The organism is Lentzea sp. NPDC055074 (assembly GCF_053608005.1).
Window position 1 is genome coordinate 166,656 of sequence record NZ_JBSGUQ010000003.1, and the last position, 200,473, is coordinate 367,128.

At 70.6% G+C, this 200,473-nt stretch carries 166 protein-coding genes and 1 pseudogene; 85 read left to right on the forward strand and 82 right to left on the reverse strand.

Translation table 11 applies throughout. The features are described 5' to 3' along the window. The 4 genes from ACWF7A_RS08060 to araA all read left to right on the forward strand — a co-directional run. Positions 1 to 182 (forward strand): hypothetical protein (locus tag ACWF7A_RS08060; protein ID WP_452249709.1); only part of this gene is annotated, 182 nt, incomplete at its 5' end. Positions 183 to 547: 365 nt separating this feature from the next. Then, the gene (gene araB / locus ACWF7A_RS08065) at positions 548 to 2,221 is read left to right on the forward strand and encodes a ribulokinase (RefSeq protein WP_452250150.1); all 1,674 of its coding nucleotides are present in this window, start codon (positions 548 to 550) and stop codon (positions 2,219 to 2,221) included. Further along, positions 2,221 to 2,874, forward strand: a complete 654-nt coding sequence (locus tag ACWF7A_RS08070) for an L-ribulose-5-phosphate 4-epimerase (RefSeq protein ID WP_452249710.1) — start codon at positions 2,221 to 2,223, stop codon at positions 2,872 to 2,874. The genes araB and ACWF7A_RS08070 overlap by 1 nt, the downstream gene beginning before the upstream one ends. 17 nt (positions 2,875 to 2,891) lie before the next feature. Next, positions 2,892 to 4,394 (forward strand): L-arabinose isomerase, encoded by a 1,503-nt coding sequence (araA, locus tag ACWF7A_RS08075; RefSeq protein ID WP_452249711.1) that lies wholly within the window; start codon positions 2,892 to 2,894, stop codon positions 4,392 to 4,394. Here araA and ACWF7A_RS08080 read toward each other — a convergent pair. Continuing rightward, positions 4,364 to 5,191 (reverse strand): alpha/beta fold hydrolase, encoded by an 828-nt coding sequence (locus ACWF7A_RS08080; RefSeq protein ID WP_452249712.1) that lies wholly within the window; start codon positions 5,189 to 5,191, stop codon positions 4,364 to 4,366. The genes araA and ACWF7A_RS08080 overlap by 31 nt on opposite strands. Before the next feature lie 194 nt (positions 5,192 to 5,385). Between ACWF7A_RS08080 and ACWF7A_RS08085 the strand changes: the two genes are divergently transcribed. The 3 genes from ACWF7A_RS08085 (at position 5,386) to ACWF7A_RS08095 (ending at position 9,145) form a co-directional block, all read left to right on the forward strand. Beyond that, a complete protein-coding gene (locus tag ACWF7A_RS08085; protein WP_452249713.1) occupies positions 5,386 to 6,114 on the forward strand; it encodes a hypothetical protein in 729 nt (242 codons plus the stop codon). A 155-nt stretch (positions 6,115 to 6,269) separates the two neighbouring features. Beyond that, positions 6,270 to 8,231, forward strand: coding sequence for an RICIN domain-containing protein (locus tag ACWF7A_RS08090; RefSeq protein ID WP_452249714.1), 1,962 nt, complete (start codon positions 6,270 to 6,272; stop codon positions 8,229 to 8,231). A gap of 2 nt (positions 8,232 to 8,233) precedes the next feature. Beyond that, on the forward strand, positions 8,234 to 9,145 hold the full coding sequence (locus tag ACWF7A_RS08095) for a cellulose binding domain-containing protein (protein WP_452249715.1): 912 nt from the start codon (positions 8,234 to 8,236) through the stop codon (positions 9,143 to 9,145). On the opposite strand, the gene ACWF7A_RS08100 is transcribed toward ACWF7A_RS08095, so the two are convergent. Then, a complete protein-coding gene (locus tag ACWF7A_RS08100) occupies positions 9,146 to 10,129 on the reverse strand; it encodes a LacI family DNA-binding transcriptional regulator (RefSeq protein WP_452249716.1) in 984 nt (327 codons plus the stop codon). A gap of 74 nt (positions 10,130 to 10,203) precedes the next feature. On the opposite strand from ACWF7A_RS08100, the gene ACWF7A_RS08105 reads away from it, so the two are divergent. The 7 genes from ACWF7A_RS08105 (at position 10,204) to ACWF7A_RS08135 (ending at position 18,498) form a co-directional block, all read left to right on the forward strand. Next, positions 10,204 to 11,376 (forward strand): MFS transporter, encoded by a 1,173-nt coding sequence (locus ACWF7A_RS08105; RefSeq protein WP_452249717.1) that lies wholly within the window; start codon positions 10,204 to 10,206, stop codon positions 11,374 to 11,376. A gap of 70 nt (positions 11,377 to 11,446) precedes the next feature. Next, entirely contained in the window at positions 11,447 to 11,971 is a 525-nt protein-coding gene (locus tag ACWF7A_RS08110) for a hypothetical protein (protein WP_452249718.1), read from the forward strand. A gap of 175 nt (positions 11,972 to 12,146) precedes the next feature. Then, a complete protein-coding gene (locus ACWF7A_RS08115) occupies positions 12,147 to 14,324 on the forward strand; it encodes a pectinesterase family protein (RefSeq protein WP_452249719.1) in 2,178 nt (725 codons plus the stop codon). Continuing rightward, positions 14,321 to 15,196: a carbohydrate ABC transporter permease gene (locus ACWF7A_RS08120; protein WP_452249720.1), complete on the forward strand. Its 876-nt coding sequence runs from the start codon at positions 14,321 to 14,323 to the stop codon at positions 15,194 to 15,196. Before ACWF7A_RS08115 ends, ACWF7A_RS08120 begins: the two co-directional genes overlap by 4 nt. Then, the gene (locus tag ACWF7A_RS08125) at positions 15,193 to 16,074 is read left to right on the forward strand and encodes a carbohydrate ABC transporter permease (RefSeq protein ID WP_452249721.1); all 882 of its coding nucleotides are present in this window, start codon (positions 15,193 to 15,195) and stop codon (positions 16,072 to 16,074) included. The genes ACWF7A_RS08120 and ACWF7A_RS08125 overlap by 4 nt, the downstream gene beginning before the upstream one ends. Before the next feature lie 13 nt (positions 16,075 to 16,087). Continuing rightward, on the forward strand, positions 16,088 to 17,356 hold the full coding sequence (locus ACWF7A_RS08130) for an ABC transporter substrate-binding protein (protein WP_452249722.1): 1,269 nt from the start codon (positions 16,088 to 16,090) through the stop codon (positions 17,354 to 17,356). Further along, on the forward strand, positions 17,353 to 18,498 hold the full coding sequence (locus ACWF7A_RS08135) for an enolase C-terminal domain-like protein (RefSeq protein WP_452249723.1): 1,146 nt from the start codon (positions 17,353 to 17,355) through the stop codon (positions 18,496 to 18,498). The genes ACWF7A_RS08130 and ACWF7A_RS08135 overlap by 4 nt, the downstream gene beginning before the upstream one ends. A gap of 33 nt (positions 18,499 to 18,531) precedes the next feature. Here the strand turns inward: ACWF7A_RS08135 and ACWF7A_RS08140 are convergent, their stop codons facing one another. Continuing rightward, the gene (locus tag ACWF7A_RS08140; RefSeq protein WP_452249724.1) at positions 18,532 to 19,296 is read right to left on the reverse strand and encodes a pectate lyase; all 765 of its coding nucleotides are present in this window, start codon (positions 19,294 to 19,296) and stop codon (positions 18,532 to 18,534) included. 193 nt (positions 19,297 to 19,489) lie between these two features. Here ACWF7A_RS08140 and ACWF7A_RS08145 point away from each other — a divergent pair, with 193 nt between their 5' ends. The 7 genes from ACWF7A_RS08145 to mmuM all read left to right on the forward strand — a co-directional run bounded on the left by ACWF7A_RS08145 (position 19,490) and on the right by mmuM (position 29,318). Next, positions 19,490 to 20,401 (forward strand): pectate lyase family protein, encoded by a 912-nt coding sequence (locus ACWF7A_RS08145; protein ID WP_452249725.1) that lies wholly within the window; start codon positions 19,490 to 19,492, stop codon positions 20,399 to 20,401. Positions 20,402 to 20,644: 243 nt separating this feature from the next. After that, positions 20,645 to 23,521 carry a glycoside hydrolase family 48 protein gene (locus ACWF7A_RS08150; protein ID WP_452249726.1) on the forward strand — a complete coding sequence of 959 codons (2,877 nt, stop codon included), beginning with the start codon at positions 20,645 to 20,647 and terminating at the stop codon, positions 23,519 to 23,521. An 11-nt stretch (positions 23,522 to 23,532) separates the two neighbouring features. Then, complete coding sequence (locus tag ACWF7A_RS08155; protein WP_452249727.1) at positions 23,533 to 24,807, forward strand: lytic polysaccharide monooxygenase; 1,275 nt, start codon at positions 23,533 to 23,535, stop codon at positions 24,805 to 24,807. After that, entirely contained in the window at positions 24,792 to 25,259 is a 468-nt protein-coding gene (locus tag ACWF7A_RS08160; protein WP_452249728.1) for a hypothetical protein, read from the forward strand. Before ACWF7A_RS08155 ends, ACWF7A_RS08160 begins: the two co-directional genes overlap by 16 nt. A 20-nt stretch (positions 25,260 to 25,279) precedes the next feature. Next, positions 25,280 to 27,031, forward strand: coding sequence for a glycoside hydrolase family 6 protein (locus tag ACWF7A_RS08165; protein WP_452249729.1), 1,752 nt, complete (start codon positions 25,280 to 25,282; stop codon positions 27,029 to 27,031). Between the two features lie 235 nt (positions 27,032 to 27,266). Next, positions 27,267 to 28,289 carry a LacI family DNA-binding transcriptional regulator gene (locus ACWF7A_RS08170; protein ID WP_452249730.1) on the forward strand — a complete coding sequence of 341 codons (1,023 nt, stop codon included), beginning with the start codon at positions 27,267 to 27,269 and terminating at the stop codon, positions 28,287 to 28,289. A 132-nt stretch (positions 28,290 to 28,421) separates the two neighbouring features. Continuing rightward, the gene (gene mmuM, locus ACWF7A_RS08175; protein ID WP_452249731.1) at positions 28,422 to 29,318 is read left to right on the forward strand and encodes a homocysteine S-methyltransferase; all 897 of its coding nucleotides are present in this window, start codon (positions 28,422 to 28,424) and stop codon (positions 29,316 to 29,318) included. 498 nt (positions 29,319 to 29,816) lie between these two features. Here the strand turns inward: mmuM and ACWF7A_RS08180 are convergent, their stop codons facing one another. The 3 genes from ACWF7A_RS08180 to ACWF7A_RS08190 all read right to left on the reverse strand — a co-directional run bounded on the left by ACWF7A_RS08180 (position 29,817) and on the right by ACWF7A_RS08190 (position 33,923). Next, complete coding sequence (locus ACWF7A_RS08180; RefSeq protein ID WP_452249732.1) at positions 29,817 to 31,103, reverse strand: cellulose binding domain-containing protein; 1,287 nt, start codon at positions 31,101 to 31,103, stop codon at positions 29,817 to 29,819. Positions 31,104 to 31,119: 16 nt separating this feature from the next. Beyond that, positions 31,120 to 32,424 carry an extracellular catalytic domain type 1 short-chain-length polyhydroxyalkanoate depolymerase gene (locus ACWF7A_RS08185; protein ID WP_452249733.1) on the reverse strand — a complete coding sequence of 435 codons (1,305 nt, stop codon included), beginning with the start codon at positions 32,422 to 32,424 and terminating at the stop codon, positions 31,120 to 31,122. Positions 32,425 to 32,546: 122 nt separating this feature from the next. Further along, the gene (locus ACWF7A_RS08190; RefSeq protein ID WP_452249734.1) at positions 32,547 to 33,923 is read right to left on the reverse strand and encodes an endo-1,4-beta-xylanase; all 1,377 of its coding nucleotides are present in this window, start codon (positions 33,921 to 33,923) and stop codon (positions 32,547 to 32,549) included. Between the two features lie 475 nt (positions 33,924 to 34,398). Here ACWF7A_RS08190 and ACWF7A_RS08195 point away from each other — a divergent pair, with 475 nt between their 5' ends. From ACWF7A_RS08195 to ACWF7A_RS08220, 6 genes are all read left to right on the forward strand, one after another. Continuing rightward, positions 34,399 to 35,736 carry a glycoside hydrolase family 6 protein gene (locus tag ACWF7A_RS08195; RefSeq protein WP_452249735.1) on the forward strand — a complete coding sequence of 446 codons (1,338 nt, stop codon included), beginning with the start codon at positions 34,399 to 34,401 and terminating at the stop codon, positions 35,734 to 35,736. Positions 35,737 to 35,913: 177 nt separating this feature from the next. After that, positions 35,914 to 36,936, forward strand: a complete 1,023-nt coding sequence (locus ACWF7A_RS08200; RefSeq protein WP_452249736.1) for a LacI family DNA-binding transcriptional regulator — start codon at positions 35,914 to 35,916, stop codon at positions 36,934 to 36,936. Between the two features lie 173 nt (positions 36,937 to 37,109). Beyond that, positions 37,110 to 37,250, forward strand: coding sequence for a hypothetical protein (locus ACWF7A_RS08205; protein ID WP_452249737.1), 141 nt, complete (start codon positions 37,110 to 37,112; stop codon positions 37,248 to 37,250). A 30-nt stretch (positions 37,251 to 37,280) separates the two neighbouring features. Beyond that, complete coding sequence (locus ACWF7A_RS08210) at positions 37,281 to 38,738, forward strand: non-reducing end alpha-L-arabinofuranosidase family hydrolase (protein WP_452249738.1); 1,458 nt, start codon at positions 37,281 to 37,283, stop codon at positions 38,736 to 38,738. A gap of 63 nt (positions 38,739 to 38,801) precedes the next feature. Continuing rightward, on the forward strand, positions 38,802 to 40,430 hold the full coding sequence (locus ACWF7A_RS08215) for a glycoside hydrolase family 27 protein (protein ID WP_452249739.1): 1,629 nt from the start codon (positions 38,802 to 38,804) through the stop codon (positions 40,428 to 40,430). Further along, on the forward strand, positions 40,427 to 42,373 hold the full coding sequence (locus ACWF7A_RS08220) for a family 43 glycosylhydrolase (protein ID WP_452249740.1): 1,947 nt from the start codon (positions 40,427 to 40,429) through the stop codon (positions 42,371 to 42,373). Before ACWF7A_RS08215 ends, ACWF7A_RS08220 begins: the two co-directional genes overlap by 4 nt. Here ACWF7A_RS08220 and ACWF7A_RS08225 read toward each other — a convergent pair. Together ACWF7A_RS08225 and ACWF7A_RS08230 are read right to left on the reverse strand one after the other, a co-directional pair. Continuing rightward, positions 42,360 to 42,566, reverse strand: a complete 207-nt coding sequence (locus ACWF7A_RS08225; RefSeq protein ID WP_452249741.1) for a sigma factor-like helix-turn-helix DNA-binding protein — start codon at positions 42,564 to 42,566, stop codon at positions 42,360 to 42,362. The two genes, ACWF7A_RS08220 and ACWF7A_RS08225, sit on opposite strands and share 14 nt — an antisense overlap. Next, positions 42,563 to 44,032, reverse strand: coding sequence for an AMP-binding protein (locus ACWF7A_RS08230; RefSeq protein ID WP_452249742.1), 1,470 nt, complete (start codon positions 44,030 to 44,032; stop codon positions 42,563 to 42,565). Before ACWF7A_RS08230 ends, ACWF7A_RS08225 begins: the two co-directional genes overlap by 4 nt. A gap of 212 nt (positions 44,033 to 44,244) precedes the next feature. Here ACWF7A_RS08230 and ACWF7A_RS08235 point away from each other — a divergent pair, with 212 nt between their 5' ends. Next, a complete protein-coding gene (locus tag ACWF7A_RS08235) occupies positions 44,245 to 44,577 on the forward strand; it encodes a hypothetical protein (protein WP_452249743.1) in 333 nt (110 codons plus the stop codon). Position 44,578: 1 nt separating this feature from the next. On the opposite strand, the gene ACWF7A_RS08240 is transcribed toward ACWF7A_RS08235, so the two are convergent. The 8 genes and pseudogenes from ACWF7A_RS08240 to ACWF7A_RS08275 all read right to left on the reverse strand — a co-directional run bounded on the left by ACWF7A_RS08240 (position 44,579) and on the right by ACWF7A_RS08275 (position 56,370). Then, complete coding sequence (locus ACWF7A_RS08240; RefSeq protein WP_452249744.1) at positions 44,579 to 45,664, reverse strand: aldose epimerase family protein; 1,086 nt, start codon at positions 45,662 to 45,664, stop codon at positions 44,579 to 44,581. A 13-nt stretch (positions 45,665 to 45,677) separates the two neighbouring features. Continuing rightward, entirely contained in the window at positions 45,678 to 46,580 is a 903-nt protein-coding gene (locus ACWF7A_RS08245; RefSeq protein ID WP_452249745.1) for a family 43 glycosylhydrolase, read from the reverse strand. 311 nt (positions 46,581 to 46,891) lie between these two features. Beyond that, positions 46,892 to 48,748 (reverse strand): annotated as a pseudogene (locus ACWF7A_RS08250) (immunoglobulin-like domain-containing protein); the annotation flags it as partial. A gap of 28 nt (positions 48,749 to 48,776) precedes the next feature. Continuing rightward, positions 48,777 to 49,991 carry a multiple monosaccharide ABC transporter permease gene (mmsB, locus tag ACWF7A_RS08255; protein WP_452249746.1) on the reverse strand — a complete coding sequence of 405 codons (1,215 nt, stop codon included), beginning with the start codon at positions 49,989 to 49,991 and terminating at the stop codon, positions 48,777 to 48,779. Continuing rightward, complete coding sequence (mmsA, locus tag ACWF7A_RS08260) at positions 49,988 to 51,493, reverse strand: multiple monosaccharide ABC transporter ATP-binding protein (RefSeq protein ID WP_452250151.1); 1,506 nt, start codon at positions 51,491 to 51,493, stop codon at positions 49,988 to 49,990. Before mmsA ends, mmsB begins: the two co-directional genes overlap by 4 nt. A gap of 27 nt (positions 51,494 to 51,520) precedes the next feature. Further along, complete coding sequence (gene chvE, locus ACWF7A_RS08265) at positions 51,521 to 52,606, reverse strand: multiple monosaccharide ABC transporter substrate-binding protein (RefSeq protein ID WP_452249747.1); 1,086 nt, start codon at positions 52,604 to 52,606, stop codon at positions 51,521 to 51,523. A gap of 473 nt (positions 52,607 to 53,079) precedes the next feature. Further along, a complete protein-coding gene (locus ACWF7A_RS08270) occupies positions 53,080 to 55,638 on the reverse strand; it encodes a glycoside hydrolase family 9 protein (protein WP_452249748.1) in 2,559 nt (852 codons plus the stop codon). Positions 55,639 to 55,770: 132 nt separating this feature from the next. Next, positions 55,771 to 56,370, reverse strand: a complete 600-nt coding sequence (locus ACWF7A_RS08275) for a TetR/AcrR family transcriptional regulator (protein WP_452249749.1) — start codon at positions 56,368 to 56,370, stop codon at positions 55,771 to 55,773. Between the two features lie 87 nt (positions 56,371 to 56,457). On the opposite strand from ACWF7A_RS08275, the gene ACWF7A_RS08280 reads away from it, so the two are divergent. After that, positions 56,458 to 57,015, forward strand: a complete 558-nt coding sequence (locus tag ACWF7A_RS08280; RefSeq protein WP_452249750.1) for an NAD(P)H-dependent oxidoreductase — start codon at positions 56,458 to 56,460, stop codon at positions 57,013 to 57,015. A 15-nt stretch (positions 57,016 to 57,030) separates the two neighbouring features. Here the strand turns inward: ACWF7A_RS08280 and ACWF7A_RS08285 are convergent, their stop codons facing one another. The 8 genes from ACWF7A_RS08285 to ACWF7A_RS08320 all read right to left on the reverse strand — a co-directional run bounded on the left by ACWF7A_RS08285 (position 57,031) and on the right by ACWF7A_RS08320 (position 67,147). After that, a complete protein-coding gene (locus ACWF7A_RS08285; protein ID WP_452249751.1) occupies positions 57,031 to 57,342 on the reverse strand; it encodes a hypothetical protein in 312 nt (103 codons plus the stop codon). Between the two features lie 97 nt (positions 57,343 to 57,439). Then, positions 57,440 to 58,462 carry a LacI family DNA-binding transcriptional regulator gene (locus ACWF7A_RS08290; protein WP_452249752.1) on the reverse strand — a complete coding sequence of 341 codons (1,023 nt, stop codon included), beginning with the start codon at positions 58,460 to 58,462 and terminating at the stop codon, positions 57,440 to 57,442. Then, complete coding sequence (locus ACWF7A_RS08295; RefSeq protein WP_452249753.1) at positions 58,459 to 59,835, reverse strand: GH1 family beta-glucosidase; 1,377 nt, start codon at positions 59,833 to 59,835, stop codon at positions 58,459 to 58,461. The genes ACWF7A_RS08290 and ACWF7A_RS08295 overlap by 4 nt, the downstream gene beginning before the upstream one ends. Positions 59,836 to 59,837: 2 nt before the next feature. Next, positions 59,838 to 60,650, reverse strand: a complete 813-nt coding sequence (locus ACWF7A_RS08300) for a carbohydrate ABC transporter permease (protein WP_229904302.1) — start codon at positions 60,648 to 60,650, stop codon at positions 59,838 to 59,840. Beyond that, on the reverse strand, positions 60,650 to 61,609 hold the full coding sequence (locus ACWF7A_RS08305) for a carbohydrate ABC transporter permease (protein WP_452249754.1): 960 nt from the start codon (positions 61,607 to 61,609) through the stop codon (positions 60,650 to 60,652). Before ACWF7A_RS08305 ends, ACWF7A_RS08300 begins: the two co-directional genes overlap by 1 nt. Then, positions 61,609 to 62,889, reverse strand: coding sequence for an ABC transporter substrate-binding protein (locus tag ACWF7A_RS08310; RefSeq protein ID WP_452249755.1), 1,281 nt, complete (start codon positions 62,887 to 62,889; stop codon positions 61,609 to 61,611). Before ACWF7A_RS08310 ends, ACWF7A_RS08305 begins: the two co-directional genes overlap by 1 nt. A gap of 446 nt (positions 62,890 to 63,335) precedes the next feature. After that, the gene (locus ACWF7A_RS08315; protein ID WP_452249756.1) at positions 63,336 to 64,358 is read right to left on the reverse strand and encodes a LacI family DNA-binding transcriptional regulator; all 1,023 of its coding nucleotides are present in this window, start codon (positions 64,356 to 64,358) and stop codon (positions 63,336 to 63,338) included. 137 nt (positions 64,359 to 64,495) lie between these two features. After that, positions 64,496 to 67,147 (reverse strand): glycoside hydrolase family 9 protein, encoded by a 2,652-nt coding sequence (locus tag ACWF7A_RS08320; protein WP_452249757.1) that lies wholly within the window; start codon positions 67,145 to 67,147, stop codon positions 64,496 to 64,498. Between the two features lie 192 nt (positions 67,148 to 67,339). Between ACWF7A_RS08320 and ACWF7A_RS08325 the strand changes: the two genes are divergently transcribed. Beyond that, positions 67,340 to 69,385 (forward strand): cellulase family glycosylhydrolase, encoded by a 2,046-nt coding sequence (locus ACWF7A_RS08325; RefSeq protein ID WP_452249758.1) that lies wholly within the window; start codon positions 67,340 to 67,342, stop codon positions 69,383 to 69,385. Here ACWF7A_RS08325 and ACWF7A_RS08330 read toward each other — a convergent pair. Then, the gene (locus tag ACWF7A_RS08330; protein ID WP_452249759.1) at positions 69,369 to 70,331 is read right to left on the reverse strand and encodes an alpha/beta hydrolase; all 963 of its coding nucleotides are present in this window, start codon (positions 70,329 to 70,331) and stop codon (positions 69,369 to 69,371) included. The two genes, ACWF7A_RS08325 and ACWF7A_RS08330, sit on opposite strands and share 17 nt — an antisense overlap. Positions 70,332 to 70,429: 98 nt before the next feature. Between ACWF7A_RS08330 and ACWF7A_RS08335 the strand changes: the two genes are divergently transcribed. Together ACWF7A_RS08335 and ACWF7A_RS08340 are read left to right on the forward strand one after the other, a co-directional pair. After that, positions 70,430 to 71,416 (forward strand): helix-turn-helix domain-containing protein, encoded by a 987-nt coding sequence (locus tag ACWF7A_RS08335; RefSeq protein WP_452249760.1) that lies wholly within the window; start codon positions 70,430 to 70,432, stop codon positions 71,414 to 71,416. Beyond that, positions 71,413 to 72,198, forward strand: coding sequence for a GNAT family N-acetyltransferase (locus ACWF7A_RS08340; RefSeq protein ID WP_452249761.1), 786 nt, complete (start codon positions 71,413 to 71,415; stop codon positions 72,196 to 72,198). Before ACWF7A_RS08335 ends, ACWF7A_RS08340 begins: the two co-directional genes overlap by 4 nt. Before the next feature lie 95 nt (positions 72,199 to 72,293). Here the strand turns inward: ACWF7A_RS08340 and ACWF7A_RS08345 are convergent, their stop codons facing one another. Next, positions 72,294 to 72,965, reverse strand: a complete 672-nt coding sequence (locus ACWF7A_RS08345; RefSeq protein ID WP_452249762.1) for a TetR/AcrR family transcriptional regulator — start codon at positions 72,963 to 72,965, stop codon at positions 72,294 to 72,296. A 118-nt stretch (positions 72,966 to 73,083) separates the two neighbouring features. Between ACWF7A_RS08345 and ACWF7A_RS08350 the strand changes: the two genes are divergently transcribed. After that, positions 73,084 to 74,394 (forward strand): MFS transporter, encoded by a 1,311-nt coding sequence (locus ACWF7A_RS08350; protein ID WP_452250152.1) that lies wholly within the window; start codon positions 73,084 to 73,086, stop codon positions 74,392 to 74,394. On the opposite strand, the gene ACWF7A_RS08355 is transcribed toward ACWF7A_RS08350, so the two are convergent. The 3 genes from ACWF7A_RS08355 to ACWF7A_RS08365 form a co-directional block, all read right to left on the reverse strand. Next, complete coding sequence (locus tag ACWF7A_RS08355) at positions 74,387 to 75,334, reverse strand: alpha/beta fold hydrolase (RefSeq protein WP_452249763.1); 948 nt, start codon at positions 75,332 to 75,334, stop codon at positions 74,387 to 74,389. The two genes, ACWF7A_RS08350 and ACWF7A_RS08355, sit on opposite strands and share 8 nt — an antisense overlap. A gap of 69 nt (positions 75,335 to 75,403) precedes the next feature. Beyond that, complete coding sequence (locus ACWF7A_RS08360; RefSeq protein ID WP_452249764.1) at positions 75,404 to 75,877, reverse strand: GNAT family N-acetyltransferase; 474 nt, start codon at positions 75,875 to 75,877, stop codon at positions 75,404 to 75,406. Beyond that, positions 75,874 to 76,725 (reverse strand): NAD(+)/NADH kinase, encoded by an 852-nt coding sequence (locus tag ACWF7A_RS08365; RefSeq protein WP_452249765.1) that lies wholly within the window; start codon positions 76,723 to 76,725, stop codon positions 75,874 to 75,876. The genes ACWF7A_RS08360 and ACWF7A_RS08365 overlap by 4 nt, the downstream gene beginning before the upstream one ends. A 167-nt stretch (positions 76,726 to 76,892) precedes the next feature. On the opposite strand from ACWF7A_RS08365, the gene ACWF7A_RS08370 reads away from it, so the two are divergent. Genes ACWF7A_RS08370 through ACWF7A_RS08385 form a run of 4 tightly spaced genes read left to right on the forward strand, consistent with a single transcriptional unit; the run spans position 76,893 to position 80,537 of the window. After that, positions 76,893 to 77,510 carry a M15 family metallopeptidase gene (locus ACWF7A_RS08370; RefSeq protein ID WP_452249766.1) on the forward strand — a complete coding sequence of 206 codons (618 nt, stop codon included), beginning with the start codon at positions 76,893 to 76,895 and terminating at the stop codon, positions 77,508 to 77,510. Next, positions 77,495 to 78,598: an alanine racemase gene (gene alr, locus ACWF7A_RS08375; RefSeq protein ID WP_452249767.1), complete on the forward strand. Its 1,104-nt coding sequence runs from the start codon at positions 77,495 to 77,497 to the stop codon at positions 78,596 to 78,598. The genes ACWF7A_RS08370 and alr overlap by 16 nt, the downstream gene beginning before the upstream one ends. Then, a complete protein-coding gene (locus tag ACWF7A_RS08380; protein WP_452249768.1) occupies positions 78,595 to 79,548 on the forward strand; it encodes a D-alanine--D-alanine ligase family protein in 954 nt (317 codons plus the stop codon). The genes alr and ACWF7A_RS08380 overlap by 4 nt, the downstream gene beginning before the upstream one ends. After that, positions 79,545 to 80,537, forward strand: coding sequence for an acyltransferase family protein (locus ACWF7A_RS08385; protein ID WP_452249769.1), 993 nt, complete (start codon positions 79,545 to 79,547; stop codon positions 80,535 to 80,537). Before ACWF7A_RS08380 ends, ACWF7A_RS08385 begins: the two co-directional genes overlap by 4 nt. On the opposite strand, the gene ACWF7A_RS08390 is transcribed toward ACWF7A_RS08385, so the two are convergent. The 4 genes from ACWF7A_RS08390 to ACWF7A_RS08405 form a co-directional block, all read right to left on the reverse strand. Further along, on the reverse strand, positions 80,491 to 81,510 hold the full coding sequence (locus tag ACWF7A_RS08390) for a glycoside hydrolase family 5 protein (RefSeq protein ID WP_452249770.1): 1,020 nt from the start codon (positions 81,508 to 81,510) through the stop codon (positions 80,491 to 80,493). The two genes, ACWF7A_RS08385 and ACWF7A_RS08390, sit on opposite strands and share 47 nt — an antisense overlap. A 235-nt stretch (positions 81,511 to 81,745) precedes the next feature. Then, on the reverse strand, positions 81,746 to 85,282 hold the full coding sequence (locus ACWF7A_RS08395) for an nSTAND1 domain-containing NTPase (protein ID WP_452249771.1): 3,537 nt from the start codon (positions 85,280 to 85,282) through the stop codon (positions 81,746 to 81,748). Positions 85,283 to 85,317: 35 nt separating this feature from the next. Further along, entirely contained in the window at positions 85,318 to 86,439 is a 1,122-nt protein-coding gene (locus ACWF7A_RS08400; RefSeq protein ID WP_452249772.1) for an ArgE/DapE family deacylase, read from the reverse strand. Continuing rightward, positions 86,436 to 87,413: a pyridoxal-phosphate dependent enzyme gene (locus tag ACWF7A_RS08405; protein WP_452249773.1), complete on the reverse strand. Its 978-nt coding sequence runs from the start codon at positions 87,411 to 87,413 to the stop codon at positions 86,436 to 86,438. Before ACWF7A_RS08405 ends, ACWF7A_RS08400 begins: the two co-directional genes overlap by 4 nt. Positions 87,414 to 87,505: 92 nt before the next feature. Between ACWF7A_RS08405 and ACWF7A_RS08410 the strand changes: the two genes are divergently transcribed. After that, on the forward strand, positions 87,506 to 87,736 hold the full coding sequence (locus ACWF7A_RS08410; RefSeq protein ID WP_189157587.1) for a hypothetical protein: 231 nt from the start codon (positions 87,506 to 87,508) through the stop codon (positions 87,734 to 87,736). Here the strand turns inward: ACWF7A_RS08410 and ACWF7A_RS08415 are convergent. Beyond that, on the reverse strand, positions 87,733 to 88,596 hold the full coding sequence (locus ACWF7A_RS08415; RefSeq protein WP_452249774.1) for a LysR family transcriptional regulator: 864 nt from the start codon (positions 88,594 to 88,596) through the stop codon (positions 87,733 to 87,735). The two genes, ACWF7A_RS08410 and ACWF7A_RS08415, sit on opposite strands and share 4 nt — an antisense overlap. 82 nt (positions 88,597 to 88,678) lie before the next feature. On the opposite strand from ACWF7A_RS08415, the gene ACWF7A_RS08420 reads away from it, so the two are divergent. The 5 genes from ACWF7A_RS08420 (at position 88,679) to ACWF7A_RS08440 (ending at position 96,960) form a co-directional block, all read left to right on the forward strand. Further along, positions 88,679 to 89,491: an LLM class flavin-dependent oxidoreductase gene (locus ACWF7A_RS08420; RefSeq protein ID WP_452249775.1), complete on the forward strand. Its 813-nt coding sequence runs from the start codon at positions 88,679 to 88,681 to the stop codon at positions 89,489 to 89,491. Continuing rightward, on the forward strand, positions 89,491 to 90,294 hold the full coding sequence (locus ACWF7A_RS08425; RefSeq protein ID WP_452249776.1) for an alpha/beta fold hydrolase: 804 nt from the start codon (positions 89,491 to 89,493) through the stop codon (positions 90,292 to 90,294). The genes ACWF7A_RS08420 and ACWF7A_RS08425 overlap by 1 nt, the downstream gene beginning before the upstream one ends. A gap of 114 nt (positions 90,295 to 90,408) precedes the next feature. Next, positions 90,409 to 92,295, forward strand: a complete 1,887-nt coding sequence (locus ACWF7A_RS08430) for a hypothetical protein (protein WP_452249777.1) — start codon at positions 90,409 to 90,411, stop codon at positions 92,293 to 92,295. Positions 92,296 to 92,370: 75 nt separating this feature from the next. Continuing rightward, positions 92,371 to 94,365, forward strand: coding sequence for an NAD-dependent DNA ligase LigA (ligA, locus tag ACWF7A_RS08435; protein WP_452249778.1), 1,995 nt, complete (start codon positions 92,371 to 92,373; stop codon positions 94,363 to 94,365). Positions 94,366 to 95,946: 1,581 nt separating this feature from the next. Next, a complete protein-coding gene (locus tag ACWF7A_RS08440; RefSeq protein WP_452249779.1) occupies positions 95,947 to 96,960 on the forward strand; it encodes a glycoside hydrolase family 88/105 protein in 1,014 nt (337 codons plus the stop codon). 70 nt (positions 96,961 to 97,030) lie between these two features. Here the strand turns inward: ACWF7A_RS08440 and ACWF7A_RS08445 are convergent, their stop codons facing one another. Beyond that, positions 97,031 to 97,954, reverse strand: coding sequence for a peptidoglycan-binding protein (locus ACWF7A_RS08445; RefSeq protein WP_452249780.1), 924 nt, complete (start codon positions 97,952 to 97,954; stop codon positions 97,031 to 97,033). 10 nt (positions 97,955 to 97,964) lie between these two features. Continuing rightward, positions 97,965 to 98,489: a helix-turn-helix transcriptional regulator gene (locus ACWF7A_RS08450; RefSeq protein ID WP_452249781.1), complete on the reverse strand. Its 525-nt coding sequence runs from the start codon at positions 98,487 to 98,489 to the stop codon at positions 97,965 to 97,967. An 82-nt stretch (positions 98,490 to 98,571) separates the two neighbouring features. On the opposite strand from ACWF7A_RS08450, the gene ACWF7A_RS08455 reads away from it, so the two are divergent. After that, positions 98,572 to 102,699 (forward strand): nSTAND1 domain-containing NTPase, encoded by a 4,128-nt coding sequence (locus ACWF7A_RS08455; protein ID WP_452249782.1) that lies wholly within the window; start codon positions 98,572 to 98,574, stop codon positions 102,697 to 102,699. Here the strand turns inward: ACWF7A_RS08455 and ACWF7A_RS08460 are convergent. After that, positions 102,654 to 103,319, reverse strand: coding sequence for a response regulator (locus ACWF7A_RS08460; RefSeq protein ID WP_452249783.1), 666 nt, complete (start codon positions 103,317 to 103,319; stop codon positions 102,654 to 102,656). The genes ACWF7A_RS08455 and ACWF7A_RS08460 overlap by 46 nt on opposite strands. Continuing rightward, on the reverse strand, positions 103,316 to 104,398 hold the full coding sequence (locus ACWF7A_RS08465; protein WP_452249784.1) for a sensor histidine kinase: 1,083 nt from the start codon (positions 104,396 to 104,398) through the stop codon (positions 103,316 to 103,318). The genes ACWF7A_RS08460 and ACWF7A_RS08465 overlap by 4 nt, the downstream gene beginning before the upstream one ends. Positions 104,399 to 104,531: 133 nt before the next feature. Here ACWF7A_RS08465 and ACWF7A_RS08470 point away from each other — a divergent pair, with 133 nt between their 5' ends. Next, the gene (locus ACWF7A_RS08470) at positions 104,532 to 104,828 is read left to right on the forward strand and encodes a DUF6223 family protein (protein WP_452249785.1); all 297 of its coding nucleotides are present in this window, start codon (positions 104,532 to 104,534) and stop codon (positions 104,826 to 104,828) included. Here ACWF7A_RS08470 and ACWF7A_RS08475 read toward each other — a convergent pair. From ACWF7A_RS08475 to ACWF7A_RS08495, 5 genes are all read right to left on the reverse strand, one after another. Beyond that, on the reverse strand, positions 104,785 to 105,924 hold the full coding sequence (locus ACWF7A_RS08475) for an ROK family protein (protein WP_452249786.1): 1,140 nt from the start codon (positions 105,922 to 105,924) through the stop codon (positions 104,785 to 104,787). The two genes, ACWF7A_RS08470 and ACWF7A_RS08475, sit on opposite strands and share 44 nt — an antisense overlap. Next, positions 105,921 to 107,303, reverse strand: coding sequence for a xylulokinase (xylB, locus tag ACWF7A_RS08480; protein WP_452249787.1), 1,383 nt, complete (start codon positions 107,301 to 107,303; stop codon positions 105,921 to 105,923). Before xylB ends, ACWF7A_RS08475 begins: the two co-directional genes overlap by 4 nt. A gap of 1 nt (position 107,304) precedes the next feature. Beyond that, the gene (gene xylA, locus ACWF7A_RS08485; protein ID WP_452250153.1) at positions 107,305 to 108,456 is read right to left on the reverse strand and encodes a xylose isomerase; all 1,152 of its coding nucleotides are present in this window, start codon (positions 108,454 to 108,456) and stop codon (positions 107,305 to 107,307) included. 66 nt (positions 108,457 to 108,522) lie between these two features. Further along, positions 108,523 to 111,975, reverse strand: a complete 3,453-nt coding sequence (locus tag ACWF7A_RS08490; RefSeq protein ID WP_452249788.1) for a hypothetical protein — start codon at positions 111,973 to 111,975, stop codon at positions 108,523 to 108,525. Positions 111,976 to 112,067: 92 nt separating this feature from the next. Next, a complete protein-coding gene (locus tag ACWF7A_RS08495; RefSeq protein WP_452249789.1) occupies positions 112,068 to 112,682 on the reverse strand; it encodes an SGNH/GDSL hydrolase family protein in 615 nt (204 codons plus the stop codon). Between the two features lie 281 nt (positions 112,683 to 112,963). Here ACWF7A_RS08495 and fusA point away from each other — a divergent pair, with 281 nt between their 5' ends. Together fusA and ACWF7A_RS08505 are read left to right on the forward strand one after the other, a co-directional pair. After that, complete coding sequence (fusA, locus tag ACWF7A_RS08500) at positions 112,964 to 114,949, forward strand: elongation factor G (protein ID WP_452249790.1); 1,986 nt, start codon at positions 112,964 to 112,966, stop codon at positions 114,947 to 114,949. A 48-nt stretch (positions 114,950 to 114,997) separates the two neighbouring features. After that, complete coding sequence (locus ACWF7A_RS08505) at positions 114,998 to 115,759, forward strand: endonuclease/exonuclease/phosphatase family protein (protein ID WP_452249791.1); 762 nt, start codon at positions 114,998 to 115,000, stop codon at positions 115,757 to 115,759. Here the strand turns inward: ACWF7A_RS08505 and ACWF7A_RS08510 are convergent. After that, on the reverse strand, positions 115,749 to 117,206 hold the full coding sequence (locus tag ACWF7A_RS08510) for a hypothetical protein (RefSeq protein WP_452249792.1): 1,458 nt from the start codon (positions 117,204 to 117,206) through the stop codon (positions 115,749 to 115,751). The two genes, ACWF7A_RS08505 and ACWF7A_RS08510, sit on opposite strands and share 11 nt — an antisense overlap. A 117-nt stretch (positions 117,207 to 117,323) precedes the next feature. On the opposite strand from ACWF7A_RS08510, the gene ACWF7A_RS08515 reads away from it, so the two are divergent. The 5 genes from ACWF7A_RS08515 (at position 117,324) to ACWF7A_RS08535 (ending at position 122,462) form a co-directional block, all read left to right on the forward strand. Next, positions 117,324 to 117,932: a hypothetical protein gene (locus ACWF7A_RS08515; protein ID WP_452249793.1), complete on the forward strand. Its 609-nt coding sequence runs from the start codon at positions 117,324 to 117,326 to the stop codon at positions 117,930 to 117,932. 22 nt (positions 117,933 to 117,954) lie between these two features. Continuing rightward, positions 117,955 to 120,192 (forward strand): GH92 family glycosyl hydrolase, encoded by a 2,238-nt coding sequence (locus ACWF7A_RS08520; RefSeq protein ID WP_452249794.1) that lies wholly within the window; start codon positions 117,955 to 117,957, stop codon positions 120,190 to 120,192. Between the two features lie 158 nt (positions 120,193 to 120,350). Then, positions 120,351 to 120,596 carry a hypothetical protein gene (locus tag ACWF7A_RS08525; protein WP_452249795.1) on the forward strand — a complete coding sequence of 82 codons (246 nt, stop codon included), beginning with the start codon at positions 120,351 to 120,353 and terminating at the stop codon, positions 120,594 to 120,596. 268 nt (positions 120,597 to 120,864) lie between these two features. Continuing rightward, the gene (locus tag ACWF7A_RS08530; protein ID WP_452249796.1) at positions 120,865 to 121,872 is read left to right on the forward strand and encodes an NAD-dependent epimerase/dehydratase family protein; all 1,008 of its coding nucleotides are present in this window, start codon (positions 120,865 to 120,867) and stop codon (positions 121,870 to 121,872) included. Between the two features lie 5 nt (positions 121,873 to 121,877). Continuing rightward, positions 121,878 to 122,462, forward strand: a complete 585-nt coding sequence (locus ACWF7A_RS08535; protein WP_452249797.1) for a phosphatase PAP2 family protein — start codon at positions 121,878 to 121,880, stop codon at positions 122,460 to 122,462. Here ACWF7A_RS08535 and ACWF7A_RS08540 read toward each other — a convergent pair. Together ACWF7A_RS08540 and ACWF7A_RS08545 are read right to left on the reverse strand one after the other, a co-directional pair. Continuing rightward, the gene (locus tag ACWF7A_RS08540) at positions 122,372 to 122,983 is read right to left on the reverse strand and encodes a flavodoxin family protein (RefSeq protein WP_452249798.1); all 612 of its coding nucleotides are present in this window, start codon (positions 122,981 to 122,983) and stop codon (positions 122,372 to 122,374) included. The genes ACWF7A_RS08535 and ACWF7A_RS08540 overlap by 91 nt on opposite strands. A gap of 40 nt (positions 122,984 to 123,023) precedes the next feature. Next, entirely contained in the window at positions 123,024 to 124,205 is a 1,182-nt protein-coding gene (locus ACWF7A_RS08545; protein WP_452249799.1) for a cytochrome P450, read from the reverse strand. Between the two features lie 80 nt (positions 124,206 to 124,285). Here ACWF7A_RS08545 and ACWF7A_RS08550 point away from each other — a divergent pair, with 80 nt between their 5' ends. From ACWF7A_RS08550 to ACWF7A_RS08560, 3 genes are read left to right on the forward strand one after another with little or no spacing between them, the layout of a single operon-like run. Next, the gene (locus ACWF7A_RS08550) at positions 124,286 to 124,612 is read left to right on the forward strand and encodes a plasmid stabilization protein (protein ID WP_452249800.1); all 327 of its coding nucleotides are present in this window, start codon (positions 124,286 to 124,288) and stop codon (positions 124,610 to 124,612) included. A gap of 1 nt (position 124,613) precedes the next feature. After that, on the forward strand, positions 124,614 to 125,276 hold the full coding sequence (locus tag ACWF7A_RS08555; protein ID WP_452249801.1) for a hypothetical protein: 663 nt from the start codon (positions 124,614 to 124,616) through the stop codon (positions 125,274 to 125,276). Between the two features lie 12 nt (positions 125,277 to 125,288). Further along, positions 125,289 to 125,843 carry a hemerythrin domain-containing protein gene (locus tag ACWF7A_RS08560; protein WP_452249802.1) on the forward strand — a complete coding sequence of 185 codons (555 nt, stop codon included), beginning with the start codon at positions 125,289 to 125,291 and terminating at the stop codon, positions 125,841 to 125,843. Here ACWF7A_RS08560 and ACWF7A_RS08565 read toward each other — a convergent pair. Both ACWF7A_RS08565 and ACWF7A_RS08570 read right to left on the reverse strand, forming a co-directional pair. Further along, on the reverse strand, positions 125,840 to 126,562 hold the full coding sequence (locus ACWF7A_RS08565; RefSeq protein ID WP_452249803.1) for a TauD/TfdA family dioxygenase: 723 nt from the start codon (positions 126,560 to 126,562) through the stop codon (positions 125,840 to 125,842). The genes ACWF7A_RS08560 and ACWF7A_RS08565 overlap by 4 nt on opposite strands. Then, complete coding sequence (locus ACWF7A_RS08570; RefSeq protein ID WP_452250154.1) at positions 126,559 to 127,737, reverse strand: MFS transporter; 1,179 nt, start codon at positions 127,735 to 127,737, stop codon at positions 126,559 to 126,561. Before ACWF7A_RS08570 ends, ACWF7A_RS08565 begins: the two co-directional genes overlap by 4 nt. Before the next feature lie 115 nt (positions 127,738 to 127,852). On the opposite strand from ACWF7A_RS08570, the gene ACWF7A_RS08575 reads away from it, so the two are divergent. Genes ACWF7A_RS08575 through ACWF7A_RS08595 form a run of 5 tightly spaced genes read left to right on the forward strand, consistent with a single transcriptional unit; the run spans position 127,853 to position 132,505 of the window. Next, entirely contained in the window at positions 127,853 to 128,830 is a 978-nt protein-coding gene (locus ACWF7A_RS08575; RefSeq protein WP_452249804.1) for an ABC transporter substrate-binding protein, read from the forward strand. Further along, positions 128,823 to 129,884 (forward strand): FecCD family ABC transporter permease, encoded by a 1,062-nt coding sequence (locus ACWF7A_RS08580; protein ID WP_452249805.1) that lies wholly within the window; start codon positions 128,823 to 128,825, stop codon positions 129,882 to 129,884. Before ACWF7A_RS08575 ends, ACWF7A_RS08580 begins: the two co-directional genes overlap by 8 nt. After that, the gene (locus tag ACWF7A_RS08585) at positions 129,881 to 130,678 is read left to right on the forward strand and encodes an ABC transporter ATP-binding protein (protein WP_452249806.1); all 798 of its coding nucleotides are present in this window, start codon (positions 129,881 to 129,883) and stop codon (positions 130,676 to 130,678) included. Before ACWF7A_RS08580 ends, ACWF7A_RS08585 begins: the two co-directional genes overlap by 4 nt. Next, entirely contained in the window at positions 130,662 to 131,462 is an 801-nt protein-coding gene (locus ACWF7A_RS08590) for a Rossmann-like domain-containing protein (protein ID WP_452249807.1), read from the forward strand. Before ACWF7A_RS08585 ends, ACWF7A_RS08590 begins: the two co-directional genes overlap by 17 nt. Then, a complete protein-coding gene (locus ACWF7A_RS08595) occupies positions 131,459 to 132,505 on the forward strand; it encodes a pyridoxal-phosphate dependent enzyme (protein ID WP_452249808.1) in 1,047 nt (348 codons plus the stop codon). The genes ACWF7A_RS08590 and ACWF7A_RS08595 overlap by 4 nt, the downstream gene beginning before the upstream one ends. Here the strand turns inward: ACWF7A_RS08595 and ACWF7A_RS08600 are convergent. Continuing rightward, positions 132,465 to 132,641: a DUF3040 domain-containing protein gene (locus tag ACWF7A_RS08600; protein ID WP_452249809.1), complete on the reverse strand. Its 177-nt coding sequence runs from the start codon at positions 132,639 to 132,641 to the stop codon at positions 132,465 to 132,467. The genes ACWF7A_RS08595 and ACWF7A_RS08600 overlap by 41 nt on opposite strands. 830 nt (positions 132,642 to 133,471) lie before the next feature. Between ACWF7A_RS08600 and ACWF7A_RS08605 the strand changes: the two genes are divergently transcribed. Beyond that, complete coding sequence (locus tag ACWF7A_RS08605) at positions 133,472 to 136,051, forward strand: ABC transporter substrate-binding protein (RefSeq protein ID WP_452249810.1); 2,580 nt, start codon at positions 133,472 to 133,474, stop codon at positions 136,049 to 136,051. Between the two features lies 1 nt (position 136,052). On the opposite strand, the gene tsaA is transcribed toward ACWF7A_RS08605, so the two are convergent. Together tsaA and ACWF7A_RS08615 are read right to left on the reverse strand one after the other, a co-directional pair. After that, a complete protein-coding gene (tsaA, locus tag ACWF7A_RS08610) occupies positions 136,053 to 136,448 on the reverse strand; it encodes a tRNA (N6-threonylcarbamoyladenosine(37)-N6)-methyltransferase TrmO (RefSeq protein WP_452249811.1) in 396 nt (131 codons plus the stop codon). After that, positions 136,448 to 137,851, reverse strand: coding sequence for a protein adenylyltransferase SelO (locus ACWF7A_RS08615; protein ID WP_452249812.1), 1,404 nt, complete (start codon positions 137,849 to 137,851; stop codon positions 136,448 to 136,450). The genes tsaA and ACWF7A_RS08615 overlap by 1 nt, the downstream gene beginning before the upstream one ends. Positions 137,852 to 137,988: 137 nt before the next feature. Between ACWF7A_RS08615 and ACWF7A_RS08620 the strand changes: the two genes are divergently transcribed. The 3 genes from ACWF7A_RS08620 (at position 137,989) to ACWF7A_RS08630 (ending at position 140,394) form a co-directional block, all read left to right on the forward strand. Further along, the gene (locus ACWF7A_RS08620; RefSeq protein ID WP_452249813.1) at positions 137,989 to 138,921 is read left to right on the forward strand and encodes a COG4315 family predicted lipoprotein; all 933 of its coding nucleotides are present in this window, start codon (positions 137,989 to 137,991) and stop codon (positions 138,919 to 138,921) included. A 75-nt stretch (positions 138,922 to 138,996) separates the two neighbouring features. Further along, entirely contained in the window at positions 138,997 to 139,443 is a 447-nt protein-coding gene (locus ACWF7A_RS08625) for a hypothetical protein (RefSeq protein ID WP_452249814.1), read from the forward strand. A 36-nt stretch (positions 139,444 to 139,479) separates the two neighbouring features. Continuing rightward, entirely contained in the window at positions 139,480 to 140,394 is a 915-nt protein-coding gene (locus ACWF7A_RS08630; RefSeq protein WP_452249815.1) for a DUF6891 domain-containing protein, read from the forward strand. On the opposite strand, the gene ACWF7A_RS08635 is transcribed toward ACWF7A_RS08630, so the two are convergent. Beyond that, positions 140,357 to 140,740, reverse strand: a complete 384-nt coding sequence (locus ACWF7A_RS08635) for an HNH endonuclease (RefSeq protein ID WP_452249816.1) — start codon at positions 140,738 to 140,740, stop codon at positions 140,357 to 140,359. The two genes, ACWF7A_RS08630 and ACWF7A_RS08635, sit on opposite strands and share 38 nt — an antisense overlap. After that, on the reverse strand, positions 140,724 to 141,653 hold the full coding sequence (locus ACWF7A_RS08640) for a LysR family transcriptional regulator (protein WP_452249817.1): 930 nt from the start codon (positions 141,651 to 141,653) through the stop codon (positions 140,724 to 140,726). The genes ACWF7A_RS08635 and ACWF7A_RS08640 overlap by 17 nt, the downstream gene beginning before the upstream one ends. A gap of 109 nt (positions 141,654 to 141,762) precedes the next feature. Here ACWF7A_RS08640 and ACWF7A_RS08645 point away from each other — a divergent pair, with 109 nt between their 5' ends. Together ACWF7A_RS08645 and ACWF7A_RS08650 are read left to right on the forward strand one after the other, a co-directional pair. Then, positions 141,763 to 142,746, forward strand: coding sequence for a TDT family transporter (locus ACWF7A_RS08645; RefSeq protein ID WP_452249818.1), 984 nt, complete (start codon positions 141,763 to 141,765; stop codon positions 142,744 to 142,746). A gap of 10 nt (positions 142,747 to 142,756) precedes the next feature. Further along, positions 142,757 to 143,905 carry a hypothetical protein gene (locus ACWF7A_RS08650; RefSeq protein ID WP_452249819.1) on the forward strand — a complete coding sequence of 383 codons (1,149 nt, stop codon included), beginning with the start codon at positions 142,757 to 142,759 and terminating at the stop codon, positions 143,903 to 143,905. On the opposite strand, the gene ACWF7A_RS08655 is transcribed toward ACWF7A_RS08650, so the two are convergent. Beyond that, positions 143,877 to 145,553: a hypothetical protein gene (locus tag ACWF7A_RS08655; RefSeq protein WP_452249820.1), complete on the reverse strand. Its 1,677-nt coding sequence runs from the start codon at positions 145,551 to 145,553 to the stop codon at positions 143,877 to 143,879. The genes ACWF7A_RS08650 and ACWF7A_RS08655 overlap by 29 nt on opposite strands. A 53-nt stretch (positions 145,554 to 145,606) precedes the next feature. Between ACWF7A_RS08655 and ACWF7A_RS08660 the strand changes: the two genes are divergently transcribed. Continuing rightward, positions 145,607 to 148,633 (forward strand): CHAT domain-containing protein, encoded by a 3,027-nt coding sequence (locus tag ACWF7A_RS08660; RefSeq protein ID WP_452249821.1) that lies wholly within the window; start codon positions 145,607 to 145,609, stop codon positions 148,631 to 148,633. Here ACWF7A_RS08660 and ACWF7A_RS08665 read toward each other — a convergent pair. Both ACWF7A_RS08665 and ACWF7A_RS08670 read right to left on the reverse strand, forming a co-directional pair. Continuing rightward, positions 148,618 to 149,550 (reverse strand): hypothetical protein, encoded by a 933-nt coding sequence (locus tag ACWF7A_RS08665; protein WP_452249822.1) that lies wholly within the window; start codon positions 149,548 to 149,550, stop codon positions 148,618 to 148,620. The genes ACWF7A_RS08660 and ACWF7A_RS08665 overlap by 16 nt on opposite strands. Continuing rightward, positions 149,547 to 149,948, reverse strand: coding sequence for a hypothetical protein (locus ACWF7A_RS08670; RefSeq protein ID WP_452249823.1), 402 nt, complete (start codon positions 149,946 to 149,948; stop codon positions 149,547 to 149,549). The genes ACWF7A_RS08665 and ACWF7A_RS08670 overlap by 4 nt, the downstream gene beginning before the upstream one ends. A gap of 180 nt (positions 149,949 to 150,128) precedes the next feature. On the opposite strand from ACWF7A_RS08670, the gene ACWF7A_RS08675 reads away from it, so the two are divergent. Genes ACWF7A_RS08675 through ACWF7A_RS08685 form a run of 3 tightly spaced genes read left to right on the forward strand, consistent with a single transcriptional unit; the run spans position 150,129 to position 152,016 of the window. Continuing rightward, complete coding sequence (locus ACWF7A_RS08675) at positions 150,129 to 151,220, forward strand: MFS transporter (protein WP_452249824.1); 1,092 nt, start codon at positions 150,129 to 150,131, stop codon at positions 151,218 to 151,220. After that, positions 151,217 to 151,636: a Dabb family protein gene (locus ACWF7A_RS08680; protein ID WP_452249825.1), complete on the forward strand. Its 420-nt coding sequence runs from the start codon at positions 151,217 to 151,219 to the stop codon at positions 151,634 to 151,636. The genes ACWF7A_RS08675 and ACWF7A_RS08680 overlap by 4 nt, the downstream gene beginning before the upstream one ends. Beyond that, a complete protein-coding gene (locus ACWF7A_RS08685; RefSeq protein WP_452249826.1) occupies positions 151,636 to 152,016 on the forward strand; it encodes an ester cyclase in 381 nt (126 codons plus the stop codon). Before ACWF7A_RS08680 ends, ACWF7A_RS08685 begins: the two co-directional genes overlap by 1 nt. Here ACWF7A_RS08685 and ACWF7A_RS08690 read toward each other — a convergent pair. After that, positions 151,997 to 154,618 (reverse strand): ATP-binding protein, encoded by a 2,622-nt coding sequence (locus ACWF7A_RS08690; RefSeq protein WP_452249827.1) that lies wholly within the window; start codon positions 154,616 to 154,618, stop codon positions 151,997 to 151,999. The two genes, ACWF7A_RS08685 and ACWF7A_RS08690, sit on opposite strands and share 20 nt — an antisense overlap. A 342-nt stretch (positions 154,619 to 154,960) precedes the next feature. Here ACWF7A_RS08690 and ACWF7A_RS08695 point away from each other — a divergent pair, with 342 nt between their 5' ends. Beyond that, entirely contained in the window at positions 154,961 to 155,236 is a 276-nt protein-coding gene (locus ACWF7A_RS08695; protein ID WP_452249828.1) for a hypothetical protein, read from the forward strand. A gap of 3 nt (positions 155,237 to 155,239) precedes the next feature. Here ACWF7A_RS08695 and ACWF7A_RS08700 read toward each other — a convergent pair whose 3' ends face one another. From ACWF7A_RS08700 to ACWF7A_RS08710, 3 genes are all read right to left on the reverse strand, one after another. Then, positions 155,240 to 155,371, reverse strand: coding sequence for a hypothetical protein (locus ACWF7A_RS08700; protein WP_452249829.1), 132 nt, complete (start codon positions 155,369 to 155,371; stop codon positions 155,240 to 155,242). 90 nt (positions 155,372 to 155,461) lie between these two features. Then, positions 155,462 to 157,279, reverse strand: a complete 1,818-nt coding sequence (locus ACWF7A_RS08705; protein ID WP_452249830.1) for a ricin-type beta-trefoil lectin domain protein — start codon at positions 157,277 to 157,279, stop codon at positions 155,462 to 155,464. Positions 157,280 to 157,320: 41 nt separating this feature from the next. Continuing rightward, the gene (locus ACWF7A_RS08710) at positions 157,321 to 159,177 is read right to left on the reverse strand and encodes a discoidin domain-containing protein (RefSeq protein WP_452249831.1); all 1,857 of its coding nucleotides are present in this window, start codon (positions 159,175 to 159,177) and stop codon (positions 157,321 to 157,323) included. 99 nt (positions 159,178 to 159,276) lie between these two features. On the opposite strand from ACWF7A_RS08710, the gene ACWF7A_RS08715 reads away from it, so the two are divergent. Next, complete coding sequence (locus ACWF7A_RS08715) at positions 159,277 to 160,281, forward strand: LacI family DNA-binding transcriptional regulator (RefSeq protein WP_452249832.1); 1,005 nt, start codon at positions 159,277 to 159,279, stop codon at positions 160,279 to 160,281. A 115-nt stretch (positions 160,282 to 160,396) separates the two neighbouring features. On the opposite strand, the gene ACWF7A_RS08720 is transcribed toward ACWF7A_RS08715, so the two are convergent. The 5 genes from ACWF7A_RS08720 to ACWF7A_RS08740 all read right to left on the reverse strand — a co-directional run bounded on the left by ACWF7A_RS08720 (position 160,397) and on the right by ACWF7A_RS08740 (position 167,634). After that, on the reverse strand, positions 160,397 to 160,834 hold the full coding sequence (locus ACWF7A_RS08720; protein ID WP_452249833.1) for a hypothetical protein: 438 nt from the start codon (positions 160,832 to 160,834) through the stop codon (positions 160,397 to 160,399). A gap of 40 nt (positions 160,835 to 160,874) precedes the next feature. Next, positions 160,875 to 163,124 (reverse strand): glycoside hydrolase family 95 protein, encoded by a 2,250-nt coding sequence (locus ACWF7A_RS08725; RefSeq protein WP_452249834.1) that lies wholly within the window; start codon positions 163,122 to 163,124, stop codon positions 160,875 to 160,877. A gap of 82 nt (positions 163,125 to 163,206) precedes the next feature. Next, positions 163,207 to 165,336, reverse strand: coding sequence for a hypothetical protein (locus ACWF7A_RS08730; RefSeq protein WP_452249835.1), 2,130 nt, complete (start codon positions 165,334 to 165,336; stop codon positions 163,207 to 163,209). A gap of 272 nt (positions 165,337 to 165,608) precedes the next feature. Next, positions 165,609 to 166,094, reverse strand: coding sequence for a universal stress protein (locus tag ACWF7A_RS08735; RefSeq protein WP_452249836.1), 486 nt, complete (start codon positions 166,092 to 166,094; stop codon positions 165,609 to 165,611). A gap of 16 nt (positions 166,095 to 166,110) precedes the next feature. Further along, on the reverse strand, positions 166,111 to 167,634 hold the full coding sequence (locus ACWF7A_RS08740) for an MDR family MFS transporter (RefSeq protein ID WP_452250155.1): 1,524 nt from the start codon (positions 167,632 to 167,634) through the stop codon (positions 166,111 to 166,113). A 102-nt stretch (positions 167,635 to 167,736) separates the two neighbouring features. Between ACWF7A_RS08740 and ACWF7A_RS08745 the strand changes: the two genes are divergently transcribed. Next, positions 167,737 to 168,318 (forward strand): TetR/AcrR family transcriptional regulator, encoded by a 582-nt coding sequence (locus ACWF7A_RS08745; protein ID WP_452249837.1) that lies wholly within the window; start codon positions 167,737 to 167,739, stop codon positions 168,316 to 168,318. A 4-nt stretch (positions 168,319 to 168,322) separates the two neighbouring features. On the opposite strand, the gene ACWF7A_RS08750 is transcribed toward ACWF7A_RS08745, so the two are convergent. After that, on the reverse strand, positions 168,323 to 168,913 hold the full coding sequence (locus tag ACWF7A_RS08750) for a short chain dehydrogenase (protein WP_452249838.1): 591 nt from the start codon (positions 168,911 to 168,913) through the stop codon (positions 168,323 to 168,325). A 69-nt stretch (positions 168,914 to 168,982) separates the two neighbouring features. On the opposite strand from ACWF7A_RS08750, the gene ACWF7A_RS08755 reads away from it, so the two are divergent. Then, on the forward strand, positions 168,983 to 169,837 hold the full coding sequence (locus ACWF7A_RS08755; protein WP_452249839.1) for a LysR substrate-binding domain-containing protein: 855 nt from the start codon (positions 168,983 to 168,985) through the stop codon (positions 169,835 to 169,837). On the opposite strand, the gene ACWF7A_RS08760 is transcribed toward ACWF7A_RS08755, so the two are convergent. The 3 genes from ACWF7A_RS08760 to ACWF7A_RS08770 form a co-directional block, all read right to left on the reverse strand. Continuing rightward, the gene (locus ACWF7A_RS08760; RefSeq protein ID WP_452249840.1) at positions 169,797 to 171,404 is read right to left on the reverse strand and encodes a PucR family transcriptional regulator; all 1,608 of its coding nucleotides are present in this window, start codon (positions 171,402 to 171,404) and stop codon (positions 169,797 to 169,799) included. The genes ACWF7A_RS08755 and ACWF7A_RS08760 overlap by 41 nt on opposite strands. 204 nt (positions 171,405 to 171,608) lie before the next feature. Then, complete coding sequence (locus ACWF7A_RS08765) at positions 171,609 to 173,870, reverse strand: hypothetical protein (protein ID WP_452249841.1); 2,262 nt, start codon at positions 173,868 to 173,870, stop codon at positions 171,609 to 171,611. Positions 173,871 to 174,013: 143 nt separating this feature from the next. Then, a complete protein-coding gene (locus ACWF7A_RS08770; protein ID WP_452249842.1) occupies positions 174,014 to 175,057 on the reverse strand; it encodes a LacI family DNA-binding transcriptional regulator in 1,044 nt (347 codons plus the stop codon). Between the two features lie 111 nt (positions 175,058 to 175,168). On the opposite strand from ACWF7A_RS08770, the gene ACWF7A_RS08775 reads away from it, so the two are divergent. Both ACWF7A_RS08775 and ACWF7A_RS08780 read left to right on the forward strand, forming a co-directional pair. Next, complete coding sequence (locus ACWF7A_RS08775) at positions 175,169 to 175,630, forward strand: hypothetical protein (protein ID WP_452249843.1); 462 nt, start codon at positions 175,169 to 175,171, stop codon at positions 175,628 to 175,630. A 226-nt stretch (positions 175,631 to 175,856) separates the two neighbouring features. Continuing rightward, the gene (locus ACWF7A_RS08780; protein WP_452249844.1) at positions 175,857 to 177,389 is read left to right on the forward strand and encodes a serine/threonine-protein kinase; all 1,533 of its coding nucleotides are present in this window, start codon (positions 175,857 to 175,859) and stop codon (positions 177,387 to 177,389) included. Between the two features lie 157 nt (positions 177,390 to 177,546). Here the strand turns inward: ACWF7A_RS08780 and ACWF7A_RS08785 are convergent, their stop codons facing one another. From ACWF7A_RS08785 to ACWF7A_RS08825, 9 genes are all read right to left on the reverse strand, one after another. Then, a complete protein-coding gene (locus ACWF7A_RS08785) occupies positions 177,547 to 178,872 on the reverse strand; it encodes a hypothetical protein (RefSeq protein WP_452249845.1) in 1,326 nt (441 codons plus the stop codon). 26 nt (positions 178,873 to 178,898) lie between these two features. Beyond that, entirely contained in the window at positions 178,899 to 179,198 is a 300-nt protein-coding gene (locus ACWF7A_RS08790; protein ID WP_452249846.1) for a hypothetical protein, read from the reverse strand. Between the two features lie 173 nt (positions 179,199 to 179,371). Beyond that, positions 179,372 to 179,956, reverse strand: a complete 585-nt coding sequence (locus ACWF7A_RS08795; RefSeq protein ID WP_452249847.1) for a DUF3618 domain-containing protein — start codon at positions 179,954 to 179,956, stop codon at positions 179,372 to 179,374. Further along, entirely contained in the window at positions 179,932 to 180,345 is a 414-nt protein-coding gene (locus ACWF7A_RS08800; RefSeq protein ID WP_452249848.1) for a phage holin family protein, read from the reverse strand. The genes ACWF7A_RS08795 and ACWF7A_RS08800 overlap by 25 nt, the downstream gene beginning before the upstream one ends. Next, on the reverse strand, positions 180,332 to 180,973 hold the full coding sequence (locus ACWF7A_RS08805; RefSeq protein WP_452249849.1) for a hypothetical protein: 642 nt from the start codon (positions 180,971 to 180,973) through the stop codon (positions 180,332 to 180,334). Before ACWF7A_RS08805 ends, ACWF7A_RS08800 begins: the two co-directional genes overlap by 14 nt. 141 nt (positions 180,974 to 181,114) lie before the next feature. Then, the gene (locus tag ACWF7A_RS08810) at positions 181,115 to 182,395 is read right to left on the reverse strand and encodes a glycosyltransferase (protein ID WP_452249850.1); all 1,281 of its coding nucleotides are present in this window, start codon (positions 182,393 to 182,395) and stop codon (positions 181,115 to 181,117) included. A gap of 165 nt (positions 182,396 to 182,560) precedes the next feature. Further along, positions 182,561 to 183,328: a GAF domain-containing protein gene (locus ACWF7A_RS08815; RefSeq protein ID WP_452249851.1), complete on the reverse strand. Its 768-nt coding sequence runs from the start codon at positions 183,326 to 183,328 to the stop codon at positions 182,561 to 182,563. A gap of 66 nt (positions 183,329 to 183,394) precedes the next feature. After that, positions 183,395 to 184,033, reverse strand: coding sequence for a GAF and ANTAR domain-containing protein (locus ACWF7A_RS08820; RefSeq protein ID WP_452249852.1), 639 nt, complete (start codon positions 184,031 to 184,033; stop codon positions 183,395 to 183,397). A gap of 300 nt (positions 184,034 to 184,333) precedes the next feature. After that, positions 184,334 to 185,323 (reverse strand): iron-containing redox enzyme family protein, encoded by a 990-nt coding sequence (locus tag ACWF7A_RS08825; protein ID WP_452249853.1) that lies wholly within the window; start codon positions 185,321 to 185,323, stop codon positions 184,334 to 184,336. Positions 185,324 to 185,607: 284 nt separating this feature from the next. Between ACWF7A_RS08825 and tkt the strand changes: the two genes are divergently transcribed. The 5 genes from tkt (at position 185,608) to ACWF7A_RS08850 (ending at position 192,411) form a co-directional block, all read left to right on the forward strand. Beyond that, complete coding sequence (gene tkt, locus ACWF7A_RS08830; protein WP_452249854.1) at positions 185,608 to 187,815, forward strand: transketolase; 2,208 nt, start codon at positions 185,608 to 185,610, stop codon at positions 187,813 to 187,815. A 30-nt stretch (positions 187,816 to 187,845) separates the two neighbouring features. Then, entirely contained in the window at positions 187,846 to 188,988 is a 1,143-nt protein-coding gene (gene tal / locus ACWF7A_RS08835; protein ID WP_452249855.1) for a transaldolase, read from the forward strand. Then, entirely contained in the window at positions 188,976 to 190,172 is a 1,197-nt protein-coding gene (locus ACWF7A_RS08840; protein ID WP_452250156.1) for a zinc-dependent alcohol dehydrogenase, read from the forward strand. The genes tal and ACWF7A_RS08840 overlap by 13 nt, the downstream gene beginning before the upstream one ends. 118 nt (positions 190,173 to 190,290) lie before the next feature. Beyond that, positions 190,291 to 191,367 (forward strand): polyprenyl synthetase family protein, encoded by a 1,077-nt coding sequence (locus ACWF7A_RS08845; RefSeq protein ID WP_452249856.1) that lies wholly within the window; start codon positions 190,291 to 190,293, stop codon positions 191,365 to 191,367. A gap of 156 nt (positions 191,368 to 191,523) precedes the next feature. Continuing rightward, complete coding sequence (locus ACWF7A_RS08850) at positions 191,524 to 192,411, forward strand: SDR family NAD(P)-dependent oxidoreductase (RefSeq protein WP_452249857.1); 888 nt, start codon at positions 191,524 to 191,526, stop codon at positions 192,409 to 192,411. Here ACWF7A_RS08850 and ACWF7A_RS08855 read toward each other — a convergent pair. Then, a complete protein-coding gene (locus ACWF7A_RS08855) occupies positions 192,401 to 193,246 on the reverse strand; it encodes a UbiA family prenyltransferase (RefSeq protein WP_452249858.1) in 846 nt (281 codons plus the stop codon). The genes ACWF7A_RS08850 and ACWF7A_RS08855 overlap by 11 nt on opposite strands. On the opposite strand from ACWF7A_RS08855, the gene ACWF7A_RS08860 reads away from it, so the two are divergent. From ACWF7A_RS08860 to ACWF7A_RS08875, 4 genes are read left to right on the forward strand one after another with little or no spacing between them, the layout of a single operon-like run. Then, complete coding sequence (locus ACWF7A_RS08860) at positions 193,178 to 194,341, forward strand: type III polyketide synthase (protein WP_452249859.1); 1,164 nt, start codon at positions 193,178 to 193,180, stop codon at positions 194,339 to 194,341. The genes ACWF7A_RS08855 and ACWF7A_RS08860 overlap by 69 nt on opposite strands. Further along, positions 194,338 to 194,856: an isoprenylcysteine carboxyl methyltransferase family protein gene (locus ACWF7A_RS08865; protein ID WP_452249860.1), complete on the forward strand. Its 519-nt coding sequence runs from the start codon at positions 194,338 to 194,340 to the stop codon at positions 194,854 to 194,856. The genes ACWF7A_RS08860 and ACWF7A_RS08865 overlap by 4 nt, the downstream gene beginning before the upstream one ends. Then, positions 194,849 to 195,883: an NAD(P)/FAD-dependent oxidoreductase gene (locus ACWF7A_RS08870; RefSeq protein ID WP_452249861.1), complete on the forward strand. Its 1,035-nt coding sequence runs from the start codon at positions 194,849 to 194,851 to the stop codon at positions 195,881 to 195,883. Before ACWF7A_RS08865 ends, ACWF7A_RS08870 begins: the two co-directional genes overlap by 8 nt. Continuing rightward, positions 195,883 to 197,025, forward strand: a complete 1,143-nt coding sequence (locus tag ACWF7A_RS08875; protein ID WP_452249862.1) for a geranylgeranyl reductase family protein — start codon at positions 195,883 to 195,885, stop codon at positions 197,023 to 197,025. The genes ACWF7A_RS08870 and ACWF7A_RS08875 overlap by 1 nt, the downstream gene beginning before the upstream one ends. A gap of 110 nt (positions 197,026 to 197,135) precedes the next feature. Here ACWF7A_RS08875 and ACWF7A_RS08880 read toward each other — a convergent pair whose 3' ends face one another. The 3 genes from ACWF7A_RS08880 to ACWF7A_RS08890 are packed head-to-tail and all read right to left on the reverse strand — an operon-like array spanning position 197,136 to position 200,204. Beyond that, positions 197,136 to 197,765, reverse strand: coding sequence for a response regulator (locus ACWF7A_RS08880; RefSeq protein WP_452249863.1), 630 nt, complete (start codon positions 197,763 to 197,765; stop codon positions 197,136 to 197,138). After that, complete coding sequence (locus tag ACWF7A_RS08885) at positions 197,762 to 199,036, reverse strand: sensor histidine kinase (RefSeq protein ID WP_452249864.1); 1,275 nt, start codon at positions 199,034 to 199,036, stop codon at positions 197,762 to 197,764. Before ACWF7A_RS08885 ends, ACWF7A_RS08880 begins: the two co-directional genes overlap by 4 nt. A gap of 40 nt (positions 199,037 to 199,076) precedes the next feature. Continuing rightward, positions 199,077 to 200,204 carry an acyltransferase family protein gene (locus ACWF7A_RS08890; protein WP_452249865.1) on the reverse strand — a complete coding sequence of 376 codons (1,128 nt, stop codon included), beginning with the start codon at positions 200,202 to 200,204 and terminating at the stop codon, positions 199,077 to 199,079. Between the last annotated feature and the right edge of the window lie 269 nt (positions 200,205 to 200,473).

The following is a 200,473-nucleotide window of genomic DNA, read 5'->3' on the forward strand; positions in this document are numbered from 1 at the left end:
GCCCGTTGCGCCGCCGCTGCCCGTTGCGCCGCCGCTGCCCGTTGCGCCGCCGCTGCCCGTTGCGCCGCCGCTGCCCGTTGCGCCGCCGCTGCCCGTTGCGCCGCCGCTGCCCGTCACGCCACCGCTGCCCGTCACGCACCGTTGCCCGTCACGCCACCGCTGCCCGCCACACCACCGCCTGACTGCCCTCGTCCGCCATGCCGTCACCAGCCACGGCCACACCTCCGCTGGCCCGCTCCACCTCCGTGCCCCGGTGCCCGCCACGCCACGGCCCGTGAGGCCGCCGCCCCGCCGAGCGCAGGCGCGTGGCATCCCCAGCAGACCCCGGCATCCCAACCCGCGGACCCCCGTCCCGGCCCCCGGACCTCGGCGGAAGCCCACGCCCGCACCGCGTTGCGCCGAACACCCGCCCGTCCAGCCCTTGACGCGGCCAGGATTGTCGTGCGCTCACCTCCTGCCCATTTCGCGCACTCGCAGGGAAATCACGATGTATCGGGCACATCTTGACTCCCTGATTGTTAGCGATAACACTCAGGTCGTGACTGACATGACGATCGACCGCGACGCGTGCGTGGTGGGTGTCGACTTCGGCACGCTGTCCGGCCGCGCCGTGGTCGTGCGCGTCCGCGACGGCGCCGAGCTCGGCACCGCTGTGCACGAGTACCGCCACGGCGTGGTGGACCAGGTGCTGCCCGCCACCGGCCGGCCTTTGCCGCCGGAGTGGGCACTGCAGGTCCCGGCCGACTACCTCGACGTCCTGCGCACCGCCGTCCCGCAGGCCGTCGAGGCGGCCGGGATCTCCGCGGACCAGGTGATCGGCATCGGCACCGACTTCACCGCCTGCACGATGGTGCCGGTCACGGGTGACGGCACGCCGTTGTGCGAGCTGCCGGAGTTCGCGGAGAACCCGCACGCCTACATCAAGCTGTGGCGTCACCACGCCGCCCAGCCGCAGGCCGACCGGATCAACGAGCTGGCCCGTCAGCGCAAGGAGTCGTGGCTCCCGCGGTACGGCGGGCTCATCTCCTCGGAGTGGGAGTTCGCCAAGGGGCTGCAGGTGCTCGAGGAGGCGCCCGAGATCTACGCGGCCATGGAGCACTGGGTAGAGGCCGCCGACTGGATCGTCTGGCAGCTCACCGGCACCTACACGCGCAACGCCTGCACGGCCGGCTACAAGGGCATCCACCAGGACGGCGCGTACCCGAGCGAGGACTTCCTCAAAGAGCTCAACCCCGAGTTCGCGGACTTCGTCGCGGACAAGCTCGACCACCCGCTGTCGGCGCTCGGTGACAAGGCGGGCACGCTCACAGAGCAGGCCGCGCGGTGGACCGGCCTCAAGGAGGGCATCGCGGTCTCCGTCGGCAACGTCGACGCCCACGTCACCGCGCCCGCCGCGCAGGCCGTCGGGCCCGGCCAGATGGTCGCGATCATGGGCACCTCCACCTGTCACGTGATGAGCGGCTCGGAGCTGCACGAGGTGCCGGGCATGTGCGGCGTCGTCGACGGCGGCATCGTGCCGGGGCTGTGGGGGTACGAGGCGGGGCAGAGCGGCGTCGGGGACATCTTCGCGTGGTTCCTGCGCAACCAGGTGCCGCCGAGCTACCACCAGCAGGCCGAGGAACGCGGTATCACCGTGCACGAGCTGCTCTCGGAGCTGGCGGCGCGGCAGGAGGTCGGCGAGCACGGGCTCGTCGCGCTCGACTGGCACAGCGGCAACAGGTCCGTGCTCGTCGACCACGAACTGTCCGGTGTGGTCGTCGGCCAGACGCTCGCCACGAAGGCCGAGGACGTCTACCGCGCCCTGCTGGAGGCCACGGCGTTCGGCACACGCGTCATCGTCGACACGTTCACCGACTCGGGCGTTCCGGTCACCGAGCTCGTGATCGCCGGCGGGCTCACCAAGAACGCGCTGCTGATGCAGATCTACGCCGACGTCGTGAACCTGCCGCTGTCGGTGATCGGCTCGGCGCAGGGGCCGGCGCTCGGCTCGGCCATGCACGCCGCCGTGGCCGCGGGGGCGCACGCGGACATCCGCGAGGCCGCCGCCGCGATGGGGTCGGTGCGGCGCAACGTCTTCACGCCCGTGCCCAAGAACGTCGAGGCGTACGAACGGCTCTTTCTCGACTACCAGGAGCTGCACGACTACTTCGGCCGCGGTGCCAACGATGTCATGCACCGGCTGCGCGAGTACCGCCGCGCCGCGCTGGAAGGGAAGAGCTGATGTCGCCGACCGCAGAGCTGCGGCGCACGGTCGCCGACCTGCACCGCGAGCTGACCCGCTACGAGCTGGTGAGCTGGACCGCGGGCAACGTGTCGGCGCGGGTGCCCGGCCACGAGCTGATGGTGATCAAGCCGTCCGGCGTGTCCTACGACGAGCTCGGCCCGCACGCGATGGTCGTGACGGACCTGCACGGCAACCTGAAGGAAGGCGAGCTGGCGCCGTCGAGCGACACCGCGGCGCACGCGTACGTCTACCGGCACATGCCCGACGTCGGTGGTGTCGTGCACACGCATTCCCCTTACGCCACAGCGTGGGCGGCACGTGGTGAGCCCATCCCGTGCGTGCTCACGATGATCGCGGACGAGTTCGGCGGCGACGTGCCGGTCGGGCCGTTCGCGCTGATCGGCGACGACTCGATCGGCAAGGGCATCGTGGACACCCTGAGCACGAGCCGGTCGAAGGCCGTGCTGATGCGCAACCACGGCCCGTTCACCGTCGGCGCGACCGCGAAAGCGGCCGTGAAAGCCGCGGTGCTGCTGGAAGACGTCGCCCGCACCGTCCACTTCGCACTCCAGCTCGGCAAGCCCGACGTGATCGACAAGCAGGACGTCGACAAGCTCTACGAGCGCTACCAGAACGTTTACGGCCAGTGAGCCCAGAAGGAGAGCACATGGCGGACAAGCCCCAGATCTGGTTCCTCACCGGCAGCCAGCACCTCTACGGCCCCGAGACACTCGACCAGGTCGCGGCACAGTCCCAGCAGATCCAGCGGATGCTCGCCGACTCCCGCCGGATCAGCGCGGAGATCGTGTGGAAGCCGGTGCTGACCGACTCCGGCGCCATCCGCAAGGTCATGCAGGAGGCGAACAACGACCCGTCGTGCGTCGGCGTGATCGCGTGGATGCACACGTTCTCCCCGGCGAAGATGTGGATCACCGGGCTGGACCTGCTGCGCAAGCCGTTGCTGCACCTGCACACCCAGCTCAACGAGGCGCTCCCATGGTCCACCATCGACATGGACTTCATGAACCTCAACCAGGCCGCGCACGGCGACCGCGAGTTCGCGTACGTGCAGACGCGGATCGGGGTGGCGCGCAAGACGGTCGCGGGGCACGCGAGTGACCCGGTGGTGGCGGACCGCATCGACGGCTGGGCCCGTGCCGCCGCCGGTGTCGCGCACCTGCGCGGGCTCAGGCTGGCCCGCTTCGGCGACAACATGCGCGACGTCGCGGTGACCGAGGGGGACAAGGTCGAGGCGGAGCTGCGGTTCGGCGTCTCGGTCAACACCTACGGCGTCAACGACCTCGTCGATGTGGTCGACGCCGTGCCCGACGCCCGCATCGACCTGCTCGTCGCGGACTACGCCGAGGCCTACCGGCTGAGCCCGGAGCTGGCGCGCGGGGGAGAGCGGCACGACTCGCTGCGTTACGCCGCGCGCATCGAGATCGGCCTGCGGTCCTTCCTGGACGACGGCGGGTTCGGCGCGTTCACGACGAACTTCCAGGACCTGGGCGGGTTGCGGCAGCTGCCGGGTCTCGCCGTGCAGCGGCTGATGGCGGACGGCTACGGCTTCGGCGGCGAGGGCGACTGGAAGACCTCGGCGCTGCTGGCCGCGGTGAAGGCCATGGGCACCGGCACCGGTCGCGGCACGTCGTTCATGGAGGACTACACCTACCACTTCGGGCCGGGCGAGCCGAAGATCCTCGGCGCGCACATGCTCGAGGTCTGCCCGACGATCGCCTCCTCGCAGCCCTCGTGCGAGATCCACCCGCTGGGCATCGGTGACCGGGAGGACCCGGTGCGGCTGGTGTTCGACGCCGCGTCAGGCCCCGCCGTGGTGGTCGGCCTGGCCGACATGGGCGATCGGTTCCGGTTGGTGGCCAACGAGGTCACGGTCGTGGAGCCCGACGAGCCACTGCCGAAGCTGCCGGTCGCGCGGGCCGTGTGGAAGCCGGCGCCGTCGCTCTCGACGTCCGCGGAGTGCTGGCTCACCGCGGGCGGCCCGCACCACACGGTGATGACGCAGGCCGTCGGAGCCGAGGTGCTGCGGGACTTCGCGCAGATGGCCGCCACGGAGCTCGTGCTGATCGACTCCGAGACGACCCCCGCCTCGTTCGGCGACCGGCTGCGCTGGAACTCGGCCTACCACCGCCTGGCGCTGGGAATCAGCTGACGAGCGTGGAACTCGGCGATCTGCCGCCACATCGCGACGGGGTTGGAGTACATGGGGAGCTGCCCGCTGTGCGGGATCTCCGCCAGCTCCACCCCGTTCGCGTCGAGCAGGGGCAGGTAGGACAGCCCCGCGCACTGCTCGCCGTAGAGGTACATCTTCGGGCAGGGCAGTGACAGGAACCCCTGCAGCAGGTTCCCGTGGTCGGCGAGCTCGACCATCGAACGGAAGAGGCTCGGCAGTGCGCCGCGGCGGACCTTGGCGGGGAGGTTCGCCGCGTACAGACCGCCGCCGTAGCAAGGCGTCTCCCGGCTGCGTTCGGCCAGGTCGAAGACGTACGCGCCGGGATCGCGGTGGTGCAACGCCTCCCGGCTCAGCACGCAGTCCTCGGGCGCCAGGACGCCCTTCATGTTCACGAAGCTCAGCACCCGGCCGGGTTCCCTGCGCGCCAGCAGGAGCGCCGTGAGCGCACCGGTGAGGTGCCCGACGACGTGGAACCGCCCGATCCCCGCCCGCTCCAGCACCGCGTGCAGGGTGTCCGCGAGGAACGGCACGTCGATCGCCCCGAGATCCGCGCACTCCGTGGCGCCCGCACCCGGTGCGTCGTAGGCGAGGAACGCGCGTCCGGCGAAGTCGTGCCGCTGCAGGACGTCGAGGTAGTCCTCCTTGCTCGTGCCGAACCCGTGCAGGAAGACGACGGGGGCGTCGACGCCCTCCCTGCGCACCGAGGCGACCTTGACGTTCACTCCCCGGACGCGCAGGGGGACCTGTTCGTGGACGACTCTGGCTGCCGATGGCATGGCTGTTCCCCGGTTCCTCGCAGGTGCTCCGACTGCGGAATGAGTCGTGAGCATGCCAAACGCTGTGAACGCTCACAAGTAGTTGAACCCTTCACTTTCCCGGTACGTATCCCGGTGTGCCGGCAGAAAACGTCCCCTAGTCGTGAGGTTCGAATATGTCGAGAGCGCATGCACGACCGCAGCGGAGCAAGCGGGTGATCGTTGCCGGAGTGGCCGTTGCCGCGACGTTGACGGCGGTGACCGCGGCGGTCGCCTTCGCCGGTGGGGAGACCGGGAGCAGCTCTATCGCGTGCCCGCAGCCCGTCGTCCCGGCGGTGCCGGCCGCGGCCCAGGCCGAGGTCCAGCGAGAGCTCGCGAACCTCGACAAGCAGATCGCGGAGGCGAACAACCGGCTGCGCACGTCGGCCGGTGAAGGCGGGCCGAACTTCGTGCAGAACGCGATTCTCGGCCCGTTGAAGGACAAGCGGGTGGCGGCGCTGAACCGCATCGAGACCGCGATCGGCCGGGTCGCCGCGAAGCCGGAGGGCCTGGAGAGGTTCGCGACCTGCGGACTCGGTCAGGCGCCCGCCGTGTCGGCCCCGCCGGCGACCTCGAAGCCCGCCTCGACCGGCTCCACCGGGTCCGCCGGTTCGGCGGCGGGGTCGGTCATCGAGTGCCCGCTGCCGGTCGTGCAGAACGTGCCGGCGGCCGCGCGCGCCGAGGTCGACCGCGAGCTCGCCAACCTCGGCAAGCAGCAGGCGGAGGCGAACGAGCGGCTGCGCACGTCGGCCGGTCAGGGCGGCCCGAACTTCGTCCAGAACGCGATCCTGGGCCCGCTGGCGAGCAAGCGCGCCGCCGCTCTGGACCGGATCGCGATCTCCATCGGCCGCGTGGGCGAGCGGCCCCAAGGGCTGGAACGCTTCGCGACCTGCTCGCTCAAGTAGCTCTCCTCGGGGCTCGGGCGAACGGGCCCGCCTCCTCGGGGGCGAGCGTCCCAGAGGTCCTGCCGGCGGCCGCGCCTCCGTCCGGCAGGACCTTGACTCACCAGTAGGTTCTCGATAGATGTTAGCGTGAACATTGCGCGTTCAACGGAGAACCGATGACCAGACTTGTCGCTCTGCTCGCCGCTTCGGCGCTCACGCTCTCCACCGCCGCCCCCGCCACGGCCGCCGTAGAGGCGGTCACGGTGAGACCGGATCCGACCTACCAGCAGGAGCCGTTCCAGGGCTGGGGCACGAGCCTGGTGTGGTTCGCGAACGCCACTGGCGGCTACCCGGACGAGATCCGCGACCAGTTGGCGGAGCTGCTGTTCGGCGAGGGCGGGCTGAACCTCAACATCGCGCGGTACAACGTCGGTGGCGGCAACGCGCCGGACGTGCCGGAGTACCTGAGGGCGGGCGCCGCGGTCCCGGGCTGGTGGAAGGCCCCGGCCGGCACCACGCGCACGGACACCGACTGGTGGAAGCCGGGTGATCCGCGCTTCTTCGACACGGCGGCGGACCCGCGTCAGCGGTGGTGGGTCGACCGGATCAAGCAGGACGTCACGCGGTGGGAGTCGTTCAGCAACTCGCCGCCGTGGTTCCAGACCGTGAGCGGGTACGTGTCGGGCGGCTTCGACCCGAACGCGGACCAGTTGCGCGAGGACCGGATCGGCGACTTCGCCGCCTACCTCGCCCAGGCCACCGCGGAGCTGGAGAAGGCCCACGGCATCAGGTTCGCCACGGTCGACCCGTTCAACGAGCCCAACACCTCGTACTGGCGCACGACCCTCGGCCCGGACGGCAACCCGACGGGCGGCCGGCAGGAGGGTGCCCACCTCGGCCCCGCCCTGCAGGCGAAGGTCGTGCCCGCGATGGCGGAGGCGTTGCGCGCCAACCGGCTCGAGGCCGCCGTCTCCGCGCCGGACGAGACCAACCCGGGCATCTTCGCCGCCGACTGGGCGGGTTACCCCGCCTCGGTGCGCGCCCAGGTCGGCCAGCTGAACGTGCACACCTACGGCACGGCGCGCCGCACGTCGGCCCGGGACATCGCCAAGGGCTCGGGCAAACCGCTGTGGATGAGCGAGGTCGACGGGCACTGGGGGACCGGGCAGAGCTTCACCAGCATGGACCCCGGCCTCGGCATCGCCGAGCGCGTGATCGACGACCTGCGCGAGCTGGAACCGCGCGCGTGGCTGCTGTGGCAGGCCGTCGAGGACTACAACAACATGACGCCCGGCGCCGAGTCCCCGGACGGCATGAACTGGGGCGTCATCCAGATCCCCTTCGACTGCGGCTCCCAGGACACGCTGGCGACGTGCCCGGCGCGCGTGAACACGAAGTTCCACGCGCTGCGCAACTTCACGCACTTCGTGAAGCCCGGTGACCGCCTGATCAAGGTCAACACCACCACCGACGTGGCCGCGGTGCGCAACACCGAGCTGAAGTCGTTGGTGCACCTGAACAAGAGCGAGCAGGCCCAGTCCGTGACGCTGGACCTGTCGGCGTTCGCGTCGGTGCGTCCGGGTGCGTCCGTCCGGCCGGTCGTGACGGACCAGCACGGTGCCCTGGTGAAGGGCGCGTCCGTGCGGGTGAAGGACCACAAGGCGACGCTGTCCGTGCCCGCCAGGTCGGTCACCACCTTCGAGGTGAGCGGTGTCAGCGGAGTGAACCGGGCCGCCGCGCTCGGCGGTGAGCACCGGCTCGTCGGCGTGCAGAGCGGCAAGTCGCTCGCACCTTCGGGCACCTCACTCGTCCAGCGCACCACCGACCCGGCCGCGGCGGACCAGGTGTGGCGCGTGGAGCGACGGACGGGTGGCTACGACCACCGCGCCCAGTTCTCGATCGTCAACACCGCCACGGGGCAACGGATCGCGGCCGACGGCGGCAACGTCGTGCTGACCGCCACCGACGGTCCGTCCGCCCGCTGGGTGCTGTCGTCCACGGGGGACGGCACGTGGACGTTCGTCAACGCGCAGAACGGGAACCTGCTCGACGTGGTCGGCGAGTCACGTGAGGACGGTGCCCGGATCGGGCTGTACCAGGCGACCTCGGGCGCCAACCAGCGCTGGTCGCTGGGGTGATGATGGCACGCAAGCACTTGCTGGTGGTCCTGGCGTTGCTCACCGGAGCGTGCACGGCAGGACCACCGGCGCCGCCGGCGCCCACCCGCACACCCCTGAAGCCACCCTCCCTGATCAACCAGGAGGCGCGGTCGCAGGACGTGCTGCACTTCGTGCGGGAGGTCGTCGACGCCAGGACCGTCGAGCTGGCCGACGGCAGGAAGGCGCGCATCGCACAGCTGGCGGCGCCAGGGGACTGCTGGGCCGAGGCCGCGCTCACGTTCGCCAAGACCACGCTGCTGGCCAGTGCGGTCCGGATCAGCCCCGTCCTGTCCGGTGACGTGAACCTGGCGCTGGAGGACGGCACGGACTACGCGTTGCTGGCGGTGCGGCAGGGCGTGCTGCGCCCGGAAGGGGTCGACGGAGGGGCACTGGTCACCGCCGAGTCCGAGGCCGCCGCGTCGGGCAAGGGACTGTGGGGGCCGCCGTGCGACGGTCTCGCCGCCGCCCGCCCGACCACGACGACGAACGCTCCGGTGACCACGACGGTTCCGCCCGCGCCGCCTCGTCCGACGACGACCGTGGCGCCGCCACCTCCACCGGCACCACCCGCACGGACCTGCGTGGTCGCCTACCGCGTCACCGGGCAGTGGCCGGGCGGCTTCCAGGCGAATGTGAGCGTGCGCAACACCGGTCGCACAACGGTCGACGGCTGGTCGTTGCGGTGGAATTTCGCGAATGGACAGAGCGTCACCGAAATGTGGAACGCGCGCGCACGGCAGTCCGGCGCGACCGTTACCGCCGTCAACGCCGACTACAACCCGAGGATGGCACCCGGCGATTCCGTGACGATCGGGTTCAACGGCTCGGTGCGCGGTGCGAACTCCGCTCCGGGCGCGTTCACGTTCAACGGCCAGACCTGCTCGGTCGAATGATCAGGCGCTGTCGCGGACGACGAGCGCGGAGGGGTAGAACGTCGCCCCAGGGGTATCGCGGCGGTCGAGCACCGCCCGCGCCGCCGCCGTGGCGATCTCCTCCACCGGGTGCGTACTCGTCGTGAGCGCGGGCCTGCTCAGTCCCGCGAAGGTGATGTCGTCGAACCCGGCGACCGCCACGTCGCCCGGTACCCGCACGCCGAGCGCGTGCAGTCCGTCGAGGACACCGAGCGCGGTGAGGTCGCTGAGCGCGAAGATCGCGTCCGTGTCCGGCCAGCGCGCCATGATCTCGATGGCCGCCTCGGCGCCCCGCACGGCCGTGAAGTCGCCCGGGACGACCCTGGGCTCGCCGCCGTTGTCGTGCAGGACCTTCCGGTAGGCCTCGACGGCCCGGTCGCCGCAGGGCAGCCAGGACGGGCCGGTGACCATCGCGATGTGGCGCCGCCCGGTGCGCGCGAGGTGCCGCACGACGCCGTCGGTGCCGGAGCGGTTGTCGACGTCGAACGACGGCACCTGCTTCGTGCCGACCCCGACCGCGGCGACCCGTCCGCGCAGCGTGCGCGGCACGGTCTCCAGCGCGGGCCGAGTCGGGTTCACCACCACGAGCCCGCCGAGCCCGCGACCGTCGGCGAGGCGCGCGAGCGAGCCGGGATCGTGCAAGGGTAGCCAGTGCAGCGAGACCCCGACCTCGCGTTCCGCGGCGACGTGGGCCGCCGAGATCAGCACGCGGCCGACGTAGGGATCGTCGAGCACGGCGGCGGTGTGGCCGATGACGGCGATGGCGAGGCGCGTGCCGGTGCGGGTGACCAGCGCGCGGGCGGAGGCGTCCGGAACGTAGCCGAGCGCGGCCACCGCGGCGGTGACCCTGTCCCTGGTGCGTTGTGATGCCGGGCCTTGTCCCGTGACAACACGTGAGGCGGTGGCCCGGGACACGCCCGCAGCGCGTGCCACGTCGTCCAGCGTGGCGATGCGTTCTGCCGTCATCTCAGCAGTATTGCAATGGAAGCGCTTCCATGTGTGGGGTAAGAACTTCAGTATCGAGAAAGGGAGGGACCGGGATGTCGGTCACGGTGCCGCGCAGTCAGGTCCGAGCCGCCGCGGCGGGAGTCGCGGTGACCTTCGGGCTCAACGGCGTGGCGGTGGCGACCTGGTTCGCCCGCGTCCCCGCCGCACGTGACGCGCTGGGTCTCACGCCGGGTGCGCTGGGTTTGCTGCTGCTGTCGATGTCGGTGGGCGCGTGCCTCGCGATGCTCACCGCGGGCGAGGTCACGCACCGCCTTAGGCCACGCCTCACGGTGTGCGTGTCGGCCGTGACCGTCGCGGTGGGACTGGCGGTCGCCGGCGTGGGCATCGGCGCGTACCCGTCCGCGGTGCTGACGGCGATCGGGATCTTCACGCTCGGCTACGGCTCCGGCCTCTGCGACGTGGCGATGAACGTCGAGGCCGCCGAGGTGGAACGCGCCCTCGGCAAGACCGTGATGCCGCGCTTCCACGCGATGTGGAGCCTCGGCACGGTCGCCGCCGCGGGCCTTGCGTCGTTGGTGGCGTGGGCCGTGCTGCCGGTGACCGCGCACCTGGGCGCCGTGGCCGTGGTGGTCGCCGTCGGCACGCTGATGGCATCACGCACGTACCGGTTCGCGGGAGAGGCCGACCAGGGTGCCGGCAGCGGCGTCATGGCCGCGTGGCGCGAGCCCCGCACGTTGCTGATCGGCCTGCTCGTGCTCGTGCTGGCGTTCACCGAGGGCACCGCGAACGACTGGGTGGCGGTGGCGTTCATCGACGGCTACTCGGTCGACCCGGCACTGGGTGCGCTCGTGTTCGGCGTGTTCGTGACGACGATGACGTTCGGCCGGATCTTCGGCACCATCGCGCTCGACCGCTGGGGCCGGGTGCCGGCGATCCTCGTGTCGATGGTGCTCGCCGCGTCCGGAGTGGCGGTCGCGGTGTTCGCCGGGTCTCCCGGCTGGGCGATCGCCGGGGTCGCGGTGTGGGGGCTGGGGACGGCTTTGGGGTTCCCGGTCGGGATGAGTGCCGCCGCGGACGACCCTGCCCGGGCCGCGGCTCGGGTGAGCGTGGTGGCGGTCATCGGCTACACGGCGTTTCTCGCCGGGCCGCCGTTGGTGGGGTTCCTGGGGAACGGGGTCGGGGTGCTGCGGGCGTTGTTGATCGTGCCGCTGTTGTTGCTGCCGGCGTTGGCGCTGGTGCCGATGCTGAAGCCGGTGAAGGGCTGACGTTCGTAACTCGATGACGTGGTCCCGCGATAGCGGGACACGGAGTCGTTCGGCGAGCGGAGCTGTTCAGATGGGTCTACCCGACTCGGATCTCGAAGAGCCGTCTCCGGCGGGGCGGATGGGCAAGGCGACCGAGTACCTCGTCGCCGCGACGTGCATCCTGGCCTCGCGCGGGAAGCTCAACGTCGCCACCCAGTTGATCGACGACGAGGGCATCGACCTGCTGTTCAGCTCCGCCGAAGCCGACATGAGCCTGGCCGTGCAGGTCAAGGCGCGCATGTCGACGAGCAAGCGCCTCAAGTCCGAGACGTTCATGGCCTTCGTCCGCACCCAGACCTTCCGGCCGCGGCCGAGCCTGGACCTGCTGTTCGTGGCGATCGACGTCGACCGCGGCGCGATCATCACCGCCTGGCTGGTACCGAGCGTGGTCTTCGCCGAACTGGCCACGGAGTCCGTCACCCGGGGCCGCTACCGCTTCTACGCCTCGTTGAAGGACGGCGGCCGTGACCGCTGGCAGTCGTACCGGCTCGCCCCGGAGGAGCTCGCGCCGCGTCTGATGGCGCGACTGCGCGACCTCGGCGGCCAGCCGATCTGATCGGCGATCTTCACCCCGCGCATTCGACGGTGTTCGAATCGAAGAATCGTCGAATACCGGCGCGAATCGTCGAATGAATTCACTTCGTTGACGCATGGCGAACACATTCGTATTCTCGGTTCACGATCGTGGACGGTGTTCAAGAATGTGAATCCTTTCTGAAGGGTATTCCGTCATGCGGCTTTTCGTTGGCGCGCTGGCTTTCGCCTGCGCGGTTACCGGGGCGGTCCCGGCTCACGCCGGTCACGACCCGGCGCGGCAGGTGCTGGCCGCGGGGGACGGCTGGGCGTCGGCCGGGCCCGGCACGACCGGGGGAGCGGCGGCGCCCGCCTCGCACGTGCACGAGGTGCGGACGCGGGCCGAGCTCGTCGCGGCGCTCGCGGCGCCGGGGCCCAGGATCGTCAAGGTCCGGGGTGTGATCGACGCGAACACCGGTGTGGACGGGAAGCCGTTGCGCTGCAGTGACTACGCGGTCGACGGGTACACGCTGGAGGGCTATCTCGCCGCCTACGACCCCGCTGTGTGGGGGTGGGAGCGGGAGCCAGAAGGGGCGCTCGAGGACGCTCGGGTCGCGTCGGCGAAGAAGCAGGAGGCGACGATCGCGCTGACCGTGCCCGCGGACACCACGATCATCGGGGTCGGTCGCGGGGCCGGGATCACCGGCGGGAGCCTGCGGATCCACAACAGCGGCAACGTGATCGTGCGCAACCTGACGTTCCGCGACACCCGCGACTGCTTCCCGCAGTGGGATCCCACGGACAACAGTCCCGGTGCGCCTCCCGGCAACTGGAACTCGCTCTACGACTCCGTCTCGGTCCAGCGGTCGGAGCACGTGTGGGTCGACCACAGCACGTTCACCGACGAGCCGAACGTCGACAGCGCCCAGCCGCTCCACTTCGGACGGCCCTACCAGGTGCACGACGGCCAGCTCGACATCACCAACGGCGCCGACCTCGTCACGGTGTCCCGCAACGTCTTCGCCGAGCACGGCAAGACCATGCTGATCGGCTCGTCGAACAGTTCGACGGTCGACCCCGGCAAGCTGCGGGTCTCGGTGCACCACAACGTCTTCCGCAACGTCCTCGAACGCGCGCCGCGGGTGCGGTTCGGGCAGGTGCACGTCTACAACAACCTGTACGAGGGCCCGCCGACCTACAGCTGGGGCGTCGGCGTCAAGTCGCAGATCCACGCGCAGAACAACTACATCAAGGGCATCGCTCCCGAGAAGATCGTCTACAACTGGGGCGGCACGGCGATCACCGACGTCGGCAACCTCGTCGACGGCCGGCCGGCCAGTCTGGTGAGCGCTCACAACGCCGCCAACCCCGGCAAGGAGCTCGGCACCGACGCCGGGTGGACGCCGACGCTGAACCGGGGGCTGGAGCCCGCGCACCGGATCAGGCACCTCGAAGCGGGAGCGCAACCGGCGGGGCGTCACCTCGTGGTGGGGCAGGGGTTCGCGACCGTGCAGTCCGCGATCGACGCGGCGTCGCCCGGTGCGGTGATCACGTTGCCCAGAGGCGTCTACCGGGAGGTCGTGAAGATCCCCCAGAGCAAGGGAAACCTCACGCTCAGGGGCGCCACCGGACGGGCGCAGGACGTCGTGATCGACTACGACAACGCCAGCGGCACGAAGAAGCCCGACGGCACCACGTACGGCACGACGGGCAGCGCCACGGCCACCATCGCCGCGGACGGGTTCACCGCCCGTGACCTCACCTTCCGCAACTCCTTCGACCGCGCACGGCACCCGGAGATCACGGCGACGCAGGCCGTCGCCGTCAAGGCCACCGGGGACAGGGCGCTGTTCGACCGCGTGCGGTTCGAGGGCCACCAGGACACGCTGTACGCCGACACGCCGTCCACCACGGCGCGGTCACGTCAGTACTACCGGGACTGCGCGATCACCGGCGACGTCGACTTCCTCTTCGGCCGGGCGACGGCGGTCTTCGAACGGGCCACCATCACCGCGCTGAACCGCGGCCAGAACCCCAACGGGTACGTCACCGCCGCCAGCACGCGCAAGGACAACCCGCACGGGTTCCTCATCGTCGACTCGAAGATCCGCAGCGACGCCCCCGCGGGCACGTACTTCCTCGGCAGGCCCTGGCACCCCGGCGGTGACCCGGACGCGATCGCCCAGGTCGTCATCCGCGACACCGAGCTCCCGGCCGCGATCAAGAGCGCGCCGTGGACCGACATGTCCGGCTTCCCGTGGCGTGGCGCCAGGTTCGCGGAGTACCGCAACACCGGGCCCGGCGCGGGCACGGGCACCGACCGCCCGCAGCTCACCGCGGACCAGGCACGCGTGCACACCAAGGCCGCCTACCTGAGCGGGTGGAACCCCGCGTGAGGACCCGCACCTGGGCGCCCTACGCCCTGATCGCCCCGACGCTCCTGCTGATGGGGGTGTTCCTGGTCTACCCCATCGCCAGCGTCGGGTGGTTCAGCCTCCGCCAGCACACCGTCACGCAGCCCTGGAAGAACGGCTTCATCGGGTTCGAGAACTTCCGGCGGATGCTGTTCGAGGACCAGCTGTTCTGGCAGAGCCTCGCGTTCAGCGCCAAGTGGGTCGCCGTCGAGGTCGGCCTGCAACTGGTGCTGGGACTGGTTCTCGCGCTGATCGTCAACGAGACGTTCGTCGGCCGAGCGCTGGCCAGAGCACTGGTCTTCTCGCCGTGGGCGGTGTCGGGCGTGCTCACCACGGGCATCTGGATCCTGCTCTACAACCCCTCGACGGGCATCTTCCAGCAGCTCGCCCAGTGGGGCATCGGCGATCCCGGCACGTCGGTGCTCGGCGACCCGGCGACCGTGTTCCCCGCGACCGTCGTCACCGAGCTGTGGCGAGGGGTGCCGTTCTTCGCGATCCTGCTGCTCGCCGACCTGCAGACCATCCCCAACGACCTGTACGAGGCCGCGTCGGTCGACGGCGCGGGGAGGTGGCGCAGGTTCATCAGCGTCACCCTGCCGCACCTGCGCGACGCGATCGTGCTGTCCACGTTGCTGCGGGCGGTGTGGGAGTTCAACAACGTCGACCTCATCTACACGCTCACCGGCGGCGGGCCGGCGAACCAGACGACGACGTTGCCGCTCTACGTCGCGCGCAAGGCCGTGGACTCGCACGACTTCGGCTACGGCTCTGCGCTGACGATGGCCGGCTTCGTGATCCTGCTGTTCTTCTCGATCCTCTACCTGAGGGTGTCCAAGTTCGGGAGCCGGGCATGACCCAGACGCTCACCCGCCCGGCCACGGTCCTCGAACCGCCGCCGGCACCACCACGACGCAAGAAGCACCGCGACCCGAGCCGCTACTTCCGGCTGCACCTGCCGTTGGTGCTCTACCTGCTGTTCACGCTGATCCCGTTCTACTGGATGCTCGTCTTCGCCGTCCGGCCCGCGGGGCAGACCTCGCTCGTGCCGTGGCCGATCACGTTCGAGCACTTCGACACCGTCTGGAACGGCGTCGGGTTCGGGTTGTTCTTCCAGAACAGCCTGATCATCGGCGTCGGCACGCTCATCACCGTCACCGTGTTCGCGCTGATGGGCGGGTACGCGCTGGCGCGGTTCAAGTTCCGCGGCCAGCGGGTCTTCCTGCTGGCGTTGCTGTGCACGCAGTTCATCCCCGGCGCGATGATGCTGATCCCGCTGTTCGTGATCTTCAAGTCGGCTGGGCTGCTGAACAGCCTGACGGGCCTGGTGATCGCGGACACCGCGTTCCAGCTGCCGCTCGCGCTGATCCTGATGAGCGGGTTCGTGCGCAACGTCCCGGTGGAGCTGGAAGAGGCCGCGATGGTCGACGGCTGCTCGCGGTTGCGCGCGTTCTTCGCGGTGACGCTGCCGCAGCTCAAGCCGGCGATCGTGGCCGTCGGGTCGTTCGCGTTCATCGGTGCCTGGAACAACTTCCTGTTCGCGTTGATGTTCGCGAGCAGGCAGGACAAGTTCACGCTGCCGGTCGGGCTGAGCTACGCGCTGGGGGAGTTCAACACCGACTTCGGGGCGCTCGCGGCCGGCGGCGTCATCGCCGCCGTGCCGGTCGTGCTGGTTTTCGCTGTCGTGCAGCGGTTCCTCGTGCAGGGACTGAGCGCGGGCGCGGTCAAGGGATGAGGAGAGAGCAAGCATGAAGAGACTGCTGGTCGCGCTCGCGCTCGTGGCGAGCGCGTGCTCCGCGACGCAGGACGGCCCGACGACGATCACGTTCTGGGACAACAACGGCGGCCCCGGCCGCACGCCGATCTACCAGGAGCTGATCAAGCGGTTCGAGGCGGCGAACCCCGACGTCAAGATCGCCTACGTCGGCGTTCCCAGCTCGTCGGTGCAGCAGAAGTACGACACGGCCATCGCCGGCGGGTCCACGCCGGACGTCGGTGGCGTGACGACGTCCTACCTCGCGCACCTCGTCGGGCAGGACGCGCTCGAGCCGGCCGACGACCGGGTGGAGAACGGCGCGCTCAAGGGCAAGCTCCTCACCAGCCTGCTGGAGACCGTGCGGCAGACGGCGCCCGACGGCAAGCTCTACGCCGTTCCCGCGTCGGGCAACATGGACGTGATCTGGTACCGGTCCGACCGGTTCGAGGAGAACAAGATCCCGGAACCGTCCACCTGGGACGAACTGGCGCAGGCCGCGACCAAGCTGACCAAGCCCGCGGACAACAAGTACGGCTTCACGATCCGCGGCGGCGCCGGATCGGTCTTCCAGCTGCTGTCCGAGGCCTACTCCTACTCCGGCGTCGAGAAGTTCTACGACGGCGGCAAGAGCACGGTCGCCGACCCGCGCAACGCCGAGCTCGTGCGCAAGGTCGCGGAGCTGTACAAGAAGGCCACGCCCGAGGCCGACGTGAACAACAACTACACGCAGATGGTCGCCCAGTTCACCGGTGGCACGGTGGCGATGATGCACCACAACCTCGGCTCGACCGCGGACGTGATGAAGGCTCTCGGCCCGGAACGCGTGGCCGCCATGCCGTTGCCGAAGGGACCGTCGGGCAAGCGGACCGTAGTGCCGAACCCGACCGACGGCTTCGCGGTGTTCAAGGGCACGAAGAACCGGGACGCGGCCTGGAAGTTCGTCGAGTTCCTGACGTCGGCGGAGAGCAACGGCTACTGGAACGAGAAGGTCGGCCAGATCCCCGCGAACACCGACGTGCGCGGCGCCGAGTGGATCCAGAAGAACCCGGCCGTGAAGATGGCGCTCGGGGTACTGGAGGACCCGGCGACCGTGCTCGTGCCCGCGCCGGTCTACCTGCCGGAGTACTCGTCGATCACCAAGACCGACACCGAACCGCTGTACCAGAAGGTGCTGCTCGGCCAGATGTCCGCGCAGGAGTTCCTCGACCAGCTCGCGGCCAAGCTCACCACCGCCCAGCAGGACTGGGAGAAGCGCAAGTGATCGAACGGGTGGTGGTGCGGACGTTCAAGACCACGGCGGCCACGTCCGTCGACCCCGAGGGGCACCGGCACCCGGCGCCCGAGCACGAGGTCGTCGAGGCGCTGCTGGAGGTCACCGACACCGACGGCGTCACCGGGTACTGCCAGGTGCAGCCCGACCAGGTGCGGCCGGCGGTGCTGGACAAGCACGTGCGACCGGTGCTGCTCGGCCAGGACCCGTGGGACCGCGAACGGCTGTGGCGCCTGCTCGCCCGGCGGCAGCGCGGCTCGCACGGCGGGTTCACGGACCGGGCGCTCGGGTTCGTCGACCAGGCGCTGTGGGACCTCGTGGCACGCCGGGTGGAACTACCCGCCTGGAAGCTCGCGGGCGGCGCGCGGGACCGCATCCCGGCCTATGCCAGCACGATGTGCGGCGACACGGACGGTCTCGCGACACCGGCCGACTACGGGGACTTCGCGAAGCACCTCGTCTCGGCCGGCTATCGGGCGATCAAGCTGCACACCTGGATGCCGCCGATACCCGGTGCGCCGAGCGTGACGCGCGACGTCGAGGCGTGCCGGGCGGTGCGCGAGGCGGTGGGACCGGACGTCGCGCTGATGCTCGACGCGAGCCACTGGTACTCCCGCACCGAGGCGCTCCAGCTCGGCAGGGCGTTGCAGGAGCTGGACTTCTACTGGTTCGAGGAACCGATGGAGGAGGCGTCGATCAGCTCCTACCGGTGGCTCGCGGAGCAGCTGGACATCCCGGTGATCGGCCCGGAGGTCGCGTGGGGCAAGCACTTCACGCGCGCCGAGTGGATCACGTCCGGGGCGTGCGACGTGCTGAGGGCCGGTCCGGCGGGCAGCGGTGGCATCACGCCGGTGCTCAAGACCGTGCACCTCGCGGAGTCGTTCAACATGGACTGCGAGATCCACGGCAACGGGTCGGCCAGCCTGACCGTGCTCGGCGCGACCGACGCGGGCCGGTGGTACGAACGGGGCCTGCTGCACCCGCACGTCGACTTCGACCGGGTCCCGCCGCATCGGAACGCCATCGCCGATCCGCTCGACGAGAACGGGCTGGTGACGTTGCCGAAGATTCCCGGAATCGGGGACGACTGGAATTTCGAACACATCGGAGTTCACACTCTTGAAGTGTGGTGAGAAATGCCCCGGCCGGCGGCCGGGGCATTTCGTCTATCGGTAGGTGATGTCCGAGGACTTGAACAGGCAGTTCGTGCTGTCCGCCCCGGTGCCGATTTTCTTCGGTTCACCGCTGGTGACGCCCTGGTACTTGTCGCAGACAGCGATCTTCTTGCTGCTGTCGCCGACGACGGTGATCTTCGAGAACCGCGCCGTGTCGCCGTGGTTCGTGTTGATGCCGACCAGCGTCTTGCCGGGGGAGAACGCGGTGACGTTCTCCAGCACGACGTGCCTCTTGTGCTGCGTCTTGCAGTTCCCGCAGGACCGGTAGAGCTTGCCGAAGTCGTCCACCTGGAAGTTGCGGATGACCATCGTGCCCGGCCCGTTGTGCTGGAAGACCTTGTCCGACGCCTTGCGCGCGCCGCCACCGCTGATGGTCATGGTCTGCGACGACGACGTGCCCTTGAACGTGGCCGCGTCCTCACCGACGTCCTCCCACCACACGTTGGTGAGCGTGCAGGTGCCGAGGCAGTGGACGCCGTCCGCCGCCGGCGCGCCGAGCACGACGTTCTTCAACGTCGCGCCGTCGGCCAGCTGGAAGATCGGGCCCTGGTCCTCGTTCTGGCCACCGGAACCGAGGTCGCCGGTGCCGTAGAACCGTTGCATGCCGCCGTCGTAACCGCTCGACCCGACCTTGATGGTCGTGCCGACGGGTTTCGTTCCGGACGGCGTGGGAAAGGTGCTGCCCGCAGCCTGTGCCTGAGGTGCGAGAAAAGCCGCCAGTGCCGCGGCCAACACCAATGGTGCCAGTTTCTTCATGTGCGCTCCGCTTGCAGGGGGATGCGCGGCGGTAATTCGATGGTAGGGCGGTGATCTTTTCTGTCAACTCGTTTCGATTGTTCGATTCGAATTTCTTCGAATTGGTTGACCGCTCTGTCGAACGCTGGTTGTGTGAGACGTACCGCCGCTCACCGATTTGGGAGAGCGAGTAATGATTCCAAAACGCGCAGCATTGATTTCAGCCGCCGCGCTGGTTCTCGGCGCGGTGTCCGTTCCCCAGGCGATCGCCGCCCCGTTCGGGCTGGTCGGCTGGGCCACTCAGGGAGGTGGCACGACGGGTGGTGGCAGCGCCACGCCGGTCACGGTCACCACGGCGTCCGCGTTCGTCGCGGCCGCGAAGGCGTCGGGCTCGGCGGTGATCCGGGTCTCCGGCACCATCTCGTTGTCGAGCATGACGAAGGTCGCCTCGAACAAGACCATCGAGGGCGTCGGCTCGAGCTCCGCGATCACCGGGCAGGGCCTGAACATCGCCAACGCCTCGAACGTGATCGTGCGCAACCTCAACTTCAAGAGCTGGGGCGACGACGCGATCAACGTGCAGTACTCCACCCGCGTGTGGATCGACCACAACACCTTCTCCAACGGCTACGACGGTGCGGTCGACGTCAAGCGGGCCTCGGACTACGTCACGGTGTCCTGGAACAAGTTCACCAGCCACAACAAGACGATGCTGCTGGGCCACAGCGACGACAACGGCTCGGAGGATCGCGGCAAGCTCCGGGTGACCTACCACCACAACTGGTTCGACGGAACGCAGCAGCGCCACCCGCGCGTGCGGTTCGGCAACCCGGTGCACGTCTACAACAACTATTACGGCGGTGTGACGTCCTACGGCGTCGCGTCGACCATGGAGGCCGGCGTCCTGGTCGAGGGCAACTACTTCGAGAACACCGAGGACCCGTTCCACCGCGGCGAGGGCAGCTCGCCCGGCGGTGCGCTCGTGGCGCGCAGCAACCACTTCGTCAACTCGGGATCCGGTGACCAGGGCGGCTCGGTGAAGAGCCTGCCCTACTCCTACCCGCTCGACGGTGCGAGCAGCGTGAAGAGCGTGGTCACCGCCGGTGCGGGAGCCGGGCGCGGCTGACGAGACCAGGGGGCGCCCGAAGTGGCGTGGGCGCCCCCACCCTCGTCTGGGACCGCTCCCAGGATTCCACTCGAAGAGAGCAGTAAGAGGAACCGGTAGAGCAACCCTCGTTGTGTCATAAGGCGTAGCGCGCAGCGCCGTCCGGTTCAGCATCGGCTGCACCGGCGGCCACTTGGCCGATGTGGTCCACGTTACAGTGCCGTGAACTCTGGGAGCGCTCCCAGTTGTCGAGAGGGCGGCGGCATGACTCGACGAAAAGTGGCGTTGGCGGTTGCGGCGGTGGTGTTGGTCGGCGGAGCTCCCGCCGTCGCGGCACCACTCGCGGTGGCCTGCACCGTCACCTACCAGATCACCAACGAGTGGAACACCGGATTCGGCGCTGCTGTGTCGATCCGCAACGACGGGGAGGCACTCAACGGCTGGAAACTGACCTGGACGTTCCCGGACGGCCAGCGCGTCACCCAGGGCTGGAGCGGCAACTTCACGCAGAACGGCGCCGTGGTGACCGTGACCAACCCGGCCTGGGCACCGGCGCTCCCGTCGGGTGGCACCGCACAGGTCGGCTTCAACGGCAGCAAGAGCTCGGCCAACCGGCCACCGACGGACTTCGCCGTGAACGGCGTGTCCTGCACTGGGCCCAACCAGTCGCCGTCGGTGGCGCTGACCGCTCCCACGAGCGGCAGCAGCTACACCCTGCCCGCGACGATCCCGCTGGCGGCGACCGCACAGGACACCGACGGCACGGTGGCCAAGGTCGACTTCTACGCCGGTGACACGCTCATCGCGACCGACACCAGCGCGCCGTTCACCGGCACCTGGACGTCGGCACCGGCCGGTGACCACAGCATCACCGCGCGGGCCACGGACAACAGGGGCGCCACGACGGCCTCGGCACCGGCCGCGGTCAAGGTCCTGTCGGGACCGGCGGTGGTGGCCTCGCCGAGCACGGTCTCGGTCAAGCAGGGCCAGTCCGCGACGTTCGACGTCTCCCTGGCCACGGCACCGAGCCAGCCCGTCACCGTCACGATCGCCCGCAGCGGCAGCTCGGACCTGACGGCCACGCCGGCGACGCTCACGTTCTCCGGCACCGCGAAGCAGACGGTGACGGTGGCGTCGGCGAACAACGGCGGCTCGCTCGGCACGGCGACGTTCACGGCCTCGGCCACCGGGTACAGCCCGGCGAGCGTCACGGTCAACGAGATCGATCCGTCCACTTCGGACTTCAACAAGGCGTTCCTCGACCAGTACAACAAGATCAAGGACCCGGCGAGCGGCTACTTCCGCAAGTTCGGCGACCTGCTCGTGCCGTACCACTCGGTCGAGACGCTGATGGTGGAGGCACCGGACCACGGTCACCAGACCACGTCCGAGGCGTTCAGCTACTACCTGTGGCTGGAGGCGAGCTACGGCCGCGTCACCGGGGACTGGGCGCCGTTCAAGTCCGCGTTCGCGTCGATGGAGAAGTTCATCATCCCCGCGAAGGCCGACCAGCCGACGAACGACAAGTACGACCCGTCGAAGCCGGCGACCTACGCCCCGGAACACCCGAGGATGGACGCTTACCCGTCGACGCTCGACGGCACCGTTCCCGTGGGTCAGGACCCGATCGCGGGCGAGCTGAAGTCCGCGTACGGCAGCTCGGACGTCTACGGCATGCACTGGCTGATCGACGTGGACAACACCTACGGCTTCGGCCGGTGCGGTGACGGCACGACGGCTCCCGCGTACATCAACACCTATCAGCGCGGCTCGTCGGAGTCGGTGTGGGAGACCATCCCGCAGCCCTCGTGCGACACGTTCAAGCACGGCGGTCCCAACGGCTTCCTGGACCTGTTCACCAAGGACTCGTCCTACGCCAAGCAGTGGAAGTACACCAACGCGCCGGACGCGGACGCCCGCGTGGTGCAGGTGGCGCTGCTCGCCCAGCAGTGGGCGACGGCGCAGGGCAAGGCCGGTGACATCTCCTCGGAGATCGGCAAGTCCGCCAAGATGGGCGACTACCTGCGGTACGCCATGTTCGACAAGTACTTCAAGCGCGTCGGCAACTGCAGCAGCCCGTCGTCGTGCCCCGGCGCGACCGGCAAGAACAGCGCGCACTACCTGATGTCCTGGTACTACGCCTGGGGCGGCGCGACCGACACGTCCGCCGGCTGGGCGTGGCGCATCGGTGACGGTGCCTCGCACCAGGGCTACCAGAACCCGCTGGCAGCGCACGCTCTCGCGAACGTGCCCGCGCTCAAGCCGTTGTCCGCCACCGGGCAGCAGGACTGGGCGACGTCGCTGAGCAGGCAGCTCGAGATGCTGCAGTGGCTGCAGTCGGCCGACGGCGGTCTCGCCGGCGGTGTGACGAACAGCTGGGAGGGTCAGTACGCCTCGCCTCCGTCCGGCACGCCGACGTTCTACGGCATGTACTACGACGCCCACCCGGTGTGGCGCGACCCGCCGAGCAACCGGTGGTTCGGCTTCCAGGTGTGGGGCATCGAGCGGACGGCCGCGCTCTACCGGCTGACCGGTGACGCGCGCGCCAAGAAGATCCTCGACAAGTGGGTGCCGTGGGCCATCGCGAACACCACGACCGGCACGAACTTCCAGATCCCCTCGGACCTCGAGTGGTCGGGAGCGCCGGACACGTGGAACGCCACCAACCCCGGCGTGAACGCGAACCTGCGGGTCCGCGTGCTCAACCACAGCCAGGACGTCGGTGTGGCGGCGTCGTACGCCAAGGTGCTGCTGAACTACGCGGCGCGGTCGGGCAACGCCTCGGCCAAGACCACGGGTGAGGCACTGCTGACCGGGCTGCTGCAGCACCAGGACAGCCTCGGCATCGCGACGCCGGAGACGCGCACGGACTACAACCGGTTCGACGACGTCTACAACACCAGCACGCTCGAAGGCCCGTACGTGCCCTCCGGCTGGACCGGGAAGATGCCCAACGGCGACACGATCGGCCAGGGCTCGTCCTTCCTGTCGATGCGGTCCATGTTCCGCAACGACCCGCAGTGGCCGAAGGTCCAGTCCTATCTGGACGGTGGACCGGCACCGACGTTCACCTACCACCGCTTCTGGGCGCAAGCCGAGATCGCGACGGCGTTCTCCCTGCACGCCGAGATCTACGGGTGAGGAGTCCCGAGATGAAGAAACGCATAGCGCTCTTGGCGGTCGCCGCCGCGGTCGGCGCCGTACTGGTGCACACCGGTGGCACTGCGGTCGCGCACGGGTCGATGGTCTGGCCCGGCAGCCGCACCTACCTCTGCTACGAGGACGGCCGCGCGGGCGGCGGTGGCGGCGATCTCAACCCCACCAACCCGGCGTGCGCCGCGGCCGTGGCCCAGGGAGGCAAGCAACCGCTGTGGGACTGGTTCGGCAACCTGATCAGCAACGCCGCCGGACGTCACCGGGAGATCATCCCCGACGGCAACCTGTGCGGTCCCACCACGAAGTACTCCGCCTACAACCTGACGCGCGCCGACTGGCCCACGACCCAGGTGCAGGCGAACAGCACGGTCACCTTCCGGTACAACGCGTGGGCACCGCACCCCGGCACGTGGGACCAGTACGTCACCAAGGACGGTTTCGATCCGACGAAGCCGCTCAAGTGGTCCGACCTCGAGCCGGCGCCGTTCGACTCGGTGACGAACCCGCCGCTGGCCAACGGTGAGTACGCGTGGCAGGCCCGGCTGCCCAACAAGTCCGGCCGCCACATCATCTACTCGCTGTGGCAGCGTTCTGACAGCCCCGAGGCGTTCTACAGCTGTTCGGACGTCGTGTTCGGCGGCGGTACCGGCACCCCGGACACCACCGCGCCGTCGGCGCCGGGCACCCCTGTCGCCTCGGGCGTCACCAGCAACTCGGTGAAGCTCGACTGGAGCGCGTCGACGGACAACGTGGGCGTGTCCTCCTACCGCGTCTACAGCGGCGGCCAGGTCGTCGCCACGTCCTCCACGAACTCGGCGACGGTGACCGGCCTGACCGCGGACACCTCGTACTCGTTCACGGTCGTGGCGTCGGACTCCGCGGGCAACACCTCGACGGCGTCGTCGGGCGTCACGGTCAGAACCTCGACCGGGGGCGGTACTCCGACGGGTTCCTGCACGGTCGCCTACACGCGGCCGAGCACGTGGAACGGCGGGTTCACCGCGAACGTGTCGGTGTCGAACACGGGCACCAGCGCGATCAGCGCGTGGCAGCTCGTCTGGGCGTTCCCGTCCGGGCAGCAGCTGTCGCAGGCCTGGTCGTCGACCGTGACGGTCGCGAGCGGGCAGGCCACGGCGAAGGGTGTGTCGTACAACGCGGACATCCCGGCCGGTGGGTCGGTGTCGTTCGGCTTCAACGCCACGACGACGTCCACACCGCCGGCTGATCCGACGTCGTTCACGCTCAACGGATCCGCGTGCGCCATCCGGTGACGAGGGCCCTGGTCGCCCTCCTGGTGGTGGGTTCGGTCGCGTTCGCCCTCCTCGTCGGGCGCGCCGAACCCACCCCAGACCTCAGCAGGGGCGTCGACGGCATCGGGGCGTGGCTGCACGAGCTGACCGACGAGTGCGCGACCGTCAAGCGGGGCAACGACTTCACGGACTTCGCCGGTCCGGTGCGGTCGAAGGTCTACGCGCCGTTCATCGCGGAGTGGGGGACCTGCGCCAAGCCGCCCTACGAGCGGCTCGGGCTGATGGTCCTGAAACCGGGCCTGGAACAGGCCTGGCGGACGGCGCTCGCGAACGGCGAGGTCCGGGGCGACCCGGACCTCGCCTTCGGGGACGGCTTCGCCCTCACCGGCTCGATCGGCATGGAGTACATCGGCCTGAAAAGACTCGAGTGCACGCCCACGGCGTGTTCGCTCGTTGAGATCAAGCACCATTGAGAGACAGGAGATCCGGAGCGATGAAGCTCAACGGACAGAGGCGGTGGGCCGCGGCGGGAGTCGTGGTCGCCACCGTCGTGGCGACGCTCGGGGTGGCCATGAGCGCCCCCGCGGGCGCCGCACCGGGATGCCGTGTCGACTACACGGCGAACCCCTGGGGCGGCGGAGGTTTCGGCGCCGCGGTGAAGATCACCAACCTCGGTGACGCCATCTCGGGCGGCTGGACGCTGAAGTTCACCCTCTCCGGCAGCCAGCGCGTGGCACAGGGCTGGAGCGCGAACTGGACCCAGTCGGGCCAGAACGTGACGGCGACGAGCCTGTCGTGGAACGGCAGCCTGGGCACCGGCGCGTCCACCGACGTCGGTTTCAACGGCAGCAACGCGGCCAGCGGTGACGCCAACCCGGCGTCGTTCACCCTGAACGGCACGGTGTGTACCGGCGGCACGGGGCCGACCAGCACGACGACGACCACCACGACCACGACCACGACCACGACGTCGAACGGTCCCGGTCCCGGCCCCGGTCGTGTCGACAACGCGTTCGTGGGCGCGAAGCAGTACGTCAACCCGGACTGGGCGGCCAAGGCGAACGCGGAGCCCGGCGGCAGCCGGGTCGCGAACCAGCCGACCGCCGTGTGGCTCGACCGCATCGCGGCGATCGCGGGCACGGCCGACTCTCGCGGCCTGGTCGGACACCTGGACGAGGCGGTGCGCCAGGCGGCGGGCTCACCACTCGTCATCCAGCTGGTGATCTACAACCTGCCGGGTCGTGACTGCTCGGCCCTCGCGTCGAACGGTGAGCTCAAGGCGACCGAGATCGACCGCTACAAGTCGGAGTACATCGACCCGATCGCGGCGATCCTCGCCAGGCCGGCCTACTCGGGCCTGCGGATCGTCACCACGGTCGAGATCGACTCCCTGCCGAACCTCATCACCAACGTCTCGCCGCGCCCGACCGCGGTCGCCGCGTGCGACACGATGAAGTCCAACGGCAACTACGTGACGGGTGTCGGCTACGCGCTCGCGAAGCTCGGTGCGGTGCCGAACGTCTACAACTACCTCGACATCGGCCACCACGGCTGGATCGGCTGGGACGACAACTTCGGCGCGACGGCCGACCTGCTGTTCCAGGCCGCGAACGCCTCCGGCAGCACGAAGTCGAACGTGGTCGGCTTCATCGCCAACACCGCGAACTACGGCGCGCTCAAGGAGCCGTACTTCAAGATCGAAGACTCGGTGAACGGCACGTCGGTGCGCCAGTCGAAGTGGGTGGACTGGAACCGCTACGTCGACGAGCTGTCCTACGCCCAGGCGTTCCGGCAGCGGGCCGTCCAGGCGGGCTTCGACTCGAACGTCGGCATGCTCATCGACACCAGCCGCAACGGCTGGGGCGGCAGCGCCCGTCCGACGGGCCCCGGTCCGACGACGAGCGTGGACGCGTACGTGAACGGCGGCAAGCTGGACCGTCGCATCCACCTCGGCAACTGGTGCAACCAGTCGGGTGCGGGCCTGGGCGAGCGCCCGAAGGCGGCCCCGGAGCCGGGCATCGACGCGTACGTGTGGGTCAAGCCGCCGGGTGAGTCCGACGGCGCGAGCGAGGAGATCCCGAACAACGAGGGCAAGGGCTTCGACCGGATGTGCGACCCGACGTACACCGGCAACGTGCGCAACGGCAACAACATGTCGGGATCGCTGGGCAACGCCCCGATCTCCGGCAAGTGGTTCTCCGCGCAGTTCCAGGAGCTCATGCGCAACGCCTACCCGGCGCTCTGAGCAGGGGAATGTGAGCGTGCCCATGCGGCCGGCAGCCTCGTTCGGGGCCGTGCCGTGTGGGCGCGCTCTTCCTGCCCGCACTGGTTTTCCGTCGGGCAAGTTTCCAGACAGTGCGGAATTCGTCTGGACCACCCGAAAAGCGCAATGTTAACGCACACATAACTCTTGATGTCATCAGAAGGTGCTCCCTATGGTGTCGACACGCTCACTGAGCGCAAGCGCGAGAGGAGGCTGTGTGGTCACCATCGCGGACGTCGCAAGGCACGCCGGGGTCGCCCCGAGCACGGTCTCCTACGTCCTCACGGGCAAGCGGTCGATCTCCGCGGACACGAAGTCGAGGGTCCGCGAGAGCATCAGAGCGCTGGGTTACCAGCCTCACGCCTCCGACCGCACGACGTCGACCGGCCGGACCAACGTGATCGGGCTGGTCCTCCCGCTGCGTGCCGGAACCCACCTGCCCGCGGTGATGCGGTTCGTCACCGCCGCGGTGACGACAGCGCGCCGCTACGACATGGACCTGCTGCTGCTGACCGCGGACGACGGCGCGGCGGGCCTGCGCCGGGCCGCGAACAGTGCCCAGGTCGACGGTTTCCTCGTGATGGACGTGGAGATGGACGACGACCGCGTGCCGCTGCTGCGGCAGCTGGTCAAACCTTCCGTCCTCATCGGACACCCGGCGGCGGCGCGCGGCCTCACCTGCGTGGACCTCGACTTCGAGGCCGCGGGGGCGAAGTGCGTCGACCACCTGGCGGACCTCGGCCACCGCTCCATCGGTTTCCTCGGCGCGCCGAGCGCGGTCTACCGGCGCGGCACCGGTTTCGCGCACCGCACGATGAACGGCTTCAGCGCGGCCGCCATGCGCAGGGGGGTCGCCGCGACGGCGCTGTCCGTCGAGGGCGACCACGACTCGGTGTTGCGGGCGACGAAGGCCCTGATCCGCGCCCACCCGTCGATGACGGCGCTGGTGGTGCACAACGAGGCGGCGCTCGGCTGGATCACCACCTGCCTGCGCGCGGCCGGCCGGCAGGTCCCCGGTGACGTCGCCGTGGTCGCGATCTGCCCCGACGAACTGGCCGAGCAGACCTCACCGCTGCTCACCTCGGTGCGGTTGCCGGCCGAGGAGCTCGGCAGACACGCGGTGGACCTGCTCGTCGCGAAGCTCGAGGGCAAGCAGGCACCACCCCTGATGTTGTTGCCGCCCAGGCTCTCCCGCCGGGCGAGCACCCCGGACCCGGCCGCACACCGCGGCACGGCCTGACCGGACGGCACTCGGGACACGTCCGTGCGCGTGGACATGCGGCGCACGCACGCGGACGTTCCCGGCGGCCGTCCCTGGAGGAGTGCGCGATCTGTGACTGTCGCGCACTCCTCCTCCCCTTAGAATCGCCGGGTGGAACTGGCGGAAGCTTTGGCGCACAAGGTGATCGTGCTCGACGGCGGCATGTCGACGGCACTGGAGCAGGCCGGGCACGACCTGTCCGACGAACTGTGGTCGGCGCGGCTGCTGCTGACCGACCCGGACGCCGTGCGCGCCGCCCACCTCGCCTTCTACCGGGCGGGGGCGTCGGTCGCCATCACCGCGAGCTACCAGGCGAGCTTCGCCGGTTTCGCGCGGCGCGGCATCGGCGAGGCCGAGACCGAACGCCTGCTGCGGTCGAGCGTCGAGCTCGCCCGCTCCGCCGCGTCCGATGTGGACGGCGAGCGCTGGGTGGCGGCGTCGGTCGGCCCGTACGGGGCGGTGCTGGCGGACGGCTCGGAGTACCGCGGCCGGTACGGACTGTCGAGGCGGGAACTGGCCGACTTCCACCGACGCCGGCTGGAGACGCTCTGGTCGGCCGGACCGGACGTGCTCGCGGTCGAGACGATCCCGGACGTCGACGAGGCCGAGGCGGTGCTCGACGTGGTGCGGGGCAGCGGTGTGCCGATGTGGCTCTCCTACAGCGCTCGCGGTGACAGGACCTGCGCGGGGCAGCCGCTGGAGGAGGCGTTCGCGGTCGTGTCCGGTGTGGACGAGGTGGTCGCGATCGGCGTGAACTGCTGCGCGCCGGAGGACGTGGCCGAGGCGGTCGCGGTGGCGCGCCGGGTGACCGGGCTGCCGGTCGTCGTGTACCCGAACAGCGGGGAGACCTGGGACGCGCGGCAGCGGACGTGGACCGGGGACGGCACCGGGATCGCGGCGTCGGCGGGGGAGTGGGCCGACGCCGGCGCGAGGCTGGTGGGCGGGTGCTGCCGCACCGGACCCGAGGCGATCGGGGTGCTGGCGGCGGGGCTGGCTGCTCGAGGTTGAGGTGATCGGGGTGCTGCGGTCAGGCTGGGCTGCCCGGGTTTGAGGTGATCGCCGTGCTGACGGAAGGGCTGGCCGCACCGGCCTCGAGGCGCTCGTGGTGCCGGAGGCGGAGCTGGTTGCCTGGGTTCGAGATGATCGCGGTGCTGCTGGTAGGGCTGGTTGTCTGGGCTTGAGATGATCGCGGTGCTGGCGACAGGGGCTGTGCTGCTCCGGCTTGAGGCGATCGCGGTGCTGGCGGAAAGGGCTGCGCCGCCCCGGCCTGAATCGATCGCGGCGCTGGCGGTTGAGCCGGTTGCCCGGGCTCGAGGTGATCGCCGTGCTGGCGGTGAGGCTGGCTTGCCCTGGGCTTGGGCCGATCGCGGCGCTCGCGGAAGGGCCGCCCAGGCCTGAGCTCCCGGAGCCGCCCTGCTCCGCACCGCCCTCCGCTGCAGGGACGCGGAGGAACGGACCGGGGCGCCGGTCCCACGGCCGCCCCGGCCCGTTCCTCCCGCGGAGCCGTCAGACGATCTGGCACGTCCTCCCGTTGAGGCTGAACCAGTCCGGCCTCCCGATGCCGCCCGAGTGCGTCGCCTGGAAACCGAAGGTGACCGAAGCGCCGGGCGCGATCTGCCCGTTGTAGGGGGCGTTCGTCGCGGTGACCTGGCCGGAGGAGGGCGCGTAGCCCGCGTTCCAGCCACCCGTGATCGTCTGCCCGGCGGGCAGTGCGAACACCAGCGACCACCCGTCGACGGGCGTCGTGCTCGTGTTCGTGAGGGTGATGTTCGACGTCAGGCCCTCGGCCCACGCGTTGATCGTGTCGCTCACGCGGCACGGCCACTGGGTGGGCAGGGGCGTGGACGGGGTCGTGCTCGGCGGGTCGCTGCCACCACTGGCGAACTGGGTGATGAACTTCCACGCCTCGGCGGACGTCCAGGTCTGCCAGCCGTCGCCGCCGGAGTCGATCGGAGCCGGGGTGTGCCCGCCGTCGAACGCAGCCCACACCACGGGGTATCCCGCGCGGCAGCCGCTGTAGTTCGTGATGATGTGGCGCCGGCTGCCCGCCGCCGGTTCGGGTGCGTTCTGCGCGGTGCAGCCGTTGTTGCGCACGAACGTGTCGCGCAGGCCGCGTCCAAGTCCGATGCCCAGGACGTTGTCGCTGATGCCGTGGATGCCCATGTACCCGATGGGCTGGGTGCCGCCGTCGCACCCGCTGAGCTGCGCACCGGAGTACGCGACGACCGCGCGGAAGACGCCGGCACGCGCGCACGCCACCGCGTACGACATGCCGCCGCCGTAGCTGAAACCGCCGGCGAAGCGCTGGCTCGTGTCGATGCACAGCCCGGCGTCGAGCAGTGCGACCAGGTCGTCGACGAACCTCAGGTCCTGGCCGCCGGGGTTGGCCCAGCCGTTGCCGTTGCCCTGCGGCGCGACGAAGATCGTGCCGTTGTTCGCGGCGTCGGAGAGCCTGCGCAGCCCGTAGTAGGACCAGTTGTAACCGTCGGAACCGCCGGAGTCGACGTCGTTCGCGGTGCCTCCGCGCCAGTGGAAGCCCACGAACAGCCGGTACTGGCGGTTGTTGTCGTAGTTGGGCGGCAGCCGCAGGATGTAGGAACGGCTCTGGCCGCCACTGCTGATGGTGTGCTGGCCGCTCGTCAACGCGGGTGCCTTGCCGCAGCCCGCCGTCGCCGCCGTGGTGCCTGCCTCGGGACCGCCGACGGCGATGCCCGCGGCTCCCAGGAACACCACGGCGCTCACGGCGGCCGCCGCGATCGCGAACCTGGTTCGTCGCCCGTTGCGGTGGATCATCGTCGTCCCTTCGGTGTCAGACGACGGCGCACTGCACGCCGTTGAGCGTGAACCCGCCGGCCACCGCGCTGTTGCCCGTGTGCGTGGCCTGCAAGCCGATCGAGATCTGCGCGGAGGGCTGGATCTGGGCGTTGTAGGAGACGTTGGTCGCCGTCACCTGGCCGGTGGAGGGGGAGTAGGTCGCGCTCCAGCCGCCCGTGATCGTCTGCCCGCCCGGCAACGTGAACTGCAGCCTCCAGCCGTTGACCGCGGTCGAGGACGTGTTGGTGATGGTGATCGTCTCGGTCAGGCCGGTGTTCCACGCGTTGACCGCGGCCTTGACCGAGCAGCCCTGGGACGGCGGCGGAGTGGTGGTGGTGGTCGTCGTCGTTGTGGTGGTGGTCGTGGGGTCGGTCGAGGGGCGGTCCAGGCCGAGGAACGTGATGGCGCGCCCCACCATGCCCGCGGTCGGCACGTCGTGGCCGGTGCCCTGGGCGCTGATGCCCTCGACGACACCCGTCGCGCCGTACCGCGTGCGGGTCCAGTTCGACTGCGGCTGGTCGGTGGAGACCGGGGTCCTGCTCACGCCGTGCACGTTCGTCCACTGGTCGAGCGCCTCGCCGAAGTTCGGGTACGCGAGCGTCGTGTCGTTGGTGCCGTGGAAGAGCTGCATCCGCGGGTAGCTCCCGGTGTAGCCGGGGAACATCGCCCGCGCCTGGTCTCCCCACTGCTGCGGGGTCTTCTGCAGGGTCCCGCCCGAGCACTGGCTGTTCCACAGCGACCCGTCGGTCGTCGCGAAGCACCCGGCGGGAACACCGGCGAAGGCCGAGCCGGCGCTGAACACGTCCGGGTACTCGGCGGCCAGCACGTTGGTCATCATCGCGCCGGACGAGATGCCGGCGACGACGATGCGCGACGGGTCGACGTTGTAGCGCTGCCGTGCGTGCGACACCATCGACATGATGCCGGTCGAGTCGCTGCCTCCGTTGCGGCGCAACGCGTTCTGCGTCGACACGTCGAAGCAGCGACCCTCCCGCGTCGCCTCCGGGTAGACGATGACGTACCCGTAGCGGTCCGCGGCGCTGACGAACTCCCGCCCGCCGCCGTTGTGCACGGCGCTCGCGGACCCGGTGCAGTAGTGGACCATCAGGAGCAGCGCGGGCCGGGCCGCGAGCCGGTCCGGTGCGTACACGTACATGTTGAGGTTGGTCGGGTTGGCGCCGAAGCCGGTGACCGGCACGAGGGACGCGGCGAGGGCCTGCCGCGGGACGAGCGAGAAGCCGATGGCGGCGACCAGTGACAGCACGGCCGCGATGATCGCGACGACGCGATACCTGGTCACGTGGCGCAGGGTGGAGTTCGGGACGGTCACGACGACCTCGTTCTCTTGCCGGGAAGGGAGAGGGCAGGCCGGCGCCCGCGGAGGACGTCACGTCCGATCCGCGAGCGCCGGCCTGACGGACGTCAGCGTGCCGAGCAGGACGGGTTCAGGCCCGACCCGTTGCCGCTGCCCTGGAAGCCGAACTCGGTGGACCCGCCCGCGGGCACGTTGGCGTTGTAGTCCACGTTGGTCCAGTTGACCGTTCCGCTGTTGCCGCTGCGGTTCGCGCTCCACGAGCCGGTGACCGTGGCGTTCGACAACGTGGTCGTGACGGTCCAGCCGGTCAGCGCACTGGAGCCCGCCGTGACCTTGATCGTGGCGACGAAGCCCTCGTTCCACTGGTTCAGCGACACCGTCGCGGTGCAGCCGCCCGGACCGGGGCCGTTGCTCGTCGTCGTCGTGGTGGTCGTGGTGGTGGTGGTCGTCGTCGGACCGGGGCCGCCGCCCGCGTTGAGGGCGTCCAGCGTCGAGTTGTACGCGGCCTTCTTGTTGCCGCTGCCGTCGAACAGCAGGGGAGTGCCGGAGGCGCGCCACGAGTCGGTGTCGCGGATGCCCCACACGGTGATGCCGGTGCAGCGCGCGACGGCGAGGCAGGCCTGGGTGACCCTCTGGTAGTTCTGGGCCTGCGCGCTGCCGGAGCCCTCGATGTCGAGCTCGGTGATCTGCACGTCCACGCCGAGGTTGGCGAAGTTCTGCAGGGTGGTCTGGTAGTTGGACGGCACCGGGCTGTTGGGGTTGAAGTGCGACTGGAAGCCGACGCAGTCGATCGGGACGCCGCGGGACTTGAAGTCCTGCACCAGCCGGTAGACGCCCTGGGTCTTGGCGTGCGACCAGTCGTCGGTGTTGTAGTCGTTGTAGCAGAGCTTGGCGCCGGGGTCGGCTGCACGGGCCGCGCGGAAGGCGGCCTCGATCCAGTCGTTGCCGGTGCGCTGGAGGTTGGAGTCACGCCGGCCGCCGCTGCTGCCGTCGGCGAACGCCTCGTTGACGACGTCCCAGGCGTAGATCTTGCCGCGGTAGTAGGTCGCGACCTGGGTGACGTGGTTGAGCATCGCGTTGCGCAGGGCCGTGCCGGACATGTTCTGCATCCAGCCCGGCTGCTGCGAGTGCCACGCGAGGGCGTGCCCGCGGACGCGCTTGCCCTGTCCGCGGGCCTGGTTCACGATCCGGTCGCCGTTGCCGTAGCTGAACTGGTTCTGGTTCGGCTCGGTCGCGTCCATCTTCATCTCGTTCTCGGCCGTGACCATGTCGAACTCGCGGTTCAGGATGCCCACGTAGGTCGAGTCGCCGAGCTTGTTCGCGGCAACGGCGGTGCCGAAGTAGCGGCCGCTCTGCTGGGCCGCCGCCGCGAGGGTGGTCGCCGCGTTCGCGGCCGGTGGTGCGATCAGGGTGGCGCCGATCGCCGCTGTCACGACCGTCGCAACGATCGGGATCAGGGCCACTGACTTCGATGTCAGTTTCATCTTCCACGCTTTCCGAGGTCGACCCGAATGCAGGGTGGGTGATGGGCAGGACGGATGGCCGGATCCGGTGCGCCATTGCCGGATCGCGGTGGGCGGTGAGAATTGGCGGAGGTGTTCCGTCGTCGCCCGCCGTTGCCGTTCCGGAGTGTCGCAGCCGTTCATCGACGCTCACAAGAAGTCGCTGTCGAATTCGACGGCGATTGACCTGATCGGCGTAGCGCGGATGAGGGAGCGCTCCCAACTACCACGTCAAAGCCTTGATCGCATTTTCGGGAAAGTTTCGAAACTTTCTTCGCCGCAGTTGGTCCATTAACACTTCCGGCGTTGACGATTCAGAGTTCCGTGGTTACGTTGACCCGAACTCGCATTAGCGTCTCCTCCGTATGAGAGCGCTCCCGCGTCGCCGATTCTCACGTCCGGACAGCAACGACGCTGCGAGAACCGAATCACATCGACCGAGCGAACTGGAGACACGATGACACGGTGGAAGCGGGGCACGAGCGCGTGTCTGCTCGCGGGCGTGGCGGTCACCGGGGTGGCGGCCCTGGTGATCAGCGGCGGCGCGACCGTCAGCGCCGCGGAGTCGGCGTTCTACGTCGACCCGTCGAGCTCGAGCGCGAAGTGGGTGGCCGCCAACCCCGGCGACTCGAGGGCCGCGGTCATCCGCGACCGCATCGCGTCGGTCCCGCAGGCGCGGTGGTACACCACGACCAACACCTCGACGGTGCGGTCGGAGGTCAGTTCCTTCGTCGGTGCGGCGGCCTCCGCCGGGAAGATCCCGATCCTGGTGGTCTACAACGTCCCGAACCGCGACTGCGGTGGCGCCAGCGGTGGCGGGGCGCCCTCCCACGCGGCCTACCGGGCCTGGGTCGACGAGGTCGCGGCGGGCCTCGCCGGACGGCCGGCGACGATCGTGCTGGAACCGGACGTGCTGCCGTTGATGACCAACTGCCAGAGCACGGACCAGCAGAACCAGACCAAGGCGTCGATGGCCTACGCGGGCAAGAAGCTCAAGTCCGGTTCCGGGCAGGCCAAGGTCTACTTCGACATCGGCCACTCCTCGTGGCTGACCCCGTCGGAGGCGGCGAACCGGTTGCGCGGCGCGGACATCTCCAACAGCGCCGACGGCATCTCGACCAACGTCTCCAACTACCGCGCCACCTCCGACGAGGTGAACTTCGCGAAGAACGTGCTCAACGCAGTCGGTGACAGCCGCCTGAAGGCCGTGATCGACACCAGCCGCAACGGCAACGGTCCCGCGGGCAGCGAGTGGTGCGACCCGTCCGGGCGCGCGATCGGCACGCCCAGCACGACGAACACGGGCGACTCGCGGATCGAGGCGTTCCTGTGGATCAAGCTGCCGGGCGAGTCGGACGGCTGCATCGCCCCGGCCGGTCAGTTCGTGCCGCAGCGGGCCTACGAGCTCGCGATGGCGGCGGGTCCGATCACGACCACGACGACCACCACGACCACGACGACCACCACGTCGGGCGGCGGCAACCCCGGTGCCGGGTGCACCGCCACCCACCGCGTGACGAGCCAGTGGCAGGGCGGCTACTCCGCGGAGATCGTGATCGTGAACCGCGGTGCGGCGATCAACGGGTGGACGTTCACGTTCTCCGCACCGGGTGTCTCGGTGACCCAGGGCTGGAACGGGACGTGGACCGACACGGGTGACCAGGTCCGCGTGGCGAACGCGGCGTGGAACGGCTCCATCGGCTCCGGTGCCCAGCTGAGCATCGGGTACAACGCCAACTACACCGGCACGCCACCGTTCTCGTCACCGGTGCTGAACGGTGTCGCCTGCTCGTGAGGCGGTGACCAGGGGTCCCCGGCCTTCCTCTGCCGGGGACCCCTCCGCCTCCCGGGAGCACCCCTGACGGCCGGACGGCGCCCTCCAGCGGGCCTGTCCGGCGTCGGCGCGTGACCACCTCGTGTGGAACATCCGGCCGGTGCGGCAGGAGGCGGAGCTGTGGCGGGACGAGCGCGCGTGACCCTGGCCGACGTGGCGGCGGCGAGCGGGGTGTCGATCACCACGGCCTCGCTCGTCCTGACCGGACGCGCGCGGGAGCTGCGCATCTCCCAGGCCGCCGAGCAGCGCGTGCGTTCCACCGCGCAGGAGCTCGGCTACCGGCGCGGCACCGCCGCGCCGCGGTCGCGTGGCGGGCTGTCGCGGACGATCGGGTTCGTGCTCGACACCGCCGAGGCGTCCGGCCCGGTCGGTGACGTCGTCAAAGGAGCGGTGGAAGCCGCGTGCCGGCACGGGTTCATGCTGCTCGTCAGCGAGTCCGGCGGAGATCCGGCCGTGGAGCGCGCCCTGGTCGAGGCGATGCGGGACCGCCAGGCGGACGGCATCGTGTTCGCCGCCGTGCACGCGAGGACGAGCGCCGTGCCGGACGGTCTGCGCCACGCGCCCGCCGTCCTGCTCAACGCCACCGCGCGACCCGGCCTTCCGTCGGTGGTGTCCGACGAGGTGCGGGGCGGCCGTTCGGCGGCCCGCGTCCTCGTCGAGGCCGGGTGTGTGCGCGGAGTCCACGTGATCGGCACCGGGTCAGGGCCGCCCGGTGGCATCGCGGCGGTGGACCGTCTCGCCGGCCTGCGCGAGGGGTTCGCCGCGGCGGGCGTCGAGGTGGTGGGCGAGCACATCTGTCCGAAGTGGACGGCGGAGCAGGGGTACGAGGCGACCGGGGAGCTGCTGCGCCGCCACCGGCCGGAAGCGCTGGTGTGCCTGGACGACCGCCTGGCGTTCGGCGCCTACCAGGCGCTCGCCGAGGCCGGGCTCTCCGTGCCGGGTGACGTGTCCGTGCTCGGGTTCGGCGACCATCCCGTCGCCTCCTGGATGCGACCCCGGCTGACCACGATCGCCCAGCCCCACCACGCGCTCGGCGCGCGGGCGGTCGAGGTCCTGCTGGAGATCGTGGAACGGCGCGGACGTGGTGCTCGTCCCGCGGCGGTCCACAGGGTGCCGATGCCCGTGCGCGAGGGCGGTTCGGTGGCGCGGGCGGGACGATGACACCCGCTTGTTTGCGTTAACAGTGCGGATCTGGCTGATTCCCAGTTCAACGTTGGTCAAACATGATCTGCTAAAAGTTAGCGCTCACATTTAGCTTTGACCGCAGCGTGAAGGCGTCGTTACATTGCTGGGAGCCGCCCCTGCCGTTGACCCTCGTCGACGAAAGGCTCTCCATGCCAGCCCTCCCTGAACAGTCCACTGTGGAGCAAGCGAACGCCGCCGTTCCCGCGCGGGCGATGCCGCCGGGCGACCACGTCGTGACCCGGATCTGGGGCGGTACCGCCGGCCGCCCGCTCACGGTCACCTGCGCCTGACCCCGCTCCCTCCAGCGACGAAGGGTGATCATGTCCCTCGCACGGTTCTCCCTGTCCCGGCGTGCCCGGCTCACCGCCCTGGCCGCGGTCCCGCTCCTCGCGGTGACCGCGCTGACCGCGGTCGCCCAGCAGCCCGCCTCGGCCGCACCCGGTTGTTCGGTCACGTACACGACACCGTCGCAATGGAACGGTGGGTTCACCGCGGCCGTCGTCGTCACGAACCTCGGCGACGCGGTCGACGGCTGGACGCTCACCTGGAGCTTCGGCGCCGGGCAACAGGTACAGCAGGCCTGGAACGCCCAGGTGACCCAGTCCGGCGCGCAGGTGACCGCGCGCAACGTCTCGTACAACGCGACGATCCCCACCGGCGGCAAGGTCGAGTTCGGGTTCAACGGCTCCAGCACGGGCTCCAACCCGAACCCGGCGGCGTTCACCCTCAACGGCACCCTCTGCGCCGGCGACGTCGGCCCCACCACCACCACCACCACGACAACGACGACCACCACCACGGGCAACCCGCCGGTGGGCAGTCTGCCGTCGAGCTTCCGCTGGTCCTCCAGCGGCCAGCTGATCAGCCCGAAACCGGACTCCACGCACGCGAACGTCGCGGTGAAGGACCCGAGCGTCGTCTACCACAACGGCAAGTACCACGTCTTCGCGTCGACCTACACCGACGGCTACAACCTGATGTACACCAGCTTCACCGACTGGTCGCAGGCGTCGTCGGCACCGCACTTCTACCTCGACCGCTCCGGCATCGGCACCGGGTACCGGGCCGCGCCGCAGGTGTTCTACTTCGCCCCGCAACGCCTCTGGTACCTCGTCTACCAGACCGGCTCGAACGCCTCGTACTCCACGACCTCCGACATCTCGAACCCCTCGTCGTGGTCCACGCCGAAGAACTTCTACGCGAACGGCATGCCGCAGATCATCCGCGACAACATCGGCAACGGCTACTGGGTGGACTTCTGGACGGTGTGCGACACCTCCAAGTGCTACCTCTTCTCCTCCGACGACAACGGCCACCTCTACCGGTCCGAGACCACGCTCGCGCAGTTCCCCAACGGCTTCACCAACACGGTGATCGCCATGCAGGACAGCGACCGCAACCGGTTGTTCGAGGCGGCCAACGTCTACAAGATCGCCGGCAAGAACCAGTGGTTGCTGGTGCACGAGGCGATCGGCTCCGACGGCCGCCGCTGGTTCCGCTCGTGGACCGCGCCGTCGATCACCGGTCCCTGGACGGCGCTGGCCGACAGCGAGTCGAACCCGTTCGCCCGCGCGAACAACGTGACGTTCCCGAGTGGACAGTGGACTCGCGACATCAGCCACGGCGAGATGGTCCGCACGAACGTCGACCAGACGATGGAGATCAGCCCGTGCAAGCTCAGCTACCTGTACCAGGGCATGGATCCCAACGCCGGCGGTGAGTACAACCGGCTGCCCTGGAGGCTCGGCCTGCTGACCCAGACCAACTCCACCTGCTGATTCCGGGGCCGGTGCCGCCGGTCGCGCCGCCGGTGGCACCGGCCCCGGGAGAAAGGGGCGACGATGCCCTCCCTGTCAAGGAAACTCCTGCAGGTCGCCGTCGCGCTGCTGGTGGCGGCCACCGTCACCGCCGCGCCCGCCTCGGCCGCTCCCGGCAGCCCCGCCCTCACCCCGCCACTGGGGTGGAACAGCTGGAACAGCTTCGGGTGCGGGATCACCGAGGGCCAGGTCCGCGAGGCCGCCGACGCGATGGTGTCGTCGGGCATGCGCGACGCCGGCTACCAGTACGTCGTCGTGGACGACTGCTGGTTCGATCCGCAGCGCGACTCGGCGGGCGCGTTGCGCTCGCACCCGTCGAAGTTCCCCAGCGGCATGAAAGCGCTGGGCGACTACATCCACGCACGAGGGCTGAAGTTCGGCATCTACCAGGTGCCGAACGAGCGCACGTGCGCGCAGACCACCGGCGCGCACCCCGGTTCGACGGGCAGCAAGGGCCACGAGGTGCAGGACGCGCGCACGTTCGCGGCCTGGGGCGTGGACTACCTGAAGTACGACTGGTGCTCGGGCGCCGGCACCCGCGACGAGCAGGTCGCCCGGTTCTCGATCATGCGTGACGCCCTGCGCGCCACCGGGCGCCCGATCGTCTACAGCATCAACCCCAACAGCTTCCACGCCATCACCGGCGACCGGTACGACTGGGGCCAGGTCGCGGACCTGTGGCGCACCACCGAGGACCTGCTGGACATCTGGCAGAACGGCAACGTCAACAGCTACCCGATGGGCGTGGGCAACGTCGTCGACGTCACCGCCCCGCTCGCCGTCCAGTCCGGTCCGGGGCACTGGAACGACCCGGACATGCTGGTGGTCGGGCGTCCCGGCCTGACCCTCACCGAGTCCCGCTCGCACTTCGCGCTGTGGGCGTTGATGGCGGCGCCGCTGATGGCGGGCAACGACATCCGCACCATGTCCGCCGACGTGAGCGCGATCCTGCGCAACCAGCGCCTGATCGCGGTGAACCAGGACGCTCTCGGTGCTGGAGGACGGCGAGTGCGCGACGACGGGGTCACCGAGGTGTTCGCCAAGCCCCTCTCGGACGGCTCGGTCGCGGTCGGTCTGTTCAACCGGGGCGGTGGCACCGCGACCGTCTCCACCACGGCCGCCCAGATCGGCCTGTCGGGCAGCACCTTCACGCTGACCGACCTGTGGACCGGCGGCACGTCCGGCACCTCGGGGGCGATCTCCGCCTCCGTTCCCGCGCACGGCGTCGCCGCGTTCCGGGTGACGGGCGGAAGTCCTGTGCAGGGCACCACGTCCCGGTGGCGAGGAGCGGGCGCGAACCGCTGCCTCGACGTCGAGAACGGGTCCACCGCCGCCGGAACCGCCGCGGTGATCCAGGACTGCCTCACGCCCGCCTCGCAGCAGTGGACCTCGTGGCCGAACGGCGAGGTGCGGGTGTTCGGCGACAAGTGCCTCGACGCCTACGACCAGGGCACCGCGAACGGCACGAGGATCATCACCTGGCAGTGCAACGGCCAGGCGAACCAGCGCTGGACGTTCGGCTCCGACGGAACGCTGCGCAACACGAACGCCGGCCTGTGTCTCGACGTCGAACGGGCCGCGACGGCCAACGGCTCGAAGCTCGTGCTGTGGACCTGCAACGGCCAGTCCAACCAGAGGTGGGCGCGATCATGAGGTGGATCCCTGCCACGCTGTCCGTCCTGACGCTGGTGGCGGCGGGAGTTGCCGCGAGCACGGCGGCGCAGGCGGCTCCCGGCTGCTCGGTCACCTACACCAGGACCTCCGAGTGGCAGGGCGGCTTCGGCGCGTCCGTGTCCGTCACGAACACCGGTGACGCGATCACCGGCTGGACGCTCGAGTGGACGTACGCGTCCGGCCAGCAGGTCGGGCAGCACTGGAACGCCGTGATCACGCAGAGCGGCGCGGACGTCAGCGCGCGCAACGCCTCCTACAACGGCTCCGTGCCCACCGGCGGCAAGGTCGAGTTCGGGTTCAACGCCACGTCCGGCTCCAGCAACCCGGACCCGGTGTCGTTCCGCCTGAACGGCACCCCCTGCGGCGACACCGGTGCACCGACCACGACGACAACGACGACCACGACCACGACGACGACCACTCCCAGGCCGTCGTCCTTCACGAACCCGGTGCTGTGGCAGGACTTCGCCGACATCGACATCATCCGCGTCGGTGACGCTTACTACTACTCGGCGTCGACCATGCACTACTCGCCGGGCGCGCCGGTCCTGCGTTCCTACGACCTGGTCAACTGGGAGTTCGCCGGACACTCCGTGCCCCGCCTCGACTTCGGCTCCAAGTACGACCTCAACGGCGGCAGAGGGTACGTGCGGGGCATCTGGGCCTCGTTCCTCAACCACCGCAAGAGCAACAACACGTTCTACTGGGGTGGTTGCGTCGACTTCGCACAGACGCACATCTACACCACGACCTCCGTGGACGCGCAGTGGTCGAAGCACTCCACGATCAACAAGTGCTACTACGACGCGGGAATGCTGGTCGACGACAACGACACGATGTACGTGGCCTACGGCAACACCACGATCAGCGTCGCGCAGCTCTCGGCGGACGGGAAGTCCGAGGTGCGGTCGCAGCAGGTGTTCCAGACGCCGTCGAACATCGGCACGCTGGAAGGCGCGCGGTTCTACAAGCGCAACGGCAGCTACTACATCTGGCTGACCAGGCCCGCGAACGGCCAGTACGTGCTCAAGGCGTCGAGCCCGTTCGGCCCGTACACCGTCCAGCAGGTGCTGCTGAACATGCTCGGCCCGATCCAGGGCGGGGGAGTGCCGCACCAGGGCGGCATGGTGCAGACGCAGAACGGCGACTGGTACTACATGGCCTTCGTCGACGCCTACCCCGGAGGCCGCGTCCCGGTGCTCGCGCCGATCACCTGGACCTCCGACGGCTGGCCGCGCATCACGACCGTCAACGGCGGCTGGGGTGCGAACTACCCGATGCCGAACCTCCCGTCGCGTCCGGTGAGACCCATGACCGGCGTCGACACCTTCGACGGGACGACTCTCAAACCCCAGTGGGAGTGGAACCACAACCCGGACACCACGAAGTACAGCGTCAACAACGGCCTGCGGCTGTCCACCGCGACCGCCACCAACGACCTGTACAACGCCCGCAACACCCTCACCCACCGGGTGCAGGGGCCGACGTCCACCGCCACCGTCACCCTCGACCTCGGCTCGATGCGCGACGGTGACCGCACCGGTCTCGCGATGCTGCGCGACTCCTCGGCGTGGATCGGCGTCAAGCGCGACAACGGCCGCAACCGCGTCGTGATGGTCAACGGCCTGACGATGGACAGCGGCTGGAACACCACCGGCACCGGCACCGAGGTGGCGAGCGCGAACCTCACCGGGACCCGGATCTGGTTGCGGGCCAACGCCGACATCCGGCCGGGCAGCGGCCGGCAGGCCAGGTTCTCCTACAGCACCGACGGGGTGAACTACACGTCGCTGGGCACCGGCTTCACGCTCAAGAACGAATGGCAGTTCTTCATGGGCTACCGGTTCGGCATCTTCAACCACGCCACGCAGGCACTCGGTGGCTCCGTCGCCGTCCAGCGGTTCGAGCTCACGACTCCATGACACCGTTCTCCTGCAAGGCCAGCCTCAACGCGTGCAGACCGCGCTGCAACCGGACCTTCACGGTGCTCTCCGGCACCTGCAGCGCGGTCGCCACCGCGGCGACGGACTCGCCGCGGTAGAAGGCCCGCACGATCACGACCCGGTGGTCCGGCTCCAACGAGGAGAGCGCGTCGGCGACGAGCCGCGCGCTCATGACCGCTTCACGGGCGACCGGCGCCCGTCGAGGCACGACAGCAGTGCGCGCCGGTCGACCCTGCCGCGGTCCGTCGTCGGCAACGTGTCGACCGGCACGATCAACGTGGGCACGCAGTAGTGCGGCAGTCGTTGGGAGACCGCGCGCCGGGCGACCTCCGGCGCCGCCGTGCCGGGGCTGATGAACCCGACGAGCCGCCCGTCGTGCACCAGCGTCGTCGCCCTCTCGCAGCCCGCCGCGCCCTCCAGCGCCTCGGTGACGGCGTTCAGCTCGAACCGGTACCCGAGCACCTCCACCTGGTCGCCGGCCCGGCCGTGGTGCTCCAGTTCGCCGTCGGCGTTCCACCGGCCGAGGTCGCCAGTGCGGAACATCAGGTGGTCTCCGCCGAGGAACGGGTCGGGCCGGTACCGGCGTGAGGTCAGGTCGAGGTCGCCCGCGTAACCCGCGGTGACGCCCGCTCCGCCCACCCACAGCTCACCGACCTCGCCGGAAGGCCGCGGGCGCTGGTCCTCGTCGAGCACGTACGCGGTCGCGTTCGGCACCGGCCTCCCGAGCGTGAGCCGGCCGCCCGCGCCGAGACGCTGCACGGTCGCGGCGATGGTGACCTCGGTGGGGCCGTACGCGTGGTGGAAGTCCACCCGGCCCGACCACGTGTCCGCCAGCGCGCGCGGGCACCGTTCACCGGCTACCGCGATCGTGCGCACCCGCCGGCACGCGTCGGGGTCCAGCGACGAGAGCACGTCGGGTGTCGCGATCACGACGTCCACCTCGCTCGCCGTCCGCTGGAGGTCGTCGCCGCGCAGGACCAGCGTGCCGCCGTTCGCCAGCGTGCCGAGCACCTCCCACATCGCCAGGTCGCAGGCGATGTCCAGCAGTTGCGCCACTCTCGTGCCCGGTGCGACGCCCAGCGATCCGGGAGCCGTGAGGAGCAGGTTGCACAGGTTGGCGTGGGAGACCCGCACACCGTTCGTGCCGGTGAAGACGACCGCGGCGACGTCCGAGTCGGCGGTGATGGTGCGGCAGAACGTGCTCACGTCGGGCAGGGTGTCGATCGTGAGGACCTCGGCGAGGTGGCCGGGCAGGGAGTCCGCGCTCGTCGTGAGCACCACGTCGATGCGCGCGGTGCGGACGACGTGCCGCAACCGCGCCTCGGACGTGGTCGCGGCGTCCTGGGGCACGTAGGCGGCCCCCGCCTTGAGCACGGCGAGGACGCCCACCACCATCGAGATCGACCGCGTCAGGAACAGCCCCACGTGGTCACCGGGACGCACACCGGCGCGGACGAGGTACTCGGCCAGCAGTCCGGCCCTGGCGTCGAGCTCCGCGTAGGTCAGCGACTCGCCGAGGTGTTCCACGGCTGTCGCGTGCGGACGCCGTGCCGCGTGCGTCTCGGAGGCGTGGTGGACGTGGTCGAACGAAGGCGTGCGGATCGGCCCGGCACCGAACGCCCGGAACTCGGCTGCCATGACAGGACCCCTTCCACTGGTGCCGTGCCGTCCAGCTTGGACGACTCGGACCGGGAGAGTCCGATCATCTGTCGAATCGACAGCGAATCGATCAAGACGTTGCGCTGCAACAACTTGGGGAGTGATCTGCCGCACGGTCGACCATCACCCGTAAGGCTGACCGGCCGCTCCTCCGTTTGTCATGGTCGCTTGCGCATATGAGCATCTGTCCCATGACGACTGTCGACCACGCACCGGCGGAGCTGCACCGCCACACCCACGGACCCGGCTGCGGCCACGACGCCGTCGTGCACCGCGATCACGTCGACTACCTGCACGACGGGCACCTGCACCGCGAACACGTCACGGACCGCGGGGTGCACTACGACGAGTGCGACAAGTGCAGGTGCGCGCACTGCGCGGACTCGTGCGCGCAGTGCGACTGCTCGGAATGCGACTGTCCGACCTGCAACCACGCCCAGTGCGCCTGTGAAGGCTGCTCGGATGCGTGCGCCAACTGCACGTGTGCCGAGTGCACCTGCCCCACGTGCGTTCACGCGGCGTGAGTCAGTCCGCAGTGGACAGTTGGAACGCCGTCTCCTGGTGGTAGACCTCGCCGGGCCGCAGCACCGTGCTGGGGAAGTCCTGGCGGTTCGGCGAGTCCGGGAAGTGCTGCGCCTCGAGCGCGAAGCCGGCATGCGGGCCGTACGGGCGGCCGCCGGTGCCGACCAGGTCCTCGGTCAGGAAGTTGCCCGAGTAGAACTGCAGCCCGGGCTCGGTGGTCCACATGGTCAGCAGGCGTCCGGACGCCGGGTCGCAGGCCTGTGCGGCGAAGGACGCGCCGGACGAGTCGAGCACCCAGTTGTGGTCGTAGCCCCCGGCGATGCGCAGCTGCGGGTGGGACGCCTCGATGCGGGCGCCGATCGCGGTCGGCAGCCGGAAGTCGAACGGGCTCGCGTCGACCGGTACGGGACCGCCGACCGGGATCAGGTCCTCGTCGACGGCGCAGAAGTGGCTCGCGTTGAGCATCAGCGACTGGCGGTGCACGTCGCCGCTGCCCTCCCCGGCGAGGTTCCAGTAGCTGTGGTTGGTCATGTTCAGCACGGTCGGCGCGTCCGCCGTCGCGCGGTAGGTGATGCTCAGGCGGTTGTGCCGGTCGAGCAGGTACGTGACCTGCACGGCCACGGCGCCGGGGAAGCCTCCGTCGCCGTCCGGGCTCACCAGGTCGAGCCGCACGCCCACGCTGTCCGGTTCGTGCACCTCGGTCGCGGACCACACCCGCGTGTCGAAGCCCTCCGGACCGCCGTGCAGGCTGTTCTGCCCGTTGTTGAGCGGCAGCTGGTACCGGACGTCGTCGAGGGTGAAGGCGCCTCGGGCGATCCGGTTGGCGTACCGGCCGACCAGGGCGCCGAAGAACACCCGGTTCTCGCCGGGCCGGCTGTTCTTGACGTACTCGTCGAGCGAGGAGAACCCGAGCACCACGTTGGCGGGGACACCGTCGCGGTCCGGGGCCTCCAGCGACTGGATCACGCCGCCGTAGTCCAGCACCCGCACGGTGAGCCCGCCCGGCCACGCCAGGACGTACCGGTGCACGTCGGCGTCGCCGACCCGGCCGAACAGTTCCCGGCGGAGCTCGGGTTCCCGCTGCGACATCGAACTCCTCGTATCAGTTGATCAGGGCCCGGCAGTGCTGAGGCCGGATCCGTTGTGGTGCGACGCTCTCCAGGGTGGGCTCGACCGGGACGATGGAGCCGTCGCGGCCGAACCTCATCCTGTCGATCGTGGTCTCGCGGTGCGTGCCGTCCCCGCCGGGGATGGCGAAGCGGTGGTACACGAGGTACCAGTCGTCCGTGCCCGGTACCTGCAGCATCGAGCTGTGCCCGGTGCCCTTGACGCCGAGCCTCAGGTCCTTGCTCAAAATCAGGCCGCGGTTCGTGAACGGGCCGGTCGGGCTGGGAGCGGTCGCGTACGCCACCCGGTAGTCCTCGCTGCGCGTGTCGTCGACCGACCAGCTCAGGTAGTACGTGCCCTTGCGCTCCACCATGAACAGGCCCTCCCGGAAGTCCGTCAGCCCGGTGAGGCGGGTGATCTTGGCCGGGTCATAGGAGATCATGTCATCGTTGAGCGGAACGACGTAGGCCTCACCGTTGCCCCAGTAGAGGTACGGCTGCCCGGAGCGGTCGACGAAGACGGCCGGGTCGATGGCCTGACCTCCACCGGAGGGGTTGCGCGCGACCAGAGGCCGGCCCGAGTCGACGAACGGACCGGTGGGCGAGTCGCTCACCGCCACGCCGATCTTGGCCTCGGCGCAGAAGTAGAAGTAGTACTTCCCGTCCCGTTCGGCGATCGCCGGAGCCCAGGCGTTGCGGTCCGCCCAGCTCACGTCCGGTCCGAGGTCGAGGATCACGCCCTCGTCCACCCAGTCGACGAGGTTCTTCGAGGACCAGGCGGAGAACCTCGTGCCGCTCCAGCCGTCGAAGCCGTCCGTGGTCGCGTAGATGTAGTAGGTGTCCCCGAACGCGACGACGTTCGGGTCCGCGTTGAGGCCGGGCAGCACGGGGCTGCGCATCTCGTGGGCCTCGACCGTCCACACCCGACTCTCGCGTCCGGACCGCACGGTGAACTGGCGGGGTTTCCGCAGATCGACCGGGCCGCTGGCGAGATCGACGCGCCAGGAGCGAGCCCGAAGCCGAGCTCGACGCGCCGCAGGTCGGTGCCGGGCTTCACGGGCAGCACCACGCTTCCCGGCTGGATGACCGCAGGCGCTTTGAGCGAATCGTGCGCCACTGACCGGATCAGCGTCGCGTTGAACGGGAGCGACGCCACCTCGGTGCCGGACAGCGCCCGGTTGTAGAGGCGGACGTCCTTCATCCTGCCCAGCAGCGTCCGGTCCGCCGCGTAGACCGAGCGGCCGAGGTGGTTGGCCGCCGTGATCCCGCCGCCGAGGTCGGACGGCTTGGCCGTGACGCCGGTGTTGCGCCCCACCTCCACGCCGTCGAGGTAGAGGACCTCCACGCCGTTGCCGATGGTCAGGGTCACGTTCTTCCAGACGCCGCGCGGCAGCGCCCGGCCCGAGTTCACGCCCTGCTCGGTCGTCCAGTCGCCGGTGGCGATCGCGCCGCGGTAGGTGTCACCGGTGCTGAACAGGTAGCCGTTGCCGACGCCGTTCGGAGCGGTGTTGCCGAAGCCGTAGAGGAAGTACGGCGTCTGCTGGGCGGGGTCGACCAGGACGTCGGCGGAGATCGTGACGGCCGACGCCCCGGTCAGCATGTTGTTCGGGAGCTGGACGTGCCCGCCCTTCAACGACAGGGAACCGTCGCTGAAGGCGGCGTCGCCGGCGAGCACACCGTCGTAGCCGTGACCGGTGGCGTCGGCGGCGGACCCGGTGAGCGGCCAGTGCGCGACGAGCCCCTTGGCGTCGGCCTTGACCGGCGCCGGGGGAGCGGTGAGCCGGGTCAGCTCGGCCTGGGTCACCGGGAGCACCGTGCCGTGGCGCGGGGACGCGGGCAGGCGGGCGCCCGTGGACATGGTCCACTTCCCGGAGGCGAGGTCGGTGGTCTCGAACGGCACGTAGCCGCGGCCGCCGTACTCGTCGATGAACAGGTACCACCTGTCCTCGGTGTTGGACTTGAAGCCGGTCGGGCCCTCACCGGCGCTCAGGCCCGGACTGGTCGGAGTGGCCTTGCCGATGCACTCGGAGACGAAGTCGTAGCCCGGGTCCAGCAGGTCCGTGGACTTCTCCGCGGTGATGTACTTGCTGCACGGCGAGGACGACGAGTTGTTCCGCTCGTCCTTCGTGTAGCGGTAGTAGGTGCCGCCGTGCTCGATGACGGTCGAGTCGATGACCGAGTAGCCGGGGTCGATCCACACCTTCGCCGGGCTGAACGTCACGAAGTCGCGCGTGGTCGCGTACATCATGCGGTTGTAGCTGTTGCCCGCGTGGCCGGGATCGGTCTCCGCGTACAGCTTCGACGCCCAGTAGACGACGTAGTGGCCGCGTTTCGCGTCCCAGAACGCCTCGGGCGCCCAGGTGTTGCCCGCGGTCGGCGGCGACACCTCGACGCTGCGCTGGCGCGACCAGTTCCGCAGGTCGGTCGACTCCCACACCATGATCGACCGGCTGCCGGTGCGCTGCGCCGCGTCCCAGCCGCGACCGCCGTTGATCTTCAGGTCCGTGGCCAGCAGGTAGAACCTGTCGCCGTCGGGGGAGCGCATGATGAACGGGTCGCGCACGCCCAGCTCGCCGAGACTGGACCTCAGCACCGGCTGGCCGCCGTTGACCTCGGAGAAGTCCAGCGGGTTGTTGCCGTTGCTCGCGGCGGCGTAGATCTGCTCGCCGATCGGGCTGCCCTCGCCCTTGAAGTAGAAGAAGCTGTAGCCCGCGAGGGGTTCCTTGACGGGCAACGGGGTCACGGTCGCGGTGAGCGCACGGGTCGTGCTCTGCTGCCCCAGGCTCACCCTGGCCGTGAGCACGACCTTGGCGGGTCTGCTGCCGCTGGCGGGCCGGCTCACCTCACCGGTCGGTGTGATCACCTTGCCGTTGGACGACCTCCAGGTGATGGTCGTGCCGCCGGAACCGGTGGTGGGCAGGGTCAGGTGGCCGCGGACGTCGTCGATGTTCGGTATCTCCACCGCGGCCGCCGCCGAACGCACGATCGGTTCGGCGGCGGCCGGGGGAGTCGGGAGCAGTGCGGCCGTGACGACCGCGACGAGACCGAGATGGCGCAGGGATGCCATGGTTCGCCTTCCGGGATCGGGGTGGGGGTCAGGCGCGGCGCTTGGTCCAGACGTCGTAGGCGACGGCGATGAGCAGGACGAGACCCTTCACGAGCATCACGCGCTCACTGGGCGCGCCGATCAGCGACATGCCGTTGTTGATCACGCCCATGATCAGGCCGCCGGTGATGGCGCCGACCACCTTGCCGACCCCGCCCTGCACCGCCGCGCCGCCGATGAACGCGGCCGCGATGGCGTCGAGCTCGAACGACATGCCCGCGGTCGGGCCAGCCTGGTTGAGCCGGCCGGCGAAGATCACGCCGGCGAGGGCCGCGAGCGCGCCCATGTTGACGAACACCCAGAACGTGACGGCCTTGACCTTCACACCGGACAGCGTGGCGGCCTGCAGGTTGCCGCCGATCGAGTAGATGTGCCGCCCGAACACGGAGTTGTTCGCCATCAGCGAGTAGCCGAGCGCGAGCGCCGCGAGGAGCACCAGCACCCACGGCAGGTTGCGGAACCGGGCGAGCTGGATCACGACGGCCATCACGACGACGGCCACACCGACGATCTTCAGCACGAACACCGGCAGCGGTTCGACGACCTGGCCGTAGCCGAGCCTGGCCGCGCGCTTGCGCCACTGCGACAACGCGAACCCGGCCACGAACGCGAACCCGGCGAGCAGGCTCACCAGGTCGGCGCCACCGAGCGGGCCGAGGCCGATGTTGCCGAGGTAGCCGCCGGTGAACCCGTTGGCGAGCGAGCGGATCTCGTCGGGGAACGGCCCGATGCCCTGGTTGCCCAGCGTGGTCAGGGTGAGCGCGCGGAACACGAGCATGCCCGCCAGCGTCACGATGAACGCGGGAATGCCGAAGTACGCGATCCAGTAGCCCTGCGCCGCGCCGATGACCGCTCCGGAGAGCAGCGTCAGCAGCACCGCCACCGGCCACGGCAGTCCCCATTGGACGGTCAGCACCGCGCAGATCGCGCCGGTGAGCGCCACGGTCGAGCCGACCGACAGGTCGATGTGCCCACCGATGATCACCAGGATCATGCCGATCGCGAGGATCAGCACGTACGAGTTCTGCACGATGATGTTCGAGATGTTCTGCGGCTGCAGCAGAGCGCCGTCGGTCAGCACCGTGAACAGCACGACGATCAACGCGAACGCGACGTAGATGCCCGACTGCCGCAGGTTGATCGAGAACCGGCGGGACGGGGCCGCCGGAGCGGCGGCCGGTGCGGGCGCGGTCTTCGTGGTCATGAGCCCTGTCCTCGTGTCATGTACTGCATCAGGCGTTCCTGCGTGGCCTCTTCGCGGCTCACCTCACCGGTGATGCGGCCCTCGGACAGCGCGTACACGCGGTCGCACAGGCCCAGGAGCTCCGGCAGCTCCGAGGAGATCACCAGCACCGCGCGGCCCTGGGCGGCGAGGTCGTTGATGATCGAGTAGATCTCGTACTTCGCGCCGACGTCGATGCCGCGCGTCGGTTCGTCGAGGATCAGCACGTCGGGATCGGTGAACATCCACTTCGCCAGCACGACCTTCTGCTGGTTGCCGCCGGACAGCGTGCCGGTCGGCGTCGACACCGCGGCCGTCCTGATGCCCATCGACTTGCGGAAGCGCTCCGCGACGGTGAACTCCTCGTTCTCGTTCACCCAGCCACGGGTCGAGAGCTTGCCCAGCGCCGCGGCGGAGACGTTGCGCTGCACGCCCTCGATCAGGTTGAGCCCGTACCGCTTGCGGTCCTCGCTCACGTACGCGAGGCCGTGCCGGATCGCGCCCTGGACGGTGCGGGTGTCGATCTCCTTGCCGTCCTTGACGACGCGCCCGGAGACACCGACGCCGTAAGAGCGGCCGAACACGCTCATCGCGAGCTCGGTGCGGCCCGCGCCCATCAGGCCCGCGAGACCCACGATCTCCCCGCGCCGCAACGACAGCGTGGCGTTGTCGACGACCACCCGGTCCGGCTGCGCGGGGCTGTGCACCGTCCAGTCCTCGATGCGCAGCACCTCCTCGCCGATGTCGGGGGTGCGCGGCGGGAACCGGTGCTCGAGGTCGCGGCCGACCATGCCGGCGATGATGCGTTCCTCGCTGAGCCCCTCGGCGGGCAACGTCTCGATCGTCCTGCCGTCCCGCAGCACGGTGACGGTGTCGGCGATCCGGGTGACCTCGCCGAGCTTGTGCGAGATGATCACACAGGTGATGCCCTGCGACCGCAGGCCTTCGAGCAGGTCCAGCAGGTGCTGGGAGTCGTCGTCGTTGAGCGCCGCCGTCGGTTCGTCCAGGATCAGCAGACTGACCTCTTTGGACAGCGCCTTGGCGATCTCGACGAGCTGCTGCTTGCCGACGCCGAGGTCGTTGACGGGCGTCGTCGGGTTCTCCCGCAGGCCGACGCGGTCGAGCAGCGCCTGGGCCTCGTGGTTGGTGCGGTTCCAGTCGATGAGCCCGCGCCGGGACCTCTCGTTGCCCAGGAACAGGTTCTCCGCGACGGAGAGCTGGCCGCACAGCGCCAGCTCCTGGTGGATGATCACGATGCCGCGGCGCTCGCTGTCGCGAACGCCGTTGAACGAGCACGGCTCGCCCTCGAAGAGGATGTCGCCCTCGTACGTGCCGTGCGGGTGCACCCCGGACAGCACCTTCATCAGCGTGGACTTGCCCGCGCCGTTCTCGCCGCAGATCGCGTGGATCTCACCGCGCCGCACGGTCAACGAGACCTCGTGCAGCGCGGTGACACCCGCGAACCTCTTGGTGATGCCGCGCATCACCAGGATGTCGTCGGACACGATGAGTTACCTGAGCTGGTCGGCGGTGTAGTAGCCGGAGTCGATGAGCTCCTTCTGGTAGTTCGCCTTGTCCACGGGGACGGGCTGCAGCAGGAAGGAGGGCACGACCTTGTTGCCGTTGTCGTAGTCCTTGGTGTTGTTCACCTCGGGCTTGCCGCCCTTGAGCACGGCGTCGGCCATCTTCACCGTGACGTCGGCGAGCAGGCGGGTGTCCTTGTGGATCGTCGAGTACTGCTCACCGGCGATGATCGACTTCACCGAGGCGACCTCGGCGTCCTGACCGGTGACGATCGGGTAGGCCTGCCCGGCGGTGCCGTAGCCACCGCTCTTGAGCGCGGACAGGATGCCGATCGAGATGCCGTCGTACGGGGAGAGCACGCCGTCGACCTTGGCGCCGCCGTAGGTCGAGGTGAGCAGGTCCTCCATGCGCTTCTGCGCGGTCGCCGGGTCCCAGCGCAGGATCGCGACGGTCTTGAAGTCCTTCTGACCCGACTTGACCGTGTACTTGCCCTGGTCGATGAGCGGCTGGAGCACGGACATCGCGCCGTTGAAGAAGAACGTGGCGTTGTTGTCGTCCGGCGAGCCCGCGAAGAGCTCGATGTTGAACGGGCCCTCGCCCTTGGTCTTGAGACCGGCGACGAGCGAGTTCGCCTGCTCCACACCGACCTTGAAGTTGTCGAACGTCGCGTAGTAGTCGACGTTCGGACTCTTGCGGATCAGGCGGTCGTAGGCGATCACCGGGATCTTGGCGTCGGCGGCCTGCTGCAGCTGCGAGGTGATCGCGGTGCCGTCGATCGACGCGACGATCAGGAGCTTGGCGCCCTTGGTGATCTGGTTCTCGATCTGGTTCGCCTGGGTGGGGATGTCGTTCTCCGCGTACTGGAGGTCGACCTTGTACCCCTTGCCCTCCAGGGCCTTCTTGATGTTGTCGCCGTCGTGGATCCATCGTTCGGACGACCGCGTCGGCATGGTGACGCCCACCAGCGCACCTTCGCTGGAGCCGGTCTGCTGGTCGACCGTCTTCTCCGCCGAACCACAGGCGGCGAGGGTGACGGCGAGTGCGGTGGTGGCCGCGATCCGGGCAAGCCTCATCAGTTCTCCTCGATGTCACCGGGAGGCAACAGTGCTGTAGGCGGCGAGTGTTATCGCTAACAACTAGCCCGTCAAGTGACATCTGGATAACGCCAGGTCGTACCTGTTAGCGCTCACAGAGAGCTGCCAGGTGGGGGCCGCGCGGCTGCGCCGGTCGGTTGCCCGGCAGCGCTGGATGCCGGGTGTCGGGGCTGGCCCGCCTGGTCGAACGCGGTGTGCTGAGGAGTGTCGCGTGTGGTGACCGGCGCTGACGGGGGAGGGGGGACACCGGCGCCGCTGCCTGGGCGAAGGCTGGGCGCGCGGCGGCCGGCGTTGATCGGGACGAAGGCGGTGCGCTGGTCCACCGTCGCCTTCGGCCGGAGCGACGTCCCCGTTTCACCAGTTGAGACGCCGAACACCGGCGCCTCTCCCGCCGCAACGCAGTGCGCCCGCCGCCACCGGAAGGTGACAGCGGGCGCACATCCCTGGTGCGGTCACGCGGTGGTGCAGGTCCTCCCGTTCACGGAGAACACGGCGGGATCCGCTCCGGACCCGGACCCGTTGAACCCGATCTGCACGGACTTCCCGGGCTTGACCGAGCCGTTCCACGACATGCTGGCCGCCGTCACGTCACGGCCGGTCTGGCTCCACTGCGCCGACCACCCGGACGTGACCCGCTGCGTGCCGGCCAGCGAGAACCCGAGGGACCAGTCCGTCCACGCCGTCTTGCCGGTGTTGGTGATCTTCACCTGCGCGGTCAGCCCGTCCGGCCACCGGCCCGCGCTGAACGCGACCTCGCAGTCGCCCTTCGGTGCCGCGGACTTCTCCGCCGCCCAGCCCGAGACCCAGGCGAGAGCGGAGTTCCAGTTGACCGCCACCTCGTTCACCGAGTACGCGCCGATGTCGTCCACCCAGCACTTCTGCTGCGGGCAGCCGGCGAGCAGGCGCTGGGCCACCGGGTCCTGCAGCGCGCTGTTCGGACCGCCCGACAACGAGCCGGGCGGTGCGATCGGCAGGGTCGGGTCGTTCTGGCGCGCCCAGAAGCGGTGGTGGGCGTTGGTCATCGCCTGGTCGCCGTAGCCCGCGACGTACGAGGTGCTCAACGGGTTGCGGCCGAGGACGTAGTGCAGCGCCTCGAACACGCCCTCGCGGTACTTCGCTGCACCGGTGAAGTCGTGGGCCAGGGCGAGCACCTGGGCGTTGTTCAGGACCGTGGAGTTCGAGCCCCACACGTACCCGGCGGTGCTGTTGTCGTACGGCGCCGCGTACCCCATGTCCGCCATGGCCGTCAGGTGCTGGTCCGCGACCGCGGCGAACGCGGTCCTGATGGCCGTGACGTCCGCCGCGGGCAGGCCGGTGGGGACGAGGGCGAGCGTGATGTCGCCGAGCGGTGCCGTGCCGCCCCAGTGGAAGCCGCCGCGGTTCAGGCTCGCCGCCTTGTAGTGCGGGGACGAGGTCACGTCGGTCCGGTAGGCGCTGTCACCTGTGGTGGCGTACAGCTCCGCGGCGGCCCAGTAGAACTCGTCGCTCACGGTGTCGTCGCTGTACGCGCCACCGCCGGTGCCGTCGTTCGGGTCGGCGAGCTTGGCCGGGTTCGCCTTGGCCGCCGTGTAGGCCTTGCGCGCCGCCGCGAGCAGTGTCGCGGAGTACGCCGCGTCGACGGTCTTCCACAGGCGGGATCCCTGTGCCGCCACCGCGGCCAGGTTCAGCGTCGCGGCGGTGCTGGTCGCGGACAGCCTGCGCGGCTGGTCGTCCAGCTCCGGACGGGTGGGCAGCGCGGTCCAGTTCGCGTCGTGGATCTTGTGGTGCGCCATGCCGTCCGGCGCCTGCATCTTCAGCAGGAAGTCGGCCTCCCAGCGCGCCTCGTCGAGCAGGTCCGGAACACCGTTGGCGTTCTCCGGGATGTTCAGCGCGCCGTCGCGGTACGCGGACGCGTCGCCGACGCGGGCAGCGCGTTCGTACGCGTTCAGGAGCTGCCAGGTCGCGATGCCGCCGTTGACCACGTACTTGCCGTGGTCGCCCGCGTCGTACCAACCGCCGCGCACGTCGAGCGTGTAGCCGCACGCGAGGTCCGCGCGGCACGGCACGTTGTCGTCACCCTGGTTGGGCGCGACGTTGACGTGGCCGGCGGGACGGGCGTACTCGTCACCGACGTGCTGCGCCTCGATGGGCGTGCCGCTGCGCTGGTGGTAGAAGAACGCGAGCGAGTCGTAGCGCAGCCGCTTCACCGGGTCCGCGGAGATGTCGAACGGGAAGCTGCTGTCCTCGCCGACCGAGAGCGTGTAGCCGGTGCCGGCCGTGTCGAACGACGAGAAGTCGATCAGGTGCACGGAGTCGCCGGACGTCGCGTCCGCACCCTTCGGGGTGCTCTGGCCGGTCGCCACCGCCGTGCCCGCGGAGTCGCGCAGCGTCCACGTCTGCGGCGTCGTGGCCGCGGAGACGAGGGTCGCGCGCTTCGGCAGCCCCGGCACGTACGCCACGAGGTCGACCTGGACCTTCTTGGTGGGGTTGGGGTTCACGCCACCGGGCGGCTTCACGCCGCCGATCACCGAGACGTTGTCGACGCAGATCGTGTTGTCCGCGGGCTGGCCGCCCAGCTGGAACGCGACCTGGCCGTTGCCCGCGTCCGGGAAGTCCAACGTGGACGTGAAGGTGAACGAGAACCGTTGCTTCTCCGGGGAGAGCGTGAACTGCTGGCTCGCGATCCCGCGGTACGGACTGACGCTCTCGCCCGCGGCGGCGGTGACGGGCTGCGCCGTCGTGGCGCGGGCGTCGAACGCGAAGGTGTAGGACTGGCCGGTCTCGAACGGCACGCCGTTCTGGCCGATCAGGGCGTCCCAGGGGTTCGTCGTGCCACCCGTGACCGAGGCGCACAGTTCGCCGCCGGTCACGCGGTTGGTGACACCGGCGCTGCTCCACCAGGGATCGGCGGAACCGTTCTCGAACGAGCCGTTGAGCACGCGTTCGTAGTCGGCGGCGGCCGCCGGGGCGGCGAGGGGGAACGCGGCGAGCGCCACGGCCAGGGTCGCGGTGAGCAGGCGTCGGGATCTCATGGTCGTGAAGGTCTCCGTCCACGTCGACGATGTTCTGGGAGCGCTCCCAGGCGACCGTAGGCGGAGTGCGGCGACCGCTACAACCCCTGTGCGGCCACAGGTCCCGTTCGATCGTCGATTTCGACTCGAACCTCAGGCGAGGAGGCGGTCCACCAGGTCGAGCCAGCCCTGCTCCACCCGCTCGAGAGACATGCCGCCGACGCGGACGAGGTGGTCGACCAGCACGAGGTCCACCGACGCCAGCAGGGTGTGCGCGAGCAGGACCGCGTCGGCGCCGGGCACCGCCGCGCGCACCAGGACGGTCACGTGCCGGTGCCGCAGCTGCCGCGCGGGAACGGAGAACCGGCGGCCCGGGGACGGCTCGGCCGCGAGGTACAGGTCGAGGTGGGCGCGCTCGTGGCGCAGCAGGGCGGGTCCGAACGCCCGGAGCCGCGTCGCCGCGTCGGCGCCGGGACCGAGCGGGGCAGGGCCGCTGAGGAACGCCTCCTGGAGCTGGATCTCCGAGCGGTCGAGCAGCGCCTGGAGCAGGCCGTTGCGGTCGCCGAAACGCCGCGACACGGTGCCCTTGCCGACGCCGGCCGCGCTGGCCACGGTCTCCATCGTGATCGCCGCAGCGCCGTGTTCGGCCGCCAGCCGGGCCGCCGCTTCCAGCAGCAGGGCGCGGTTGCGCACCGCGTCCGCTCGAAGGCCCGCCTCCGCGGTGACGAGGGGCAGGGGTGTGCTGTCGATCACGACCGAAGCCTAGTGGGAAGATAAACGGAACGCATCCCGTTTAGTATCGTAGTCGTTCGATCACCGCCTGCATTTGGGAGTCACGTCATGCCCGTCCGCATCCTCACGCTCGTCGGCAGCCTCCGGTCCGGTTCGCACAACCGCAGGCTCGCCGAGGCCGCGGTCCAGATCGCGCCGGAGCACGTCGAGATCGGCGTGTTCGAGGACCTGGGCGCCGTGCCGTTCTACAACGAGGACATCGACGTCGAGGGCGCCGTTCCCGCCGAGGCGGCGAAGCTGCGCCAGGCCGTCGCGGAGGCCGACGCGCTGCTGCTGGTGTCGCCCGAGCACAACGGCACGATCCCCGCCGTGCTCAAGAACGCCATCGACTGGCTGTCGCGCCCCTACGGCGCGGGTGCCCTGACCGGCAAGCCCGTCGCGGTCGTCGGCACCGCTTTCGGCCAGTACGGGGGCGTGTGGGCGCAGGACGAGGCCCGCAAGGCCGTCAAGATCGCCGGTGGTGTGCCCGCCGAGGACCTGACCCTGTCGATCCCCGCCTCCGTCGTGCGCTTCGCCGAGCTCCACCCGGTCGACGACCCCGAGGTCACCGAGAAGCTGGCCGCCGTCATCGAGGGCCTGGCCGCGCGCACGACCGCCGCCGTCTGACGCGGAGGGCCGGCGTCAGCGCATCGTGACGGCCCGCCAGTGCGCGGTGTTGTCGTCCGGACCGGTGCCGGGGCGGTTGTCCTGGTACCAGTCCATGATGCGACGCCGGCCCGCGTCCGTGATGTGGTAGCCGAGGTGGTCCCCGACGGGCGCCCAGATCAGCTCCGCCTCCAGGGCGAGTCTGATCGCGTCCTTGCGGCACATGCTCTGCAGCAGCCACGGCCACACCATTCCCTGCGCGGTCATCCACAACACGCGCAGGACGGCTGTGTCCGGCAGTTCCGGATCGTCGCCCGGTGGCTCGTCGAAGAATCGGCCCGCCTGCATCCGCTACCCCCGTTCGTCCTGGTAAGACGTAGTACGGCCTGGTCCTGGCGCTGGTTCAGGGATCAGGCCGAAAGCTTTCGGGAGGAATGCAAACGGTTCAGGCGCTGGCCCGCCGCACGAGGGAGGTGGGCAGCAGCATCGACTGGGGCAGCTTCTCCTCGCCGGCGAGCTCGGCGAGCAGCCGCCAGGTCATGGTCCGGCCGAACCCCTCCACGTCCTGCCGCACGGTCGTCAGCGGCGGTACGGCAGTCGACGCGAGCACCGAGTCGTCGAACCCGACGACCGCCACGTCGTCGGGAATGCGGTAGCCCCGCTCCTGCAGCACACGCAACGCGCCCAGCGCCATGATGTCCGCGGCCACGAAGACCGCGTCGAGATCAGGTGCCTTGCGCAGCAGCTCCTCCATGGCGAGCGCACCGCTCTCGGGCGTGAAGTCGCTGCTGTGCGCCACGAGGTCCACGGGCATGCCGTGCTCGGCGAGCCCGCACCTCCAGCCGCTCAGGCGGTCCATGCCGACGGCCATGTCGTGCGGGCCGGCGATAGTCGCGATCTTCTCGCGTCCCAACGAGATCAGGAACCGCACGGCCCCCAGCGCGCCGTTGAAGTTGTCGGCGTCGACGAACGGGACGGTGCCGCCCACGAGCGGACGGCCGCCCACCACGGTGGGCAGCCCCGTCTCGTGCAACGTCCTCGGCAACGGGTCCTCGCCGTGCAGGCTCACGACGAGCGCCCCGTCCACGTGCCCGCCGGTGAGGTAGGCGACCTGGTCCTCACCGTCGAGCGGCTGGTTCATCATCAGCAGGAGCTGCACGTGCCGGCCCGCGAGCTCGGCGTGCACCCCGCGCAGCACCCCGGCGAAGAACGGGTCGGCGAGCACCCGGCTGCCCTGCTCGGAGATCACCAGCGCGATCGCGTTCGCCTTGCTGCCTGCCAGGGTTCGCGCGGCGTGGTTGGGGCTGTACCCGAGCATGGCGATGGCGCGGTGCACCGCCTGGCGCGACCGCTCGCTCACGTACTTCTCGCCGTTGATCACCCGGGAGACCGTGGACTTCGACACCCCGGCCACGCGCGCGACCTCCTCGATGCGCGGGCCGGGGCGGCGACTCCTGCCTTCTGTCATGAGACGGCGACCAGCGCGTTGTCGCGGGCCACCCTGCTGTACCACCTCGCACTCATCTTCGGCGTGCGGATCTGGGTGTCGTAGTCGACGTGGACGATGCCGAACCGCTTCGCGTACCCCTCGGCCCACTCGAAGTTGTCCAGCAGCGACCAGCAGAAGTAGCCGCGCAGGTCGACCCCCGCCGCGATGGCCGCGTGGGCGGCGCGCAGGTGGGAGGCGATGAACCCGGTGCGGTCCACGTCGTCGATCGCACCGTTGCCGGTGACGTCGTCGCGGAACGCGGCGCCGTTCTCCGTGATGTAGAGCGGAAGCCGCGGGTAGTCGTTGTGCACCCGCATGAGCACGGTGGTGAGACCGTCCGGCCTGACCTCCCAGCCCATGTCGGTGATGGGGGCGTCCCTGGGCGGGAACGACGCGTGCTGCACGCCGACCCACGGCGACGGGCCGGTCTCCCCGTTGGGGGAGGAGCTCACGTAGTGCTCGGTGTAGTAGTTGACGCCGAGCATGTCCAGCGGCCCGGAGATCACGCCGAGGTCGCCGTCGTGGACGTGGTCGCTGAACCCGAACGGCTCGAGGTCCTCGACGATGTCGGCCGGGTACTCGCCGCGCAGCAACGGGTCCAGGAAGATCCGCTGCTGCAACCCGTCGAGCCGGCGCGCGACGTCGAGGTCCGCCGGGTTGCCGGGGTCCACGGGGATGATCGGGTACATGTTGAGCGTGATGCCCACCTTGGCGTCCGGCTGGGCGGCACGGATGGTGTCGGCCGCGAGCCCGTGCGCGAGCAGCAGGTGGTGGACGGCGGCGACGGCGGCCTTCGGTTCGGTGCGGCCGGGAGCGTGGATTCCGCCCGCGTACCCGAGGAACGCCGAGCACCACGGCTCGTTCATCGTCGTCCAGGTGCTGACCCGGTCGCCGAGCGCCTCGACGGTGGCGGCAGCGTAGTCGGAGAACCGGAAGGCGGTGTCGCGGTTCGCCCAGCCGCCGGTCTCCTCGAGCTTCTGCGGGAGGTCCCAGTGGTACAGCGTGGGCCACGGCGCGATGTCGTGCGCCAGCAACGAGTCGATCAGACGCTTGTAGAAGTCGAGCCCCGCCTGGTTGACCTTCCCGCCGTCCGGCCGCACGCGCGGCCAGGCGATCGAGAACCGGTAGGCCTTGAGGCCCAGGTCCGCCATCATGGCGACGTCCTGCTCGAAACGCCGGTAATGGTCGGCGGCCGGTTCACCGCAGTCGCCGCCCACCACCTTGCCGGGTTGCCGGCAGAACTCGTCCCAGATGGAGTCGGTGCGACCGTCCACGTCGGTCGCACCCTCCACCTGGAACGCGGCGGTCGCGGCTCCCCACAGGAAACCCTGTGGGAAAAGAATGTTCTCCATTTTCACCCCTTGACGGCGCCCTGCATCACACCGGCGACGATCTGCCGCCCGAGCACGAGGAAGACGATGAGAACCGGAACCGTGGCGAGCGTGGTCCCGGCGAGTACGAGCGAGTAGTCGACGTAGTAACCGCTTTGCAGCTTCTCGAGCGCGACCTGCAGCGTCGGGTTGTCCGCGTTGAGGACGACCAACGGCCACAGGAAGTCGTTCCAGGACTGCATGAACGTGAACACACCGAGCATCGCGGCGGCGGGCCGGGCGGCGGGCAGGGCGACGTGCCAGAACGCGCGCCACAGGCTGCAGCCGTCCATCCGCGCCGCCTCGACGAGCTCGTCGGGGATGGCGTCGAGGAGGTACTGCCGCATCCAGAACACGCCGAACGCGGTGACGAGGTTCGGCACGATCACGGCCTCGAGCTCGCCTGCCCAGCCGAACTCGGCCATCGCCATGTAGAGCGGGATGATGCCGAGCTGGGTGGGCACTGCCAACGTCGCCACCACGAACAGGAACAGCACACCGCGACCGCGGAACTTCAGCTTGGCGAAGGCGAACCCGGCCAGCGTGGACAGCAGCACCACCGAGAACGTCACGGTGCCGGACACGAGGAAGCTGTTGCCCAGGGCCTTCCAGAACGGGACCGTGTCGAACACGCGCAGCGAGTTCGTCCAGAAGTTGCCGCCGGGGATCAGCGTGAAGTCCCCTGTCAGCACCGAGTTGTCGCGGCTGGCCACGAGGAACGACCAGTAGAACGGGAAGGCGGAGCCGAGCACGAACGCGCCGAGGATCCCGTAGATCGCGAAGGACGGTCGTTTCATCATTTGACGGCCCTCCTGGTGAGGAAGAAGTTGAGGCCGGCGACGGCGATGACGACCATGAACAGCACCCAGGCGATCGCGGAGGCGTAGCCGAGGTCGTAGCCCTGGAACGCGGACTGGTACAGGTAGAGCACGACGGTCTGGTACTGGTGCTCCGCGCCGCCGCCGCTGCCACCCGAGGGCTCGAACAGCTTCGGCTCGGTGAAGATCTGCAGACCGCCGATGGTCGACGTGACGACCACGAAGATCAGCGTCGGCTTCAGCAACGGGAGCGTGATGCTGAAGAACCGCCGCAGCGCGCTCGCGCCGTCCACCAGCGCGGCCTCGTAGACGTCCTTCGGGATCGCCTGCATCGCGGCGAGGATGATCAGCGCGTTGTAGCCCGTCCACCGCCAGTTGACCATCGACGCGATGGCGACGTGGCTGCCGAACGTGCTGGCCTGCCAGTCGATCGGGTCGACGCCGATCAGCCCGAGCACGTCGTTCACCAGGCCGTACTGCGGTCCGAAGAGGTTGCCGAAGATGATCGTCAACGCCACGAGGCTCGCCACGTAGGGGAGCAGCACGCCCATCCGCCAGCCGGTGCGGGCCCGTAGGTTCGCGTTCAGCAGTGCCGCGATCACGACCGCGACGACGATCTGCGGCCCGCTCGAGAGCAGGAAGATGCTGAAGGTGTTGAACAGGGCGTTCCAGAACTGGTCGTCCTGGAACAGCGTGCTGTAGTTCTCGAGGCCGACGAACGGCGGCTCGTCGTCGCCGATCTCCCAGTCGAACAGGGAGACGTAGGCCGTGTAGAGCAACGGGAACAGCCCGATGGCGATGAAGAGCACGAAGAAGGGTGCGACGAACAGGTACGGCGACACCTTTGCGTCCAAATTGGACATACGGTACCGCCGCGGAGGCCGCGGGCGAGACTCCTGCTCTCGCCCGCGGACCTCCTTGGAAAGAGTGGCGGTCACTACTTGGCCGCCTTCTGAGCGCCTTCGACGGCGGCCTTCCACGCCTCGTCGGCGGACTTGCCCTGTTCGACGGACAGCAGCGCCGGGCTGAAGACCGTCTCCTGGATCTGGCCGTCGGCCGGGCCCTTGTACTGCGCGGCCTTGATCTTCTTGGCCTGGGTGGCGAACAGCGCGCCGGCCTTGACGTCACCGAAGTAGGCGTTGGTCTGGTCCAGCAGCTCGGGGGCGTCGAGCGCCTTCACCTGGCTCGGGAACGTGCCCTTGGCCTTGAACGCCTTGATCTGCTGCTCCGGCGCGGTCAGCCAGGCGGCGAGCTCGGCGGCCTTCTTGGCGTTCTTGCTCTGCTTCGGCACCGTCAGGTACGAGCCGCCCCAGTTGCCGCCACCGTTCGGGAACGCGTCGGTGACCGCCCACTTGCCCTTGTTCTCGGGGCCGGCCTGCGACTCGACCACGCCGAGCATCCACGACGGGCAGGTCTTGGTGGCGAACTTGCCGAGCTTGAAGCCGGTGTTCCACTCGTTGCTGAACGCACCGAGCCGGGCCGACTGTCCCTTGGCGACAGCGGCGGTCACCGCGGTCCAGTTCTTCTTGATGTCGGCGTTGCTGTCCACGACCAGCTTGTCGGACTTGTCGTAGTAGCCCGTCTCGAGCTGGTTGTGCATGGCGTTGTAGACCTGGGCGGCGCTGTCGAACCATCCGACACCGGGAACCTTGGCGATGAACTGGTCACCGGCGGCGAAGTAGCTGTCCCACGTCGCGAAGAGAGCCTTGACGCCCTCCGGGTCCGACGGCAGACCAGCCTGCTCGAAGAGGTCCTTGCGGTAGCACATGGCGAGCGGACCGATGTCGGTCCCGTAGCCCATGAGCTTGCCGTCCTTGGTCGTGACGGCCTCGGTCTTCCACTTCAGCCAGCGGTCGTCCTCGACCTTCGGGCCGATCTCCTTGAGATCGTTGAACTGTCCGGACTTCGACATGAACTGGCTGAGGTAACCCTCTTCGACGCCCTCGATGTCCGCGAGGCCGGAACCCGCACCGAGCTTGGTGAACAGGTTCTGGTGGTGGGGCTGGCCCTGGCCGGTCTTGCGCTGCGTGATCTTGACGTCCGGGTGAGCTGCTTCGTACTCCTTGAACAGCTCTTCGTAGCCGAACTCGTTGAACGTCGCGATCGTCAGCTCAGCCGGTCCGTCCGAGGACTGGCTGGCCCCGCCTGACCCGCACGCGGTGGTGGCGGCGGCGGACACGGCGGCACAGATCAGCACGCTGATCCAACGGTGTCGCACGGGAGAACTCCTCTGGTCTCGGCGGCGGGTTCTGGGAGCGCTCCCAGACGGGGAGGAGTGTCGTACTGGCTTCGAACGTGTGTCAAGACACACTTCGGGGTACACCAGGTGTTTTCGGCGCTGGTCGACGGGGTGACCTCGCGATTCATGGCTCAGGTCACAGTTGGGAAACCTGGGAGCGTTCCCGGAAGTGTGGCCGTTGGGTTAACACTGCGTGTCGCTTCCGGCACGGACAGCGTCAGTTGGCCGGCGGTGTTCACGTGCCCGGAAAGTGCGTGAGAGCACCAGATCAGCCGCGCGAACGGGCGAGCCGATGTCCGGCGTTCGGCCGTGTTCCGGGGGCCTGGAGCAGGCATGCGTTCACCTGGGCAGGGCTCGCCCGGGGTCGCAGAGGCGTGCGGTGCGGACCGGGAGCACCGTCCGCGGAGTCGGGCGCGTGAACCGCGTCAGGCGCTCGCCCGGCGCACCAGCGAGGTCGGCAGCAGGAGCGACGGCGGGAGGCCGTCTTCGCCGGCGAGCTCGCCCAGCAGCCGCCACGTCATCGTGCGGCCGAGCTGCTCGACGTCCTGCCGGACGGTGGTGAGCGGGGGAGTCGCGGTCGACGCGAGCAGCGAGTCGTCGAACCCGACCACCGCCACGTCCTCGGGGATGCGCCTGCCACGGGCGTGCAGGACCTGCAGCACGCCCAGGGCGATGATGTCGGCGGCGACGAAGACCGCGTCGATGCCGGGGGCGCGGTCCAGCAGCTCGGTCATGGCGCGGGCGCCGCTCTCCGGGGTGAAGTCGGCCTCCACCACGAGGTCCGCGGGCAGTCGTGCCTCGCCCAGGCCCCGGCGCCAGCCGCTGAGCCGGTCGAGGCCCGCCGCCATGTCGCGCGGGCCCGCCACGGTCGCGATCCGGGTCCGTCCCAGTGAGACCAGGTGCCGGACGGCGTCGAGGCCGCCGGTGAAGTTGTCCGAGTCCACGAACGGGACCGAGCCCGCGGCCAGTGGACGGCCGCCCACGACGACCGGCAGGCCGAGCTCCTGGAGCCGGTGGGGCAGCGGGTCGTCGCCGTGCAGGCTCACGAGGAGCGCGCCGTCGACGTGGCCGCCCGCCAGGTAGGCGAGGAGGTCGTCGTGGTCCTCTGGACGGCTCATCATGAGCAGGAGCTGGATGCGGCGGCCGGTGAGCTCGGCGTGCACGCCGCGCAGCACCCCGGCGAAGAACGGGTCGCCGAGGACCCGGCTGCCGTGTTCGGAGACGATCAGCGCGAGGGCGTTCGCCTTGCTGCCCGCGAGCGAGCGCGCCGCCTGGTTCGGGCTGTACTTGAGATGGGTGATCGCGGTGTGCACGGCGTCGCGGGCCTTGGCGCTCACGTACTGCTCACCGTTGATCACTCGGGAGACCGTCGACTTGGACACGCCGGCGACGCGCGCGACCTCTTCGATCCGCGGTCCAGGCCGTCGTGTCCGGTCGATCTCCGTCATGGGGCCCATCGTAGGAGTCGGCGGGCCCCTTATCGAATGTGACGAAACGCCCGCGTGTCCACTTCGTGAGAGCGCGACCTCGTGTGGGAACGGGGCGGGACGCCTGTGCCGCGCAGAACGTCCCGCCCCGAGGCTCGTCAGGGCTCGGTGCCCCACGCGAGCGAGCCGCCTGTGTAGGCGGTCACCCGGTCGAAGTCGGTGAGCGCGGTGCTGATCCGGTAGCTGTGGTCGTCGGACTGCGTGAAAGAGGACCAATCGGACTTCGCCGTGCGGATCTGGATCTCGCCGGTGCTCGCTCCGGCGGCGAGGCTGCCGGACGTGAAGGCGACCTCGACGTACGCGTCGGCTCCCGTGCGAGCGGCGGCCAGCTTGACCACTCGCACCTGGACTCCCGCGCACCCGATCTGCGCCCAGTCGCACCACACCTGGTACGTCGCCGACGGTGCGTCGCCGGTGAACCAGTACCTGATCGTCGTCGTGGCGAGGCCGACCGGCGTCGTGCCGCGGTTCGTCAGCTGGAGCGTGGCGCCGATCTGGTTCGACGTGGCCGCGCCGGATCCCTTGTGCTGCACCGCGAGCGTGCTCGCGGTGCCGGGGAGCGTGCGGGTGGAGACGGCGGAGCTGACAGCCGACACGTTGCCCGCGGCGTCTCTCGCGCGGACCGAGAACGAGTACGGCGTGTCCGGCGTGAGGCCGGTGACCTGGAAGCTGGTCGTGCCCGTCGAGCCCGTGACGCTAGTGCCGGTGAGCACGTCGTACCCGGCGACCCCGACGTTGTCGGTCGAGGCCGTCCAGCTCAGCGTGACACCGGTGGTGCCGGGCGTCGCGGTCAGTCCACTCGGGACGGACGGCGGCACGCTGTCGGCGACGCCGCCGCCGGGCTCGGTGCCCCACACCGTCCTGCCGTCCTGGCGCAGCACGATCCGGTCGGTCTGCGCGACGGTGTTGCCGCTGCCGAGACCGGTGTGCGACCAGTCGTTGGACGGGTCCCACGTGCCGGCGCTGGTGATCCGGAACTGGACCTCCTTGCGGTACGCGGACTGCCCGGCCGGAGCGACGCCGGGGCACGGGATCTCCACGTAGTACACGGACCCGCTGTGCGGCGCCGGCGCACTCGGGGTGCCGCACTGGTTGTAGTTCGTGGTGACGGTGATCTGGTTCGGCGTGGTGGCGCCGTCGAGCGTGAAGTAGTAGCGCAGCGTGCCGTTGAACGTGCGCGCCGGCCACGCGCTCTTGTTGAGCACGAACGCCTTGATCTCGGTGAACTGGGCGGCGCTCTGGTTCACCGACGCCTGGACGGTCAGCTCGGGCCCGTCCGGCGTCTCGGCGGTCGGGAACGAGGCGAGTGGAGTGCCGCCGAACTCGCCGTACAGCCGGGCGAGCGCACCGGTGAAGCCCGCGTTGTAGTCGAGCGCGACCTCGTTCATCACGTAGTCGCTGCGGCTGTCGGTGTAGGCGTCGTTGTTGGTGCTGGGGCCACCGACCAGCGCGCCGTACAGCACGTGACGGCTGGTGACGGGCTCCTGGATGCTGTCCGCCCACGACCCGTGCGCTCCCCGGTGGTGCGGGTTGCGCGGCGGGTTGGTGCCGAAGCCGACGACGTAACTGGCGTTGCGAGGGTTGTCCCCGAGCGCGTAGTTGATCTGCCGCACGCCGAAGTCGTGGTAGGTCCTGGCTCTGGCGCTGTCGCGAGTGGACAGCCAGTCCGAGTAGGTCAGGGCGGCGAAGGCGGTGTTGGCGGCGTAGCGCAGCGAACCCCAGCTGTCGAGCACGGCCTGGCCGCCGGGGGAGTAGCGCACCCGGTTGCCGTTGTACCCGGTGGTCCAGAAGTCGAGCCAGCGGTTGGCGTCGGTGATGTAGGACTGCTCGCCGGTCAGCTTGGCCATCAGGACGTAGGCGCCGTAGGACTTGTCGTCCCACGCGATGGTCCACTTGTAGGAGCGTTCGGAGCTCTGCGGCTCGGTGCCGAGCTTCTGGTACTCGGCCTTGGCCTTCGTCAGGTAGCTCGCGTCACCGGTGGCGCGGTGCAGCCAGATCGCACCCCAGACGAGCTCGTCCTGGTAACCGCTCCAGGAGTTGTAGAAGCTCGCGGCGTCCGTGATGCACGAGCTGTACTTGCCGCGGTAGGTGTCCGCGAACGAGTAGAGCTGCTTGGCGTGCGTCACCAGCGTGGCCGCGTAGGTGGGGTCGGTGTCCTTGAAGACCATCGAGGCCGACGCCATCGCCGCCGCGTACTCGCCCGCGAGGTCCGAGCCGGGACAGGAACTGTCCACTTTGTACGAAGGGCGTGCCATCGTCATGACCTCGGGCGAGCCCCACCAGGCGTGGTCGGGGTTGCCCGCGCCGACCTGCCCGTAGACGACGTTCGGGGACGGGTGCGCCTTGATGATCCAGTCGGTGCCGTGCCGCAGGTTCGCCAGGAGGTGCGGGAGCTGGCCGGAGCTCGTGTAGGCGGCCCGGTTCTCCACGGCGCCCCAGGCGAGCATCGACACGCTGAACGCGAAGGGCAGCCCGAACTTCACGTGGTCGCCGGCGTCGTAGAAACCGCCGGACAGGTCGAGGCCCACGTCGGAGCCGTCGCGCAACGCCGAGTCCGCCCGCCAGCTCACGCGGTTGCTCGCCGGCAGTGCCCCGGATCTCTGGGCGTCGTAGAACCAGACCGACTTCTGCAGCGCCTCCGCGTAGTTGAACGCGGGTGCGGCCGCGGACGGTGACACCACCGGACCGGCCACCACCGCGAGTGCCGCGACGAGGACGGCTGCCGCAGATCTGATCAGGCGACTGTGCACGTCAGCCTCCGGGGACAGGGGACGAGACGGATCTGGGAGCGCTCCCAGGTCCGGGACTGTAACGGTCACGAAAGCCGTGCGACAGAGGCGTTTCCGCGTTCGACGTCGATTCGACGGTTCTCCTGTCCGCGTTACGTCCGGATGAATACAGTGCGGCCTTCTGGGAACGCTCCCAGACTCGGGAGGTGTGTCATGACCGGACGGCGCGTTGTCGCGCTCACGGCGGCTTTCGTCTCGGTGGCCGCGAGCATCGGACTGGCGGTCGTGGCCCCGGCCGCGGCGGCACCCGGCTGCAAGGTGGACTACACGGTGCCCAGCCAGTGGCAGGGCGGCTTCACCGCGAACGTGGCGGTGACCAACGTCGGTGACCGCGTCAACGGCTGGCGGCTGACCTGGACCTGGCCCTCCGGACAGCAGGTGAGCCAGGCGTGGAACGCCACCGTCACGTCGTCCGGCGCCCAGGCCACCGCCGCGGACGCCGGCTACAACGCGGTGATCGAACCCAACAGCACCGTGTCGTTCGGCTTCAACGGCAGCTGGTCCGGCGCGAACACCGCGCCCACGTCGTTCGCCCTCAACGGCGTCACCTGCACCGGCAGCCCCGGTACACCGACGACGACCACCACGACCACCACCACGGGCAACCCCGTACCGGGTGACGCGATGGCGCAGGTGGCGGCGATGCAGCCGGGGTGGAACCTCGGCAACACGCTGGACTCGACCGGGAGCGACGAGACGTCCTGGGGCAACCCGCGCGTCACGGAGGCCCTGCTGGACAACGTGAAGGCGCAGGGCTTCAAGAGCATCCGCATCCCCGTGACGTGGGGCCAGCACCAGGCGTCGGACCACACCATCGAGGCGGCCTACCTCAACCGCGTCAAGGAGGTCGTCGGCTGGGCGCTGGCGGACGGCTTCCAGGTGATGATCAACATCCACCACGACTCGTGGCAGTGGATCTCGGCCATGCCGTCGAACCGCACCGGCGTGCTCGCCCGGTACAACGCGATCTGGACGCAGCTGGCGGCCGCCTTCAAGAACTCGCCGGGCGAGCTCGTCTTCGAGAGCGTGAACGAACCGCAGTTCACCGGCAGCTCGGGTGACGCCCAGAACGCCCAGCTGCTGCACGAGCTGAACTCGTCCTTCCGCACCATCGTGCGGAGCTCCGGCGGCAACAACGCGAGCCGCCTGCTCGTGCTGCCCACCCTGCACACGTCGTCCGACCAGGCCCGCCTCGACGAGCTGGCCACGTCGATCAGCGGTTTCAACGACCGGAACCTGATCGCGACCGTGCACTACTACGGCTACTGGCCGTTCAGCGTGAACGTCGCCGGCGGCACGAGGTACGACGCGACGGCGCAGAAGGACCTGACCGACTCGTTCGACCGCGTGTACAACACCTTCGTCGCGCGCGGCGTCCCGGTGATCCTCGGCGAGTACGGGCTGCTCGGGTTCGACCGGCACACCGGCACGATCGAGCAGGGCGAGAAGCTGAAGTTCTTCGAGCACCTCGGCTACTACGCGCGCGCCAAGAAGATCACGACGATGCTGTGGGACAACGGCCAGCACCTCGGCCGCACGTCGTTCCAGTGGAGTGACCCCGAACTGGTCGCGCAGATCAAGTCGAGCTGGTCGACCCGGTCCGGCACGGCGTCCACCGACCAGGTGTTCAGCGCCCGCTCCAGCGCCGTCACCGCCAAGACGATCACGTTGAACACCAACGGGACCACGTTCAGCGGCCTTCGTCAGGGCAGCACGGAACTGGTGCGGGGCAACGACTACACGGTGTCCGGCGACCAGCTCACCCTGACGTCGCCGGCGATGACGAGGCTGAGCGGATCACGCGCCTACGGCACGAACGCCGTTCTGACGGCCCACTTCTCGGCGGGCGTGCCGTGGCGGATCAACCTCGTCACCCACGACACGCCGGTGTTGTCCGCCGCGACCGGGACAACGGGTTCGTTCTCGATCCCGACGACCTTCCGCGGCGACCTGCTGGCCACGATGGAGGCGAAGTACGCCGACGGGTCGAACGCCGGACCTCACAACTGGACGTCCTACAAGGAGTTCGACAAGGCGTTCGCACCGAACTACACCACCGGCGCGACGACGCTGACCCCGGAGTTCTTCGCCGAGGTCAACGACAACGCGCGAGTGACGCTGACGTTCCACTACTGGAGCGGCGCCACCGTCACCTACCACGTCACCAGGTCCGGCAGCACGGTCACGGGGACTCCGTGACCTTCAGCCCGCGGCGCAGCGCCTCCACCTCGTCCGCGAACATCCGGCGGGAGATCTCGGCGCTCTCGATGAGCGACGAGCCGTGGAACGTGGCGGGGTAGAGGCGCAGCTCGGTCGGTACCCCCGCGTGCGCGAGACGGCGTGCGTACTCGACGCCCTCGTCGCGCAGCGGGTCGTACTGGCAGGTGGTGACGAACGCGGGCGGCAGGCCGGAGAGGTCGGTCGCCCTGGCCGGGGCGGCGTACGGCGAGACGTCGTCGCCGCCCGGTTCGGTGCCCAGGTAGGCGGTCCAGCTGTAGATCGCGTTGGGACGGTTCCACAGCGGGGTGTCGACGTAGTCCCGCATCGACTCGGTGTCGAGCCGGTCGTCCAGTTCGGGGATGCCGAGGAGCTGGAAGGCCAGCCCGGGACCACCGCGGTCGCGCGCCAGCAGCACAGTCCCGGCGGTGAGCCCGCCGCCCGCGCTCTCGCCGCCGACACCGAGCCGCGCGGGGTCGATGCCCAGCTCGTCCGCCTTGGTCGCCGTCCACACCAGGGCCGCGTAGCAGTCCTCGACCGGTGCGGGGAACGGGTGCTCGGGCGCGAGCCGGTAGTCGACCGACACGACCACGACGTCCAGCTGGTCGACGATCTTGAGCACGTGCGACTCGAACATCTCGACGCTGCCGATGACGAACCCGCCGCCGTGGATGTAGACGAGCCCCGGCACCGGGTTCTCGCGGCCCGCGCGGCCGTAGACCCGCACCGGCACGTCCGGGGCGCCGGACGGGCCGGGCACCGTCTCGTCGCGGACGTCGATCGTGTTCACCGGTTCGTACGCGGGCATGAGGCCCGCCAGCGCCGACTGCTGGTCGCGGGCGGCGAGCAGCGCCTCGTGGTCGGTCATCGTCAGCTGCGGCAGCATGTCGAGCCAGGGCAGCAGTTCCGGGTCGATGTCGTAGCTCATGGGACCCATCCTCGGCTCGGAGCGGCGGTGCGGGCAGCCGACACGTGGCGGGCGATTCGGCCACCCGGCCAGCCACCTGTCGGGGCTATGGTGACGGGATGAAGGGCCTGCTGCTGAGGTTGTCCGGGCTGGACGCCGACGCCGAGAGCGCGGTGAGGGTGATCGGGTTCTTCGATCGCCTGATCACCGAGCGCGCCGGCCTGGACGCCCTGGTGCGCAGCACGTCCGAGCTCGCCGGGTGCCCGGTCGGCCTGCACGCGCCCGGCCAGGGGCTCTCGCTGCGGGCCGAGGCCGGTGGTGCGGTCACGGCCGATCCGGTGCCCGCGAAGGCGTCGGTGCGCGCCCTCGAAGGCGGTGTGCGGGTCTGGGTCGCGCGGCCTGGCCCGCCCGCGCCGCTCGACGACATGCTGCTGGAACGGTTCGCGATCGCCGCCGCGGTGCTGCTCGAGCACTCCAGCGTGCCGCTGCCGGAGCTGGGTGATCCCGCGCTGGTGGAGCTGGTGCTCTCGGAAAGCGTTGGCACGGCGGAACGTTCGCGGGCGCTGCACCTGCTGGGCATCGGTGCGACCTCGCCGTTGCGGGTGCTGGCGGCGATCGGTGAGGTGCCCGGCCGGTCCGCGCTGGTCGGTGACGTGCGGGCGGTGCTGAGCGTGGAGGTGCCGCGGTCCGACGGCCGGCTCGGTGTCGGGCCGTTGCTGCCCGCGATCGACGCCGCGAGGTCGTGGCACGCCGCGCGACTCGCGCTGAAGTACACATCGGACGGTGAACCCGTGGTGTGGTGGGAGAAGCTCGGCGGTCTCGCGCTGCTGGCCGAGCAGCTCGACCCGGTCGGCGTCGCGGCGCTGCCGGACGTCCGCGCCCTCGACGTCCTGGCCGCCGAACCCGGCATGATCACGGCGCTCGACGCGTTGTGCACGACGGGGTCGGTCCGCAAGGCGGCCGGGGTGCTGCACCGCCACCACAGCACGATGACCGCGCGGCTGGCGCGTGCCGAGGCCGCGCTCGGGTTCGAGCTCGACTCGGCGTCCGGGCGGTTCCGGCTCCACCTGGCGTTGATGATGAGGCGGCTAGTCTCGGGCGCATGATCGACTTGACGGCGGAGTCCGTGGAGCAGCTGGTCGTGGGCTGGCGTGCGATGGTGCTGGACCGGGATCCGGACGCCGATGTGCGTGACCTTCCCGGTGTCGCGGTGAGGTGGGCGGACTGCCGTTTCCCGTTCTGGAACTGCGTCACGCTGACCGAGCCCGGCATCGGCGCCGACCTGCTCGCCCAGCGTTTCGCCGAGGCCGCGGAGGTCATGCGGGCGAAGGAGAACTTCGGTTTCCTGTGGGTGTTCGAGGACCTGGCGCCGGGCGCCGACCTCGACGCGCTGGCCGCTCGCGCCGGCCTCGAGTTCGCGTTCCCCGGCACCGGCATGGCGGGGGACCTGCTGCCGGTTCCGGAGCCGTCGCACGCGGAGCTGACGTTCGAGCGCGTGACCACCGACGAGCAGCTGCTGGCGTACGCGGACATCAACTCCCGCGCCTACGGGTTCGACCTGGAGGCCGGACGGGACGGCATCGCCGGATCGGCGTTGTGGAAGAGCGGCGTGCACGCGTACCTGGGCCTGCGGGACGGCGTGCCGGTGACGTGCGCGGGGGCGGTCGAGACGGCAGGGCGGTTGTTCGTGGTGCTGGTCGCGACCGATCCGGCCTGGGAGCGCCGGGGTTACGGCGAGGCGGTCACGCGCAAGGCGTTGCACGAGGCGTGGCGGGCTACCGGGATCACCCGTGCCACGCTGCACGCCACAGCCGCCGGTGCGCCCGTCTACCCGCGGATCGGGTTCGAGCCGAACGCGCCGATGCGGTTCTACGCGCTCAAGAGCTGAAACAGCTGACGTGAGCCGCGTTGGGCGTGGGCGGAAGGGACCACGTCCAACGCGTCTCGTCCCGCGGCCGCGAAGAGCGCGGATCAACGGGGTGGTCAGGCCGACACGGGCGCGCCCCACAGGCCGACGAGCGCGTCCACCAGCCCCGTCGCCGCGTCCGGCCAGCTCGCCCGCGGGGTCGGGGTGCCGTCGGCGAGGGCGCGCTCACGTTCGGCGATCATGTGCACGAGCAGCTGGCGGGCCATGTCGTGGCGTTCGGCCCGCACGTCGGCCGGCAGGTCGGCGAGACAGGCGTTGAGGCCCGCCAGGATGCGCACCTGCGACGGCGACGAGCGGGTCTCCTCGACGATGATCGGCCGCAGTGTCGGGTCCGTCATCACCTGGGCGCCGAACCGCGCGAACCAGGTGGGGCTGCCGACGGCGTCCAGGTGCTCGGTGACGGGGCGGACGAGGCACTCGAGCCAGTCGCGCAGGCCGGGGGAGGTGCCGAGGCCCGCGACCCTGCGCTGGCGGATCTCCTCGACGTGCGCGAGATGCTTGCGCGCGATGGCCCGCACGAGATCGGCCTTGGTGCCGAAGTGGTAGCCGACCGCCGTGTTGTTGCCCTGCCCGGCAGCCTCGCTGACCTGGCGGTTCGACACGGCCACCACCCCGTGCTCGGCGAAGAGCCGCTCGGCCGCCGTGAGGATCAGCTCGCGGGTGGCGTGCGCGCGCTCCGCCCTGGACCGGGCGTCCACCTTGTTCATCGTCACTTCCGCTTCGGACATCCGGGACATCCTTGCACCGCTCGATGTTAAGTCAAGTGACTGACTTAGACTCGATCGCGTGCTCCTCGAAGAAACGCGTCCGGTGACGCGCCCGAACGTCGTCGTGGCCGTGCTCGCGATGGGCGGCATCGTCGTCTCGCTGATGCAGACCCTCGTCATCCCGCTCCTGCCGAGGTTCCCCCAGCTCCTGGGCTCGTCGCCCGGCGACACCACCTGGGTCATCACCTCGACGCTGCTCGCCAGCGCGGTCGCGACGCCGGTCATCGGCCGGCTCGGCGACATGTACGGCAAGCGCCGCATGCTGCTGGTCAGCCTGGTGATGGTGGTCGTGGGCTCGATCATCGGAGCGCTGAGCTACTCGCTGGTGCCGCTCATCGTCGGACGCGTGGTGCAGGGCATGGCCGTCGGCGTGATCCCGCTCGGCATCAGCATCATGCGCGACGAGCTGCCACGCGAACGGCTGGCCGGGGCGACCGCGCTGATGAGCGCCTCGCTCGGTGTCGGCGGCGCGCTCGGCCTGCCCGCCGCGGCACTCCTCGTCGAGCAGAGCGACTGGCACATGCTGTTCTGGACGTCGGCGGGAGCGGGCGTCCTCGCCCTGGTGGCGGTGCTGGTCTGGGTGCCGGAGTCACCGGTCCGCAGCGGCGGGCGCTTCGACTTCCCCGGCGCGCTCGGGCTCTCGGTCGCGCTGATCTGCCTGCTGCTCGGCGTGTCGAAGGCGTCCGCGTGGAGCGGTAGCGCCGTCACGGGCCTGTTCCTCGCCGCGGCGGTCGTCCTGGGTCTGTGGGGCTGGTGGGAGCTGAGGTCACCACAGCCGCTGGTCGACCTGCGCACCACCGCGCGGCGCCAGGTGCTGCTGACCAACATCGCGTCGGTGTCGTTCGCGTTCGCCCTGTTCGCGCAGTCGCTGGTGCTGCCGCAGGTCCTGCAGCTGCCCGTCGCCACGGGTCACGGCCTCGGGCAGTCGCTGCTCGTCACGGGTCTGGTGCTGGTGCCGTCCGGCCTGGTCATGATGGCGACGGCGCCGGTGTCCGCGCGCATCTCGAACGCCCGCGGCCCCCGCACCACGCTGATCCTGGGCGCGCTGGTGGTCGCCTTCGGGTACGGCGCAGGGGTGTTCATGCTGACCGAGATCTGGCAGCTCGTCGTCGTCTCGGCCGTGATCGGCGCCGGCATCGGCCTGGGCTACGGCGCGATGCCCGCCCTGATCATGGGCGCGGTGCCGACCTCGGAGACGGCCGCGGCCAACAGCCTCAACACGCTGATGCGGGCGATCGGCACGTCGGTGTCGAGCGCCGTGGCCGGTGTGGTGCTCACGCAGGTGGGTGCGCCGTTCAGCTTCCAGCTCATCATGGGCCTGGGCGCCGCGACCGCGCTGCTCGCAGTCGTGGTCGCGGCGTTCATCCCCTCGGCACGTCCGGTCAGCTGAAGAACCGCACGATCTCGCCGGCGACGAAGTCCGGCTGCTCCTCGGCGAGCCAGTGGCCGGACCCGTCGACCCGCACGACCTCGAACTGGTTCGCGACGTTCGGCAGCGCTCCCAGGAACTGGTCGTACGACGAGATCGAGGCGAGGCCCAGCACGGGTACCGCCAGCTTGGCGTACGTCTTGCCGTCCGCGATGTCCTGGTGGAAAGCCTGGTACCAGCCGTTGCTCGCGCGGATGGCGTCCGCCGAGTTGTAGTTCTGCGCGTAGATCCGCCGCGACCGCTCGTCGATGGCGGACGGCGTGAACGCCGTGTTCGCGAAGAGCCAGTCGATCAGGTAGCGGAACCGGCCGGCCAGCAGCTGTTCGGGCAGGCCCATGACCTGGTTGAACGCGAACCACCACACGCTGAATCCACCCGGCGGCGGGAGCAGCGGGATCTGGTAGAAGCTCTCGTCGGGGTGCAGCACGTCCATGAACGCGACCTTCTTCGTCGCGTCCGGGAAGTTGGCCGCGAACGAGAACGCGACCATGCTGCCCAGGTCGTGCCCGACGACGTTGACCTTGCTGTACCCGAGCTTCTTGACGAGCTCGTGCAGGTCGGTCGCCATCGTCTTCTTGTCGTAGCCGCCCGCGGGCTTGCTGGAGCCGCCCTGCCCTCGCATGTCGACCGCGATCACGCGGAACCTCGTCGCGAGGGCGGGCAGGATCTTGTTGTACAGCCACCAGGTCTGCGGCCAGCCCGCCAGCAGGAGCAGCGGTTCGCCCCGCCCGCCGGTGACGTAGTGCAGGCGCACCCCGTTGACCTGCGCGTAGTTGTGCTGGAAGCCGGGGAGGTTCGGCTCGGGCGCCGTCCTCTCCGCGTCGGCACCGGCGGTCCCCGTGCTCGCGGCGAGCGCGGCACCCGCGCCCAGCGCGAACATCTTGCGCCTGTTCAGTTCCATCGTCCCCTGCCCCCTCCGGTGTGCTCGGCGCAGACATCCGAACAAGCGGGGCTCGAGCCTGGCTGGAGATCAGGGAACGAGGTGGTAGGCGACCGTCGGCCAGACGACACCCTTGATCTCGCGGTCCTCGTCGCGGGCGGGATCGCGGACGAACCCGGCGCGTTCGGCGACCTTGCGCGAGCCGACGTTGTCCCGGTGCGTCCACAGCCGCAGCTCGGTCACGGAGCGGTTCGCGAGGATCCACGCGACGAACTCCGTCAGCGCCCGGGACGCCAGCCCGCGGCCCCGCGCTCCGGCGGCCACGAGGTAGGACACGTGGCCGATGCCGTCGGCCACGTCGACGGCGACGTTGCCGCAGCGCTCGCCGCCGTCCTCGATGCAGAACGACGCGGTGGCGGCGTTGCCGGGCAGGGCCTCGATCGCGGCCGCGACCTGCTCCTCGGTGATCGTGGGCGGGTCGGTCGTGAACCGCTGGACCTCCGGGTCCCTGGTGGCCTCCGCGTACCAGCCCGCGTCCGCGACGGTCCACTCGCGCAGCCTCATCCGAGCTCCGCCGAGTCCGTGAGCCGCAGCTTGCGCCGCGCCCGCTGGTAGAACGTCGTCATCCCGAGCCGCACCACCCGCGCCGCCGCGGCCCGTCCGCGCAACGACACCCGCTGACCGGGCTCGACGTAGCCCGCGACCATGCCGTCGACCTCGACGGCCAGGCGGCCGCTCGACGGGAGCAGGTCGAGGTCCACCTGGTCGTTCACCGACAGCACCACGCCCCGGTTGTACGCGGAGTGCGGGGAGGCCGGGGTGACCAGCAGCGCCTCGACGGACGGGCTGGTGATCGGGCCTCCCGCCGAGAAGCTGTACGCGGTGGACCCCGTCGGGGTGGCGACGATGACGGCGTCGGCGGCGTAGCTGACGAACGGCTGGCCCGCCACGTGGACGGCGACCCGCGCGCTGCCGTCGCCGGGGACGCGGACCACGGCGATGTCGTTGAACGCGGTGATCCTCTGGCCGAGGAACTCCGCGTCGATGGCGAGGCGGGGTTCGACGGTGAAGTCGTGCGCGTCGATCGCGGACAGGGCGGCGGGCAGGTCGGGGACGTCGACCTCGGCCAGGAAGCCGAGTTTGCCCAGGTTGACGCCCAGGACCGGGGCCTTCTCGCCGTCGGCGAGACGCATCGCGCGCAGCATCGTGCCGTCACCGCCGAGGCTCACGACCAGGTCGGCGCGGCGGCCCAGCTCCTCCGGTGTGACCGGGGTGGCCTCGCATCGCAGGCGCTGGATCTCGTCGGCGATGCCGAGGATCTCGACACCGCGGTGGGTCGCCCAGCCGAGGATCGCCTCGACGGCGGCGGCGGAGTCTCGTTGCGGGTGCAGCACCAGGCCGGCGGCGTGCACGTCAGGTCGTCCTGAGTCGGGTCACCCCGCCAGTCTGCCGAATTCCGGCGCGGCGTGCGGGTTCTCAGCCGTTCGGCCGATGTTCTCCGCGCCGAACCGGCCGAACGGCGGCGGCGCGTGGCCTGGAGAAGGAGTCCGGAGTGGACGCGGCTTCCTAGGTTGGCTGCATGACCATCCTGCTAGCCGATCCGATCGTGCGCGCCGTTCGCGTGCTCGACAACGGGGATCCTTTGGTGCCACTGGACTACGCACCCGGCGTGCTGGTGCGGGAGGGGCTCGCGCGACGGCTCGACGTGGCTCGCGCGCTGCTTCCGTCCGGTGTGGACCTGCGGGTGATCGAGGGGCACCGCAGCGTCGCCGACCAGAGCGCGATCATCGAGCGGTACACGGCCGAGCTGGCGGAGCTCCACCCGCGCGCCGACGCCGTCGAGCTCGGCCGGCTGTCGAGCCGGTTCGTGGCGCCGCTGTCCGTCGCGCCGCACGTCGCGGGGGCGGCTGTCGACCTGACGCTGGTCACGACGTCGGGGGCGGAGCTGTGGATGGGCACGGCGGTCGACGCCACGCCTGAGGAGAGCGACGGCACGTGCTTCTTCGGCGCGCAGGTCGACGACGAGGCCCGCCACAACCGAACAGTGCTGGCCGGCGCGCTCGGGAACGCCGGCCTGATCAACTATCCGACCGAGTGGTGGCACTGGTCCTACGGCGACCGCTACTGGGCGTTGCTCAGCGGGGCCGACCACGCCGTCTACGGACCGGTGGAGGTGCCTGCGTGGGCGCGCTCGTGACGAGCGTCCGCCAGGTCTCGGCGGCGCCCGGGCTCTCGGTGGACCTCGACGCGGTGGCCGCCAACACGCGACGGTTCGTCTCGTGGGCGCGGGGTGGCGTCATGGCGGTGGTGAAGGCCGACGGGTTCGGGCACGGCCTGGGGGACGTCGCGCGCACGGCCGTCGCGAGTGGAGCGACGTGGATCGGGGTCACGTCGCTGGCGGAGGCCGTCGCGGTGCGCGAGTCCGGTGTGGACGCTCCGGTCCTCAGCTGGCTCAACCCCGTCGACGTGGACGTGCGCACGGCCGTCCGGTACGGGATCGACCTGAGCGTCCCGAGTCTCGAGCACCTGACGTCACTGGACGCCGGGGTGCGGGTGCACCTGCAGCTGGACACGGGAATGGCGCGGGACGGGGCCGCGCCGGAGTCGTGGCTGTCGCTGATGTCGGCGGCACGCCGTGCGGAACTGGCCGGGAGGGTCTCGGTCGTCGGAGTGATGGGACATCTGCCTTGTGCCGACACAGCTGGAGCGAGTGAGCCCGGCAAGCGCGCGTTCGCCAGGGGAGTCGAGATGGCGCGCCAGGCGGGCCTCGAGCCCTCGGTGCGGCACCTCGCGGCCACGAGCGCCGCGCTGACCGACCCCGGCACCCACCTGGACGTCGTCCGGATCGGGGCCGGACTGGTCGGAATCGACCCGTCCGGGACCACCCGGCTGCGCTCCGCCCTGCGGTTCACGGCGCCGGTGGTCCAGGTGCGGCGGGTCGCGGCGGGAACGGGGGTCGGGTACGGGCACGCGCACGTCACCGGCCGCGAGACGACGCTGGCGCTGCTGCCGGTGGGCTACGCGGACGGCCTGCCGCGCACCGCCTCCCGCCGCGCGGAGGTGTGGCTGGCAGGGCGCCGGAGGCCGGTCGTCGGGGTGATCTCGATGGACCAGGTCGTGGTGGACGTCGGGGACGACGGGGTGGCGCCGGGGGACGAGGCGGTGGTGTTCGGGCCGGGGGAGAACGGCGAGCCGACGGTCGGGGACTGGGCTCGGTGGGCGGGAACGATCCCGCACGAGATCGTGACGGGCATCGGGGCGAGGGTGCGGAGGAGCGTTCGATGAGGGGCATCCGCGTGGCCGTGATCGGCGGCGGGCAGAACTGCGAGCACGACGTCTCGGTGGCGTCGGCGGCGTCGGTGCGCGGGGCGCTCGACCCGGCGAGGTACGAGGTCGTGCCGCTCACGATCGGCCGCGACGGGCGGTGGCACGGCCAGGACGGCCAGGTGCTGGACACGCTCACGTCCGGCAGCCTCGCCGCCGCGCTCGACGTGCTGGCGACCTGCGACGTGGTTCTGCCGCTGGTCCACGGGCCGCTGGGGGAGGACGGCACGCTGGCGGGTCTGTGCGAGCTGGCGGGCGTGCCGTACGTGGGCTCGCCGCTGCGGGCCGGTGCGCTCGCGATGGACAAGTGGGCCACCAAGCTCGTCGCCGAGGCGGTCGGGGTCCGCACGGCGAAGGGAGTGCTGGTCACCGACGCGTCCACTGTGGACTTCGCCGGTCCGGTCGTGGTGAAGCCGGTGGCGGCGGGGTCGAGCTTCGGCGTGACGCTCGTCGAACGCGAGGAGGACCTCGAACCCGCGGTGCGCCGGGCGCTGGAACTCGACGACCGCGTGCTGGTAGAGGAGGTCCTGGACGGCCGGGAGATCGACATCGCGGTGCTGGACGACCCGGACGAGGGCCGCCGGACCGGTCCGCCGCTGGAGATCCGGGTGCCCGGGCTCTTCGACACGACCGTGAAGTACGACGGCAGCGCCCAGTTCGTGGTCCCCGCGCCGCTGGAGGACACCGAGCTCAAGGCGGTGGAGGACGCGGCGCTCCGGGTCTACGAGGCGCTCGGCTGCCGTGGGCTCGCGCGGGTCGACTTCTTCCTCACCGACCAGGGGTTCGTGCTCAACGAGGTCAACACCATGCCGGGCATGACGGCGGAGTCGCAGGTGCCCAAGATGTTCGCGGCCGCCGGACTGTCCTATCCGGACCTGCTGGACAAGCTCGTGCGGGGAGCGATGCGGTGAGGCGCATCGCCGGACTGGACGTGCTGCGCGGCATCGCGATCCTCCTCGTGATGCTGCGCCACGCGTTCCCCGACGTGTTCCCCGGTGCCGGGGTGGTCGGCGTGGTCGTGTTCTTCACGCTCAGCGGCTACCTGATCACCGGCGTCCTGCAACGGGAGTTGCAGGCGAAGGGACGTGTCGACTTCAAGCGGTTCTACCTGCGGCGGGCGCGCCGGCTGCTGCCCGCGTTGATAGCGCTCGTGGTCGTCTTCGCCGTCGTCACGCTGGTGTTCGATCCGCTGGGGGAGCGCGACAGGCTGCTCAAGACGGTGATCGTGCTGGTCACGTTCACGGGCAACCTGCCGATCAGCGGCGTGAGCCCGGCGGCGTTCCACGGCTGGACGCTCGCCACCGAGGAGCAGTTCTACCTTCTGTGGCCGGCGCTCCTCGCCTTCGCGTGGGTGCGCAACCGCACGGGCGCAGTCCTCGTCGTCACGGCGCTGGGAGCGCTCGCGGCCTGCATGGCCACGCTGGTCTGGCTGTGGCCGAACGCCGACAACGCGTACGCGCTGCCGACGTCGTGGTTCGTGTGCTTCGTGATCGGCGCCGCGACCAGGCTCGAGCTGACCACCGCGCCACGCTGGGCCGTGCCGATCGCGCTGACCGGACTCGCCGTGCTGTCGATCGTTCCGCTGCGGGGCCACGCGCTGACCTACCTCGTGGCGGGACCGGCGATCGCGGCCTGCACGGCGGTGCTGCTGCTCGTCTGGTCGAAGTGGGAGCAGGTGGCGACGCCGATCAGGCCGCTGGTCGCGCTGGGCACCCTGTCCTACGGCGCCTACCTCTGGAACTACCCGCTGACGCTGTGGCTGCGGCCGGAGCTGGGCGCCGCCGCCGGACCGGTCGCGGCGGTGCTCACGATCGTGGCGGCGGCGCTCAGCTGGCGTTACGTCGAGGAACCGGTCATGCGGCGAGGTAGCCGTTCACCAACGCGAGCCACGCCGGCTTGAGGTGCCAGCCGTCGGGCTCGGAGGGGTCGGCGTAGTAGATGCCGTGCGTGTCCGGGTTCAGGCCGCTGATCCGGTAGGTCCACCACGCCCAGCCGATGCCGTTGTCGTCGAAGGCCTGCAGCACCTTGCGGGCCTTCGCCTTCGCGTCGTCGTCCCCGCTCTCGACGCCGACCTGGTTGATCCACACCGGCACGTCGTGCGCGGCGCGGAAGGAGGTGATCTGCCCGATCCGGTTCAGGGGCTCGCTGAAGATGAAGTAGTTGCAGGTGTAGACGACCTTCGGGTCGACCGTCGTGTACGCGCCTTCGAGACGGCTGCACGCGTAGTTGTCGTTGGGTCCGACGACGATCGGTGTCCGGCGGTCGATCCCCCGGATCACACCGATCATCTCGTCGTAGAACGCCTTCACCCCCGCGTCGTCGACCCCGATCGGCTTCGGTTCGGGAAGGATCTCGTACATCCCCACGTACGCCTTGGTCTTGTAGCGCTTCGCGAGGAACTGCCAGACCTCCTTGAACTGCTGCTTCATCACGGGGTTCGTCCAGAAGTTGTCCGGGCGCCCCTCCGCGCCCTGGCCGTGGTCGGAGTCCACGAACAGCGTGATCCAGAGGCCCGCCGCACTCGCCTGCTCGACGGTCTGGTCGAGCAGCGCCAGGTGGCCCGCCTTGATGTGGCTGGGGTTGGCCGGGTCCGGGTCGCGGCTGTCGACGCCGTCCTTCCACTCACCCCACCAGCGCAGCGGGATCCGCACCGAGTTCGCGCCGGCCGCCGCGTTGTCCGTCCCGTCCTGCGGCTGGACCGTGCCCCACTGCCCCCAGTTGTAGCCGCGCGGCACGATCGGGTTCCCCGCCGGATCGACCACGTCGGCCCCCTCGACCGACAGGCGTGCCGGTGCCGCGGCGGTCGCCGGCACGCCCCCGAACAACAGCACGACCGCCGTGCCCAACCCGCACACCACGTGTCTGAGTTTCATGAGATGTCCCCTCTCGAGATCGGCGAGAACCGTTCGGGGCGATACGGTGCCGGACCTCCGGACGGGCGTGGTTCGGGATTTGTTCGGGGAACGTCAAGATCGCCGTTGTTCACCTTTGTTTCTTCACGCCGGCGTCTCGACCGTGAAGAACCTTCTCCCGCTACACAGGCAGCGGGAGAAGGGGGAGAGCATGAGTGACGAGGTGAGCCTGCCGAGATCGTCCTGACGAAGGTCGTCAGGGACAGGGCGGGGTGAGGTCGACGTCCGGGAAGTAGCGGTTCCAGTCGGGGGCGGACAGGGGCGGCGACACCGCGGCGCAGATGCGTTCGGCGGCGTGGCCGACGTCGGCCTCCCACGCTCGTACCGTCCGATCGCCGCCCGCGCTGAGCAGCGTGCGGCCGTCGGGGAGGAACGCGAGCGCGTAGACGCGGTCGGTGTGGCCGGACAGGGTGGCGAGCGGGGTGCGGTCGCCGGTCCGCCAGAGCCGGACGTCGTGGTCCGCGCTCGCACTGGCCAGGGTCGTGCCGTCGGGCGAGAACGCCACGGCGTGCACGGTGTCGGTGTGGCCGGTGAGCTCGGCGTCGAGCCCACCGGTCACGGCATCCCACACGCGGACGGCGAAGTCGGTGCCGCCGGTGGCGAGGAACCTGCCGTCCGGGCTGAACGCGACCGACTTCACGACGTGCGACCGGCCGCTGATGTGCGTGGTCACGCGGCCCAGCGCGATGTCCCAGACGCGCACGCTGAAGTCACCGGAGCCGCTGGCCAGGCGACGGCCGTCGGGGCTGAACGCGAGGGTCTCGACGGAGTCCGAGTGGCCCGCCAGGGTGCCGGTCGAGGCGCCGGTCCTCGCGTCCCACAGCACGATCGTGCGGTCCGTGCCCGCGGTGGCGATCGTCGAGCCGTCCGGGCTGATGGCCAGCGCGTTGACGGCGTCGGTGTGGCCCGCGAGGCCGGGGAGCTTCACCGGTGTGGTGCCGCTGACGTCCCAGCGGTGCACGCGGTGGTCGGCGCTCGCTGCCAGCAGGGTCTTGCCGTCGGGCGTGAACCTGACCGTGTTGACGGCGTCGGCGGGCCCGGTCAGGACGGTCAGGAGCCGGCCGTCCCGCCACAGCGTCACCGTGCGGTCGTAGCTGCCGGTCGCGACGGTGCTGCCGTTCGTGGCGACGGAGTAGACCGAGTCGCTGTGGGCTTCGAGGAGCTCGCCGGGCAGGTCCCACAACCGGACGGTGTGGTCGTCGCTCGCGGTCACCAGCGTCGTTGCGGCGAACACGGCCGCGACGACCCCGGCGGTGTGTCCCGCCAGCACGAGCGGGCCCGGCCGGTCGAGGTCCCAGACGCGGGCGGTGCGGTCGACCGACGTGCTGGCGAGACGGCCGTCGGGGCTGAACGCGAGGCCGCGCACGACGTCGGTGTGACCGGCGAGGGTGCGCGGCTCGCCACCGTTCGCCGGCCAGACCTGGACGTCGCGGTCGTGGCTCGTCGCGATGCTCTGCCCGTCCGGGCTGAGGGCGACGGCGTGGACCGGGCCCTTGCCCGGCAGCGTGCGCGAGGTGCCGGCCTTCAGGTCCCACAGCAGCGCGGAGCCGTCCCAGGTGCCGGCGACGAGCCGGTCCGGGCCGAACGCGAGCGAGATGACCGACCCGGGGTGACGCAGCTCGGTGGTCTGGCGCGGGCTGCGCGGGTCGGTGAGGTCCCACAGCCGGACGAACCCGTCGGTGCTCGCGGTGGCGAGGACCCGGTCGTCGGCGCTGAACGCCACGGCGTTGACCTCGCCGGCGTGGGAGAGGGTGGCGAGCGCGGTTCCTGTGCTCGTGTCCCACAGCCGGGCCGTGCGGTCCCATCCGGCCGTGGCCAGGATCGTGCCGGCGGAGTTGAAATCGACCTTCACGACGTTGTCGGTGTGGCCGGTGAGCTTCGCGACGTCTCGCGGGTGGTGCGGGTCGGTCACGTCGACGACCTCGACCGTGCGATCGCGGCTCGCGCTGGCGAGCAGCTTGCGCTGGGACGAGTAGGCGACGGAGTTGACGTTGTCGTGGTGGCTCGTCAGGCGGGTGGCGTAGGAAGGCGTGAACGCGCTGAGCACGGCGCTGCGGGCATCGGGCGTGGGGGAGAGCCGGTACGCGGCGAGCGCGAGCTGGGCTGCCAGCGCGGGATCGCTGGCGCGCAGGCGTTGGGCGTCCTGGGCGACCTTCTGCGAGAGAGCGCTGTTGCGCTGGTTCGTCGCCTCCCTGGTGGCCTGCATCGCCGTGACGCTGATGCCGGTGACGACGATCAGCAGCAGGGTCAGCAGGCCCACGAGCACCTGCAGCACCCGCCGGCCCCGGCGGGTGCTCGCGAGCTCGGCGGACTCCGCGGCGACGCTGGCGGTGAGGAACTCGTGTTCGCGGGCCGTCAGCGGGTGCGGCGGCTCGGCCAGCCACGGGCGGAACGAGGCGAGCCGGGCGCCGCGGGCGAGCGCGCCGGGATCGCGGTCGAGCGACTCCCAGACGGTCGCCGCCTCGGCCAGGTCGCGGTGGGCGCGCAGGCCGTCGCGGTCGGCCGCGAGCCACTCCCGCAGCCGCGGCCAGCAACGCAGCAACGCCTCGTGCGTGATCTCGATGCGGTCGTGGTCGACCGTGACGAGCCGGTGGGTGGTCAGCGCCTCCAGCACCAGCGCGGCGTCCGGTTCGTCGTCGAGCTCGCCCCGGTGGACGCGGCGCTTGGTGTCCTCGGTGCCGTCCCCGATCGCGGTGAGCCGGAGGAACAGCGACCGCACGACCTCCTGCTGCCGTTCGGTGAGACCGGCGAACACCGACTCGGCCGTGCGGGAGAGCGCGCCCTCGAACCCGCCGGCGGCGCGGAACCCCTGCAACGTCAGGGTGTTGCCCTTCCGGCGGTGCCACGTCTCCAGCAGGGCGTGCGAGAGCAACGGCAACGCTCCGGCCTGCTCGGCGCAGTTCGCGACGAGCTCGGCGACCAGCGCGGTCTCGACGGCGTGCCCGATGCGCCGCGCGGGCTGGACGATCGCCGCGCGCAGCTCGTCCGTGCTCATCGGGCCGACGGTGAGCTGGGCCCGCCCCATCGCCTCGACCAGCACGGGGAAGTCCGTGCAGTGGCCGTAGAAGTCGGCCCGCACGCCCAGCACGACCCGGTGCGCCGTGAGCGCGTCGACGAACCGCCTGCGGACGTCCCGGTCCTCGCAGAGGGTGAAGATCTCCTCGAACTGGTCGACCACGAGCACGGTGTCCTCGCCGGCGTCCCGCACCGCCCGGGAGCACTCCTCGAGCGGGCTCGGGCCGGGCGTGAACAGCACCGCGTGGTCGCCGAGCCGGGGCATCAGACCGGCCCTGAGCAGCGACGACTTGCCCGCGCCGGACGCGCCCACGACCACGACGACCCGTTCGTCCTCCACCTGACGGGTGAGCCGGTCGATCAGGCGGTCGCGGCCGAAGAACCGTTCGGCGTCCTCCCGCCCGAACGCCTTCAGGCCCGCGTAGGGCGAGCCGGGGTCCTGCTCCGGCGGCGCCTCGTCCGCGGCGACGGCGTGCCAGCGGCGTTCCCACTCCTCCTCGGAACCCCCGCACCCCCGCACGTAGGCGAGCGTGACCTGCAACGTCGGCAGCTTGCGCCCGGCGGCGGCCTGCGACAGCGCCGCCTCCGAGTAGTGCGTCAGCGAGCTGAGCCGGCGGTAGGTCGGGCTGCCCGCCCGCTCCCGCAACGACCTGAGCTCCCGCGCGAACGCGAGCACGGCTGAGTCGCCCGCGTCGAGCGGACGTTCCTTGCGTGGCATCCCCGGTTCCCCCTCGTACTCCCCGGGAAGTCAACCTAGCGACAGAACTCGGTGATCGTGCCGGTCAGGACGTCGGTGAGCCGGTCGAGAGACGCCAGGTCGACGTGCTCGGCCGCCGCGTGGGCACCCGCGCCGTCGACACCGAACAGCAGGCAGGGGATCCCGGCGCGGTCCAGCAGCGCGCAGTCGGTCCAGAACGGCTCGGCGCGGATGACCGGCGGCGCGCCGAGGTTCGCGATCAGCGTGCGGACGATCTCGGCGTCCGGGTCGGCCTCGAACGGGTCCCTGGCGAGGCCTCGGGTGAGCGTGGCGGTGAAGTCCGGGACCGTGGCGGTCAGGTGTCCGAGGATCGCGCGCAGCTCGTCCTCGGTCTGCTGCGGTGACTCGCCGGGGACCGTGCGGCGTTCGAGGGTGATCCGGCAGGCGGACGGGTAGGTCGAGGCCTCCTCGCCGCCGCTGATCAGCGACGCGTGCACCGTGCCGGTGCCGAGCAGGGCGTGGCGCGGGCCGTCTTCGAGGTCCCGGGCGAGCTGTTCGAGCGCCACGAGGAAGTGGCCGGCCTTCGCGATGGCGTCGATGCCCAGCTCCGGTCGTGAGCCGTGGGCCGCCCTGCCCGCGATCTCGACGTCGAACCACACGAAACCCTTGTGCGCCAGCGTGACCTCCAGGTGGCTGGGCTCGGTGACGATGGCGGCGTCGGCGGTGAAGTGGTCGAGGACCTCCTCCGTGCCGAAGCTGCCGTGTTCCTCATCGGCCACGCACGCGACGATGACGTCGCCTCGGAGCGGGCGTTCGGTGGCTCTGGCGGCGGCGACCATCATGGCCGCGATGCCGCCCTTCATGTCGAAGGTGCCGCGGCCGAACATCCTGCCGTCCCGGACCACGGGCTTCAGCGGGTCGCCGTCGTACCCGGCGAGGCCGACGGTGTCGACGTGGCCGTTGAGCATCAACGACCTCCCGCCGCCGGTGCCCTTTCTGACCGCGACGATCGACGGCCTGCCGGGCCGTTGTTCGAGGCGGTGGACCTCGAAGCCGTTGGTGTGGAACCAGGTGGTGAGGAAGTCGGCGATCTCGCCCTCGCCGTTGCCTCCGGGGACGAGGTCGGGGTTGACCGAGTCGATGGAGATCAGTTCTGCCAGCAGGTCACGTGGGTTCACGGGCGTCCTTCGGTGCTGATGAGAACGACGGTGTCGAGTGGACCGAACTCGTCACGCATGGCACGGAGTCCGGCAAGAGATGCAGCGCCGCACGGTCCTGAGTGGACGTTCTGCGCGTGGAGGTCCTGCATCGCCTTGGTGCAGTCGGCTTCGGAGATCGAGACGGCGGCGTCCAGTCCGTTGCGGAGGTGGGGCCAGGAGGTGGTGGACGGTGTGCCGCAGTTGAGCCCGGCCATGATCGTGTCGCCGGTGGGGACGGTCGTGACCTCGTCCGCCCTGAGGCTTTCGAGGACGCACGCGGCGCTGTCCGGTTCGACGGCGAGGAGTCGCGTGCGGGAGTCGCGGCTGCGGTAGTGGGTGATCACGGCCTGCGCGAACGACCCGACGCCGACCGGGACGACGACCAGGCCGGGTTCCGCGTCGAGCTGCTCGTCGATCTCGTGGCAGAGCGTGCCGTAGCCCTCGACGATCCAGGCCGGGACCTCCTCGTAGCCGGGCCACCCCATGTCCTGCACGAGGACCCCGTCCGCGTTCGCGGCCTGGGCGACCGCGTCGTCGTACGTGCCGTCGACCACCGTGACCTCGGCGTTCTCGGCGCGGATGGCCGCGACCGCCCGTTCGGGCACGGTGCTCGGCACGAAGACGTGGGCCCGCTGACCGCGCAGCCGGGCCATGCGCGCGACCGCGCGGCCGTGGTTTCCGTCGGTCGCGGTGGTGAGCGTGACCTGACCCGAACGGCGTTCGAGCACCCGGTGAACGGCCCAGGACGCGCCGAGAGCCTTGAAAGCGGGCAGGCCGAGCCGGGAGGATTCGTCCTTGACGAACAGGCGGCCGACCCCGAGCTCCGCGGCCAGCGCCGGCAGTTCGGTCAGCGGAGTGGGTGCGTAGCCGGGCAGTCCTGCGTGGAACTCCCGCACCTCGGTGGGCGCGGGCGGGCATCGCCAGCTGCGGGCTCCTGGCCGCGAGAACTTCATGGGAGACAGCGTGCGGGTGGTCCGGATCATCGGTCCAGCGCATGTTTTCGACCTGTATCGGTGGGAAGATCCGATGAGTCGGGGAGGAACGGATGAGTGACGAGGAGCTGATCGTCGAGTTCGCGCTGGCTCGTGTCGACAACCCGGGCCTCGACCTGGAGGAGGTCGCCGCGCTCGTGGTGCGGCGGGTGGGGCCGGAGCGCATGGTCGAGTTCGCCGGGCAGACCCTGGTGCACCGCGACGAGCTGCGGGGAGCGGTGTTCCCGGCGGCCGTCGAGCACGTGCTGCGGGTGGTGCTGACGTTGCGCGGGCCGCGCGACTAGAGCCTGCTCGCGGCGTTCCTGGTCAGCTCCAGGACGCGGGTGGCCAGCGGCGACAGGGTCCGGTTCGCCTGCCAGGCAAGGTAGATCTCGCGCGGCGGCAGCGCCGGTTCGAGCTCGTGCGTGGACAGGCCTTCCCGCAGGTCCAGGGCGAGTCTCGGCACGACGGCCACGCCCAGGCCGGCGCGGACCATCGAGAGCACGCCGCGGTTGTCGGCCGTGCGGAACACGATCAGCGGGGCGACACCGGCGTCGGCGTAGATCCGTTCGACCCTGGCCTGGTCGCAGATCGGCGGCTGGGCGACCATCGGCGTGCCGTGCAGTGCCCGCAGCGCGACCGGGCCGTCCGGGAACTGGCCGCGGCGCGCGACCAGCACGTACGGGTCGTCGAGGATCTTGGTCTGCTCGACCTCGCCCTTCAGTCTCCCGTCGAAGAAGAGCAGGTCCAGGCCGTCGACGCGCGGCTGGTCGGGCTCCTCCTCGAACAGCCGGATGTCGGCGGCGGGATGCTCGTCGAGGATCTGGCGCACCACGGCCGGGAGCAGGACGTTGGTGACGCTCTGAAACGTGCCGACGTCGACCCGGCCCTCGCCCGCCCGGAACCGTTCGACGGCGTCCTCGGTGGCGGCGGCACGGGCCAGGAGCTCACGTCCGTGGGCCAGCACGACCTCGCCCAACGGCGTGAGGCGGACCGGTTTCGGGCCTCCCGGGCGGTCGAACACGGCGCCGCCGACGGTCTTCTCCAGCGCGGCCACCTGCTGGCTCACGGCCGACTGCGTGTAGCCGAGGCGGTCGGCGGCGCGGCCGAAGGTGCCTTCCGCGGTGACGGCGTCCAGGGTGGCGAGGTGACGGAGGTCCAGCACGAGCTGATGATAAGCACAGCTGGTTGTTCCGAGCAGAATCTATCGCTTTTGTTGATGCTCGATCGTTCCTAGCGTTGCCGGTATGAACCCTCGATGCGCGCTCTGGCTGCCGCTCTTCGACTCGCTCGCCGACCCGCTGCTCGTCGCCCGCCTGGCCGCCGAGGCGGAGGAGGCGGGCTGGGCCGGGCTCTTCGTCTGGGACCACCTGCGGTGGCGCGAGCCGGTGACGCACGTGGCCGACCCGTGGATCACGCTGGCCGCCGTCGCCGCCGCGACCTCGACGCTGCGGTTCGGGCCGATGGTCTCGGCGGTCACCCGCCGCCGCCCGGTCAAGCTCGCCCGCGAGACCGCCTCGCTGGACCTGCTCGGCGGCGGCCGGCTCGTGCTCGGCGTGGGCCTCGGCAGCGACCGGTTCGCCGGTGAGTTCTCCCGGACCGGCGAGGAGTGCGACGACCGGGTGCGCGGCGAGATGCTCGACGAGTCGCTGGAGGTCCTGCGGGCGGCGTGGTCGGGCGAGACCGTGCACCACCGCGGTAAGCACTACACAGTGGACGGTGTGACGTTCCTGCCTCGGCCGGTGCAACGGCCTGGAATACCGGTGTGGGCGGCGGGTTTCCCTGGGAGGCAACGACCGATGCGCCGCGCCGCCCGCCTCGACGGGTTCTTCCCGGTGAACCTCTCCTCGGCCGATGAGTTCGCGGACGCCGTGGGGCGGGTGCAGGCCCTGAGAACCGGTGACGGACCGTTCGACTACGTCTGCGAGGTCGAGCCCGGCGCCGACGTGTCGCCGTTCGTTCGGGCCGGGGCCACGTGGTGCCTGACGGCGTTCGACCCTGCTTCTCTCTCGGTGGATCACGTGCGCGGCGTGCTGCGCGATGGACCGGCGGTGCGCTGATGAACATCAACGGAGTGGAACTGTGCGTCGAGACGTTCGGCGATCCTCGTGACCCGGCCGTCTTGCTGATCCACGGCGCGTGCGCGTCCATGCTGTGGTGGCAAACGGAGTTGTGCACGGCTCTCGCAGCACGCGGGCGGTTCGTGATCCGCTACGACAACCGCGACACGGGGTTGTCCGTCAGCTATCCGCCCGGTGAGCCCGGCTACGCGCTGTCCGACATGGTGCTGGACGCCGTCGGGATCTTGGACGCGCTGGGCGTGGCACGGGCGCACGTGGTCGGGCGGTCGATGAGCGGGGCGATCGCACTGGCGCTGGGCGTCGAGCACGCGGACCGGGTGGCGTCGCTGACGTTCCTGGCCACCACGACCGGTGATCCCGGGTTGCCGCCGATGACCGAGGCGTTCATGGAGGCGTCGGGGCAGCAGTCGTCGTCCGACGTGGAGAACATCGTGTCGGTGCTGCGCGCGTACGCCGGTGCGTCGCCCTTCTTCGACGAAGAGGCCGTGCGTCGGCTTGCCGTTGAGGACGTGGCACGGAGCGTGAACGTGCAGTCGGCGATGACGAACCACTTCTGCATCGAGTTCGACGCACCTCGGAGTGGTGGGTTCGGTGACATCGTCGCGCCCACGTTGGTGGTGCACGGGGCGATCGATCCGGTGTTCCCGCTGGAGCACGGCGAGGCGTTGCGGGACGCGGTGCCGGGGGCGTCGTTGCTGGTGCTGGACTCGGTCGGGCACGACCTGCCGCGCGTGGTGTGGCCGTTGTTCGTGGACGCGCTTGTAGCGCACACGAGTGCATGACTTCGTCGCGACTGGTCCGTTCAGCCGATCACCTCTTGCCGTTCAACGGCCCCAAACGACCTGTCGTCGCCCGCGGCCCCCGCCCCTGCTCGGATCACTGATCGACTTGGCCGGGTGGGAAGGACGTTGGGCTACGCGGACGCCGTGGAGTTGCTCGTGGACCGGTACCGGGCGGCGCTCGACCGGCCGATCGTCGACCCCGGCCGGGGGCCGAAGGGTCCGCTGGTCAGGGACGCGTACGTCGACCCGGACTTCCGGACCGGCCTGTCGGCCTCCGTGCGCTCGGACCTCTACGAGCACGTGGTCGGGCACCTGACCTCGCCCGGTGCCGTGACCCGTCCGCTGGTCGTGCTCGGCGGGCCCGGATCGGGGAAGTCCCTGCTGACGGAGGTGCTGGCCGCCCGGCTGCCCCTGAGCGGCTTCCCGGCCGTGCGGATCGACCTGGGGTCGGTCGCGACCGAGGCCGACCTGCTGGGGCAGACCGAGCTGGGCGCCGTGCTGCGGGAGGACGCGCTGCCCGTGGTGCTGCTCGACGACGCGACCGAGCCGGGCTTCCTGGAGACCGTCGAGGCGTTCCAGCGCCGATGCGCCGGGGACGGACGGCCGGTCGCGGTCGTGGTGACGAGCAGGGACGGCGTGCTGCGGGTTCCCGCGGACGTGGACGTCGTGCGGCTGATGCCGTTCTCCGCGGACAACATCACGACGTGGCTCGACGTCTGGAACGCCGCCGGCCGCGGGGAGCCGCTGCCGGTGGAGGCGGTGCTCCCGCACCTGGACCTCGCCGAGCAGCCGCTCCTGCTGCCGTTGCTCGCTCTGCACCACGCGGACGGCCTCGCCCGCGTGGACCTGTACGACCGGGTGCTGGACGGGGTGCCCGGGCTGGAACGCATGTCGGCCGCCGCCGTGGCGCGGTTCCACCAGGGCGGACGGTTCTCCAGCGCGATCTTCGGGGAGTACCTGGTCGCGCGGTCGGTCTGGCGCGCACTCCGGGAGACGCGCGGTTCGCGGTCCGACGACTCCCTGTACGCGTTGCTGTCGCGGACCCCTCTGTCGTCGAGCGCCGAGGTGCTCGAGTTCCTGGCGGAACGGGCGGACGGTGCGGACGACCGATCCGAGCTGGCGGAGTCGCTCAGGCGGGTGCTCGCGCGTCAGCCCGCACGGCGGTCCGTGCCCGCTCGGCACGCGGTCTACAGCCTCAACCTCGTGCTGCTCCACGTCGTGCTGTCGCCGCTGTGCTCGTCGCGCGACATCGGCGTGGACGACTGGCCGAGGCTGACGGCGTTCTGGAAGTCGCAGCTGTCCGAAGTGGAGTGGGACGCGCTGGTCGGGACGCTGCACGTGCGGTGGTCCGGGCCCGCGGCAGTCGTGCTCGGGATCGGCGCTGACGTTCCGGCCACTGTGGAGGATGGCGGGCCGGTCGGGCGGATCTCGTTGCGCGACGCGGTGAGGGAGGCCCGGTTCACCGGCGATCCGGTGGCCAACGAGTTCCGGCACGCGTTCGAAGCCCTGCCGGACAACCGGTGCGACGTGCACTACGCGCGGGCGCTGGTCCAGCTCGCCGCCTCGCCGGTCGACCCGGAGGACCGCGCGGCGCACTACCTGCGGTGGGCCGGCCGGTACCCGGACCTGGTGCTGGACCGCCTGCGCCGGGACGTCACCGTGAGCGTCGCGACGCTGCGGGAGCTGGCCGGGACCGGACTGGCCGCGAGCAGCGCGTTCGTCGTGCAGCTCTGCGACCGGATCGGCAGAGGAGGGCCCGACGAGGACCTGCTCGACGTGGTCGACGGCCTCGGGCTGCCGCGCGTCGACGACGGCTGCGAGATCGCGATGCTGGACGCGTGGCTGCGGCTGCACGAACAGGGCTACCGGCATCCGTCACACCGTCGGGTGGATCTGCCGGCGGTGCTGCGGTCGGTGGACTTCGAGATGGTGGCTCGGCTCAGGCCCGATCTGGTCTACCGCTGCGGGACGGTGGCGCACGAGATCGGCCTGTTCGGCTGAACTCCAGCGGGGCTCGAGCGGTGCTCCAGGCACGACCGTCCATTTTTGTCGGTGGTGCCCGGTAACGTCCCGTCCATGAGTGCTGCTGGGGATCGGATTCAGGAGCTCGCCGCCAGGATCGTCGAGCTGCGTGACGCGTACTACCAGGGTGAGCCGCTGGTGGCCGACGCGGAGTACGACGCGATCGAGGACGAGTTCCGCGCCCTGGTCGCGAAGCACCCGAAGCTCGCGCCGGAGGACAACCCGCTCGACCACGTGGGCGCGCCCTCGGTGCTGCACGCGCCGGTGCGCCACTCGCGGCCCATGCTGTCGCTGGAGAAGGCGAACAAGCCGGAGCAGGTCGAGTCGTTCTTCGCGCGGTTCCCCGGTCAGCCCGTGGTCGTCATGCCGAAGCTCGACGGCCTGTCGCTGGCGCTCGTGTACGAGAACGGCCGCCTGGCGCGCGCTGTCACCCGTGGCGACGGCACGACTGGCGATGACGTCACGTTCCTCACGCGCGCGCTGTGCGACGGCGTGCCGGACAAGGTCGAGGCGCCGGGGCGGGTCGAGGTGCGCGGTGAGTGCGTGATGCTGCGCTCGACGTTCGACAAGTACAACGCGGCGCACCCGGACAAGCCGTTGATCAACCCGCGCAACGCGGCCGCGGGCACGTTGCGCGCCAAGGACCCGAAGGCGGTCGAGGGGCGGCGCATGCAGTTCTTCGCGTTCGACCTGACGACCGAGCCGGAGAGTGCCGACTCCGACCTCGACGCGGGCCTGCGCAAGCTGGGCTTCAGCGTCGCGGAGATGGAGCACTGCTCCACCGCCGCCGAGGCGCAGGAGCTGATCGGCGGCATCGAGACGGCCCGCAACACGCTCGACTACGACCTCGACGGCGCCGTGCTGCGCCTGGCGAACCGCGACGCGTTCGCCGCCGCGGGCACCCGGTCGTCGTCCCCGCGCGGCGCGATCGCCTACAAGTTCGCGGCCGAGGAGAAGACGACGGTGCTCAAGGCCGTCGTGTGGGACGTGGGCAAGACCGGCAAGATCGCCCCGGTCGCGTGGCTCGAGCCCGTGTTCGTGGGCGGCACCACCGTCACCCGCGCGACGCTCGCGAACCAGGAGGTCATCCGCTCGAAGAACATCAAGATCGGCGACACGGTCCTGGTCCGCCGCGCGGGCGACGTGATCCCGTTCGTCGCGGGCGTCCTCGACGAGTCGAAGCGCACCGGCGAGGAGCAGGAGATCGTCCCGCCGTCGGAGTGCCCGTCCTGCGACCAGCCGCTGACCGAGCAGGGCAACAGCCGCGAGCTGTTCTGCACGAACGCGGCCTGCCCGGCGCAGACCGTGCGCCGCCTGATCCACTGGTCGTCCCGCGCCGCCGCCGACATCGACGCGATCGGCCAGGTGTGGATCGAGCGCCTGGCCGAGACGGGTGACCTGGTGAACCCGTCCGACTTCTACACGCTCACCAAGGAACGCCTGCTGGAGTTCGACCGCGTCGGCGAGGTCTCCGCGACGCGGATGATCGAGTCCATCGACCGCAGCCGGTCCGTGGGCCTGCGCCGCGCGCTGATCGGCCTGTCGATCCCGATGGCCTCGGAAGGCACGGCGGCGAGGTTGTGCCGCGCGGGCTTCGAGTCCCTGGAGGCCGTGGCCGACGCGGGCGTCGAGAAGCTCGTGGCGGTCGAGGACATCGGCCAGAAGGTCGCCGAGTCGCTGAACGCGCACCTGGCCCGCCTGCGCCCGGAGATCGAACGCCTGCGGGAGCGCGGCGTCTCGCTGGAGGTGCGCGAGGAGGACCTGCCCCCGGTCGTGGTCGCGGGCGCACCGCTGGAAGGCAAGTCCGTGGTCATCACGGGCTCCATCAGCGACCCGCGCTCGGGCGAGAAGGTCACCCGCCCGACGTTCCAGAAGATGTGCGAACGGGCCGGCGCCACCGCGGCCTCGTCGGTCTCGGCGACCACCGACCTGCTCATCACGGGCGAGGGCGTGGGCGCGGGCAAGCTGACGAAGGCGGAGAAGCTCGGCGTCGAGGTCGTCGACCAGGGCGAGATCTGGAAGAAGCTGATCGCGGCCGGGGTGGCCTGACGCGTAGGTGAGAAGGCCCCCGCGTTGCCTGCTCGCCGGGGGCGCGTGACCTCCGCAGAGGTGAAGGCCCCTCGCGCTGTCTGGTCGCCAGGGCCGCCTGCCTCTGCAGAGGTGAAGGCTCCCGCACTGCGTGGTCGCTGGGGCGCCTGATCTCTGTGGAGGTGAAGGCTCCCGCACTGCGTGGTCGCTGGGGCGCCTGACCTCTGCGGAGGAGAAGCCCCCGCAAAGCGTGGTCGCCGGGGTCGCCCGATCCCTGCAGAGGTGAAGGCCCTCGCGCTGGCTGGTCGCCAAGGCCGCCTGCCTCTGCAGAGCTGAGAGTCCGGGCGTTGCGTGGTCGCCGGGGCTGCCTGATCTCTGTGGAGGCGTAGGGCCCCGCACGGCGTGGTCGCTGGGGGCACCTGATCTCTGCGGAGGCGAAGGCCTCCGCACTGCGTGGTCGCCGGGGTCGCCCGACCCCCGAAGAGGGTGAAGGCCCCCGCGCTCCCTGGTTGCGGGCGTCACCTGATCCGCAGAGGAGAAAGCCCGGGCGCTGCCTGGGTTCGCCTGACCCTGAACAGAAGAAAGCCCCCACGCTGCCTGGGGGAGGACGGCAGCCTGGGGGCGGAAGGCCCTCGGTTCGTCTGGGGGGTGTGACGGTCCGAGGGCGAAGCGTGGGGGTCGGTGCGGCGGTCGCCTCTCGGCGGTGTGCTCGACGCGGTTCCGGGTGAACGGTGTGCCGCGAGGGCTTCTGTGGTGGGGCCCGGGGACTCGTTCCGCACCGACCGTTCTGTTCAACAGCGCGGGGTTCTGGTGTGTTCCACGGTGTCTTGTGTGGCCGGTCACCGTGGAGTTGTTGGCTTGCAAGGGTGGAGATGGGGAGGAAAGCCCTCGAGCCGTCTGGGGGTGTCCGGCTCGAGGGCGTGGCTTGGGGTCGGTGCGGCGGTCGCCTCTCGGCGGTGTGCACGACGCGGTTCCAGCTGAATCGGTATCCCGTGAAGGCTTTGAGTTGGGGCCCGGGGACTCGTTCCGCACCGACTGTCCTGTTCAACGGAGTGGGCATCCGTTGTGTTCCAGGGTGACCTGTGTGCCCGGTCACCAACTTACGTTCAGAATTCTTGGCTGTAAACAGAAATCAGGTCAAGCACTTGGTAGACGCACCGGGCATCTGTTGCGTTCCAACAGAAGCTGTGTGTCGAGTCACTCTCGCAGTGACGCAATTCCATGTCAGGCAACAAGGTTCGGCGAAGCAGGAGGTCGGCGCGGCAGGAGAGATCCGCGCCGACCAGGACGCCCTCGGGCAGTCTGTCGGGGAGAGCGACGGCCCGAGGGCGAGCTTGGGGAGGTCGATGCGATCGGTCGCCTCTCGGCGAGTGGCTCGACGCGGTACCAGCCGTGCGGTCTTCCGCGAAGGCGATGAGGTGAGGCCCGGGGGACACGGACCGCACCGACCAACCTGTACAACGGCGGCACCGGTCATGGTGTTTCCGGACGGGCTGTGGGGTCGCTCACCGCGTACCGGGATCTCGCCGAACCCTGGCCCACCGCGGAAGTCCCCGCTCTAATGGGAGCCGACGCCGCCCATGTCACAGGTTGGAGAACCTGATGGTGAGGCGGCGTTCGTTCCTGCTCGGGGCCTCGGCTCTGCCCCTTCTCGGCTCCGGCACGGCACAGGCCCTGGCCGGTCCGCTCGACTCCGGGCGTCTGGCGGCGGACTACTGGATCCGCACGCAGGCCCTCGGCGGCAACGACTGGCAGGACGCGACCCTGCACAGCGGCGTCATGGCCCTGTACCGCGCCACGAACGACACGAAGTACCGCGACTACACGCTGAGCTGGGCGAACCGGCACGGCTTCGGGCTCAAGTCCCAGTCGGGCAACCCGCACTTCGCCGACCACCAGGCCGCGGGCCAGCCCTACCTCGACCTGTACGAGGACAACCCGGAACCGCGCAGGCGGGCGGCGATCGTGCGGGAGATCGACGCGACCATCGCCACCGGCCGGACCGACTACTGGTGGTGGGTCGACGCGCTGCACATGGCGCTGCCGATCTTCGCGCGGCTGGGCAGGGCGGACTACGGCGACCGTCTCTACCGCTCCACCCGTCAGCGGCTGTGGAACAACGGGGTGTGGTGGCGGGACGGCAAGTTCGTGAACAAGAACATCTACTGGTCGCGCGGGAACGGCTGGGCGATCGCGGCGCTGGCCAAGGTGCTCCAGGTGCTCCCGCGGACCTCGCCGTACCGCGCGGGCTACGAGGCCGACTTCCGGCAGATGGCGGCGAGGCTCGCCCAGGTGCAACGCCAGGACGGCTTCTGGAACGTCAACCTCGGAGACCCGAACAACTATCCGGGCCCGGAGACCAGCGGCACGGCCTTCTTCACCTACGGCCTGGCGTGGGGCGTGCGGTCCGGTCTGCTGAACGCCACCTATCGGTCCGTCGCGCTGAAGGGCTGGGACGGGATGCTGAGGCTGGCCCTGCAACCGAGCGGCCGGCTCGGGTACGTGCAGGGCGTGGGGCAGCAGCCGTCGGACCACCAGCCCGTGCGCGCCAACGACACCGCGAACTTCGCCGTGGGGGCCTTCCTGCTCGCCACCTCGGAGGTCGCCCGGCTGTGAGGCCCACGACATCGAGGCGGACCCGCGGGCCCGCCTCGACGGTGTCACGATCGACGGTGTCACGAACCGGTCAGTAGAAGCAGCCCGTGCGGGGCAGCGACGACGGCGCGGGCGGCGTCCGGCCGTCGTAGATCGCGAGCAGGAAGTTCTGCGGGCAGTAGGACGTCCCGCTGATCTTGATCGCGATGTGCAGGTGCGGGCCCGTCGAGTTGCCGGTGTTGCCGGTCGTGCCGACGCGGTCACCCGCCTTCACGGAGGTGCCGTTCGAGACCGACCACGACGAGAAGTGGCAGTAGATGTAGTCGACGCCGCTCTTGACGATCCGCAGGCCGTTGCCGCAGCCGTTGGGCTCGTTGATGCGGTAGGCGGTGCCGGTGACCATCGCGTAGGCGGGCTTGCTGTTCACCGGCAGGTCGATGGCGGGGTAGTCGTGGTGCGGGTCGTCGTACTCGCTGCGCGGCAGGGCGCTCTTGGCGAGCGGCAGGCTGAACGTGCCGCCGCCACCGCCGCCGGACCCCGAGCCGCCGACCAGGGTCTGCCAGGTGTTCGGGCCGACGATGCCGTCCGCCGTCAGGCTCTTCGACTTCTGGAACGCCACCGCGGCGCTGTGCGTGCCGCCGCCGAAGTCGCCGTCCTCGTCCAGGCCGTAGCCGTACCGGTTGAGCTGGACCTGGGCGGCGCGCACCGCGTTGCTGTTGTTGCCCTGCTTGACGCTCACGACGAGCTTCGGCCAGGTGTTCGGGCCGATCTGGCCGTCCGCGGACAGGCCGTTGGCGCTCTGGAACTGCTTGACCGCCGCCTCGGTGGCCGGGCCGAAGTCGCCGTCGGCGCTGATGTTGTAACCGCGGTGGCGCAGGAGGTGCTGTGCGGTCAGCACGTTCGCGCCGTTCTGGCCCTCCTTCACGTTCGGCCACGACGGCAGCGCCGCCTGGGCGGGGCTGACGAGACCTATCAGGACCCCGAACGAGATCAGGGCGGCAACGAGGATTCTCATGGGCTGCACGCTAGGAACGCAGCGCCGGCGGACGCCCTAGTCGCGAGACCAGTTGTGTGCGGTCGCGGCAGCCGAACTTCCTCAGCAGGTTCGACACGTGGTACTTCACCGCGCTCACCGTGATGAACATGGCCGCCGCGATCTCCGCGTTCTCCCGCCCCTCGGCGACCAGCCGCAACGTCTCCCGCTCGCGCACGGTCAGCGACGCCGGCGGGGGACCGGGCAGCAGCGATGACACCAGCCGCGGTGACACCCAGCCGCCGAACCGGTGCACGTCGTGGACCGCCCGCACGATGTCCTCGGGAGGGTCGTCCGCGAGCACCAGGCCGGTGACCCCCAGACGCACCAGTGGCTCCACGGCGTCGAACGACGGCAGCACCGCGACGGTCCGGGGCCCGGCGGCACGGGAGGCGTCGACGACGGTCACGTCGGCGGGAGTGCCTGGGCCAGCCCACGGCACGGCGGCGAGGCGGGACGAGATCCTGTCGGCCAGCAGCGTGCTGCGCAGCGACAGTGAGACATGGATGGTTCGCACATCCCGGAACTGTCGGCAAAGGGCCGTATTTCCGCGTATCGGGTGCGTATAACGCGAGGTCGTTGTTACCGTTCCGCCGATCATGGGGGAGGGGCGCGTGCGGTTCCGGGTGCTCGGTCCGATCGTCGTGTCGGGCGGCGGGGAGACCCCGCTGCGGTCGGCGAAGCAACGGACCCTGCTCGCGATGCTCGTGCGGCACGCGAACACCCCCGTCTCCGCGCAACGGCTGATCGAGGTGCTCTGGGAGGTCCCGCCCGCGTCCGCGCAGGAGAACGTCCGCCTGTACGTCTACCAACTCAAACGCGCGCTCGGCCTCGGCGACCGGATCACCCGCGGGCCCGGCGGCTACGAGCTCGCGGTCGAACCCGGCGAGCTCGACGCGGACCTGTTCGGCCGGCTGGCCGCGGACGGCGACCAGGCGCTCGTGGACGGAGACCCGGCCAAAGCGGCCGGCCTGCTCACCGAGGCGCTCGCCCTGTGGCGCGGCCCGGCCTACCCGGACCTGCCCGGCCAGTTCGCCGCGCGGCTCGAGGAGGCCCGGCTGCGTGCCGCGGAAGCGCGTGCGGCAGCCGAGCTGGCGCTGGGCCGGCACGCCGAGGTGATCGGTGCCTTGGCCGAGCTCACCGAGGCGAACCCGTACCGGGAACCGTTGCACGCCAAACTGATGACCGCCCTCTACGGCGCGTCACGCCAGGCGGAGGCGCTGGAGGTGTTCCGGCGGGCGCGCGAACGGCTCGTGGACGACCTCGGCATCGAACCCGGCGCCGAACTGCGCGGCCTGCACGAGACGATGCTGCGGGGCGCTCCGGTGCACGAACCCGCGCCGCCGAAGGTCGCCCGCGCGGACTGCCCGTACCGCGGCCTGATGGCGTACCAGCCGGAGCACCACCCGTGGTTCTTCGGCCGGGACGACCTCGTCGGCCTGGTGACGCGGCGCATCGACCGCCATCCGGTCGTCGGGGTGTTCGGCGCGTCCGGCAGCGGCAAGTCCTCCCTGCTGCGGGCCGGCGTCGTCGGCGGGCTCGGCGCGGCCTGGCGGCCGATCGTCCTCACGCCGACCGCGCACCCGCTGGAAGCGCTCACCGCCGCGCTGGCGTCGTTCACCGGCAAGCGACCCGACCTCGGCGCGGACCCGGCGGCGTTCGACGTCGAGGTGCGCAACGCGCTCGCGAACGGCCCCGACGACGTCCGCGTGCTGCTCGTGGTCGACCAGCTGGAAGAGCTGTTCACCCTGTGCGCCAACGACAGTGAGCGCTCACAGTTCATCGGGGTGCTGCTGGACGCGGCCCACGGCCCGCACCGCCGCACACGCGTCGTGCTCGGCGTCCGGGCGGACTTCCTCGCCCACGTCACCCAGCACCCCGGCCTGGTGCAGGCGCTGGCGGACGAGGCGACGGTGCTGGTCGGTCCGCCGTCGAGCGCCGACCTGCGCGACATCGTGCTGCGCCCGGCGGCGATGAGCGGGCTGTCCGTCGCCGCGGACCTGCTCGCGACCGTGCTCGCCGACGTGGACGCCGAACCGGGCGCGCTGCCGTTGCTGTCGCACGCGCTCGTGGAGACGTGGCAACGATCCGGCACCGAACTGACCCTGGCCGCGTATCGGGCCGGCGGCGGGGTGCGCGGGGCGATCGCGCAGACCGCCGAACGTGCCCACGGCGACCTGGACAGCACCGAACAGCTGGCCATGCGGCGGATCCTGGTCCGGCTCACCGCGTTCGGCGACGGCACCGAGGACACCCGGCGGCCGATCCGCCGCGGCGAGCTCGACGGCATCGCGGAGGCGCCGGTGATCGACGGTGTGCTCGGCCGTCTGGTCTCCGAGCGGTTGATCGTGGTCGACGAGGACACCGCGGAGATCGCCCACGAGGCGCTGATCCGGGCCTGGCCGCGGTTGCAGCGCTGGCTGTCCGACGACCGCTCGACGTTGCTGGTCCACCGCAGGCTGACCGCCGCCGCCCACACGTGGAGCGAGCTCGACCGCGACGAGGGCGCGCTCTACCGGGGCGCGCAGCTGGTCACCGCGTCCGCCTGGGCGCAGGACCACCCCGGCGAGCTGAACGCGGCGGAGGAGGCGTTCCTCGAGGCGAGCCGCGCGCGGGAGGAAGCCGAGCAGGTGGCGGTGAAGCGCCGCAACCGCTTGCTCACCAAGCTCGTCTCGATCATGGGCGTGCTGCTCCTGCTGGCCGTGGGAGGCGGAGGCGTCGCGTGGTGGCAGTCGCGGGAAGCCCAGCTGCGGCAACGGATCGAGCAGGCGCACCAGACCGCGCTCTCCGCACGGGACCTCGTCGACACGGCACCCGACCTCGCCGGGCCGCTCGCGATGCAGGCCTACCGGTTGTACGCGGACGCCGACACCCGAGGTGCGTTGCTGAGCACCGCTTCCGCGCCTCGCCGCCGCATCGAGCTGAACGCCGACGGCCCGCCGGTGCTGGACGTGACCGTGTCCCACGGGGGCGACGTGGTCGCGACGGCCGACCGGGACGGGCACGTCACGTTGTGGGACCTGCGGACCCGGTCGAGGAAGCTCCTGCTCGCCGACCACAACACGTTCACCGACGGCGGCTACGCGAGGCAGGCCGAGTTCAGCGCGGACGACAGGTTCCTCGCCTCGAACGCCTCGCTCCCGGCGCTCGGCGGCAGCCGCGGTGATGTCGTGGTGTGGGACCTCACGACCGGGAAAGCCGTGTTCTCCCGGCAGTTCGACGTGATCACCGCCGGACTCGCGTTCCACCCCGCCGGGACGTCGTTCGCGGTCGGTGTCGCCGGAGGGGCGGTCGAGGTGTGGGACGTCGCCACCCGGACCAGCCGGACGTTCCAGGGGCACGGTGTCGAGGTGAACGCGCTGGCGTTCAGCCCGGACGGCTCGGTCCTCGTCACCGCGAACGGCAAGGAGCGCCCGCTGGTGTGGGACGTCGCCACCGGCGCGCGGATCGGCGAGATCCCCTCGCTGGAGGTCAACAACGTCGTCTTCGACGGCACGACGATCGGCACCGCGACGTTGCGCGACGGCGTGAAGTTCTGGGACGTGCACGGGAGGCTGCTGTCGGAGCTGCCGAAGCAGGGCGCATACGCGTGGGAGGCGTCCGCGCCGGTGGGCGGCCGGATGGCGGTGGCGGACGAGGACGGGCTCATCACCGTCTGGGACATCAGGACCGGCCGGCCGATCACGACGTACCGCGACCGCGGACGCACCGAGTCGAGGGCGATCGCGCTGGGCCGGGACGGCACGCTGCTCGTGTCCGGCGGCTTCGGCCGGACCGTGGCCGTGCGCGAGGACGCTGTGCCGCCGTTCACCGGGCATTCCGACGGCATCAACGACATCGACGTCTCCCACGGCACGGTCGCGTCGGCCGGTGACGACGCGACCGTGCGGCTGTGGGACCTCGACGGCACCGCACTGGCCACTTTGGATGGTCACTCCGACCGGGTGGAGTCGGTGTCGTTCAGCCCGGACGGCTCCCGGCTGGCCGCGCTGACCCGCGACCACACCATCTCGCTCTGGGACGTCGCCCGGCGCGAGCGGCTGTCGTCGTTGTCCTACAACGGGCTCGGGGCGTCGACCGACATCGAGCTCCAGCCGGACGGGCGCGGTCTCGTCACGGCGTCGCTCGGGCGCTTCCGGTGGAGCCTGCCGGACCTGGAGCAAGGCGCGTTCTCCGGCGGCCCGTACATCGCGAGCGCCCTGGAGTTCACGCCCGACGGGCGGCTGCTGATCTCCACCGACCCCGCGGGTGGCGCGATGCTGTGGGATCTCGCGGGCGACAGGCTCGAACGACGGGTCAGCACCGGGCAGGGCGACGTGCGGGACGTCGCGGTCAGCCCGGACGGCACGCGGTTCGCGACGGCGGGCGCCAACCGGACGGTGAAGGTCTGGGACGTGGCCACCGGTGCCGAGCTGATGACGCTGACCGGCCACTCCGCGCCCGTGGTGGCGCTGGCGTTCAGCCCCTCCGGCGCCACGCTCGCGTCCGGGGGAGAGGACGACGCGGTCGTGGTGTGGGACCTCGGTACCCGCTCGGGCACCACGCTGACCGGGCACGGCGGGCCGGTGCAGGCCGTGGCGTTCACGCGCGAGGACGAGCTGGTGTCCGGCGCGAACGACTCGCGGATCATCCGCTGGTCGCTGACCACCGCGGCCGCCGAGGCCCGGATCTGCGCCGACGGCTACCCGCGGTCGGAGATCTGCGGGACCACCAGGCCCGACTCGTAGGCGATCACCACGAGCTGGGCCCGGTCGCGGGCGTGCAGCTTCGTCATCGCGCGGTGGACGTGGGTCTTCGCGGTGAAGGGGCTGATCACCATGCTCGCGGCGATCTCGTCGTTCGACAGGCCGCGAGCGACGAGCGTGACGGCCTCGCGTTCGCGGTTCGTGAGGTGGTCGAGGCTCTGGTCCGGCCGTGGCGGCTGGCTCACGTACCGGTCGATCAGCCTGCGCGTGATCGACGGGGCGAGCAGCGCGTCGCCGCGGGCCGCGACCCGGACGGCGTGCAGGAAGTCCTCCGGCTGGACGTCCTTGACGAGGAACCCGGCCGCGCCCGCCTTCAGCGCGTGGAAGACGTGCTCGTCGAGGCCGTAGTTGGTGAGGATCACGACGTGCGTGCTCGTCAACGACGGGTCGGCGGCGATCTTCCTGGTGGCCTCGATGCCGTCCATCTCGGGCATCTGGATGTCGACCAGGGCGATGTCCGGGAGGTGCAACCGCGCCTGCTCGACGCCCTGCACGCCCGTCGCGGCCTCGGCGACGACCTCGATGTCGTCCTCGGCCTCCAGCAGTGCGCGGAACCCGCTGCGGATGAGCGGCTGGTCGTCGACCAGCAGGACGCGGATCACGGCTGTGCCACGGGGAGCTCGGCCCGCACGCGGAAACCGCCCTCGGTGCGGGGCGCTGCCTGGAGGTGGCCGCCGAGCGCGGTGACCCGTTCGCGCATGCCGAGCAGCCCGACGCCGGGTTCGGTGTTCTTCGGCGTCGCCTCGCCGTCGTCGTCGACCTCGACGACCACCGCGTCCGGGCGGTAGTCGATGTGGACGCGCGCGGTCGCGGCGGCGGCGTGGCGGGAGATGTTCGTGAGCGACTCCTGCACGATCCGGTACGCCGTGCGTTCCACCGCCGCCGGCACGTCGTCGTGGCTGCCCTCGATCGTGAGCTCGGCGTCCAGGCCGGTGGACCGGGCGCGCTCGACGAGGCCGGGGACGTCCTTGAGGCCGTGCGGCGGGGTCTTGTCGTCGTCGCGCAGGGCTTCGAGCGTGGCGCGGAGCTCCCGGGCGGCCTCCCTGCCCGCGTCGCGGATCACGAGGAGTGACTCGGGCACGTCCTCGCCGCGTTTCCGGGCGAGGTGGACGGCGACCTCCGCCTGCAGCTTGATCACCGAGATCTGGTGCGTGAGCGAGTCGTGCAGTTCGCGGGCGATGTGCAGGCGTTCCTCGTTCGCACGCCTGCGCGCCGTCTCCTCCTTCGTGCGCTCGGCCTCGTCGGCCCTGCGTTCGGCCTGCCTGAGCGCCTCACCGGCGGCCGCGGCGGCGATCAGCCACGCGATCTGCAGGACGTCGCGGGTCTGGGCGAACGCCTCGTAGGTGGTGAGGTCGCGTGGCGAGAGGAGCGCGGCCAGGGGGAGGGTGGCGAGCATCAGGACGGACCCTGTGAGCGTGAACAGGCGGTGGCCCGCCCGTACGGCCGCGTAGACGGCGAACAGGAACGCGATCACCGGCACGTCCGCGCCGGTGGCCTGGTAGCCGAGCGCGAGGACTCCGGTCGCCACCAGCACGGTCCTCGGCGCCGTCCGGCGTGCCACGAGCACCAGCCCGCTCGCGGCCAGCAGCACGTAACCGGGCCCGGTGGCGGGGTGTCCGGCCACGACGAGGCTCGCCGCCACTCCCGCGGCGATCGCCCAGTCCAGCCAGCGCTTGGTCATGCGTGCACCCTAAACCTCCGTTCGCGCTGGTAGATCGTTCGCCGGGAGCATTGTTGGAGTACTGCGCCCGTAGTACTCGGGTGTCCACGCCGGCACGACGACCTGAGGCGGGTTCGGGGGTTGGCTGGTGCCCATGTTGCTTTCCGCTGCTTATGAGATGACCACCGGACGCACGTTGTCGCTGATCGGTGTTCTTGTCGGGGCGCTGGGCCTGCTGGCGCTCAGGCGACGCGGTCCGTGGGCCGTGGTGCTGGGTGCGCTCGGCGCGGTGATCGGCCTGGTCGTCGTGCTGATGGCCGAGGGCGGTCCCGGCACCGGCTACGGCATCGTCGGCGGCTACGCGTCGCTGGTGGTGGGCGTGGCCGCACTGGTGTTCGGCGGCCTGGCTAGGCGAAGAGCCGCTCGGGCTGCTGCACCGCGCGCCTCGTGACCAGTCCCGCCGCACCCCGGACGACCGCGAACTCGCCCAGGGGCGAGCCGAGCAGCCGGGTGTGCCGTTCGCCGCCCGCGAGCACCCTGCCGTCCATCTCGGACTGCACGGCCTCGCGGAGGTGGTCGTACAGCACGGCGTAACTGCCGCCGAGCACGACCGTCGGCACGTCGAAGAGGTTCATCAGGGTCGCGAGTCCGACCCCGAGCGCCTCGCCGGCCTTGCGCACAGCGCTCTGGGCCCTCGCGTCACCGGCCTCGAGCGCCTTGCGCAACGAGTCGAGCCGCCGCCGTCCCGCCTCGCGCAGGATGACGTCGAGGCCCGCGTACCGCTCGACACAACCCCGGCTGCCACAGGTGCACCGGATGCCGTCGCGTTCGATCACGACGTGCCCGAGCTCGCCCGCGAACCCGCTCACCCCGCGGTAGACCTCACCGTTGACCACGATTCCCGCACCGATGCCGACGTCCGCGGTGACGTGCACGAAGTCCTCGCCCGCGAGGTGCCGCGGCCACAGGTGGGCGAGCGCGGCGAGGTTGGCCTCGTTGTCGACCTGGACGTCGAGGCCCGTGCGCGCGCCGAGGCCCTCGGCCAGCCTGGTGCCCACGAGCCGGGGCAGGTTGGGGGTCCTGATGATGGCGCCGTCGTGCACGACGCCGGGGATCGCGAGGCCCGCGCCGAGCAGTCGTCGCGGGCCGGTGACCTCGCGGATCAGCTCGGTGACCCGGTCCAGCACCTCGTCGGGCGTCGCCTTGCGCATGTCGGCGGGCACGAGGCGCCGTTCGAGCGTCGCGCCGTCGAGACCGAGCGTCTCGACGGCGAGGTGGCTGACGTTGATCTCGGCGCCCACCGCCACCGGTCCGTCCGGGTGGAAGCGCAGCGGTTTGGACGGCCTGCCCATGCCGGCCAGCGTCGCGGGTTCCTCGACGAGGATCCCGTTGGCCAGCAACGGTTCGGTCAGGTTCGACAGGGTCGCCTTCGTGAGGCCGGTGCGGGCCGCGAGGTCGGCCCGGGAGCCGGGCCGGTCGACCAGGGCGAGCAGGACCGTGCGCAGGTTGCCCAGGCGGACCTGGCGCAGGTGGTCGACGGTGGTCATCGACTCAAGTATCGCTGCGCCGCGTCTCCGTACCGCGCCCGCACCTCCGGCGCCGAGTCCGCCTCGTACCGGCTGCTCTCGGCGAGCGTCCACTCCGGCGGGGTGGCGCCGCCCGACAGCGTCCAGGCCGCCTGCCGTGCCGCGCCGTCGGCCACGTACTCGCCCGGCGCGGGCACCGTCACGGGCACACCGAACACCGTCGGCGCGATCTCGCGCACGGCCGGTGAGACGGCGGCTCCTCCGACGAGCCGCACACCGCTGACGTCCGCGCCCTGCTCGGCCAGTGCGTCGAGGCCGACAGCGAGGCCGCAGAGCATGCCTTCCACCGCCGCACGCGCGATGTTCGCGGGCGTGGCGTTGGAGAGCGTCAGCCCGTGCAACGCGCCCGTCGCGTCGGGCAGGTTCGGCGTCCGTTCGCCTTCGAGGTACGGCACCATCACGACGCCTTCGGCGCCCGCGGGGGCGGAGAGGGCCAGGTCGCTCAGGCGGGTGAGGTCGACGCCGAGCATGCGAGCCGTCGCGTCGAGTACGCGGGCGGCGTTCAGCGTGCAGGCGAGCGGGAGGTAGCGGCCCGTGGCGTCGGCGAACCCCGCCACGATGCCCGACGGGTCCTCCGCGCGGACGTCGGCGGTGGCCGTGACCACGCCGGACGTGCCGAGCGAGACCACGACGTCCGCGCCGCCGCCCACACCGAGCATGGCCGCCGCGTTGTCCCCGGCGCCCGCGCCGAGGCGGACCGGGCCGTCGACGAACTCCGCCGGACCCAGCACGCGGGGGAACAGCACGCCGGAACGGCCGAGCGCCAGCGCGACCAGGTCCGGCACGTAGGTGTTGGAGACCGAGTCGAAGTAGCCGGTGCCGGACGCGTCCGAGCGGTCGGTGACCAGGTCGTCGAGCCGGCCGGTGCCGCGCAGCCGCCACGTCAGCCAGTCGTGCGGCAGGCAGACGGCGGCGGTGCGCTTCGCGTTGGCCGGTTCGTGCTCGGCGAGCCAGCGCAGCTTCGTGATCGTGAACGACGCGACCGGCACGAGGCCGATGCGCGACGCCCACTCCGCTGCGCCCAGCTCGTTCGTCAGCGAGGCCGCGGCCGCCGCGGAACGGGTGTCGTTCCACAGCAACGCCTCGCGCACGACCTCGCCGTCCTCGTCGAGGCAGACCATGCCGTGCTGCTGACCGGCGACGCTCACCGCCGACACGTCGGCCAGGCCCCCGGCGCCCTCCAGCGCCGACTGCAGGGCCGACCACCAGTGCGAGGGGTGGACCTCGGTGCCGTCCGGGTGGGCCGCGCGGCCCTCCCGGACGAGCCTGCCGGTCTCCGCGTCGCGAACCACGACCTTGCACGACTGCGTCGAGGAGTCGATACCGGCGACGAGCGTCATGTCAGCGTGCTCCCGTGAGGTGCTCGAGGGCGAGCTGGTTGAGCCGCACGAAACCGTAGCCGCGCTCGCCCGCCTGGTCTGGGTCGAATCCGGTGTCCTTGATCAGGTCATCGTAGGACTCGCCGGCGTTCAGCGTGGGCTGCGACAGCTCCGCGACGCCCGCCACGGCCAGCGCCTCCTGCACCTCGGGGTCCGCGCGGAACGCCGCCGCACGGTCGCGAAGCAGCAGGTAGGTGGCCATGTTCGCCTTGGCTGAGTCCCAGACGCCCTTGATGTCCTCGGTCCGCGACGGCTTGTAGTCGAAGTGCCGCGGACCCTCGTACCCGGCGGTCTCCAGCAGGTCGACCAGCGCGAACGCGTTCATCAGGTCGCCGTGCCCGAAGACCAGGTCCTGGTCGTACTTGATGCTGCGCTGACCGTTGAGGTCGATGTGGAACAGCTTGCCGTGCCACAACGCCTGCGCGATGCCGTGCACGAAGTTGAGCCCGGCCATCTGCTCGTGCCCGACCTCGGGGTTGAGGCCGACCAGCTCGGGCTTGTCGAGCGAGGTGATGAACGCGAGCGCGTGCCCGACGGTCGGAAGCAGGATGTCGCCGCGCGGCTCGTTCGGCTTCGGCTCCAGCGCGAACCGGATGTCGTAGCCGCGGTCGGTGACGAACTGCGTCAGCAGGTTCATCGCCTCGCGGTACCGGTCGAGCGCCGCCCGCACGTCCTTCGCCACGTCGTACTCGGAGCCCTCACGCCCGCCCCACAGCACGAAGGTCTTGGCGCCGAGCTCGGCCGCCAGCTCGATGTTGCGCAGCACCTTCTGCAGCGCGAACCGCCGCACGCCGCGGTCGTTGCTGGTGAAGCCGCCGTCCTTGAAGACGGGGTGGCTGAACAGGTTCGTCGTCACCATCGGGATGACGAGCCCGGTTTCGGCGAGCGCGCCCTGCAGACGGCTGATCTGCTGGTCGCGGTGCGTGGCCTCGAAGCCGAACAGGTCGTCGTCGTGGAACGTCAGGCCGTACGCGCCGAGCTCGGCGAGCCGGTGCACCGCCTCGACCACGTCGAGCTCGGGGCGCGTGGCCTCACCGAACGGGTCGCGACCCTGCCAGCCCACGGTCCACAGACCGAAGGAGAACTTGTCCGCCGGAGTGGGCGTGCTCATCATCCACCTCATTCGTTCAATGCTTGAACTTAGTCTGGACAGTACGACGCCACGGCCTTGATCGCAATGTCAGACACCGCCCAGCCGGTCGGCCTCCTTCTGCGCCTCGATCTGCTGGGAGTAGTTCACGGTCTTGCTCTCCGCAATGGCCTTGTAGGCGATGGCGGCCTCCTTGGAGCCGGCGACAGAGCGCAGTCGCTTGGCCGCGGCGAACCGGTGCTTGGTCGCGATCGACGAGGCCGCGAGCTGGTGGAGGATCCGCTTGGCGCTCATCTTGTCCACCGCGGAGGCGAGGGCGAGCTGCGCCTCCCCGTCGAGTTTCTCCCGCGCCAGGCCCTGCAGCAGCCGGGCACCTTTGCTCGCGTTGGCCTTCTTCGCCTGGACTGCCGCTTCGACCCGATTCACGGCTTTGACGTGCCGGTCCTCGGCAATGGACTCATACGCACGGTAGCCGGCCTCGTCACTCTGGGCCTTCGCGTGCTTGGCCGCCTCCATCCGCTGCGCAGAGCTCACGTTCCCGTCCAGAGCGATCATCACGAGCGCGGCGACGCCCCGAGACTGCCCGAGCCGCATGAGCCTGCGAGCGGCCACCACCCTGTTGGCGTCGGACAGCGTCCGGTCGCCCGCGAGGTGCTCGTGCAGGTCCAACGCGGCCTGCGCCGCCACCTGCTCCGCCACGGCCATCCGGAGGTCGTCGTTCTCGTGCCTGTCCTTGGCCACCTCGCAGAGGACGTCGACGGCATCCGGCTTCGAGATCGACTGCAGGTGCCCGATGTTCTTCATCAGGGCGGGATCGTCCGGCTTGCGGCGCCGGATGACGTCCTTGATGATCGCGGCCGCTCCCACAGGGTCGGTGGTCTTGTTGAGCAGAGCCGCGTGGACCCTTTGCTCGGCGGGAACCGCGTGATGCTCGGCCGTCTCCAGCAGGAGCTTTTCCGGCTTTCCCGCTCGCCGCACCAGGAACTCGGCGAACTCGTGCCGATGGCCAGGGGGGTTCTCCCGATTCTTCCTGGCGGTCTCCAGCTGCCTGGCGGTCTCCACAGGATCCCGCTCGTACAGCAGTTCCATGGCCTGTGCCCTGGATTCCGGCAGACGAGCCGTGACCATGAACTCGCTCCACAAGACGAAACCGAGCGCCTCGTCGTGTCCGGACGCGAGGTTCATGGAGCGAGTCCGAAGCGCGTCGCTGTTGGAAGTGTGCCGGGCGAAGCCGGCCGCGAGCTGCAGTCCCTGGCCGACGTCGTAGTGCAGCACGAACTCGATGCCCTGCAAACGTTGTTCAGCTCCAGGAGCCTCGAAGGCGACCTTCGCGAACACCTCGGCGCTCAGCTTCTCGTCCACTTCGGCCAGGAGCTTGTTCACGCTGCTGCGCTCGATCGGCCGCACGTCTGGACTCTTGAGGTAGCTGGTCACGGCGTTCACGTTCTCCGGCGCGTTCATGGTGATGAGGTACCGGACGGCTTCGAAGCGGCGGTTCGCACTGAGTTTGCCGGGTTCCTCGGCCATTTGCCTGAGCACCGCGGTCGTGGCGTCGGCGTCGATCTCGTGCAGCCACTGAACCGTCCGCTGCCACTCGTCTCCGGTTGACGGAGACCTGATGGCCCTGCTGAGCCGTCGCACAGCCAAAGCGAGCACCTTCTCGTCGAGATCCACGCCGTGTCGTACGAGGGCAGCGATGAAACCGATGTGCTCTTTGCGGAACGGGAGCCACATGAGGTGCCGCAGCTGCCTGCGGATGTCTTTGCCGTCCTTGACCAGAAGCGCCGCGAGGAACACCTTCATACCGAGGTCCGGCCATTCCCACCTGGCTCCCCAACTGGGTTCGAGCAACCAATGAGGCTTGGGCCGGGTGTTCAGAACATGACAGGCGGCCAGGTACTCCGCGATCGTGCGGTGGCGGAACTCGAGCTCCTGCCCGCGTGCCACCACGAGGCCACTCATGCGCAGTGCCTCGTCGAGGGCGCCGCGGTCCGCACCCGTATGGCGGGACACCGCGATGTCCAGCACTGTGGGCTCCGGTGCGATCGTCAGCAACCCGTACGCGATCTCGCGCAGGAGTGGTTCGAGCTTGTCCCGAATCTCGGCTGCGGTCTGCTCCGCGGAATACCCGGTCCTGGCTTGCCACTGCCTGAGGCGGGCGCCGAGGTCGTGCTGGGACACCTTGGAGAGCTGCCACTCGACGAACCGCCGGTACAGCTCGGTCTGGTCGCGCGGCAGGTCTGCGTCAGGAGCCGCGCAGTACAGATCGCACACCATCGTGGCGATCAGCGGCACGAAGATCAGCTCTTCGAGCTTCGTCCTGCGCAGTCTGACGACCAGCTGCGCCGCTTCGTCCGCCGGTCGTCCTTCTTGGGCCAGCCATGCGGAGACGAACCGCTTCAGGTCCTCGTCGCGGAACGGCTTCAGAACGTAGGTCGGGTGCCCGCGGTCGTGGAACCGCTTGACGTCCACCGGTGTCAGCTGCCTACTGGTCAGTGTGACCACGTACTTGGGGTTCTGGCGGATCTGACGGATCTGTCGCAACACGTTCGCGCGCAGCTGCGGGTCGATGACCTCGTCCAGACCGTCGACCAGGATGTGCCATCTGACGTCGGCGAGTGGTTCATCGCGGAACAGGCCGACGAGTTCCTGCCTGGTCAGGTCCGGCTCGGCCAGAACGCCTCCGGCGAGTGCCTCGGGAAGGAGCTTGCCGCGGAAGGCGTCTGCCGTGATCGGCACAGGCACCACGGTGCTGCCGCGCCCTGTCAGCAACGCGTCCGCTGTCTGAGCGGCGAAATGCCGTATGAGGCTGGACTTGCCGAGGCCTGGTTCAGCGACGATCTGCGAGTTGGGATGGGTCGTGAGCAACTCGTCCGCATCGATCGTCTCCAGCAGCTCTGTCTCGTCCTCGTCAGCGTCCTTCTTCGCCCACCGCTCGAGGTAGATCTTGTGCAGGTCCGGCGCCACCGTCTCGGCTCGTTCGTACTCGTGGTGCTGACCGAGCAGGCGCACCGCGTGGAGGTACTTGCGCAGCACCGGTGTGAGGTGCTGCCTGCCGCTCTCCGCCAGCTGTTCGAGCTGCAGCAGGTCGAGCCACCCCTGATCGGGATCGAGTGGCAGGTCGGGTACCGAAGTCACGCTGTTCGGGCCCGTCACCAGGGCGCACACCTCGCCGGTGAGACGGTTGAGCACAGGAGCGCCCGGCACGCGTTCGAGCACGGTGCGGAACGCCTCGATCGGTTCAGCCGGCCTGATGCAGGCGAAGATCTCGTCGTTCGCCGCGCACTCCACGAGGGCGAGATCGGGGTGACCGGGGATCCGCGGTGCCTGCGGTGCCAGGGAGGAGAGGGTGAGCACCAGGCTCCTGCCGACTCGCACCCCACGCCCTACGCCGGTGGGAGACCTGACCACGACGGTGGCCTTGTTGAGGGCCTTGGCCAGCGGTGCCGGGCTGTCGGTGACCTCTGAGCCGGAGGTGATGATGATCTGCCCGGCTTGGACGGAGAGGCCGTACACGCTGCCGTTGATCTCGTTGCGGTACACCATCAGCACGCTAGGTGCCGGGATGAGCAACGAAAGGCGCCGAACGGTGCAACGTCCTTTGGCTGCACGGCATGGAATCTGCGTGGGCTTTCTCAGGTCTGTGGGTGCGGCCATTGCTCGTGCTGGGCGGCGACGGCCTCGACGGCGGGGGCGAGCGCGGCGGCGATCGCGCGGTACCCCGCGGCGGACGGGTGGAACCGGTCGGGGGCGAAGAGCGACGGGTCGGCGGCGAACCGCGAGGTGACCGCCTGCTCGACGTGGGCGACGACGCCGCCCGCGCGGATCACGGCCTGCTGCTGCACCTGGGCGTAGTTCCGGCTCACGGCCGACACGACGTCCCGCAGCGCGGGCGGCACGTGGGCCACGACGCTCAGGTCCGGCGCGGTGCTCACGACGACTCCGGCGCCGGCCCCTCGCAGATCGGCGACCGCGTCGTGCAGCTGCCGCGCGCCGACCTCGGCGGGCACGAACCGGGTGAGGTCGTTGGCGCCGATGACGATCACGGCGACGTCGGCTCCGGCCGTCACCGCCTTGCGGACCTGTCCGGCCAGGTCGGCCGAACGCGCTCCGGGGAAGGCGTGCACGGACAGGTCGACGGGGTGTCCCGCCGAACGGAGTCGTGCGGCGAGCAGCGGGCCGAGGGTGTCCTCGCGGCGCGTGCTGCCCACTCCGGCGGCGATCGAGTCGCCGAGCAAACACAGGCGCATGACCGGTGAACGAACGAGGTGGCATTGGTGTTCCGCGAAAACCAGTGCCGCGGTGGCGTGGAAGTGTCTACACTCCACGATCATCATCACCGAGACGAGAGGGGACCGGCCGTGCGTACCGCCGCTGTTGTCCTCCCGTCCCGTTTCGACGTGATCCTCGTGTCCTCGCACCCCGGTCGCCTGCTGCGCGCCGGGCGCCGGAGTGTCTGACGAACCCCTGAGCGGAGTTCGCCGGGTCATCGCGCTGACCCCGTAAATCTTTGACACCAAAGGCAGAAGTCATGCGTGCCATCACGTTGAACGCCGTCCGCAACCTCGGCATCCTCGCCCACGTCGACGCGGGCAAGACCACCCTCACCGAACGCGTGCTGTTCGCCACCGGCAGCACCCACAAGCGCGGCGAGGTCCACGACGGCACCACCGTCACGGACTTCGACCCGCAGGAACGCGACCGCGGCATCACCATCTTCGCCGCGGCCGTGACCTGCACGTGGGACGGGCATCGCGTCAACCTCATCGACACGCCGGGCCACGTCGACTTCGCCGACGAGGTCGAACGGTCCCTGCGCGTGCTGGACGGGGCCGTCGCGGTGTTCGACGGCGTCGCCGGCGTCGAGCCGCAGAGCGAGTCCGTGTGGCGGCAGGCCGATCGGCACGGCGTCGCGCGGATCGCGTTCGTCAACAAGCTCGACCGGGCGGGCGCGGACCTCGACCTCGTCGTCGAGTCGATCCGCACGCGCCTGCACACCGTGCCGCTGGTCGTGCAGCTGCCGATCGGCGTGGAGGACGGGTTCCGGGGTGTCGTCGACCTGGTGCGCATGCGTGCGCTCGTCTGGGACGACGGCATGACCGCGGGTCCCGTGCCGGAAACGCTGCTGGCAGAGGCACTGCGACGGCGCCGCCTCCTGGAGGAGGCGGTGGCGGAGCTGCACCCCGAGGCGATGGAGGAGTTCTTCGAAGGAGGTCTTTCCGAACAGACGCTGACCGATGCGCTCAGGGAACTGACCCGGCGCGGCCGGGGAACCGTCGTGCTGTGCGGCTCGGCGTACCGCAACCGCGGCGTCGAACCGTTGCTGGACGCGGTGATCGCGTACCTGCCGTCCCCTGTGGACGTTCCGCCGGTGCGAGGTCTCGACGGCCAGGAACGGGAGCCGGACCCGGAGGCACCGTTCTCGGCGCTGGTGTTCAAGGTGAACGCCACTGCCACCGGACGGCTCGCGTACGTCCGCGTCTACTCGGGCACCCTCCACAAGGGAGAGACGGTCCAGGTGGGCGGCCGCACCGAACGCATCGGGCGGATCCTGCGCGTCCAGGCCGATCGGCACACGCCGGTCGACCAGGCCGTCGCGGGCGACATCGTGGCACTGGTGGGGCTGAAGTCCGCTCGCACGGGCACGACCCTGTGCGCGCCGGCGGCTCCGCTGCTGCTGGAACCCGCGGTGTCGGCCGACCCGGTCGTGTCCGTGGCCGTGGAGACGCGGAGCAGCGCGGACAACGCCCGGCTCACCGAGGCGCTGACGCACCTGGTCGACGAGGACCCGTCCCTGCGGTTCGGGACGGACCAGGAGACCGGTCAGACGGTGCTGTCGGGCCAGGGCGAGCTGCACCTGGAGGTCTCGGTGGAGAAGGCGCGCACGCTGCACCGCATCGAGCTCACCATGGGACGGCCACGCGTCTCGTACCGCGAGACCGTGCGGACAGGAGTGACGGGGTTCATCTACCGGCACGTGAAGCAGGACGGAGGTCAGGGACAGTTCGCGCACGTCGTGCTCGACACCGAACCGCTGGAGAGCGGTTTCGAGTTCCGCTCGGCCGTCACCGGCGGGCGCGTGCCGCAGGAGTTCGTCCGCGCGGTCGAGCAGGGCTGCCGGGACGCGCTGGCCGAGGGACCTCTCGGCCACCCGGTGGTCGGGCTGCGGGTGACGCTCACCGACGGGTCCACGCACGTCAAGGACTCGTCGGAGATGGCCTTCCGCACGGCGGGACGGCTCGGGCTGCGCGAGGCGCTGAAGGCGGGCGCCATGACGTTGCTCGAACCGATCGCCGAGGTCACGGTGACCGTGCCGGAGGAGTACCTCGGTGGTGTGCTGGGTGATCTGGCCTCGCGCCGGGGCAGGATCCTCGGTTCGGAGGCCAGGACCGGCGTGACGGTGGTGACGGCGAGCGTGCCGATCGCCGAGATGTTCGGCTACGTGACCCGGTTGCGCAGCCGCACGCAGGGTCGCGGCAGCTTCACCAGCACCCCGACGGGTTACGCGCCCGCGTAACCGACGCGGGCCCCGGCTTCGGCCGGGGCCTGTGTCATGATCGGCCGAATGGAGCCGCTGCGCGTCATGTCCCTCAACCTGCGGTACGCCTCTGCCACCGGGCCGAACTCCTGGCCGGTGAGACGCCCGGTGATGGCCCAGCTCCTGCTGCAGGAGCTGCCTGCCCTGCTCGGCACGCAGGAAGGCCTGTACGGACAGATCGGCGACATCGCGCACGACCTGCCCGACCACTACGACTGGATCGGACTCGGCCGGCTGGGAGGCAGCCACGACGAGTTCATGGCCGTCTTCTTCGACACCCACCGCCTCGAACCGCTGGAGTTCGACCACGAGTGGCTTTCCGACACGCCGAAGGTCGTGGGGTCCCGGTCGTGGGGGAACAACGTGGTCCGGATGGTCACGTGGGTCCGGTTCGCGGACCGCCTGACCGGCAAGCAGTTCGTGGCCGTCAACACGCACTTCGACCACGAGTCGGCGAACGCCCGTCTGCGCGGCGCCGAGGTCGTCCGCGACCGCCTCCAGGCGCAGACCCTGCCGGTCGTCCTCACCGGCGACTTCAACGACGTCCCCGGCTCACCGGCGTACGCCGCCCTGACGTCCACGCTGGCCGACACGTGGCTCACAGGCCCGCAGACCACCCCGGCGTACGGGACGTTCCACGGCTTCGGGCCGCTCGTCCCGGACGGCCCGCGCATCGACTGGATCCTCACGCGCGGCGCGACCGTCGAGGCGGCTGCGATCAACACCTTCCAGCGAGACGGTCAGTTCCCGACCGACCACCTCGCCGTCCAGGCGTCGATCACCATCTAGGCGCCCACTCGGGCGGCAGGTCGTGCGAGCAGGTCGGCGCACCGGCCGCGCGGGCCTGCCTCATGCCGAGATAGGGCCCCGCGATCTCGGCACGGGGCACCGGGGCCAGCGCGGTGATCGCGTCACCCGCGGCCAGCACCTGGCGCCGCATGCGGTCGTGGTCGACGGCCTCCGCGCCGAACGACGGCGCCCAGAGCGTCCACGGCCCGGAGATCATCGCCATCGTCGGGACCAGGTGCGAGTGGAAGTGCGTGCCGATGCCGCCGAACGAGCACTGCGGCGGCACGCGGCCCGGCACCGGCGGGTCGCTGCCCGGCAGGACGAACGTGCGGTCGACCGCACGTCCGGCCAGCGCCGCCGACGCGCTCCGCACCAGTGCCGGGCTGCCCGCGAACCAGCCCGACGGCTCACCGAGCCCGGTGGGGCGCAGCGACCCCTCCGAAGGCAGGAACTCGCGCGTCCCCAGGTGTTCCAGCACGAACGCGAACGCGACGGAGCCCGAGTCGTACTCGGCGTCCAGGGCGCGGGCGCGGAACTCGCTGCCCTCCGCCGGGCGGTGCAGGTGGCCGGTCGCGAAGACGAACTCGATCGTGCGCGGCCGGCAGCGCAACGGCTGGCGGGCGAAGTGCTCGGCCAGCGCCAGCAACGCGATCGTGCCGTTCTCCTGCACCCAGCCCACTCCGTCGGTGTTGGTGTCGAGGACGATCCGTTCGCTGCCCGTCCCCGGCAGGGTGGCGATCAGCGACCGCGTGACGGCCGGGACGCGCGCGGCCAGCACGCCGATCGTCGTCCGCGTGCCCGGGATGAGCTTCGAGGCCGCGTCGGAGCCGACGAACACGCCCGGCACGCGGTAGTGGGTGCCGAGGTGCGGGTCCCAGTAGCCCTTCACCTGCTCGTGCGGGAACAGGAAGGCGACGACGACCCCGGCGGCACCCGCCGTGCCCGCGTCGACCATGTCCCGGTCCAGCAGCGGTTCGGCGAGGTAGCCGCGGTCGAGCGCGGGGAAGTCGCGCAGCACGACCTTGCCGTGCGCGTTCGCGCTGGTGATCGGCGTGCCGGCGGGCAGGTGGACCAGTTCACCCGAACGCAGGCCCGGCGCGGAGTAGGGGATCGCACCGGCGACCGGAACGGCGCCGTCCGAGAGCAGGAGACCGGGACCGGGCTGCCAGCGGGTGATCCGGAACGGCTCGGACCGCACGGAGACGCCCGGCAGGCGGCCGGCACGGCGTTCCAGCCAGGAGATGAGGCGGTCGTGGTTCGGGCTGCCGGTCGCGCGGACGCCGAACCCGGCGACGGTGGCGTTGAGGGCGCGGAGATCGGCGGCCGAGGCGAACGTCCGGTCGTCGACGGTGGGGGAGCAGTCCGTCGAGGCGGTGGCCGGGGTGGTGAGCTGGAGGGCGAGAACCGTTACGACACCTATGAATGCGATGCATCTGGCGGGCTGCACGACCCTCACTGTGAACCTGGCGAGGGGGCCTCACAATCCGCTGTCCAGGTAGCCGGGTGAGACGCTGTCAACCGTGAACGGAAATGGTTTAAACCAATTTCCGCTACGGTCCGCCAGATGCGCTTGAAATCGACGTTCGGCCGCGTCGCGGTGATCGCGTGCGCGGTGCTGTTCACGCTCAGCTCGACGGCGGTCGCGAACGCCTCGCGCGGCCGCGAGTGCGCCACCCCGTCCATCGACCGGTTGCAGCAGTGGATCGCCAGTGGTGAAGGTGCCACGGAACCCGCGACCGGCAGCATCCTCGTGCCCAAGGGACGGCACGGGCACACGGCGAAGATCAAGTTCCTGGCCGACGACTGGGCTGTCATGGTCGTGTGGCTGGGGAACAAGTTCGAGGCCCAGGCGGACCTGTCCGAGTCTCGCGGCTTCTGGATGACCTACCGCGCCACCGACGACCTCTACGTCCAGCTCCGGCCCGCGGAGTTCTGGAGCGGCGGCGACAAGTGGGTCACGAAGATCCCGTCCACCGGCGGCAGACTGGTGCAGCGGTTCTTCAGCTTCAAGACAAAGGACTGGACACATCTGCCCGCCCTGGGCAAGCCTGCCTACCCGCTCGCCGACGCACTCGACGACGCCCGTGGCCTGGTGTTCGTCGGCAACACGAAGAACGACCTGGAGTTCCAGAGCCTCGAGATCGACGGTTACCGGCCACCCTGCGTTTACTGAGTTCCGGTTACTGTCCCGGGACGTGAGAGCGCTCCCGGTCTTCCTGGTCACTGTCCTCACCGCCGCGCTGGCGACTCCCGCGAGTGCGGCGGTGAGAGACGACACCCGGTTCGTCGACCCGCTGATCGGCTCGGCGGGTGGCGGCAACACCTACCCCGGCGCGGTGCGGCCGTTCGGGATGATCTCGTGGAGCCCCACGTCGACCCGCGGCGACCAGACGAACACGGGCGCTGCCAACGGCTACGCCTACGACGCCACGAGGGTGCGCGGGTTCAGCCTCACGCACGTCAACGGCGCGGGCTGTCATCCCGGTGCCGCGGGTGACATCCCGATCATGCCGCACGTCGGGGACATCACCTCGTCACCGACCGCGGACACCAAGGACCAGATCTTCGCGAGCGACTTCTCCCACGCCGACGAGAAGGCCGAGGCCGGCCGCTACCGGGTGGGCCTGAAGTCCGGTGCCACGGCCGACCTCTCCGTCTCGACCCGCGCGGGCGTCGGCGAGTTCACGTTCCCCGTCACCGGGTCGCTGCTGTTCCGCACGTCGAACTCGTTGAACGGCAGCGAGGACGCCGACATCACGATCGACCCGGCGACCAACAGCGTGTCCGGCTCGGTGCTCACCGGCGCGTTCTGCGGCCGGCGCGCCAACGGTGGCACGAACAACCAGAAGAGCTACTACCGCCTGCACTTCACCGCGTCGTTCGACCGCCCGATCGCGGCCTACGGCACGTGGGTCAACAGCGAACTGCGGCCCGGCACGACCTCTGCTTCCGGCGGTGAGGGCTACCTGACGGGAAGTGCCCGCGCGGGCAAGGGTTCCGGCGGGTACGTGTCCTTCCAGGACAGTGCGGTGCGGATGCGCGTCGGCATCTCCTACACCAGCCTCGACGCCGCCAAGCGCAACCTCGCGACGGAGATCCCGAAGCGCGCCACCGTGGACGACGTCGCGAAGGAGGCCCGCAAGGCCTGGGCGAAGCAGCTGCGGGCGGTCGAGGTCGACGGTGGCACCGCCGACGAGCGGACGATCTTCTACACCGCGCTCTACCACGCGTTCCTGCAGCCCAACGTGACCAGCGACGTCGGCCAGGCGACCCGCTACGGCAACTTCTCCGGCTGGGACCAGTACCGCGCCCACACCCAGCTCCTCGCCCTGCTGGCGCCGGACGTCGCGAGCGGCTACGCCCAGTCGTTGCTGGAGATCTCGCGGCGCAACGGCGGCGTCTGGGACCGCTGGGTGCACATCACCGGCCCGACGCACGTCATGACCGGCGACCCGTCGGCCCCGGCCATCGCGGGCATGTACGCCATGGGGGCCAGGAACTTCGACGTGCGCGCGGCCTACGACTCACTGCTGCGCCAGGCCACCGTCCCGCACCCGGACGGCCTGTCCGACAAGGGCTGTCCCGGCCAGTGCGAGGGCCAGCGCCCGAACCTCGCCGAGTACATGCGCCTCGGCTACGCCCCGCACGACACGTGCCACTGCTGGGGCGGCGCCGCCGAGACGCTCGAGGACTCGGTCGCCGACCAGGCACTGGCGGACCTGGGACGCGAGCTCGGCCGTCCGAACGCGGAGATGGAGAAGCGCGCGGGCTGGTGGCGCAACACCTTCAACCCGGCCACCGGCCACCAGCAGGCCCGCAAGGCCGACGGCACCTGGGTCACGCCGTTCAACCCGGCCTCGGACCAGGGCTTCGCGCAGGGCAGCAGCGCCACCTACACGTGGATGGTGCCGCACGACGTCCAGGGACTCGCCGAGGTGATGGGCGGTCCCGAGGCCGCGGCGGCCAGGCTCGACGCGTTCTTCAAGCGCGCCGACGGCTCGTGGGCCACGGGCGGCGACGCGCTGCGGTACGACCCGACCAACGAGCCGGGCATCCACACGCCGTGGATCTACAACGAGCTCGGCCAGCCGCGCAAGACCCAGGAGACCGTGCGCGCGATGGCCCGCCTCGTCTACAAGACGGGCCCGTCCGGCCTGCCCGGCAACGACGACCTCGGCACGATGTCGGCCTGGTACGTCTTCGCCGCCCTGGGCCTCTACCCGCGCACGCCCAGCAGCGCCGAGCTGCACGTGTCCAGCCCGATGTTCCCGAAGGCGCGGATCACCGAGAAGAACATCACGGTCATCGCCACCGGCACCCCGGGCGTCCACGTCCAGGAGACCCGGTGGAACGGCCGCAGGGTCGACCAGCCGTGGTTGCCCGAGGCGTTCGTCCGGCACGGGGGAGTGCTCGTCTCACGTCTCGAAGGGTGACCCGGCCCCCTCGGCACGGGTGTGGTTGCGTCGCGCTGTCGCGGACAGTCCCTGACGGCGATGCACAGCCGCACCCGTCCCGTCTGTCGGGTCCGTGTTTGCGGCCTCTCTTCACGGGAAGACCACGAGCCGGGGCACCCGCCGCGCGATCTGCCCTCGTGTCCGACATCTTCCCGACCGCGTGGTTGGGCGCGAAGCTCGCGGAGGTCGGCGACGGCGACACGGGTCTCGTGCTGGGAGCAGGTGTGGTGGGGCAGCTGGCGATCGCGACAACCGGGAAGCAAGGCGCCGGAAGGGTGATCGTCGTGGACGGCATCGAGTCCGGGCTGACATCGCGCGGGCGCAGAACGCCGAGAGCGTCGACTTCAACGCCGAGGACCCCGTCGAGGTGGTGCGCGACCTGACCGGCGGGATCGGGCCGGACCGCGTGATCGAGGCCGTCGAACTGGTCGCGAAGGCCGGCACCATCGGCGTCTACCCGCCGGGGTTCGACCAGTTCCCGATCGGCCAGGCGATGAACAAGAACCCGACGCTGCGGACGGGCAACTGCGACCACCGCCGCGATCGACGCCTACAAGTCGTTCGACCTGCGCGAGGACGGCTGGCTGAAGACGGTTCTCGACGTCGCCTGACGGGGTACCCCCGGGCACTGACCGAGACCTCGGAGGAGCAATGCCCGGACGCAAGGTCGTCGTCACCGGCGCGAGCGGCAACGTGGGAACAGCGTTGCTGCGCAGGCTTGCCGAGGAAGCGGACGTGGAGGTGCACGGCATCTCACGACGCCCGCCCGCCGACGCGCCGCCCTTCCGCGGAGTGCGGTGGACACCTGTCGAGATCGGCCGGGCGGGCGCCGAGGAGGTGCTGCGGACCGCGTTCGAAGGTGCCGACGCCGTGGTGCACCTCGCCTGGCTCATCCAGCCCGCCCGCGACGAGCGGCGGCTGTACCGGACGAACGTCGCGGGTTCGGCCCAGGTGTTCGGCGCGGCGGTGAAAGCCGGTGTGCCGCACCTGGTCCACATGTCGTCCGTCGGCGCGTACTCACCTGGAAGCAAGGACCGCCGGGTCGACGAGTCGTGGCCCGTCGACGGCGTCACGACGTCGTTGTACAGCAGGCACAAGGCCGCCGTGGAGCACATGCTCAACAAGTTCGAGTCCGACCTGCTCATCTCGCGGCCGCGGCCCGGCCTGATCCTGCAGTCCGGCGCCGGGTCCGAGATCCACGACTACTTCCTCGGCAAGCTCGTGCCGAAAGCCCTGTTCCGGCGGAAGATCCCCGTCATCCCGTTGCCCCGCGACCTGGTGCTGCAGTTCGTGCACGCCGACGACGTCGCGGACGCACTGGCCCGGATCCTCGACCAGCGGCCGCACGGCGGGATCAACCTCGTGGCCGATCCCGTCATCACTCCCCGCGCACTCGCGGAGGTGTTCGGTGGCCGGCACGTCGCCGTCCCGCCGAGGCTGATGCGGTCGGTGGCGAGCGCGACCTGGGGACTGCACCTGCAACCCACCCCGCCCGGATGGGTCGACCTCGCCCTGAGGTCGCCGCTGCTGGACGCGTCCCTCGCGAGGACGAAACTGGGCTGGGAGCCGAAGTTCGACGCGCACGAGGCGCTCCGGGAGATCGTGAAGGGTCTGGGTGAGGGCGAGGGGGTTCCGGCCAGCCCGGCTCTGGGCGGTTGAGCCGCATGACAGGTGACGAGTTGGCGGAGTTCGACGCGGACGTACTGCACGACAGTGAGTTCCTGCCCACGAGGCGTCCCCACCCGGTGATCATCGCGGCCAGTCTGACCGCCAGGGGTGGCGTGTTGTGGCTGCCCGTGGCGGGCGTGCTGGCGTTGGCCGGCAAGAAGAAGGCCGCGAAACGCGCGTTGATGGCGGCCCTGGTCGCCATGCCGCTGGGGCACCTCGTGAGCCTGTTCGCACCTCGCCGCCGGCCTCTGGCCGCGGACCTGCCCGCCCGGCGGGCGTTGCCCGAACATCCCGAGTCGTCGTCGTTCCCGTCCAAGCACGCGGTGACGGCCGCCGCGTTCGGCACGGCCGCCGCACTGGCCGAAGGCGAGACGGCGTTCTTCGTGATGCCACTGGTGTTGCTCGTCGCCTACAGCCGCCTCAGGACCCGTGTGCACTGGCCCACGGACGTCCTGGGCGGCTTGACGATCGGTGCGCTCGTGGCGCTGGCTCAGGCCGGGATCGGGCGCTCCGCCAGGGCGAGGGCGACGGCGTGCAGGTTGGCCGCCATCGTGCGGCCGGTCTTCTCCGACCACTCGTGACCCTCGTCGGTGTCGGAGTAGCTCGGTCCAGGGCCGGGACCGCGGTTCCAGTACGTCCAGGCCTGGCCGGGGATCGTGTACCCGATGTCGCCGAGACCGCCGCAGATCTCGCTGATCACGTGGTGCGCGCCGTCCTCGTTGCCGGTCACCACCACGCCCGCGACCCGGTTGTAGGCCACCGGCCGGTCCTGGTCGTCGGTCTCGGAGATCATGGCGTCCATCCGTTCCAGCGCCCGTTGCGCGAGCGAGGACGGCCGGCCCACCCACGTCGGTGTGGCGAACACGAGGATCTCGGCGTCGAGCAGCAACCGGTGGATGTTCGGCCACTCGTCACCGCCGCCGAGATCGGTCACGACGCCCGGCGGGATCTCGTGGTCCGCCAGGCGGAACGAGGTCACCTCGACGTCCTTCTTCGTCAGCTCGTCGATCACCACCTGGGCCAGCAGGTCGGTGTTGGACTGGTCGGGCGACTTCTTCAAGGTGCAGTTCAGCACGACGGCGCGCATCAGGTCTGCCTCCACTTCGCGTCGGTCATCCGCCGTCCGGCGGTGAGGGGGGTGTTCATGAGACGCGAGTACCCGTCGGGGTCGCGGGCATGCGGATGCCGAAGTGGTTCAGCGTTCCGGGCAGAGGCTCGCCGAGCACGGGGAACGAGAGGTGCTCGCTCAGCGCGTCCAGCATCGTCGCGGCGACGGCGAGCACCAGGTCGCGGCCGGGGCACTCGCCGGGACCAGCGCTGAACGGCACGATCGCCGGGTCGCGCGGGCCGTCCCAGAGCTCCGGTGCGTACCGGTCGGCGAACGGCAGCCGGTCCGGGTCGCGGTGGAAGAACGGTGTGAACACCACGAACTCGGTGTTCTCGGGCAGCCACGTGCCGTGCCAGAGGGTAGCTTTCGTGCTCTCGCGCAGGATCACCGGCGTGGTCGGCCACAGCCGCGCCGACTCGAGGATGCCGTTCCTGCCGCGCGCACCGATGGCGAGCGCCCGCAACGTGACGATGCCGGCCGCGTCGAACGCGAACAGCCAGTGCGGCACCTGACCGGACAGATCACCCGTTTGGGCGAGGCTGCCCTTCTCACGGCGGGCGAGGTGTTCGTCGAGCCGTTCTTGGAAGCGTGCGCGCAGGTCGCGCTGCTTGGGGTGCAGGTAGGCCCAGTTGGCGTTCTCCCGCAGCGCCTTCAGGTCGTCGGTGAGCTGGTCGTCGCCGCGGGCGGCGTCCCCGAGGACGATCCTGCGCACGATCCGCCACCAGGCCTGGGTGAAGGACTCCCACGTCAGCTCGCCGGTGCTCATGGCGTGCCGGGTGAGCAGGTCGGCCTCGTCGCGCACGATCGCCTCGACGGGCAGGTTCTCCGGCCGCAGGGCGCGTTCGCCGAGCTCGCGCAGCCGGTCGCGTTCGAGGCCTTCGGACATCAGCACGCCGTGGGGCGGGAAGTGGGTGAGCGCGGCCTTCTTCTCCCCGGTGGCGAGCGCGAACGGCTCCGGTGACCCGGCGAGCAGCCTGCCGACGTCCGCGGGGTCGACCAGCATCGCGACGCTGCGCCCGGTGACGCGCAGCCGCACCGGCTCGGGGCCGTAGCGATCGCGCAACCTGCGCATCGTGCCGATGGCTCTCGTGTCGGCCTGGACCTTCTCGGCGACCGCCATCACGCCCGGCCGTCGGACGGCGACGCCCTTGGCGAGCGTGGGCAGCAGGACCGCCGCCAGCACTCGGGCGGTGTCGAGCCGGGAGGAGATCGCCATGCCCCCGGCTACCCGGTCACCCAGGTGTGAACCGTTCTGAACGGGGTATTCGCCGACCAGGATCGAGTCAGGAGGTCGTGATGCCCGCGGGTTCGAACGCGAAACGTGAACGCCAGTACGAGCACATCAAGGACTCCGCGCAGGACCGCGGCGCGTCGCCCAAGCGCGCCAAGGAGATCGCGGCCCGGACGGTCAACAAGAACCGCGCCCAGGCCGGTGAGTCCAAGACGGCGAGCAAGTCGTCCATTGAGGACATGTCACCGCAGAAGCGCGGTGGCCAGCGGTCGGGCACGAACCGCCCCAAGGGCCTCACGAAGGAACAGCTCTACAACGAGGCGAAGAAGAAGAACATCAAGGGCCGTTCGACGATGACGAAGAAAGAACTCGCCAACGCGCTCGGACACTGACGTGCAGGACGTGGACAAGGCCTCGGCGCTGACGATCCTCACGATGGAGCACAACACGCTGCAGATGATCCGCACGGCGACCATCACCGACGCGACCGGCCGCGCGGGCCATCTGCTCACGACGATCTCCGCGTCGATGATCGCCCTGGGATTCGTCGCCCAGGTCGTGCCGTTGACGGTGTTGCTGACGCTGATGCTCGTCCTCTTCTCCGCGCTCTTCCTGATCGGCCTCGCCACGCTGTTCCGCACGGTGGAGCTGACCATCGAGGACGTCCAGGCGGGCCTGGGGATCAACCGCATCCGAGCCGTGTACGCGGAGCTCGAACCGTCGACCCGTGATGTCTTCGTGCGCCAGCTGCACGACGACACGCTCGGGGTCGAGGCGGACGGCGGTCAGACCGGCTGGCGCAAGGCCAGACGCCCACGGCTGATCGGCACCACGCTCGGCGTCGCCGGCCTGGTGAACCTCGTCAACGCACTCGTCGGCGGGGTGATCGCCGGTGCGGCGGCGGGCCTGCTCAGCGCCCCGCTGGCGTTGTCGATCGTCGTCAGCGTGGTCGTCGCGATCGCGGTGTTCAGCGCTTTCGGCATCGCGCTCGGCCGAATCGGACGGCGTGGCATCGCGCCCATCACCACGCGCTATCCGAGGAACAACCCGAACTGAAGGAGAACCACCATGCAGTACGACGTCGTCGACCTGATCATGCAGGACCACCGCGAGGTGGAGCGCCTGTTCGACGAGCTGAAGAACCACCCGGAGAAACGGCCGCTGCTGACCCCGGTCGTCTGCGGCCTGCTCGTCGCCCACAGCCGCGCCGAGGAGGCCGAGGTCTACCCGGTCGCCAAGGACGCGGGCGGTGACGACGAGGTCGAGCACAGCCAGGAGGAGCACGCCGAGGCCGAGCAGCTGCTCGCCAAGCTGCTCGACACCGACTACGACTCGCCGCAGTACGAGAAGGCGTTGAAGGACGTCGTCGACTCCATCACCCACCACGTGGAGGAAGAGGAGAAAACGGTGCTGCCGGGCATGCGCAAGCGGCTCAGCGCGGAACGCCGGTACGAGCTCGGGGAGGCGTTCGCGCGCAGCCGGGCCGACCACCTCGGTGAGCTGCCCGGCCAGGCCACCCGCGAGGAGCTGCTGACGCAGGCCAAGAACCTCGGGGTGTCCGGCGCGTCGACCATGAGCAAGGAGCAGCTGCGCAAGGAGCTGCAGAAGGCGGCGTCGAGCTAGGCCTCGTCCGTCCGCACGGTCTGGATGTGCACGGTCCGCGCGCCGGTGTGCGCGTCGCGGCCGTGCCAGCAGCGGTAGTTGTCGAGGACCAGCAGTTCGCCCTCGTTCAGCCTGAGCCTCGGCAACGCCCGTTGTGCCCGCTCGACCTCCGCGTCGAAGCGGGCGAGCATCTCGTTGACGCGTTCGGCCGCGGGGTCGCGGTGCAGGGCCACGACCCCGTCCGTGCGGCGGGTGATGCGCCTGCCGGTGCGCGTGAACTCGATGTGGCGGCCTACCCGCGGTGTCGCGGGTAGGCCGCGCGTCTGCGCCCAGCGCCCGTAGAGGTCGACGTCCGTCCCTCGCAGGAAGTCCTTCAGCTCCGCGTCGAGAGAGTCCGTGAACTCGTGCGCGTCGAGCACGAACGACTGACCGCCGTACGGTGCCTGGGACGCGAGCAGCACCAGCACGTAGTCCTCGTCGGGATGCCTGCGCCGCACCGGTTTTCCGGCGATGTCGACCACGACGTCGAAGCTGTCCGCGTGCAGACCGACGATCTCGCCGTCCACGGATCGCCTGGTGCGGAACGGGTACAGCTCGCGCAGCGCAATGCCGAACAGCAGGGACGCGGCCACCGGCAGCGAGTTCGGGTCGTTCGGCAGGCCGGTCAGGATCACCGCGCCGGTCCCCGTCAAAACCTTGCGGGCGGCGGGGTCGAGGACCTGCAGGCGGGGCACGATCATCGCCGCGGACCGAAGTCGCGGGACGACGGCACGAGCGCGGCCAGGGCCGGCGCGGCGAAGCAGATCACCGCGCAGACGGCCAGCACGGCGGGCGCGCCGAACGACGAGATCGCCGGGGCGATGAGCGCGAGGCCGACCGGGGCGAGGCCGTAGGACATCAGGAAGTCCAAAGAGGACACGCGGGCGAGCCTGGTGGGTTCGACCTCGCGCTGGGTCGCGGTGAACCACGGCACGTTGAACAGCTCGATGCCCACTCCCGCCACGACGTAGGCGGCGATCACCACGAACGGGTGCACCGGCAGCAGCAGGCTCAGCGGAGCGAACCCGTACAGCGCGAGGCCGAACAGCGCCGTCCACCCGGCGTGACGCGGCCGCCAGCGGGCGATGAGCAGCGCGCCCGCCAGCGCGCCCAGCGTGTAGGCGGTCAACGCGCCCGCCAGCACGGCCTCGGTGTCGTAGCGGTCGCGGCTGACCAGGGGGAGCACCACGCCGGTCGCCGAGTAGCCGGTGGCGATCACCGCAGTCAGCGCGCCGAGCCCGGCCAGGAACCACGGGTGCCTGCGCGCCTCGCGCACACCTTCCCAGAAGTCCGCCACGAAGCCCGCGCCGCCGCCCGGTGCCGTGAGGCCGGTGCCCGCGGGCGGGACGAGGGCCGCCACCAGCCACAACGCGCCGATGCCGAGCAGCAGCACCTGCGTGTTCAGGACCAGCGCCAGCAACGCGGTCAGGCCCGGCGCGACCAGCGTCGTCACCCGCACGGACAGGGTCATCGCGGCGTTGGCCTGCTGCCGCTGGTCGGTCGCGACCACCTCCGCGGTCAGCGCCTGGAACGCCGGGCGGCACGCGCCCTGGCCCGCTCCCATCGCCACGGCCGCCAGGGCGGCGAACGGCAGCGAGTTGCCCACGAAGGCGGCGAGGACGGGCGCGGCGAGCGCGGAGGTGAGGCCCGACCACAGGACCACCTGGCGGCGTGCGTAGCGGTCGGCCAGGACACCGCTGACCGGGACGGCGGCGAGGAACCCTGCGGTGCGAGCGGCGAGCAGGACGCCCAGCTCCACAGCGGTGATCGACCGTGAGAGCACGGCCAGGCCGAGCACGAACGGCAGCGCCCAGGTAGCGATGCCCGACGCCGTGGTCGCGGTCCAGAGACGGAGAAAAGTGCTGCTGCGCAACACCGATGGGCTGCGCACTGTGTCGTGGGCCACGCGATCGACCTTCCGGCAGGGTTGCATTGAAAATGATTGTCGTTACAGTAGCGCAAGCCGTTCGAGTGAACTTCTGGAGGATCCGATGTCACACCCCGCCCGTCTCGGACTGGCGTTGGTCGCGGTGTTCGCCGCGGGCTGCGCCGCACCGGGAGGCGCCCAGGCGCCGACGGCTCAGTCGGTGGTGGTGGACAGCTGCGGCAAGCAGCTCACGTTCACCGGCACGCCGCAACGGGTGGTGACGCTGGACCAGAACTCCACGGAGACGTTGCTGGCACTGGGACTGCAGGACCGCATGGCCGGCACCGCCAACGTCAAGACCAAGGTCGCGCCGAGGTTCGCCGACGCCTACGCCAAGATCCCGGTGCTCTCGCCGAAGATCCTCACGTCGGAACCGTTGCGCGCGGCCAACCCCGACGTCGTCGTGGCGTCGTTCAAGGAGCTCTTCACCGCGGACCGCGCCGGGACGCGCGACGAGCTGGAGACCCTGGGCGTGCCCACGTTCGTGAGCTCGGTGAACTGCCCGGACGGCACCACCGCGCCGTTCGACCGGCTGTTCCGCGACTACGAGAACTTCGGCAAGATCTTCGGCATCACCGAGAAGGCGAACCAGCTCGCCGCCGAGCAGCGTGCCGCGGTCGCCGAGGTCCAGGCCGTCAAACGGGATCCCGTCAAGGTCGTGTGGGTCTACTCGGTGTTCAAGGGTGTTCCCTACGTCGCCGGGCGCGACGGCATGCCCAGCCAGATGAGCAAGATCGCCGGTGCGGTCAACGTGTTCGACGACCTGAACCAGGAGTGGCCGGAGGCGTCGTGGGAGGAGATCGCCCGGCGTGACCCCGACGTCGTCGTGATCGGCGACCTGTCCGAGCGCGGAAACCCCGGTGACAAGGCCAGTGAGAAGCTCGCGATGATGCGCGAGCACCCGGCCGTGTCACAGCTCAGGGCGTTGCGGGACAACAAGGTGATCGAGCTGCCGGGCATCGAGATGGACCCGTCGGTGCGCACGGTCGACGCGCTGAAGGCGCTCGGCGCGGGACTTGACAAGATCGCCGGCCGTGGCTGACGCCGCTGTTCTCGATCCTGTCGTTCGGACCTCTCCCAGACCCCTGCGGCGCAAGAAGAACACGCTCGTCGTCGTGCTGAGCCTGGTCGTCCTCGTGGTGTCGACGGTGCTCGCCGTGCGGATCGGGGTCGGCGCGGGCTGGTCCGAGATCGGCCGGGCGGCCGGGTCGCGCCTGGGGATGCCCGTCGTGCCGTTGCCGCGCCTGCTGGACTCGTTGATCTGGGACCTGAGGCTGCCGCGGGTGCTGCTCGCGGCGCTCGTCGGGGCCGCGCTGGCGGTGTGCGGCGCGGTGCTGCAGAGCGTCACGCGCAACTCGCTGGCCGATCCGTACCTGCTCGGGGTGTCCTCGGGTGCCTCGACCGGCGCGGTGGTCGTGGTGGTGCTGGGGTTCGCGGGTTCGCAGCTCGGCGTGACCGGCGGGGCCTTGATCGGCGCGCTGGTGGCGTTCGGGCTGCTGATGCTGTTGTTGCGGCGCACCGGGTTGGACTCCTCGCGGATCGTGCTGACCGGTGTGGTCGTGGGGCAGCTGTTCGCGGCGCTCACGTCGTTGATCCTGCTGTCGTCCGGTGACGCCGACAGCATCCGGGCTGTCACCAACTGGCTGCTCGGCTCGCTCGCGTCCGCCCGCTGGACCTCGGTCGCGGTGTGCGCGGTCGTGCTGGGAGTCGGTCTGCTGCTGGTGTGGCTGTGCTCGGCCGCGCTGGACGGGTTCGCGTTCGGCACGGACACCGCCTCGTCGCTGGGCGTGGACGTCCGGGCGACCCGCGTCGTGCTGCTGGTGACGACCTCTGTGCTGACCGCGGTGGCCGTGGCCGCCGTGGGGGCGGTCGGGTTCGTCGGGCTGATCGTGCCGCACGGTGTCCGGTTCCTCGTGGGGCCGTTGCACCGCAAGCTGTTGCCGTTGTCGGCGGTGGTGGGCGCGGTGTTCCTGGTCTGGACGGACGCGCTGACCCGCGTGGTGTTCTCGCCGCTGGAGGTGCCGGTGGGCGTGTTCACGGCGCTGCTCGGCGTGCCGCTCTTCCTGCTCGTCCTGCGCAGGAGGGGTGAGCTGTGAGGATCGACGTCGAGGGCCTGAGCTGGGGCGTGCCCGGCAAGACCATCGTGCGGGACGTGACGCTGACGGTGTCGCCGGGGGAGACGGTCGGGCTGATCGGACCGAACGGGTCCGGCAAGTCGTCCTTGCTGCGGTGCGTGGCGGGACTGCGCGCTCCGACGGCGGGGGTGGTGCGGTACGACGGCGTGGAGATCGCGTCGTGGCCCGCCCGGGAACGGGCGCGCAAGATCGCGTTCGTCGAGCAGACGGCCGACACCGACAGCGACCTGAGGGTGTCCGAGGTCGCGATGCTCGGCCGCACCGCGCACCGGTCGCGGTGGCGTGGCCCGGACGCCGCCGACCACGTGATCGTCCTGGAGGCGTTGGAGCGGCTGGACCTCGTGGGTCTCGCCGACCGGCCGTGGAAGCAGCTGTCCGGCGGGGAACGACAGCGGACGCATCTGGCGCGGGCGCTGGCGCAGCGCACGTCCGGGCTGCTGCTGGACGAGCCGACGAACCACCTGGACGTGCGGCACCAGCTCGAGCTGATGGAGCTCGCGGGAAGCACGCCGCAGACCGTTGTGGTGGCACTGCACGACCTCGCGCTGGCCGCTCGCTACTGCGACCGGCTGGTGCTGATGCACGGGGGCACGGTCGTCGCGGACGGCGCCGCCGCCGACGTGCTGACCGCGCCGCTGCTGCGCGAGGTGTTCGACGTGGAAGCCGAGATCGGCCGCGACGGCCTGGGCCACCTGGCCGTCGGGTACCGCGCGCCGGTCGAGCGAGGAGGGGGAATCGATGTCCACTGTGGATGATCTGATAACAGAGGTGCTGGAGGGACGGCACGGTCCGGATCCGGCCGGCATCACGGCCACCAGCGTGTTCTGGGTGCATCACGGCACTCGGCTGGCGGGCGGTGACACCACCTATCGCAACCAGTACGTGCTGGCCCGGATCGGGACGGCGTTCGGCGCGTGCGCGTTCGCGGAGGGCGACGCCGATCCGGCGGTGTGCGCGAACTACTCCGGCGCTCCCGTCGCCACGGTGCTCCGGGAGGCGCCGGCGCCGGTGCGGGTGGCCGCGCTCGACGCGTACCTCGGCAGCGTCCGTCCACATCGCACCTCCGACGCCGAGCGGGTGGTGCTGCCCGTGGGCACCCCGGAGGAACGGGCACGGGCCCGTGACGCGGCCGTGGCCGGGCTGCTCGACGTGCCGGCGGGTGCCAAGGTGGCGTTGATCGGCGTGGTGAACCCGTTGGTGGCGGCCATCCGCGAGCGCGGCGCCGAGTGCCTTCCGTGCGACCTCTCGCTGAGGACGACGCAGTGGGGCGACCCCGTCACCCCGGACATGCGGGACGTGCTCGGGGTGGCGGACGCCGTCGTCGCCACGGGCATGACGATCGGCAACGGGACGTTCGACGAGATCCTGCGCAGCTGCCGTGCGCGCGACGTCCCGCTGATCGTCTACGCGCAGACCGCGAGCGCAGTGGCCCGCCACTTCCTCGGCGAGGGCGTCACGGCCCTGTCCGCGGAGCCGTTCCCGTTCTCGCAGTTCAGCGCCGACGAGACCGCGCTGTACCGCTACCGAGCCCGAACATGAGAGAAGACGTGGACGACCACATCGCTGACGCCCTCAGCCGCCCGGCCCTGGTACGCCTCGACTCCCGCACCCTCTGCCTGCGCTTCGAGACGATGAAGGTCGCCTCGGCGCTCGAAGCCGTCCGCTTCCTGCTCGAACGCGGCACCATCGCGCACGGCGACACGTTGGTGGACAGCTCCAGCGGCATCTACGCGCACGCCCTGGCACTGGCCTGCCACCGCCACGGCCTGCACTGCCACATCGTCGCCTCGACCACCGTCGACCAGACGCTGCGCACGCAGCTGGAGATCCTCGGCGCCACCGTGGAGCCCATGCCGCCGTCCGCGAGCCTGAAGATGGACCAGAGCCGCCGGGTCGCACGGGTGCGCGAGATCCTGCGCGACCACCCGAGGCACCACTGGATGCGGCAGTACCACGACGACGTCCACTACCGCGGCTACCGCCCGATCGCCGACCTGATCCGCGAGCACGCCGACTGCTCACGGCTCTCCGTGGTCGGCGGCGTCGGTACCGGAGCGTCGACGGGAGCCCTGACGACGTTCCTGCGCGAGACCTCACCGGACGTGGAACTGGTGGGCGTGCAGCCGTTCGACAGCGTCACGTTCGGCAGTGAGCACGTGCACGACCCGGAGATCATCATCGCGGGCATCGGCAGCTCGATCCCGTTCGGCAACGTGGACCACACGCTCTACGACACCGTGCACTGGTTCGGCTTCGACGCTGCCCTCTCCGGCAGTGTCGCCCTGCTGCGCGAACACGCCATCTTCGCGGGCCTCTCCGCCGGCGCGGCCTACCTGGCGGCCCGGTGGGAACAACAGCTGGACCCGGACCGGCACGTGGTGGTGCTGGCCCCGGACACCGGCCACCGCTACGTCGACGCGGCCTACTCCCGCCACGCCGAGGCACCGGCTCCGGAGACGCTGCGACCGCGGCAGATCAGCAGGTTGAGCGACATGGACCTGCCGTGGTCGCGGATGCGCTGGAACCGGGCGGAGGCGCCGCCTAACGCGGTCGCGGACCGGGCGATCCCGGTCGCCTCCTGAAGAACGCGACGATCCGCTCGAGCGGGGTCCTCTGACCCAGAGGACCCTCGTTCAACACGCGGGCCAGGTCGGGGTCGGACGCGCGGAGGCGTCGCTCGATGTCGATGAGCCGCTGATGTTCCTGAGCACTGAGCATGCCCGCTCCCCAGGTCGGTCCGGCCTGTCGGGCAGGGGTGTACCCAGGGGGAACGCGGCTCAAACCACCGGGTTCGGCGGAAGTGGGGGCGGGCTCGGCGGGTGGAGCGGGCCCGGTGGTGGACCGGGCGGACGCAGGGGGCCCGGTACTGGTGGCGGTCCCGGCGGCTGCAGAGGGCCCGGTGCGGGGCCGGGTGGCCGCAGCGGACTCGGTGTCGGGCTCGGTGGCTGCCTCGGATCGGGGTTCGGTTCCGGCGACCCGAAGGGGTCGCGGCCCGGACCCGGGCGCGGCGGCTCTGCCGGGCCCAGAGGGTCGCGGCCCGGGCCTGGACGCGGGTCCGGGTCTGGTCCTGGTGGCTGCAACGGGTCGCGATCGGGTCTTGGTGGCTGCAACGGGTCGCGGTCCGGTCCTGGTGGACGCAACGGGTCGCGATCGGGTCCCGGTGGTCTCACCGGATCGCGGTCCGGTCCAGGTGGATGCTCCGGATCCGGCCCCGGCGGACTCACCGGATCGGGGTCGGGCCCCGGCGGCTCGGGCTGGTCCGGACCCGTTGGGCGCGGCTGGTCGGGTCCGGTGGGCTGGGGCTGGTCTGGGCCTGTCGGGCGCGGCTGGTCGGGGCCCGTGGGGCGCGGCTGGTCCGGGCCTGGGGTGGTAGGCGCCGGGTCCGGCGGTGGTACTGGCTGGCTCATGCGGGCGGGATACCCGCCGGTCACACGCTCCTCACCTCATTCTCGGCCGCCTCGAATTAAGTCCGTTCCCGCTAATGAGCCGGTCTCGCTGCCCGACAATCCGTCCGGATTCTGTTTGGGACCGGCAGAGACGGGGCGAGGGTGGCGCAGTCCAGGGTGGGTTCGTGGTTCCCCGGTTCCGAGCAGACTCGCGGCCTGCAGTTCGCGGGCGCGGTCGAGCTCTTGCGGTTGCTCGACCGGCTGTCGACGCGGCCGCGGTGGCCCGGCAGGGACGTGCCGTTGCCGATCGTCCACCTGCGGCGGCCGCCCGGAGTGGGAAGTCCGCTCGAGGCGCTGGCGAACCGGCCCGGCATGGCTCGGGGGCGGCGGGTGCCCTACGCGCACGTCGACGGGGAGGCGGTGGCTCGCCGGCGGTTGCTCGACGACGTCGTGGGGCAGCTGGCCGGTGAGGTCCGGGGTGTGGCGCGGTTGCGGTTCCCGCATTACGCGCTGGTGGTGTGGTTGCTCGACCTGACGTTGCCCGCCGGGGTCGAGGCCGAGGAGGAGGAACGCGAGATCGCGCGCGAGTTCCGGCTGCACCTGCGGCGGCGCGTGCGGGTCACGGCGGACGGGGCCCAGGACTTCGCGCAGGACTTCCCCTGGTGGGTTCGGCTGGTCATCGGGTTGATGCCTCGGGTCGGGCTCGCGTTGATGGCCCTGGTGTGGCGGCCCGCGACGTGGGTGGGGGAGCAGGCGCTCGGCGGGCGGTCCCGGCACGGGCTGTACCGGCTGGCTCGCGCCGTCGTGAAGGAACGACTGGCGGAACGGCACGAGGACGAGGTCGGGGACCTGCTCGTCCGGGCGATGCTGGAGGACCTGAGGCGGTCGCACCGGCGGTGGACGTGGTGGGGGACCGGGCGTCGCCGCACCGGGAACCCGTGGCTGCTCATCGACAACGTCTCCGGGGCGGGGCAGTGGCTGGTCGACGCGATCGGCCGGGCCCGCAGCGGGGTCCGCAGTGGACAGTCGTGGCGCGCGAACCCGTTGAGCCGGCCCGATCCGCTGCTCGTCGTCGCGGCGGGGGAGTCGGACGAGGTGCCGCGGACCCACGCGGCGGACGCGCTCGCGGGCTACCACGACTGGCTGCGGCAGCTGTCGCGGTCGGAGAACTGGGTGCTGGCACTCGACACCGACGCCACCGAACCCGCGCGCGGCATCATCGGCGCGCTGTCCGAGTACCCGGATCTGCGGCTGCGGCGGGCACTGGCCGCGCCCCTCGTGCTCGTGCTGCTGGCCGGGGCGCTCGTCGCCGTGCCGTTCCTCAACCACGCCCGGTGCGACGAGTGGTGGTCCCCGTCGCTGCGCGCGCCGCTCGAACGGGTCGGTGACGAGTGCATCGGGGTGTCGGCGGACCCGTTGCGGCACTTCGTCCCCGACACGGTGCCGGACGACATCCGGCCCGACCTGGAGGCCGTCTACGGCCTCATCGTCGAGGAGAACCGCAAGACCGAGTCGCGGCCGGACGCCATCACGATCGTGTTCCTCAGCGTCCTGACTCCCCGCACCTCCAACAGCTTCCACGCGCTGGTCGAGGAACTGCGCGGCGTGTGGGTGGCGCAGAAGACCAGCGACGTGCCCATCAGGCTGCTGCTGGCCAACGGTGGCGAAGGACCGGGCGGGCGCGGCCTCGCCTCCGGCGACCTCGCCGCGGACAAGATCATCGAACTGGCCACGCGCGACCGGAGCGTGGTCGCCGTGACCGGGCTGTCGATCAGCACCGACACGGCCAAGTCGGTCGTGAAGCGGTTGGGCAGCAACGCCCTGCCCGTCATCGGCACGCTCACGTCCGCCGACGAGATGGCGACGATCAACGAGTACTACTACCAGATCGCGCCCAACAACCTCCGCGAGGCGCGGGTCGCCGCCTACTACGCGCGGACCAGGCTGAACGTCTCCGACGTGGCGATCTTCTACTCCGGCGACCCGACCGACCGCTACAGCCAGAACCTCGCCGAGGACGCCCGCGCCTCCTTCGCCGAGAAGGGGATCACCGTCAGCCAGTACAAGTCGTACCGGGTGGCGAACGACGACGAGGGCCTCGCGCCGTCCAGTCTCGGCCAGGGCGCCTGCCCGCCGGAACCGAGACCGGGGTACGCGGTCTTCTACGTCGGCCGCTCGCAGAACCTCGCGGAGTTCCTGCGCGGCATGAACAGCAAGTGCCAGGGCCGCACGCCGACGGTGATCGCGAGCGACTCGTCCACGCGGTTCATCCTCGAGGGCACGATGGCCCAGTTCCCCAACGTGCGGCTGGACTACGTGTCGTTCGCGAGCCCCGCCGCGTGGGCGGACTGCGCCAAGGTGCCGTTCTACAAGAACTACCTCGACGCGTTCCGCAGGACCTGCCAGTCGCTCGGCGACGGGCGCTCGGCCACCGCCTACGACGCGATGCAGGTGCTGGCCGAGGGGGTGCGACAGGTGCGCCGCACCGACCCCGGCGCGCGGGTGCGGGAAGGACTGCTCGCGGGCATCGGGCGCATCCGGCCGGACAACGCGATCCAGGGCGCCACCGGCACCATCGGCTTCGAGACCAGCACACGGCTGCCGGCGAACAAGGCCGTGCTCGTGTTGCAGGGCAACACGGACACGACCTCGACACCGAGGTTGCTGTGCGGGGAGCTGCCGTTCGGCGAGGACCTCGTGGTGAAGCCGGACACCGAGGGGTGTCCGCGCGACCCCCAGTAGGTCAGCGTTCGGTGCCCAGGACGGGCTTCACGTCGACGATCGGCGTGCCGTCCACGGCCTCCAGGTGCGCCACCCGCACCGCGAGGTCCTCGACCGCGGTGATCCGGACGTGGTGCAGCCCGATGGGGTTCGGCCGGTCGGGTGACCGCGTGGAGAACACGCCGGTCTCCGGCCGGGACGGGTCGCTGCGGGGATGCACGGCCAGCACCGACCTGTCGGCGCGGTCGAGCCAGGTGAGGACCAGGACGTCCTGGCCCGCTTCCAGTTCCCGCATCGCCCGCGCGTACTCGGGCGCGAACACGAGCAAGGCCTCCGGCGCCCCCTCGTCCGCCTGCCTGGGCGCGGCGGAGCGGTCGGTGAGGGGCGATTCGACGTGGCCGATCGGCTGCAGCTTCATCAAGTCCCGCAGTAGGTCCGGTAGGTGGCACTGAAGTCCTGCGGCGCAGGGGACGAGAAGTATTCCAGGCCGGGTCGTTCGCCGAACGGGGAGGTAACCGCTTTCAGCAAACGGTCGAACGGGCCCATGTCCCCGGCTGCTCCCGCCGCCAGCGCCTCCTCCACGAGGTGGTTGCGCGGGACGTAGACGGGGTTCACGCCGTCCATCACGTCCGCGTCCGGGCCCAGCTCCCGCCACCGCGCGAGCCACGCGTCGATGCCCGCGAGGTCCAGGAACAGCGAACGGGCGGGTTCCGCGTCGCCCTTGGCCGCCTTGCCGAGCAGGTGGAAGAACGACGTGAAGTCGACGTGGTTCTCGTGCATCAGCACGAGCAGGTCCTTGACCAGAGGCTTCACGTCGCCGGACACCCCCAGCTTCGCCCGCATGCCGCCGATCCACGCCTCCTCGAAGTGCGCGTCGAACGTCCGCAGCGTCGCGAGGGCGAGCGAGACGGCCTCGTCCTCGTCCTCCGCGAACAGCGGCAGCAACGCCTCCGCGAGCCGGGCCAGGTTCCACTCGGCGATGATCGGCTGGTTGCCGTACGCGTAACGGCCGCCCTCGTCGATCGAGCTGTACTTCGTCCTCGGGTCGTAGGCCTCCATGAAGGCGCACGGCCCGTAGTCGATGGTCTCGCCGGAGATCGTCATGTTGTCCGTGTTCATGACGCCGTGGATGAAGCCGACGAGCATCCAGCGCGCCACGAGGGAAGCCTGGGCCGCGACCACCTGAGCGAACAGCTCCAGATAGGTGCTGCCCGGGTGGTGGCGGGCGATCGCATGGTCGGCGAGACGCCGCAGCAGCTCCAGGTCACCGGTGTTGCGGGCGTACTGGAAGCTGCCGACGCGCAGGTGCGACGCGGCGACCCGTGCCAGCACGGCGCCGGCCAGCGGTTCCTCGCGCTGCACGACGTGGCCGGTGGAGACGACGGCCAGCGCCCGCGTCGTCGGGATGCCGAGCGCGTGCATGGCCTCGCTGATCACGTACTCGCGCAGCATCGGGCCGACCGCCGCCAGCCCGTCGCCGCCGCGGGCGAACGGGGTGCGTCCCGACCCCTTCAGGTGCAGGTCGCGCAGACGGCCGTCCGCGCCGGTGAGCTCGCCGAGGAGCAACGCGCGGCCGTCGCCCAGCCGGGGGGAGTAACCGCCGAACTGGTGACCGGCGTAGGCCTGCGCGACTCCGGGGGCGACATTTCCGGTGAGAAGGGGCAGACCCTCCGTGCGCAGCCATTCCGCTTCGAGTCCCAGTTCGGACGCGAGCGGCTCGTTGAGGACGAGGAGTTCCGGTTCGGCGACCGGGACGGCCTCCCACGCCACCGCCATCTCGGGGACCGCGGTCGCGAAATCGCTGCTCAGGCTGATGCTCACCCCGTCAACGGTACCGGCTGCGTTCGGGAACGCGTGTGATCGCGGTCTCAACTCGAACTTCTTCGAACCGTTCCGGCGGCGCGTGCGTGTCAGTGGTGAACAGGTTGAACAGTCCACTCAGGAATGAGAAGAAACCAATGCGTCGCAAGCAAGTTGGGTTCGCTGCTGCCCTTTTCGCGGTCGGTGTCATCGCACTGACGGCGTGCGGTCAGGGTGCCGCGCAGTCCGGTTCCCCCGCTCCCGCACAGGAACAGGCGCAGAACGCGGAGAGCACGGCCGAGCCGGAGACGGACGCGCAGTCCGGAGTGGACTTCCTGCGCGGCACCGCCAACTCCAACAAGGCGGACCAGAGCTCCGGCGACCGCGCGCCGGAGAGCGCGCCGGTCGAGGTGAGGCAGAAGTGGGTGGAGCTGCGCGCCGGCAACGCCGGTGGCCTGGAACCCGCTGTGGTGAACGGAAAGGGCCTCTCGGTCTACTGGTTCAGCGACGACCCGGTGGGCGGCGGGGTGTCCAACTGCAACGGTGAGTGCGCCAAGACCTGGCCCGCGATCACCGTCACCAAGGGCACGAGGCTCTTCTTCCCCGGCATCCGGCGGGAGAACATCGGCTTCATCAAGCGTCAGGACGGCCAGCTCCAGGTGACGATCGGCGGTCGCCCGGCGTACCTCTTCAACAAGGACAAGAAGGCCGGGGACATCCTCGGCCAGAACGTCGGCGGCAAGTGGTTCGTGATGAACCCCGAGGGCAAGCGCGCGGTGCCCGAGGCCGAGGCGCCCGCCCCGGTCCCGAACCAGCCGGCACCCGGTGCCAAGCCCGCGAACTCCGTGACCTTCTTCAGCGGCAAGAACCAGAAGGACTTCGGCGACAGCTTCGCGGTCGGCGTCAAGGTCGAGGCCAAGTGCGCCGACCTCCGCGGCGGCTTCCAGTCGCTGTCCCCGGACGGCGCCGTGAAGATCTGGTCCGAGCCGGGCTGCAAGGGCAAGTCCGCCGTCGTGAGTGGTCCGGTGGACGACACCTCCGCCGCCCCGGTCGGCTTCCCGGACGGCGTGAAGTCCTACATCCGCGCCTGAACCTGATCGGGTGAACGAGAAGGCCGCCAGAGCACCCCAGCTCAGGCGGCCTTTTCGTCTCGCTACGCTCCCTGCATGCGCTACTCCGCCATTGCGCTGGCTTTCCTCCTGCTCGGGTGCGGCACCGGGACCTCGTCCCTGCCCACGATCACCCCGGCCGCGCCCTCGTCCACCGGCTCGCCGCTGCCCGATCTGCAGCCCCGGCTCGACGCGATCGGCGTCCTGCTCGTGGACTGCGCCGCGCGCCTGCGAGGAGAACCCGTCGCCCCGGCCGACAACTGCACCCACGTCATGCCCGACGTCACAGGCGTGATCGACGAGGTCGAGAAGCAGTCCGCCAAGCTGCCGCCCACCGGCCAGGCCGCGCTCACCGAGGTGCGCCGCCAGCTCGCCGAGATCGCGCCCTGCGAGCCGTGGTTCGCGGCCGGTGGCTCGAGCGCGGACCCGCAGCTGGACGCGAAGTGCAAGAAGGCGTGGGACGCGCTGTTCACCGGCTACAGCGCCGTGCGCAACTCCGCCTGAGCGTTTTCTGTCGGGGGCGTGTGCGACAGTCTCCGCATGCTCGAGATCGTGGTGGAGACGGAGAACTGGGAGCGGCACGTGCGCGTGTCCGCCGAGGAGCTGGCCGCTCTCGTCCGCCGCATCGGTGGTGAGGGCGACCGGTTCCTGGTGATCCAGCGGGTACCCGACCTGCCCGGTGTCTTCGCCCAGGTCTGGCACGAGAACGGGGGCGGCTACTCGGTGGAGCACCGCGAGGGCACCGCCGACCGGCACTTCGAGACCACGGCCGGGCTCGACGCCACCATCGCGGCGCTCACCGGCTGGGCCCGGCAGGACGCCGGGTGGGCCGAGGGTCTCCCGTGGACGTCGATGGACATGCCGCCCGCGCCCGAGGTGCCGCCGCTCGACCTCGCCGACGCCGACCGCGAGCAGCTGGAGGAGCGCGTCCGCGAGGCGCTGGCCGGTGGGTACTCCTCCCGCGTCCAGCTCACCGAGCTCGCGGAGGAGTACCTGGTCACCGAGGACAGCAGGCCCGTGACCCGCGAGCAGGCCGCGGCGCTGGTCGACCGGCTGTGGCTGGAGCGGGTCGCGGAGCAGGCGGCGTGGCAGGGCGAGACCGATCCCGAACGGATCACCCGCGCGTTCACCGCGCTGGAGCAGGCAGGCATCACCGCACGCGAGAACTTCACCTGCTGCCGCACCTGCGGCCAGGACGAGATCGGCGCCGAGAGCGCACCCGGTGCGCGCGGGTTCGTGTACTTCCACAGCCAGTGCACGGACTCCGCGGCGGCGGGCCACGGGCTGACGCTGCTCTACGGCGGGTTCGACGGCTCGGCCGAGACGACCACGGCCGTCGGGGACGAGGTCGTGGCCGCGCTCGAAGCCGCGGGCCTGACCACGGCGTGGGACCGCGATCCCGGCCGGTCGATCAGGGTCACTCCGCTGGAGTGGCGCCGCCGTCTGGTGGGGTGAGGAAGCGAGCGGTGAGCTCGGCCGAGATCTCGTAGTGGCGCACCAGGAACGTGCGCTCGTCGAGCTTCTTGCGGCGCAGCCAGCCCGTCACCTCGGCGTTGCACTTGCTGGCGTTGCACGAGCCGCAGGCGGGCACGACGTTGCCGAGCGTGTAGCGCCCACCCCGCGAGATGGCCTGCACGCAGTCCTTCTGCAGCGCGCCGGCGGGCGTCGTGCAGTACGCGCAACCGCCCCACGCCGTCTTGAGCGCGTCCCACTGGACGTCGCTGAGGTCGTGGACGACACGAGCCATGCGCTTCTTGCGCTTGCGCGCGGCGCGAACCTGTTTGCTACCGCCGGTCGGCACGGTGGGTGAGAGTACGCGTCGCGACGGTCAACAGGTCGGAGGCGGGACCCCGGGGTGTCCGGCCGGACGGCCAGACCGCCCGCAACGCGCGGTGCAGGTCCACCTCGCCCACCTCGACGCGGACAAGTGTGCGCGCGGCGATGTCCGCGGCCACGGTGTGGAGGCTGAGCACCGCCGGGCCGATGCCGCCGATGGCCGCCGCCTTGATCGCCGTGGTCGACGACATCTCCAGCAGCGGCACGGCGGACCCGGTGACGCCCGCGGCCTTCAGCGCCTGTTCCCAGGCCTGCCGCGTGCCCGACCCGGACTCCCGGCTGACCATCGGCGTCGAGGCGGCCTTCGCGGCGGTGACGCGCCGCCGCCGGGCCCAGGGGTGGGCGGGCGCGACGACGAGCACCAGTTCGTCGTGCGCGACGACGCGGCTCGCCAGCCCGGCCGGCACGTCGGTGCTCTCGACGAACCCCAGGTCCGCCTTCTCCGCCAGCACCTGCTCGGCGACGTGCACCGAGTTGCCCGCGGACAGCACGGTCGCGGTGTCCGGGCTGACCGCCCGCAGGGCGATCAGCCACGTGGGCAGCAGGTACTCGGCCACGGTCAGGCTCGCGGCGACCCTGAGGTGGCTCTGCCGGTCCGCGCGCAGGCTCGTGATGCCGGCGTCGAGGTCGGCCGCGCGGGCCAGCACCTGCGCCGCCCACCCGGCCACGAGCTGGCCCTCCGTGGTGAGCCGGGCGCCGCGCGGGGTGCGTTCGAGCAACGTCACGCCGACGCGCGCCTCCAGGGTCCTGAGCCGTTCGCTGGCACTGGGCTGGGACATGCCGTGCGCCTGGGCCGCCCGGCCGATGCTGCCCAGCTCGGCGACGCTCAGCAGGAGGTCGAAGCTGGCCAGGTCGGTGACCCTGGGCGGAAGAGGCATAGGGGCAGCCTATGTCCACATCGGTGATCGGTGCCTACCGAACCTGGTGCCCCAGGCGGATCGTCATGTCGTGACCGCTCTCGCACCTCGACCACACCGTGCCCCAGAGGTGCGACGAGCGGCGCCCTTCGGCCCGAACCTCTTCGCCTCGGTGATGGGAACGGGGATCGTCGCCACGGCCGGTGCCTCGATACCCGGCTTGCGCACCGCCGCCACGTACGTCTGGGCGCTGGACGCCGCGCTGCTGCTCCTGCTCGTGCTGGCCGCGGCGAGGCGCTGGACGGGGAAGACCGTCCGCGCCCAGCTCGCGGACCCCGTGATGGCCCAGTTCTGGGGTGCGCCGCCGATGGCGCTGATGACCGTCGGCACGGGTGCGCTGCTGCTCGGCGAGGACTGGATCGGGCTGCCCGCCGCGCTCGCCGTCGACTGGACGCTGTGGACGGCCGGCACGCTGCTCGGGCTGGCCACGTCGGTGCTGGTGCCGCTGCGGATGATCGGGAGCGGCGAGCGCGCGTTCGCGGGGTGGCTGATGCCCGTGGTGCCGCCGATGGTGTCCGCCGCCTCGGGAGCACTGCTGGCGCAGCACCTTCCGGAGGGCTCGTCGCGGCAGGCGATGGTGCTCGGCTGCTACGCGCTGTTCGGCGTCAGCCTGTTCGCGACGATGGTGATCGTGCCGCAGATCTGGCACCGGCTGGTGCAGCACGGGTTGGGCGCGGCCTCGACCGTGCCGACGCTGTGGATCGTGCTCGGGCCGCTCGGTCAGTCGATCACCGCGGCGAACCTGCTCTCGGGCGTGCCCGTGCTGCCGGGTCAGGCCGCGTTCGGTGTGCTGTACGGCACGATCACGTGGGGGTTCGCGCTGCTGTGGGTGGCGCTCGCAGCCGCCGTCACCGTGCGGACCGCGCGGCGTGGGCTGCCGTTCGCCCTGACGTGGTGGAGTTTCGTGTTCCCGCTCGGCACCTTGGTGACGGGCACGAGCGCGCTCGCGGTGCGGGTGCCGTCGGCGATGTTCTCCGGCGTGGCCGTCGTGCTGTACGGCGCGCTGGTGGTCGCGTGGGTCACCGTGGCGGTCCGCACGGTGCTGCGGCGGTAGACTGCGCCGAGTGGGAGACAACACCGGCAGTGAAGACCCGAGCGTGCGCTACGTCGTCGTTCTCGTTGGGGGACAACGCCTTCCGCTCGCGGTCGTGCGGGTGACCGGCGCGGTCGAGGAAGCCTTCACGCACGAGCTGCGCTGGGAGCCGTCGGATCTGCTGGGCCGCGTTCCGTCCGAACCGGACTGGGAGGCCCGCGACACGGACGCCGTCCAGGCCAACGGGTTTCTCGTCGAGATGGTCACGGAGATCCGCGCGCGGACGCACGAGTCGGAGCTGACCGACTACAGGTACTACGCGTCGTTCAAGGACGCTCTCGGCGTGCTCGACCTGGCCGGAGTGGACCGGTTGATCCGCCGGCCGGGCGGCACCGTCGAGGAGGAGTACGCCGGCCACGAGACGTGGGAGCCCAGCGACAAGCTCCATCGCATCGACTCCGGGCAGGACGTGCACGAGGCGTACGTCGCGCTCAGCCTCACCGAGGCGGCGCGGGCGAAGACCCTGATCGACGCGCAGTGGAACCGGGGGTGCACCCACCACGTCGTCCTCGTGGACGACCGGCCCGTCGCCGCCGTCACCAGCGTGGTGGACGACCCGGACGCCGAGCTCGCGTTCACCGGCGAACCGGAGCCGCAGCTGTCGAGGCTGCTCGCCCAGGCCACCCGCGAACCGCGGATGACCGCCGTCCAGACCTCCATGGCGACCGTCGTCGAGACGATGGCGCGCCTCACCCTGCAATGGCGAGCCCGGGCGAGGGCGGGCGAGACCGCCGGGTACGCGGTGTTCCACCGGCTGACCGACGTACTCGACCTCGACTCGGCCCACGCCGTCGTGGCGACGCCCGAGGACCGGTTCTCCACCCCGCTCAACGCCTCCGAGCACGAGGACCTCACCGCGCGCCTGCGCGTGCGCGACGCCCGCCGCACCGCCGAACCGATCGACGGGCACTTCTACTTCGCCGTCTACTCCGGCCTGCGCGAGGTCGTGGACCTGGACAGGGCGCGGTCGCTGATCCGCGTCGACGACTCCGGGCGGTGGGAGGCGTCGCTGCCCGGCGGGCAGTGGGAGCCCACGGGCAAGCCGCGGCAGCTGCACACGCTGCCGCTCACCGGGGCCGAGCTCGCCCGCCTCAGCGAGGTGGGACAGCCGGTCCGCTGAGCTTCCGGTAGCGGGCGTGCAGCAGGCGCAATGCCTGCTGTTCCGCCTCCAGGGCGGGAAGTTCCGCGAACTGCTTGGCACGGGCCAGACAGTCCTTCAGGAGGTCGAGCGCCTTGAGCAGGTCGGGGATCACCCACGGCTGGGACTCGCGGACGCAGCCCCGCAGGAGCGTGATCATGCCCCGGACCGCTGTCTCGGCCTCGCTCCAGCGGTGCAGGGCGACGAACGCGGTGGCCAGTCCCCACAACGCGGTGGCGCACTTGGCGGCGTAGACGTGCGGGAGCTGGGGGATCAGCTCGTGCAGCACTCGGGTCGCGGTGCGGTAGCCCTCCAGTGCGTTGGCGTGGTCACCGCGGGCGGCCAGGCGGTTCGAGAAGTTCAGCACCACCTGCGCGTACTGCGGGGCGTGCGCGTCCGGGTCGCGCCGGTGCAGGTCCTGGATGAGCAGCAGGGCCTCCTGGCCGACCTCGAACGCCGTCTCGTGCGCGTCACCGAGCGCCGCCGCGTAGTTGTTCAGCGCGGCGATGAAACGGAGCTGGTGCCGGGCGGGGGCGCGCGCGGTGAGGCCGCGGAGCACCGCGACCGACTCGGCGGCGAACTGCGTCGCACGTTCCCCGGTGCAGACGGCGGAGGCCAAGGCGAGTGCGACGGCCTGGTCCTCCGGCCCGAGCGTCCGGGACAGGTCGAGGGCTTCGAGGGCCGCGGCCTCCGCGAGGGCGTGCTCCTTCAGGCCGTGATTGCACGCCACCACCGCGTGCAGCGCGTCGAGGAGGAGGGTCGTGTCGCCCAGGGGCCGGGCGAGGGCGACGGCTTCGTCCGCCTTCTCGCGGGCGTACCAGGGGTGCCCGAGGTCCGCGACCGCCCTGGACAGGACGATCAGTGCTCGGGCGCGCAGGTCCTGTGTGGCGGCGTCGGTGGCGGCGCGGTCGGCGAACGCGGCGGCCCGTTCCGGCTGGTGACCGTCGAGCATCCGGGTCGCGATCTCGACGTCGATCAGCGTCGACGCCCGGTGCGCCGGACCGGTGCCGGGACCCCGGCGGGAGACCAGGTCCAGCACGACCTCGGCGATGACCGCGGCCAGTCGCGAGTCGTGGTGGGGCAGGCCGAGGTAGGCGTCCGCGGCGGCCTCGTAGCTCGCCGCGGGGAAGGCCTGCCGCAGCAGCGCGGCGAACCGCTCGTGGTCGGTGACCGACTTCGCCACCTGTGCCAGCGCGGGCAGGTAGTCGTCCGGAGCGTCCGTCAAAGCCTGTGACAGCGCCAGATCCGCGGCCTGCGCGGCGACCCCGTCCGCCGCGGCGAGCCGGAACAGCGCCTCCAGCGCGTGCGGACGGTCCGGCGGAGCGACGGCGCGCAGGGCGTCGACCAGCACGTCCGCGCCCCTGTCCGGTTCTCCGTAGGCGGCCAGGGCGTCCCGCACCAGTTCGTCACCCGATTCCACCGGGACGAGCACGTCCGCGGTGCGGTGCACGTCGTACCTCCCGGCGGCGAACCCCGGTAGCGCACCGAGCAGCGACTCGGTCGATCGCCTGTCGCGCAACGGGAACAGGGCGGGCAGCGCGAGGGTCAGCGCCAGCGTGATCCGGTCGTCGGCGAACCCGAGCCCGGCGTCGCGGACTTGTTCGCGCCAGCCCTCCAGGTCCTCCGGCATGGGATCATGTAACCAGCTCCGGCGCGTGCGGGAGTGCGGATCGGGGGATGCCCGTGGAACCGTTGGAGCGTCTGGCGGAACGGCTCTGGTGGTTCACGGCGCGCGCCGACCCCGGCCCGGTGCTGGAGGACGCCGCCCTTGACGAGGCGCGGCAGGTGCTCGCAGCCGCGGTGCGGACCGGGCCCGACGGCGTTCCCGAGGTGGTCGAGCGCGAGGCCGTCGCGGTCGTGGCGATGGTGCACTGGAGCCGGTACACCGCGCTGCCGAAGGGGTTCTGCGAGGGCGACTACCTGCACAGCCGTCAGCTGGCCCGTCTCGCCGGGTTCGAGGATCCGAGCCGGATCACCGTCGGGGTGCGGGTCCGGGGAGAGCAGGCCGGGCTCGACACCGTCCAGGCCGAGGCGCAGTGGTCCCGCCACGTCGCCGCGCGGTTCGACGAGTCCGGCGAACGGGAGGCGTTGGACTCGACGGTCGAGCACCTGCGCACCCGGATCTCGGTGCTGCCCGATCCCCGGCTGCTCGACGCGTTCGTCTCGCTGGTGTACCGGCAGTTCCTCGTCCGGCCGGACGAGGTGTGGCTGCTGGAGGAGGCCGTCACCACCGCTCGTCGTGTGCTCGCGCTGACAGCCGAGGACGATCCGGTGCGCGACGCCCGGATCTACGCGTTCGCCGCCGTGCTGGACGCCCGGACCAGGATCTCGCCGCCCGCCGAGGCCGTGGACCTGTTGCGCGCACTGGTTTCCCGGACCGCGGACGACGATCCGGCCCTGCCCTCCTACCTGCTCGCGCTGAGCAGGACGCTGACGGATCCCGGCGAGACGTACGCGGTGCTGTCCAGAGCGATGGACGTGACTCCAGAGCCGGGGCTGGAACTGCTCGTGCGGTACGTCGGCGTGCTGCCGGAGCACGCGCCGGAGAAGGTGCTCGGCGTGCGGCGGGCGATCGTGGACCGGATCCCCGCCGACCACCCGGACCGGGGCCTGCACGTGGTGGCCCTGGCCGACGTCGTCCGGATCGCCGGTGACCCCGACGAGGCGATCGAGATGCTGCGGTCCGGCGACGTCGGGGAGCCGTGGCAGGCGAGGGCGTTGTCGGTGCTGAGCCTGGCTCTGGGAGCGCGGTTCGGCCACCGGGGCGATGTTGCGGACCTGCACGCGTCCGTGGAGTGCGCCCAGCAGGCGGTGGCACTGGGCGACGACCTGTCGGACCAGGCCGCGCTGGGCCTGGCTCTGCTGCGCCGGTTCGAGCACCTGCGCGCACGAGCCGACCTCACGGAGGCGTTGCGGCACCTGCGCGAGGTCACGCAACGCGCGCCGGAGGACTACCCGGGCCGGTCGGCGTGGCTGTCGAACCTCGCGTCGGCGCTGGGGTTCCTGGGCCAGGACGTCGCGGACGAGGCGGTGGCCGCGCACCGGGCCGCGGACCGGGGTCACGGGCTGGCCGTGGCGCTGGCCCGGCGCGGCGGGCCCGGAGACCTGGACGAGGCCGTCGACATCCTGCGCGAGGCGGTGAAGGAGAACCCGACGGCCGTGGGGCTGGGCAACCTCGGCGAGACCCTGCGAATGAACGCCGGGCGCCGCAACGATCCCGACCTGCTGAACGAAGCCGTGCGGGTGCACCGGAAAGCGTTGGACCTGTGCGCGGGGGAAGAGCCCGATCGCGCCTGGGTGCTGGTGCGGCTGGCTTTCTCCTTGCTGGACAGGTTCGCCCGCACACACCACCAGCGGGACCGGGACGACGCCGTGACCGCCCTGCGCGCGGCCGTCGAGCACGTCCAAGCGCCGGTGGGCGAACGGTCCGGGGCGGCGATGTGGCTCGGCCGCCTCGGCGCGGAGACCGGGGACGCGGAGGCCGCGCTGGCCGGGTTCGGTGGTGTGGTCGACCTGCTGCCGCTGCTCGTCGCGCACGGCCAGGTGCGCGCCGACCGGGAGGAACTGCTCGGCGACTGGCAGTCGCTCGGCAACGACGCCGCGGCGTGGGCGGTGTCGGCGGGTCTTCCCGGCCGCGCGCTCGAACTGGTCGAGCGGAGCCGCCTGCTGCTCTCCGGCGGGGGAGAGCCGTCGCTGGACGTCGGGGAGCGGACCGTCGTCGTGGTCAACGTCAGCCGGTACCGCTGCGACGCGCTGGTCGCCGGTCCCGGCGAGGTGCGGGCGGTTCCGTTGGGAGAGCTGGACTTCCGCGAGGTCGCGACGCGAGCCCACGTGTTCCTGGGGGCGCAGGCGCGGCTCGAGTCGCGCTCGCTCCCGTTGCCGGAGAAGGCGTCGCTGGTCGGTCAGGTGCGGGAGATGCTCGACTGGGTGTGGCGGACCGTCACGAAGCCCGTGCTGGACGCGCTGGACCCCGTGCCGTCGCGGATCTGGTGGAGCCCGACCGGGAAGCTGGCGGTGCTGCCCTTGCACGCGGCCGGGTCCCTGGACGGTGAGTCGGTGCTGGACCGAGTGGTGTCGTCGTACGCGGCGAGCCTGCGGGTGTTCGCGCGGGTCGACGGACGACCTCGTCGTCCGGTGCTCGTGGTCGCTGTGCCTGAGGCCGACGGGCTACCGCCGTTGAGCGGAGTGGACGACGAGGTCCGCGCGATTCAGCGGGTTGCCGCGCCGACTGTCCTCAGAGGACCAGAGGCGACCCTCTCGGCTGTGACCGCCGCTCTCGCCGAGCACGACGTCGTGCACTTCGCCTGCCACGCCACGCAAAGCTTCGTCGACCCCGCCGCGTCCGGCATCGTGCTGCACGACGGGAAGCTCGGCCTCGACACGATCGCCGCCGTACCGGGTGGCGCGCACCTGGCGTTCCTGTCCGCGTGCCGTACGGGGGTGAACGCCGTCGACCTGCCCGACGAGGCGCTGCACGTGGCGGCGGGCCTGCAGGCGGCCGGGTTCCGGCACGTCGTGGGCACGCTCTGGTCGGTCGAGGACCAGTCGGCGGCGGCGTTCACGGCGGCCGCCTACGCACGGCTGGGCGACGACGCGGGGCTGGATCCGGCGCGGACGGCGTTCGCGGTGCACGAGGCGACCAGACTCGCCCGCGAGGAGGACCCGTACGACCCGATGCGCTGGGCCCAGTGGTTTCACTCGGGGCCCTGAGCCTCTTCTTCGTCGTGCTGGTACTCGAACTTCACCGGCCGGCCCTGCCGCCAGAACGCCGACAGCCGCCGGTTGTCCTCCTTCTCGGCCTCGACGTCGGCGGGCAAAGGCAGGTGCAGCGCCCGGTACAGGTCGAACCGGTGCAGGTCGAACGCGGCCTCGACCGCCTCGCCGTACGCCAGCGCCGCCTGCACGCACCCGCGGTACGCGAGCCGTGCCGCGAGCAGGAGTCCCAGCGACAGCAGCAGCCACCAGCCCGTCCGGTGCAGCAGCACCGCGCTGACCACCGCCGTCAGGCCGAGCGTCACCGCCAGCCGGGCGGCGAGATCCATGCTGTCGCGCCGGTCCGAGACCACCGCCCGCACCTGATCGCCCAGCACCGGGTACAGCCGCGGCCACACCACCACGGCGTCGAGCCCGTACGCGCGCCCGGCGTGGTCCTCCATCGCCGTCAGCACGTTGCCCAGCGCCGTCGGCCGCACCAGGTGCCCGGCGTGCGGGAACCGTTGGCGCAGCAGGACAGCGGCCTGCCCGGCCCGTTGCACCTCGGCGGGATCCTCGGACCCGGCCTGCGCCGCGCGGGCTAGCCGGCCCCGCCGCCTGCGCTGCCACCAGCGGAACGGGCCGGCGGTGAAACGAGGCCACCCGCCTTCCAGCAACCGGACGAGCGCGAGCTGCAACGGTTGCACCAGAAGGGAAAGCAGCGTCACGGCGAGCACGAGGACGAACGCCTCACCGACACCGATCCTGCCCGCCGTGCGCCAGGCCGTGCCGAAGTCGAGCCGCGGACCGGGCGCCCCGGCCCACACCAGCACGAGCACGCAGATCGCACCCGCCGCCGTGGGCAGGTAGTTGACCAGGACGAACCGACCCGACATCGCGTCGTTCAGCGGACGGGCGAGCTGCTCGAACCTCATCCCTTCAACTCCATCACCCCGTGCTCCGGGCAGCTCGGCAGGTCCCTGTCGTCGTAGGTGAGCCGGGCCGCCCGGTTCTCGCACTCGGCGCAGGCGAAGCGAAGCAGCTCGAACTGGGTGGAGACACCGGGCTGTCCGGCGCGGTCGGCCTCGCCGAGCCGGTGCAGCGGTTCGCTGGACCGCCGCGCGAACCACTCCCGCGTGCAGGCGCCGATCGGCGTGGAGCCGACCGCGATGGTCACCTGGTCGAGGCCGGGTTCGGTGGTGTACAGCACGACGAGCGCCTGGGCCACGGCGGCCACGGACACGTCCGCGTCGCCGACGTCGAGCACCGTGCGGCCGTCCGGCAGTGCTCGCGGGTCCAGGAAGTACCCGAACTGCGCGCGTCCCGCGTCCATGTCGCCGATCTTCGCAGATCACGCTCGTCGGGTGCAGTCGATCGGCTAATTCGTCCGTGCTTCACCGAGGCCTACGTACCTGTGCGATCTACGTAACGACCACCGACGCGAACGACCCCCGCCCGGCGCGACTCTGTGAGCGTGACAACACGAACTGCGCCAACGCGAACGGCCCGGGCGGTGGTCCTGGCCTCCGCGACTCTCACGATCATGGCAGCGGCGATCATCGCCCCGAGCCTCCCCGCGATGGGCGAGGTGTACGGGGAGGGGATCCTGGTCCGCCTGGCCCTGACCATCACCTCGCTCGCCATCGCGGTGAGCGCGCCGCTGGCGGGCCTCGCGGCCGACCGGACGGGCCGCAAGCCGCTGCTCGTCGGCGGTCTCGTCCTGTACGCGGCGGCGGGGACGGCGGGCTACTTCGTCACCGGCCTGCCGGTCCTGCTCGGCACCAGGGCGTTGCTGGGCCTGGCGGTGGGCGCCGTGATGACCGCGGTCAGCGCCCTGATCACGGACTGGTTCGACGGCCCGGAGCGCGGCAGGTTCCTCGGCTTCCAGCAGGCCGCCGCGAGCCTGGGCGGAGTGGTCTTCCTGCCCCTGGCCGGAGTCCTCGCCGCCACGGACTGGCGCCTGCCGTTCTGGCTCTACAGCGTCGCCGCCCTGATCGCCCTGGCCGCGCTGACGGGCTTGACGGCGGAACCACCCGTCCGTCGGGAGACCGCGGCACCCACGGCGTTCCCGAGGAAGGCCGCCGGGATCTACGTGATGGCCCTGGTCGCGACCCTCGTGTTCTACATGGCCCCCACGCAGCTCCCGTTCCTGCTGCGTGACCTGGACGCGAGTCCCACCACCATCGGCTTCGTGATCGCGGGCAGCACCCTCACGAGCGTCGTCGGCGCCCTGGTCTTCCCGAAGCTGAGGACCACGAGGATCACCGCCATCAGCGTCGCGCTGCTGGGCGTCGGCTGGCTGGTCATCGCGGCGTCCACCGGGGTGCTGCTGGTGACGGTGGGCCTGCTGATCGGCGGGTTCGGCGTGGGGCTCGTGGTCCCGAACCTCAACACGCAGCTCGCGAACCTCGCCGAACCGGCGCAACGGGGTCGCGTCCTCAGCGGGCTCGTGGCCGGCATCTTCCTCGGCCAGTTCCTGTCACCGCTCGTCATCGCACCACTCGTCCACACGACGGGCATCGCCGCCGCCTTCGGCTGGACCGGTGCCGTCACCACCCTCGCAGGCGCGGCCCTCGCCCTGGGAAACAAGGAGAAGAACCGATGATCTACCACGGCAACCGCTTCACCCTGCGCGAGGACGCCTCGCCCGAGCAGGTCGAGGAGGCGCTGGAGAGCCTGCGCAACCAGGGACGCGTGATCCCGTCCGTGAAGTCCTTCGTGGTCGGTCGTGACCACGGCGGCGAGTACGAGTGGGGCGCCACGTTCGTCATCGAGGACCTGGAGGGGTACTGGGAGTACCTGATCCACCCGGCCCACCGCAACACCGACCGCGTCGGCCTGCCGCTCGTGGACAAGTTCGTCTCGTTCGACATCACCGACGACGAGGACCCCGAGATGGGCGCGAAGATCGCGGCCCTGCACCAGAAGCGCTACGACAGCGATCCCGAGCTCACGAAGCTCGTGTCCGATCTCGGCGAGTACACGGGCAGCGCTGCCCCCGGCCAGCACGGAGACAAGTGATGAACGACCTGCTGCAGTCCTGGATCGACTTCTGGAACGGCGACCTCGCCCAGGCGGAGGCCATCGTCCCCGAGGACTTCGTCTGGCACGTCGCGCCGCTCACCGGCGGCCCTTCGCAGGACCACACCGGACGTGACGCACTGGTCGAGTGGGTGCGCGGCTCCCAGTCGATCATGCCCGGCCTGAGGTTCACCGTCGAGGTGGGGCCGATCTCGCAGGACCCGTTCCACGTCATCCGCTGGCTCGCCGAGGCCGGCGAGATCTCCTTCCACGGCACGGACGTCCTCCGCGTCGAGGACGGCAGGATCGCCGAGTACTGGCTCAACGCGGACGGGCTCTGGGCGGCTCAGCAGCTCGGGATCATGCCGAAGCCGAACTGAACACCTCCGCCAGCTGACGGCGTGAGTTGATGCCCACCTTGCGGAAGATGTTCCGCAGGTGGGCATCGACCGTGCGGGGGCTCAGGAACAGCCGCGCGGCGACCTCCTTGGACGTCGCCCCGGTCGCCACCAGCCGCGCGATGTGCGTCTCCTGCATCGTCAGCTCGTCGGTGGCCCGCGCGGAACGGCTGCGCGCGACCTCGCCGGTGGCCTGCAGCTCCATCGCCGCACGAGCCGCGAAGGCCTCCATCCCCATGCCGGACAACAGGTCGTGGGCGGTCCGCAGCTGCGCACGGGCGTCGACCCGGCGGCCGGCGCGGCGCAACCACTCGCCGTACAGCAGGTGGGTGCGGGCGAGATGAGGCCGGGCCGCGCTCGACTCCAGTTGCCGCAGGGCGAACACGAACGACTCCTCCGAGCCCGTGACGAGAGCCTCGGAACAGGCCGCGACACCGGAGGCCCACGCCGTCTCGCAGGGTGCGGTCCGGGAACGCAGGTCCTCCAACGCTTCCGCGGCGGCGTCCGTCTCCCCGCACCGCACCGCCGCCTCGATCAACTCGGGCAACGCCGTCCCGGTGAGGTAGAGATCACCCGGCGCGACGGCCTCCCGGGCGGCGGCCAGCGCCACCGGGTAGTCGCCGAGTCCGTTGTGCAGCACGGCGGACGCCCAGTGCGTGTTCGCGACCAGCAGCCCCTCCCGCCGCGCGGCCTCACGCAGGGAGTGCTCGATCTCGGTCAGCACCGCCTGCTTCTGCCCGCGGAACGCGGCGAGGTGCAACCGCTGATAGCGCAGCGGCGGCATCCCCAGGGCGTCGGCGACGGCTTCCTCCTCGGCGATCGCGGACACCGCCGCGCCGAAGTCGCCGGTGATCACCGCCCCGACGGCCTGTTGCGCGAGTCCGAGCCGCAGCACGAACGGTGACCCGGCCTGCTGCCCGGTCCTCATCAGCCACCCGGTCACGAGCGAGTGCACCTCGGTGTCCCACAGCTCACCCGCGAGCACCGTCGCCAGCGCGGGATGCCGGGTCCACCGTCGTTCATCACCGGAGAACACCCGGCGCAGCAACGGAATGGCGGTCCGATGTCCTTCGTCCGCGAGAAGTACCAGTGCCTCCAACGCGTCCGAACCGCGTTGGAGCCCGCGAGCCTCCCGCACCACGGCCTCCATCACGCCGCTGGGCCGCCCGAACGCGAGCGCGATCTCCAACGCGTCGAGCACGCCGTCGCGAGCCGCCGCACCGGTCATCCGCCGAGCCGCGCTCAGCACGAACGACGGCCCGTTGTTGGACTTGTCGCGCACGAAGGCAATGCGTCCCCGCAGCAGGTCCGCCCGCGCGTCGTCGGCGGAGAACGTCGTCAACAGCTCGGCGGCCACGTCGACCGCGCCCGCGTCCAGCTTGGCCTGGGCAGCCGCCAACGTCCGCCCGGCCCGCAGTTCGGGAGTCAGCGACAACGCCGCCGCCCGTTCCAGGAATGCCGCCGCCGCAGCGACTCCACCCCGGGAGCGCGCACGGTCGGCGGAGCGTTCCAGCTCGGCCGCCAGCGAGTCGTCCGGCCCGGTCCCGGCCTGCGCGCGGTGCCACACCCGCCGGTCCGGATCCGTCGACGCGTCGGTGACGGCGGCCAGCGCGAGATGGACGGCCTGCCGCTGCGCCGGGGAGGCAGCGAGGTAGACGGCCGAGCGCGCGAGCGGATGGCAGAACCGCACCCGCGTCGAGATGCCGAGCAGCCCGGACGCCTCGGCCTCCACCCCGGCGGACGCCACGTCGATGCCGAGCTCGGCCGCCGCGGCCCAGAGCAGCTGCGGCTCCCCGGTCGGATCGGCGCCGGCCACCGTCAGCAGCAGCTGGGCGTCCGCGGGCAACCGGGCCGCCCGGTCCTGGAAGCTGCGCTCGATCCGGCTCGGCACCGACGCCACGTCCGGCAGCGCGAACCCGCCCGCCCTGGGCAGTTCCAGCAGCGCCAACGGGTTCCCGCGCGCCTCGGCGAGCAGCCTTTCCCGCACCTTGTCGTCCACCACGGCGGACGAGAGCAACGCACGTGCCTCGGCGTCGTCCAGCCCTCGCAGCTCCAGTCCCGGCAGCTCGTCCAGCCGCGAGTGAGCCCACGGCCGTCGCGCGGCGAACACGAGCACCACCGGTTCGGAGGCCAGCCGGCGGCCGAGGAACGCGAGCACCTGCGCGGACGCCTCGTCGAGCCACTGGGCGTCGTCGAGCAGGCACAGCACCGGGTCCCCACCGCCGAGCAGCTCCAGCGTGGCCATGCCGATGCGCAGCACGTCCGGCTTCCCGCTCGCGAGCCCGAACGCGACCTCGAGCGCCTCCCGGTGCTGCCCGGACAGCGAGTCCATCAGGGGAAGGCACAGCTGGTGCAGCGCCGCGAACGGCAGCTCCGTCTCGAACTCGGACCCGGACGCCTCCAGGACCCGGAACCCGGCGGCCGAGTCCCGCACGCGGGCGAGCAGCGCGCTCTTGCCCATGCCCGCCTCGCCGCGCAGGACCAGGGCACCACCACGCCCGTCCAGCGCGGCGGTGAGCATCCCGGAGAGACAACGGATCTCGTCGTCACGTCCGAGGAGCGAGGGCGATGTGAGCGCGTCCATGACGTGCACGTTATGCGAGACCCGGGAAGCGCCGTCACCCGTTCGGCCCACAACCTGAGGTGGACGAGTAGCCGCCTTCAGACGGATGCGTCCGCGATGACCGGTCCCCAACGTCGTGAGCACATGATCACGAGGGGGAGGGCGACTGCGCGGGCTTCCTGCCCGCCTACTCCTGCCAGGACGGGCACTGGGCGAAGGTCAAGCCGATGCTGACCTACGCGACGAAGAAGGCCGCGAACCCCTACGGCGGCTGATCGGGGTTTGCGGTCCGGGGTACGGGGTAGCCGGTGCCGCGTCGAGCAGCCGGCGTACCCCCGTACCCGACTCTCCGAAGGTGGCTCCATGCGTTTCATCGCTCTGCACCAGGCCATCCGCGAGGCACTCGCCCTTCTCCGCGTCACCGCGGGAGCGGACCTCGCCGGACGGGCCGAGCAGGCACGCAGGCGCCTGGCCCAGGCCGTCACGGCGGCGCCCGGCGCTCCCGCACGGGCGCTGACGCACATCGCGGCGGCGGACGAGCACCTGGAGTACGGCGAGCTGGTGGAGGCGCGCAGGTCGCTGACCGCGGCCCGTCGTCTCGTGCCCGGTCACCTGTCGTTGGTGCCGGCCAGGGCGTGAGGCTCAGTCCGGCGGCTCGCTCGGGTCGTCGGCCGGCTCCTGCGGCACTTCCGGCTCGTCGACGTCGAGGTCGAGGTCGTCGAGGCTGGGCGTGCCGGGGGAGTGGGGCGCTTCGGGGTTGATCGGATCGGTCATGCCGCCCGGTTACCCGAGCGGCACGACGTCATGCGTGGAACCGAGGAGAGGCCGGTGCCCGCCGTCTTCGGGCACCGGCCTCCCACTCACTCACGCGGGCACGGTCCACCGCTGGTTCGCCCCGCCCGTGCAAGACCAGATCTGCAGCTTCGCGCCGTCGGCCGTGTTGTTGCCGATGACGTCGAGGCACTTGTTGCTGCCGACGTTCACCAAGGTGCCGCCGGACGCCGTCCACCGCTGGTTCGGGCCGCCGAAGCAGTCCCAGAGCTGGACCGCCGACCCGTCCGCCGTGCCGTTCCCGGTCACGTCGAGGCACTTGCCGAGGCCGCGCACCGTGCCGTCGGTGCCAAGGGTCCACGTCTGGTTCGGACCGCTGAAGCACGACCAGAGCTGCGGCAGGTTCCCGTTCGTGGTCGAGCCGTTCGTGACGTCGAGGCACTTGCCGCCCAGACCCGTGATGGCGCCGGTGCGTCCGGCCGGGGGCTGGCCCGGGTCGAGCGTGCCGGGCCACGTGAACGTCGCCATCGCGCCGGCCGGGAGGTTGTAGCCGAACGTCTGGCCGTTGTAGGAGACGCGGAAGTTCTGCTGGCCGCCCGTGTTCAGCGCCACGAGCACGATCTGGCCGTTCGGGTTGCGGAAGGCGACGTTCTGCACGCCGCCCTCGCCGAAACCGGTCGAGTCGATGCGGACGGCGCCGGGCTGCACGAACTTCGACAGGTGACCGAGCACGTAGTACTCGGCGTTGTACGTGACGTCGTTGCCGTTGGTCCTGACCACGCCCGTGCAGTTGGTGCAGCTGCCGATGACCGGGCCGTTGTTCTGGTCCAGGGCCATGTTCCAGATCGCCACCGACCGCGCGTGGTTGCGCGTGGCGCCGATCGCGAGGTTCATGCCCTGCCAGCGCAACGTGTCGCGGAACGTCGACGCGTCGTCGCTCGACCTCGTGCCGGAGCACTCCGTGAAGAACACGTCCTTGCCGGGCTGGTTGTTCTTCACGATCGACTGACGGCTGGGGTCACCGCCGTAGCAGTGCCACGCGGACCCGATCACGTTGCCGCCCGTGCCGTTGTTGACGGTCTGCGCGTAGTCGACGTTGTCCCAGTTGTGGTCGTAGCCCAGCAGACGGGCCTGCTCGCCGGCCGCGCGCAGCTTCGGCACCAGCGTGTTGATGACGTTGACCTGCTGCTGTGGCGACATGTACATGCCGGGGTAGCCCGGCGGTTCGAAGAGCGGCTCGTTCTGCACGCTCATGTAGTCGATCGGGATGCCCGCCGCCCGGTACGCCTGGGCGAACTTGACCAGGTAGTCGGCGTAGACGCCGATGCGGCTGTCGTTGAGGGAGCCCCGGATGAGGTTGTTGTTGTTCTTCATCCACGCCGGGGCGCTCCACGGCGTCGCCATCACGGCGAGCTGCGGGTTGAGCTGCTTGGCCTGCTGCAGCAACGGCAGGATGTAGGCGTTGTCGTGCGCGATGGAGAACCGCGAGAGCGACGGGTCCGCCGCGCCGTCGTTGTAGGTGTAGAAGCTCCGCGAGAAGTCGGTCGCTCCGATCGGCTGGCGGATGAAGCTCATGCCGATGCCGCTGGTCTTGTTGAACAGGTTCGACATGATCTCGTTGCGGCGCGGGGAGTTGAAGATGTTCCACGCCGCCGCGTCGGTGAACGACGCGCCGAAGCCCACCATCGACTGGTAGGTGGAGTTCGGGTTCACGGTGATCGTCGACCCGGTGCCACCCGAGCCGAACGTCACGTCTCCTTGCTGGCGAAGGAGGTTGGAGCGGTCCGCGGTGGTCAGCCAGACGCTCGCGTTCGTCGCCGCGGTGGCGGCGGGCGAGACCAGGGTGGATCCCGCCGTCACCACGGCCGCGGCGATCGCGATGCCGCGCCAGCGTTGTGTCGCCTTTGACATAAGCGCTCCTTGCAGGGGTTTGGGCGCCCGATGGAGATCGTTCAGTTGTACAAACGGAAATCGGCGATGCTCCACCAGTTGCTCGACGTACCGGTGGAGGTGATGCGGACGTGGCGTGCGCTCGTGCGGCGGATGTCGACGTTGGTCAGCTGGCCAGCACCTTCGCCGGACGCGACCTTGCGCCAGCTCGTGCCGTTGTCGCTGACCGACAGCTCCCAGGTGCGGGCGTAGTCGCCGAGGTTGCCGCCCGAGTCGATCGCCACGCGGCGGAAGTCCTTGCGGCGCCCCAGATCGATCTGCAGGAACTGGCCGGGAGCCTGGGAACCGTTGTTGGACCAGCGGGTCGACGCGTCGTCGTCGATCGCGAGCGCGCCGTCCGGGGTGGCGGTGGCACCGGCGAGCGAGACGGCGTCGAGCCTGCTCCTGTGCCGGCCGGTCCAGGTGAACGTCGCCAGCGCACCACCGGGCAGGGTGTACTCGAAGGTGCGGTCGCCGACGTCGACCGCGAACGAACGCGGCTCGTCGTTCTGGTTGTGCACCACCAGAGCCGTGGAACCGTCCGGGTTGCGGAACGCGGCGTCCATGATCTGGCCGTTCCAGCCGGTGGTGCCGAACGACGTGCTGGCGATGCGGCGGGCGCCGGGCCTCACGAACTTCGAGAGGTGGCCGATCGTGTAGTACTCGGCGTCGGTGACGACCGACCCGTCCGGCTGCACGGTGACGAGGCCGGTGCACGTGCCGCAGCCGCCGTTGTGCGGGCCGCCGGTGCTGTCGAGCGCGATGTTCCAGTTCACCGCGCTGCGGGCCCAGTTGCGGGTGGTGCCGAGCACGACGTTGCGCGCGTGCCAGCGCAGCGTGTCGCTGAAGACCTTGGCGGGCGGGTCCGCGGCGCCCTTGGAACCCGAGCACTCGGTGAACCAGATCCCCTTGTCCGGGAACGTGTCGCGCAGTTTGGTCTGCGCGCTCGGGTCGCCGTAGTAGCAGTGGTACGCGGTGCCGGCGAGCCACTTCGCGGCCTTGCTGTTCAGGATCTGGTACGGGTAGTCGGCTTCCGCCGAGCCGTCGTTGGGATGCGTGGCCCAGTTGTGGTCGTAGCCCAGGATCCTTGTGCGCGGGCTGGCGAGCCTCAGCTTCGGGCCGAGCGCCTCGATCACCTTGATCTGCGCCGCGACGGGCATGTCCGTGCCGGGGTAGGCGTCGGGAGTGCGGTTCTGCGGCTCGTTCTGCACGGACAGGAAGTCGATCGGCACCCCGGCCCTCGCGTACGCCTGCACGAACTTCACGAGGTATCGCGCGTAGGCGTCGTAGATCTTCGGGTCGTCCTTGAGCTTGCCGCCGACGAGCGAGTCGTTGTCCTTCATCCACGCCGGCGGGCTCCACGGAGTGCCCATGACCTTCAGGCGCGGGTTGAGGCGCTTCGCCTCGCGCAGCAACGGGAGGATCTTCGCCTCGTCGTGCCTGATGCTGAAGTGCTCGAGCGCGAAGTCGGTCTGCCCGGCCGGCACGTCGTCGTAGGTGTAGTGCTCGGCGGCGGCCGTGAAGTCGGACGAGCCGACGGGTTGGCGCAGGAAGCTGACCCCGATGCCCTTGACGGGGTCGAAGAGCTTGCGCAGGGTCTCGGCGCGGACGGCCGGAGCGAGACCCGCGAGCAGTTCGGCGGACGAGTCCGTGATGGACGCGCCGAAGCCGTCGACCTCCTGGTAGCGGCGGTCGGGGTCGACCACGATCGTCGGGTGCGCCGACTCGCTCGTGCCGAACGCGACGCGCGGCCGTTCGTGCATCAGCTCCGCGCGGTCCGGCGTGGTGACCCACACCCTGACCTGCGGTGCGCTGGAGGCCTCTGCGGCGGGCACGGCGGTCAGCCCGAGCACCAGCGCCACGATCGCGGTTCGTCTCATGTAACACCCGTTCGTCACTGTGAAACAGTAGCTTTCAGGATGAAACACCCGGTCGTGTCGAGGGTCAATGGTCTGGAGCAGTTCCGGTACATTGACCTCGTGGAACGCAAGATCGAACACGTGAAACAGCGCGCGAGCGTCCGGGACATCGCGGCGGAGACGGGCGTGTCGATCGCGACCGTGTCCCGTGTGCTCAACGATCACGCCAACGTGGCGCCGCGGACCCGTGACCTGGTGCTCCAGGCAGTCGAACGGCGGCGGCAGGAGACCCCCGCGAAGGTCAGGACCGTGTACGTCCGGTGCCCGTACGTCCTCACCGACTACTTCGGCCTGATCGTCTCCTCGATCGCGGACACGCTGAAGCTGCACGGCCTGCGCCTGGTGCTGGACGCGGGGGAGTCAGGCCAGCACAGCGACGCCCTGCGCGGCCTGGCGGACCAGGCCGACGTCGACGGCGCGATCCTCATCCTGCCGCCGGAGGAGGGCTACGAGCTGGTGGCGCTGTCCCGCGCGGGCTACCCGTTCGTCGTGGTCGACCCGCGCGTCCTTCCGTTGCCCGACATCGCCTCCGTGTCTGCCGCGCACTTCGCGGGCGCGCGTGCCGTGGCAGACCACCTCATCGAGCTGGGGCACCGCGACATCGCCGTCATCGCCGGGCCGGAGGAGTGGCTCGCCGGGGACGCCCGCCTGGCCGGCCACCGCGCGTCCCTCGCCCAGGCCGGTGTGCTGCTCACGCCGGAGCGCCTGCGCCACGTCGAACCGACCGTCGCGCACGGCGCGCGTGCGGCGGCGGAGTTGCTTGCACTGGAACCCCGGCCCACCGCGATCGTGTGCTTCAACGACAAGGTCGCCGTGGGCACGTTGCAGGCGGCGCGGGAACTCGGGCTGCGCGTGCCGGAGGACCTGTCCGTGGCCGGTTTCGACGACATCGACCTGGCCGAGGCCACGAACCCGCGGCTGACGACCGTGCGGCAACCGTTGCAGGAGATGGGGAGCATCGCCGTGACGCAGCTGATGCGGGTGCTGGACGGGCATCGGCCGGAGGCGTTGCACATCGAGCTGGCGACGACGCTGGTGGTCAGGGACTCGACCGCGGCGGTCTAGTGCGGGACGCCCTGGGTGGCGTTGTCGCCCTCGCCGTGCTTCCCCCCGCGGACTTCTCCACGGAGCGCAGCCGCAGATCGCGCTGAAAGCGCCGTAGCGCTGGAGCTGCGCGATTTCAGTGAACGACCGCCCACGTGCGCACGACCGGATCGACCAGGACCTCGAGGTGCTGCTCGCCCTCATAACGGTCACAACGGTGGTGCACCTGGAACCCGCCACCCGACGGGATCCACAGCGTCAGCTCGTGGCTGACCGACTCGCCGTCGTCGTGCGCGGAACTGTCGAGCACCTCGGCGACCACCGTGGTGCCCCTGGCGCGCAACGACGCCGTCTCCTTCGCGGACTCGCCCGCCGTCGCCCAGAGCGCCAGCATGAGGACCACGACGACGAGCATGCCCAGTTCCCACAGCAGGATCGACCACCACGGCTCGTCCGAGAAGGCGAGCACGGCCATGCCGCCGGCCAGGGCGGCGATCGTGATCCCGGCGAGCACGCGTTGCACGAGGGCCGAACGCGGGCTCGTCAGGCTGACTTCGGCGGGGTTCGCGGTCACCAGCCGATCCTAGGGCGCTGGTGACCGCGAACCGGGCGGCTCACGGACGAAGGGTGACGGACTGCCCCTCGTGCAGCTTGATCTTCTTCTTCCACCTGCCGAAGCGCACCTCGGTCTCCGTGCCGCCCACGCTGCGGACGGTCGCGCTGGTGACCTTCCCGTCCTTCCACGCCAGGTCGACGGTGAAGCCGCCGCGGGCACCGATGCCGGTGACCGAGCCGGTCCTCCACGCCGAGGGCAGCGCGGGCAGCAGTTCGATCACGCCGGGACGGGCGTACAGCAGCATCTCCAGCATCGCGGCCGGAGCGCCGAGGTTCGCGTCGATCTGGAAGATCGAACGGTCGCCGAAGCTGTACATGTCGAAGAAGTTCGGCGCGGTGCCGTTCGCGTGGTTGATCGAGGGCCGGATGACCTTCTGGATCAGCTCGTACGAGCGGTCGGCGTCCTTCAGCCTGGCCCAGCAGGCCGCTCGCCACGCGAGACCCCAGCCGAAGCTCTCCATGCCGCGGGTGATCAGGTGCTGCTTCACGCCCTCGACGACCGCGGCGGGGGAGTCGTCGCGGTTGATGCGGTCACCGGGGAAGAAGCCGACGAGCGGCGACAGGTGCCGGTGCGTGGTCTCGCCGAGGTCGTCCGGCGACATCCACTCCTGCAGCATGCCGGTCTTCGGGCTGACGACCGGCAGGTACAGCTTCTCCCGCAGGGCCGACATCTTCCTGCCGTAGGCCTGGTCGCGGCGCAGCACGTCGGTCGCGATCCGGTACTTGCCGAAGAGGTGGTGCACCAGCTCCTGGTTGTAGGTGTTGCCGCGGGTGTCCTGCGGGCCGTGCTCCGGCGACCAGTCGTGGTCGTCGACCAGACCCTGCGGGGTCTCGACGAGACGGGCCTCCCAGAACTCGCAGGCCCCCTTGAGCAACGGGTAGATCTTGGCCAGGTAGTCGCGGTCGAGCGTGTACTCGTAGTGCTCGAACAACGACATGCACAGCCACGCGTTGCCGCCGGGGTGCCACCACCAGCCGCTGCCGCCGTAGATGTTGGTGGAGAAGGCGACCGCCCACCCGGCGACGCGGTTGTTGGTGTTGCGGAACCGGTTGCGCTCGTCCTGGTAGACCGACTGCGTGGTGTTCGTCCACGCCGGCAGCTGGGCCACGCAGTAGTTCGCGAGCGCCTCGAACGTGTCCGACAGCGCGGCCCGGTCCGCGAGCCAGTAGTTCATCTGGATGTTGATGTCGGTGTGGTAGTCGCTGTACCAGTCGGGGTTGTTGTTCGACAGCCACAGACCCTGCAGGTTGATCGGCAGGTTGTCGCGCGAGCCCGTGATGGCGAGGTAGCGGCCGAACTGGAGGTAGCTCGCCTCGAGCTCCGGGTCCGGCGTGGTGCTCGCGGCCCTCGCCCGCAGGCGGGTCCACGTGTCCATCGCGCGCTGGGCGTCGGTGGAACGGCCGAGGTCGACCTTCTGCCGGTCGTACTTCTTGCGGTAGTCCGCGACGTGCGTGCGCAGCAGGGCATCGGCCTTGGCACGCACGTTCGCCTTCTGCAGCGCGAGCTTCGCCGGTTCCACCAGCGGGTCCATGAACCCGGCCGAGGCGTCCGGGACGTAGTTCGTGCCGCCGGAGAACACGATCACCAGGTCCGAGCAGCCGGCGAACACGAGGTTCGCACCGTCCACTTCGACCGTTCCATCAGGACTGAACGCCGTGACGACACCGCTGTACGCCAGCTTGTTCGGGAACGAGCCGGTGAAGACGGCCGCGGTGTGCGGCGCGTCGCCGACCGTCGGCTCGCCGTGCGCGCCGACGAGCGAGATCGTGCCGGACTGGTTCGGCCCGACGAGCCGGACGACCACCACGTCGTCGGGGTGGCTCGAGTAGACCTCACGCCGGTACCGCTTGCCGCCGTGGGTGTACTTCGTGGTGACGAGGCCGTTGCTCAGGTCGAGCTCGCGGCGGTACCCGGTGGCACCCGCGTGGCCGGGCACCTCGACGTACAGCTTGGCGAGCATGGAGAACGTGCCGAAGTGCGTGGAGTCGTACGGCAGCTGGCCGTCGCCTTCGAGGGCGTCGTTGAGCTCGCCGGTCCAGAGCGTGACGTCGGTCAGGTACAGGAAGTCCTTCTCGACGCCACCGCCGACGAGCGCGCCGAGACGGCCGTTGCCGATGGGCAGACCCTGCTCGATGATCTTCGCCTCGTCGGCGGGAGCGGGGTACCAGAGGGTGGTCGGGTCGGCGGCCAGCGGGGTGCCGGATGGTCGCTGGGGTTCGGCGTGCGCGGAGAACGTGGGCAGGACCATGGCGCCCAAGCCTAACGCTCCGGAGGCCTTCAAGAAGGCGCGACGAGTCGTCATCGTGGTGCTCCTACTGGAAGTTGTGCGGTCAGCGGGCGGTCAGGTCGGAGACGTGCACGGCGTTGTCCGGCCCGCGCACGGCGACCCAGGTCGAGCCGTTCGTGCCGGCCGTGCCGCCGACCGCTCCGGTGAGCGCGTTGCTCACGAACTGGTCGCGCTTGGTCCACCACGTGCCCGCGCCGTCGACGAGGTCCTGCTGCCACAGCGTGTAGTCGCTGCCGCGCACGAACACGTTGACCCGGTCACCGTTGGCCACGGCCGTCGGGCTGCCGCTGATCACGCCGCCGAGCGAGGTCCACGCGGACCAGCCGTTCGCGGTGCGCCTGCGGTACCACGCGGAGTCGTCCTGCAGGCGGACCGTGACGAACGTGCCGGACGCCACCGTCGCGGCGGAGGGCCTGCCGTAGATCTGCTGGTTGCCGGGCGAACCGACCGACGTCCAGGTGCTGGTCGCCTGGTCGCGCGTCCACACGCGGCCGTCGGCGCCGCGGCCGAAGAGGCTCCAGCTGTCCGGTCCGGTGAACGCCACCGACACGGAGTCGGTCAGCGAGCCGCCGAGCGAGGTCCAGCCGCCCCACCTGTCGTTCGCGAAGGTCCGTTGGTACGCCACGTTGTCCGTGCCGCGGACGAAGAGGTCGACGCGGCCGTTCGGACTCGCGAACGCGGACGGCTGGCCGAGGACCTGACCGCCGCGAGGACCGCCGAGCACGACCCAGCCGCGCCACTCGCCGTCGACCATCGAGCGCTGGACGAGGCGGCCGGACCTGTCGCGGGCGAAGGTGGCCATGTTCTCGTCGTCCCAGCGGACCAGCGCCGGGCTGGCCGACGTCTCGCCACCGAGGTCGGTGCCGGGGACGGCGGTCTCGCCGCGCAGCTTGAGGAACGCTGTCCCGTGCGCGGGGACCGTGACGGTGTGGGTGCCGGTCGCCGTGCCGCGGTCGGCGCGGGCGCGCAGGTCGCGGACGGCCACGGTGCCCTTGAGGCCGGTGTCGGCGAGGGTGACGGTGAACTCGGTGGGCTGCTCGTTGCGGTTGAGCACCGCGACTGCCCGCTCACCCTTGCCGGACAACACCTTGCTGTACACGTCGACGTTGTTCGAACCCGCGACCCGGACACCCTGGATGGCCAGCGGGTCCTGGTCGACCGCGATGATCTCGGGGTTCTTCAGCGTCTCGATCATCGACGGCGGCAGCGTGCGCGGGTCCGACCCGATGATCAGCGGCGAGGCCATCACCGACCACATGACGAGCTGCGAGGTCGACTCCTCCTCGTTGAGCTCGTACGTGCCCTGCTCGGTCTTGCGCATCGGGATCAGGTAGTCCGGGTCGTTGTAGTGACCGGGACCCTGCGCGCCGGGCCGGTAGAGGTTGCGGTCCATGTTGCGCAGCACGTCGCGCCAGATGCCTTCGTACGGCGTGCCGAACGCGACGTCCGTGCTGGTGCGCCACGAGTCACCCACCCGCGGCCCGTAGGTGTAGGCCACGTAGGCGGTCTGGTCCCAGCGGTGCGGCACGCTCCACTCGTCGGTGACCGGGTTGCAGAGGTTGAGGATCATCTTGCGCCCGGCCTTCCGCACCGCCGCGGAGAACTGCGTGAAGGCGACGGCCGGGTCCATGTTCTGCGCGATGCCGCACAGGAAGTCGATCTTGATGGCGTCGAACTTCCACCCGGCGAACTGCTTCGCGTCCGCCTCGTAGTACCCGCCACCGCTGCCGGCGGCGCAGTTCTTGCCGTCCCACGCGCCCGCATCGGTGTAGATGCCCGCCTTCAACCCCTTGGCGTGCAACATGTCCACCAGCTTGGTGAACCCGGACGGGAACCGCGCGGGGTCGGGCACGAGCGAACCTCTGCCGTCCCGCGGCGGGCTCGCGTTCCACCCGCCGTCGATCCACACGATGTCGTACCCGGCCTTCGCGAGGCCGCTGCTCACGAGGTGGTCGGCCACCCCGAGCACCTTCTCCTCCGATGCCGCGCCCACGGCGAAGTAGGAGTTCCACCCCATGTACGGAGTGCGTGCGATGCCGGAGTCGTAGTAGGTGGGCGCGCCTTGGTCGACACCCGCGTGTTCTACCGGTGTGGTCGGTGCGGCGGCGGCAACCGCCGTGGGCGCTAAGAGCGCCAGGGCGATGGTGGCCACGGACAGCAGGGTTCTCGGCATACCCGTACCTCTCGTCGTCGAGTGGCCAAAGCATGCTTCGGCCATCCGATCGCGTCAAGAATAAATACTAAATTAAGTTTAGATAACCTTGCGCCCGGAGGTACCGTAGCAGTGCTCCGACCTATGGCAACCGATCACGCGATCGATAGGCGCAATCTGTCCACTTCGGGTCAAAGTCGTCCGAGGTGTGAGCCGAAGCCCTGTCGGTGGAACGCCGAACGCCCGGCTCGAGTCATCGAGCCGGGCGTTCGTGTCGTGCGGGAAGGAGGCGGTCAGGGCACCACGAGCACCGGCCACCGCCCCGACCGGATCAGCCGCGTCGCCACCGACCCGGCGAACCGGTGCCCGGCCTGCTGCGACGCCCCGACGACCACCATGTCGGCCTGGCACTGGTCCGCCGAGTCGCGCAGCACCGTGAACGGGTCGCCGAACGCCTTCAGGAACGTCACCGGCACGTCGAGCTCCTCGGCGGACGACCGCACCTGCTCGGCCAGTTCGGCGTGCAGGCGGGCCGTCGCCTCGTGCTCGAACACCGACGCGACGGCCGGGCTCAGCGCCGCCAGGGAGGAGTGGCACGCCACGAACGTGACGACGAGCCGTGCTCCCTGGCGGCGGGCCAGGCCGAAGGCGGAGGCCGTCGCGCGCATCGCGGTGTCGGTGCCGTCGATGCCCACCATGATGGTCCTCGACGACGGCAGGGGAGCGGGACCGAAGGAGTCCACCGTGGACTCGAAGGCGTTGTTGAGGCCGGCGCTCATGGTTCCCCCTCGGGTGTCAGCGAGCGACCGCTGAGTCTGCTTCCTTCTTCTCGAGATCGATCGTCGTGCGCAACGTGATCGGCTTGAGCAGCAGTGCCGCGACGATGCCGATGACGCCGACCGCGGCGGAGATCAGGAAGATGTGCGCCGTCGCGTCGCCGTAGACGGTGTGCACGATCGTCTGGACCTCGGGCGGCAGGGCGGCGAGGTTCAGCGCGCTGGTGCTGCCGGTCGACTGGCCCGCCGGCACGTGCAGCGCGGCGGAGAGGTCGGCGGTCACGCGGTTGGCGAGGACGGCACCGAGCACCGAGACGCCGATCGTGCCGCCCAGCGAGCGGAAGAACGTCACGGACGCCGAGGCGGCGCCCAGTTCGCTCAGCGGCACGCTGTTCTGCACGGCCAGCACCAGGTTCTGCATCGTCATGCCGACGCCGATGCCCACGACGGCCATCGCGGCACCGACGATCCACAGCGCGGTCGCGTGGTCGACGAAGCCCAGGCCGAGGAAGCCGAGCACCAGGACGATCGTGCCCGTGACGATGTACGGCTTGATCTTGCCGGTGCGGCTGATCATGCGGCCGGAGATCGTGGACGACAGCAGCACGCCCGCCATCAGCGGGATGGTCAGCAGGCCCGCCTCGGTCGGGGAGTAGCCGCGGCCGATCTGGAAGTACTGGCCGAGGAACACGGCGCCGCCGAACATCGCCATGCCCACGGCGAGGCTCGCGACGATCGCCAGGGCCGGGGTGCGCTGGACCACGATGTGCAGCGGCACGACCGGTTCCTCGACGCGCAGCTCGACGGCGATCGCCGCGCCCAGCAGCACCAGGCCGCCCGCGACCATGGCCGCGCTCTGCCACGAGATCCAGTCGAACGAGTTGCCGACGAACGAGACCCAGATCAGCAGCACGCTCACGCCCGCGGCGATCAGCGTCGCGCCGAGGTAGTCGATCTTCACGTTCTCCCGGCGCACGGTCTCCAGCTTCAGCGTCGCCTGCAGCACCACGAACGCCAGCGCGGCGATCGGCACGGCGACCCAGAAGCACCAGCGCCAGCCGAGCCACGACACGTCCACGATGAGGCCGCCGAGCAGCGGGCCGCCGACCGTCGCCACGGCCATGACCGCGCCGAGGTAGCCGTTGTAGCGGCCGCGTTCGCGCGGCGGGATGATCGCGGCGATCACGACCTGGACCAGCGACTGCAGGCCGCCGACGCCGATGCCCTGGAACGCGCGGGCGGCGATGAGCTGTCCGGTGTCCTGGGCGAAGCCGGCGAGCAGCGACCCGATCACGAAGACCACGATCGCGGCCTGGACCAGCGTCTTCTTGTTGAACAGGTCGGCGAGCTTGCCCCAGATCGGGGTCGTGGCCGTCGCCGTGAGCAAGGTGGCCGTGACCACCCACGTGTACTGGGTCTGCGTGCCGTTGAGCGAGCCGATGATCCGCGGCAGCGCGGTGGAGACCACCGTGGAGCTGACCATGGCCACGAACAGCGCGAGCAGCAGTCCCGACAGCGACTCCAGCACCTGCCGGTGCCCCATCGCCCGAGTCTCGATCTTCACATCCGCCCCTTCGTCGCCTTAATTCTTGCGCGTCGTGCAAATTTGCGCAATGAGCAACTTACTCCGGTTAGGCTGTGGGGCATGGAGACCCTCACCACTCTGCGCGAGCACAAGAAGGCCGCGACCCGGCGGTCGCTGGCCGGGGCGGCGTTGCGGCTGGCGGTGGAGCGCGGCCTGGACGGGGTGACGGTCGAGGACATCGCGGACGCGGCCGGGGTGTCCCGCCGGACGTTCTCCAACTACTTCACCAGCAAGGAGGACGCGGTCCTCGACGCCGACCGCGAACGGCTCCGGGCGCTGGTCTCGCTGGTCGAGGCGCGGCCCGAGGCCGAGGACGCCTGGCAGGCCCTGCGCGCGTCCACGGCCGAGCTCTACCGCGTCCGGCCCCTCCCGGACGTCGAGTGGATGGTCCAGCTGCGGCTGCTGCGCCGGCATCCGTCACTGCTCGCACGACAGGCAGGCGACCAGGTCGCGCTCGAACGCGACCTGACCGCCGTGCTGGTCCGGCGCGAACCGGACGAGGAGGCCGCCCGGCTGATGGCCGCGACGTTCCTCACCACGATCCGCACCGGCATCGCGCTGTGGCTGGAGGGAGCGGGCGAGCAGGAGCTGCCCGACCTCGTGGACCGCCTGCTCGGGCGGGTGCGGGTTCAGGGTTCTTAGAGGTTCAGGGCACGTAGACCTGGCCGGTCTGCCGTCCCTCGATCGATCGGACGTACGCCTGCGCCACGTCGGCCAGCGGCACCGGCTTCATGCCGGGGAAGTAGTCGCCGTAGACGTCGAGCGCCTCGGCGAAGACCGTGGGGCTGACGGCGTTGATCCGCTGCGGGGCGATCTCGATCGCGGCGCCGCGCACGAACGCCTCCACCGCGCCGTTCGCCAGTGCCGCGGCAGCGCCGGTGACGATCGGTTCGCGCGCCAGCACGCCCGTGATCAGCGTGAACGACTCGGTGACGTGCGCGAGCCCTTCCCGGACGAGGGCCACCTGGGACAGCACCTTCCCGGTCACCCCGGCCTGGTAGTCCTCGATCGTCAGCTCACCGAACGGCTTGAACGGCACGTGCCCGGCGGCCGACGCGACGGCGTCCACCCGGCCCACGGTCTGGTAGAGCTCGGCCACCTGGACCGGGTCGGTCACGTCGAACTGCAGGTCGCCTCCGGTGCGCGAGACGGTCACGACGTCGTGCTTGCGTTCGGTGAGCACCTCGTGCACCGCGGTGCCCAGCAGGCCGGTCGCTCCAACGAGCAGAATCCTCATGCCGTCGACGCTAGGAGCGTTGCGGCGAAGAGTGAAATGCCGTTCGTGCAGCACTTATGATCGGCGGTTATGAATGTCGAGCTGCGTCATCTCCGGGCACTCGCCGCGATCGGCGACCACCGGTCGATCACCGCGGCCGCCCAAGCGCTGCACGTCACGCAGCCCGCGCTCTCCCGCACGCTCGACCAGCTGGAACGACGCCTCGGCGTGCGGCTGGTCGAACGCACCACCCGGCACGTCGCCCTGACCGACCCCGGCCACCGCCTGTGGGAGCACAGCCACCGCATCCTCACCTCGCTCGACTCGGCCCTGGCCGAGGCCGTCCAGCCGCAGCCGATCCGGCTGACCTTCGCGTGGGCCGCGCTCGGCCGGTTCACCATCCCGTTCCTGCGCGAGTGGCGTGCCGAGCACCCGGAGATCCTGGTCCGCATCCGCCAGGCCGACGACCCCGAGGCGGCGTTGCGGCGCGGCGAGGCGGACGTGGCCGTCCTGCGCACACCACCGGCCGGCGCCGGCCTCGGCCACGCCGCGCTCATCGAGGAACCCCGGATCGCGGCCGTCGCGGACGACCACCCGCTCGCGGCCCGGGACGCCCTCACGCTCGACGACCTGGTGGGCGAGTGCGTCGCCGTGTGCGAGACGGCGGCGACGACGAGCGCCGACCTCTGGCCCTCCGGCGCCCGCCCGCGCACGGTGGACGTGCCCGGCGTGGTCGAGTGGCTGACCTCGATCGCGACCGGTGCGACGGTCGGGGTCACGGCCGCCGGGACGAGCCACCACCACCCGCACCCCGGCGTGACCTACCTGCCGATCACCGACGCCGACCCGATCACCGTGCACCTGGCGTGGCCGGCGGCGACACCGCACCTGTCGACCGAGGCGTTCATCGCCCTGGCTCGGCGCCACCTGGTCGCCACAGCCTGAGCTGCAGCATCGCCGCGAACCGCGCGTCCGGGTCACCGAGGTCGATCTCCCCGACCTCCGAGAGCCGCCGCAGCCGGTACCGGAACGTGTTGGGGTGCACGAAAACAGCGGCCGAGGCGGCGGCGACGTCACCGAAGGCGTCGAGCCACGCGCCGAGCGTCTCGACCAGGCACGCGCTGTGCTTGCGGTCGTACGCGATCAGCCGCGCGACCGGCCCGGTCAGCGTGTCCCCGCGCTCCGCGATCAGGTCCGACAGCTCCAGCAACAGCCCCTCGCCGTGCACGTCGGACACCCGCGCCACCGACCGCGACGCGCGTCCGGCCCGCAACACCCGCAGCACCAGATCGGCCCCGGCCCGCGACCGCGACAACGTCAGGCCGTCCGACACCTCGCCGACGCCCACCAGCACGGGGTTGCCGATGCGGGTGCGGAAGTCCGCGGCGATCCGCAGCGCCCGGTCGTCCGACTCGGCCGGCAGGATCGCGTAGGCCACGTCGCCGATCAACGCGGCCGCGGCACGGGGGTGCACGGCCGTCAGGTGCATGGCCAGCGCGTCGGCGACCTGCTGACGTTCGGCCAGCAACCGGGCGTGCGCGGCCGGGTCGTCACCGTGCGAGTGCGCGAGTGCGAGTGCCAGCACCACGCACGCCTGGTCGGCCAGCCCCAGCCGCCGCACCGCCTCCGCCGCGCCCGCGCCACCCTCGATCGCGGTGGAGACGAGGTCCGCGCGCAGCCGCCGTTCGACGTCGGCACCCGCCCGCTGGCGCATCATGTGCAACGCCACGAGCTTGGCCGCGTCACCGAACGCCGTGGAACTGTCCGGAGACAGCGGCCCGCGCACGGCGGCCCAGATCGACCCGAGGAACTCGTCACCCGCCCGCACCGCCACGGCGACGCGGGGCAGGCACAGCGAGCCGTCGTCGGCGGGCAGGTCCTCGATGTAGACGGGCTGATCGGTGCGGTAGAGCTGCTGGAACACCCCTCGCGCCTCCAGCAGTTGCGAGTAGCGCGCCGGGACCTGCCTGCCCAGGATCGTCTCGACGCGCGACGAGTCGGCCTCGTCCTGACGCCCCGAGAACGCGAGCACGCGCGAGCTGCGGTCCTCGATCGTCACCGGCGCGCTGATCAGCGACGCCACCGCGTTGGCCAGCGCGAACAGGTCCCCGGCCGGCACCCCGCCGAGCGTCTCGGACGGGTCGACCTCACCCTCCGCGAGCAACGACCGCAGCATCGCGGCGAGCTGCGTCCACGACGCTCCCGGCGCCAGCCCGAGCAGCGCCACCCCGGAGCTGTCGACGGCCTCGGAGACCTCCTCGGTGAGGACGATCGGGCCGCGCACGACCAGCGCGGCCGCCCCGTCCTTGCCCAGCTGGTGCAGCAACGGCGCCGGCTCACGCACGCCGACGCCCAGCACCAGCGCGCCCAGGGGCAACGCCTGGTCGTCGTCCGGGTCGTGGATCACCACGCCGCCGATGTCGGCGGCACGGCCCGGATCACCCCGCACGAGGTCGATCAGCGTGGTGCCCAGGTCGTCCAGCACGCGGGTGAGGCCTGTTCGCGGACTCATGCCACCACCTTGCCACTGTCTACAGCGGAATCCACCAACGTTCGACGCCCGGCTGCGAGGGCCTGATCGCCTTCGACGGCTCGGCCGGAGTGGGCACGGGTGATCCGGACTCGTCTGGATCACCCGTGCCCGACACCGCTCGGCTGCGGGCTCCTCCGCCCAGAAGTCCTTGGCCGTGAACGACCTCAGTCAGGTCGCGGTGGTTCAGGCGAGGCACTTCCAGCTGTACGGGTCGGCGATGGCGGCGGACCGGGAGAAGACGGCCTGCTCGTGCGGGTTCTGGCGCTGGCAGGCGTCGTCGAGGTCCATGGCCACCCGTGCTCCAGTGCCCGTGACGCAGCGCCAGTCGTGGGCGGTCGTCCCCGCGAGGACGACCCCGTTCACGGCGCCGATCGAGGTGCAGTAGCCCTGCAGGTCGAGGCCGCCCTTCTCGGTGAACACCGGCGGCCGCGCGAGGGTCACGGTGACCGAGTTCGCACCGGCCGGCAGCCGGACGACTCCCTTCGCGCCGTCGACCGTTCCCGTGCTCGCCCTGGAGATGTTCCCGAGGAACGCGGGTACCTCGAAGCTCACGCCGCCCGCGGGGGTGGCGCCGGTCAGGGTCAGGGTGACGTCCGCCCCGGAGGCGGTGATCGACGCGCCCATGCGCCTGGCGCCCGTGATCGGGTAGTTGGCCACGGAGGTGGTGGCCCCGTCGCGGAGCCACTGGTTCGGCAGTCCGCGGCCGACGATCACGGTGCCGTCGAGCTTCTCGGCGAGCAACGAGTCGAGCAGCACCTTGGAGGCGTTGGCCTGCCCCCACATGTGCGGGCTGGACCCGCTGCCCGCGGTGCTGTGGGTGCCGGGGGACCAGTTGCTCGTCCCGACGGTCTGGATCCCTTCCCACCAGGAGAACGGAGCGCTCTGGGCGTTCTGGATCAGGTACTGGTAGCCGTGGATCCCCTCGGAGCGGTAGCGGGAGGAGGCCAGACCGGCCGAGCCGTAACCGGCGTTGTAGGAACTGCTCACTCCGGGGTAGCCGCCGAAGGTGTGCCTGGGCAGTCCCGAGAGACGGGCGAAGCCGTTGTCGTAGGTGGAGTCGATCAGGTCGATCATCGGCCCGGCCGGGGCGCTGCCCCACAGCTGGCCGTCCCACGCCCAACGGCCGAAGAGGAACATAGAGGCCCAGTTGCCGTTGTTGGTCTGCCCGCAGACGTTGGCGCTGCTGTTGGGAACGTCCATCGCACAAGGCAGATAGGACAGGCCGTTGCTCGAGATCGTGGTGTTCAGCCGCGCGTCGACCGCCCGCAGGAGGGTGTCGTACGTCCGGCCGGCCCACGACGCCTCGGCGGTCTCGCCGAGAGTGGTCGCGATGTACTTGTAGGTGAGCAGAGCGAGCAGGGCCGACTGGTTGTCGACGGTCCAGTGACCGGTGTGGTCCACGGCGACGGTGGCCTTCATGATCCCGCCGGGGCCGGTCGCGTCGGACTCGATCCGGTGCGCGGTCTGCCTGATCGTCGCGAAGTGGGACCGCACGAAGGCCGCGTCACCGGTCTTGCGCAGGTACACCGCCCAGGGCCAGTTGTACTTCCACGTCCCGTCCGGGTACATCCGGGTGATGTCGTTCGGGTCGTCCTGGGCGATCAGCGTCGGCAGGTAGTCCTTCGCCCTGTTCAGGTCACCGGCCTCCAGCAGCTGCACCAGCATGCCGACGAGGTCGTGGTTGAAGATGGCGTCGTAGCCGTTCTCGCCGACGTTGAGGCGGTTGCCGTCCTTGACGAGGTTCGTGGTGATGTGTCCGGACCGGTAGGCGTTGGCCAGCTGCGGGTCGGGAACCTGGATCTGGGCGATCTGCGCCAGCTTGCCGTCCCAGTAGGACGTCATGTGCGCGTAGTGCGTGTCGTACCCGCCGGCCGCCGTCAGCTCGGAGGCCGTGGGCCAGGCGTAACCCTGGCCGAACCGGTCGGCCGCGATCACGTAGTCGAAGTCGGTGGTCTGCCCCGGCTGGACCGTGGTCGACGGCCGGGTGAGCGGAAGGGTCCCACCGGTCGGTGCCGGGTCCAGGACGTGCGCGACCGTGTCGTGGTTGACGACCCTGACCCTGGAGTAGACGGCGACGAAGTCCCGGCCGCCGATCGTCACCCGGTCACCGAAGTTGGTGATCGTGACGGTGCTGTTGTCCCGCTCGAACTGCGTGGTGAGGGCGGGGTAGTAGCCCCCGGCGTTGAACCACTGGACACGTCCGGGGTTGTTGTAGATCCCGAAACGGACCGTGGTGTTCGGTCCGGAGTGGACGTCGAAGCTGCCGTCCTTGTGGGTGAGGACGCCGTAGTAGTCGCCCTCCCACCCGATCGAAGCGCTGTCGTGCTGCGTGACCGCGGCGCGGGCCTGTCCCGAGTGCCACGCGGGCGAGCTGCAGGCCAGGGCCAGCGCCACGCTCACGGCTGCGGCCATCCAGCCGCGCCGCCTTCGACTGTGCCTGTTCATCTCTGGGTTCCTCCCGACGACGCCCTAGCTCGGCGGCGGCCCCAAGGACGTTCTTGGATCGATAAAATCCCGTGTGACGCACACAACCACAGCGCTGTTGGCGGTGTCAATCGAGGGAAGTGGATCGATCCAACCGGTCGGGATCAGGCCTGGGGCCGGGAGGAACCACGCACGATCAGCTCCGGCGGCAGCAGCGACGTCACCGGAGTCGCCGTCCCGCCGGGCGAGCAGAGGGCCTCCACGATCCGCCGCCCGACCTCGCGAAGCGGCTGCCGGACGCTGGATAGGTCGAGGACCTCCGCCGACGGGGTGTCGTCGTAGCCCACCACCGCCACGTCCCGACCGGGGGACAGCCCCAGGTCGCGGAGGGCCTGCAGCGCACCCGCCGCCAACGTGTCCGACGCCGCGACGAGGGCTGTCGGCGCGTCGGGCCGGCCCAGCAGGCTGCGGGCCATCCTCGCACCGCTGAGCCAGGTGTCCTCTCCCCGCACGTCGAGACGGTGGCTGCCCGCCAGCAGACCGTGCCGGTCCATCGCTGTCACCCACCCCTCGGCGCGATCGTCGCCGACGCGGTGGCCTTCGGGGAAACCGAGGAAACCGATGCTCCGGTGGCCGGACCCCGCCAGGTGGTCGACGACCGAGGCGACGCCCTGCGCGTTGTCCACGTCCACCCAGCCGGCATCGGCGACCCGGCCGAAGCACACGAACGGCACCCGTGCGTCCGTCAAGATCGACGGCCGTGGGTCGTCGGGAACCACGTTGTACAGCACGACACCCTCGACCGAACCGGTGCGCACGAGCTGGACGCAGGTGGCCGCCTCGCTCTCCGCGTCGTCCACCGCGAACAACATCAGGTGCCTGCCGGACGCCTGCCCGGCCTCGGCCAGCGCGTGGAGGAAGCGGTCGTGCAGGTGGGCGAGCGAGTGCGAGGAGACGGGCTCGATGCGGCACGCGATCATCCCGGCGGCGCTGGACCTCAGTGCCCGCGCCAGCCGGTTCGGCTGGAACCCCAGCTCCGCCACGGCCCGCTGCACACGTTCCCGCGTCTCCGTGCGCACCTTCGCCGGAGCGTTCATCACGTTGGAGACCGTCTGCTTGGACACCCCCGCCGCCGCGGCGACGTGAGCGATCGTCACCGAGCCGGAACCCTGCCGCGGTGCGGATCCGCGTCCCGGCGTGTCCGTCACCGCAGCACCTCTTCCGCTCGATTCCCCTCATGCTATCGGCCCACCGGGTTGGATCGGTAAAACGATGGTTGACCAGTGTGTCGTCGCGGATCGAGTTGGTTGAATGGCGCCGTGCGCTACGACGAGGTCGAGAAGGCCGTCCGTGAGCTGGTCCTGTCCGCAGACGGCGAGAAGCGGCACCGGTTCGGGGCGGAGACCGTGGTCCGGCTGACCTCGGGCGACGACCTCGCGGACGCGGCGGAGGCCGAGTTCGACGAGGACGCCCGGCAGGCGTTCGAACTGGCCCGCAGGGATCCGGCGGGCAGCACCCCGGACCAGCTGCGCGCGTGGCTGCACGCGATCGACGAGGGCACGCTGTCCGACGGCGACATGGAAACGCAGGTGTTGCAGGCGCTGCAGGCTCTGGAGCACTGGGCGGAGTTCCTCGCCGACCGCGACCCCGAGCCCGTCGTGCAGCTGGCGATCCGATCGCTGGAGGTGGTCGACCACGAGGTCACCGCGGCGCTGGACGACTTCCTCGCGCACCCGGAGATGGCGTCCGAGTTCGACCGGATCGGCAGGCGGCTGCGCTAGGGGTGCGTGGTGCGGCGGTAACGCCACCTGCCTGCCGGAGGAACAACGACCGAGTCAACTCTCCGTGGCCAGCAGCCCTCGTCAGCGGCGGGGACTTTCACTCATCAGCATCAACCGTTCGGGGTGACAAACACCTGGCGTGGCAATCCATCGGGCGACATTCGCCCGACTGGTACGGTACGGCCGGTTGCGCTCCCTCAACGGCGACTCCCGAAGGACCTGCGAAGTGACCGATCCCGGCAGTGCTTCTTCGGCGACGAGGATGTTCGGTCCGTACCGGCTGGAGTCGTTGCTGGGCCGCGGTGGGATGGGCGAGGTCCATCGCGCCTACGACACCGTCAAGGACCGCACCGTCGCGCTGAAGCTCCTGCCGGTCGGTCTGGCCTCCGACACCGGCTATCAGGCGCGGTTCCGGCGTGAGTCCCAGGTGGCCGCCCGCCTGCGAGAGCCGCACATCATCCCGATCCACGACTTCGGCGAGATCGACGGCCAGCTGTTCATCGACATGCGCATGGTCGACGGCCTCGACCTGGGCTCCCTCCTCCGCCGGGAGGGGGCACTCGACCCGGCCCGTGCGGTGCACGTCGTCGGGCAGATCGGTGCCGCGCTCGACGCCGCGCACGCCGAGAACCTGATCCACCGCGACGTCAAGCCCTCCAACGTGATCGTCGTCGGGACGGGCGCGGACGAGTTCGCCTACCTCATCGACTTCGGCATCGTCCACAACGCACTCGACACCAGCACCGGCGACGCCGCGCTCGGCAGCCCCAGGTACACGGCGCCGGAGCGGCTCCAGCCGGTCCCGGCCGTGGACGCCTTCCAGCGGGCCGTCGACATCTACTCCCTGGGCTGCGTGCTCCACGAGCTGCTCACCGGACAGCTGCCCTTCCCGAGCGAGAACAACATGGCGATGATGTTCGCCCACCTCCAGACCCCGCCGCCACGGCCGAGCGCCCTGCGCCCGAACCTGCCGCCCGGCCTGGACGACGTCGTGGTCCGCGCGCTGGCGAAGAACCCCCGGGACCGCTATCCGAGCGCTGGAGCACTGGCGGCGGCGGCCCGCACCGCCCTCACGACCTCGCGGCACCCGGTCCCGGCCGGCTCCGCGGACGCCACCACGAGGCTGCCGAGCCTCGGCCGCCCGGCGGTCGATCCGCGAGGAACCCGAGTGCTGCCAGGCCAGGCTCAGCGCCCGCGTCGCGCGCTCGGCGGGTGGCGTGCGTGGGTCGTCACGGCACTCGTCCTGCTGGCCGTGACCGCGGCGGCGATCACCCTGTACCCACTCGTCCGGTCCCTGGGGCAGCCCGTCGCCTCGCCGACCGTCTCGTCGCAGCCCGTCCCGACGTCGTCCGCCGCCACGTCATCCGCCGCCACGACGTCCTCCGGCCCGCCGTCGTCCGCCGTGCAGACCACGACGCGCCTGCTGACCATTCCGGCCGGTGGCCCGCTGTTCGGCAACGACGAGGCGCAGGCCAAGGGGCCGGCCATCTGCGAGCGGGTGGGCGGCAGGTTCAACGTGGGGTGGTTCACCCCGGGCCAGACCTCGGGCGAGTACAGCATGGTGACCTGCGCGTTCGTGTTCGAGCCGACCACCGAGCGCGTGCTCGACGTCGACGCCGGCGGCCTGATCTCGGACGAGGACGACGCGGAGGCGAAGGCGCCGGGCATCTGCGCCAAGGCGGGTGGCACGTGGAACCGCGAGTGGCGCGACGTGGTCCCGGGCAAGTACAGCGTGGTCAACTGCACGTTCGTGTTCTGAGCGCTCGTCGGCGCGAACCGGCAGGCCGAGGCCCGTGCCTTACGAGACGGGCAGGACGAGGTGGGGACGTCCGTGGCTCGCACGGCCTCGACCGCTTCGGACGTGTCCGCTCCCAGCCGGGTTTCCCGGCCGGTCCGTTCCGATGATCAGGCCGCGCTCACGTCGAGGCGGTCAGCACGTCGGCGGTCTCCTCCAACACGGCGATGATCTCGTCGACGTGCAGCCGAACCGCTCCTTCGCGGTCGCCGACGCCGTCGATCCGCGAGCGCAGCCGGTACCGGAGCGTGCCGTCCGGGTGCAACTCCGCGTCCAGGTCGTTGGTGGTGGGACCCCAGTACGCGAAGTCCGGCGACCGCCCAGCCCGGTAGCGAGCGGCGTCTGTTCGCAGCGAGTGCGCGAACTGGGGCACGTACGCCGTGTTGTCGAACGGTGTGACGATGGCGCCGTCCAGCCACACCGTGCAGGTCCGGAGTCGTGCGGCCTCCGGATCGGCCGGCCCGATCTCCATCGCGAGGCGTGACCTGTCTCCGATGAGCAGATCCGTTGCGCGCCAACGCGACACGTCTGTGTCGAAGTCGAGCGCCGCCGCCACGGCGTCCAGCGTGGCGGCGGTCTCGTCCTGCTCGAGCGCGACCGACGCGGGCAGATCGGCGAAGCCCAGGTGCTCCAGCGCGGGGCGCAGGTTCTGGTAGGCGGCCGGCCGATCGGGGTACGTGGTCCACACGCCGATGTTGCGCAGCGCCGGCACGTGCAGCCGGTCCGCGCCGGGCAACCGGGTGCCCGCCAGGTAGATCCGCGCGGCCCTGTGGTGCGGCGCGGAGTAGTCGGCGGGACCGAGTTCCACGGCGAAGCTCTCCCGGTCACCGCAGATGCCGGCGGTCCGGACGGCGAAGGCGCCGAGCAGGTCGTCGGCCACGGCACGCCACTTCGCCGGATCCCCGCTGGTGACCCGCGCGAACCCGCTGAGGTTCGCGATGTCGGCCTTCCTGCCCGCGAGGCCCAGCAGGCCGTTGGCGCTGTGATGGCGCACCAGCGACTCCTCGTCGAGCACCCCGCGGTGCAACGCCGCCAGCGAGCGCGGGGTGATGGGCAGCCGCCGCAGCGCCAGGGCAGCGTCGATCCGGTCGCCCCAGTGCCCGAGACCTTCGAGCACGGCAGCGACCTCGGACACGTACTCGACGGAGCCGGTCATCTCGCACAGCACCTGCGCGGTGCGCACGCGGAAGACACCTCGAGCCGACGCGAGAGCAGACCGCAGCAACGCGACCGAGTCCGCCGGCGCACGACCGAGGCGGGCCAGGCCACCCAGCGACTCGACGGCGACGTGGTCGTGCTCGGCGACGCCCGCGCGCACCATCCGTTCCACGTGCTCCGGCCGGCGTTCGTGCTCGGCGGTCAGAGCGTCGATGTCGGCGCCTTCGTGCCACACCAGGTAAGGATCTCCGAACACCTCTCGGCGGAACTCCTGCCACGCATCGCTCACCCGCGTGAGGCTAGTGGCGGGCCCGATCAGGCCCGCCGACCGTTGTGCCACGGGCCGCCGGGCACGTACTCCCTGATCACCGTGACCTGCGAGGTGCTGCCTTGCTGTCCGCCGCGGAAGCACGCAGGGACACGTGACCCGGCCCTTGCGGGTGTCGCAGCAGCGCGCGATCGCCGACCGGTCGCGAGCTCGACGTGGTGCCGGCGGTGGGCCGCGGCGCGACCGACGCCGATCAGCACGACCGCGACGACCAGCAGTACGAACCAGATGGCGTGCTGCGAGTGCCGGCGGAGGACGATCGACCGTGCTTCGGCGTCGAGGGCCACCCGGCACATCTCGTCGGTGCACCCGTCGGGTTGTCGGCTGTCGCCCCGGGACGCGGAAGCTCTGCGCTGACGGTGTTCCCACCTTCAGCGGCTCCTGCCCGCGAGGTCTGCGGTCGCGGCACACGGTGCGGGCCCCTGTCTCAGCGGAGACAGGGGCCCGCACTGCACACACGTCAGGACTTCACGTCGCGCACGGCCTCGCGGCCGTGATCCGCCGTGGTCCTGGCCGCGTCGGAGGCGGTCTGCTTGATCTCGTCCGCCGCACCGCGCACCTCGGTGGACATCTCTTCCTTCAGATGCTCCGCCGATTCGGCGAGTGCGTGCTTGGCGGGTTCGATGGCGTCGCTCGCGCGGTCGCCCATCTCCGCCACGATCTGCTGTTCGGCCTGCGAGCGCGGGAGCAGCGAGGCGACCAGCAGGCCGCCGCCGAACGCGATGAGTCCCGCGGCGATGGGGTTGCCCTGCGTCTGTCGCATCACCTGCCGGGGTGCTTCCTGTACCGCCTCCGCGGCGCGTTCCGCGTTGTCGGCGACGACGTTCTTCGCCTGGTGTGCTTGGCTTTGCATCGTCGATGTGGTGTCGGAAGCGGTACCCATGACGCTGTTCCTCATCCTGGTCAGACCGCTGCGGATCTTCTGCGTGCGGCGCTGTGCGATGCGACTGGGACTGGTCCTGTCGACGAGGCGGTTGGCGTCGACCACCAGCTCCGCCCTGGTTTCGTCGATCTCGCGCCTCAGCTGGTCGGGTGTCGCGCCCATTCCGCGTCCTCCTTGAGAGATTCGACCGTGCGTTCAGGTTTCGGGTTGACCTCGCGGAGCTTGGCGCGTCCGCTGTTGTAGAGCACGAAACCGGCGATGCCCCACACGGCGGCGACGATCAGTGCCGACCAGCCCAGTGGCATGACGGCGCCGAGCGCGAACACGAGGGCGAGACTGAGCAGCACCCCGGCCATGTATCCGGCGAAGCCCGCGCCGGCGAGCATTCCCGTGGCCTTGCCCGCCTTCTTGGCCTCCTCGCGGATCTCGGCCTTGGCGAGCTCGAGTTCCTGGCGCATCAGCCGCGACAGGTCCTGGGCGAGCTCACCGACGAGCTCACCGAGCGACTCGCGCTCGGGAGCCGGAGGCAGACCCGTGTCAGGGCTGGACATTCCGCACACCTCCAGCGGGCACCGAGTCCTGCGTGTACGGGTCGTACTGCTGCCGGTCGCGGTCGGTGCCGATCACGCCTTCGTCGTCGAACGACGGGCCGGGATCGGGAGTCGGCAGCACGGGAGTGGTGCTGGGCTGCGGCACCTGCTGGACGGGTGCCGGCTGCACGGCGGGACGGCCGGTGGGCTGCGAACCCGTGGCACTCTTCGCCACGCGTCCGACGAGGAAACCGGCCACCGCCGCGCCGAGCAGGAACGCACCGGGCCTGCGCCGGGCGAACTCCTGGGCGGAGACGAGCAGTCCGCGGGCGCCCTGCTCGTCGAGATAGCGCGCCGCCTGCCTGCTGGAGTCGGCGACCTGACGCACGGCGCCCGTCGACATGGCGTCCGGAGACGCGCTCTCGGCCATCGAGGTCAGCTCGTCGGCGATCCTGTCCAGCTGAGTGGAGACCTTCCTGGCCTGAGTCTCGGCCTCGTCGGCCACCTTGTCCCTGGCAGTGCGCAACACGTTGTCCGCCTGGGACTTCGCTTCCCGCGCGACGTGCCCGATCTGGTCCTGAGCCGTCGCACGCACCTCTCCGACAGCCTCCGCGGCTTGGGACACCACCGCGTTACCTTCGTGGTTCACGACTACTCCTCAGCTTCTCGATGTGGTGTTCGCAGTGCGAGCTACCCTGCAGCACTCCGCGCAAACTGACTCGGGGAGCGGAAGTTATTGCGGCACAAACAGTTTTCAGCGCTCGATCGGGGTACCGCGCCCACGTGGACGTCAGCTGGGAGACGAGATCGTGGCGGCTTGCGAGGACCGTGCGGCGGTGGCGGTGGAGCGACCCGACGGGTGGGGGCCGATCACCGTCGAATAGGTTCGCGCCAGATCGGACGCGGCGCGGTGCCAGGAGTACCGCGCGGTCGCCCGGTCGTGCCCGGCGGCACTGAGCAGTTCCCTCCGCGCGCCGTCGGCGAGCAGCGCCCTCAACGCCTTGGCGAGCGCCTCCGGTTTTCCCTGCGGGACCAGCACTCCGGTCAGCCCGTCCACCACGACGTCGATGAGACCGCCGACCGCGGTGGCGAGAACCGGTACCCCGCAGGACATCGCTTCCAGCGCCACTCCGCCGGATGACCGGTGCCGTGGAGCGCAGACCACGACGTCCGCGGATCGCAGCAGGACGGGCAACTCGGCGTACGGCACGTGTCCGGTGAACACGACCCGTTCTCCGACGCCCAGCGAGCGTGCCAGTGCGAGCAGCCGTTTCGTCTCCGGGTCGCCGTGGACATCGCCCTGGCTGCCGCCGCCGGCGATCACCAGCTCACCCCTGTCCACCGTGGACAGAGCGCGGATGACGTCCTCGAAACCGTGGTGCGGAAGCACTCTTCCCACGGTCACGATCTTGGGAACGCGACTGCGGTGCGCCGGCGCTCGTCCCGGCGAGAACAGTTCGAGATCGACGCCCCTCGGGATCACGTCGAGTTTCGACCGGGTCGTTCCCATGCCGAGCACGGCTCGTGCCTCCGTCGAACAGGTCGCGACCACCCGGCTGGCCTCGCGGCCGACGAGCAGCTCCACGCTCCGGCGTTTGACCGCGGCCGTGTCGTCGGTGCGCTGATCCTGACGCGGCGCGGTACTCACCTCGTGGTAGGTCAGCACCACCGGCACCTGACCCTCCCGGGCACCCAGCACCGCCGCGACCCCTGACAGCCAGCCGTGGGCGTGCACGACGTCCGGTCGGCGTTCCTTCCAGGCGACCTTCAGGGAGCCGACGAAGTCGCCGGTGTGGGCGAGCAGATCGTGCCCGTTCAGCTTCACGGCGGGCCCGGCCGGCACGTGCACCACCTCGTAGCCGCCGTCCGCCCGCACTCGTTGCGGTACGTGCGGATGGGCGCGCCGCGTGTAGACGACGACCCGGTGGCCGAGAGCGGTCAGGGCAGCCGCAATCCCTGCCACGTGGATGTTCTGGCTTCCGGGGTCGACCGCGGCGAGCGGGCTGGCGTGCTCGGAGACGAGCGCGATCCTCATCCGCTTGAACGCGAATGGCTCAGTGGTAACGCCCACGGTGTGCTCCCCACGACGAGGTGATGAGACCGCGGGTCCGGGCGGTTGCTGCGTTCGCCAGCGCGAGCAGGCTACCCAGCCCGGGCTCGTCCGACACACGACCAGGCGCGATCGCTCACCCGGGAAGGGAGCCGCGGCCGATCGGGACCACGGGCGCTGGTCGGGTCAGGAGTCGGTCGGACGGGGACGCGGGCCGAGGAGCGCTCCCGGGAGGAGATCCCCGACGACGAGTTCCCGCGCGACGTCCGCCAGGCGGCGGCCACTGTTGCGGGCGTAGCCGCGCAGCGCGTGGAACGCCTGTTCCATCTCCAGGTCGCCGGCGAACGCCAGGACGCCTTTGGCCTGTTCGATGATGACCCGGCTGTTCAGTGCCGTCTGCAGTTGCTCGGTGACGACCTCACCGCGCCGAATCGCGCGTTCCTGCAGGATCCCGATGGTCGCCGTGTCCGCCAGAGCGCGCACGACCAGCAGGTCTTCGTCGCTCAGCGTTCCGGTCTCGCGGCGGAACAGGTTCAGCGTGCCGATGGTCTCGCGGCGCAGTCTCATCGGTACCGCGTGCACCGAGGCGAACCCCTCCTCGACGGCGAGAGGCGCGAAGCGGGGCCAGCGCTGGGTCTCCGTTGTCAGATCTGCGACGAGCACCGGCTCTCCGCTGTGCACACAGTCCAGGCACGGGCCTTCGCTCGCCTGGACCTGGAACAGCTCCAGCATCCGCGTCTGCTCGGAGGAGTAGGCCACCACCCTCAGGCCGCCGTGCTGGTCGGACAGCATCAACCCCGCCGCCGTCGCGTCCAGCAGCTGCACGCAGTGCTCGACCAGCCGGTGCAGCACGTCCACCACGTCGTAGTCGTCCACGAGCGTGTCCGCCAGCTGGACGAACGCCTCGAGCAACCGGGATTCCCGCTGTGTCGTGGACGGTGGGCTACTGCTCATCACCAGCTCCTGTCTTCTTCGTCCGACGGTAGTGCTGTCCGGGACGGGTCGCCATCGAGCAGGTGGTCATGTGCCGAGTTCCAGAGGGGAGAGCCTGCGGTTCACGATGTCCTCGGCGATGTCGTCCAGCGGCCTGCCCAGGACGAAGGCGTACCCGCGGAGCCGGGCCAGCGCCTCCTCCGCGGAGATGGTGAACGCCGCGATGAGCATGCCGGTCGCCTGGTGCACCTGCTCGCGCGACGGCGAAAGCACGCCCCGCATTCCGTTGGTGTCCCCGGCTTCGCCCAGCAGCAAGTCGAGCAGCACGGCGGTCACCAGGTCGACGACCTCCAGCGCGACGACCAGCTCGTCACCCGACAACCAACCGGGACGGTCCCGGTAGAGGTCGATCGCGCCGATGCCGATCGCACCGGCCTGCAACGGGAATGCGAAGATCGCGCTGACGGGCAGCTCGGTGATCGACGCGGCGAACACCGGCCACTCCACGATCGACGCCTGACGCAGATCGGGAACCAGCACGGGCCTGCGCGTGGCGAACGCCTCGAAGCACGGACCTTCGCCCAAGCTGAACTGCAGGTCCTCGATCTGGGCCGCGATGGCATCGCTGGCGTACAGCGTTTGCCGCTCCCTCGGCCCGCTCATCACGGAGATGGAGGCGCCGTCCACCGGCAACAGGTCCACACATGCGCCGATGACACGCGCCAACGTGTCGATTTTGCTGGTGTTCCCACCAAGCGCGGCGATCACCGTCGCTCGCGCGTAGCTCCACGACGGATGGGGTCCATCAGGTCGGTTCACCTGAGGTCACCCCACCGGACAACGGCTGACCGTCCACGAACCGCATCGAATCCTCCACCACGTCGACTGCTCCTGGACGTGACGAGGTCTGGGCCGACGTTGTGCGTGACCGCATCAGGATCAACATCGTCACCCTACTGCGGGCGCTGATCGGCCGCAGTTCAGCCGTTGACGGTCACGCTGTCGTGCACGCCGGCGCGGCAAGCGCTACCCGTTCTGCGACTCCAGCCACCGCAAGCGGGTCCGCAGCGAGGTCTCTCCCGACTCCCACGACGACAGCAGGTGGGTGGAGAGCCGTTCCTCGAGCAGGTTGGTCGCCTGCACACCGAACACGACGTCGGCTTTGAGCGATGGTTCCTGCTCCAGCAGCGAGCCGATGACGTCGATGCGCATGATCTGCTCGTGCACGGCGTCGGCCTCGATGTGCTCGGTGTAGAACTCGACGCAGCGCGGGTCGGCGTCCAGCCTGGCGAGTGCCTGGGTCATGCGGTGGGCACTCGGGCCCGTGGTGATCTCAGCGGCGGCGAAGTGACCGACCAGCGCGCCTCGCAACGACCGGTGCAGGCCGAACACGGACATCATGTTGACGATCGCGATGGCCGGTGCCGGCACGTCGTCGAGGTAGTGCAGGTACTCGGATCGCATGCCCGCTCCGTCGAGCAGGTCGCAGAACAGCCGCGAGTGCATCCGGTCGGCGCGGCCGCCGCCGTACTCGTCGAACTCGACGGCGACGAGCGCCGCCTTCGCCTTGCCCCGCAACCTCGGGATCACCCACGCGTGCGGGTCCGCCTCCTTGTGGTGGTAGACCGAGCGGTGCGCGAAGAACTCGCGCATGTGGTCCCAGGTCCCGTTGTCCCTCAGATGATGGGAGACCCCGGTGCCGGGTACGTGCTCGACCAGCAACGCGTCCAGTTCGGCGTCGAGATCGTCCCCGCCGGCCACGTCGGACCGCAGCCGGTCGAGGAAGACGCGTTCGGCCCGAGCTCGCAGCCGCAGCAGTTCCGGGTCCCACTCCCACGCCGGGTTCACGCCGTCGAAGCCGCCGTAGTGCAGCTCGTACAACGTGTGCAGGGCGATGGCCAGATCGTCGCCGTAGGGGTCGGCGGCGACGAACGGGATTTCGTGCCCGTCGGGTTCGCCGCTCAGCGCGGCGATGACGTTGTCCGAGAGAGGCCCTCGTGGAGAAGGAAGTTTCACTCGGCTGTGATACCCACTGGACGTGGCTTCATGCCGGTCGTGAGGCGTCCCACCAGGTCGTGCGCCGACGTCAGTCGACCGTGTTGACCCAACGCTGGTGAACCGGCAGGGAACAAGGCTCTGAGCTGGGACTTTCGGCCCGCGCACCGGTGCTGATGGCGAGGGACGTGTTTGACATCGGCCATTCCGGCTACTCGCGGTGAAGACCGTCAACAGCCGCCTGGACCCCGCGACCTCGTTGATCAGACTCGTGGAACGCGCACAGTTCGGGAAGGCCACCTTTCATGACACGTACGGCCAGCTCTTCGGTCCGTCGCGACTCCTCGCTGTCGCCGCCCGTCGCGCACGACGCGGGATGGACAGACGCCGACGTTCGCGCTGTCGACACGATCCGCGTGCTCGCCGCGGACGCCGTCCAGCACGCCGGCAACGGGCACCCCGGGACCGCGATGAGCCTGGCACCGCTGGCGTACCTGCTGTTCCAGCAGGTGATGCGGCACGATCCCGCCGACGACCAGTGGCTGGGCCGCGACCGGTTCGTGCTGTCCTGCGGACACACGAGTCTCACGTTGTACCTGCAGCTCTACCTGAGCGGCTACGGCCTGGAACTGGCCGACCTGGCGGCGTTGCGCACCTGGAACTCGGCCACGCCCGGTCACCCGGAGCACCGGCACACCCGCGGTGTGGAGATCACCACCGGTCCGCTCGGACAGGGATTCGCCAGCGCGGTGGGCATGGCGCTCGCCGCGAGGCGCGAACGCGGGCTGCTCGACCCCGACGCCGCCACGGGACAGAGCCCGTTCGACCACCACGTGTACGTGCTCGCCTCCGACGGTGACCTGATGGAGGGCGTCACGGCCGAGGCGGCCTCGCTGGCAGGGCACCAGGAGCTCGGCAACCTCGTGGCGTTCTACGACGCGAACCACATCTCCATCGAGGACGACACCGACATCTCCTTCACCGAGGACGTGGCCGCTCGGTACGCCGCGTACGGCTGGCACGTCCAGGTCGTCGACTGGACGAGCAGCGGACGGTACGTCGAGGACGTGGACGCGGTGCTCGCCGCGACCGAGGTGGCGAAGGCCGACACGGCCCGGCCGTCGCTGATCGTGGTGCGCACCATCATCGGCTGGCCCGCGCCCCACCTGCAGAACACCGGAGCCGCGCACGGTTCGGCACTCGGTGACGAGGAGGTCGCCGCCGTCAAGACGATGCTCGGCTTCGATCCGGAGCAGAGCTTCGCGGTCGAGGACGAGGTGCTCGCCCATGCCCGGAAGGTGGCAGAACGCGGTCACACCGCCCGCGAACGCTGGGAGGCCGACTACGGGCGCTGGCGTGCCCAACACCCAGGACGGGCCGAGTTGCTGGATCGGTTGCGGTCCCGGGAGCTCCCGGAGGGCTGGACCGGCGCGTTGCCCGTGTTCCCCGCCGACGCCAAGGGAATGGCGACCCGCAAGGCGTCGGGGGAGGTCCTCACGGCACTCGCTCCCGTCCTCCCGGAACTGTGGGGTGGCTCGGCGGACCTGGCCGGCAGCAACAACACCACGATGGACGGAGAACCGTCGTTCGTCCCGGCGAGCAAGCAGACCACCCAATGGCGGGGTGGGCCCTACGGACGCACGTTGCACTTCGGCGTCCGCGAGCACGCGATGGCCGCCGCCCTCAACGGGATCGCGTTGCAGAGCCTGACCCGTCCCTACGGCGGCACCTTCCTGGTGTTCAGCGACTACCAGCGCCCCGCGATCCGGCTGGCCGCCCTCATGCGGCTGCCGGTCACCTACGTCTGGACGCACGACTCGATCGGCCTGGGTGAGGACGGCCCGACCCACCAGCCGATCGAGCACCTCGCGGCGTTGCGCGCCGTCCCGGGCCTGGACGTCGTGCGCCCGGCGGACGCGAACGAGACGGTCGTCTGCTGGCGGCAGATCCTGGAGAACCAGGACCGCCCCGCCGGGCTCGCGCTCACCAGGCAGGACGTTCCCGTGCTCGACCGAGGTCCCGGCGGCCTGGCGCCGGCGGAAGGTGCCGCACGGGGTGGCTACGTGCTGACCGGAGCCGACGAACCGGACGTGATCCTGATCGCCACCGGCTCCGAGGTCCAGATCGCTCTGGACGCCCGGCGACTGCTCGCCGGCGACGGTGTCACCGCCCGCGTGGTCTCGATGCCCTGCCGGGAGTGGTTCAGCGCCCAGGAACTCTCCTATCAGGACTCGGTGCTCCCGCCGGACGTGCGTGCACGCGTGAGCGTCGAGGCCGCGGTCGCCCAGGGCTGGCGCGATGTCGTCGGCGACGCCGGCCGGGTGGTCTCGCTGGAACGGTTCGGCGCCTCCGCGGACTACCGACGGCTCTACGACGAGTTCGGCATCACCGCGACCGCTGTCGCCGCGGCTGCCCACGACAGCCTGCGCGACGCGCTCGGCCCGGTTCGTCCCGGGGGAGTGCAGCAGACTTCCGCGCCCACCGGTGGCGGCACCGGCGACCGCCCCGCCTGAACCGCGACGACCATCGACCACGGAGGCCTCATGTCCACCGGCCACGACCACCCGCTCACCGAACTCGCCGCCGCAGGGGTGTCGATCTGGCTCGACGACCTGTCCCGCGAACTGCTGTCCGGCGGCCGGCTGGAGGCGTTGATCACCGGCCGAGGCGTCGTCGGCATCACGACCAACCCGACGATCTTCGCCTCCGCCCTGGCACGCGGCGAGAGTTACACGCCGCAGATCAGGCGGTTGGCAGACGAGAACGCGAGCGTCGACGACACCGTCTTCGCCCTCACCACCGACGACGTCCGCGCCGCCTGCCGCGTGCTGCGCCCGGTGTACGACCGCACCGACGGCGTCGACGGCAGGGTCTCGCTCGAGGTCGACCCCGGCCTCGCCCACGACGCGGAGGCGACCGTGGAGCGCGCTCGCCTGCTGTGGGCGGAGGTGGACGAGCCGAACCTGCTGATCAAGATCCCGGCCACCACCGCGGGCCTCACCGCGATCACCGCGGTCGTCGCCGAGGGCATCAGCGTCAACGTCACCCTGATCTTCTCCCTCGACCGCTACCGCGACGTCGTGGACGCCTACCACACCGGCCTGGAGACCGCGGCCTCCAACGAGTACGACCTGTCCGTCATCCACTCGGTCGCGTCCTTCTTCGTGTCCCGTGTGGACGGTGAGATCGACGCGCGGCTCGACGCGATCGGAACCGATCGCGCGCGAGCGGCCAAGGGCAAGGCGGCGATCGCCAACGCCCGCCTGGCGCACGAGATCCACGTGGAAAGCCTCGCGACCGCGCGCTGGCAGCGCCTCGCCGCGTCGGGTGGGCGGCCGCAAAGACCCCTCTGGGCCTCGACCGGGGTGAAGAACCCGGAGTACCCGGACACGATGTACGTCTCCGAGCTCGCCATCCCCGGCACCGTCAACACCATGCCGGGCACCACGCTCGAGGCTTTCGCCGACCACGGCGCCGTACCCGCACTCGTGCTGGAGGAGATCTATGGCCCCGCCCAGGAGGTGCTGGACGAGATCGCCCGGCTCGGGATCGACTACCGCGAAGTCACCGACGAGCTGGAACGCCAGGGACTCCGCAAGTTCGTCGACAGCTGGGACGAGCTCGCGGACACCGTTCGCGGTCAGCTCGACCGCGACCTGACCGAGGAGACGTCATCAAAGCGCTGACATGGCAGGGCAACGAGAAGGTCCAGGTGGTCGACGTGCCGGACCCGCGCATCGAAGCACCGACCGACGCGATCATCAGGGTCACCTCGACCGCCATCTGCGGATCCGACCTGCACCTCTACGGCGTGCTCGGGCCCTACCTGAAACCAGGCGACGTGCTCGGGCACGAGGCCATGGGCGTCGTCGAGGAGGTGGGCGCGGAAGCGAGCGGACACCTGAAGGTCGGCGACCGGGTCGTGGTGCCGTTCAACATCTCCTGCGGCCACTGCTGGATGTGCGAGCGCGACCTGTTCGCGCAGTGCGAGACGACGCAGGTGCGCAGCGAGGGCAAGGGCGCGAGCCTGTTCGGTTACACCTCGCTCTACGGTTCGGTACCCGGTGGGCAGGCCGAGTACCTCCGCGTACCCCAGGCCCAGTTCGGGCCGATCGTCGTTCCGGACGGCACACCCGACGACCAGTTCCTGTTCCTGTCCGACATCCTGCCCACCGCGTGGCAGGCGGTCCGCTACGCCGACGTGCCACCCGGCGGCACCGTCGCCGTGCTCGGACTCGGTCCGGTCGGGCAGTTCGCCGTCCGGATCGCCAGGCAGCTCGGTGCCGGACGCGTCATCGGTGTGGACCGCGTGCCCGAACGGCTGGCGCTCGCCGAGAAGCACGGTGCCGAACCGGTGAACTTCGAGGACTTCGACGGTGCCGGGGGAGTGGCGGCCGCGTTGATCGACATGGTCGACGGACGCGGTCCGGACGCCACCATCGACGCCGTCGGAATGGAGGCCCACGGCGGAGGGTTCGTCGCGGTGGCTCAGAAGGCCACCGGGATGCTGCCCGACGCGCTGGCCCGGAAGGTCACCGACAAACTGGCCGTCGACCGGCTCGACGCCCTGCACGCCGCTCTGAAGGGGGTGCGCCGGGGTGGCACGGTCTCGGTGTCCGGCGTCTACGGAGGAGAACTGGACGCGATGCCGATGATGGAGATGTTCGACCGCGGCATCCAACTGCGAATGGGCCAGGCCCACGTGCGCCGGTGGACCGACGACATCCTCCCGCTCGTGCTCGACCCCGCCGACCCGCTCGGCACCCTCGACCTGACCACGCACAGGCTCCCGCTCGCCGAGGCCGCGCGCGGGTACGAGATGTTCCGCGCCAAGAGCGACGGGTGCGTCAAGGTCGTTCTGAGTCCGTGACCTGGCCCGGTGCCGGGCCGGCAGCGGACTCGGCCCGGCACCGGGGAAAGCGGGCCCGGGCTTGCGCTGCTCGGCCCGGATCGCCGCACTGCTGGCCACTCTTCCCAGGGGGACGCCGATGTCGCTGCTGACCACCGCGGACGTTCGCTCGTCGCACGCGGACGACTTCCGGGCTTCTCTCGACGAAGCCCTGCACGACTTCCTGCGAGCCAGGCAGGACCTGGCACCTGAGCTCGCACCGACGTTGCGGAGCATGGTTCTGGCGGGAGGAAAGAGGATTCGTCCCGCCTTCGCCTGGTGGGGATGGCGCGCGACGGGTGGTTCGGCCGGCTCCGGTGCCGTGGTGCGGGCGTTGGTCGCGTTGGAACTGCTGCAGTGCTGCGCGTTGGTGCACGACGACGTGATGGACCGCTCTGCGACCAGACGCGGAAAGCCGTCCGTGCACGAGTCGTTCGCCGCACGACATCGGCGCGAACGGTGGGCCGCCAGCGCTCGCCAGTACGGTGACTCGGCGGCCATCCTCGTCGGTGACCTCGCCCTGGCATGGGCGGATGACGCCTTGATGACCGCGGGCCTGTCCGCCGACGCGCTGATGCGCGCCTGGCAGCCCTGGCAGGCGATGCGAACCGAGATGATCCTGGGCCAGCACCTCGATCTGCTGGCCGTCGCCCGGCGGGACGAGTCGCTGGAACACGCCGTCCGCGTGGCCGCGTTGAAGACCGCCGCGTACACCGTGGAACGACCACTTCACCTCGGTGCCGCCCTGGCGGGCGCAGACGAGGAGACGGTCGGCTGCTTGCGCGCCTACGGTTACGACATCGGGGTCGCCTTTCAACTGCGGGACGACCTCATGGGGGTCTTCGGCGACGCGACCGTCACCGGCAAGCCCGTGGGGGAGGATCTGAGGGAGGGCAAACGGACGCCGTTGATGGCGATCGCGCTCTCTCTCGCGCAGGACAACCCGACAGCACAGAGGTTGTTGCGCCACTGCCTCGAAGGCGGAGCCGTCAGCGATCGGTGTGTGGACGACGTACGAGCCTTGTTGCTGGAACTCGGAGCTGTCTCCGCGGTGGAGGAGCACATCGAGGCCCTTGCGAGCTCCGGCCTCGCGGCACTGGGCCGCGCGGTGATCGACGAGGAAGCGCGTCGAGAGCTGGTGCGGCTGGCCGGCCGAGCCACCCAGCGGACCACCTGACGGTGCACGTGCTGAAGGCGGTGCGGACCGAGTGCCGGATGGACGCCCGCACCACCCTGCGTGTTTGAAGCCCGGTGTTGCGGCTACTCGCCTGGCACTGCGGTTCTTCGTCGTCCAGGGAAGGCTTCATCTGATGACAAGCACGGTCCTCGGCCGATGAGCGGTCGCGTGGTACTCGTCGTGGGCGCGAGCAGCGGCATCGGACTGGCCACCGCGGTCGCGTTCGCCGGCCGTGACGACGACCTGGTGCTGGTCTCCCGCAGCCACGAGGCGCTCGACGCCGCCGAGAAGGCGTGCCGATCGGCGGGAGCGGCCACCGTCGACCTCATCGCCGACGACATCGGCGATCCCGGTGGAGCGGGCCGGATCATCACCAAGACCCTGGAGAAGCACGGTCGCATCGACGTCGTCGTGCACAGCGCCACGGTGATGGGGTACGGCACCGTCGAATCGATGCCCCCGGACGTGTTCACCACTGTCGTCGACACCGCGATCCACGGCACGCTCCACCTGGTCCAAGCGGTCATGCCGGTGCTGCGCCGCCAGCACGCCGGTGTGTTCGTCGGGGTGAACTCGCTGCTCGGTTCGATCACCGTTCCGCAGATGGGCGCCTACTCGGCGGCGAAGTGGGGACAGCGTGCGCTGCTGCGCTCCGTGCAGCAGGAAACGCGCGACGAGCCTGGCGTGCACGTGTGCATCGTGAGTCCTGGCAGCATCAACACGCCGGTGTACGACCAGGCCGCGAACTACACGGGTCACGCCACGAGGCCACCGTTCCCGGTTCTGAGTCCCGAACGGGTCGCCGCGGCGATCATCCGCCTGGCCGACCGCCCCCGCCGGCACGTCTCCGTGCCGGTCGGTCCCACCAATCCGCTCATCGTCGCGGCGTTCCGGTTGGTACCAGGCCTGTTCGACTTGCTCGTAGGCCCCCTGTTCCGGCTCGCGGCGCTGACGCGGACCACGATCGCGCCCACGGCGGGCAACGTGCTCCAGCCGGTCCCCTCCGGGGAGAGAACGCACGGCCGGTGGCCGGTCAAACGGTGAGCAGCAGCACGACGTCCACGACCGCGATGACGACGGTGAGCCGGAACGCGACCGGACTGTCCGGTGCACGGACCGCGGCCACGGTGGTGGCAGCCGCCACCACGATCCCCGCTGTCACCACGACCGCCGAGTAGAGGGCCGGCGCGTCCGCGGGGGCGAGGCCGAGGACGACGGAGGCCGTCGCCAGTGCGGCCGCCATGACGATCACCCCGGCACGAGGGCCGAGGCGGTGGGGGAGACCGCGGACACCCGTCTCGGCGTCCGCTCGCAGATCCGGCAGCACGTTGGCGAAATGCGCCGCGAACCCGAGCAGCGCGCTGACCACCGGCACCCACCACGGCGGCCACGGTTCGCCCGGAATGGCGGCGTAGACACCGATCGGCAGCGCGCCGAACGCGAACAGGTAGGCGGCGCCGGACCACACCGTCGCCTTGAGACCGAGGTTGTACGCCCAGCCGCCCGCGACCGTCGACACCAGCACGACGCCGGCGAACCACCCCAGCAGCAACGACAACACGATCGTGGCGGCGGCCGCGACGACCGCTGCCACCGAGACGGCGCGCACCGGGACGCGTCCGGTGGCCGCGGGTTTGTCGGTGCGCCCGGTGGCGCGGTCACGGGCCGCGTCGATCCAGTCGTTGGACCAGCCGATCGACAGCTGCCCGGCGAGCACCGCGGCACCGAGCAGGATCGTGCGCGGACCACCGAGTCCGTTGCCCACACCCAGAAAGACGGCCACCGCCGTCACCGCCAGACTGGGCAGGGGATGACTCGCTTCGGCGAGACCGCGCAGCATCCGCGGCCCCGTTCCGCGAAGGACAGCCGCATCGCTCATCTGCCGAGTGTAGGCGAAAGCCGTACCGTCCAAGGAGTGACGACAATTTCGGCGGTGCACGGTGTTCTTCCGCCGCATCGCTACCCACAAGCACGACTGACAAACCTCTTCGCGCAGCTGTGTCTTCCGGATTCTTCCGCTCGCGCGGTCGCCGCCCGGTTCCACAGCAGCGCTCGTGTCGGCTCGCGGCACCTCGCGCTCGCCATCGAGCAGTACGGCGAGCTCGACGGCTTCACCGCGGCGAACGACGCCTTTCTCTCCGTCGCGGTCGATCTCGGCTGCGAAGCCACGCTCGCCGCATTGGCGGACGCGGGCCTGGAACCGTCCGATGTGGACCTCGTCGTGTCCACGACGGTCACCGGGATAGCGGTGCCGTCACTCGACGCGCGGATCGCGTCCCGCATCGGCATGCGGCCGGACGTGAAGCGGATCCCGATCATCGGCCTCGGCTGCCTCGCGGGAGCGGCGGGTGTCGCGCGGCTGCACGACTTCCTGCGCGGCTGGCCCACCTCGGTCGCGATGCTCGTGTCGGTGGAACTGTGCTCGCTCACCGTGCAACGGCAGGACTCCAGCGCTGCCAACATGATCGCCTCCGGTCTGTTCGGCGACGGCGCGGCCGCCGTGGTCGCCGTGGGTTCCGAGCACCCCCGCGCGGCGGCCGGTCCGCAGGTCGTGGACTCGCTGAGCCACCTGTACGCGAACTCCGAACGCGCCATGGGATGGGACATCGGCAGCAGCGGGCTGAAGATCGTGCTGGGTGCGGAGGTTCCCGAGCTCGTGCGCGAGCACCTGGCCGACGACGTCAAGAACCTGTTGGCACCGCACGGCCTGGAGATCGGCGACATCGCCCGGTGGATCTGCCATCCGGGCGGGCCCAAGGTCATCGAGGCCATCCAGTCCGTGCTGGGCCTCGACGAGGACGACCTCGCGATGACCTGGCGTTCCCTGCACGAGATCGGGAACCTGTCCTCCGCGTCCGTGCTGCACGTCTTCGCCGACACCCTCGTGCACAGACCGGCATCACCCGGTGACTGGGGCGTGGTGATGGCTATGGGACCGGGTTTCTGCGCGGAGCTGGTGTTGCTGAAGTGGTGAGCCAGGCGTGGTACTCGGTGCTCGTCGGCCTGGTCGCGGTGGAACGGCTGGCCGAACTCGTCGTCGCCAAGCGCAACCTGGCGTGGAGTCTCGCCCGCGGCGGGCGTGAGACGGGGTTCGCGCACTACCCCTTCATGGTCGTCCTGCACACCGGGTTGCTGGCGGGATGCCTGCTCGAGGTCTGGCTGGCGGACAGGGACTTCATCCCCGTGCTCGGCTGGCCGATGCTCGTGCTGGTCGCCGGATCGCAGGCACTGCGATGGTGGTGCATCAGGACCCTCGGACGGCAGTGGAACACCCGGATCGTGGTCGTGCCGGGGCTCGCCCACGTCACCAGCGGCCCCTACCGCCTGTTCCCGCACCCCAACTACGTCGCGGTCGTGGTCGAGGGCTTCGCGCTGCCTCTGGTGCACGACGCGTGGCTGACCGCGCTCGTGTTCACCGTGCTGAACGCGGGACTGCTCGTGGTGCGGATCCGCGCGGAGAACGACGCGCTGAGGTTCGCGCATGTCTGAGCGGACGTACGACGTCGTCGTGGCCGGGGGAGGGCCCGCCGGGCTCGCGGTGGCGCTGGGGTGTGCGCGAGCGGGCATGGACGTGGTCGTCTGCGAGAAACGGCCCGGTGTGCTGGACAAAGCGTGCGGAGAAGGACTGATGCCTGGTGCCGTCCGGGCCCTCGCCGCACTCGGCGTCGACCCGCCGGGACACCGGATCGACGGCATCACCTACCGCCAGGGCGCTCTGGTCGCGCACGCGCCGTTCCGCAACGGCGCCGGACGCGGAGTCCGCCGCACCCAGCTGCACGACGCGCTGTCCGCGGCGGTTCGCCGTGCCGGTGTGCCGGTGCTGGAGGCCCGGATCACCGACGTCGTCCAGCACGACGACCACGTGCGGGCCGGGGGGCTGCGGGCGCGCTATCTCGTCGGCGCGGACGGACTCCACTCGTCGATCCGGGACCTGGTCGGGCTCACCGAGCACACCGCCCAGGCGGCGCCGAGGTGGGGACTGCGCCGGCATTTCGCGCTGGCCCCGGCCGCCAGCGCGGTGGAGGTGACGTGGGCGCCGCGTTCGGAGGCCTACGTGACGCCGGTGTCGCCGAGCGAGATCGGCGTCGCGATCCTCTCCTCGGTGCGCGGCGGGTTCGCCGACCAGCTCACCGCCTTCCCCGAACTCGCGGCGCGTCTGGCCGGCGCGCGGCCGCTGTCCCCGGTCCGCGGCGCCGGCCCGCTGCGGCAGCGCACGACCGGCAGGGTGGCGGGCCGGGTGCTGCTCGCGGGAGACGCGGCGGGGTACGTCGACGCTCTCACCGGCGAAGGGCTCGCACTGTCGCTGAGCACCGCGGCCGAACTCGTCCGGTGCCTGCGCGCAGACCGGCCCGCCGACTACGAACGCGCGTGGACACGCTCGTCGAGACGGTCTCGCTGGCTCACGGAATCGTTGCTGTGGGCCAGGAACAGGCCCGTGCTCGGGCGCCGCATCGTGCCCGCCGCCGCCCGCGCGCCGTGGTTGTTCACCGCGGCCGTCGACCAGCTCGCCCGTTGATGCGGACCCGGACCGAGTGGGACCTGGTCGTCGTCGGGGCCGGACCCGCCGGCTCGACGGCCGCGCTCGCGGCGCTGCGGGTGAACCCGGCTGCCCGCGTGCTGATGCTCGACGCCGCGGACTTCCCGCGCGACAAGGTCTGCGGTGACGGCGTGGCACCGCACGCCCTGGACGTCCTGGCCGGACTCGGCGTGGACGTCACCGCGCTGACGGCCGGCACCGCGGCGGTCCACACCCTGCGGCTGACCTCGCCGCGGGGCGTGACGGTGGCCCGCGGGTTCGCGCGCCCGGCCTCGGTCGTTCCCCGCGTGCTGCTGGACGCCCGCCTCGTGCAGGCCGCCCGCGGCGCGGGCGCGCACCTGAGACGGCACCGGGTCCGCACGCTCACCCCGGCCGGCGGCGGCGTCGACGTCGACGGCGTGATCCACGCCCGCACGGTCATCGGTGCGGACGGCGCGGAGTCGATCGTGCGGCGGCAGTGCGGAGCCGGAACCGCGCCGGCGGGCACCACCGCCCTCGCGCTGCGCGGGTACACGAGCGCGCAGCCGTGGCCCGCAGGGGAACAACGGCTCGTCATGACGACCGCGCACTGGCCCGCGTACGCCTGGGTCTTCCCGGTCGGCGACGGCTCCGCGAACGTCGGCTACGGCGAGCTCATCCGTGCCGGCGCACCGACCAGGGCAGACCTGACGGCACGACTGCACGAGCTGCTGCCCGACTGCCCGCCGATGACGTTGCGCGGGCACCGTCTGCCGCTGTCACCCGGCCGCCCCGACGTCGGCCAGGGCCGTGTCCTGCTCGCGGGTGACGCCGCCTCGCTGATCAACCCGCTCACGGGCGAGGGCATCTACTACGCCGTTTTGTCGGGATTCCTCGCCGGCACCGCCGCCCTGACACCGGAGCCGGCCGAGGAGTACCGGCGATCGCTGCGCCACCGGCTGGGCAGGCACCTCCGGCACACCGACGCACTCGCCCGGCTCACCCGCACACCGCGGCTGGTCGACCTGGCCACCACCGCGGCCCGCGGCGACCAGCGCGCGTTCGACGACCTCGTCGAGATCGGCCTCGGAGCGGGCACCATCGGCCCCTCCTTCGCCCTGGCGATGCTCCGCACCGGAGCCAGGAGTGTGCTGCACCGCTAGGGGCATGGCGGCATCCCGATCACGGCGGGATCCGTGCTCTCGCGCGACCACCGGACCTCCGCGCCGAGATCGTGCAACGTCTTGGCGCGACTGTCCCTTGTGGTCGTTCGTCAGTCCCGCGGTGTCAGGTAGCCGCGGGAGAACGCGGCGGCCACGGCGGCCGCGCGGTCGTGGACGCCCAGCTTCGCGTACACGTGCAGCAGGTGCGTCTTGACCGTCGTCTCGCTGATGAAGAGCCGCTTGCCCGCCTCGCGGTTCGTCGTGCCCTGGGCGATCAGCTCGAGCACCTCCAGCTCGCGTCGCGACAACGGTGCCGGGGCCGGTGTGCGCACCTGGCCCAGGAGCCGGGTCGCGACGGCGGGGGAGAGCACCGCCTGCCCTCGTGCCGCCGCCTCCACCGCGCGGACGAGCTCCTCCCTCGGCGCCTCCTTGAGCAGGTAGCCGGTGGCACCCGCTTCGATCGCCGGCAGCACGTGGCTGTCGGTGTCGTAGGTGGTGAGCACCAGCACCCGTGACGGCACCCCGCGCTCCGCCAGTTCCCGGATGGCGGCGACCCCGTCGGTCCCGGGCATCCGCAGGTCCATCAGGATGACGTCCGGGAGCAGGCGAACGCCTGCCGTGACCGCCTCCGCGCCGTCAGCGGCCTCGCCGACCACCGCGAAGCGAGGATCGGCACCGAACATGCCCCGCAGCCCGTCCCGCACCACCGGGTGGTCGTCGACGATCAGCAGCGTGATCACACCCCACCCCCGGCGGGGATCGCGGGCAGCGTCACCGTGATCGCGGTGCCCCCGTCCGGTTCGGACTCGACGTCGAGCCGTCCCGCGAGACGGTGCGCCCGCTGCCGCATGCCGTCGAGCCCGAAGCCCCCGTCCACGGAGCCGGAGCGCTGGGTGCCGGGCCGGAAACCGACCCCGTCGTCCAGGACGTCGAGCGTCACCAGGTCCTCCATGTACGACAGGGTCAGGGCGACCCGACCGGCTCGGGCGTGCTTCGCGACGTTGGCGAGGGCCTCCTGCGCGGTGCGCAGCAGTGCCACCTCGACGTCGGTGTGCATCGGCCGGGCGTCACCGGTCGTGGTCAGCACCGCCTCGACCCGGTTCACGGCGGACCAGCGCCTCGCCACGTCGCCGATCGCGTCCGGCAGGCGGGCGGACGCCAGTGCGGACGGCCCCACGGCGTGGACCGTCCGGCGGGCCTCGGTCAGGCTCTCCCGGGCGAGGGTCATCGCGTTCGTCACGTGCCGGCCCGACACCGCTGGTTCCTCCGCCTGTTCCGCGGCCTGGAGCTGGGTCAGGATGCCGGCCAGGCCCTGGGCGAGCGTGTCGTGGATCTCCCGTGCCATCCGCTGCCGCTCGTCGAGAACTCCGGCCTCGCGGGCCTGCACGAGCAACTGGACGTGCAGGGCCGCGTTCTCCGACAGTGCGGTCTGGAGCTCGGTGTTGGTCCGGTGCAGCTCGATCAGCGCCCGCTTCTGCCGGTGGTTGCGGCGGTCGGACATCACGTCGGCGTAGAAGGCCGCCGTGGCGATCATCGCGGTGACCGCGCTGACGGCGGGCCACTTCCACCACTCCTCGGCCGTGATGCCGTCCGCCCCTCCGACGTACGAGATCGCCGAGACCGCGGACGTGACGGTCACGCCGACGTACCGCCACCGGCCCTTCAGGTACTGGAAGGCGTGCACGTAGCCGATGAAGGCGAAGAAGCCGAACCACGGCGTGAGCAGCACCAGGCAGGCGGTGATCGCCATGAGACCCGTGTAGTACAGGCCCATCAGCCGGTCGTGGTCGTGCCACTCGGGGTGAGCCGTGTGGAACCACGCCACCCACGCGGTCAGCACGGTCGAGAACCCGAGCACGGCCGGGAAGTGCACCGGTGCGTCCCACAGCGGTTGCAGCAGGGTGAACAGGACGCTGACCGCCAGCAGCGCGTACGGGAGCACCCTCAGGACCGCGGACTCCTTGCGTTCCCAGCGGTCGAACTCCGCGCGCAACTCGGCCTCGACGCTCACCCCGGCAATGGTCGCACGCCCGTGCACCGGCACAGCCGCGCTACACCAGTGCCCGCACGGCGGGCACGCGGCGCAGAACGCCCGCGATCACCCAGCTCGCGGTCGCGGCGATCACCAGAGCCAGCAGGAACTTCGGCACGGGTGCGGCGTCGAGCGGTCGAAGCAGTTCCACGGTTCCGACGATGACCGGTGCGTGCAGGAGGTAGACGGCGAAGGCGTTGTCGGCGAGGTGACCGCCGAACCGCGACGCACCGGCGAAGAAGCGCTGGAACACGCGGAGCAGGACCAGGACGACGCCGACCGCGAACAGCGACTCCCACAACGCGAGAGCCAGGTGGGCGAGGTCGTGACCGGCCAGGTCATCCGCCACGAAGCCCCGATGACCGCCCAATGCCAACGGCACGAACGACACCACCGCGAGGAACACGCCGAACCGGCCCGATCGCCGCGGAAGCGCCTCGAACCAGCGGTGGCGGTACGCCAGGACACCGGCGACGAAGAGCAGGACGTACTGCGGCAGGTACGCGGGGCTGGGCAGCCCGAGCACCGGCTCGTAGGTCCCGAGAGGGACGAAGATCCGCCACCCGTACGTGACCAGGGCGAGGACGAGCGTGAAGCCGAGCAGATCCCGTCGCCGCAACGGTGTCGGCCGCACCGGCTCCGCATTCCCGCGCAGCTGCCGCACCACCGCGTACACGAGCGAGAAGATCAGCAGGACCTCGAGGAACCACGCGGGCCCGACCTCCCAGGTGGTGAGGTAGTGGACCACGAAGGACGGTCTGGTCGCGGACGGCAGGCCTAGATAGGCCGGGAGCACGAAGAACGGCCGCAGCAGCAGGACGAACGCGAGGAACGGGATCCCGAGGCGTCTCACCCGCTCGACCGCGAACGCGCGGGGTCCCCTCCTGTCCACCGCGCCGGGGGCGAAGTACCCGGACAACAGGAAGAAGAACCCCATGAAGAACGTCTGGTTGACCACGAGCAGCAGGTCCAGCGGCACCGCCGCGGCCGCCGAGGCGGGCTCCTGCCGGTTGGGCCAGACGTCGAGGTTGCTGTAAGGCGCCGCGCAGTGGTGCGCGACCACCAGGAGCGTCAGGAAGACCCGCAGGTGGTCGATGGAGGAGATGCGTGCCGGACGGGAGGTGCGGACGACGTCGGGTAGGGCCATGCCGAAAGCCTGCCGGGAGCGAGAAGACGCCGAATCGATCGCGCGGGTGTGGATCACCGTGACCGCGGTGGACCCCCTCCATCCTCCGATCGGAGGATGGAGGAGCGGGAGGGCGTCGACTCGTCCACGACCGCCATCGTCTCCGGCCCCGCGCCACACCGGCCGGCGGGTGGGGAACCGGAAGCAGCGCGGCCGCCCGTGGATCGGGTGGCCGCGACTGGGGAGCGCTGTGCTGGAACGTGGCCGGGGAGTGGGCCACCACTCCGCGA

Coding starts and splice junctions, on each gene's coding strand:
- ACWF7A_RS08355 (WP_452249763.1), bottom strand. CDS start 75,334: ATGGAACTGAACAGGCGCAAGATGTTCGCGCTGGGCGCGGGTGCCGCG.
- ACWF7A_RS08190 (WP_452249734.1), bottom strand. CDS start 33,923: ATGAAACTGACATCGAAGTCAGTGGCCCTGATCCCGATCGTTGCGACG.
- ACWF7A_RS08515 (WP_452249793.1), top strand. CDS start 117,324: ATGCGCTTGAAATCGACGTTCGGCCGCGTCGCGGTGATCGCGTGCGCG.
- tal (WP_452249855.1), top strand. CDS start 187,846: ATGTCCACCGGCCACGACCACCCGCTCACCGAACTCGCCGCCGCAGGG.
- ACWF7A_RS08325 (WP_452249758.1), top strand. CDS start 67,340: ATGACCGGACGGCGCGTTGTCGCGCTCACGGCGGCTTTCGTCTCGGTG.
- ACWF7A_RS08595 (WP_452249808.1), top strand. CDS start 131,459: ATGAGAGAAGACGTGGACGACCACATCGCTGACGCCCTCAGCCGCCCG.
- ACWF7A_RS08240 (WP_452249744.1), bottom strand. CDS start 45,664: ATGTCGCAGCGGGAACCCGAGCTCCGCCGGGAACTGTTCGGCCGGGTC.
- ligA (WP_452249778.1), top strand. CDS start 92,371: ATGAGTGCTGCTGGGGATCGGATTCAGGAGCTCGCCGCCAGGATCGTC.
- ACWF7A_RS08295 (WP_452249753.1), bottom strand. CDS start 59,835: ATGGAGAACATTCTTTTCCCACAGGGTTTCCTGTGGGGAGCCGCGACC.
- ACWF7A_RS08410 (WP_189157587.1), top strand. CDS start 87,506: ATGAGTGACGAGGAGCTGATCGTCGAGTTCGCGCTGGCTCGTGTCGAC.
- ACWF7A_RS08765 (WP_452249841.1), bottom strand. CDS start 173,870: ATGAACAGGCACAGTCGAAGGCGGCGCGGCTGGATGGCCGCAGCCGTG.
- ACWF7A_RS08725 (WP_452249834.1), bottom strand. CDS start 163,124: ATGGTCCTGCCCACGTTCTCCGCGCACGCCGAACCCCAGCGACCATCC.
- ACWF7A_RS08125 (WP_452249721.1), top strand. CDS start 15,193: ATGACCCAGACGCTCACCCGCCCGGCCACGGTCCTCGAACCGCCGCCG.
- ACWF7A_RS08575 (WP_452249804.1), top strand. CDS start 127,853: ATGTCACACCCCGCCCGTCTCGGACTGGCGTTGGTCGCGGTGTTCGCC.
- ACWF7A_RS08795 (WP_452249847.1), bottom strand. CDS start 179,956: ATGGGCGCGACACCCGACCAGCTGAGGCGCGAGATCGACGAAACCAGG.
- ACWF7A_RS08380 (WP_452249768.1), top strand. CDS start 78,595: ATGAGGGGCATCCGCGTGGCCGTGATCGGCGGCGGGCAGAACTGCGAG.
- ACWF7A_RS08420 (WP_452249775.1), top strand. CDS start 88,679: ATGAACCCTCGATGCGCGCTCTGGCTGCCGCTCTTCGACTCGCTCGCC.
- ACWF7A_RS08710 (WP_452249831.1), bottom strand. CDS start 159,177: ATGAGACGAACCGCGATCGTGGCGCTGGTGCTCGGGCTGACCGCCGTG.
- ACWF7A_RS08750 (WP_452249838.1), bottom strand. CDS start 168,913: ATGAGGATTCTGCTCGTTGGAGCGACCGGCCTGCTGGGCACCGCGGTG.
- ACWF7A_RS08890 (WP_452249865.1), bottom strand. CDS start 200,204: ATGGCCCTACCCGACGTCGTCCGCACCTCCCGTCCGGCACGCATCTCC.
- ACWF7A_RS08845 (WP_452249856.1), top strand. CDS start 190,291: ATGTCGCTGCTGACCACCGCGGACGTTCGCTCGTCGCACGCGGACGAC.
- ACWF7A_RS08530 (WP_452249796.1), top strand. CDS start 120,865: ATGCCCGGACGCAAGGTCGTCGTCACCGGCGCGAGCGGCAACGTGGGA.
- ACWF7A_RS08330 (WP_452249759.1), bottom strand. CDS start 70,331: ATGAGCTACGACATCGACCCGGAACTGCTGCCCTGGCTCGACATGCTG.
- ACWF7A_RS08670 (WP_452249823.1), bottom strand. CDS start 149,948: ATGGACGCGGGACGCGCGCAGTTCGGGTACTTCCTGGACCCGCGAGCA.
- ACWF7A_RS08625 (WP_452249814.1), top strand. CDS start 138,997: ATGCGCTACTCCGCCATTGCGCTGGCTTTCCTCCTGCTCGGGTGCGGC.
- chvE (WP_452249747.1), bottom strand. CDS start 52,606: ATGAGGCTTGCCCGGATCGCGGCCACCACCGCACTCGCCGTCACCCTC.
- fusA (WP_452249790.1), top strand. CDS start 112,964: ATGCGTGCCATCACGTTGAACGCCGTCCGCAACCTCGGCATCCTCGCC.
- ACWF7A_RS08680 (WP_452249825.1), top strand. CDS start 151,217: ATGATCTACCACGGCAACCGCTTCACCCTGCGCGAGGACGCCTCGCCC.
- ACWF7A_RS08655 (WP_452249820.1), bottom strand. CDS start 145,553: ATGCCGGAGGACCTGGAGGGCTGGCGCGAACAAGTCCGCGACGCCGGG.
- ACWF7A_RS08225 (WP_452249741.1), bottom strand. CDS start 42,566: ATGAGCGCGCGGCTCGTCGCCGACGCGCTCTCCTCGTTGGAGCCGGAC.
- ACWF7A_RS08140 (WP_452249724.1), bottom strand. CDS start 19,296: ATGAAGAAACTGGCACCATTGGTGTTGGCCGCGGCACTGGCGGCTTTT.
- ACWF7A_RS08550 (WP_452249800.1), top strand. CDS start 124,286: ATGCCCGCGGGTTCGAACGCGAAACGTGAACGCCAGTACGAGCACATC.
- ACWF7A_RS08760 (WP_452249840.1), bottom strand. CDS start 171,404: ATGAGTCCGCGAACAGGCCTCACCCGCGTGCTGGACGACCTGGGCACC.
- ACWF7A_RS08290 (WP_452249752.1), bottom strand. CDS start 58,462: ATGACAGAAGGCAGGAGTCGCCGCCCCGGCCCGCGCATCGAGGAGGTC.
- ACWF7A_RS08100 (WP_452249716.1), bottom strand. CDS start 10,129: ATGACGGCAGAACGCATCGCCACGCTGGACGACGTGGCACGCGCTGCG.
- xylA (WP_452250153.1), bottom strand. CDS start 108,456: ATGATGAGCACGCCCACTCCGGCGGACAAGTTCTCCTTCGGTCTGTGG.
- ACWF7A_RS08210 (WP_452249738.1), top strand. CDS start 37,281: ATGTCCCTCGCACGGTTCTCCCTGTCCCGGCGTGCCCGGCTCACCGCC.
- ACWF7A_RS08735 (WP_452249836.1), bottom strand. CDS start 166,094: ATGAGCGCCGGCCTCAACAACGCCTTCGAGTCCACGGTGGACTCCTTC.
- ACWF7A_RS08390 (WP_452249770.1), bottom strand. CDS start 81,510: ATGAAACTCAGACACGTGGTGTGCGGGTTGGGCACGGCGGTCGTGCTG.
- ACWF7A_RS08285 (WP_452249751.1), bottom strand. CDS start 57,342: ATGCAGGCGGGCCGATTCTTCGACGAGCCACCGGGCGACGATCCGGAA.
- ACWF7A_RS08740 (WP_452250155.1), bottom strand. CDS start 167,634: ATGGGGCACCGGCAGGTGCTGGAGTCGCTGTCGGGACTGCTGCTCGCG.
- ACWF7A_RS08370 (WP_452249766.1), top strand. CDS start 76,893: ATGACCATCCTGCTAGCCGATCCGATCGTGCGCGCCGTTCGCGTGCTC.
- ACWF7A_RS08090 (WP_452249714.1), top strand. CDS start 6,270: ATGACCAGACTTGTCGCTCTGCTCGCCGCTTCGGCGCTCACGCTCTCC.
- ACWF7A_RS08180 (WP_452249732.1), bottom strand. CDS start 31,103: ATGATCCACCGCAACGGGCGACGAACCAGGTTCGCGATCGCGGCGGCC.
- ACWF7A_RS08620 (WP_452249813.1), top strand. CDS start 137,989: ATGCGTCGCAAGCAAGTTGGGTTCGCTGCTGCCCTTTTCGCGGTCGGT.
- ACWF7A_RS08340 (WP_452249761.1), top strand. CDS start 71,413: ATGATCGACTTGACGGCGGAGTCCGTGGAGCAGCTGGTCGTGGGCTGG.
- ACWF7A_RS08870 (WP_452249861.1), top strand. CDS start 194,849: ATGTCTGAGCGGACGTACGACGTCGTCGTGGCCGGGGGAGGGCCCGCC.
- ACWF7A_RS08815 (WP_452249851.1), bottom strand. CDS start 183,328: ATGAGCAGTAGCCCACCGTCCACGACACAGCGGGAATCCCGGTTGCTC.
- araA (WP_452249711.1), top strand. CDS start 2,892: ATGGCGGACAAGCCCCAGATCTGGTTCCTCACCGGCAGCCAGCACCTC.
- ACWF7A_RS08505 (WP_452249791.1), top strand. CDS start 114,998: ATGGAGCCGCTGCGCGTCATGTCCCTCAACCTGCGGTACGCCTCTGCC.
- ACWF7A_RS08535 (WP_452249797.1), top strand. CDS start 121,878: ATGACAGGTGACGAGTTGGCGGAGTTCGACGCGGACGTACTGCACGAC.
- ACWF7A_RS08465 (WP_452249784.1), bottom strand. CDS start 104,398: ATGACCAAGCGCTGGCTGGACTGGGCGATCGCCGCGGGAGTGGCGGCG.
- ACWF7A_RS08280 (WP_452249750.1), top strand. CDS start 56,458: ATGCCCGTCCGCATCCTCACGCTCGTCGGCAGCCTCCGGTCCGGTTCG.
- ACWF7A_RS08875 (WP_452249862.1), top strand. CDS start 195,883: ATGCGGACCCGGACCGAGTGGGACCTGGTCGTCGTCGGGGCCGGACCC.
- ACWF7A_RS08475 (WP_452249786.1), bottom strand. CDS start 105,924: ATGACCACCGTCGACCACCTGCGCCAGGTCCGCCTGGGCAACCTGCGC.
- ACWF7A_RS08545 (WP_452249799.1), bottom strand. CDS start 124,205: ATGGCGATCTCCTCCCGGCTCGACACCGCCCGAGTGCTGGCGGCGGTC.
- ACWF7A_RS08445 (WP_452249780.1), bottom strand. CDS start 97,954: ATGAGAATCCTCGTTGCCGCCCTGATCTCGTTCGGGGTCCTGATAGGT.
- ACWF7A_RS08560 (WP_452249802.1), top strand. CDS start 125,289: ATGCAGTACGACGTCGTCGACCTGATCATGCAGGACCACCGCGAGGTG.
- ACWF7A_RS08080 (WP_452249712.1), bottom strand. CDS start 5,191: ATGCCATCGGCAGCCAGAGTCGTCCACGAACAGGTCCCCCTGCGCGTC.
- ACWF7A_RS08705 (WP_452249830.1), bottom strand. CDS start 157,279: ATGTCAAAGGCGACACAACGCTGGCGCGGCATCGCGATCGCCGCGGCC.
- ACWF7A_RS08360 (WP_452249764.1), bottom strand. CDS start 75,877: ATGAGGCTGCGCGAGTGGACCGTCGCGGACGCGGGCTGGTACGCGGAG.
- ACWF7A_RS08600 (WP_452249809.1), bottom strand. CDS start 132,641: ATGCTCAGTGCTCAGGAACATCAGCGGCTCATCGACATCGAGCGACGC.
- ACWF7A_RS08300 (WP_229904302.1), bottom strand. CDS start 60,650: ATGAAACGACCGTCCTTCGCGATCTACGGGATCCTCGGCGCGTTCGTG.
- ACWF7A_RS08205 (WP_452249737.1), top strand. CDS start 37,110: ATGCCAGCCCTCCCTGAACAGTCCACTGTGGAGCAAGCGAACGCCGCC.
- ACWF7A_RS08590 (WP_452249807.1), top strand. CDS start 130,662: ATGTCCACTGTGGATGATCTGATAACAGAGGTGCTGGAGGGACGGCAC.
- ACWF7A_RS08110 (WP_452249718.1), top strand. CDS start 11,447: ATGGGTCTACCCGACTCGGATCTCGAAGAGCCGTCTCCGGCGGGGCGG.
- ACWF7A_RS08230 (WP_452249742.1), bottom strand. CDS start 44,032: ATGGCAGCCGAGTTCCGGGCGTTCGGTGCCGGGCCGATCCGCACGCCT.
- ACWF7A_RS08440 (WP_452249779.1), top strand. CDS start 95,947: ATGGTGAGGCGGCGTTCGTTCCTGCTCGGGGCCTCGGCTCTGCCCCTT.
- ACWF7A_RS08165 (WP_452249729.1), top strand. CDS start 25,280: ATGAAGCTCAACGGACAGAGGCGGTGGGCCGCGGCGGGAGTCGTGGTC.
- ACWF7A_RS08800 (WP_452249848.1), bottom strand. CDS start 180,345: ATGTCCAGCCCTGACACGGGTCTGCCTCCGGCTCCCGAGCGCGAGTCG.
- ACWF7A_RS08220 (WP_452249740.1), top strand. CDS start 40,427: ATGAGGTGGATCCCTGCCACGCTGTCCGTCCTGACGCTGGTGGCGGCG.
- ACWF7A_RS08215 (WP_452249739.1), top strand. CDS start 38,802: ATGCCCTCCCTGTCAAGGAAACTCCTGCAGGTCGCCGTCGCGCTGCTG.
- ACWF7A_RS08130 (WP_452249722.1), top strand. CDS start 16,088: ATGAAGAGACTGCTGGTCGCGCTCGCGCTCGTGGCGAGCGCGTGCTCC.
- tkt (WP_452249854.1), top strand. CDS start 185,608: ATGACACGTACGGCCAGCTCTTCGGTCCGTCGCGACTCCTCGCTGTCG.
- ACWF7A_RS08425 (WP_452249776.1), top strand. CDS start 89,491: ATGAACATCAACGGAGTGGAACTGTGCGTCGAGACGTTCGGCGATCCT.
- araB (WP_452250150.1), top strand. CDS start 548: ATGACGATCGACCGCGACGCGTGCGTGGTGGGTGTCGACTTCGGCACG.
- ACWF7A_RS08195 (WP_452249735.1), top strand. CDS start 34,399: ATGACACGGTGGAAGCGGGGCACGAGCGCGTGTCTGCTCGCGGGCGTG.
- ACWF7A_RS08685 (WP_452249826.1), top strand. CDS start 151,636: ATGAACGACCTGCTGCAGTCCTGGATCGACTTCTGGAACGGCGACCTC.
- ACWF7A_RS08405 (WP_452249773.1), bottom strand. CDS start 87,413: ATGAAGTTCTCGCGGCCAGGAGCCCGCAGCTGGCGATGCCCGCCCGCG.
- ACWF7A_RS08395 (WP_452249771.1), bottom strand. CDS start 85,282: ATGCCACGCAAGGAACGTCCGCTCGACGCGGGCGACTCAGCCGTGCTC.
- ACWF7A_RS08070 (WP_452249710.1), top strand. CDS start 2,221: ATGTCGCCGACCGCAGAGCTGCGGCGCACGGTCGCCGACCTGCACCGC.
- ACWF7A_RS08095 (WP_452249715.1), top strand. CDS start 8,234: ATGGCACGCAAGCACTTGCTGGTGGTCCTGGCGTTGCTCACCGGAGCG.
- ACWF7A_RS08350 (WP_452250152.1), top strand. CDS start 73,084: ATGGGCGGCATCGTCGTCTCGCTGATGCAGACCCTCGTCATCCCGCTC.
- ACWF7A_RS08630 (WP_452249815.1), top strand. CDS start 139,480: ATGCTCGAGATCGTGGTGGAGACGGAGAACTGGGAGCGGCACGTGCGC.
- ACWF7A_RS08270 (WP_452249748.1), bottom strand. CDS start 55,638: ATGAGATCCCGACGCCTGCTCACCGCGACCCTGGCCGTGGCGCTCGCC.
- ACWF7A_RS08855 (WP_452249858.1), bottom strand. CDS start 193,246: ATGAGCGATGCGGCTGTCCTTCGCGGAACGGGGCCGCGGATGCTGCGC.
- ACWF7A_RS08665 (WP_452249822.1), bottom strand. CDS start 149,550: ATGAGGTTCGAGCAGCTCGCCCGTCCGCTGAACGACGCGATGTCGGGT.
- tsaA (WP_452249811.1), bottom strand. CDS start 136,448: ATGAAGCTGCAGCCGATCGGCCACGTCGAATCGCCCCTCACCGACCGC.
- ACWF7A_RS08565 (WP_452249803.1), bottom strand. CDS start 126,562: ATGATCGTGCCCCGCCTGCAGGTCCTCGACCCCGCCGCCCGCAAGGTT.
- mmsA (WP_452250151.1), bottom strand. CDS start 51,493: ATGCGCGGCATCACCAAGAGGTTCGCGGGTGTCACCGCGCTGCACGAG.
- mmsB (WP_452249746.1), bottom strand. CDS start 49,991: ATGACCACGAAGACCGCGCCCGCACCGGCCGCCGCTCCGGCGGCCCCG.
- ACWF7A_RS08115 (WP_452249719.1), top strand. CDS start 12,147: ATGCGGCTTTTCGTTGGCGCGCTGGCTTTCGCCTGCGCGGTTACCGGG.
- ACWF7A_RS08455 (WP_452249782.1), top strand. CDS start 98,572: ATGGGGGAGGGGCGCGTGCGGTTCCGGGTGCTCGGTCCGATCGTCGTG.
- ACWF7A_RS08470 (WP_452249785.1), top strand. CDS start 104,532: ATGTTGCTTTCCGCTGCTTATGAGATGACCACCGGACGCACGTTGTCG.
- ACWF7A_RS08235 (WP_452249743.1), top strand. CDS start 44,245: ATGACGACTGTCGACCACGCACCGGCGGAGCTGCACCGCCACACCCAC.
- ACWF7A_RS08105 (WP_452249717.1), top strand. CDS start 10,204: ATGTCGGTCACGGTGCCGCGCAGTCAGGTCCGAGCCGCCGCGGCGGGA.
- ACWF7A_RS08755 (WP_452249839.1), top strand. CDS start 168,983: ATGAATGTCGAGCTGCGTCATCTCCGGGCACTCGCCGCGATCGGCGAC.
- ACWF7A_RS08730 (WP_452249835.1), bottom strand. CDS start 165,336: ATGCCGAGAACCCTGCTGTCCGTGGCCACCATCGCCCTGGCGCTCTTA.
- ACWF7A_RS08690 (WP_452249827.1), bottom strand. CDS start 154,618: ATGGACGCGCTCACATCGCCCTCGCTCCTCGGACGTGACGACGAGATC.
- ACWF7A_RS08150 (WP_452249726.1), top strand. CDS start 20,645: ATGACTCGACGAAAAGTGGCGTTGGCGGTTGCGGCGGTGGTGTTGGTC.
- ACWF7A_RS08700 (WP_452249829.1), bottom strand. CDS start 155,371: ATGACCGATCCGATCAACCCCGAAGCGCCCCACTCCCCCGGCACGCCC.
- ACWF7A_RS08335 (WP_452249760.1), top strand. CDS start 70,430: ATGAAGGGCCTGCTGCTGAGGTTGTCCGGGCTGGACGCCGACGCCGAG.
- ACWF7A_RS08345 (WP_452249762.1), bottom strand. CDS start 72,965: ATGTCCGAAGCGGAAGTGACGATGAACAAGGTGGACGCCCGGTCCAGG.
- ACWF7A_RS08640 (WP_452249817.1), bottom strand. CDS start 141,653: ATGCCTCTTCCGCCCAGGGTCACCGACCTGGCCAGCTTCGACCTCCTG.
- ACWF7A_RS08245 (WP_452249745.1), bottom strand. CDS start 46,580: ATGCGCAGCCCCGTGCTGCCCGGCCTCAACGCGGACCCGAACGTCGTC.
- ACWF7A_RS08695 (WP_452249828.1), top strand. CDS start 154,961: ATGCGTTTCATCGCTCTGCACCAGGCCATCCGCGAGGCACTCGCCCTT.
- ACWF7A_RS08850 (WP_452249857.1), top strand. CDS start 191,524: ATGAGCGGTCGCGTGGTACTCGTCGTGGGCGCGAGCAGCGGCATCGGA.
- ACWF7A_RS08315 (WP_452249756.1), bottom strand. CDS start 64,358: ATGACGGAGATCGACCGGACACGACGGCCTGGACCGCGGATCGAAGAG.
- xylB (WP_452249787.1), bottom strand. CDS start 107,303: ATGACGCTCGTCGCCGGTATCGACTCCTCGACGCAGTCGTGCAAGGTC.
- ACWF7A_RS08745 (WP_452249837.1), top strand. CDS start 167,737: ATGGAGACCCTCACCACTCTGCGCGAGCACAAGAAGGCCGCGACCCGG.
- ACWF7A_RS08155 (WP_452249727.1), top strand. CDS start 23,533: ATGAAGAAACGCATAGCGCTCTTGGCGGTCGCCGCCGCGGTCGGCGCC.
- ACWF7A_RS08495 (WP_452249789.1), bottom strand. CDS start 112,682: ATGCGCCTGTGTTTGCTCGGCGACTCGATCGCCGCCGGAGTGGGCAGC.
- ACWF7A_RS08860 (WP_452249859.1), top strand. CDS start 193,178: ATGACTCGCTTCGGCGAGACCGCGCAGCATCCGCGGCCCCGTTCCGCG.